Below are 230,686 nucleotides of genomic sequence, written 5' to 3' on the forward strand. Positions count from 1 at the left end.
TGAGCGAAGCGAGGGAAGCGGCTGAAGCCGAGCCCACGGAAAGCGAAGTGGCCAGCCCGGTCGGGCTTATACATCTCAATTCATCATAATTAAACTTTCTCTACAGTCTAAAAGCCGTCCTTTTGAGGACGGCTTTTTCACATGCTTTCTATTGCGCTTAATCTTCTTCGTTCACAATGATGGCGCGTCCTTTGAATTTCAGCAGCAGCGGCACAAGCAGCCAAGCAGCGGCAACGATCAAAAGAGCCAGGGAAATCGGTTTGGTGACGAAGATGGAGAAATCGCCGTTCGAGATGGTCAATGCACGGCGCATGTTGTTCTCGATCATCGGCCCAAGCACAAGCGCCAATACGAGCGGTGCCACCGGGAAATCGTTCCGGACAAGCAGGTAGCCGAGCACGCCGCAGCCAAGCAGAAGGAACAGGTCGAACGTTGTGTACTGCACTGCGTAAACACCGAAGAAAGAAATGGCGATGATGATCGGCAGCAAGTATTTCTTAGGCGTCTGGATGATTTTAGCGAACACTTTGACGAGCGGCATGTTCAGCACCAAAAGCATCAAGTTTCCGACGAACATACTTGCAATCAGCCCCCAGGCCACTTCGGGATGGTCGTCAAAAAGCAGCGGGCCTGGCTGGATGTTGTACATGATGAGCGCGCCCATCAAGATTGCAGTTGTCCCGGAACCCGGGATGCCGAGCGTCAGGAGGGGGATCAATGCCCCGCCGGAAGCAGCGTTATTCGCCGATTCCGGTCCCGCTACGCCGGCAATGGCGCCGGTTCCGAATTTTTCAGGGGTCTTGCTGAATTTCTTCTCGGCAATATAGGAGAAAAACGAAGCCAAAGTGGCGCCGGCACCCGGCAAGACACCGATGAAGAACCCTAGGAATGAACCGCGCAAAATCGGTGCGGTGCTGTCTTTCATATCCTGCCTGGTTGGCAGGATGCGGCCGATCTTGGCAATCGATCCTGTTTCATGGTCGCGTTCAAGCACCGTTTTGAAAACCTCGCCAAGGGCGAAAAGCCCGACGGCAATGGTCAAAAATTCAAGGCCGGAATAAAGGATAGGCAAGTCGTAAGTAAAGCGGGCAATGCCTGAAACGGCATCAATGCCGATTGTGCCGAGCATCAAACCGAAAACGGTCATCATCAATGCCTTGGTCATCGATTTTCCTGCAAGCCCGCTTACAGCGGCCAGTCCAAGGAGCATCAATGCGAAATATTCGGCAGGGCCGAACTCGAGTGCGATATTCGACAACGGCTTCGCCAGAAGGACGAGGCCGATCAGGGAAATGATCCCGGCTGCGAACGATCCGATTGCTGCAATCGAAAGCGCTGCGCCGGCACGGCCTTGCCGCGCCATCTGATAGCCGTCGAGCGTCGTTACGACTGAAGAGGATTCACCTGGAGTGTTCAGCAAAATCGAGGTGGTGGAACCGCCGTACATGGCCCCGTAATAGACGCCGGCCAGCAGGATGATCGAACTCGCGGCAGCCGCTTCTGGCGGCAACCCCGCTGTGAGCGTGGCCGTAACCGGGATCAGCAGGGCTACACCGCTCATCGGACCGATGCCCGGCAGTACGCCGACTGCCGTTCCGATCAAGACACCGACAAAAGCGAAAAGGATATTCTGCCATTGGAAGGCGACGCTGAAGCCATCCATCAAGAATTGTAAAGTACTCATGATATTCCGCCTTTCCTGTTAAAATACCGGGAATCCAGGCAATGAACCGCCGAGGAATTCCGCAAATAAGTAATAGACGCCGAATGAAAATGCGCCGGCAATCACAAGGGACTGAATCCACTTGCCGCGTTCCATCGTTTGAAAAGCAAGAAGCAGGAAAGCGAAAGTGGTGATGACATACCCCAGCGGTTCAAGAAGCGCTGCGTAAAGGACTGCGCCGATGAAGATCACCAGGAATTTGCCGTACTGCACTCCTTCGGAATTGCCGTCAACCGCCTGATAGCGGAAGGTTTCATACAATAGCCGCATGCTCAGCAAAATCAACAGGATGCCGAGGCCGATCGGAAAAATATCCGGGCCGACAGAAGATCCATAAGAACTTTCAGAGATTTTTCGGCTTTCGAGAACAAAAAGAAGCCCGATCAAGAGAAAGGCGATTCCCGCAAAGCGGTCAAATGTTTTGCTCATAAATTCCACTCCTTAAATGGAGAAAGCGGCCGAAGCCGCTTGCCCATTATTTTTGCATTTCAAGTGCAGTCAACAATTCAACGATGACTTGCTCCTGGTTTTTCAAATATTCTTCAAAATCAGCGGCATTTTTGTATTCGCTCTGCCAGCCGTTTTGCTCAAGTTCTTTTTTCCATTCATCGGTATTCGACATTTCTTCCAGCTTTTCAGTCCAGTATGTTTTCGCGCCTTCAGACATGTTCTTTGGTCCGAAGATTCCGCGCCAGATCGTGAATTCTGCATCAATTCCGGAATCCTTGAAAGTAGGGACTTCGCTCAATTCGCCTTCAAGGCGCTCAGGCGAGCTGACTGCAAGGACACGGACATCGCCGGATTTTACATACTCAGCAATAGTTGAAGCATCCGTGGCGATGACATCTGCATTGCTTCCAAGAAGTGCTGCGACTGCTTCGCCGCCGCCGTCATAAGAAACGTATTTTACGGATTTCGCATCGATGCCGTATTCAAAAGCAGGCAGGATGCCGACAAGATGGTCCATCGATCCAGGTGCAGAGCCGCCTGCCAACGTAATGGCTGTCGGATCAGCCTTGATTGCTTCCAATAGGTCTTCCAATGTCTGGAATTCCGAATCCGCTTTGACGACAATTGCACCGTAATCGCGCGTCAATTGGGCAAGCGGGGTAGTGTCTTTATAGCCGTAAGGGCTATTGCCTTCAGCTTTGTTGCTATTGATCAAGATCGGTGGTGATTTCACCATCATCATATAATCGTTATCCACTTCTTTGGTAGCGTACTCTGCCATGAAAACAGCACCGCCGCCGCCGGGTTTATTTTCCACAGTGATCGGTTCTTCAATCAGTTTTGTGCCGTTCATCGTTTTCGCGATTGAACGTGCGGTTAAATCCCATCCTCCGCCAGCGCCTGATGGAGCAACGATCGCGATGCCGCGTTCAGGATAATTAGAACCTGCTTCCTTGTCTGCTGCTGTTTCTCCGCCTGATGAACAAGCGGCCAAGCTGAACGCCATGACACCTGCCAATGACAACGAAATCATTTTTTTCAACATATGAACATCCCCCTTTGAAATAATTAAAGACAGCGCTTTCATGCGCTGTCTTTAATTTATCAGAACTTTTATTCAATTAAAGTTTTTGGAGATAAGGGGGATATTGTTCAATTTATTAATTTTGTTCATAAAGTTCACCGCTGGGGGAAGTAGCGCCTTTCCGGCCTGCCGATTGTGCCGTACAGCAATTCCGCAATTGCCAGATGCTCGGTGACCAGATGTTCCAGGTAGCGCCTCGCTGTCGATCGGCTCATTCCACAAGCGGCTCCCATTTCTTCCGCAGTCATTCCTTCAGGCGAGCCGGTGAGCCGGTCCCGGATGCGGGACATGGTGTTCGGATCGATGCCTTTTGGCGTCTCTGCGGCTTCGGGGGAATTTCGCCGGTCCATATTCCAAAGCCGTTGGATGGCCACTTCGTCCAGCGACCCGTCTTTTTCAAGCGCCCGCTTTTTTTCCTGGTACGCCAGCAGGCTTTCCTGGAAGCGGCCGAAAGTCAGCGGTTTGAGGATATAATCCGCGACACCGCTGCGGAACGCTTTTTTCACGATCTCGGTTTCCGACGCCGCGGTAATAAAAATGATGTCGGAGTCCGGGCTTTCCTTTTGAATGAATGGAAGAAGGTCGGTGCCTTTCATATCCGGCAGGTAGACGTCCAGCAGAATCAGCTGCGGTTTCAGTGCCTCGATCCAGTCTTTCCCTTCTGCGCCGTTATGGGCAGAGCCCACCACTTGGAAGCCATCGATTTTTTCAATGAACCGCTTGTGGATATCCGCTATGCGCTTATCGTCTTCAATGATAAGAATTTCAATCATTTATAATTCCTCCGTCTTTATGGAAATGATGAACAGCGCTCCGCCGAGGTCGCCCGTCTCCATCGCGATTTCGCCGTGAAGGTCGCGCACGCTTTCAAAGACCTTGACCATGCCGTAGCCGCGGTCGTCACCCGGCTTCGTGGAAATCCGTTCTTTAAAGAGAACCGGCAGGATCGCAGGGTCCAATCCGGAACCCGAATCTTCCACTTCAATCAGTATCTCATTGCCGTTATCGGCAATCAACAAGCGCACAATCCGTTCTTCTTCCGGCAAGTGTTCGACGGCTTCTAAGGCGTTGGCCACCAAATTTCCGAGGATCGATACAAACAGGCTTTTTTCGAATTGCTCCGGAAGTTCGTCCAAATAGCTGTCTTCGTCCAGGAGAAAACGCACTTTCAGTTCCCGCGTCCGGTTGTAGAGCCCGATGACCAGACCGCCAAGAAACGCATCTTTCAGCCGCGTCGTAACGAAATGCACGAGCGACTGCTGTTCCTCGGTTTCATGATGGATCAATTGCATCGCCTCTTCGAGGGAATTCAACTGGATCAATCCTGAAATGGTATACAGGGAATTCTGGTGTTCATGGGTCTGTGCACGCAAGGCTTCAGCATACTGCCTGACCTGAGAAAGTTCGCTCCTGAGCCCTTCGATATCCGATTGAAGGCGGAAACTTGATACAGCGCCGACAATCTCATCGCCCATCAAAATCGGGATGCGGTTGACGATCGTCTTCTTACCGAGGAAATTCATCGGCCGGTCCAGTTGAGGCTCGCCTGTCTCAAGGACTTGGGGCAGCAGCGTGTTCGGCAGCACATCATCAATGGCTTTTCCGATAAGCCGGCTGCCTTTCGGCAAGGCCAGCATGTCATAGGCCGCAGCATTCGCCATCGTGACCTCTCCGGTCTTGTTGACCATAATGATGCCTTCCCGGACGGATTCGATCAAGGCGTTCCGCTCGTTATAAAGATTGGCGATCTCTGTCGGCTCAAGCCCGAATAATGTCTTCTTGATGTTATGCGCCAACACCATCGAACCGAATAAACCGATCACAATGGCGATGAAAACGATAGCGCTGATGGAATCCAAGTATTCATGGAAGACGGATGCCATATCTGCTTTCAGAAATCCGACGGAAATCACCCCAACGATTGCGCCGGCTTCATCGCGTATGGGGGCCTTGCCGCGCAGGGCAGGGCCGAGGGAGCCGGTGGCTTCTGAAATATAGGACAACCCTTGGACAAGCGCTCGTTCATTATCGTCGCCGACCATCTTTTTGCCGAGCCGGTCGGCCATCGGATGCGAATAGCGGATCCCGTCTTTATTGCCGATGACGACGTATTCAGCGCCGGTCTGCTTGCGGATCTCTTCAGCAATCGGCTGAAGGGCTGCCGCAGGATTCGGAGTTGAGAAGCCTGCCTGGATATCGGGCCGTTCAGAGGAGGTCACCGCAATGTTCAACGCCCGTTTTCCGACCTGTTCCTCGATGGCATCCGAAATTGTCATGTAAAAGAGAAGGCCGGCGACCACCATGGCGGTGGAGATGAAAAACGCGCCGAATAAGAAGATTCTTTGTTGCAAAGACATATCTGCGTCACTCATTTCAATGTTGATAGAACATCCTTTATTTACCAAGTGGATATAGAAAAAAACGCAAAAGGGTTACTTTTGCGCCGTTTCCTCTTTTTCTGCACAGTCGAAGCAGAATAGTTCACCGTCGATATAAGTGCCGTCCAAAAACCCGTCGCGGCAATAAACGTCTTTGTCGCAATTGCTGCAAGGTCCGATGAGCTCACGCATCCTGAAGCCCGGCGGCGTATATGTACATCGCTTCTTTCAGGTATTGGGAAAGCCCCTTTCCATGCTGATCGATATTGTTTGCAAAACGCTGGTCTGATGCGTAAAGGTCAGCGAGTCCGCGGAACATTCTCGGCGTGCAGTCATAGAAGCGGTTGAGCAGCGTATAATAGGCCTGCATTTCAACCTGCACGTCAGCGTTATCGGCTGGCAGGTGCATGAGGGAAGCGACCGCCGAATAAATGCGGTTGCCTTCACGGTTGATCTCTTCCAGATCTTCTTCTTCTTTTTCCGGCTTTTCTTCCGCAGCTGGCGCTTCTTCGTAAACGGCCGCTTCCGCAGGATCTTCAGCTGTAAACGAAGGGCCGCCAGCGGTCTCTGATGCAGAGGCTGTTGCCTGGACAAGCGCTTCAACCAGCTCCGGTTCTTTTGTTTCTGCTGCTTCTTGTGTAATCGGTTCTTCTTGGGTCAGTTCCGGAATTTCCACCTTGTACAGATTGATGTTGTCGGCGGAATTTTTGATGGAGAACGCAGCAAAACGTTCTTCATTTGTAAGCGAAAGTGCGCCGGCGTTTTCAAGCAGCGTCTGCTCGGCGTTTTCGATCAATTGTTCCAAGCGCGCTTTCTTCTGGCGAAGAAGTTCAATGTGTTGTGTCAGTGCAAAATTCGAATCAAAGCCGTGCGCAACGACTTCCTGGATTTTTTTCAGCGGAAATCCGAGTTCTTTCAAGAATAGGATCTGCTGGAGCAACTTCAAATCTTCGCCGTTGTAATAACGGTAACGGTTGGCTCCGATATTTGAGGGTTTCAGCAACCCGATGCTGTCGTAATGGTGGAGTGTGCGGACACTGACTCCTGCAATCTTTGCTACTTCCTGTACTTTGTACACGATTATCATCACCTCTACCTTTAGATTAGACTATTACGAACCGTGAGTGTCAATAGAATAAAAAGAAAATCTCTGAAATGGCACATTGTTCACAAAGAGACAGGGGAACGCATTTTCTAAAACGGGTCTATTCACTCACAATTATTATAGAAAGAAAATTCTTAATTTTACATTTGAGGGGGTGGCAGTTTACAAAGAGCTGTGAAATAATGGGATTGATAGCGCTTTCAAAAAATACATAGGAGGGATTCAAATTGAAATTGACCAATTATGTGAACGGGGAGTGGCAGGACGCTGCAGGAGTTGAATTTGCTCCCGTACTGAATCCGGCTAATGGGGAAGAATTGGCACAAGTGCAGCTGTCGACAGCAGAAGATGTCGGAGCCGCCGTAAAGGCCGCAAAAGCAGCACAAAAAAAATGGGCGAAAGTCCCTGCTCCCAAACGGGCGGATTATTTATACGAAATCGGGCGTCTGATGAAAGAACGGAAAGAGCATCTGGCCCAGGTGTTGACCAAGGAAATGGGCAAAGTGATTGAAGAAGGACGGGGGGAAGTCCAGGAAGGGATCGATATGGCTTATTACATGGCAGGCGAAGGCCGCCGGCTGTTCGGAGAGACGACCCCCTCGGAGCTTGCCGATAAATTCGCCATGAGCGTCCGTTCGCCGATTGGAGTCGTTGGGCTTATCACGCCCTGGAATTTCCCGGTGGCCATCGCTACGTGGAAATCCTTCCCGGCGATTGTGGCGGGAAATGCATTCCTGTGGAAACCGGCGACCGAGACGCCGATGATGGCATATGAAATGGCTAAAATCTTTGATGAGGTCGGGCTGCCTGAAGGCGTCGCCAATATTGTCTTCGGCAGCGGATCGGAAGTCGGGACTGCAATGATTGAACACCCTGATATCCGGGTCATTTCATTTACGGGCTCAACGGAGACGGGGCGCAAAGTGGCGGAAGCCTGTGGGCGCAACCTGAAAAAAGTATCCCTTGAAATGGGCGGGAAAAACGCCGTGATCGTTATGGAAGATGCGGATTTGGACCTTGCCGTCGAAGGGATTCTCTGGAGCGCGTACGGGACGGCCGGGCAGCGCTGCACTGCCTGCAGCCGCGTCATTGTCCATAAGGACGTCAAAGAGGATCTGCAAAAGCGCCTCCTTGAAAAAATCGGAACACTGACCATCGGGGATGGGCTCGACGAGTCGGTCAAGGTGGGCCCGGTCATCAATAAGAAAGCGTTGGAGAAGATCCACTCGTATATTGAAATCGGCCAGCAGGAGGGGGCAACACTCCTCACTGGGGGCACCATCCTGTCAGAAGCCCCTTACGATAAAGGGAACTATTACGCACCGACAGTGTTCTCAGAAGTGGCGCCGGATATGAGGATTGCGCAAGAGGAAATTTTCGGTCCGGTCGTTTCCATGATTGAAGTCGGAAGCTTTGAAGAGGCGATTGAAGTCAATAACAGCGTTATCTATGGTTTATCGAGCTCCATCTATACCCAGGATGTCAACCGGGTGTTCAAGGCGCAGCGCGACCTGGATACGGGCATCGTCTATATCAATGCCGGCACTACAGGGGCGGAAATCCATCTGCCGTTCGGCGGGACCAAAGGGACCGGAAACGGCCACCGGGATTCAGGCGTTGCGGCGCTCGATGTCTTTACGGAATGGAAAAGCATCTACGTCGACTACAGCGGCAAGCTGCAGCGTGCGCAAATCGATAACGACAATTGAAGGGAAAGGGGCGAGGAGGATGAGAGTAGCGGTATTGGGAGCAGGATTGATGGGAAAGCAGGCAGCCGGTGATTTGGTGGAAAATCCGAAGGTGGAAGCAGTCTTCTTGGCGGATCTCCATGTCGCGCAGGCCGAATTGTTTAAAGAACAATTGGGGAGCGGCAAGCTGCATGTGCTGCAGCTTGATGCCAACGATGACGAAGCGCTCGCAGCGGTCATTTCAAAAGCCGATGTGGTGGTCAATGCGCTGTTCTACACCTTCAATGAAAAAGTGGCGCGGACTGCGCTTCAATGCGGCGTTCATGCTGTCGATCTGGGTGGCCATATCGGCGGGGCAACGGATGCGGTCTTATCGCTCCACGAGCAGGCGGAAGAAAAAGGGGTGACGCTCATTCCGGATTTGGGGGTCGCACCCGGAATGATGAATATTCTGGCGGGGTATGGCGCAGGAAAGCTGGACCGCGTCCAGGACATCCGCATATTCGTCGGCGGCATTCCCGTAGAACCGGAGCCTCCGCTCGAATACAATCATGTGTTTTCCTTAGAAGGCGTGTTCGACCATTACAGCGACCCATCGCATGTCATACGGAAAGGCCGGGAAGTCGAGGTCGAGTCATTGTCTGAAATCGAGCACGTGGAATTTGAAGGCTTCGGCGAACTGGAGGCTTTCCATACGTCCGGCGGCACATCGACGCTGATCGATACGTTCAGCGATGTGGAAACGCTCGAGTACAAGACTGTCCGCTATAAAGGGCATGCAGAAAAATTCAGGCTGCTTGTCGATCTCGGATTCACCGACCGTGAAAAAACCGTAACGGTCAATGGCATGGAAATCAGGCTTCGGGATGTCCTGCGTCAAGTGCTGGCGCCGATAACCGCGCTTGGCGAAAAACAGGATGCCGTCCTGCTGCGGGTCCGCGTCTCCGGAATGAAAAATGGAGAAGCGCTGACTTACGAGTACAATATGATTACGCTGCGAGAAGATGCGGGCGTAACGGCGATGGCGAGGGCGACCGCGTATACGATTTCGGTCGTCGCCCAACTGATCGGCAACGGGACCATCAGTAAACGGGGCTCCTATCCGCCGGAACTCATTGTTCCGGGGGATGTCTATATCCAGGAAATGGCGAAGCGCGGAGTGATGATCGAAGAAACCGTGCACCGTTCTGTTTATCAAAACTGAAGCTTCGAAAACGAGGGGGAATACGAATGGATTTCGGATTTTCACAAGAACAGGAATTGCTCAGAAAAACCGTGCGCCAATTTGTCGATGATGAAATTGTGCCGCATATTGCCGACTGGGACGCCGGGGGGGCATTTGATCCGGCAATCTGGCAGCGGCTGAAAGACCTCGGGCTGATGGGGGTCTGCATTCCGGAGAAATACGGAGGCAGCGGCATGGACTATAATTCCCTAGCGATTGTCTGCGAAGAACTGGAACGCGGCGATACGGCTTTCCGCACAGCGGTTTCCGTCCACACCGGCCTGAATTCGATGACGCTTCTGCAATGGGGGACAGAAGACCAGAAACAGAAATATTTGATTCCCCAGGCAAAAGGCGAGAAGATCGGCGCTTTCGGGTTGACGGAGCCTGGGGCCGGGTCCGACGTAGCGGCACTGTCGACAACCGCTGTACGGGATGGCGATGAATACATCCTGAACGGGCAGAAGACCTGGATTTCGCTGTGTGACGTGGCGGACCACTTCATCGTCTTCGCCTATACCGATAAAGCGCAAAAGCATAACGGCATCAGCGCATTTATCGTCGAACGGACGCGGGAAGGGTTTTCCTCAAAAGCGATCAAGGGCAAATACGGCATCCGTTCCGGAAACACGGGCGAACTGTTTTTCGACGATTTGCGGATTCCGGCGGAAAATCTATTGGGCGAAGAAGGGGAAGGCTTTAAGATTGCCATGGCTTCGCTCGATAACGGGCGCTTCACCGTAGCGGCCGGGGCAGTCGGCCTGCTCATGGCTTGCCTGGAAGAAAGCGTGAAGTATTGCCACGCACGATCGACGTTCGGCAAGCCGATCGGCGACCATCAGCTGGTCCAGCAAATGATCGCCAATATGGAAGCCGGCTATCAGATGAGCCGCCTGCTAGTCTATCGCGCAGGAGAAATGAAAAACAAAGGGATACGCAACACCCGTGAAACCTCACTGGCGAAATGGCAGGCGTGCGACTTTGCCAACAAAGCGGCAGACGATGCGGTGCAGATCCACGGAGCTTACGGCTATTCGGATGAATATCCGGTCGCCCGTTTTCTGCGGAATTCCAAAGCGCCAGTCATCTATGAAGGCACGCGTGAAATCCATACCATCATGCAGGCGGAATACGTCCTTGGAAAACGCAGCGATAAAAAGCTGAACCGCATGCTTCCGGACTGGCCGGCTGAAGAATAAAAGCAACTCAAGAGAAGGCACAAAAAAGATGAGCGCAACCCGCTCATCCTTTTTTTTCATTCCGGGAGAGTGTCGGCCGCAGGACGCGGCACCAGCATCATCAGCTGTTTCGGTTGGATGCGGATATCCAGGGGGGTCGTCAGATAGACTTCGCCATCGGTATCCACCTGCATCTCATTTTCCGTCCGGATTTTGATATTTTTCCCTTGGTAATGAGTGATGTATTCCAGGTCATCCGGCGTTATATTCGGCCGGCTGAGCGAGAACCATTCACGGATAGCGGCGAGTGTCGCTGCCTGGATGATGAACACATCCAGCAGGCCGTCAGACGGGCTGATTTCCTCCATCGGCAGCATATGCGTGCCAATCGATTTGCCGTTCATGATCAGCACAGCTTCGCCTTTTTCGGCATAGTGGATGCCGTCCACTTCCAAGTCCACGGAAAATGGAGCAGATTGCCGCATCGACTGCAAAGCGCTCATAAAATAGCTCAGTTTGCCGTAGCGTTCTTTCAGGTCGGGGTCGATGTTGAGCGAAGCGTCGGTAATCAGGCCGATGCCAGCAAAGTTCAAAAACGAACCGTCATTGATAAGAGCAGTGTCGATTGCCTGGATCTCGCCTTCAACAAGCGCTTCGGCCGCTTCTTCAAGGAGCAGCGGGATGTTCAATGTGCGGGCGAAATCGTTGCAGGTGCCGCTTGGCAAGATGCCGAGGACCGGCGGGTTGTCCAGGCTGCTCAATGCCTGGACGGCTGTATGGACGGTGCCGTCTCCGCCTGCTACAAAAAGGGCGTCGCAAGAAGAGCGGCAGGCTTCTTCAAACTCTTCCTGGGAGTCCGTTTGGATCAGCTCCAAATGCTTGGAGGCGCGTGCGAGCGCCGGAACTGCCAAAGGGATGATGGTGCCGCTCGTGGACGCTCCCGCAGTGCCGTTATACAATAGAATGGAACGATCAAATCTCGGCATGCTTATTCCTCCTAAAAGTCCTGTCGGTATTCATTTCCACTAAAAAGAAGTTGGTAAACACCGAAGCAAGGGGCCAAAAAACCGAAAGGAACGATCATTGATGACCTTGAAATTATATTACGAAGATCCTGAAATGAAAGAAGCGGAAATTGAAGTGATCCAAACCGGAAAGGACAGCCGGGGCGACTATGCTGTGCTGGACAAGACGCCCTTTTACCCGGAAGGAGGCGGACAGCCGGCAGACACCGGTACGATCGGCACAGTACGCGTGTTCGACGTGCAGACTGTTGAAGATGAAATCCGGCATTATACCTGTGAAAGGGTCGAGGCGGGCGGCTACCGGGCGGCGCTTGACTGGCAGCGCCGTTGGGACCACATGCAGCAGCATGCGGGCCAGCATGTGCTGAGCGCTGTTTTCGATGACGGATACGGATTGAAGACCAGCAGTTTCCATTTGGGGGCGGAACGGGTGTCCATCGATTTGGATGCGCCGGAAATTTCTCAGGAAATCCTGCAAGCGGCAGAAGGTGCGGCTAATGGAGTGGTCCGCCGGCATCTGCCGATCACAGTGCAATGGGTCAGCGACGCTCAGGCGAAAGCGATGCCTTTGCGCAAGCCGCCTGCTGTAAGCGGAGAGATCCGCTTGGTGAAGATCGGGGAGGTCGATTTGAATGCCTGCGGCGGGACGCATCCTGGAAATACCGCAGACATCGGAGAGATCAAAATTATCAGCACGGAAAGATCGAAAGGCGGGACCCGGGTTTATTTTCTCTGCGGCGGCCGGACGGCCAGCTATTTCCGTGAGCTTATCCGCGTGTCGGACAAGCTGGTCGGCCTGTTGAATGCCCCTTTGCAGGAATTGCCGGCAGCGGCAGAAGCGGTGCTGGGCGAAAAAGCGGCGCTTGAAAAAGAGCTGAAGGAAATGCAGTCGAAATTGCTCCAGGCAGAAGCGGCGGCGTTCCGGCCGGACGGGGATGGAGTGATTGAAAAAGAATTCACCTCACGTTCTGTCAAAGAAGTCCAGCAATTGGCTAGGTTTGTGGCCGCTGATTTTCCGAAAGCCTATTTGCTGTTTCTGGTACAGGACGCTTCGGGCATGAGGTTCGTCTGTGCAAAAGGCGCGGAAGCGGAAGGGGACGTCCGGGAAGTGCTGAAGGAATTGCTGGCACTGACGGGAGGAAAAGGCGGAGGCAACGCCGGCTTTGTCCAAGGCGGCGGGGAAAACGCTCGATCGCCCGAGGAATTAGGCAAGGCTTTTCGAAGTGTTGTTAAAAATATGCAGGGAATTCTGTAACTTTTTTCAATAAGGACTGTCTAATGGGAAAAGTGAGCCTTGAAAGGCGGGAGCAGGAATGAAACGAAAAAGCAAATGGCTGGCGGGGGCTGTAATCATTGCAGCAATCGCCATTGCAGCAGCGTTCATGTTTGAAAAAGTGGCTGTAAGCGCCCCGGCAGTCGCTTTGTCGGAACAGGGGTGGCGGGTGAACTTCTCTTCTGTGCTTCAGCCCGGAGCAGTGGCCGAAGGCGATATCTATTTGACGGATGCGGCCGGTGAAGCGGTCGAGACGGAAATGGTGCTGCTGAAAAACCGGCAGACGCTGGAAATTCCGCAGCTGCCGCCTGGAGAGTATAAACTCCACATCAAAAATTCGGCAGTGGCCGGCAGTTTCTTCAAGACACTGGAAAAAGATGAGGTTGCCTTTACAGTGCAGGAGAAAATCCAGAGCGTATCAGGCGAAGAAGAACTGAAAGCGTATTTTGAACAGCTGCTCGCTCTGCAAAAGAGCAATGAAGGAAAAGACGGAATGGCCGAGAGGGCTGGCGGGACCGAAGAATCATCAGACAGCTCGGGCGGCAGTGCCGAAGGCGGCGATTATTCCACAACCAACAAGCAGGTGGAAGGTGTAGACGAAGCGGACATGGTGAAAACGGACGGCTCCTACATTTACTCCATCAGCGAGAACCGCGTCATCATCTCGGATGTACGCGATCCGGCAGATTTGAAGGTTGCGGATGAACTGGTATTTAAAAAAGAATGGTATCCGCAGCAGCTGTTCCTTTCTGGGGATGTACTGGCGGTGCTTGGCAACCGGTATGTCATGCAGCCTGCAGATGGAATTGAGGAAGGGATCTATCCGCGCGACGGAATGACGACGGTCTCTCTGTACGATGTGAAAGATCCGGCATCGCCCACCTTGATCCGGGATTTCGGCACAGAAGGCTATTTGAATGGTGCGCGCTTGGCGGACAATGTGCTGTATTATGTCACGAATGTCTATCCCAATTTCTGGCGGATGGAAGAGCAGGACGATGCGGAGCTCCGCCCCCTCACCTATGATTCCAAGGATAGCGGAGACATGAAAGCAATGGAATACAGCAGCCTGGCAATTCTGCCCGGAACGATGTCCGGCAGCTACAGCATCATCTCTTCCATCGACCTGTCCGATCCGGCGGAGAACGAAGTCAGTACAAAAGGCTTCCTCGGCGGCAGTGAACAATTGTATATGACGAAAGACCATTTGTACTTGACGGCCGCAGCCTATCTGCCGGCAGAAGAAGATACGCAAGGGGAGGACGTGCGGATCTGGCTGCCGCAATTGGCCAATACCGCAGTTTTCAAGTTCAGCCTCAAAGGCTCGGATGTGCAATTCCTGGCCTCGGGCGAAGTGGCCGGGACCTTGCTGAACCAATTTTCAATGGATGAACACAACGGCTATTTCCGCATCGTGACGACGGAAGGATTTTCATGGAATGAAGACGCTCCTTCCAAAAATCATCTGTTCGTGCTCGACGCCGGCATGAAGCAGGTGGGATCTGTTGAAGATTTGGCAAAGGGTGAGCGCATCTACTCTGCACGCTTTATCGGAGACAAAGCCTATATGGTGACATTCAAGGAAACCGATCCGCTGTTTGTCATCGATGTAGCCACACCGTCAGCCCCAAAAGTCCTGGGCGAATTAAAGATTCCCGGCTTTTCAAACTACCTGCACCCATTGGATGAAAATCATCTGATCGGGTTCGGATCTGATACGAAACTGGAGCCTGTGAAGAACGGAGAGCCGCGTGTCGTGACAGGCGGCATGAAAATTTCGCTGTTCGATATCAGTGATTTCGCAAATCCGAAAGAAAAGGATACGGAAATCATCGGGGGGATGGGCACCTATTCGCCGCTCCAATACGACCATAAAGCCCTGTTCGTCCACGAAGGGAAGGATCTTTATGGATTCCCGGTGACGATGTACAAGGAAACAGGCGCCAATGCAATTGAATTTGAAGGAGAAGGTGCAATGGTCTTTTCTATTACAAGCGGGGGCATTGAAGAAAAAGCGAATTTGGTGGAACCGTCGAATATGCAATATGAGGATTGGGAAAAAAGCGTTCAGCGACTGCTCTACAGCGGCAATACATTGTTTACAGTCGCAAACGGTGAATTGAAGAGTTTCGACCTTGAAACGTACGAAATGAAGGATCAAGTCGGTTTTTAATCAGGCGCCATTCCGCAAATTTGCGGAATGGCGTTTTTTTTTGCCTGATAAGGGGAAGAAGTAGAGTATTCTGAAAAGACGGAGGAGATTCGATGAAAGCTGTAACTTTTCAAGGCGCAAAAGATATGCAAGTGAAGAAAGTGAAGGACCCCGAACTCCAGAAAAAAGACGATATTATTGTAAAAATTACATCGACGGCAATCTGCGGCTCGGATTTGCACATTTATCAAGGTGCACTGCCGACCCACAAAGATTATGTAGTCGGACATGAACCGATGGGGATTGTAGAAGAAGTCGGACCGGAAGTAACGAAGGTGAAAAAAGGAGACCGCATTGTCCTGCCATTCAATGTAAGTTGCGGACATTGCCATTACTGTGCTCACGATATGGAAAGCCAATGCGATAACTCGAATGGGAATCCGCATTTCGATACCGGCGGCTATTTCGGCTTTACGGAGCGCTACGGCAACTACTCAGGCGGTCAGGCGGAATACATGCGGGTTCCTTACGGGAATTTCATGCCGTTTGTCATTCCGGAATCCTCGGAGTTAGAAGATGAATCGGTGCTGTTCCTGTCGGACGTTTTGCCGACGGCTTGGTGGAGCGTGGAAAATGCGGGTGTAAAACCTGGGGACACAGTGGTGGTCCTGGGATGTGGGCCTGTTGGCCTGATGGCTCAGAAGTTCGCCTGGATGCAGGGGGCTGAACGCGTCATCGCTGTTGACGAAATCCCTTACCGCATGGAATTGGCGAAGCGAATGAACAATGTGGAAGTATTGGACTTCTCGAAACATGACAATACCGGTGCCTTTATCCATGAAATCACAGCCGGCGGCGCCCGCGTGGTCATTGACTGTGTCGGAATGGACGGCAAGAAATCGCCGGCAGAAGCGGTCCAACAGAAATTGAAGCTGCAAGGCGGAACGCTCAGCGCCATCGATATTGCCAAAGACGCCGTCAGCAAATTCGGGACGATCCAATTGACCGGGGTTTACGGCTTGACCTACAATATGTTCCCGCTCGGCAATATCTTCGAACGGAACGTCACCATGAAAATGGGGCAGGCGCCTGTCATTCACTTGATGCCGATGCTGTATGAAAAAATCGAGAACGGCGAATTTGACCCGCGTGAGATCATTTCACACATCGTACCGCTTGAAGACGCTGCAGATGCTTACCAGATTTTCAATGACCATGTGGATGATTGCACAAAAGTCATCTTGAAACCGTAAATGATTGGCTGAAACGAACGCTCCGCATCAGCGGGGCGTTTTATTTTTTGTCCAAGTGCGCTATCATGAAAAGAAAACAGAAGGGGGAAACTCGGTGGCTCAAAATGGAGAAACACGGCGCGAGCTTGCCCTCGATTGCTTTTTGCTTGCAGGAAAATTGATGATGGAAAATGGAGCGGAGACTTACCGCGTAGAAGATACCATGATCCGCATGGCCAGATCGCAGCAGATGAATGACTCCCATTGCTTTGTCACGCCGACCGGTCTCATGTTTTCGCCGAGCGATGAACTGGCAACACGTTTTGTCCGCATCAACGACCGGCGCACCGATCTTGAGCGGGTCGCACTGGTGAATTCCGTATCGCGCAGATTGGTTTCAGGGGAATTGACTTTGCAGGAAGCGTATGATGAATTAAAAACGATCAACCAGACCAATTACAGGTTCAATATATGGATTCAGATTTTGGCGGCAGCCACTGCGAGCGGCTGTTTCCTGATTTTGCTCGGGGGAACGTGGCGCGACTTGCCGTTCGCCTTTTTGTTCGGCGGCACCGGGTTCATAATTGTCGAAACCATTCTGGAACAAACCCGCGTGAAGTTTTTTGCGGAATTTGTCGCGGCGCTGGCAATCGGCATACTGGCGCTCTTATCGGTCAATTCAGGCCTCGGAACCGATTTGGACACTATTATCATCGGTTCGATCATGCCGCTTGTTCCCGGATTGCTCATTACGAACGCTGTCCGCGATTTGATGGCGGGGCATTTTGTGTCGGGCTTGTCGAAAGGGGCAGAAGCCTTCTTGACGGCATTCGCCATAGGGGCGGGCATCGCATTGGTTTTATCATTTTAAAGGAGGGGTTGGATGAACTGGCCACTTGAAGCATTTCTCAGTTTTCTGGCCGCTGCTTCGTTCGGCGTCATTTTCAATACACCGAGAAGGACGCTTCTCAGCTGCGGGCTTGTAGGGATGACCGGCTGGCTCATTTACCGGGCATTCGAACTGCTCCTTGAAGATCCTGTCCAGGCGACTTTTGCCGGCGCGTTCGGTGTTGCGCTAGTGGCGCATCTTTTAGCGAAAAGGTTCAAGATGCCAATGATCATTTTCAGTGTTGCCGGCATCATTCCATTGGTGCCGGGGAGCAAGGCTTACAACGCCATGCGCAATATCGTCGAAAACAATTATTTGGAAGCCATCACGTTCGCTTCAGAAGCGCTCATGATTTCAGGTGCTGTCGCCATGGGGCTTGTATTTGCAGAAGTGCTGATGCAGATCGTCTTCAAACAGATGGCCAAACGGGTACAAAAGAAAATCGGCATGACCTAGAAGTGATTTCTAGGCATGCCGATTTTTTCATTTATGTTTAGCTCTAAAGGGGCCGAGAGCCTGAACGGCCGTTTCCGCTTTTCTTTATTTCATCCATTTTTCCAAGTCGGCGGCTTCCATCGGGTAGCCGGAAATATAGCCTTGGATCATGTCGCATTCCATGGCGCGCAGCAGTTCAAGCTGTTCGTTGGTCTCAACGCCCTCAGCTGTGACTCTCAAGTCGAGGCTCTTGCCGAACTGAATCATGCCTTTAATCAATTTCTGCATTTTTTCCTGCTTGGTGATCGATTTGATGATCGAGCGGTCGATTTTCAAGTTCTTGATCGGCAGCATCAGCATATAGCGGAATGCCGCATAGCCTGTGCCGAAATCGTCCAAGGTGAAGTTGATGCCGGCCTGGTTCAGCTGTTGCATTTGCTTGACGATCGAGCGTTCCGATTCCGCTTCAAGCGCAAAACGTTCGGTGATTTCGATTGTCAGGTTTTTCGGATCGCAGCCGTTGGTCTGAATCTGCTCCAGGAACGCCTTCGCCATGTCTTTGTCCCGGAACTCGCGGATCGATGTATTGATGCTGACATTGATATCGAGTCCGCGCGAATGCCAGTCTTTCAGCTGTGCACAGACGGTTTCCAAAACGTATAAACCGATTTCATGAATCATGCCGTTTTCTTCGGCAATCGGAATCAGCTCATCGGGCGTGACAATTCCGATTTCGGAATCCTCCCAGCGCACCAATGCTTCGACGCCGTCCATCTTGCCGGTCTTCAAGTCAATCTGCGGCTGGTAAAGGAGGCGCAGGTTGTGGCGGTCCAGTGCATGGATCAGCCGTTTCTCGATCATGGATTTGCGGTTCAGGCGCTCATGGTCATCTGCCGTAAGGACAGAGATGGCGCTGCCGCCGCGCTCTTTCACTTTTTTGATCGTCGCGTGCGATGCTTTGATCAGATGCACGAACGATTGTTGGTCTTCCGGATAGCGCGTGATAGCGCCGCTAATGGTCATCGGGATGGCCGTGCCTTGAATATAGATCGGGTGCTGCTGCAAATAATGCATGAACCCTTCGATGAACCAGTTGCTGAGCGGCGTCACCAAAGCGAATTCATGCAATCCGGCACGGGTGATGATCGTATCCGAGAAATACATGCGGAGCCGTTTTGTGAATTCGATGAGCAATTCATTTTCCGTATCGGTGTCAGAGACATCGCGCAATGTGTAGAAACGGTCGATATCCAAAAACACGAACGAAAAATTCTTTTTTTCCTCAATGAATTCATTGACAATCTGTTCCAGACGGTGCCGGTTCTCAAGACCCGTGACCGGATCGACGAACGCGATTTCTTCCAGATGGTGCTGGGCTTTCTTGGCAGCTGTAATATCCTTTTCAAGGAATATGTAATAATTTTCGTCGCCTTTGATTTCCATAGGGATTGCAGTCAAGTCGACCCAGTATTCTTCACCGTCTTTTTTCACTTTTTTGGTCTGCCCGTTCCAGACTTTGCCGCTTTTTAAAGTGCTGATCAGTGTCTCGACAAACCGGGCGTCTTCAGGGTCTTCGCTGAACATTTGCCAAATCGGCTTGCCTAAGATCCGCTTCGGTGTCCATTTGCTCAATTTCAAAAACAATGGATTAGCATACGTAATGAGAAATTCCTCATCAAAATACAGCAGCATGAACGAATCGTCCAAGCCGCTCCGCAGGCTGTTCAGTTCCCGGCTCGCTGAGCCTTCTTCATCCGCATCATCCACTTCGAAAATTGACATGACATATTGGCCGCCGTCAGCCGCAAACGCCTTGGTGACAATTGTCGTATATGTCCGTGTTCCGTTTCCTAAACCGACTTCCACATCCTCAAAGCGGATGGGGTCTTTGCTATGTAAGACGGTTTCCCACGGGTGCTTGTAGAAAGCCGCTTTTTCAGGATTCATATAAGGATACAACTGGCCCTTGATCGTATCTGTCTGAAGTTGAAAAACACGTTCTGCATGGCGGTTGCACCACACAACAAGTCCGTCTTTGTCCATGATGATGATGGGAAAAGGGATATGGTTAAAAACGAGATTATCTGATAGTAGTTCTTGCAATTCACTCATTCCATGACGCTCCTTCTCCGTAGGCTACCTTCATTATAAAGAAGAAAAGGACTATCGTCATCCTTTTCAAAATATTCCAGCCGATTATTTTATGAAACAATCACTATGCTTATTTTAACAAGCATGAGAGAATGGTGGAAGAAAAAATGAAAAAAATGATAAATGAGGTAAGAATGATGAAAAAAATAATGATGCTTCTTGTGCTTTTTCTTGTGCTGACGCCGTTCGCGGCGCACGCCCATACAGCTTTGACCGATTCCAATCCGGCTTCCGGCGAAACCTTGGCCGAGCAGCCCGGGCAAATCGAATTGGTGTTCAATACGGATATTGAAGAAGGCAGCTCCATGGCCCTCCAAGGTCCTAACGGAGCGGTGGAAGTCGCTGATTTGTCGCTGAATGGAAACATGATGTTCGGCTCAGTGGCAACCAATTTAGAAAACGGTTCCTACACGATTTCCTGGAAAATTATTGGAGCAGATGGCCATCCGATTGAAGGGGAAGTGCCGTTCAGCGTCGAAATCGCCACGGAAGCTGTAGAAGAGCCTGCAGAAGAACCTGCTGCCGCAGAGCCCTCGGCAGAACCGGCGGCAACCGAAAAGCAAGCCGGAATTGAAGGGGCGGCTGCTGAAAGCGGAGAAGAAAACGGCTTTTTGACGATCGGCATTGTGTTGCTGCTGGTGATTTTAGCAGGTGCGTCCATTCTTCTACTGGTTAAGAGAAAGCGATGATCTGGTTTACGGTCATTTCCGATATTCTGCTTTATCTAGCGTTCGCTTTTGCGGCAGGCGCCATCGCATTGAAATTCGTCCCGGAAAGCCATAAGCCCGTTCTTGCGGAATCCCGCCTTCTGTTAGTGGCCAGCGTAGCGGGCATCGCTGTGTTCTCGGCGGCGCCCGTTATTGAACTGGCCCTTTTCCTGGAGAACGGCGAAGGGTTCTTCAAATCATTTGCCGGCACGCTGCTCGATTACCGCGTCGGCAATGGCTGGGTCATTACCGTCTTGTTTTCTGTATTGCTTGGCGTTACTTTATATTATAATGGTTCAAAACAGATGGCCGCGGGATATGCCGGCTTGCTGATCCTGGCAGTCGGATTTTACAGCCACGTGTCGACGGTCAACCTTTGGGGTGGTTTTGTAAGCCACTCCATCCATTTCCTGGCGCTGTCCTTGTGGGGCGGTATCCTGCTGCATGTGGCTTGGTTCGCCAAAGCAACGCCGAACTGGGGCCGGTTCCTTGATTGGTTCACGCCATTTGCCTTTGGCTGTGTCGGCATTCTGCTCGCAAGCGGGGTGGTGATCATGCTGTTTTTTGTGGATCTGGCGGATTACACAAGTTCCTGGGCACTGCCTTACGGGCAGTGGCTGCTGTTGAAACACCTAAGCATCCTGCCGCTTCTTGCGGCGGCGATGGCGAACGGGCTGCTCAACAAACGGCGCCTCTACGAACGGGCTTGGCTGCGGTCGGAAAGCTTGCTGCTCCTTCTCACGCTTGCTCTGACAGCGTTCATGAGCAAGGAAGCCCCACCGCATAATATCAATGAAACCTTCCGGTCCGAAGGGGCCGCGCCGCTGCTCGAGGGGCTGAAAGGTCCGCAATATTATCCAATTGAAGCCGCATTCGCTGTCTCCGTCAACGGCCTCTTGCTGCTAATGGTCAGCATGGTCTGCCTCGGGCTGATAATCCTAGGGTTCAAGCGGAACCTGTCCGGCTGGTTTTCCGTCCTGTTGGGCATTGGGTTCATTTTTTCCGCGTATGCCGGCCTGATGATGAACACCGTTTTTTAGAATAAAACCAAAAGCCAATCTTCCGGGATTGGTTTTTCATTTGAAAGGGGAAGGTCTGGATGAACCGTTTAAAAGGAATTGCCATGATACTGATCGGGGCGATGCTCTGGGGTGCAACCGGACCGATGATGGAGCGGCTGATGGAGGATTACGGACTCACCGCTTCTTTCATCTCGACGCTGCGGCTGATTTTGGCAGGTACGCTGCTGCTCGGTTTCCTGAAGCTGAAAGGTGTGAAAGTCACATCGATTTTCAAAGGGAAAACGTGGATCCCGCAGCTCCTGCTGTTCTCGGTATTCGGCATGTTGGGCGTCCAGCTCACCTTTGTATCGGCGATTGAAGCAAGTGATGCGGTAGTGGCCACATTGCTGCAATTTTTGGGGCCGGTCTATATTATCTTATTCGTATCTTTGAGGCAGAAGAAAATGCCGCCGGCGTATCAGGTGATTGGAATGGCCGGGACATTGGTCGGACTCTTCCTGCTTTTGACGAACGGAAAGCCTGACGAATTGACGATCAGCGGGGAAGCGCTGTTCTGGGGGATCCTGGTCGGGTTGACCTTTTCTTTTTATACGCTGTTTCCTGCGCGGCTCATGCAGGAATGGGGCGTGCTGCTTGTGGTCGGGTGGTCGATGCTTATCGGCGGACTTTCCTTGGGGATTGCCAAGCCGGTCTTTCTGTCTAAAGAATGGGGAAAGCTGGCTGACCCGAGTGCACTCGGTTTGTTTTTAGCGATTGTCATCGGAGGCACTGTGGCATTCATCCTCTTCCTGAGCAGCATGCGCTTTATCACGCCGGTCGAGACCAGCGTCTTATCGGCGGTTGAACCGTTGACGGCGATGGTCATCTCCGCGCTCTGGTTCCAGCAGCTGCTTGCACCGGTCCAGCTAACCGGCACATTCATCATGCTGATCTTTGTGACATGGCTGTCGCTGGCCGGTAATCTGAAACCGAAAAAACAGCAATCTTTGCAGAAAAATGGCGGCGCTTCATAAAAGCGCCGCTTTTTCCATGCCTGTATTTATTCGGCGGTTGGCGGTTTTCATATTTCTGAGGATAATTGCTGTCTGTCGTCAGAGAATTGTGGCATAATAGTCAACATAAAAGTTCGTGTACCGAAATGTTTAGGAGGCTTTGCGATTGAAAACAGTATTTTCCTATTCCAAATCATATAAATTATTTATCGCCATTGCCTTGTTCCTCATGCTGCTTGAATTGACGGTGGAGCTTCTGCAGCCCCTTGTCATCGCAAAAATCATCGACGATGGCATTATCGCGGGTGACCGGGGGCAAATCGTCGAATACGGCTTTCTGCTGATGGGGCTGTCCGCCATCGCCTTTCTATCAGGCGTGATCAACTCTTATTTCGCTTCGCACGTTTCCCAAAGCTTTTCATTCGACCTTCGAAAAGCCGTTTACGGCCGCATCCAGTCTTTTTCATTGGCGACATTCAATAAATTCCCGGCTTCCGGTTTGATCACCCGGCTGACAAGCGATGTCACCATGGTGCAGACGGTGCTGTTCATGGGTCTTCGCATCATGCTGCGTGCACCGCTCCTGGTTATCGGAAGCATCGCCATGGCGTTTGTCGTAAATGCCGAGCTTGCGGTCTACCTGGTGATCGTCTTTCCGGTCTTGTTGATTTTCCTTTATGTCATGGTGAAACAAGGAGTGAAGTATTTCAGCTTCGTGCAGCAGCGGCTTGACCGCCTGAACCGAATGGTGCAGGAAAATCTCCAAGCTGTACGCCTGATCAAGGCCTATTTGAGAGGGAAATACGAAGCGACCCGGTTCTCGGAAGTGGCCGGCTCGCTGAAAACCGATACGGTCAAAGCTTTCCGCATCATGGAAATCATTTTGCCGGTCCTGCTGTTCGGGATGAACTTGTCGCTATTGGCAGTCCTGTGGTTCGGAGCGGGGCAAATCCGCCAAGGCGGCGCTGAAATCGGCGAATTGGTGGCGATTGTCAATTATGCCATGCGCATGACCGGTGCTTTCTCCATGTTTTCATTCATCATCATGGCGTTTGCGCGGGCAAAAGCTTCATCTGAACGAATTGAAGAAGTGCTGCTTGCAAAAGATGTCCGGGAAAAAGGGGAGAGCGGCGAGACGAGCGTGCTTACGCGCGGAGAAGTGGTTTTCAACAACGTTTCCTTTATCTATCCGGGCACAGACCGTGAAGTGCTCCACAACATTTCGTTCCGGCTCGAGCCGAATGAAAAATTGGCGATCATGGGCGCGACCGGTTCCGGCAAGTCATCGCTTCTGCAGCTCATTCCCCGGTTCTACGATGCTACTGAAGGGAAAGTCCAGATCCACGGCCGGGATGTGAAGGACTGGTCGCTGCGTTCGCTCCGGAAGACGATCGGAATCGTACCGCAGCAATCAATGCTCTTTACCGGCACCATTTCGAACAACCTGTCCTGGGGCAAGGAAGGGGCGGAACAGCCTGAACTGGCCGGCGCCGCTGCCAAAGCGCAGATCCATGAAACCGTCGCACGGTTCCCGAAAGGCTATGAAACCCGCGTTGGGCAAAAAGGGGTCAATTTATCCGGCGGCCAGAAACAGCGCCTGTCGATTGCCCGTGCCCTTGTCAGAAAACCCTCGGTGCTCATTCTCGATGACAGCACGAGTGCCCTAGACGTCAAGACGGAGGCGGCGCTTTGGGAAGAATTAGAAAGGGAACACGCGACGATGCTGATGGTGACGCAGAAAATCCGGACAGCGATGAAAGCGGACCGCATCCTCCTATTGGAAGACGGCCGCATCTCCGCTTACGGCACGCATCAGGAATTGCTGCAAAAGTCAGAGCTTTACCGGCAGATTGCCGAATCCCAGCAGGAACAGGAGGTGGACGAATATGTTTGAAGCCATCCGCAGGCCGTTCGGCTATGAACCGGTCATCACCAAAGAGCAGTTGAAAAGGGAGCCGGATAAAAAGACGGAGCGCGCCAACAATTGGCAGTCCACGCTTCTGCGCATCTGGAAACTGGTCGATGAACACCGCTTCCTGCTGGTGACCGTGCTGTCGCTCGTTTTCATCAGTTCAGCGCTTGCGCTGCTCGGTCCGTATTTAATCGGCTACATCATTGACGAATTCATCGTGCCGCAGAGTTTCAGCGGAATGGGAGCCATCGTGCTCTGGCTGATTTTGGTCTATGTCGGGCATTCCGTATCGCTTTATCTACAGAACTACTGGATGGTCGGCATCGCCCAGCAAGTGGTCTACCGCATGCGGACCGGCTTGTTCGAGCATCTTCAGCGCCTGCCGGTGGCGTTCTTCGACAAACGTCAGCACGGCGAATTGATGAGCCGCATGACCAACGATATCGAAAACGTCTCCACCACATTGAACAGCTCATTTATCCAAGTGTTCTCCAGCATTCTGACACTGACGGGCACCGTCGTTGTCATGCTGTGGCTGAGCCCGCTGCTCACCGTCTTGACGCTGGTCATCATTCCGCTCATGTACGTTTCCATGCAATGGATCACGAAGCGGACAGGCCGGCTTTACAAGGAACAGCAGGCAGCGATCGGTGACTTGAACGGCTTTATCGAAGAAACGATTTCCGGCCAGAAAATCGTCAAGGCCTTTTCCCAGGAACCGCGCGTCATGGACGAGTTCCTTGTGAAAAGCGAGCGCCTCCGCCGGACAGGCTTTTGGGCCTGGACCTATTCCGGCTTTATCCCGAAAGTGATGAACTTCCTGAACAATGCGAGCTTCGCAATTGTCGCAGGCGTCGGCGGGATCCTTGCACTGAACGGCTCGATCTCCATCGGGGTCATCGTCATTTTCACCGAGTACGCCCGCCAGTTTACGCGTCCGCTGAATGACCTTGCCAACCAGTTCAACACGGTCCTTTCTGCGATCGCCGGTGCCGAGCGGGTTTTCGCCATCATGGGGGAGCCGGAAGAAAAAGATGATACAGCTGCAAATGCAGACAAGGAGCTGCAAGGGTTGGTTGAATTCGATAACGTTTCGTTTAAATACGAAGGCGCTGAAGAAGACTGGACCATCCGCAATGTCAGCTTCACCGTAGGTATAGGCCAGACGGCGGCACTCGTCGGCGCAACCGGCGCAGGCAAGACGACCATCATGCAATTGCTGGCCCGTTTCTATGATGCTGCCGAAGGGCAGATCCGGCTCGATGGCACGCCAATCGAAGCGATGCCGCGCGAAACCTTGCGCAGCCAGATTGCTTTCGTACTGCAGGATCCTTTCCTGTTCGAAGCGACGGTCCGGGAAAACATCCGCTACGGCCAGCTAGATGCCACCGATGAGGAAGTGGTGGAAGCCGCCCGGAAAGCGAATGCCCATGACTTTATCGTGAAACTGCCGAACGGCTACGACACCGTGTTGAAAGGCGACGGCTCCATGATTAGCCAAGGACAGAAGCAATTGCTGTCGATCGCCCGGGCGCTGATCGCTGATCCCGCCATCCTGCTTCTCGACGAAGCGACCAGCAGCATCGACACGGTGACCGAGCTGAAAATCCAGGAAGCGCTGGAGAGGCTGATGAAAGGCCGGACCAGTTTCGTCATTGCCCACCGCTTGAACACCGTAAGGCAGGCGGATCTCGTGCTCGTCATGGAAATGGGCGAGCTCGTCGAATTCGGCAAGCAGGAAGCCTTGATCAAAAGCGGCGGCAAGTACGCAAAAATGCTGTCAGAAGCGAAATTGTGAAAATAAAAGGGACTGTCTGAAAAGCCCAAAACGAAAGGCCAGAAGAGAAAAAGCAATGCTTTTTCTCTTCTGGCCTTTTTCTTATTCTATAACGGCTGATGGGAATGGAGGCGGCGAGTGCAAATATTGTGCTCCTGTCCCTGCATCGCTGCGCTAGCTTCGGGACATGAAAAACCGTTGCAGTGCTACGCACTTCGTCGCAAAGCCAATGACCGAACTACCTTCGTTCATTGGCTTTCCAGCGGGGCAGCGTAGCGACGAAGTGCCGAAATCCACTCGGACGTCAGTCAATGCTTGACCGAAGCTTGCGAGGCCAAGTATTTGCGACGAGCTTGCGCAGGAGCACAGGTTCTTAGTTAGTTCGGCGCAAGCCCGCGGAAAGCGTCCGCCGCAATGGACAGCAGCCGTTTTGGGCAGTCCCTTTTTTGGGGTTAATTCGTCTGCATCGGCCGTCTCGGCTTGAAGCGGCCGATCAGGATTTCGCCGAGCGGAATTGTTTTCGGGATCAATATCGACAACAGGATTGGTGCAAAAAGTCCGATGAACAGGTACGTGAACAAATTGTACGTCAGGAAATCCCGGACCAGGAAGCCGAAGAAGATGTGCAGGTACATGATGGAAATCGAATGCTTTTCGATTTTTTCGAACCACGGCAGCCGCTGGACGGCCGTCAGTTTCTGGAACAGCCCGACAACAACGATAGTCATGGCCAGCGGAATCACCAGATCCAGGACGAAATGTTCGTAGCGCAGGAATTTCAAGCTTAAGTGATAGTCGATCAGCCCGGCTCTATCGGCTTTCATTGCTGCTAAGACAGCTGCGGCCGAAATAAAAATGGCCGCTTTCGGGATGTTCATCCAGAACGCTTTCAAATAATAGCCGATGGCGAAATAGACAACTGCAATCAGCACCACATCGAGGTTCCAGATCATCGGAATCTGAGCGGAAGCGGCATCCGGTTCAGCTGCCAGGCTCATGGCAAACGATCCTTCGATCTGGGCCAGCGTGTAGCATCCGGCCAATACGGCGAATTGAATCCACTTTTTCAGACGGGTGATCCATAGAAACAGCAGGAACGTCGCAAACATGACCGTGACGAACCAGAAGACGCCGTGTTCACCGCGCAGGAACCGTCCGCCGACTGTCAGCTCGATGAGGTCCTGCCGCAGGAAAGCGGCGGTGAAAGTGCCGTCGCCGATCATCATGCCGTATTTGAAAAACGTCAGCAGCAGCAGGAAAAACAAGTACGGCACCATCAGCTGCATAAAGCGCTTATGGATGGCGGGTTTCAGTTTGGCATTGTCCAAAATCGGCTTGAAGAACAGGCCGCTCAATAAAAAGAATGCCGGCATATGGAACCAATAGATATATTTGATAAGGGGGAAATCAAATGCCATCGGACCGGCATAATGCCCGATGACCACGAGGATCATTAAAAATCCTTTTGTTGCATCCACCCATGTTAAGCGTTCTTTAGCCACAGCGTTGACCTCCGGAAAAATAGTATCGACTTAGTATAGCCCAGAAGGAGCCGCTGTAAACCGTTGATACACAACCGTAAAAGTTCGTTTATTTCTGTAATCTTGTGATACGATAAATTCAATAAAGGAAAGGATGGTGGAAAATGGACATATCGTTGTCTTTAGAGTCATTTCCGCTTGCTGCTTCAACGGTCACTGACATGGAGGCATTGCTGGGTTTATTTCAAACAGATTACAGCAATGTACTGCATGAACCGCTGTGGACCCGGCCGGATTCTCGGGGATTCGCCGTCATGGCATATACGGAGGAAGACCAATTGATCGGTTTCGCCGTTTCTGCTGATATGGTCGGCCTGCATCAATACGAATGGTCGGTGCTTGTGCATCCCGATTTCCGCCGCTTGTCGATCGGCAGCGCGCTTGCAGATGGCATCCGGCATGGCCATAGCCAGCGCCAGGCAGAAGGGGACTTGGCCGCATTCATTGAAAATCCTGAAGCGGAAACCTTCCTGGGAAAACTCGGCTATGAACCGACATTTTCAGAAATCCTCCTCGGTGTCGAACCGCTGGAGCATTTTGAACTTCCGAATGGCGTCGAGATCAATCCTTACAGCGGCGAGCGCGAAGCGTTGGAAAAGCTGCTGGCTGCGGCGTTTGATGAAGAAATCTTGCCTGTACTTGCCTTTAACCTCGAGGAGGAATGCAGGGACGTCTGGGTAATGAAATCAAACGGTGCGCTGGCCGCTACTATGACCCTTCTTGAAGAAGGCGATAATCTATGGGTGAACGCTTTTGCGGTAAGCCCTCACCTGCAAGGCCAAGGGTATGGCCAGGCATTCCTGCGCTGGAGCCGGCATCAGGCACTCCTCCGGAATAAAAAACAAGTGCTGCTGGATGTGGAAACAGATAACGGCGCATTGCGTGTCTATGAAAAAGCAGGTTTCCAGCCCTTCAGCAAGGTTGAGTATTGGAAACAGCGGTCTGGAAATGAAGAAGGATAAATTGTACAAGGGCTGAACCGGGCTTCTTGGCCATGAAAAAACCGCCCGTAGGCGGCTTGTCATTGGCCAGAAGTCTTGTATTCCTTTTCCGTACCGTCGGGATAACGGACCTCCGCTTCGATGTACTCATATCCTTCTTCAAGGCCGAAAGCTTCAACAATCTGGGTGATGGCTTCCTCGTCAGTCGTGTCGGCAGTCAATTCCAGTTTCTGCAGGGATTGCTCCATTTGCTGCATGGCTTCATCGCCGGACAGGTCGTCTTCCGTGAAGCGGTTTTTGTATTCGGCAAAAATGTTGTCGCGGTCTTCCTCATATTCAATGGAAATAGCATCGTCGAGTTCAGGGTAGCCGGCTTCGACGCTGAGTTCCGTGAAGCCGAATGTCTCGCCGCCGATGCTGTCTTCATCAGTGCCGCCGCCGGGTGAGGCTTCCCCGGTTTTCGGTGCAGGTTCGGTCTGTGATTCATTGCCGACAGGTTCGTTCACTTCGTCGCTTTCGCCGCAGGCGCCAAGCACCAGTACAGAAGAAAAAATCAAGGCAGGCAACAGCCGGGAGTTCTTATGTGCCATACGAGTCATCCTTTCAGCAAAGCTTAGTTTATTATTGTTTTCCCGAATTTCCGACTTTTAATCGGACGAGTCATCACCACTACATTTGAAAGTCAGCCAGACAGATGAGTTCAGTCAAAGCCGAGCAGGAATGGAGCGATACAAATGAATAAATACACAAACGGCCAGAACGTTGCAGCCGCAGGCGAAAAAAACATCCGCACCGATTTTAAGGAAAACATGACTTACGGGGATTATTTGCATCTGGATCAATTATTGACCGCACAGGACGGTATGAGCGGCCACCACGATGAAACTTTGTTTATCATCATCCACCAGGTATCGGAGCTTTGGATGAAGCTGATCCTTCATGAACTGGACTCGGCGATCCGCCATATCAATGCGGATGACCTCCAGCCGGCATTCAAGCAATTGGCGCGGGTCTCGAAAATCCAGTCGCAGATCATCCAGGGATGGGACGTTTTGGCGACAATGACGCCTGCGGAATACATGGAATTCCGGGAGGATCTCGGAAATGCGAGCGGCTTCCAATCTTACCAATACCGCATGATTGAGTTCGCTTTAGGGTATAAAACAAAACATGTACTGAAAATCTACGAGAAAGATCCGGTCTTGCACGAAGAGCTTCTAAAAGCATTCCAAAAACCGGGCCTGTACGATGCCGCGATCCAAAAGCTTGCCAGAAGCGGGTTTGCCATCAATCCGGAAGTGCTTGAACGCGATGTCACCACGGTTTATGAACCGGACGAGTCGGTGAGGGAAGCGTGGATCGCTGTTTACAGGGATGTGGAAACCCACTGGGAGCTTTACCAATTGGCAGAGAAGCTCGTGGATGTCGAGGACTGGCTCCAGCAATGGCGGTTCCGCCACATGAAAACAGTAGAGCGCATCATCGGCTTTAAACAAGGGACTGGCGGCTCATCAGGCGTCAACTATTTGAAAAAAGTGCTCGACCAGTACTTTTTCCCGGAATTATGGTCGATACGGACAGAGATTTAGGAGGCCAACGGATGAAAATTTATGCACACAGGGGATGCTCCGGCACCCATCCTGAAAACACACTTGCCGCTTTTCGTGCGGCAGCGGAATTGCCGGTTTACGGGGTGGAGCTGGACGTCCATTTGACCAAAGACGGAAGAGTGGTGGTCATCCACGACGAAAAAATCAATCGCACGACCAACGGCAAAGGCTATGTCAAAGACATGACACTTGAAGAGCTGCAAAGTTTTGATGCGGGAAGCTGGTTCTCGGAAGAGTGGGCGGGGGAAACCATTCCGACACTCGGCGAAGTGCTCGATATTTTCCAGGAGACGACGCACCGCTTGAATATCGAAATCAAATCCGATGTCTTCCCGTACGACACCCTCGTCGATAAAGTGGCCAATTCGGCAGCAAAACGGGGGATGAGCGACCGGATCCTGATTTCTTCTTTCAATCATGAAGACGTGTTGAAAGCAGTCAGGGAAACGGAAATCGAATCCGCGATTTTGACTTCACAGATTTACGTGGACGTCTATGATTACGCGCGCGTCATTGGTACGAACCGTATCCACGTGTCGCTTCCAGCCGCGTTCCGGCGCATGACTACGGATGCACTGCGAAAAGGAGCAATCGTCTATGTCTATACGGTCAATAACGAGGAATATGCCGAGCAGTTGCAAGGAATCGGCGTACACGGGATATTCACCGATTTCCCGGAGCGCATGATCAATAAATTCCAATAAAAAGAGGCGCCCGCGGGCGCCTCTTTTTTATTACCATTTTGCATAATGCTCTTCAACCGTTCCGAGAAGCTGCATGATTTTCTGCTTGCGCCCGTCCGGATGCCGGACATGGCCGTTGAAATAGCCGACCAGTTGATGGATCTCCGATTTCACGAGCTTCATGTCCGTCTTGGACTCCCGTTCGAAGAAGGGAGTAAACGTCAATTTCACATCATCGGAAAATTTGGTCTGGATAAACCAAGGATCATTGTAATCTTCGGAATTGTAGTGGAACTGCACGTCTTCGTGGATCTTGGTCATTTTGCCGTTGACGAAAAAGGCATTTTCCGTCATTCCGGTGCCGTCTGTCCATTTGCCGCCGAAATTCAAGCCGATGGTCTGTCCGTCCGAACGTTGTGAAGCCATCGCCCAATTCCAGGAAGTTTCCCGTGGCCAGATTCCTCTTCCATAATCAAGCACCGCAAAGCTTTCGAAGGGATCAAACGTGTAATTTTGGCTGCCGAGACTGATTTTTCCGGTTACGGGAAGCAGGTGGTGCTTTCCGGTAAACTGGAATGTCTGGCGGTTCCAGGGAATGACCACGTTGAGCGATTCATTTTCCTCCGGATGTTCAATTTGCAGGGAGGCCTGAAGCGGTTCGCCGTCGAAATCGGCGACTTCCACAAGCATTTCGGTTTGGTTATGCTTGTAGTCAATCGTGATGGACATGTCTTCGTGGCGGAAATGGCAGCGGTCGAGCACTTCGTTGGACAGTTTGACCTGCCGCGTAAACGGGACAAGGACTGTTTTTTCATAGAAACGCTGGGTTTCGTAATTGAGAAAATAGACAAAGCAGACGGTGGCATAGTCCAAGTGGCTGATCGTAGCGGAAAACATCACTTCTTCGCCGAAAATGCACCAGTAATTCCACTTTTTCTTGCGCATGAAATTCCCGCGCAGATTGCTGACGACCAATGGCTGGCGGGCAAAACCGATCGCGTTTGGATTTAATTGCCCTTTTGCGTCACAAAGCATCACATGTTCTGTAATTTCGCGTTCCAAATGTTGCATTAAATCCACCTCGCCCTTACCGCTCATTTCTGATTTCTATTTCCATTGTAGCAAAGATTCCCAGAAATAGCCGTTCAGAAGAGGGGAGACAGGACGATTGTATCGCGATTTTTCTGCTTTTCCGGCAATTACTGCTGAGGCGGTTTTCTCCACAACAAAGCGATGGTGCCTTCTCCGGCATGGACTGCCAGGGAAGAGCTGAGGTCGCCGATCAGCACGTTGGCGTCCGGTGCGATTTTCAGGATTTCCTGCTTCAGGCTCTCCGCTTCTTCGGGGACATTGCCGTGCATGATCTGAAAGTAATTGATGTCATATTTCTGATGGTCTTCCTTGAGGTGGTCGATCAAATACTGGACCGCTTTTTTATGCGAACGGACTTTGTCGATCGGCACCAGTTCGCCTTCAGCGCTCAATTGGACAATCGGCTTCACTTTCAAAAGGCTGCCGAGGTAGTATTGTGCACCGCTCATCCGGCCGCCTTTATACAATTGCGACAAATTGCCGATCAGGATATAGTTGCGGAAATCATGGACTTCCTTTTGCAGGCGCTCGGCGATCGCTTCGGCCTCCATTCCTTGCTTCTCCAGTTCCAGCCCCCGGTCGATCAGCCCCGATAATCCGTAGGATAGGGCCAAGGAATCGATGGCATAGACCTTGAAGCCGGTCATTTCAGCTGCCGCGGTGGATGAGGCGATCGTGCCGCTGAGTTTGGCGGACGCGTGGACAGCGATGGCACATTCATATTCTTCTTTCAGCTTTTCGTAAAGCTCCGCGAATTTTCCAGCAGAAGGCTGGGATGTTTTCGGAAATTCCGAAGCAGATTTGATGCGGGCGTATAATTGCTCGTTCGTCAAATTCACGCCGTCATCGATAAATTCCTCCTGGCCGAAATGGATATTCAGCGGCACCATGTAAACGTCGGGATGGGCTTTGAACTCTTCAGTGACAAATCCGGTGGAATCCAGTACCCAGGCAATCGGTTTTTTCATTTAAACAACATCCTGTCTTTAGAGTATTTTGAATAAACTATAACATTAATAGCTTTTCTTGACACTAAATTCGTTAAAACGCTTACATAAGAGTGGATGTTTATCCGGAAAGCTGCAAATCCAATAATATTCAAGTACGCCCGAACCGGTTGTGGAACGATTCCTTGATATCCGGTACATGCTTCCATAAGATGAGCGCCATTGCGGCGAGGAGCGGCCAGGCTGCCGGGAATTCCCCAAACCATATCATGAATGCGGAAAAAGCGGTAAAACCCGCCAACATCGCAAGCGTCGCGCTTCTGATCAGCAGGAGTGCAGCTGCGAATCCAATCGCCATCACAAGAAAAAGCTGTGGGGCAACGATTAGGGAAGCGCCGATGAATGCTGCAATCCCTTTGCCGCCGCGCCCTCTGAGCCAGAAAGGAAATAAATGCCCGGCCACCACGGCAAACCCGCCGAAGGCAACTGCCCATGGGCCGAATTCCAGATAACGGCCGAGCGAGACAGCCAGTGCCGCTTTCGAGGCATCTCCGATAAACGTTATGAAGAAGGCGGTTTTACCGAGGACGGCGCCTGCATTGCGCGCGCCCAAATTGCCGCTTCGCTCCCGGCGCAGGTCCGTGCCCCGCCATTTGCCGACCCACCAGGCGGTTAATATAGTTCCGATCAAATAACAAGCAATCCAATAAATGACCATGGCGGCCTCCAATAGTTTCTAGAATAGGATAAGCGGTTAAGAAAAGCCTCTCCGCAGCAAGGAGAGGCTTCTTCATATTCCTTATAATTGAGCTGCTTCGTACAGGTAATCGCTGATGACGCGCAAACCTTTGTCGAAGTTCTCCAGATGGAAATGTTCGTTTGGTGCATGGAAGTTTTCGGATGCGAGTCCGAAGCCCATCAATACGACCGGCAGGCCGAGCACTTGATCGAATACCGCGACAATCGGAACCGATCCGCCCATGCGGGTGAAGGCGGTCTTGACGTTATAGACTTTTTCATACGAGCGTCCGGCAGCTTGGATCGCCGGATGGTCGTAAGGTGTCAGGAATGGCTGGCCTTTATCAAAATCGCTGATCGTTACTGTTACGCCGGCCGGTTTGTTGGCTTCCACATGGGCACGCAGCTTCGCAACAATATCATCCGGATCCTGGTTTGGCACAAGGCGGCAAGTGATTTTCGCGCTGGCTTGGGCAGGAAGGACGGTCTTGATGCCTTCGCCGGAAAAGCCGCCGGTGATGCCGTTGATTTCGAGCGTCGGACGGATCCATGTGCGCTCGACAAACGAATAGCCCTTCTCACCGAAGTCTTCCGCAATGCCGAGTTCCTGCTTTTCTTTTTCCAGATCGAATTCGAGCGCCGCAAACTCGGCGCGTTCTGTGTCTGAAACTTCGAGCACATCCTCGTAGAAGCCTTCCACTTGGATGACGCCTTCTTTATCACGGAACGATTGGAGGATCTCCACAATTGCATGGAGCGGGTTCTGGACAGCGCCGCCGTAAAGGCCCGAATGCAGGTCGCCTTTCGGCCCTTTGACATCGATCTGGATGCCGGCAAGGCCGCGCAATCCGTAGCATACTGCCGGGCGTCCCGGCCCTTGCATGCCTGTGTCGGAAATGACGATCAAATCCGCTTTCAGCTGTTCCTGGTTCTGTTCAACGTATTTCGGCAAGGTCGGGCTGCCGATTTCTTCTTCGCCTTCAACGATGAATTTGATGTTGACTGGAAGTTCGCCTTCGAGTTTCAGCAGCGCTTCAACCGCCTTGACATGCATGAATGTCTGGCCTTTATCATCGCTTGCACCGCGTGCGTATAACTTGTTGTCGCGGACGTGCGGGTCGAACGGCGGCGTTTCCCACAGGTCCAACGGGTCCACCGGCTGTACATCGTAATGGCCATAGACAAGCACGGTCGGTTTGCCTTCGGCATGGAGCCAGTCCGCGTAGACAACCGGATGCCCGTCTGTCTCAAATACTTCTGCATTCTCGAGGCCGGCTCTTTCCATGGAGCTCTTCAGCCATTCCGCCGCTTTGCGGACATCCGCTTTATGTTCAGTCAGCGAGCTGATAGAAGGGATGCGCAAAAATGCCTTCAATTCTTCGAGATGGTCGGTGCGGTGGTCTTTGAAATACTGATCGATTTTTTCGGCGTTCATAAGATCCCTCATTCCAATTTTTTTTATAATGGAAAAATTATAACATACAAGCTGTGGTTTTCGACATAACGAAAAACCCTATGATATAATTATCGGTACGGAAATAGCTCGTAAAAATGTGTTCTTAACACTGGAGGAAATAGATTTGTTTATAGCATTAGGATTCTTTTTGATTATGTCGTTCTTCTTTTCGGGAAGCGAAACGGCATTGACAGCAGTTAATAGGATGAAGGTCCATCTTCGCGCGGAGCAGGGCGATGTGAAAGCACAGCGGCTGCAAAAGTTGATCGCGAAGCCGGACCGTATGATTACCACTCTTTTAATCGGAAACAATATTGCAAACATCATGCTGCCGACGCTTGTTACGACAATCGCGTTGACGCGCGGATGGGAAGTCGGCGTCGCTACGGCGATCCTGACATTGGTCCTGATCATTTTCGGAGAAGTTTTGCCGAAAACGATTGCGGCAACCTTCTCGGATCGCGTGGCCTATTTGGTGTTCCCGGTCATATCAGTACTGGTCGTCCTATTCAAGCCGCTTACTTGGCTATTGGCGCAGTTCACGAATATCTTTATCCGCATCATATCCAAAGGGACGGTAAAAGAAGCGACGATGACAAAAGAAGAACTCCGCACAATGGTCGATATCGCTTCCACTGAAGGGACCTTCGAGGAAGAGGAATCGGAACGGATCAAAGGGGTCCTGGATTTCCCACACAAGGATGTCTCGGACGTCATGTCCACCCACCGTACAGATATTGTCGGGATTGCCATCGATTCCACCTATGAAGAAGTGCGCGATTTGATCCTGGATTCCTCGTACACGCGCTATCCGGTGTATGAAGAAAGCATGGATAACATCGTCGGCCTGTTCTATTCGAAAAAACTCATCGAATGGTCGATGAACCCGAACCTGACACTCGCGGAACTGATGGATGACAACCCGGTGTTCGTCGTCCAATCGGTCAGCGTCGAGAAAGTGTTCAAAATGATGATGGCCAAGAAAAAGCACATGGCGGTCATCTTGGATGAATACGGCGGGACGCTCGGGATCGTAACGCATGAAGACATCATTGAGGAAATGATTGGCCAGGATATCGAAGACGAGACCGACGTAGAGGATGACGAACTGGTTTTTGAAATGACCGATAACGTATTGATGTGCCACGGCCGTCTTGAAATTGAAGACGTCAACGAAATGTTCGAAGTCGAGGTGCCTGATGACCACGATACGATCGCCGGATTCGTCATGCAGCAATTGGGCCATGTGCCGGAAGAAGGCGAAGAGTTCACGTATGAGAACCTTCATGTCAAAATCAACGAAATGGACCGCAACCGGATCATCCGGTTGACGATCACCAAAAATGCGGATGAAGAAATGATAGCGAATTCCATATGATGAAAGCTAGAAGCCTGCGGCGGATCCCCCGATCCGCTGCAGGCTTCTTTTTTTTGCCCGGAAACTGGCGATTCAATGGAAGTTATAGACGAAAATAGCCCGATTTTTAAGATGCATGTCTACTTGTTGTTTAGCGCAGTTTTTAAAAGGTATAGGATAACAAAGGCCTGTATACCGTGCGTAAAAGCTATTATTCCAATACAACGAGGGGAGAAGAAGATGAAAAAGAGTTTGAAGATCGCAAGTGCATTTATTGGGATCGTGGTCGGAGCGGGTTTCGCATCCGGCCAGGAAATTCTGCAGTATTATACAAGCTTCGGCTACTGGGGGCTCGCAGGCGTGGCGCTTGCCGCGGTTCTGTTCGGCTACTTGGGGAAAGTGCTGACCGGGCTCGGCAGCCGGCTGCAGACGGTATCCCACGAAGAAGTCGTGTACAAAATCGGTGGGAAAGTCGTCGGGAGAATCATCGACTACACGCTGATCCTTACCTTGTTCGGCATCCTGGTCGTCATGATTGCAGGGGCAGGTTCGATTTTTTCACAGCAATTCGGGCTGGTTCCTGCATTCGGCCGGACCGTGATGACGGTTCTTGTAATCCTTACCATCATGCTTAATGTGAAAAAGGTCATCACCATTATCGGCAGCATCACGCCATTCCTGATTGTAATGGTGATCGGGATTTCGGCATATAGCCTGTTGACAATGGACACCAGCTTTGCGGAACTGGATCCGATTGCAAAAGACCAATTATCGGCCGCTCCGAATTGGTTCATCTCCGCTGTTAATTACGTGTCCTTGGCGATTGCATTGACAACGTCTATGGCACTGGTCATGGGGGGAGCGGAAAAAGATGATAAAGTCGCAGCACGCGGCGGCATGATCGGCGGAATCGTTTTCGGCCTCTTGATTTTGCTGAGCTATTTGGCGATTTTCTCAAAAGTGGACATTGTCGGAGGCACCGATTTGCCGATGCTGCGCTTGGCGGACAATATTTCGCCGTTCCTCGGCATTGTCATGGCGATTGTGATTTTCAGCATGATCTACAACACGGCCGTCAGTCTGCTGCTGTCGTTTTCTGCGCGGTTCACTGAAATGGGCACGAAGCGCTTCCGGGTCTTCGTGATTGTTTCAGGGATCATCGCATTCGCCTTAAGCTTTCTGGGTTTTACGCAATTGGTCAACTGGTTCTACCCGTTCGTCGGCTATCTGGGGCTGGTCCTGGTAGGAGCATTGATATTGGCCGATATCCGGAAAGTCGGGAAGGAACGGGAGCAATAATCTAATAAAAAGAAACAGCGCTGCGAACCACTCCGTTAGAGGGGGCTTGCGGCGCTGTTTTTTTATGTGCAGATTTGCTGTTGTTCTTTATTACAAAAGTGTAAGTGAAATGAAAGTGAATGCGATAGAGGGAAAGGTTGGGGTTTGGCACAATTAGGATAACAAGAAGAGCAAATGACCTGAACAACAATCGGACGGAGGAAACGATCATGGAAAATCTATATGTAGAATATAACCGGTATATTTACCATTTATGCCTGAAGCTGACGCGCAACAAAGCCGAAGCAGAAGATCTGATGCAGGAAGTATGGCTGAAGGTGGTCCGCTATGAATCTTCGATTGCTGAAGTGGACCATGTAAAAGCTTGGCTGACAACCATCTGCATGAATACGTTCCGTGATCGTTACCGCAAAAACGTCCGCCGCAGCAAACATATGGTGCAGCAGCCGGAAGGATTGGATGTTTCGTTGCTGGACTTGATCCCTTCGGATTCAGCGGGTGCAGCGGAAATTCTGGAACAGCAGGATGTTTCGGTCATGATCCGCAGCAAGATTTCCGAATTGGATTCGATCTACCGCACAACGATCATGTACTTCTACGTGCACCAATTGTCGCTGATCGAGATTGCGGAGACGATGAAAGTGTCAATCGGCACAGTGAAGTCCCGCTTGTTCCGCGGCAAGCAGCGCTTGAAAGACATGCTGATGGAAGATGCCCGTACACGCGAATACGTCTTGACTGCATAATATGAAATTTTCAACCAGCCATGATGATGGCTGGTTTTTTATTCCATAAAAATAATAAATTTCTTTTCTCTTCTTCTTGCTATAATGAGGGCGAGGGGGAACGCAAGATGATTAGAAAGAGATACAAGCAATGGAGCAAGCGCCGCAGGATCGTTTATACAACCGCAGGCATCCTGGCGATCCTATATTTGATCGTGATTTTGTGGCATACGTTCAAACCGTTGCCCGAAGGCATTTCCTATAAGGGGGATATGCACCAGTTGGAAGATGTAGAATTATTGTATGATCTGTCCTATGCACAGGATACCGAAGGCACGAATAAAGAATACCATTTGGAGATATTTGATGAAATTTACCAAACAATAGATGAAGCGGAAGAGTTTATTGTGTTGGATTTATTCCTTTTTGACAATTACAACGACCAGAAAATCGAGTTTCCGGCAGTTTCGGAACTGCTGACGGAGCATTTATTGAAAAAGAAGGCGGAAAATCCGGATATGCCGATCTACTTCATCACGGATCCGCTCAACACAGGCTACGGTTCCTATGAAAACCGGTTTATCGATACGATGGACAAAGCAGGAATTGAAATCATCATTACCGATTTGAATCAGCTCCGCGATTCGATGCCGCTGTATTCCGGATTTTACCGGGTCCTGTTCCAATGGTTCGACAATAGCGGCGAAGGCTGGATTCCGAATGGGATGTCGAGCGATGCCCCGGACCTGTCTTTGGCCTCTTATCTGGAGATGTTGAATATCAAGGCGAACCATCGGAAAGCAGTGATCACTGAAAAAGAGGCTATTATCAGCTCGGCCAATCCGCATAATGCGAGCGGATTGCATGGCAATATGGCATTCAAAGTGAGTGGGCCGATCATCAATGATATGCTCGAAGCGGAAGAGGCGGTTTCAAAGTTTTCCGGCGGACCGGATTTTCCGCGGATCAAAGCTGAACCGCAGCAGGGCGATTACGAGGCGCAATATTTGACCGAAAAGCGGATTTTCGATGCCTTGATTCCCGACATTGACCGGACGCAAAAAGGCGACAGCATTTCGCTTGCCATGTTCTATATCGCCGAAAGCGAAATACTGGAGGCATTATCGCAAGCGGCGAACCGCGGCGTCGACGTCCGCATGGTCCTTGATCCGAATGAGAATGCGTTCGGGACGGAAAAGACCGGCCTGCCGAACCGGCCGGTCGCCCAGGAACTGATGGAAGAGTCCAGTGACAACCTGGACATCCGCTGGTACAATTCCGTAGTCGGCCAGTTCCATACGAAATCGATTCTCATCAAAACAGCTGACAAAGCCTTTATCTATGGCGGTTCCGCGAATTACACGGAACGGACGCTGGACAATTACAACCTGGAAAGCGATATCCGGATCACCGCACCGCCGGAAAGTGAACTAGTCGGCGAATTCGAAGCGTACTTCGATCCGATGTGGAACAACGAAGGCGCGATGTATACGCTCGATGTCGAGAAGTACCAAGATGAATTCACCTTCTGGCAGCGCGGAATCTACGGCTTCCAGAAACTGTTCAAACTGACGACGTATTAAAAAACAGCCGCTCCGGACTTTCGGGGAGGCTGTCAGACTATAAATAAAAGAAAAATTGAATGGATAGAGATGTACTAGCCCGACCGGGCTGGCCACTTCGCTTTCCGTGGGCTCGGCTTCAGTCTCCTCGTCACTGAAAAACCATGCTCCTGCATTGCACCTGCATCGCTACGCTAGCTTCGGTGCATGAGAGACCGCCGCTGCGCTAGTTCGTCGGAAAGACTTGGCTGGCCAAGTCTTTCCTGCGGGGCCTTCAGCTCGAGCTGGCCCCACAGGAGTCTCCGTGGCTAGCCCGGTCGGGGCATCCCTTGTATCTAATCGATGAGGTAGGAGAAATAGATCCTACTTTAACCGGCTAAGTACAAGCCGCTGGCTTCGAGATCCGGAACGGAAGGCGGCGACTCCTGCGGGATAGCGAAGTGCCGAAATCCACTCGGACGTTAGTCCGAGTTAGTTCGGCGCAAGCCCGCGGAACGCGTCCGCCTGAAGTGGAGGATTCGGGATAGCTTCTCTTAAATATATGTTCATTCTTTATGAGAAATAAATATTCCTTTGTCTACAGGCAAACAGCCTCTCCATTTCCGGAGAGGCTGTTTTGATGTTTTATTAGAGGGATTGTTTCCCTGCATTGATCCATTCTTCGACGTTCCAGACTTTTGTTGCCAGGCCTTCATAGAAATCAGGCTCGTGGCTGACCAGAACGATCGTACCTTTATAGGCTTGCATCGCGCGCTTCAATTCCGCTTTGGCGTCGATGTCCAAGTGGTTCGTCGGTTCATCGAAAATGAGCCAGTTGCTTTCTTCGAGCATGAGCTTGCACAGGCGGACTTTCGCCTGCTCTCCGCCGCTGAGCTGTGTCATCGAGCGCGAGATGTGCTCGCTCTTAAGTCCAGTACGGGCAAGGGCGCTCCGTACTTGGCCCTGTTCCATGCTCGGATAAGCGGCCCAAATTTCGTCGAGCGGCGTATGGGTCGGCGCTTTGACTTCCTGCTCGAAGTAACTCGGCGTCAAGTATTCGCCGCGGATGACGTCTCCGTCAAGCGGGCTGATTTTGCCGAGCATCGTTTTCAGCAGCGTCGATTTCCCGACGCCGTTCATGCCGACAAGCGCGATTTTCTCGCCGCGTTCGATCATGAACGTCAATGGCGGCAAGAGCGGCTTGTCGTAGCCAATCGAAAGGGCTTCGGCTTCCACGACATAGCGGCTCGGGCTGCGGGATTCCTTGAAAGCGAATGTCGGTTTTGCAGCCATTTCCGGTTTTTCGATGCGGTCCATGCGGTCCAGCTGTTTTTGACGGGATTTCGCACGGCCGGTTGTAGACGCACGAGCTTTATTTTTCGCGATGAACGTCTCGGTTTTCTTGATCATTTCCGCCTGTTTTTCATAAGCATCCAAATGCTGCTTTTTCGCGAGCTCTGCAAGCTCGATGAATTTCTCGTAAGTGGCGGTGTAGCGGGACAGGCGTGAGAATTCCAAGTGGAAAATGACGCCGGTCACGCTGCTCATGAATTCCGTATCATGCGAAATCAAAAGAAACGCATGCGGGTAGTTCTTCAAATAGTTAACGAGCCACTGGATATGCTCTTCGTCCAGATAGTTCGTCGGCTCGTCGAGCAGAAGGACTTTTGGCTTTTCCAAAAGCAATTTCGCCAAAAGCAGCTTCGTACGCTGTCCGCCGGAGAGGGCTTCGACCGGGCGTTCAAGGCCGATTGCATCCAGCCCGAGGCCGCGCGCGATCTCTTCGATCTTCACGTCAAGCGTGTAGAAGTCACCGGCATCAAGTGCGTCCTGGACTTCCGCCATCTCTTCCAATAATTCTTCCAAGTTGGCATCAGGGTCGCTCATCTGCATTGCGATGTTGTTCAATTCTTCTTCTTTTTTATAAAGCGGAAGAAACGCGTCCTGCAGGGTTTCGCGGATTGTGCGCCCCGGCGTCAGCTGCGTGTGCTGGTCAAGATAGCCGTAATGCGTTTTCGGCTGCCATTCTACACGGCCGGTATCGTACATGATTTTCCCCGTCAAAATATTCATCAAAGTCGATTTCCCGACGCCGTTCGCGCCGACAAGGCCAACATGTTCACCTTCAACCAACCGGAACGACACATCGTTGAAAAGTGTGCGGTCGCCGAACGTATGGCTCAAGTTTTCTACTGTTAATAAACTCATTTATAGTATTCCTCCATTTTTTAAAGAAAAGTGTAGGTGCCTATTCAGCTCCGACAAGCGCTGGAAGACTGGGCAGTGATGGCGCACTTGGCCATCGCAGACCAGGCAGACCGCGACTCGAGGAGCTAGGCGCCGAACCTAGACAATAAGATAAGCTAGTGTTGAAGTATAGCGGTTTCTTCTATATAAGGACATGCAGCAAAAAGCGGCGCTAAAAGATGTCAAAAAAAAATCGCGGGTCAAAGTTCCGCGAGTTGTTTATGCAATTCCGCAAGACGCTGTTCCATTTTCTCGAGGCGTTCTTCCGCCTGTTCCACCATCCGGGCGTGGCCGGTTGTTTCAAGCTTCTCGATATCCCCTTGGTGCCGGATATAGTCGGCTTTCAAATCTGCAATTTCAAACTCCAATTGTGCTCTGTTCACAAAATTCACCCTCGGTTTTTCCTTATTGTATCACATTTACACAAAATTTAAATGCATATGCATTGCTTGTGCTTTCATTTTTGGGGGTATAGTCGATATAATAGGCAAAGTCCATAGAGGAAGGAGCTGTGTGCCATCAATACTTTATTATTCGATTTAATGCTCATCATCTTCTTGGGAGTGATTTCCCAATGGATCGCATGGCGCGTACAGCTGCCGGCAATCGTCCTCATGTCGATCGCAGGGCTTCTGGTTGGCCCGCTGCTCGGCATCATCAGCCCGGCGACAAGCTTTGGCGACTTATTCAATCCTTTTATTTCATTGGCGGTGGCCATTATTTTATTTGAAGGCAGCTTGAATTTGAACTTCAAAGAAATAAGAGGATTCAGTAAGCCGGTTTGGCGGATTGTGACCTTCGGCGCGTTCATCGCCTGGATCGCAGGATCGCTGGCTGCCCATTATATGGCAGGCTTGTCGTGGGCGGTGTCGTTTGTCATCGGCGGCCTGTTCATCGTGACCGGACCGACGGTCATCTTGCCGATGCTGCGCCAGGCGAAACTCAATGCGCGCCCGGCAGCCATCCTGAAATGGGAAGGCATCATCGTTGATCCGTTCGGGGCGCTGCTTGCGCTATTTGCGTTCCAATTTGTCATGTTCGCGATGGGCAATGAAACCGCCGGAGCGTTCGGCCTGTTCTTCTTGGCCGCTTTGTTCGCGGTGATCCTTGGGGCCGGTGCCGGATTCGGCATGGGTCGCATGTTCGAGAAAGGGCAGATTCCGGAATTCCTGAAATCCCCGATGGTTTTCGGCGTCGTGCTGCTGGCATTCGTCTTATCGGACCTCATTATGCATGAGACCGGCCTGCTCGCTGTAACCGCGATGGGTATGACAATGGCCAATATGAACATTGCGTCGATCAACGACATGCGGCATTTCAAAGAAAACATATCGGTGCTGCTCATTTCGAGCATCTTTGTCATGCTGACAGCATCGCTCAGCCTGGAAGTACTGCTTGAAATCTTCAATTGGCGCATCATTGCATTCGTGTTGACGACGCTGTTCATCGTCCGGCCGCTGTCAATCTGGCTGTCGACGATCGGCACCGATCTGACCAAGCAGGAGAAAACATTGCTCGGCTGGATCGCTCCTCGGGGCATCGTGGCGTTGACGGTTTCCGGCTATTTTGCGAGCACGCTGCTCGAGGCCGGATTCGAGGATGCCGAGCTATTGACCGCGCTGACGTTCGCGCTTGTCTTCTCGACCGTTGTAGCGCATGGCTTCACGATCGGCTGGCTGGGACGCAAGCTCGGGCTAGCGTCGTCGGAAAAGCCGGGCGTGCTGATTGTCGGCGCCGGCCGCTTCACGACGATGCTGGCGCAGACGCTGAAAGACCTCGATCAGAAGGTCCTGCTCATGGACCCTTCTTGGGGGCGCCTGCAAAAGGCGCGGCAGAACGGCGTGCCGACGTTTGTCGCGGAAATCCTTTCCGAGCACACGGAATATGAAATGGATTTGACGCCGTACGAAGTGATGATCGTTGCGACGGAAACCGATTCCTATAACGCACTCGCGGTCAATAATTTCGTGCCGGAAATGGGGCGGCTGAACTTGTACCAGACGGCCATCCATACGGGCGACCCGAGCGATTTCCACGCTTCCTTGAGCGGACGTACCCTGTTCGGCGACGACTGGAACATCCACGAGCTCGAATGGAAATCGGAGCAGGGGTACGCCATGCGGAAAACGCAGATCACCGAACAGTTTACGTACGAGCAATTTCGGGCACAGTCAATAGAAGGCACAATTCCGCTGTTCGTCATCCGGGCGCAAGGGAAGCTCGAGTTCTTCACTTCCAGCAACGGAGTCGAGCCGAAAACAGGCGATACTGTCGTCAGCTTCTCGCCGCCTGAACACCAGAAAATGCGTGTACAAGGAAAACTGGAAACCAGCAAGACGAAAGCCGGGTCTCAGCCTAAAGAATGAAATCTGACGTCTGCAAGCTTTTTCAATGCGTAAGATGAAACCCGGTTTGATATCATGAAGTGAGGCCGTTTTGCCGCAAGGCTTTTGGTCTACGGCAGACGGACAGCCACTTAACCATATAAAGGCGGCACAGCCGCCCGGCATATACGTATTTGAGGAGGACATGGCTATGAAGATTTTATTGGTGGACGGCACGATTATTGGCAGAAAAACAGGTGCCATATTGGAACAGGTGAAAGAGTATATCGAGGATGCCAATCCGGAACTGGAATTGAAAATCCTCAATCTGGCGGATTTCGAGCACCAATTCGTCGACGGGCGCCCGCTTGGCGAGTACAACGAAGACATGCAGGAAATGGTCCGGCGCTTTGAGAATGCCGATGGCTACATCATCGCGACGCCGATTTTCCAGGGCTCGATTCCGGGGGTGCTGAAAAATGCATTCGACATGCTGCACCCGCGCACGATGCGCTACAAGCCGGTGTCGATCGTCGCGAACGGCGGCACGTATCAGCATCACCTGGTCATCGAGAATCAGCTGAAGCCGATCCTCGATTATTTCCGCTGCCTCGTGACGCCGAACTATGTGTATACGCACACGAGCCATTTTGATGAAACCAATTCCATTACGAACGAAGATGTTCATGACCGCCTCCGCGAACTCGCACGCGTCTTTGTGCAGTATGCGGAAATGAGCAAGCATCTATCGAAAGAAACGATCGATACGCCGTAAATGGTGAAAACCTCCCTGATTGGGAGGTTTTTTTGTGTTGTTTTAAATGAATACGCTCAGCAAAGGTTAAAATACGCACGACGAAGGTTAAAATACGCTCAACGATGGAAGGAATACGCACGACGAAGGTTAAAATACGATTCTAAAGCTTAGCGGAACGGTTTTCGCAAATCCAAATCCGGAATAAGATAGCGTGTACTTTTTTGATTTCCCACTGTCTGAAAGCCGCAGCTCTTCAAGACAACGGTAGCGTTTGTTCTTGACTGCAATCCGGTAAAACTGCGAAACTCCCGATTTGAAATGCTTGGTCCGACGAGCAGGCGATAATCCTGAAGCGCAAATTTATGGGCATCCGCCTGCTTTGTTTTGCAGGAAGGGCATCGCCAGAAGCCAAGGGCATAATTCAATTTGGTATAAGGGCATTGCCGGCAGAAAACTCCGCTTAAAAGGGGGTAAGGGATTGGTGCTGGTTGATTGATTTGCAATGGGGGTTGCAAGGAAAAGAAGTACTCGAAGTAATGCTCGATGTTGATTTTAGGGGAATGCCTGTAATCCGACTGCAATTCATCCAGAATAAAAGGAAGACCTGAGAGGTGAAGAACGCTCCGTTTGATATTTTTCACTTCCAATACAGCTGTCGGATTTGTAAAGACGGCTATGCCAATTACCGGCAAGTCGCTGCTGACAAACCGGCGGATCGCTTTTTCGTGCCGATACAACTGATCGTCCGGATTTGCCATGCCGGTTGTGACGCCATTCCATGTACGGGTAAACTGTCTCGTTTTTCCATCCATTTGTATAAAACCGCCGATGTTTTTCACTTCGACTAGCAGGATGAATGAAGGGAAGATACAAAGTGCATCAATTTGATGGTTAGCAAACTTGAAATCAGGGATAAAGCGCAATTGTGTATCTGCTGCAAATTCATACCAAACCCTGTCGAACGAGCATTCTCCTGCAAAACCGGCAACACGCCTGCGGACCTTTTCTTTTAAACCGAAATAATTGGAATGCTGGGGAGCCGTACGGGCAAGCAATGCTTCCAAGTACAGGAGCCGATGAGGGCGCCTCCGTTCGATTATATGCAAAAACATCCATCCTTTCTTAATAAGTTGAAAAAACTATAGCCTTTATTGCGAATTAAATCAATGGGATTCCAGCTTTTGTAAGTGAAAAAATTTACGCACAGCAAAGGTTAAAATACGCACGACGAAGGTTAAAATACGCTCAACGATGGAAGAAATACGCTCAGCAAAGGTTAAAATACGATTCTGCCCGCCGCAACCCCCGCGAAAAGCCAGCCAAACCGGAAGATGTTATAATGGACGCTATAGAAATGAGGGTGAAGAAATTGAAATCAGTAGTACTAGCAGAAAAGCCATCCGTGGCGCGCGATATTGCACGCGTCTTGGGATGCACGCAAAAAGGCAATGGATTTTTGGAAGGCAAGCAATACATCGTGACGTGGGCGCTCGGCCATTTGGTGACGCAGGCGCAGCCGGAAGAATACGATAACGACTTCAAGGAATGGAAAATGGAGAACCTGCCGATCATTCCAGAACCGTTCAAACTCGTGCCGATCAAACAATCGATGAAACAATACAATGCGGTGAAAGCGCAGTTGAACCGCAGCGATGTCAACGAAGTCATCATCGCGACCGATGCCGGGCGCGAAGGGGAGCTGGTCGCGCGCTGGATCCTCGAGAAGACGAAAACGAACAAGCCGATCAAGCGCTTGTGGATTTCGTCGGTCACTGACAAGGCGATCACTGACGGCTTCAACAACCTGAAGGACGGCAAAGCCTACGAGAATTTATTCCAGGCGGCGGTCGCACGGGCGGAAGCGGACTGGGTCGTCGGCATCAATGCGACGCGCGCTTTGACGGTGAAATACAATGCCCAGTTGTCGACCGGGCGCGTGCAGACGCCGACGCTCGCGATGATTGCGGAGCGCGAACAGCAGATCCGCAATTTCCAGCCGAGGCCGTATTACGGCATGCAGGCGATTACGGAAGGATCCGCTTTCACTTGGACCGACGGCAACTCGACGCAGTCGTTCGACAAAGAAAAGGTGGACGGGCTCTTCAATAAACTCCAAAACACGCATGAAGGCATCGTGACCGACGTGAAAGTCACGCCGAAGAAGCAGCCGGCACCGCCTTTATTCGATTTGACGGAACTTCAGAAAGAAGCCTACAAGCGCTACAGCTGGTCGGCGAAAGAGACGCTCAACACACTGCAGAACCTCTACGAGCGCTATAAGATTGTCACGTATCCGCGGACCGATTCGAAGCATTTGACGTCCGACATGAAAGATACGCTGAAAGACCGCATCAAAGCGGTGCAAGTCGGGCCTTACCGCGCGCTTGCGGCGACGATCCTGAAGACGCCGGTGGCTCCGCAAAAAGGCGTAATCGATGACAATAAAGTTAGCGACCACCATGCCATCATCCCGACGGAAGAAACGCCGCAGCTCCATAACATGACCGATAAGGAACATAAGCTGTACGACATGATTGCCAAGCGCTTTCTTGCAGTGTTCTATCCGGCATACGAATATGACCAGACCACCGTCCAAATCGAAGCGGGCGGCGAAACGTTCCAGACCAAGGGCAATACGGTCCGCAATGAAGGCTGGAAACGCGTCTACAACGATGACGATGAGGACGGCGATACGACATTGCCGCCATTCGAAAAAGGGCAGAAGCTCCACATCAAAGGCATCGCGCTGACAGACGGCAAAACCAAGCCGCCAGCATTCTTCAATGAAGGAACGCTGCTCGGCGCGATGGAAAACCCAGCGCAGTTCATGGCCGGCGAATCGAAGGACTTGATCCAGACGCTCGGAGAAACCGGCGGGCTCGGCACCGTTGCGACGCGTGCTGACGTCATCGACAAGCTGTTCAATACATTCCTCATCGAGAAAAAAGGCAAGGATCTGACGATTACGTCGAAAGGCCGCCAATTGCTCGAGCTTGTGCCGGAAGACTTGAAGTCGCCGAAACTGACCGCAGACTGGGAGCAGCAGCTGACGAAGATCGCGCAAGGCCAGATGAAAAAAGAAGGGTTCATGAAAGAAATGATTGCGTTCGCCGAGAAATCGGTATCGGACATCAAGAAAAGCGACAAGAAGTTCAAGCACGACAACATCACCGGCAAGACCTGCCCGGATTGCGGCAAGCCGCTATTGGAAGTGAACGGCAAGCGCGGCAAAATGAACGTCTGCCAGGACCGCGAATGCGGCTACAAGAAGCAAGTGGCGATGCAGACGAATGCCCGTTGCCCGAACTGCCACAAGAAACTGGAGATGCAGGGCGAAGGGGACGGCAAGATTTTCGTCTACAAATGCGGACACCGCGAAAAGCTGTCGGCATTCGAAAAGCGCCGCAGCAACAACCAGTCCAAAGCGAACAAGAAAGACGTCAATAAATTCCTGAAGCAGCAGGACGAAGCGCCGGTGAACACGGCGATGGCCGATGCCCTGAAGAAATTATTGGGGCAGAACGATTAATTTTCGCAAGGCGTCATGATATGCTTGATGGAAACATAAGGGATGAGGTGCAGCCAGTGGCGAAGAAAATAGCGAAGACCAATGCAGCGCGTATCCTGGACAAAGAAAAGATTGACTATGAAGTGATGCAGTACGACCCGGAAGACGGCAAAATCGACGGCGTGTCGGTGGCGGCGAAAATCGGCTATCCGACGGAAACCGTCTATAAGACCTTGGTCGCTGCCGGCAGCTCGAAGCAGAATTATGTGTTCGTCATTCCAGTAGCGGACGAGTTGGATTTAAAAGCCGCCGCCAAAGCGGCAGGCGAAAAGAAAGTCGAAATGGTCGCCGTGAAGGACATTCTGGGCTTGACGGGCTATGTCCGCGGCGGCTGCTCGCCGCTCGGCATGAAAAAAGCATTCCCAACGATCATCGACGCACAGGCGGAGGCGCTCAGTGAAATGATCGTCTCGGCCGGAAAGATCGGCATGCAATTGAAACTGGCGCCCTGCCAGCTGCTCCAAGCGACAAGCGGCCGGTACGCAGATATCACCGCAAAATGATGGAAACCATCCGTTCTTAGGAATGGGTGGTTTTTGCGAATACATATACAGAAAGAAGGATGGCAATGGGACGTGCACTTTTTTACCGGTGGCTGTTTTTCATTAGCGGCCTGATCGTCTTGGCGCTCGGCTTTACGATGACGATCAAAGCCAACAAGCTCGGCATCGGGCCTTGGGACGTCTTGAACGTCGGCCTCTTCAAGAATTTCGGCTTCACGATCGGCACCTGGGCGATCGTCGTCGGTCTTGTGGTTATCGTTTCGACGATGTTGTTCACACGGAAGCTGCCGCAGATCGGGACGTTCTTGAATATGCTGCTGATCGGGATTTTCATCGACATATTCAACTGGCTGATTCCGGACATCCAGACCTTGTTCGGGCAGACCCTGATTTTCCTCGGCGGCATCCTGATCTCCGGCTACGGCGTCGGCCTTTACGTTTCGCCGCGGATCGGAGCGGGGCCACGCGACAGCCTCATGCTGATACTTGTAGAAAAAACCAGCCTCAGCATCACTGTCGTCCGGGCGGGCATCGAGATGACCGTCGCGTTCATCGGCTGGCTGCTCGGCGGGCCTGTGGGAATCGGGACCGTTGCCATTGCGTTGTTCACAGGCCGGATCGTCCAAATCTCGCTGCCGCAATTTGAACGGCTGCTGAAAAGGATTATCGAAAGAAAGGACGGAATTCCGCCTGTATTGAAGGTCTAGCCGCAGAATTGGAGAGTTGAAAGCCCCTAGAAAATATGGTATAAATAAAACCTAGTAAGTCAATTGGTTTTATAAATATTATCCCCGCAGAGGAGCTTTTACATGGGACGCGAGTTTGTAGAAATTTTTGATGAATGGGTACACACATATGACGATTCAGTATATGGAAAAGACCAGGAATATGAAGACGTTTTTGCAGAGTACAATGGAATCTTGCAGGCGGTGGCGGATTTGGCGAAGGGTCCGGTTGTGGAGTTCGGTGTCGGCACGGGAAATCTGACCGAAAAATTGCTTGGCCGCGGCTTGGAAGTGGCGGGCATCGAACCGAACCGCGCAATGCGTGAAGCGACAGCCGCCAAATTGCCAGGCACCCCGCTCATCGATGGCGATTTCCTGGAATTTGATGCAAAACTGGAAGCGAAATCGTTTGTCAGCACTTATGCTTTCCATCATTTGACCGATCAGGAAAAAGCGCGTGCATTCATGCTGTACGCCGAAATGCTTCCGGCCGGCGGCAAAGTCGTCTTTGCGGATACCCTCTTCGAAACCGAAGAAGCAAAACAGCAGAAGATTGAATTTGAAAGTGCGCGCGGTTATGCTAATTTGGTAGAGGATTTAAATCGTGAATATTACACCACCCTGCCCGTGATGCAACAATTGATCGAAGCAGCCGGGTTTGCGGTGGAGTTCACACAGCTTAATGAGTACGTCTGGCTGATAAATGCCACTAAGAGAAGTGGAAACGGCCGTGAGTCTAGACAATAAAACCACTAAGGAGACGATCCCATGAAAAAAATGAACGTAGAAAGTTTTAACTTGGACCATACAAAAGTAGTAGCGCCTTACGTGCGCCTTGCAGGAGAGAAAACAGGCGTGAACGGAGACACGATCCGCAAATACGATATCCGCTTCAAACAGCCGAACAAAGAGCATATGGAAATGCCGGGCCTTCATTCATTGGAGCATATGATGGCTGAACACAGCCGCAACCATTCCGACCAGATCATCGACATTGGGCCGATGGGCTGCCAGACCGGTTTTTATATGTCGTTGATTAACCACGATGATTTCGAAGATGTACTGCACATTCTTGAAGAAACGCTGAAGGATGTCATCGAAGCGGACGAAGTGCCTGCGTGCAACGAAGTGCAATGCGGCTGGGCAGCAAGCCACAGCTTAGAAGGCGCGAAAGAGCTGGCGCGTGAAATGCTGGCGAAAAAAGACCAATGGCGCCAAGTGTTCGCTGAAGAAACGGTCTAAGGGGAAATCATATGAACTACGCGACAAGCATCCAGCAATTGATCGGCAACACGCCATTGATGGAATTGACGAATGTGGAGATTCCGAACAATTGCAGAATTTTTGCCAAACTTGAATTCTTCAACCCGGGCGGCAGTGTCAAAGACCGCCTGGGTGTTTCTTTGATTGAGGACGCCGAAAACCGGGGCGTTTTGAAACCGGGCGGCACGATCGTCGAACCGACTGCCGGCAACACGGGCATCGGGCTCGCAATCGCGGCAATCGGCAAGGGTTACCAGGTCAAATTCGTGGTGCCTGAGAAATTCAGCCAGGAAAAGCAATCGCTGATGCGGGCGCTGGGCGCGGAAGTCATCAACACGCCGACCGAAAAGGGCATAAAAGGGGCAATCGTCAAAGCGGAAGAACTGGTCCGTGAACTGGATGCCTTTTCGCCTTCGCAATTTTCCAATCCGGCGAATCCCGAAACCTACGTGCGGACGCTTGGCCCAGAAGTATGGCAAGCGCTGGAAGGCCATATCGACGTGTTTGTTGCAGGCGCAGGATCTGGCGGCACATTCATGGGAACGGCCCGCTACTTGAAATCGCAGAATGAAGCGATCAAGACGGTCATTGTGGAACCCGAAGGCTCGATCCTCAATGGAGGCGAATCCGGTCCGCATTTGACCGAAGGCATCGGTATGGAATTTTTGCCGGATTATATGGACAAAAACTTGTTTGAAGCCATCCACACAATCACCGATAAAGATGCATTTGAAGCGGTAGGAGAGTTGGCGAAGCAGGAAGGGCTGCTCGTCGGCAGTTCATCAGGTGCCGCGTTTATTGCTGCCTTGAAAGAAGCCGAACAGGCAGCGCCAGGAAGCCATATTGTCACCGTTTTTGCAGATTCGAGCGAACGTTATATGAGCCAGAATATTTACGGCAGAACTTTTGAGGAGGACCATTCATGAAACCGAAAACGAGATTGATCCACGGCGGGATTTTTGGAGACGAAGCGACAGGTGCGGTCTCTACGCCGATTTACCAAGTCAGCACATACAAACAGGAAGCGGTCGGCAAATTCAAAGGCTATGAATATTCGCGGACCGGCAATCCGACGCGCCATGCGCTTGAAGAGTTGATCGCCGATATCGAATACGGCCACGCAGGATTCGCTTTCGGATCCGGTATGGCTGCAATTTCTTCCGTCATGATGATGTTTTCAGCAGGCGACCACATCATTTTGACAGACGACGTCTACGGCGGAACTTACCGTGTTGTCAATAAAGTCCTGAACCGCTTCGGTTTGGAATTCACCTTCGTCGATACCGGCGATCTTTCCGCAGTGGAAGCGGCAGTACAGGAAAACACCAAAGCGATCTTCATCGAAACGCCGACCAATCCTTTATTGAAGGTCACCGACCTAGAAGCGGTTTCGGCTTTCGCAAAATCGAAAGGGCTTTTGACGATTGTCGACAACACTTTTATGACGCCATACCTGCAGAGCCCGATCAAGCTCGGCGCAGACATCGTACTTCACAGTGCGACCAAATACATCGGCGGCCACAGCGACGTCGTAGCGGGTCTTGTCGTCGTCAACACGCCGGAACTGGCAACGGATATGCATTTTGTCCAAAACTCCGTAGGGGCGATTCTTGGGCCGCAGGATTCCTGGTTATTGATCCGCGGACTGAAGACCTTGGGCATCCGCATGGAAGAAGCGATAGCGAACGCACAGAAAATCGCCGAATTCCTCGACGGGCACGAGGCGGTCAATGCGGTCATCTATCCTGGCTTGCCGAATCACACAGGCCACGAATTAATGAAGAAACAGGCGACCGGTTTCGGAGCGATGATTTCATTTGACGTCGGCAGCAAAGAAAAAGCGGGTGAACTGCTTGCGAAACTGAAATACTTCACGCTGGCAGAAAGCTTGGGAGCGGTAGAAAGCTTGATTTCTGTTCCGGCACAGATGACGCACGCTTCAATTCCTCTCGAACGCAGAACGGAACTTGGGATATTAGAAGGTCTTGTGCGGATTTCCGTTGGGATAGAAGATGCAGAAGATTTAATCGAAGATTTAGCCCAGGCACTGGGATGAAAAAACCGCCGAAAGGCGGTTTTTTTGCAGGTTAAATACAATATAGATATAAAAATGATAAAAAGTTATGTGTTATGGGAAAAAATGTAGGTTCATTGGCTTCTAATTTCGATATCCGAAATACATCTTATGGCGTATTCTTCTGAATTGTCTAACATGTTAAAATTTTAACCAGTGGTAAAATTCTGACAATTCATAGGGGGACAAAACATGAAGATGAGTAAATGGGCGTCGGTCATTTCAGCTAGTGCATTGACACTATCGTTATTAGTACCGGCAGCAACAGCAGCACCAGTGGAAGCGGTACCATCAACAGTAGATTGGAACAGCGCGAAATATGGCGAGCGGATCGATATCGACCAGCAGCTGAACCAATTGACATTGGATCCGGAATTTAAGAAAGACGCAGATAAAAAGATTAAAGCGCAAGCAGGCGCTCTTAGTGATGAAACAACAGACGGCGAGGAAGAAGCAGCAGCTGACAGCCCGTTTACGTATGACGGCGGGACAAAAAAATTCCTTAACCGCAACTTGAAATTCAAAGACTTCACGCTCCGCAGCGTTGGGGACAATGTAGAAATCTGGGTAGCGAACGACTTGGCTTACGGACCAAACAATCCGAAACCTGCTGACGTGGTCACACAGGCGCAAGTTGATAAATTGAAAGCAGAGTTCGACAGCAACATCTATCCGGTAGCGACAGATTTCTTCGGCACTCCGGATTCATTGGACGGCTCGAATTCGCCGCTTCCGGGCATGGTAGGGCTTCCTGAAGGCTATTATGAAGGATCTGACAAAGTCATCATGCTTGTCGACAACGTACAGGACGAAGGCTGGAACAACCCTTCTTACCCGTTCTTCGTAGCCGGCTTCTTCTGGCAGACGCTTGAAAACTACACAGACCGCAACATCATCACAATCGATACAAATTCTTGGGAATCTCGTTTGGAAAACACGTTCTTCGGAACGACGATCCACGAATTGCAGCATTTGATCCAGGCCGACAATGACGGCGCAGAAGAAACTTGGTTGAACGAAGGGATGTCTACATTCTCTGAATTCCTTGGCGGATACGGCCACGGCGAAGGTTCGATCAACTTCTACTTGGATCACCCTGAAAACTCTCTAGTCAACTGGGATGAGCACGGAACAGCGAAAACTGGTCCGGAAACAATCGCAGACTACGGACAGACTTACTTGTTCACGCTTTATATGTACGACAAATTCGGTAAAGAGTTCATCCGTGAACTTGCAACTGACGGGACAACTCAAGGCATGACAAGCGTCAACGAAACATTGAAGCGCTACGGTTCTGACAAAACGTTCACACAAGTCTACCAGGACTTCATGGCCGCTTTGGCGTTGGACAACTCTGACGTAAGCAACGATTATAACTTCGACAGCATCAATCTGCGTGAATTGCCAGTCGGTGACGGCGTGCGGGGCAAAACTGTCGACTTCGAAAAAGCGAAAACATTTGAAAAAGAAGGCGTTCCGGCTTGGGGCGGCGACTTTAAAGAATTCAACTTTGGCACAGATGTCCGCGGCATGGAATTCGATGGCGTTGATTTCCTTCCATTGCAATGGCAGACAACTGCTAACCCATTAGACGCATCTGAGCAAGTATTGCACGCGAACAACGGCGACGAAGCAGACCAGGCATTGATCTTCGGCGCAACAGTTCCAGCGGACAACGCAACGTTGACGTTTGATCATTATTACGACATTGAAGAGCAATGGGATTACGGCGTTGTACAAGTGTCTACTGACAACGGCGAAACTTGGACTTCATTGGCGAATGAAAACACTCGCAGCGATGTAGTCGAAGAAGGCTATCCGAAAATCAAAGAAAACGTTCCTGGATTCACTGGACATAAATTAGACTGGTCAACTGAAACATTCGACCTTTCTGCTTATGCTGGACAAGACGTTCTGGTTTCATTCCGCAACTTGACGGACTGGGGCTATAACGATACAGGATGGTTCATCAAGAACGTTCAATTGGGCGATTTCTCGGCTGATGGTACTTCAACAGACCAATTCCAGTCGCTTGGCCAATTGAAAGGTGAATATGTAGACTTCACGACTACATTCATCCAAACGAAGAAAAATGGACAGCAGCGCGTAGTCAATGTTGATCCATTCAATGTAACAGACAAAGAAGCGTTGGATCTTCAAAATGTTCTTCGCGAAGGCAATGTGAAAATGATCACTTCTTATGCGGCTGCTGAAGGCCAAAAAGAAGCGAAAGAATTCACATATGAAGTGAAGTACAAAACTGCTAACCCGAACAAAGGCAAAGGCAAAAACAGCAAAGCTAAGAAATAAGAAGGAAGCGGACCCCGGTCCGCTTTTTCTTTTGGCCAAAATTGCGTTATGATAGGGAAGTGAAACAATACAGGATGGAAGGAAGATTGCATTGTCTAAAAAATTGGATGCATTTTTAAATGAAAACCTGGGCGAGTTGAAAGAACAGGGGCTGTATAACGAAATTGATCCGGTTGAAGGGCCGAATGGACCGATTATCAAAGTCCGCGGCAAAGACTTGATCAACCTGTCTTCGAACAATTACCTGGGCCTTGCGACAAACGAAGACTTGAAGAAATTGGCGAAAGACGCTATCGATAAATACGGCGTAGGCGCCGGAGCGGTCCGGACCATCAACGGGACGCTTGATATCCATATTAAACTGGAAGAGAAGCTGGCTGAGTTCAAAGGGACCGAAGCGGCGATTTCATTCCAATCCGGCTTTAACTGCAATATGGCAGCGATTTCCGGCGTCATGGACAAAAACGACGCCATCCTGTCCGACCAGCTGAACCACGCATCAATCATCGACGGCTGCCGCTTGTCGCGTGCGAAAATCATCGCGTACAAGCACTCGGACATGGAAGATCTTCGCCAAAAAGCGAAAGAAGCGACCGAATCGGGCCTCTATAATAAAGTCATGGTCATCACAGACGGCGTCTTCTCTATGGACGGCGACATCGCCAAGCTTCCAGAAATCGTGGAAATCGCTAAAGAGTTCGACTTGATCACATATGTCGACGACGCTCACGGTTCAGGCGTTACGGGCAAAGGTAAAGGCACTGTGAAGCATTTCGGCCTTGAAAAAGAAGTTGACTTGCAGATGGGAACCCTATCAAAAGCAGTCGGCGTTGTCGGCGGTTATGTAGCCGGCAAGCAAAACCTGATCGACTGGCTGAAAGTCCGCGCCCGTCCGTTCTTGTTCTCGACAGCTGTGCCGCCGGGCGACGTGGCAGCAATCATCGGCGCGCTGCAAATGATCATGGATTCCACGGAATTGCATGACAAACTCTGGGAAAATGGCGAGTACCTGAAAAAAGGCCTGAAAGAGCTCGGCTTTGACATCGGGGAATCCGAAACACCGATCACACCGTGCATCATCGGAGAAGAGAAATTGACGCAGCAGTTCTCGAAGCGTTTGTTCGAAGAAGGCGTTTATGCAAAATCAATCGTCTTCCCGACGGTGCCTAAAGGCACAGGGCGCGTCCGCAATATGCCGACAGCCGCCCATACGAAAGAAATGCTTGACGAAGCGATCGAAGTTTACGCTAGAGTCGGCAAAGAACTTGGCGTCATCAACTAAAAGAGAAAGCAACAAGCCCAGCTGGCATCAGCTGGGCTTGTTTTTATGTCGAATGCAATGAAATTCAGAAATACGCACAGCAAAAGTTAAAATATGCACAACGAAGGTTAAAATACGCTCAGCAAAGGTTAAAATACGCTCAGCTACACAGAAAATACGATTCTGCCCTGTTGCGCTTAATGTTCCTGCGCCTCAAAATACACCGCCGCAAACACCTTTGCCGCATGGAGCATCGCCTGTTCATCGAAATCGAAGTTTTCATGATGGTGCGGATAGGCGAGCGCCTCATTCGCCATCTTGGCGCCGACGAAGAAGAACGCGCCCGGCACTTTCTGCGTGTAATAGGCGAAATCTTCGACGGGCATGATCGGGTCAATTTCAACCACCGACTCGTCCCCGAGTTCTTTGCGGGCGGCGGTGCGCACCATATCCACAGCGACAGCATGGTTCCAGAGGGAGTCATAGCCGGCTTCGATCACCACTTCTGCCGTGGCGCCCAGGCCGCGCGCCACGTTCTCGGCGATCGATTTCAGGCGTTCGCTCGCAAGCTTGCGCAAGTCCGGATCGAATACGCGGATTGTGCCCTCAAGCACCGCTTCGCTCGGAATGACGTTGTCCGCATCGCCTGCGTGGAATTTCCCGACGGTGACGACAAGTTCCTTCAGCGGGTCGGCATTGCGGCTCGCAATCGACTGCAAGGCGATCATGATGTGGCTTGCCGCCAGGATCGGATCGACGCCGAGATGCGGTTCGGCGCCGTGGCTGCCGGATCCACGGACCACTAATTTGAAAGTGTCTTCCGAAGCCTGGAGAAATCCGTCGCGCACGTATATCTTGCCATGCTTCATACTGCTTTGGACATGTGCTCCGAATACGAGGTCGACGCCGTCGAGGCAGCCGTCTTCAATCATGGCGCGGGAGCCGCCCGGCGGCGCTTCTTCGCCGAATTGGAAGATCAGCACGACCGTGCCCGGCAGATCGTCTTTCCCGGATGCCATCGCTTTGGCAAAGCCGAGGAGGGCGGAGGTGTGTCCGTCGTGGCCGCATGCATGCATGACGCCCGGTACGGTCGAGCGGTACGGCACGTCTTTTTGGTCATGGATCGGCAGTGCATCGAAATCGGCGCGGAACGCAATCGTCTTGCCAGGCTTGCCGCCTCGGATCGTACCGACAACACCCCGTCCGCCGACACCTCGGCGTACCTCGATCCCGAGTGATTCCAATTGCCGTGCAATAAATTCAGGCGTCTCCACTTCCTGATGAGACAGCTCCGGGTGCATATGCAAATGGCGGCGCACACTCACCATCTCTCCGTAAAGCGAGTCGATCTGTTCCATAACGGATTTTTCCATATGATACATTCTCCTTTTTTCATGAGGGCAGCGCCCTGCGATTCATTGCTTCAAGTATACCGCCGCCGCGAAAGGGAAGGCAAACCGCGATAAATAAAAAACGCCGCCCGGTTAAGGCGGCGCAACGATCAAATCGTTTCAGTATTGGAAATCAAATTCAGGAACTGCCGGGTCCGCGGCTCTTTCGGATGGCTGAAGATGGCTTCAGGCGTTCCGCGTTCAACGATCTTGCCGCCGTCCATAAACAGCACTTCATCGGCGACGCCTTTGGCAAAGCGCATTTCGTGCGTCACCACGACCATCGTCATGCCTTCCGCTGCCAAGTCTTTCATGACCTGCAGCACTTCGCCGACAAGTTCCGGGTCAAGCGCCGACGTCGGTTCGTCGAACAGCATGACTTTCGGCTCGAGTGCTAACGCACGGGCAATGCCGACGCGCTGCTGTTGGCCTCCGGACAATTGAAACGGGTATTCATTGGCCTTGTCCGCCAAACCGACCTTCTCAAGCAGCCCTTCCGCTTTTTTGCGGGCAGTGGCTTTGTCGATGCCTTGGACGGTGACAGGGCCCTCCATGACGTTCTCAAGAGCGGTCATATGAGGGAATAAGTTGTAATGCTGGAACACCATGGCGGATTGCTTGCGGAACGCCGCCACGCGTTTTTTCGGCACGGGTTTTGCGAAATCGACCTTCTGCTCATCAATGGAAATTACGCCTTGGGACGGGACTTCCAAGATGTTCAAACACCGGAGGAAAGTGGTCTTCCCCGAACCGGAAGGGCCGATGACAACAACTGCCTGCCCTTTTTGGACTTCAAGGTCGATGCCTTTCAGCACTTCAAGATCCCCGAACTTCTTATGCAAATTTGTGATTGAAATCATAATGCGCTCCTTACTGCAGTCTTTGCTTTATTACCGGGAAACATAGCGGTCGAAACGGTGTTCGAGCCTGCCTTGCCCGATGGATAGGAGGAAGCAGACCACCCAATAGATCAATGCTGCCTGTCCGTATAGCAATAAAAACTCGTAATTGGTTGCAGCGATCTGCTGGGCGATGCGGAACATTTCCGTCACCAGAATCAGCGACGCCAAAGACGTGTCCTTGATCAGGCTGATGAACGTATTCGACAGCGGCGGGATGGAGACGCGCGCCGCCTGCGGCAGGATGACCCGGCGGAGCGACTGCCAATAGCTCATGCCGATTGTATTCGCTGCTTCCCATTGGCCTTTCGGAATCGACAGGATCGATGCCCGGATCACTTCAGAGGCATAGGCGCCGACGTTCAACGAAAAGCCGATGACTGCAGCCGGAAATGGATCGATCGTGATATTGAGCGACGGCAGTCCGTAAAACAGGATGAACAACTGGACCAATAGGGGAGTGCCCCGGATGATGGAAACATAGACCCGGGCGATCCCTTGTAAAACCTTGAACGTGGAGATGCGGGCCAGCGCCGTCAAAATCGCCAGGATGAGCCCGAGAATAAAGGAAATGATCGACAACGGTACCGTGAACTGGATCAGCCCTTCCAATAAAGGAAGCCATGAAGTCTGTGCGATATCGCCGAGGCGCTCCATTCTGACAGGATCCGAGAAAATACTATTCAAGTACATTTTCGCCGAACCACTTGTTGGAGATTTCTTCGTACGTGCCGTCTTCGATCATTTCAGCGAGCGCTTTGTTCACTTCTTCAACTATTGCACCGCTGCCTTGTCTGAACAGCAGGCCGCTTTGTGCGGCGTCTTCGGATTCATCGACAATCTCGATGTTGGCATCCGGACGCTGTTTTAGGAAATCGAGGACCGTCAAGTTGTCGTTCACAGTTGCATCCACGCGGCCGGAGTTCAATAATTCAATCGCCTGGTTGAAGCCTTCGACGCCTTCAAGTTCCGCGCCGAACGATTTCGCTGTCTCTGCGTAGTTGCTCGTCAGCGACTGGGCGGACAATTTGCCTTCCAAATCGTCGAATGTCTTGATATCCGACCCTTTTGGAACGACTAAAACAGCTGTAGAAGTAATGTACGGATCTGAGAACTCATAGCTTTCTTTTCGCTCGTCGTTGATGCCGACCTGGTTTGCGACCATGTCAAAGCGTTCTGCGTCAAGGCCAGCGAACATCGCGTCCCATTGCGTTTCTAAAAACTCGGCTTCAACGCCAAGGCGTTTAGCCACTTCCTGAGCAATTTCCACATCAAAGCCGGTCAATTTGCCGGTTTCATCATGAAACGTGAATGGCGGGTATGTGCCTTCCGTGCCGACCACCAATTTGCCTTCTTCTTGCACTTTCGCAAGCAGATCCTGCTCTTCGCCGCCTGAAGTGGCTGCGTCATCGGTTGTCGGATCTTCTTCCGGCGAACCTCCGCATGCTGCCAATAAAACCATTGCAGCGATCAATAATAAAAATGCCCAACTGAACTTCTTCATGATATATCCCCTCTACTTCCTATGTTTTTTAAAGATCTTCCCTAGACGATTCCACGTCTATCCAAGTTTTCCTTCCCAGCAGCTCCAATATAAAAAAGAAAATACAACTATACAATACTAAGTGGAATACTAGGATTTAGAATCAAAAAAAAGAAAATCTTTAATGATTTGATGTCTCGGAGAGCCAATGCCCCCAAGTGCTGTCTCATTATAGCATCGTTGGAGCCAAAGTTACAATTACTAGAATCGGAGAATTTTATCATCCTGTAAAACAAAAGGCGTTGTATTTTTAAAGAGAACAATTTATAATGGCAACATACAGAAGCTAATGAGAACAACGATTTAATAAGAAAATTTGTTTTTTTGCAGAGGACATTTGTTTTATTCGGAAGGAGTGCTATTGATGGAGCGAATTATGATTACAGGTGCGCTGGGGCAGATCGGTTCAGAATTGACGGAAAAACTGCGCGGCATCTACGGTGTGGACAATGTATTGGCGACAGATATCCGGCAAGGGGAAAACCAGAACGGGCCATTCAGCATCCTGGACGTGACAGACGCACAGAAGATGCATGATTTGGCAAAGGATTTCGGTGCGGACACAATGATGCACATGGCGGCGCTTTTGTCAGCGACGGCAGAAGAAAAACCGCTGCTTGCCTGGAACTTGAACATGGGCGGACTGGTCAATGCGCTTGAAACTTCACGCGAGTTGGGGATGCAATTCTTCACGCCAAGCTCAATCGGAGCATTCGGGCCATCGACGCCGAAAGTGAACACGCCGCAGGACACGCTGCAGCGGCCGACGACGATGTACGGGGTCAATAAAGTATCGGGCGAATTGCTCTGCGACTATTATTTCCAGAAGTTCGGGCTTGATACACGCGGCGTCCGCTTCCCGGGGCTGATTTCCTATGTAGCCCAGCCAGGCGGCGGCACGACTGATTATGCCGTGGACATCTACTATAAAGCGATCGAAGAGCAGCGTTACACTTCCTATATCGCTAAAGGCACGAACATGGACATGATGTATATGCCGGATGCGCTGCAGGCAATCGTCGACCTGATGGAAGCAGACCCTGCGAAACTGATCCACCGCAATGCGTTCAATGTCACGGCGATGAGCTTCGATCCGGAAGGCATCGCAGCGTCCATCCGCAAGCACATCCCGGAATTCCAATTGTCTTATGACGTCGATCCTGCACGCCAGGCGATTGCCGACAGCTGGCCGGACAGCATCGACGCTTCAGCAGCGAAAGCGGAATGGGGCTTCAAAGCCCAATACGACCTGGATGCGATGACCGCAGACATGCTCGAAAAACTAAAAAAAAAATTGGTCTACGCGTAAGTAAAGGAATCATATGAAAAAGCAGGAAGCGAATTTTTTCGCTTCCTGCTTTTTTATCTTTTGAGAAATCTTCTAGAGATAAGTTAACGAAAGAATAAACTGGTTACACCGCTTCGGCGCTTTGGGAAGGGCATTGCTCCTGCGCAAGCTCGTCGCAAAAGAGGTGCCCGAAAACTTTCGTGCACCTCTTTGGCTTTCACCAGGAGCCGAGAAGGGCACTCGTCTCCTGGTTTCGCCCAGCCCGTGGACGCGCCAGCACTAGAGAGGCTTTCTATAAGAGAAATATTCAAGTTAGGAATCTAGTTAATTAATATCAGCTTATCAATTAAAAGACAGTCAATTTATATCTCTCAGCGAACAAAAAAGCAGGAAGCGAATTTTTTCGCTTCCTGCTTTTGTTTTTAGAATAGAAGATGTGCAATACCGGCAACAATCGGCAAAGCGATGATTGTACGCAGCAAGAAAATCACGATCAGGTCCCAGATGTTCACCGGGATTTTCGAGCCGAGGAGCAATCCGCCGACTTCTGACATATAGATCAATTGCGTGACGGACATCGTCGCCACGACAAAGCGCGTCAGTTCCGATTCGAGGCCTGCGCCGAGAATGGCAGGCAGGAACATATCAGCGAATCCGACCACCATCAGCTGCCCGGCTTCCGCAGCCTGCGGAATGCCCAAGAGGTTCAGGTAAGGCACAAACGGCGCTCCGAGAATGGAGAATACCGGCGTGTACTCGGCCAAGATCAAAGCGATGGTCCCGAATGCCATAACGACCGGTGCCACACCGATCCACATGTCCAGGACGTTCTTGAAGCCGTCTTTGAAGAATTCCTTGACGGATTTGTTTTCCGACGCTTTTGTCAAAGCATTTTCAATGCCGTGTGAAGCGACGCTGTATCCTTCAGGCACTTCTTCAGAATAGGATTCCTGAGGATCGCCGTTCATGAACGTTGTCTTTTTCTGAGCCAACGGGTAAATACGCGGCATGATCAGCGCCAGGATGATCCCTGTCAGGATGACCGTTCCGTAATAGGGAAGGAAATACTGGCCAAGGCCGACTTCCTGGATGACTACGATTGCGAACGTAATTGACACGACCGAGAACGTAGTTCCGATGATGGCAGCTTCACGCTGCGTATATTTATTCTGGATATATTGGTTGTTTGTCAGCAGGACGCCGATTGTTCCATCACCGACCCATGAAGCCAGCGCATCGATCGACGAACGGCCAGGCAGGCGGAACAGCGGGCGCATGACTTTTACCATCATCGTACCGAAAAACTCGAGCAAGCCGAAGTTCATCAATAGGGGCAGGAACAAGCCCGCGAACAGGAAGATGGTGAACAGGAACGACAACAGCCCTGTGCTCGACAGCAGCAAGCCGCCGGTATTTTCGCTCCAGACCGCTTCAGGCCCGATTTGGAACAGCACCATCACCGCAAATACGGCACCGAGGATGCGGACGATTGTCCAGAACAGGTTGACGTTGAACAAGCGGTCAAAAAATGAGACTTTCTGGCCTTCTTTCACTTTGCGGGTGATCATCACCAGCGATCCGATGGCAGCAACGATCAGGATGACCATCATAATCCATGGGGCAACCGGTTCAAGAAGCCCCGCGAGCCAGTTGGCCATCAGGGCGATGGTTACATACCAGCCATCTTCCGTTGGAAACGGAATGATGAATAGCAGGACACCCAGCAAGGATGGAATCAGAAACAAAAGCCAGGTGGAAGTTGAAAACTTTTTCACGAAATAAACCCCTTTTCCTTGTGCATTAAAACACTTGATTTCTAGTAATTATACAGCACTTACCCCTCTGTAAGTGCTTTCATACCAATGTTTATCTTATCTGATTACTCCCAAAAAAAATACCCCTATCTTAAAAATAAGATAGGAGTTTCGGAGTCAGAAAGATTCTTCGAAATCTTCGTTCCAGCGGTAATTATAGAAGCGTTCTTTCGTCAGCCAGTTTTCCGTTTCCACATCGCCTTGCGAAAGTTTCAGCTCCATTTCTTCGAGCATCCAAGCCGTTTGGGAAATATGGGCTTTCATGGCATTCATTTTCTGGCTGCGGACAGCCGTGACATCGTAGATGATGTCAGGCTTGCCGAGCACATCCAAGGTTTCATTAGCGAATGCTACGCAATGCAATTTCGGCCGGTCCTTCATGCGGCGCACGGCGCGCACAACAGCGCGGGCAGTGGCTTCATGGTCGGGATGCACGGAGAATTTCGGATAGAACGTAATGATCAGCGACGGATTCAGCTCATTGATCAATTCTTCCATCATGCGGACCATTTTTTCGTCATCTTCAAACTCGACCGTCTTGTCGCGCAGCCCCATCATGCGCAGATCGGTCAAGCCCATCGCTTCGGCGGAAGCCAAAAGCTCTTTTTTGCGGATCATCGGCAGCGACTCGCGCGTCGCGAACGGCGGGTTGCCCAGATTGCGGCCCATCTCGCCTAATGTCAGGCAGGCATATGTAACCGGTGTTCCGCGCTGGATATGGGTGGTGATTGTCCCCGACACACCAAAAGCTTCATCGTCCGGGTGAGGGAAGACGACCAATACGTGGCGTTCTTCTGGAATTGTCATCTGTTTCCCCTCCTTAGTAACTGAACGGTGTTTCGCTGATCTGCAGCGCCACCGCCAGTTTTCCTGATCCGTCATGCCCGGCAAGGAGCAAGCGGCCTTGATCGTCCAGTTCGTAATGTGTGATGCCTTGGGCGTAGACCCAGCCATGCGGCAATTTCAATCCGACGCGGTGCGGGCTGTCGCCGACCACTTTGCCAAGCTCGTAATTGATGACGACGTTGCGGATGAACGCGCCGGCATTGAAGAACCCTTCGTTGAAATGGGAAGCATAAGAGCCGTTCGTCGTTTCCAGGTGCAGATAGACGTCTTTTTTGGCGAATGCATCCAATTCCACTTGCAGTTTTTTTACTTCCACTAATTCCATCTTTCTCACTCCTCGACATTCCGTATTTCTTTAGTATAGGGAAATTCGCCGCAGAATGCGATTAGGTTGCTCTACGGAACCCGAAAGGATGTTATTATATGGAAGTGAGAATGTTCGAAATAATAGAAGAAGGATGGGTCCTATGAAATTCATCACCAAATTTATCTTTTCCATAGTTGGCATCCTGCTGGTCAGCGGTTTTCCTGTATTGATCCGCGGATTGCTGGAAGGGGAACTCCGCATGAAGGAATACGCCGCCACACTCGAAGGGATGCTCCGGGAAATCTGGCCGCTGAAGGAATTCTCGGTGCTGAATTTCCGCACCCAGCGGGAAACGCTGCTGTTCCCAACGATTGCGGACTACATAACCTACTCGCTCCAGCTTTTGCTGCTGGCATTTGCCGTGGCCGTCATTGCGGCGCTCGGCGCAACGGTCTTGACGCTGCTGCTGTCGGAGAAAAACCGCGAACGCGTGAAAATGGCCTTGTATTTCCTGGAGTCGATTCCGGATCTGCTGATCATCATGCTGGCCCAATGGGGCGTCATCTTGATCTACCAGCAGACGGATATCCTCATCTCGAAAATCGCCGTGGTCGGCGGGGAGCGGATTTACTGGCTGCCCGTGCTGTGCCTCGCCATACTGCCGACGATCCAGCTCTACCGCCTGTGCATCCTGACGTTTCAGGAAGAAGAGCGGCAGATGTACGTGGAACTCGCCCAGTCGCTCGGGTTTTCAAAACTCTTCATCATTTTTATCCACATGTTCCGGAATGCGATCATCAGCGTCTTTTTCCAATCGAAAAAGACCATCTGGTTCATGCTGTCGAATTTATTCGTCCTGGAATTGATGTTCAATATTCCTGGAATCATGCTGTTCATGAAAGACAATATCACGCCTGAAGTGTTCCTGGTCACGATACTCGGCTTTTTCCTGCCGATCTTCGTGATGAACAGCCTCGGCGAATGGTATTTCCTCCGCCGCCTCAAAGGAAAGGGGGTGGCGTAGATGTGGAGACAGCCCTTATTTGTCATCGGCTTCGCCGTCATGTCGTTCTTCCTGTTCGGCAGCTTCATCTATGAATGGCTTTACGGCAATGTGCCGCGCCAGCTCCTCTTCGTCATGGAAAACGGCCGTGCGGTGGAAGGGCCGCCGATTTCACCGAATTGGCAATATCCGCTCGGCACGGACCAGTTCGGCTACGACTTGTTCGGCAAATTGATGATCGGCGGCAAATACACCATTTTGGCCGCGTTGGCGATTGCCGCTCTGCGGATGCTCATCGCTGTTCCGCTCGGTTTCATCCTCGGGACCTATCTGGAGCGGCACCGTGCGTGGCTTGGCGGCTTGGCCGATTCGATGCATTACATTCCGCTCACGCTGTTTGCCGCGTTCCTGTTAGGGCCGGTGCTTTGGATGCCGCCTGACGGCTTCGAGACCGCCATGTGGGAACGCATCGCCATCCAGGTCGTCCTGATGGCGCTATTGACTGTGCCAGTGGTTGCGATGCTCGTCAGCAGCGAAGCATCTCTTCTGTACCGCCAGGAATACATTCTGGCCTCGAAGGTGCTAGGGGCAAGCCGCTTCCGCATCATACGGAAGCATCTTTATCCGCAGATGCGGGAGAAGTTTGCGGTGCTCTATGGCCAGCAAGTGATGGAAACGTTCATCATCCTCGCGCATCTGAGTTTGCTGAACCTGTTTTTCGGCGGTACGAAAGTGAGTTATGATCCGATGTTCGGCGATCCGCCGATGTCGATCTCCTTTGAATGGTCCGGCCTGTTCGGCTCGACGTTCCGCTATCTGCAGGGTGCGCCGTGGCTGCCGCTGTATCCGGTCCTGTTCATCGCGCTCGCCATCCTGTCCGTCTCGCTGATGCTCGAAGGCTACCTGCGCTCAAAAGATCCGAAAGTGAAAAGAGTGCGGAAAGCGGCGGCCAAGGACGTAAAAACCGTCGAATGGAACCGCGAACAGCTGCGCGAAAAAATGGTCTTGATGAAAGAGGCGGCAGCGCCGAAAAATACACGTGAATCATAAGGGAAAGGGAAGATGAACATGGTAGAAATCAGGAAACTGGCAGATTGCACCGTCGAGGAAGCTGTGGAGGCCTGGAATAAAGGATTCGAAGGCTATTACTTCGATATGGCCACCACACCGGAAGCGTTCAGGAAAAGAGGCGAGCAGGAAGGCTTGTCCGCGGACTTGTCGGTCATTGCGTTCGAAGATGGAGAACCTGTTGGCATCGTGCGCAACGGCATCCGGGAAATCGCCGGTAAGAAAGTCGCCTGGAACGGCGGGACCGGCGTCGCGCCTGCGCTTCGCGGCAAAGGCGCCGGCAGGAAGCTGATGGCAGCGTCGCTCGATCTTCTGAGAGAAGCGGGCGCGGATATCGCAACCCTCGAAGCGGTCAGCGAAAATGTGCCAGCGATTGAACTCTACAAGAAAATGGGCTACGAGATTGTCGACAGCGTACATTTCCTGCAGCTGAAAGGGAAAGCGGGAGGGGCGGATATTTCTGCCGATGGCGCTATCGTACTCGAAAAAGCGGCGCCGGAAGAAGCGGGCCGCCTGCCGTTCTACCGCGGCGATTTTACCTGGCAGACCCAGTGGCAAAGCGTGAGGGACGGCGAGGCGCTGATCGCGTACTCACCGGACGGAGAAGCCTTGGGTTATGCATATTACCGGAAGAATCTTGACGGTGACGGGAAGCATGCCGCTACCGTGCTTTACCAATGCGCCGCCGGCAGGGAAGATGAAAAAACGGCCCAAGCCCTGCTTGCAGGTGTATTCGGCGATTTTTCAGACGACATCAACCGGCTCGCAGTCAATGTGCCGGAGGGGTCCAATAAAACCACTTACGAAGCGCTTTTGGGACTTGGATTTGAAACCACGACAAAGCAAGTGTTCATGAAAAAGGAGCTTTGAATCGCGCAGGCTCATTCTCTTCTTGAAGCCGGCGGCGGAAAATGAAATATGCACAGCGAAGGTTAAAATACGCACAGCAAAGGTTAAAATACGCACAGCAACGGAAGATTTACGCACAGCAAAGGTTAAAATACGATTCTGCCGGAGAAAAGCGGCCGCTGGAATCAGCAAAAAAGCTTTTATTCCATCCGATAAATGAAAAAGGAGCCTGCGGCTGCAGGCTCCTTTTGGCGTTCTTATAGTTTTGTCATTTCGACTGCTGGCGCTTCGAATTTATTCGCAGCGCCGTGCATGACCGGGCCGACATACTGGTTCAGCTGCCAGCCGTTCGCGATGGCCGCCGAAACGAATTTTTTCGCGTTCAATACGGCATCTTCTACGGATTCGCCGTTTGCGAGGTTGGCCGTGATTGCTGCGGCAAATGTACAGCCCGCGCCGTGGTTATAGGTCGTATCCGTTTTTTCAGCCGTCAAGAGGTAATGCGTTTTGCCGTCGAACAGAAGATCGGCCGCTTTCTCGTGCTGCAATTGCTTGCCGCCTTTGATGACGACATATTCAGCGCCGTGTGCGTGGATCTTTTCAGCCGCTTCCTTCAGGTCTTCCACCGTCCGCAAGGTGCCGATGCCTGACAATTGGCCGGCTTCGACCAAGTTCGGCGTCACGACTTTCGCGTTCGGCAAGAGGTGCTTGATCATGGCATCGACGTTTTCTGGGAAGAGGACTTCATCTTCGCCTTTGCACGCCATGACCGGATCGATGACGACGTCGCGGATGCCGGACTCAGCGATCGCTTTGCCGGCCATCTCAATGATATCGACCGTTGGAAGCATCCCGGTTTTCAATGCATCGATTCCTGTGGAGAATGCTGTGTCAAGCTGTGCTTGCAGCGTATCGGTCGGAATCGGGTGGATGCCGTGGCTCCATCCGTTTGCCGGGTCCATCGTGACAATGACCGTCAAAGCGTTCATGCCGTATGTGCCATGTTCCTGGAACGTTTTCAAATCTGCTTGTATGCCTGCTCCGCCGGAAGTATCCGAACCGGCGATTGTAAGAGTTTTTTTCAAAGCCATCAGTTTATATCCCCTTTATATGAAGTTTGTTCATTCCCTTTATTTTATCAAAATTCAGCCCATTTACAACGGTTTGGGCTTGTGGGGAAGCAGGAGAAGTACGGCGGTCGCTGCGCAGAGCAGGAAAAACAGGCCGGCAAACAAACCGATGACCCAGCTGCCGCTTTTGAAAAGGCCAATCGCAATGATAAATGCTAAAATGGAAACAGAAATCACGGCGGCTGTAAGGCAGCCCATGCCAAGCCGCTTGGCCGGCTCCGGCGCACTTTCGCCTTTCGTATTCGCAATGGTTTTTATTTTTTCGCGCCAATCGGCCATAATCAGATCGCCCCTTTGCACCATCGTATCACGGGGCAATAAATATGAAAATCGCAGAAAGTAGGGAAAAGGATGGCAAAAGATCCGAAACTGACGGAAATCGAACGCTTATTGAAAGAAGTAAAAGGGAAAGAAGATACAAAGGAATCGGGGTTCTGGAAATCGTTCAAGGTGCTTGCCGGTGTTTTCCGCAACTCGTTCCTGGCGCTGGCGGTGGTTTTATTGCTGCTGGTTGTGGCTTTGCCGCTCGGCACGTTCTGGATGATCAAAGGCAGTACAGCGACAGAAAGCAAGGGCGTATTCCTCGAACAGATCCGGGATTTAAACGAATTGACGACGGCCGAAGCGTTTTCGAAAGTGATCATCGAACGCGAGGACAATAAAGTCTTCGGGCAGGACATCGGCTTGGATTTGCCGGGTACGAAACGGCAATTGCTTGTGGTCATTCCCGGCTCTGTAAAGGCGGGCATTGATTTTTCGGAAGTCACAGCTGAGGACATCCAAGTGGATGAAGAAGCGAAGACTGCGACACTGACCTTGCCGAAAGCCGATTTCCTCGGCGGGCCGGAAATTTTCATGGACCGGGTGGAAATCTATTCCTATGAAGGCTTGTTCCGCGAAGGCGCCGATATATCCGAAGGGTTCGACCTGGCGGAAGAAGCGCAGAAAATGATGCTTGAGGAAACAGAAGGCCAGGGCTTGTTAGAGCAGGCGGAAGAAAACGGTGCGAAATCGGTGAAGGAAATGTTCAAACTGGTGGATTATGATGTGACGGTGGAATTCAAAGATTAAGGAGCGATGCACATGCCGAAGGAAATTTTCCAAAATGACTGGCAGCAAGTGGTGGGCGAGGAATTCGAAAAACCGTATTACAAGCAGCTGCGCGCATTTTTGAAAGAGCAGTATGCGAACGAGACGGTCTATCCGGCGAAAGAGAATGTTTGGACGGCTTTCGAACATACAGCGTACAGCGATGTGAAAGTGGTCATCCTCGGCCAGGACCCGTACCACGGGCCGAACCAGGCGCACGGCCTCAGCTTCTCGGTGCTTCCGGGCGTTCCGCTGCCGCCGAGTTTGCGCAATATGATGAAAGAGCTGAAAGAGGACCTCGGCTGCGCTATCCCCAAAGACGGCACGCTGACGAAATGGGCGGACCAAGGGGTCATGATGCTCAACACGGTGTTGACGGTGCGCAAAGGAGAAGCCAATTCCCACCGCAATCAAGGCTGGGAAACCTTTACCGATGCCGTCATCCAGAAATTGTCGGAACGCACCGAGCCGGTCATTTTTGTCCTATGGGGCAAACCTGCGCTGACGAAAAAGCGCTTGATCGACCTGGAACGCCATTCGGTCATCGAAGCGCCGCATCCGAGCCCGCTCAGTGCCAAACGTGGATTTTTCGGAAGCCGGCCTTATTCAAAAGTGAACAGCTTGTTACAGGAGCGCGGGGAAGAGCCGATAGATTTCTGCTTAGCCTGACGCAAGGTCCGCGAGCATGTTAAAATAGGCAGGAATAGCAACGGAAAGGGGGAGCAGGCATGGCAATTGACGCCGCCCGCATTCTAAGGGAAATCGAGAAGCACACGGCCGCCGCCCGCACAGCGGATCCAGCCAAAGCGCGCGAAGCCGTCGCGGCCATCCGTGCACTTTGCAACCTCGTGCTTGATGACGAGGGACCGCAATACGAAAAGCCGCAGGCAATCCCGCTTGCAGCCCCGCAGGTGCAATCCGTCTCTTCCGGAACGAAACTGAAAGAAGACGATGCAAACGGGGATTCGCTTTTTGAATTTTAATTGGAAAGAGGAGTAGAAATGAAATTTTTCTTGATTGCCGGAGCGGTCAACGCTCTGTTATCAGTGGCGTTCGGCGCGTTCGGCGCCCATATGCTGGAAGGCCGTGTCGCGGATAAATACCTCGATACATGGCAGACAGCTGTCCAATACCAGATGTTCCATGCCATCGGCTTGATGGTCGTCGCCCTTCTCATGAGCTCATCGCTCATCGGGCCGCTCGGTTCATTGAGCTGGGCAGGCTATCTGATGCTTGCCGGCATCATCATTTTCTCGGGCAGCTTGTACGTCCTGAGTTTGACAGGCATCAGCATCCTCGGCGCCATTACGCCGATCGGCGGCGTGGCATTCATCGCCGGCTGGGTCATGCTGATCATCGCAGCAACGAAAGCATTATAATGTATCGAAGCCTCCGCATTTGCGGAAGCTTTTTTTATATCTGGCGAAAGGAAAGTATTTGCCGCCGGAAGGAAAGTATTTTGGAACGGAAGGAAAGTATTCCGATTGGAAAGGAAAGTAAATCCAAATGTTGGAAAGGGAATGTGCCACGCTGCTACTTTAAACCGGCCGTCAAACGAAAAAAAACCGCCCGAGGGCGGTTTTTGCATCTTACACTTCCAGGAATTTCGCTGTGCGTTCTGCGTCTAAGCGTGTGCCGACATAGAACGAACCGAATTCTGCGTAGCGCGCGCTGACTTCGTCAAAGCGCATTTCGTAGATTAATTTCTTGAACTGGAGAACGTCGTCTGCGAACAGCGTAACGCCCCATTCGTAGTCGTCAAATCCGACAGAACCGGAAATGATCTGTTTCACTTTGCCGGCATAGCTGCGGCCGATTTTGCCGTGGGACAACATCAATTCCTTGCGCGTGTCCATCGGCAGCATGTACCAGTTGTCTTCGCCTTCGCGGCGCTTGTCCATCGGGTAGAAGCAGATGTACTGCGAACGCTGAAGTTCCGGATACAGACGCGCACGGACATGCGGGTTCTGGTATGGATCTTCATCCGATTTCCCAGCCAGGTAGTTGGAAAGTTCGACTACCGATACATACGAATACGTCGGAACCGTATAAGCGATCAATGTCAGCTTGTTGTATTCCGTTTCAAGCTCGCGCAGTTCGTCCATCGTTTCGCGCAGAAGCATCAGCATCAAGTCGGCTTTTTGGCCAACGATTGAGTACAATGCGTGTGCGCCTGTTTTGTTTTCATCGGCTTGGTTGATTTTGTCCATAAATGCCTGGAATTCGTCGATCGCGAATTGGCGCTCTTCTTCCGTCAGCATTTTCCACGATACCCAGTCCATCGACCGGAAATCATGCAGGACGTACCAGCCGTCTAATGTAATTGCTGCTTCATTCATTTATCAAACACTCCTTTAGTCTGAATCTCACAAAATCAGTTTATCACAACGGCCTGGCAACTTCCTCCAAAACAGCGGACTGTCACCAATTTGACATGCCGAAAGCGGGTTTTCACAGACCCTCATCTCGGGTACACTTAGAACAAGCAATTGAAAGAGGAGAAACGATCATGTCTTTATTTGAAAAAGAAACCGAGTGGCGGTTTTGGGACCAATCCCTGAGCGCCAAAAACCGTTCCGCACTTGAATCATTTGCGGCGGATGACCTGCTTTGTGAACTGGTCGGCTCCGGCAAAAGCCCATCCGCCGTCCGCACATGGGTGCATGACGACACCGTCGTGCTCGGCATCCAGGACCACCGGCTGCCGCACATCGAGGAAGGGATGGCGTATTTGCGCGAGCATGGCTATGAGCCGATCGTCCGGAACTCGGGCGGGCTTGCCGTCGTGCTGGATGCCGGCGTCCTGAACATTTCGCTTGTCTTATCGGAGAAAGAAAACGCCATCGACATTCCGGCTGGCTACGATTTGATGGTCGAACTTGTGCAGGAGCTGTTTCCGGAAGCGTCGATCGAAGCTTATGAAATCGTGGGGTCGTATTGCCCCGGGTCATACGACCTCAGCATCGATGGCCGCAAATTCGCCGGCATTTCCCAGCGCCGCATCCGCCGCGGCATCGCGGTGCAGGTCTATCTGTGCATCGAAGGGTCGGGAGCCGAACGGGCAGAACTGATCCGCGGGTTCTACGAAGCGGGGCTGAAGGGCGAAGAAACCAAGTTCGCCTACCCGGAAATAAAACCCCAAGTGATGGCGTCGCTCAGCGAGCTGCTCGGCAAACCTTTGACCGTGCAAGAAGTGGTGCTCGACCTTTACGGGCTGCTCGGAATGCCGGCGCCCCGGCCGCTTGCGCCCGACGAGATGGAACTGTACCGGTTTTATTTGGACCGGGTCGTTGAGCGCAACCGGAAAATGCTTCCACCGTCCCCTTGAAGGAGGGGCTCGGGCTGGGGTAAAATGTTTAGTACGCAGAAAAATTGGAGGTGCGGCCGTGTATGCTACACAGAAGCTAGCTGAAGAAAAAGTATTCAAAGATCCGGTTCACCGATACATATATGTACGCGACCAAGTCATCTGGGATTTGATCAATTCCCGTGAATTCCAGCGCCTTCGCCGCATCAAGCAGCTCGGCACCTCTTATTTGGTATTCCACGGAGCCGAACACAGCCGCTTCAGCCATTCGCTCGGCGTCTATGAAATCGTCCGCCGGATTTCCGACGACATTTTCCATGGCCGCCCGGAATGGGATGAAAGCGAACGGCTCGTCGTGTTATGCGCTGCGCTTCTCCATGACCTTGGCCACGGACCGTTCTCGCATTCGTTTGAAAAGGTCTTCCACGTCGACCACGAAAACTTCACGCGCGAAATTTTGCTTGGCGATACCGAAGTCAATCGGATCCTCACAAAAGTGAGCGGGGATTTCCCGAAGAAAGTCGCGGAAGTCATCGCTAAAACCTATACGAACAAGCAGGTCGTGTCGCTGATCTCCAGCCAGATCGACGCCGACCGCATGGACTACCTGCAGCGGGACGCTTACTATACCGGTGTTTCCTACGGCCATTTCGACATGGAACGCATACTCCGGGTCATGCGGCCAATCGACGACCAGGTCGTCATCAAAGCGAGCGGCATGCACGCCGTCGAGGATTACATCATGAGCCGCTACCAGATGTACTGGCAAGTGTATTTCCACCCGGTGGCGCGCAGCGCGGAAGTCATTCTGCGGAAGATCCTGCAGCGCGCGAAGGAACTCCATGACAGCGGCTATGAATTCAAGCAGCCGCCGACGCATTTCATGGCCTTCTTCGACCGCTCGTTCACGCTGAAAGATTATTTGGCGCTTGATGAAGGCGTCCTTATGACGTACTTCCAGCTTTGGATGGACGAACGCGATCCGATCCTCGCCGATATGAGCGACCGGTTCGTCAACCGCCGCCTGTTCCAGTACGTCGATTTCGATCCCGGCAAGGATTACCGGAAACTCGGCGAACTTGCACGGCTGTTCCAGAAAGCGGGCATCGACCCGGACTACTACCTCGTGGACGATTCGACATCGGATCTGCCGTACGACTTCTACCGCCCCGGCGAAGAAGGGGAGCGGCTGCCGATCCATCTTTTGATGCCTAACGGCGACATCAAGGAATTGTCGCGCCTGTCGCAGATTGTCGAAGCGATTTCCGGAAAGCGCAGAACGGATTATAAATTATATTTCCCAGCGGAATTATTGATAGATGGCAAGAAAAAAGCCATCAAGCAGCAGATATTGGAAATGCTTAGAGAAGGAGGGGTCTAGTTGCTCCAGGAACACGCAAAAATCGTGGATTTCATCGCGACAGCGGAAGGCATCACCGGCCGCAAGAAAATGCAGAAAATGATTTACATATTGAAGAAACTGGGCGTGCCGTTCCAGGAAAAATACGAGTTCCATATTTACGGGCCGTATTCTGAGGAACTGACAGCACGGGTGGAAGAGCTATGCGATATGGGGTTTTTATCCGAGGAACTTGAAGACAAAGGCTCGTACGTCCAATACAAATACAGCGTCACCAAAGAAGGGGCCGACTTCCGCGGAACGCTGAAGGAATCGATCCTCGAGTCGCCGGAAGTTGCCGGCAAGCTGAACGGCAAAAGCAGCCGCTTTCTTGAACTGACGGCAACACTGCTGTATTTCGACCATATGGAGCGCGACGAGCAGATCGAAAAGCTCCACGTCGTCAAAGCAAAGCTGAACTTCACGCAAGACGAAATCGAAGAAGCCTACGGGTTTATTGAAGAATTAAGGCAATAAAAAAACTCCCGCAATGGGAGTTTTTTACGATACTTTGATGTCTAGCTGCAACGGCCAGCTTCTCTGGTCATAAGCCACTTTGACGGCGCGGCTTAAAACACGCCGCTTCGTCAAATCGTCTTATGCCGGTCGAACCTTAACGGCCGTTTCCACTTTTCTTCAAATATCGCTGAACAATTTGCCTTTGACGCCGTAATCGGTTTTCTTCATGTCTTCGATGAAGACCGTGACGTTCTCGATCGGTGCGCCAGTTGTTTCAGCAACCGCTTCGCTGACTTTTTCAACCAGCGCGCGTTTTTGGTCTTCCGTGCGGCCTTCAAGCATTTTGACAGTTACGTATGGCATAATGGATACAGCTCCTTTTTTGAATTAGGCTTTGTGTTTGTTAGTAGGGTATTCCGCAAAACAGCTCCGCTTTGCTGCGGGCTTAGCGCCCGAGTGGATCTCGGCACTTCGCTGTCCCGCGGCAGTCTCCGCTGTTTAGCTACATACCTGTGAACTTAACAAGCCTTAATAAAGATATCTCAATCATATCAGAACGGAGGGAATGTACACATGGCAAACGAAGAAAAACCGAAACAAAAAGTAGGATTCACCATTATAAAGAACGATCCGACAGACGGGCATAAAGGCTACGGCATCGGCTCGTTGTCGCTTGAGAACGTCTCGCCGTTGTTTATCGACATCCAGGAAGAGGAAGCGTTCATCGACATCGGCGCGATGCATGCTCGCAGCCAGGTGGAAAAAGGCATCAAATTCACAACGAACCGGGAAGACTCGGCAGGTGGCAAGCCGTATTGGCTCATCTGGATCACCATCGACTTCAATCCGCAGGGGCCTTATTACGCTGGCGTCACGGCTTGCGAGATGGTCGTCAACCGCGAAAAACGCCGCGGCTATAAGATTTTGGCCGAACACGTCAACTTGATGGACAAATCGATGAAGCGCAAAATCATCGTCGACCACATGGACGAACCGTCCAAACGGGTGCTTGCCGAATACTTGAGAAGCCATAACCCGGAAATGTGGGGACGCAGTGAACCCCAGCTCCGTCAAGATTTGAATGCATAATCCTTTTCGGAATTTGAACAAAATGTGACATTTGAAATTGCCTTACACAGGCGGTTGAAGTTGGCAATGAAAGGCAGTACACTATAAATACAGCTTTTGAATAGAAAGCTAGGACACCTGAGAAGCGGACAAGTGCCGTGAGCCATTGCGAGAAAACCCAAGCCCAATGCCTCATGTCTCTTTCTCCGCGCCATCAGGATAAAAAGGTTTTCTGCGTCTGGAAAAATTCCCGCCGCAGAAAACCTTTTTATTTTGCGTGTAGAGCGGTGCGCAGCGGGTAAAGGACAGTGTGTAAAAAAATATTGCACTTTTGTTGAAAAGAATTATACTTTTTTAAGTAGTTTTAATTTGAGCGAAAAGGAGTTTGATTATAGATGGCAGGATTTTGGTACACAGAAAAACAAACCGAGAACTTCGGGATTACGATGAAAATCAATAAAACGCTTCACACCGAGCAAACGGATTTCCAATACTTGGAGATGGCAGAGACGGCTGAATGGGGCAATATGCTTTTCCTTGACGGCATGGTCATGACGTCTGAGAAAGACGAATTCGTTTACCATGAAATGGTGGCGCACGTTCCATTGTTCACTCATCCAAATCCAGAAAACGTTCTGGTTGTTGGCGGCGGAGACGGCGGAGTAATCCGTGAAGTGCTCAAGCACCCTTCTGTCCAAAAAGCGACGCTTGTCGACATTGACGGCAAAGTGATCGAGTACTCGAAAAAATTCTTGCCTTCAATCGCTTCAGGGCTTGAAGATGCGCGTGTTGACGTGATCGTCGGCGACGGATTCATGCACATCGCAGAATCCGAAAACAAATACGACGTCATCATGGTGGATTCAACTGAACCGGTCGGCCCGGCAGTGAACTTGTTCACGAAAGGCTTCTACGCTGGCATTTCGCGTGCCTTGAAAGAAGACGGCATTTTTGTCGCACAATCCGACAACCCGTGGTTCAAAGCCGATTTGATCGAACAGGTGCAAAAAGACGTGAAGGAAATCTTCCCGATCACGAAGTTGTACTTGGCGAACATCCCGACTTATCCGTCTGGCCTTTGGGCATTCACCATCGGTTCGAAAAAATACAATCCGCTGGAAGTGCCGGCTGAGCGTTTCCATGAGATCGATACAAAATACTACACGAAAGAATTGCACAACGCGGCATTCGTATTGCCGAAATTCGTGAAAGATTTGGCAGGCGAATAAGATGCGCTTTGACGAGACTTATTCAGGAAAAGTATTCATCAAAAGCCATCCGAATTACGAAGAATCCAAAGCGGTCCTTTACGGCATGCCGATGGACTGGACTGTCAGCTACCGTCCAGGGTCCCGTTTCGGTCCCAATAAAATCCGTGAAGTGTCAATCGGACTGGAAGAATACAGCCCGTACCTTGACCGTGAATTGGAAGATGTAAAATTCTTCGATGCAGGCGACATCCCGTTGCCATTCGGCAATCCGGAAAAATCCCTGCTTGAAATCGAGACGTATGTCCACACATTACTTGCGGACAATAAAATCCCGATGGGCATGGGCGGAGAGCACTTGGTGTCTCTTCCGGTCATGAAAGCCGTTGCGAGCAAATACGACGATTTGGCGATCATCCATTTTGATGCGCATACCGATCTACGCGAAAACTACGAAGGCGAAGAATATTCGCATTCCACGCCGATCCGCAAGATCGCCGACCTTATCGGACCGAAGAATGTCTACTCGTTCGGCATTCGTTCCGGCATGAAGGAAGAATTCGTATGGGCGAAAGAGAACGGCATGCACATCTCGAAATTCGAAGTGCTCGAGCCGTTGAAAGAAGTCCTGCCGACGCTCGAAGGCCGCAACGTCTATGTTACGATCGATATGGACGTCCTGGACCCGGCGCATGCGCCAGGCACCGGGACGGTCGATGCGGGCGGCATCACGTCACGCGAATTATTGGCATCGATCCACGCCATCGCAGCGTCAGGTGTCAACGTTGTCGGATTCGACTTGGTCGAACTGGCGCCGGTCTATGACCATTCCGACCAGACGGCCAACACCGCAAGCAAACTGATCCGTGAAATGATTCTCGGTTGGGTGAAATAAAAGCGGACAGTCAATCGGTTTCATCGTAGCAATAAAATAATTTAGATCTCTATCCATAGAAAGCACTCTGATTCGCTAGGTTTTAATAGCGGTCAGCGGTGCTTTTTTTTGTTTTCTCGGAAGCTCCCTTGGAAAAACAGGCGGTATTTTTATCATTTTGATAATTAACAGAGTGTCATTACATGTGTAAAGACATTATTATATTGAAGGGAAGTGAATCACAAAAGAAGGGGTGGCAAGAAAATGAAAGTGATCAAGTTTTTCAAAAGAATGAGCTTGTTCGAAAAATTGTTCGTAGTGCTGGGCAGTTTGGCGATGATCGGATTATCGGTGTATTGGGGGGATGCCCCGATTGCGCTGATTGCCGGACTGCTCGGATTTCTCTGCGTATTCCTTTGCGCGAAAGGGAGCATCTGGAATTATCCGCTGGGCGTAGCCAACGTGATCTTATATGCATATATTTCCTACGGCGCGGGCTTCTACGGGGAAGTGATGCTGAACGGCCTTTATTACTTGCCGATGAATATCCTGGGCTGGTACATCTGGTTCGGGAAATCGAAGCAAGCCGATCCGGCCATCAAGGAGAAAACGGAGATGGACGTGGAAGTGAAGGCCGTGACCGTGAAGCAGAAAGCGCTGCTCGTGGCGGGGTCTGCCGCAGCAATTGTACTTTATGCATGGGCATTGATGTTGATGGGCGGCAACTTGCCGATCATTGACGCCACCACGACGGTGCTCAGCATCGTAGCGATGATCCTCATGGTGAAGCGCATCGCGTTCCAATGGAACCTGTGGATTTTCATCAATGCCATGTCGATGGTGCTGTGGGGATACAATTTCTTCTTCCAGAATGGCGAAACGATTGCGATGCTGGTGATGTGGAGCTTGTATTTGATCAATTCCATTTACGGCTACACCAATTGGCGAAAGGCGGAGCGGGCCGTCTTGGGAATCAAAGATGGACAGCAGGAGCGGAAGGTAGAAAATCCTGCGCTTTTGGTTGGCGTTAGCGGTAAATAGGAATACTTCGAAAGTTGGTCGGGCCGCCGCATAAACCGATGGGTGCTGCTCGGAATTGAATAGAAAGTTCTCCGACAAAGCCGCTTTGTGATGCCTGCACGAACTCCTGTTTTGTCGAATGCATTAAATCACCAATCACTTTAAGCGCTTTGATTCCATAAAATATGTTTACTCTTCCGCTTTTAGAGAAATGAAAAGAATAAGAGGCGGATGGGAGCGGTGTAGAATGCATGATTTCAATGAAGTTTTTATACAGATTCTGATATTGCTGGCCATCGCAATTTCCGTTGTTGGGATTGCAAAGAAAATCAATCAGCCGGACACGATTGCCCTTGTCCTGGTAGGGCTCTTTTTAGGGATTGTAAACTTGCCGATACCGCTGATTGACCATGCAGAAGAATTCATTACCCAATCGAATGTATTCCAAGTGATCATCATTTCGCTGTTTCTGCCGATCCTCTTGGGAGACGCCACTTTGAAGCTGCCGTTCCATCATTTGTACAAACAGAAAAACACCGTGATCGGGATGGCGCTTGGAGGAACTTTCCTGTCATTTATCATCATCGGCTTCGCAGCTCATTACCTGATCGGCTTGCCGATTGCGGTGGCATTCACTTTTGCGGCTTTGATGAGTGCTACAGACCCGATCAGCGTACTTTCTATTTTCAAATCAGCAGGAGTTTCCGAAAAATTGTCCACCATCATGGAAGGGGAATCATTGTTCAATGATGGGATTGCAATTGTGCTTTTCCAGATTGCGTCGGTGTATTTATTGACTTATATCGAAATGGGCTGGGCAGGCATCGGAAGCGGCGTCTGGCTGTTCCTGCGGTTTGCAGTAGGCGGAATCCTGGTTGGGGTCATCCTTGGCTTTCTCTTCTCGCAAGTCATCCGCTTTTATGACGATTATCCTTTTGAGATTGCCGTTTCGGCCTTGTTGTTTTTCGGCAGTTATTTTATAGCAGAGCACCTTCACGTATCAGGTGTCATTGCCGTTGTAGCGGGCGGCTTTGTCTTTGGGGATTACGGTGGAAAAATCGGAATGTCCGAGACGACGGAGCGGAATATCAACTCGTTCTGGGACGTCATTGCATTGATTGCAAACTCGCTCATCTTCCTGATTGTCGGCCTTGAAATCCGGAATATCGATTTGAACGGCCAATGGGAAATCATCCTTTATGCAATCCTCATTGTCATCGGCGCACGGATTGTTGCTCTGTTCTTAAGCACCCTGCCGGCTAAAAGCCTGAACCGGAAAGAACGAATCCTGCTCAATTGGGGCGGATTGAAAGGAAGCCTTTCCATCGCTTTGGCGCTCAGCCTTCCCATGAGCTTTGAAGGCAGAGAGACAGTGCTGCTCCTGACGTTTTCCGTTGTGCTCTTTTCCTTGATCGTCCAAGGCTTGACAATCAAACCGCTCATCCGGAAGCTCGGACTGAGCGAGAAGGCCTGATTGAATCGGACTCGCCGTCCGGATAGATTCTTTCCGCCAGAAAAGATAAAATGGAAAGGAATATAAATCCGAAAGAGGTGCTGGCGATGGAATTGTATAAATGGACGGGCCATAGGGACCAAGGGGTTGCAATGCTTGCTGGAACTCCGAACGCACGGCTGATCTACCTGGTGGACGGCGAGGAATCGACGGTGCTATTCGAAGCGGAAGGAGGCGCGGCTCCCGAAGGCTTTGAAGCGTTCGAAGTGCTGAATGCGGTCGGCGACATCAACGACGGCTACTTTGCGGTATTCAACAACATTCCGGTGACGGAAGAAGGCCGGGAGATTTTTGAAGTACGCTTCCGGAACCGTGCCGGCAAGGTGGAAGGGGAGCCCGGGTTCGCAGCGATCCGTGTTTTGCGCCCGCTGAGTTCGGATACATACATCATCCTGACGATGTGGAAAGACGAAGCGTCGTTCAAGGCGTGGCAAGAATCGGAATCCTACGGGCAAGCGCACGCAAAGCGCGGAACAGCGGAAGGCATCGACAAAAAACCGAATATCTTCGCGCGGCCATCGTTCGTGAAAACGTACATCCGGTAATCCGGCGCAGCCCATTTCATAAATAGCGATCAGCCACTCCCTGGAGTGGTTTTTTGCATTTCTGCCCGTTTTGTCGGGATTCCGGCAAACCCTCAATTGAAAATGTCCGCCGAATCGGGCTATAATGGAAAGGCTATTACTTAAAAGGGGGCAGGCGGCATGAGGAAAATGGTGAAAATCAAATTGACGACCATAATCCGCCAGCCGGACGTGGAAGAACAGAAGATGGAAATGTGGTCCGAGGGGACGATGACGGTGAAGAATGACCGGCGCTACTTGCAGTATGAGGAGCGGCAGGACGAACTGGACATCCGGACCACAGTGAAGCTCGGGCAAGAGGACGCAATGGTTATGAGAAGCGGAGGCCTGCAGATGCGGCTGCCGTTTTTATTACATAAAGAGCAAACCGGCAATTTGACGAATGAACACGGTTCGTTCATGCTGACGACCAAAGCGCATGAGCTGTCGGTCAGCGACACACATTTCAAAGTCCGCTACGATCTTGCGATGGGCGAAAGCTTTGTCGGGGAATACGTGATGGAAATCCAATTTACGGAGGGTACACAATGAATGCAGTAGAAAAAGTACAGTACGCCATTAAAGGAGCAATCAGCGAAGCGGTCCAAAAAGCGGGATTATCGGCAGAGCCGGTGGATGTCTTTTTGGAGTCGCCGAAAGACAAAGCGAACGGGGATTACGCGACGAACATCGCGATGCAATTGACGCGCGTTGCCAAGAAAGCGCCGCGTGCGATTGCCGAGGCCATCCTTGAAAACATTGACAAGGAAGCGGCGAATATCGAGAAAATCGAAATTGCCGGACCGGGTTTCATCAACATCACCATCAAGAAGGAGTATTTGCTGGACGTCGTGAAGACGGTCCTGGAACAAGGGACGGATTACGGCCGCACCAATTCAGGCGGCGGCGAACGCGTCCAAGTCGAGTTTGTCTCGGCGAACCCGACTGGCGACCTGCACCTGGGGCATGCCCGCGGCTCGTCTGTCGGCGATTCGCTTTGCAACGTATTGGACCTTGCGGGATATGATGTATCGCGCGAATACTATATCAATGACGCCGGCAACCAGATCAATAATTTGGCATGGTCGATCGAAGCGCGTTATTTCGAAGCGCTCGGCCAGGAGCTGAACATGCCGGAAGACGGCTACCGCGGACAGGATATCAAGGATATCGCAGAAGACCTGGTGAAAGAGCACGGAGATAAATTCGTCTCCATGACCAAAGAAGAGCGCTTCGAAGCGTTCCGCAAGCATGGCTTGAAAGTGGAGCTTGCGAAGCTTCAGAAAGATCTGGCTGATTTCCGCGTCGAATTCGACGTTTGGTTCTCGGAAACATCGCTGTATGAAAAAGGCGAAATCGATGTGGCGCTGAACAAGCTCCGTGCGAATGGCCATATTTACGAAGAAGACGGCGCAACATGGTTCCGTTCGACGACATTCGGCGACGACAAAGACCGCGTCCTGATTAAGAACGACGGATCGTTCACCTATTTGCTTCCGGATATTGCTTACCACGAAGATAAACTAGCACGCGGCTTCGATAAGCTCATCAACATCTGGGGAGCGGATCACCACGGCTACATCCCGCGCATGAAAGCGGCGATCGAAGCGTTGGGCTATGACCGCGACACGCTTGAAGTGAGCATCATCCAGATGGTGCAGCTGTATAAAGACGGCGAGAAGATGAAGATGAGCAAACGTACCGGCAAAGCGGTGACAATGCGCGAATTAGTAGAACTGGTCGGCTTGGACGCGGTTCGTTATTTCTTCGCGATGCGTTCAGGCGATTCGCATATGGATTTCGATCTGGATCTGGCGGTTTCGCAGTCCAATGAAAACCCGGTGTATTACTCGCAATATGCGCACGCCCGCATCTGCTCGATCCTGCGCCAAGGGGAAGAAATGGGCTTCACGCCTTCGACGGAGAACCTGAGCCTGCTCAGTTCCGAAAAGGAAGTGGATGTCATGAAGAAACTCGGGGACTTCCCGCAAGTGGTGGCGGACGCTGCAAGAATGCGTGCACCACACCGAGTAACAACGTATATCCATGAACTGGCGGCCAATTTCCACAGCTTCTATAACGCCAATAAAGTCCTGGATGCTTCGAATGAAGAAATGACGCGTGCGCGCCTGGCGATCATTACGGCTGTGAAAACGACGCTGGGAAATGCCTTGAAACTGGTCGGCGTCGCAGCTCCGGAAAAAATGTAAGAGACACGGAAATTTTTTCGTGTATAATGGATTTTGTAACGGAATTGAATATTCATAATCATAAAGGTGCTTATGTCTAAGAACATGAGTTAAAAGGGAAGCCGGTTCGATTCCGGCGCGGTCCCGCCACTGTAAGTGAGAGCAATCTGCAGAATGCCACTGAAGCAAGTCTTCGGGAAGGTGCAGAACGCGATGACCACGAGCCAGGAGACCTGCCTTTATGACGCCCATTAAGCCCGCGAGGACCGGCTGGATGCACATGTTTTTTATGTCGTCCTTTCAGACCCTCCGCATCGCTGCGGGGGGTCTTTTTATGGGAATGGCCCGGAAGCGCAGCGATACGGGAATACATAATGAGCGAGATCACAGCTTCAGCGCTGAGCCAGCGGTCCCCCTCCGCTGGCTCAGCGCTGAATGGAAAAAGAAAATTGGAGGAATACACCATGAAGAAGTTTTGGAAGTTTGGGATGAGTGCAGGGCTTGCAGCCGTAATGCTGGCAGGATGCGGCGGAGAAAACGCGGCAGTTGAGGAACAGGAAATCGAAACACCGGCTGAGCCGCCAAAGGAAGTTGCGGAAGCCCAGTTTCCGGTGACATTGACGGATGCGGTCGGTGAAGAAGTCGTGATTGAAGAAGAACCGGATGCCATCGTTTCGATGATTCCTTCGAACACGGAAATCTCTTATGAATTAGGCCTCGGCGAAAAAATAGTTGGAGTTTCCGATTTTGATAATTATCCGGAAGAAGCAGCCAAAGTTGAAAAGATCGGCGGCCAGGAATTTAATGTGGAAAAAATCATCAGCTTGAATCCGGATGTTGTGCTGGCACATGAATCAGGAGTAGCGGTGGGAGAGGCAGGGCTTCAGCAAATCCGTGATGCCGGCATCCCGGTATATGTTGTGCAAGAAGCGAAAAATTTCGATGAAGTATATGATACGATTACGGTAATCGGACAGGCGACAGGTGCGATGGAAGAAGCGGATGCGCTTGTTTCTGAAATGGAAGTGCAAGTGGAGGAAATAAAAGAACAGGCAAGTACGGTTGAAGAACCGAAAAAAGTATTTATCGAAGTTTCGGGAGAACCGGAAATCTATACAGCTGGAAGCGGGACTTTCATGGATCATATGCTTGAAATCATCAACGCGGAAAATGTTGCTAAAGACCTTGAAGGCTGGGCAAGCATGGATCCGGAAGCGATCGTTGAAGCCAATCCAGATGTGATTTTGACGACATATGGCTATTATGTACCTGAAGCTGTAGACCAAGTCTTGGCGCGTCCAGGTTTTGAAGGTGTGGCTGCGGTGAAGGAGAAGGCAGTGGTTGATGTCAATTCGGATTTGGTCAACCGTTCGGGCCCAAGATTGACTGAGGGCTTGCTGGAAATGGCTGAAGCAGTATACCCTGAGGTATTCAGTGAGTAAAACCATTGCCGCCTACCTTGTCTCCCTTTTTCTATTGGCAGGGGCAGTGGTGCTGGGAGTGACGGTGGGGACGGTAGCGATATCGCCGGCCGTGCTATGGAATCCTGCATCGGACGAAGCAGCAGCCAATATCTTATGGAATATCCGCATGCCGCGCGTGGTGCTGGCAGGCCTCGTCGGCGCCGCACTTGCGATCGCGGGTGCCGCATTCCAAGGGCTTCTTAAAAACCCATTGGCTGATCCCTACACGTTAGGAGTGTCTTCCGGTGCCTCAGTCGGCGCCGTGATGACACTCTTTTTCGGCATTTCTATCCCTTTTCTCGGCATTTATACGCTGCCGGTCATGAGCATGGTTGGGGCACTTCTAACGATGCTGGCCGTGATGGCATTTGCTAAACTTGTGGATAAAGCAATGAAAATGGAAACGGTCATCCTGACAGGAATCATTTTCAGTTCGTTTCTCGGTTCATTGATTTCGTTGATGATCGCCTTAACCGGGGAAGAGCTGCGCCAGATCATCGGCTGGCTGCTCGGAAGCGTATCGATGCGCGGCTGGCCGTATGTCCAGATGGCCTTGCCGTTCATCCTCATCGGTTCGTTCGTCTTATGGCTCAACCGCAGGGAGCTGAATGCCATGCTGTTCGGAGAAGAGCGGGCGCAGCACCTCGGTGTGGATGTGAAAAAACGCAAAATGATGATTTTGGTCAGCGGATCTGTTCTAACGGGAGCGGCGGTCGCAGTATCCGGCACCATCGGTTTTGTCGGACTGGTCGTGCCGCATATGGTTCGCCTCATCTGGGGCTCGGACCATCGCCATGTCCTGCCGCTGTCTTTCATCAACGGAGCCGCTTTGCTCATCGTCTGCGATCTGTTTTCGCGGACAATCATTTCCCCGACGGAATTGCCTATTGGCGTAATTACTGCATTTATCGGAGCGCCGGTTTTCGCCTTCATCTTTTTCCGGCAGCGCAAAGGAGTGGCTTGATATGCTGAAAATAACAGAGCTTACCGGCGGATACGGAGACAAGAATATTGTAGAAGGCGTATCTTTTGAAGTGCCGAAAGGTTCGCTGCTCGGCATTCTGGGACCGAACGGCAGCGGGAAATCGACTATGTTGAAACTGGTCAGCGGCGTCTTGCCGGCCAAAAGCGGCCTCGTGAAAATTGCCGGACAGGAGATTGGCAGTTTCGGAGCAAAAGAACTGGCGAAAAAAATGGCCGTTTTGCCTCAGCTGCACGCCCATGCATTTGCCCATACTGTCCGTGAAACCGTTTCGCTTGGGCGCTATCCGCATCAAAGCGGCTGGTTCTCTTCCTGGTCTGCCGAAGACGAAGCGGCAGTTGTGGAAGCATTAGACCTGATGGATATCCGGCATTATGAAAACACACCGATTGACCAATTGTCCGGAGGGGAGCAGCAGCGGGTATTCGTCGCACAAGCCCTCGCCCAGAACGCACAAGTCCTGCTTTTGGACGAACCGACAAACCATCTCGATATCAATCACCAACGGGAATTGCTCGATACGATCAAAAGACAGGCAATCGAAAAAGAATTGACGGTCGTTTCCATTTTTCACGATATCAACTTGGCTTCGATGTACTGCGACCAATTGCTGCTGCTCGACAAGGGCCGTGTCGTGCGCATCGGTGAGCCGCATGAAGTGGTGCGGGAATCGGATATCGAAACGGTTTACCATGCGCGCGTCAGCAACCATCCCCATCCTGAGCTTCCAAAACCGCAGATTACGCTGCTTCCCGGTGTGAAAGGCCTGCCGGAAGAATCGATGATCCGGGCAGAAGCTTTCTCTGCATCCGCTGAAATGGTGTTGTATGAAAGCCCTGTGCCGTTGAAAACCATATCTTCTGCAGTCATCAATGCGGGGGCCGGATGGTTCCGGACCTTCATCAACCGCCATGTGGACATGGATTACAATATCGATGATAGCCTGGCTGACATGACCCGTTTTATCGAAAGCCGCGGCTTCAAGCCGACCGATACGGTGGGCATGATGACGGCAGTGAAAACGGAACATGCCGTCGTCAAAGAATTTCCGGCTTCCTTCGGTTCTGTCGTCATTGCGGTGACAGCTGGAGTCGGCAATGCCGTCGATGTTTCCAAAGCGGCTGAACGGCTGCTTGGCGTCGGTACGATCAATACGTGGATCTTCGTCAACGGCACTTTATCCGATGAAGCGTTTATCCAGGCCATGATCACAGCCACCGAAGCGAAGACCAAAGCGCTTCATCAGGAAGGGGTCAAGGATCCGTTGACCAACACCATCGCGACCGGCACCTCGACAGACAGCTGTCTCGTAGCAGCCACGCAGCGAGGTGATGCGCTTCCTTATGCGGGTCCGATTACGGAACTGGGCAGTTTGATCGGCACCGGCGTGTTCCAATGTACGGTGGAAGCGATCGCCCTTTACCGGGAGGCAAAAAAACAATGATCGGCTATATCGCCGCGATTGCATTGGGCTTATTCCTGGACCGGCTCGTAGGGGACCCGCCGTCGTGGCCGCATCCGGTCCGCTGGATCGGAACGGTGATTGCCGGCCTGTCAAAGCGCTGGAACAAGCCGCCGCACGCTTTCCGCAACGGGTTCTTCATGGTGGCGCTTATTGCCGGTCTGGCATTCAGCGCCGCTTTTGTGCTCGTCAAAGGGGCATACACGGTCCACTGGATTCTGGGCTTTTCGGTGGAAACGGTTTTGATCGCTTCCGGACTTGCCCAGAAAAGCCTGAAAGATGCAGCGGAAGAGGTTTACCGGCCGCTCGTCAATAAAGACTGGCAGCAGGCAAGGGGAAAACTCGGTTGGATTGTAGGCCGTGACACCGTGGATTTGGATGAAAGCGAAATCACGCGCGGCGTGGTCGAAACGGTTTCGGAAAATACCAGCGACGGTGTGACGGCACCGCTGTTCTGGGCTTTTCTTCTTGGCGCCCCGGGGTTATGGCTTTACAAAGCGGTCAATACATGCGACTCGATGGTGGGATATAAGAGTCAAGAGTTTGAAAAATTCGGTTTCGCATCCGCCCGTTTGGATGACCTATTAAACTTTGTCCCAAGCCGGATCACCGGTGCATTGATCCTGATTACAACCAAGAACAAAAGAAGGCTGCCGCTTCGTCAGCGTTTTGCGGAATGGAGAGTCGACGCCAAAAAGCATCCTAGCCCGAACAGCGGCTGGCTGGAAGCCGCCACAGCCATCCAATTGGGGATTGAACTGGGCGGCCTGAATACATATAAAGGCGTCCCTTCATACCGGGCACGCATGGGGCAGCCGGTCTACCGCCTGGAAGCTGCACATATCCGGGAAGCAGTGGAGCATATGCAAACAGCAGCAATTTGGTTTTTTATTCTTTTTGCAATAGGAGGGCTGCTCATTGAATTTACCTGACCACGGAGCAAATCCGCATCGATTGTTTGAACGGGCGGGGCTGGCGGCGCCGCAAACGATTCTGGATTTTAGTGAAAACGTCCATCCTTTCGGCCCGCCAGCTTTTATCGAACAGGTGTGGCCGGAAATGCTGGAGTCCATCCGGCGCTACCCGGACCCCGACGCAGAGCCGTTTCGCGGAGCGGCAGCTGCGTATCATGGAGTAGAGCCCGCACGCGTGGCTGCCGGCAACGGCGCTGCAGAAATTTTCACCTGGCTTGCCAAGCGCTACCGCGGCAAGCGGGTGGTCCTGATTGAACCGGCTTTTTCCGAGTACCGGAAAACCTTGGAAGCGGAGGATGCCGAGATCGCTGCGGTGCAATTGACGCCGCAAGACGGCTGGCGTTTGCCGATGTCCGATATCGTGAATGAGCTCGAAGGCAGCGCAGCGCTCTATATCTGCAATCCGCATAATCCTACAGGGCATATGCTCAAACAGAACGAACTGATTTTTCTGGCGGAGGCGTGCAAAGCAGCGGAATGCGAACTTGTCTTGGACGAAGCATTCATCGATTTTGCAGGGGAAGAGCATTCCATGATCGAACGGCAAAAAGCGTTTCCGAATTTGATCATCGTCCGTTCGATGACCAAGATGTATGCGATTCCCGGACTTCGGCTCGGCTATGCAATTGCGGATACTGAAATTATTGAGGAGCTGAAAAGAGGCGCCGCCCATTGGAACGTCAATGCCATATCGGCGGTTTTGGGGGCGCGCTGCTTCGATGAAGCGGCATACCGGGGGCGTATAGTGGAAGCTGCCACTTTGGAACGGCAGCAAATGAAGCGGTTTTTAGAAGAAAACGGCTGCAAGACGACCGATTCAAACGTGAATTTCCTGTGCTTCCGCCTGCCTCAAGACAAGCGGCCGGATCTGTTTTTCAAAGACCTGCTAAAAAGTGGCATCGTTCTCAGGCACACCGAATCGTTCCGCGGCATGGACGGGCAATGGTTCCGCATCGGCATGAAAACACCGGGACAGATGGCGCGGCTCCGGGAGGCGATTGCGGCATGGCTCGAAACACAATGATTTTTGTCAGCGGCGGCGTCCGCAGCGGCAAAAGCGCCTGGGCAGAGAAAAAGGTTTTGGATGCAAAAGCGGCGAGGAGCATCTATCTTGCAAGCGGGCGTGCCTATGACGCGGAAATGAAAGCGCGGATTGAGCGGCACCGCGTGGACCGCCTCGGCCAGGGCTGGACGACCATCGAACAGCCTTTGCACCTGGAAGACGCTTTGGCGAAACTTCAACCGGGGGATGCAGTGTTATGGGATTGCGTCACCACCTGGCTGGCCAATGAATTATACGAGGGCTGGGAAAACGGCATGCCTTGTGCAGAACAACCCGGCTGCATGGAGAAGAAATGGGCCAGACTGCAAGAGACGGTAAAAGGAATTCAGGAAATAGCCGCCGTTTTGGTGATTGTTTCGAATGAAGTGCTGGATGATTTTATTCGTGACCGAACGTATCAGTTCTGGCTCGGCAAGATTCATCTTTGGCTCGTTGCCCAAGCCCAGGAAGCATACGAAGTGGAAAATGGGTTCGCTTACAAAAGGAAGTGACAATATGCAGGGGATAATGATCCAAGGAACTTCATCCGATGTCGGCAAAAGCATGATCTGCACCGCGTTCTGCCGGATCCTGGCTGACGAAGGCAAGCGCGTGGCGCCTTTTAAATCGCAGAACATGTCCAATAACTCTTACGTAACCGTACTCGGCGAAGAAATCGGCCGGGCCCAAGGGGTGCAGGCGGAAGCGGCAGGAGTAGTAGCGACTGTGGACATGAACCCGATTTTGCTGAAGCCCGAAAGCGATATGAAATCCCAAGTGGTATTGTTCGGCAAAAAAACGCTGGTGATGGATGGCATGGATTACCGGCAGCGATTTTACGAACAAGGCCAAGCGGCAATTGACCAAGCACTGGCCAACCTGGCAGCATCGTTCACCCATATCGTGATTGAAGGAGCGGGAAGCCCGGCGGAAGTCAATTTGAACGACCGGGATCTGGTCAACATGGCCGTAGCTGAAAAAGCGGACGTGCCGGTGATCCTCGTTGCGGACATCGAGCGGGGAGGCGTTTTCGCTTCCATAATCGGAACTCTTGCGCTGATGCCGAATCCGGAGCGCGTCAAAGGCTTGCTGATCAATAAATTCCGGGGCGACATCCGCCTGTTCCAGGACGGCGTGGAATTCCTGGAATCCTATACCGGCTTGCCGGTGCTTGGGGTCATCCCGTATCTCAGCGGCCATCAAATTGAACAGGAAGATTCGCTCGGCGTAAGCGCCTTGGAGAAACAAGCGTTGCCGGGCGCCATCGATATAGCTGTATTAAAGCATCCCTACCTGTCGAATTTCACCGATCTGGAGCCGCTTTTCAATGAAAGGGATACCGCTGTACGCTGGGTGGAGGGGGTGGAAGAAATCGGCCATCCCGATATTTTGGTCATTCCGGGAACCAAAAGCACCATTGCTGATTTACGCCACTGGAAAAAGCAGGGGTTCCATGAGAAATTGGAGTCGTTAAAAGAGGAGTGCCTGATTGTCGGTTTATGCGGCGGCTATCAGATGATGGGAGAGGTTCTGCGGGATCCGCTTGGATTCGACGGAACACCGGTAAATCTGGAAACAGGCTTCGGCTTGATCAAAGGAATGGAAACGGTTTTCAATGAAGAAAAGCTGGTAGTCAGGCGCAGCGGCCATGTGCGGTTTTCGGAGCAGGATATTCCAGTAGAGGGCTATGAAATTCATGCAGGTCGAGTAGCCGGAGGGGATGCGCCGTTGATCCATTTTGAGGGCGGAGTTGAGGGCTTTTTGTCCGGGAACTTGGTAGGCACGCACCTCCACGGATTTTTCAGCAATGCGGAATGCCGAAGGGCGTTTCTCGCGCCGATCCGTAAAGCCAAAAGCTTGCCGGAGCCGATTGATGTGGAAGAGGCCGACCGCTACGGCCGATGGGCGGAACATGTAAAAGCGCATATGGACTGGGCCGCCGTAGAAAAGATCATGGAGGCGGGCAAATGATGAAAACCATCACAACCGGATTCGCACTGGCGTTCCAGTTTTTTTCGATTGTGCCTGTGAGAAAAGCGCTGCCGATGGAAAAGCGGGACATTACAGCGATGTATATCGCTTTGCCGATAGTCGGAGCACTGCTCGGCGTAGTTGCCCTGGGGATCGCGTTCTTATTAAAGGAATACACCGATGCAAGCTCTCTCTTAAGCGGATTTTTATTGGTGCTCGTTTTTCTAGGTGCCACAGGAGGATTGCATTTGGACGGCCTCGCCGATACAGCGGACGCTTTCTTTTCTTATCGGGATCGTGAAAAGCGCCTCCAAATCATGGGAGACCCGAGAATCGGGGCTTTCGGAACTATGGCTCTGATTTTGGCAATCGCTGGAAAAATCATTTTGATCGCCGAAAGCTTTTCGGCTATGCCGCTGTTATGGCTAATTGCGGTTCCGGTGCTTTCAAGGACCGGATTGCTGCTGCTGTTCAGTTGGACAAAAAGCGCGAAGACAGACGGCCTTGCCGCTTTTTTTCAGGGGAAAGCGGAGATGCGGTGGATCCGAGCCGCCGCTTTCCTGTATTTGCTGGTTGCAGGGATGTTGCTTCTGTATATAGGCGGGTGGCTGCTGGCGTCCGTTGTGCTGGCCGTTTTTGGCCTCATGCTGTTGTTGTACCGCCGTTTTTGCCTTCGACATTTCGGCGGCGCCACGGGCGATTTGTTCGGAGCTTATGTGGAAGGGGCTGAGCTATTGCTATGGATGGTCATTTTGTTCTTCATCTGATTCGCCATGCGCCGACTGCAGGCAATATGGAAAAGCAGTATATCGGCTGGACCGATGAACCGGTGCTGCCGTTTGAAGCAGCGGCGGATTTCAGGAAGCGGCAAGTATGGGGCAGTGATCTGGCGCGCTGCCGGCAAACCGCTGAGGTTTTATTTCCGAGGGCCGTTTACCATGCAAATCCCGGTTGGCGCGAATGCCATTTCGGTACGTGGGAACAAAAAACTTACGAACAGCTCCAGCATGATCCGCGCTACCGCTCGTGGATCGATGATCCGACGGAAATAGCGCCGCCGGAAGGCGAAAGCCTTGGGGAGCTGGCCGTGCGCATCGACGGTGCGGTGCGGTCGCTTCCGGAAGGCAATGAATTCACGGTCATCACGCACGGAGGCCCGATTCGGTGGCTGGCAGCGCAGGCGACTGGTGGTGCGTTCCGGCAGCAGGCCGCACTTCATGGCCATTGCCACAGCATCGTGTGGCAGAACAGAAAAGCTTACGAGGAGGGGCAGCGATGCATATCGTTTTCGGTGGCGCCTTTAATGGCAAACGCCAGTATGTAAAAGAGCTTGCCGGAGACCGGGAAGCGGTCTGGTACGAAGGGGAGCTGCCGAAGGAGGCTGCGCCGCTCGTTGTGGCGGCAGGGTTGGAAAATTTGATAAAAGCGCAGCTTCAAAACGGCACGGATGAGAAAATAATTGTACAAATGGTGGAACAGGCCATCGCGCGCCATGCACCAAAGCGGCAAATCTGGATCTTGACCGACATCAACCGCGGCATCGTGCCGGCTGACCCGCTTGAACGGGAAATGCGCGATGTGGTCGGCCGCTTGTATCAGCGAATGTTTACAGCAGCGGAATCGGTGACACGGATTTGGTACGGCATACCAGAAACTTTAAAAGGAGCGGATTTGCATGAGAATCTATACAAGAACGGGCGATAAAGGACAAACAGGTTTAATCGGAGCACGTGCAGATAAAGACGATCCGCGCGTAGAGGCATATGGAACGATTGACGAAGCGAATTCATTTATCGGAAAAGCCATGACCGAACTGGATCCGGAAATTTATGCGGATCTTTTGGCCGATCTTGAAGCGATCCAAAATGAATTGTTCGACTGCGGCGGGGATCTGGCAGATGTCCGGAAAGAACCTCAGTATAAAATGACCGAACAACCGGTAGAGATTCTTGAATCTCGCATCGATGATCTGATGGACGAACCTTCACTGCTTGAGCGGTTTATACTCCCGGGCGGATCGCCGGCTGCTGCAACGCTGCACATTGCACGGACGATTACGCGCCGGGCAGAACGCCAGACGGTGACATTGATGAAAGCCGGGGAAGATTTCCCGCCGGTTGTTCAGCGTTATTTGAACCGCCTGTCGGATTATTTATTCGCTGCGTCGCGCGTCGTCAATTCACGGGCAGGCGTTCCGGACAACGAATACGTTCGCAGCGCAAAAGTTTTTAAAAACGGCGGACGCGGAAAGAAAAGTGAATAACATGCCGGCGAAAAAAATTGCCTTGTTCGCGTTGTTCATCAGTTTGTCGGCAGTCGGCGGGATGATCAAAATACCGCTCGGCATTGCGTCTATTGCGATGGACTCGATGCCGGCCCTTGCTGCCGTGCTGTTTTTTTCAGCACCGGGCGCAGGCGCCATCGCGGCACTTGGCCACCTGATGTCTGCCATGCTTGGCGGCTTCCCGCTTGGGCCGTTCCATGTTCTGATTGCGGTAGAAATGTTTGCGGCTCTTTTTTTGTTCGCGAAGCTGCACCAATCGGGATGGCGGAGATTCAAATGGATCGCTTTCATTGCGGTGAACGGGATCATTGCAGCGGTGCCGTTCTATTTCCTGCTGTCTCCGGCATTTTTCTTTGCCACCGTTCCAGGCCTTTTGATCGCTTCTGCATTGAATGCGGCTGTTGCTGGCGCCATCATGCCGGTGCTTTCCGGCATTAAAGAGAAGGCGCTCTTATGAGGCATGAATTGCAGCTGGGCGACTGGATCGTGACATCGGACAATAGTGCGGCCATCGGCGAAAAACCGGCGGATGCGGTTTTTGCAGCAGATTCCACGACAGCGAAATTCGCAGCGCGCGTAGCGCTGCTTGAACAGTGGGCTGCCGAAAGCGAGCCGGAGGCGCTCCTCGTCCATAATTTCAGCGGCGAAGCCCAGTGGACACTCTATCTGGAGGGGATCACGGATTTGTTCACAGAGCTTGGGCGGCCGCTTCCGCAGCTTGCGGGAAGTTCCGAAACCAATATGGCCACCTTGCAGTCGGGTATTGCGGTGACGATGCTCGGCAAGCGAAAGAGAAAAGTCGTGCAGCCGGACGGGCTTTACTGGTACATCTACGGCATGCCGCTTGTGGGAAAAGCGGTGCTCGAACAAAGCGAAAGCATGGCGGACCTCAAAAAGATTGCTGATGCCTTGTCGTCAGGGCTGATCCAGAGAGTCTGGCCGGTCGGCTCAAAGGGAATCGCCGAGGAAGCGGAATTGTTGTTTGGCCAGCAAGTTCACCTTTTGGCGGATATCGATATGGACGCTTCTGCCGGACCGGCCAGCTGTGTGTTGATTGGTGCTGCTTCTGCAGACACCAAAGTGCTTAAAATGCATTTCGGAAACTGCGTGTTCCCGATTTCACTCCAAGAATGAAAGCATTGCTTTGCGGCGATGCTTTTTTTATTGTTGAAACCATTCAGAAATAAAGGGGTTCATAAAAAATGGGGGATGTGTATAATTAAAAATGAAAACCCTTTCAGTTTTGGGTTGACTGAATGCTCATTCATATTCTAATATAAAAGAAAGAATCGACAATGCTGCAAGGGTCACGTACTATTTACTTAAGGTTTTTAAGGGAGTTGCACATAACAAAGGGGGATTTTCAATGGAGCCATTGCTCATAGCAAACTGGGTGCTGTTTTTGGCCATCACGATATATGCTGTGTACTTATTCGTGTATTTGCTGAAGACGCGCTATGATTTCATCAAGCTCGGAAAGAAAGCGGAGTTTGAAGAAAACTTCAACGAACGCTTGCGCAAAGTCATGGTCAATGTCTTTGGCCAGAAGAAGTTGATGAAGGACAAAAAGAGCGGGACGATCCATGTCATGTTCTTCTACGGATTTTTGTTAGTACAGGCAAGCGCCATTGATTTTATCATCAAAGGGCTTGTACCGGGCGCGCATCTGCCGCTTGGGCCGCTTTATCCGGCATTCACGTTCTTCCAGGAGATCGTAACGCTGACGATTCTCGTCGCTGTTGTCTGGGCCTTCTATAGAAGATATATTGAAAAGCTGGTCCGCTTGAAGCGCGGCTGGAAATCAGGCCTTGTGCTGATCTTCATCGGCGGCTTGATGGTTTCGGTCCTTGTCGGGAACGGTGCTTCAATGGTTTGGCTGGAGCACGAACGAGCTTGGACGGAACCTGTCGCATCGGTATTCGCGACCTTGTTCGCAGGGCTTCCGGCTACTGCTGCCGCTGCCATTTTCTACGTCATGTGGTGGGCGCATCTCTTGTTCCTATTGACATTCCTGGTTTACGTACCACAATCCAAGCATGCCCACTTGATCTTCGGGCCTGTAAACACGTGGTTTCACCGCGTCGACCATGTCGGCCGTTTGAAGCCGATCAATTTCGAAGAACTTGAAGACGCGGATGACGAAGATGAAGTGCCTTCGTTCGGCGTCGGGAAAATCACAGATTTCACGCAGACGCAGATGATCGATTTCTACGCTTGCGTAGAATGCGGACGCTGCACGAATATGTGTCCGGCGACCAATACCGGGAAGATGCTTTCCCCGATGGACTTGATCACGAAGCTTCGCGATAACTTGACGAATACAGGCGCGGTCATGACCCGCCAGAAACCGTGGGTGCCGGCACTGGCATTCAACAACACCAAAGGCAATCAGCTGGCAATGGCTGCAGGAGCGGAAGGCGTTTCAATCGATGACCTTTACAGCCCAAGCCTGATCGGAGACGTCATCACAGAAGAAGAAATCTGGGCGTGCACAACTTGCCGCAACTGTGAAGACCAATGTCCGGTAATGAACGAGCACGTGGATAAAATCATCGACCTTCGCCGGTACTTGGTAATGACGGAAGGGAAAATGGACAAAGATGCTCAGCGCGCGATGACCAACATCGAAAAGCAGGGCAATCCATGGGGCCTTAACCGCAAAGAAAAAGAAAACTGGAGAGACGCTGCGCCTGACGTCAGCATCCCGACAGTGAAAGAAATGAACAAAGCCGGCGAAGAATTCGAATTCCTCTTCTGGGTTGGATCGATGGGTTCATTCGACAGCCGTTCACAGAAAATCGCCATTTCATTCGCCCGTTTGATGAACGAAGCGGGAGTGAAATTCGCGATTCTTGGAAACAAGGAAAAGAACTCAGGAGACACGCCGCGCCGCCTCGGAAATGAATTCCTGTTCCAGGAACTGGCGACAGCGAACATCCAGGAGTTTGAAAAAGCGGACATCAAGAAGATCGTGACGATCGATCCGCACGCTTATAACATCTTCAAAAACGAGTATCCGGATTTCGGCTTTAAAGCGGAAGTCTACCACCATACGGAAATGCTGTTCGAGCTGGTGCAGGACGGCCGCTTGAAACCGCAATTCCCGGTAAATGAAAAAATCACGTTCCATGATTCCTGCTACCTTGGCCGCTACAATGATGTCTACGACGCACCTCGGGAAATCCTGAAGGCGATCGAAGGCGTCGAATTGGTCGAAATGGTCCGCAACCGCCAAGACGCCATGTGCTGCGGCGCTGGAGGCGGATTGATGTGGATGGAAGAAGATACCGGCCACCGCGTCAACGTCGCCCGTACCGAACAGGCGCTTGTCGTCAACCCGACCATCATCTCTTCCGGCTGCCCTTACTGCTTGACGATGCTGTCTGACGGCACGAAAGCAAAAGAAGTCGAAGAAACCGTCGGCACATACGATGTGGCAGAATTGCTGGAGATGGCAGTGATCGGCAAGCAAACACCGATGCCGGAACCAGTCGTCCAATAAGAATTGCCAAAAGAGCGAAAATTGTTTAAGATAATAGCATAAGCAACAAAAAAGAAAGGGAGTTTAACCACTCCCTTTTGTTTTGGATTAAAGCCGAGCGAGCGTTCAGTCAATCATATTGGCCGAACGCCATTCGGCCAATATGATTTGCGCCGAAGCTAGCAAAGCGATGCAGGCGCAAAGTTATTAACGGCATTAATTCTAAAAACGGTAATCTTCTCGAAGCTAGCGAAGCGATGCAGAGGCAATAGTTAATAAAGGCGCCGAAGCAACGGAGCGAAGCGAAGTGATGCAGGAGCAAAGTTAATATCTGCACTAACTCTAAAAACGGTAACTTTCTCGAAGCTAGCGAAGCAGAAACAAGTTATCAACGATTTAAAAGTTTTATCTGCGATTTGGAGCAACTTATCAGCGATTCTGAAGATTTGTCCGCGATTTCAATAATTTATCTGCGAATCTGAACACTTTATCTGCGATTCGGAGAATTTATCTGCAGCCATCCAATCTTCTCAAACTAGGATCAATGAAACACCGCATAATTTTTTTACTCAGCTTTGAAAACGTTTACAAACAAGGAGGAAAAAGATCATGGCAAAAACAGTTATTCTTGACGGGGCACGTACAGCATTTGGGAAATTCGGAGGGAATTTGAGTACGCTGACTGCGAGCGAACTTGGCGCGGAAGCCATCAAAGCAGCGATGAGCCGCGCGGGCATCCAGCCGGAAGACGTACAGGAAGTCATTATGGGGAACGTTCTCCAGGCAGGGCAAGGGCAGATCCCTTCACGCCAAGCGGCGAAAAAAGCGGGGATTCCATACAACGTCAAATCCGAAACGATCAATAAAGTCTGTGCATCGGGCATGCGTGCTATCACGCTCGCTGACCAGATCATCCGCTTAGGAGATGAAGAAGTCATCGTGGCAGGCGGCATGGAGTCGATGTCGAACGCACCGTATTATCTGCCGAAAGCACGCTGGGGCCTTCGCATGGGCGATGCCCAAGTAATTGACGGCATGGTGCACGACGGTTTGTCTTGCTCTTTCCATCCGGATAAAGTCCACATGGGCAACTACGGCAACTCGACGGCTGAAGCGTTCTCGCTGACGCGTGAAGCACAGGACGAATGGTCGGCCCGTTCACACGAGCGCGCGATAAATGCGAAAGATTTGTTTGCAGAAGAAATCGTCGCGATCGAGATTCCGCAGCGCAAAGGCGATCCGATTACAGTGGACACTGATGAGGCGCCGCGCGCGAATTCAACCATCGAAGCATTGGCGAAACTGAAGCCGGCATTCGGCAAAGATGGCACGATTACAGCCGGAAATGCACCAGGCATCAACGACGGAGCAGCAGCTCTTGTCCTGATGAGCCAAGAACGCGCCCAAAAAGAAGGCAAGAACGTCCTGGCTACGATTCTTGCGCATACGGAAGTCGCAATCGAGCCAAACCGTTTCCCGGAAACACCCGGAATTGTCATCAATGAATTATTGAAGAAAACCGGCAAATCATTGGACGATATCGACTTGGTGGAAATTAACGAGGCATTTGCTGCAGTAGCGCTAGCAAGCTCGCAAATTGCGAATCTGGACGCTGAAAAAGTGAACGTCAACGGCGGTTCGGTGGCGCTTGGGCATCCAATCGGTGCAAGCGGAGCGCGCATCATCCTGACTCTGGCATATGAATTGAAACGCCGCGGAGGCGGCATCGGCATTGCGGCCATCTGCTCAGGAGGCGGACAAGGCGATGCAATCATGATCGAAGTTCCAAAACAGGAGGCAAACTGACAATGGCGATTCAAAACGTAATGGTGATCGGTGCCGGGCAAATGGGATCCGGCATCGCCCAAGTGTGTGCACAAGCAGGATTCAATGTGAAATTGAACGATATGAAGCAGGAAGCGTTCGACCGCGGACTGGGCAACATCACGAAAAACTTGTCCCGCAATGTGGAAAAAGGGCGTCTGACGGAAGAAGAGAAAACGGCGATCCTCGGCCGCATTACGCCATCGCTCGATTTGGAAGATGCGCATGATGCCGACATCATCATCGAAGCGGCTGTCGAAAACATGGAAATCAAACACAGCATCTTCAAAACTTTAGACGAAGTGGCACCGAAACATGCAATTCTTGCTTCGAACACATCTTCACTTCCGATTACGGAAATCGCAGCGGCGACCAACCGTCCGGAACAGGTCATCGGCATGCACTTCATGAATCCGGTGCCGGTAATGAAGCTGGTGGAAATCATCCGCGGACTTGCAACAACGGATGAAGTTTATAAAACCGTTGAAGAAATGACGTTGAAACTTTCGAAAACACCGGTGGAATGCAATGACTTCCCTGGATTTGTTTCTAACCGCATCCTGATGCCGATGATCAACGAAGCGATTTTCACGCTGCAAGAAGGTGTCGCGACAAAAGAAGCGATTGACGATATTATGCGCCTCGGCATGAACCATCCGATGGGGCCTCTGCAATTAGCTGATTTTATTGGCCTGGATACTTGCCTCTACATCATGGAAGTGCTGCACGACGGTTTTGGCGACAGCAAATACCGCCCAAGCCCGCTCTTGCGCCAATACGTAAAAGCTGGATGGCTCGGCAAGAAAACCGGCCGTGGATTCTACGAGTACAGCTAATTTTAGGAGGAACCCCGCAATGGATCTGAGATTCACAGAAGAACAATTGATGATGAGAAACATGGTGCGCGATTTCGCGAAAGAAGAAATCTCGCCTTATATCGAACAGATGGAAGAAGGGCATTTCCCGAGGGAAATCCTGAAGAAAATGGCAGAACTTGGCTTGATGGGCATCACAGCTCCTGAGAAATGGGGCGGCTCTGAAATGGACTTCACTTCTTATATTATCGCCATCCACGAATTGTCCAAAGTCAGCGCTGTGATTGGCGTTATTCTTTCGGTCCATACGTCGGTCGGCACAAACCCGATTTTGAATTTCGGTTCAGAAGAACAGATCCAGAAATACGTGCCGAAGCTTGCATCCGGCGAATACCTGGGTGCATTCGCTTTAACGGAACCGTCAGCCGGATCGGATGCGGCAAGCCTGAAGACCAAAGCCGTTCTTCAAGGCGACCATTACGTATTGAATGGCTCGAAAGTGTTCATCACCAACGGAGGCGAAGCCGATACATACATCGTTTTCGCTTCGACAAAGCCGGAAGCAGGCTCACGCGGCATCTCCGCTTTTATTGTTGAAAAGGATTTTCCAGGCTTGATCGTCGGCAAAGACGAAAAGAAAATGGGCCTTCATGGTTCACGCACAGTCCAATTGACGTTCGACAACATGAAAGTGCCGGCTGAAAACCTGCTCGGCCAGGAGAATAAAGGCTTCAGCATCGCCATGGCCAACTTGAACGTCGGACGCATCGGCATCGCTGCCCAGGCGCTCGGCATCGCCGAAGCGGCCTATGATTATGCGGTGGCCTACGCGAAAGAGCGCGTCCAGTTCGGCAAACCGATTGCCCAGCAGCAAGGCATCGGATTCAAGCTGGCGGACATGGCAACGCAAGTCGAAGCAGCGAAACTGCTTGTCTACAATGCAGCTGACCTTTACGCGCGCGGCAAGGATTGCAATAAAGAAGCGTCAATTGCGAAATTGTTCGCTTCAAAAGCGGCGATGGACGTGGCAATCGAAGCGGTCCAAGTATTCGGCGGCTACGGTTACACGGAAGACTATCCGGTAGAAAGATTATTCCGCGACGCGAAAATCACGGAAATCTACGAAGGCACAAGCGAAATCCAACGAATGGTCATCAGCAAGCAATTGACAAAATAAACAACTCTATTAAAGAGTAGAATTAATTATTACTTATTTTGATATGGAGCAAAGCGGCGGAGACTGCCGCGGGATAGCGAAGTGCAGAGATCCACTCGGGCGTCTAGCCCGAGTTAGCTCGGCACAAGCCCGCAGCAAAGCGCAGCCGTTTTGCGGGATATCATTAAACATCTAACCTAACTGGAGGAATTAGAAAATGAACTTTCAATTAAGCGAAGAACATGAAATGATCCGCAAAATGGTACGCGATTTTGCCAATAAAGAAGTGGCGCCGACTGCAGAAGAGCGCGACGAGGAAGAACGCTTCGACCGCGAAATCTTCGACAAGATGGCTGAACTTGGCCTGACAGGCATTCCGTGGCCGGAAGAATACGGCGGAATCGGCTCTGATTATTTGGCCTACTGCATCGCGGTGGAAGAATTGTCACGCGTTTGTGCATCAACAGGCGTAACGCTTTCAGCTCACACATCTCTTGCAGGATGGCCGGTATACACATTCGGAACGGAAGAGCAGAAACAGAAATACCTTCGCCCGATGGCGGAAGGCACGAAAATCGGTGCATACGGACTGACTGAACCGCAATCCGGTTCGGACGCTGGAGGCATGAAAACGAACGCGAAAGAAGACGGCGACCATTACATCTTGAATGGCTCGAAAATCTTCATTACAAACGGCGGCATTGCAGACATCTATATCGTTTTTGCAGTAACCGATCCGGAATCGAAACATAAAGGCACCACTGCATTCATCGTCGAGAAAGACTTCGAAGGCTTCTCGGTCGGCAAAAAAGAGAAGAAGCTCGGGATCCGTTCAAGCCCGACAACTGAAATCATCTTCGACAACTGCCGCGTGCCGAAAGAGAACGTCTTGGGCGAACTTGGCCAAGGCTTCAAGATCGCAATGCAGACGCTTGACGGCGGACGCAACGGAATCGCAGCACAGGCTGTCGGAATCGCACAAGGCGCATTGGATGCATCTGTCACTTACGCGAAAGAGCGCGAGCAGTTCGGCAAGCCGATTGCTGCAAACCAGGGGATTTCATTCAAATTGGCGGACATGGCGACTTCGATTGAAGCTTCACGCCTTCTGACATACCAGGCAGCTTGGTTGGAATCAAACAAACTTTCTTACAGCAAAGAATCAGCGATGGCGAAATTGATGGCCGGCGATACAGCGATGAAAGTCACTGTCGAAGCGGTTCAGGTATTCGGCGGCTACGGCTATACAAAAGACTACCCGGTGGAACGCTATATGCGCGATGCGAAAATCACTCAAATCTATGAAGGCACACAGGAAATCCAGCGTCTGGTCATTTCCCGTATGGTCACGAAATAACAACCGGAGGTTCGGCCCATGAATAAAAAGCGCGAAGTCCAGTCCTCTGTGAAAGACGAAAGCCTGATTGCAAAGCGCCGGGCGCAGATGATCCGGGGCGCTGTCACGCTTTTTAAAGAGAAGGGCTTTCATCGGACGACGACAAGGGAAATAGCAAAAGCATCCGGCTTCAGTATCGGCACGCTTTATGAATACATCCGGACGAAAGAAGATGTGCTGTACTTGGTCTGTGACTCGATCTACGACGAAGTGCATGCGCGTCTCGAGACGCTCGATATCGAAAAAGGATCATTGAACGTGCTCGTCACAGCAATCGAGCATTATTACGGCTTGATCGATGACATGCAGGACGAATTCGTCGTCATGTACCAGGAATCGAAGTCGCTGCCGAAAGATGCGCTGCAATATGTGCTTAACAAGGAAATGGAAATGGTGTCGCTGTTCGAGCGCCTTTTGAAGGATTGCGCGGAAAACGGCGAGCTGAATTTGGAGCCGAAGGAAATTACGCTGGCCGCCCATCATTTATTTGTCCAAGGGCAGATGTGGGCGTTCCGGCGCTGGGCGCTCCGCGATTACACCATTGAAGAATTCATCAAAACGCAAACGCAATTTCTGCTGCAGGGGATGGCAGGGGAAAAAATCACGATACAGGGGGTCCAATAGATTATGGCAACAGTTCAAGAAGAAAAGGCCTACAAGCCGAAAAACCATGTCCGTTTTGTCACTGCGTCCAGTTTGTTTGACGGCCATGACGCGTCCATCAATATCATGCGCCGCATTTTGCAGGCGGCAGGAGCGGAAGTCATCCATCTAGGCCACAACCGGTCTGTAGAAGAAGTGGTGAACGCGGCAATCCAGGAAGATGTCCAGGGAATCTGCATTTCATCTTACCAGGGCGGCCACATGGAATACTTCAAGTATATGTACGACCTCCTCCAGGAAAGAGGCGCAGGCCACATCCGCATTTACGGTGGAGGCGGAGGCGTCATCATGCCGAGGGAAATCAAAGAATTGCATGACTACGGCATCGCCGGCATTTTCTCGCCTGAAGACGGCCGCAAAAAAGGCCTCCAGGGCATGATCCAGGAAATCGTGGAAGAATGCGATTTCTCGACGGTGAAAGAAGACTTGCCGCTTGAAAACATTACAGCTGACAACCCGGTCGCACTTGCGAACTTGATCACTGCAGCGGAAGAAGCCCATACGCGGGACACCGATACGGATGAGCTGCTTGCCGCGGCCCGTGCACAGACGAAAAACACGCCGGTCCTCGGAATCACCGGAACAGGCGGAGCGGGCAAGAGCTCGCTGACGGATGAATTGATCCGCCGCTTCCTGTCTGAACTGCCGGACAAGAAAATCGCGATCCTTTCGATCGACCCGACCAAACAGAAGACAGGCGGCGCGCTTCTTGGCGACCGCATCCGCATGAACGCCATCTTCAACAAGCGCGTATTCATGAGAAGCTTGGCAACCCGCGGTTCGCGCACGGAACTGTCCGGTGCGCTCGGCGATGTGCTCGATGTTGTGAAAGCGGCAGATTTTGATCTGATTGTCGTCGAAACAAGCGGGATCGGCCAAGGGGATGCGGAAATTGCGAACTTCTCCGACGTCTCGATGTACGTCATGACAAGCGAATTCGGTGCGCCATCGCAGCTTGAGAAAATCGACATGATCGATTATGCAGACCTGATCGTCATCAATAAATTCGAACGCAAAGGTTCGGAAGACGCACTGCGCCAAGTACAGAAGCAATTCCAGCGCAGCCATCTGCTATGGGATAAGGACCTGGACTCAATGCCGGTATTCGGCACCATTGCGAGCCAGTTCAATGACAAAGGCACCAACTCGCTGTTCGCTGCGCTTGTCCATACGGTCAATGAAAAATGCGGCACGGAATGGACAACGGATTACGAACAATTCGTCAAAACCCAGAAAGAGAACTTGATCATCCCGAACGACCGCCGCTATTATTTGCGCGAAATCACCGATGCAGTGCGCGGTTATCACACGAAAGCGAAAGAGCAGGCTGCTTTTGCACGCCGGTTGTTCCAGCTTGAAGGCGCAATCGAAGCGGTCAAAGAAAAAGCCCCGGACGATGCGTTGGTCGCTTCACTTCAATCGCTCGCTTATGGCGTACGCGAAGAATTGACCGCTGAATCCAAACGCATTCTGGAAAACTGGAAAACACTGAAAGAAGCTTATACGGGCGATGAATTTGTCACTACGGTCCGTGACAAGGAAATCCGCACTATTCTGCGTACAGAAAGTCTTTCCGGATTGAAGATTCCGCGTGTCGTACTGCCGAAATTCGAAGATTACGGCGAAATCTTGAAATGGGTTCTTTTAGAGAACGTTCCGGGTTCATTCCCATACACTGCTGGAGTATTCCCGTTCAAACGCGAAGGGGAAGATCCGAAGCGCCAGTTTGCAGGCGAAGGAACGCCGGAACGTACAAACCGGAGATTTCATTATTTGTCAAAAGACGATGATGCAAAACGTTTATCGACCGCGTTTGATTCCGTAACGCTTTACGGCGAAGATCCGGATCACCGTCCGGACATTTACGGGAAAGTCGGCGAGTCGGGCGTATCGATCTGTACGCTGGATGACATGAAGAAACTATATGCAGGATTTGACCTGTGCGCGCCGTCGACATCGGTTTCGATGACGATCAACGGGCCGGCACCGATCATCCTGGCGATGTTCATGAACACGGCAATCGACCAGCAAGTGAAAATCAATGAAGAGAAATTCGGCCGTCCGTTGACGCTTGAGGAATTTACGGAAGTGCGCGAATCCACGCTGCAAGTTGTACGCGGTACCGTACAAGCTGACATTCTGAAGGAAGACCAAGGGCAGAACACGTGCATCTTCTCGACGGAATTCGCACTTCGCATGATGGGCGATATTCAGCAGTACTTTATCGACCACAAAGTCCGCAACTACTATTCTGTATCGATTTCGGGCTACCATATTGCCGAAGCGGGTGCGAACCCGATTTCGCAATTGGCGTTCACTTTGTCGAACGGTTTCACGTACGTGGAGTACTACTTGAGCCGCGGCATGAACATCGATGACTTCGCACCGAACCTTTCGTTCTTCTTCTCGAACGGCCTGGATCCGGAATATACGGTCATCGGCCGTGTGGCACGCCGCATTTGGGCAATTGTCATGCGCGATAAATACGGCGCGAACGAGCGCAGCCAGAAACTGAAGTACCATGTCCAGACTTCCGGACGCAGCTTGCACGCCCAGGAAATCGACTTTAACGACATCCGCACAACGCTGCAGGCGTTGATGGCGCTTCAGGACAACTGCAACTCGCTTCACACGAACGCCTACGACGAAGCCATCACGACGCCGACGGAGGAATCCGTAAGACGTGCGATGGCCATCCAGATGATCATCACAAAAGAGCACGGCTTGTCGAAAAACGAGAACCCGCTGCAAGGCGCGTTCATCATCGAAGAAATGACGCAGCTCGTCGAAGAAGCAGTGCTTGCGGAATTCGACCGCATCAACGACCGAGGCGGCGTGCTTGGCGCGATGGAAACGCAATACCAGCGCGGCAAGATCCAGGAAGAGTCGATGTTCTACGAAATGAAGAAACATACGGGCGAACTGCCGATCATCGGCGTCAACACGTATTTGAACCCGAACCCGCAATCGGACGACGACATCAATGCGATGGAAATCGCACGTGCGACGAAGGAAGAAAAAGAAACACAAATCGCCAACTTGCGCGCTTTCCAGGAACGCAACGCATCAGACGAAGCTTTGGCCCGCCTGAAACACGTAGCGAAAACCGGCGGCAACATCTTCGAAGAATTGATGGAAACCGTGAAAGTCGCAAGTCTAGGCCAAATCACAACCGCCTTGTACGAAGTCGGCGGACAGTATCGCCGGAATATGTAAGGTTGAAAGTAGGCTTGTATTAACCGCTTCGGCGCTCTGGGCAGAGCAAAGACGATTGCTCCTGCGCAAGCTCGTCGCAAAGGCGCTGCTGAAAGTGCCTGGCACCACCTTGGCTCCCGCAATGAGCCGAGAAGAACACTCGTCTCATAGCTTCGCCCAGCCCGTAGGCGCGCCGGCGCTGGTATAGTTCTTTGAAAGCTGATTACTTCACTTAGTTAGCAGTAATATCGAAAATGAAAGATTACTTGTTCAAGTATATAAGTAATCCGAAACACTGTAAGAGTTGAAAGTAGAAGAGAAAATCGCTTGCGTAAGTGCCGCAAGCGATTTTTTTCGTTTTTGCAAGGGGAGCCGCTGATTGAAGAAGGTGGAGGAGGTTTTAGAAGGCAAATCGTTCTTTACGCTCGTTCGGCAGATCACGCGCCAAGCAAGTCGCTTTGCAGCACCAAAATCTGTATAATAGAAAAGAATGCACAGAAGAATTCACAAAGGACGATCGCCCATGCCGAAATACGTGCACTACATCATCATTACCCTTTGCATCGTGTTGACTTTCTTTCTTTACAATAAAGCGCTAGGATCGATTCCGTTCTTGATCTTGTCGTTTTACTTGTTTTTTTTCGCTTGGACGCAAGTTCGGAGCAGAAAAAAGAAAACACGGTAGCGGAGCGCAACAACTTTGTATATAATGAATGGAGTTAATGATAGAGAAGGGACGTGCACAGTTTGAAATTACGTGAATTATCAAGAGATGAACTGATCGAAGAGTCGTTTGTCGACTTGACATATGCAATGCTGGAAGAGACGCACGAAACAAGAACGTATAGCGAGTTGGTTGCGGAAATCGAAAACTTGCTGGGCTTGTCCAAAGAAGACATGAAAGCACGCCTTGTTCAGTTCTACACAGACCTGAACATCGACGGCCGCTTCCTGATTCTTGGCGAAAACCGCTGGGGCCTCCGCGAATGGTATCCGGTGGAACAGATTGAAGAAGAATCTGCTCCGACGGTCAAAGTGCGCAAGAAAAAAGCGAAGACTCAAGAAGAAGACGATTTCGACGATTTGGACCTCGAACATGAGGACGAATTGGAATTCGACGATTTCGACGAAGATGATGAAGATGACGATGACGATGATGACGTAGTCGGCATCCGTGTCGATGAAGAGGACGACATCCTGAAAACGCCGGAAGTGGAAGTCCTGGACTTCGACGTGGACGACGACGATGAGGAAGATGTCGACGTGCTGGTGGAAGATATGGACGGCAACATCATCGATGACGAAGAAGACGAAGATGACGACTTGGAAGATGACCTCAAGTAGTCTGAACATTTTTTTACCTTGACTTAAGAGGCAAGACTGGATAAGATTTTACTGGGCTCCTTAAAAAGGAGAAATGATCTGTACAGTTTACGCGCTCCCTCTGCACCATGCAGGCGGGGCGCTTTTTATTTTTACCATTGAAGGAGGAAATGAGCATGACAAAGTATATTTTTGTGACCGGTGGTGTGGTATCATCACTTGGCAAAGGGATCACCGCCGCATCACTCGGGCGATTATTGAAAAACAGAGGATTGAAAGTGACAATCCAGAAATTCGATCCATACATCAACATTGACCCGGGCACGATGAGCCCTTACCAGCACGGGGAAGTCTACGTGACGGACGACGGCGCAGAGACGGATCTGGACCTTGGCCATTATGAGCGTTTCATCGACATCAATTTAAATAAATACTCGAATGTGACGACGGGGAAAGTCTATTCGACAGTAATCCAAAAAGAGCGCCGCGGCGACTACTTGGGCGGAACGGTCCAAGTCATCCCGCACATCACCAATGAAATCAAAGACCGCCTCCTTCGCGCAGCGAAAACAGCTCAGGCTGACGTGGTCATCACGGAAATCGGCGGAACGGTCGGCGATATCGAATCGCTGCCATTCCTTGAAGCGATCCGCCAGATGAAGTCGGACCTTGGCCGCGACGATGTCATGTACATCCACTGTACGCTCATCCCGTACCTTGGCGCTGCAAAAGAAATGAAAACAAAACCGACCCAGCACAGCGTGAAAGAATTGCGCAGCCTCGGCATCCAGCCGAACTTGATCGTTGTCCGTACGGAATATCCGGTGCCGCAGGAAATGAAAGACAAAATCGCGTTGTTCTGCGATATCAAAGCGGAAGAAGTGATCGAGTCGCGCGACGTTGACGTGATCTACGAAATGCCGCTTCGCCTGCAGGAGCAGAACATGGACCAGATCGTTCTTGACCATTTCGGCATCGAAGCGCCGCAAGCGGACATGACGGAATGGAACCAACTTGTCGACAAAGTGAAATCGTTGTCGAAAACGGTCCGCATCGGCCTTGTCGGGAAATACGTTGAACTTCAGGACGCCTACATTTCGGTCGTAGAAGCGTTGAAGCACGCAGGCTTCGCGTTCGACGCAGAAATCGAAGTGGAATGGATCAACGCAGAATACATCAATGCAGAGAACGTTGCCGAGCAATTGAAAAACGTCGACGGCATCCTGATCCCTGGCGGATTCGGTGACCGCGGCGTGGAAGGCAAGATTGCCGCGACGCAATTCGCGCGCGAAAACAATGTGCCGTTCTTCGGCATCTGCCTAGGGATGCAGCTCGCTTCTGTCGAGTTCGCCCGCAGCATCATGGACATGAAAGGCGCACATTCTTCGGAATTGGAGCCGAAGACGCCTTATCCGGTCATCGACTTGCTGCCGGAACAAAAAGACATCGAAGACCTTGGCGGCACCCTTCGCCTGGGCCTATACCCGGCGAAATTGGAGCGGGGTTCGAAAGCGCACGAAGCATACGGCGAAGAATTGGTGTACGAACGCCACCGCCACCGCTACGAGTTCAACAACGAGTACCGCGAGCAATTCGAAGCAGCCGGATTCAAGTTCTCAGGAACGAGCCCGGATGGCCGTCTTGTGGAAATCATCGAGCTTGAAAACCACCCATGGTTTGTCGCTTGCCAATTCCACCCGGAATTCATCTCGCGCCCGACGCGTCCGCAGCCTTTATTCAGAGAATTCGTCCGCGCATCACTCGGCGAATAACATACACAAAGAAAAAAAGCCTTTCCGTTTTCAGGAAAGGCTTTTTGTTCAATCTCACTCTGCGAGCATTTCATCGATCGCCAGTTTGATTGCGTGGTAGACATACAGCGCACCGATGGCATAGGGATACACGGCCCGGCTGCCGTCGTCCAAAGGGATCAGCCCTTTTTTGATGCCGAGCGAGACGGAGGCATCGGCTTCGACGCCTTCGCGCGCCTCGCCGAAGAGCACGGCGAACGGAAGGTGGGCGTCATTGAGCCGGCCGATCAATTCATCGGCTTCATCGTGCTTGGCAAGGATCCATACCCGGTCTTCCGGCATGACGATGCTTTCAGGCGTCCATTCGGCCGCACTTTGCAGCGGCTCAGAACCTCCAAGCGCAACGGGAAGGACCGCTTTCATCTCGCCGAAGGCAGCGAGGAAGATCGTGCCTTCGCCGATGGCCGCCTGGGCGAGCAGCCGGGCGGTTTCTTCAATGGACTCCTCCTGCTGCGAGATCCGCTGGAATAGGCCAGCCAGTTGGGTTATTAGCATTTTCATTTTTTCTCACCTCATATTAATGAGTATACCAGATGGGCAATGGTAGAATAACTTGCCAGCATTTAGTAAAATGGAAAGAAAACACAGGAAGGAATGAAGCCTTTTGCACACGATACTGATCGTTGATGACCAGACAGGCATACGCTTATTATTGAACGAAGTATTCAAGAAGGAAGGCTTCCATACCTTACTGGCTGCGAACGGGAAACAGGCGCTGCAGCAAGCGGAGGAGACGCCGCCTGACATAGTGCTGCTCGACATGAAGATTCCCGGAATGGACGGCATCGAGATTCTCAAGGGGCTGAAAAAGCTGCAGCAGGACATCCGGGTCATCATGATGACCGCTTACGGCGAACTTGATGTCATCGAGGAATCGATCGACAACGGGGCGTGCTGTTATTTCACCAAACCGTTCGATGTTTTTGAAATCCGCAATGCTGTAAAGGAAATGTTAAGAGACTGATATATGCCCGAAGTGGCGGAATCATGCGGTTTTTGGTATAGTATAAAGGATATTTGGATAGAGCCACTGCTGAGGAGGAAATAGGAATGCCGTTAGTTTCAATGAAAGAAATGATGATCAAAGGAAAACAAGAAGGCTATGCAATCGGCCAATTCAATTTAAATAATCTTGAGTTCACTCAAGCGATTCTGCAGGCGGCACAGGAGGAGAACTCCCCTGTCATTCTTGGCGTATCAGAAGGCGCAGCCCGCTACATGGGCGGCTTCACCACAGTTGTACATATGGTGAAGGGCTTGATGCACGATTATAAAACGACTGTTCCTGTGGCCATTCACCTGGACCACGGTTCGAGCTTTGAGAAATGCAAAGAAGCGATCGATGCCGGATTCACATCCGTCATGATCGATGCATCGCATCACCCGTTTGAAGAGAACATCGAAATCACAAAACAAGTGGTGGAATATGCACATAAAAATAATGTATCCGTAGAAGCGGAACTGGGCACAGTCGGCGGACAGGAAGACGACGTTATTGCAGACGGCGTCATTTACGCCGATCCGCAGGAATGCAAGCAGCTTGTCGACGAATCGGGCATCGACTGCCTAGCGCCGGCTCTTGGATCGGTCCACGGCCCGTACAAAGGCGAGCCGAACCTTGGCTTTAAAGAAATGGAAGAAATTTCGCAGCTTTGCGACGTGCCGCTTGTCCTGCACGGCGGAACCGGGATTCCTATAAAGGATATCCAGCGTTCTGTTGCACTGGGGACGGCAAAGATCAACGTGAACACGGAAAACCAGATCGCTTCGGCGAAAGCGGTCCGTGAAGCATTGGCAAAAGATGCAGAAATGTATGACCCGCGCAAATACTTGACGCCGGCACGCGAAGCGATCAAAGCAACTGTCATCGGCAAGATGCGTGAATTCGGAAGTTCAGGAAAAGCTTAATAAAACAAAGAATGGATGAAAGAGAGAAGCGTCCGATGGGTGTCTTCTCTTTTTTCCATCAAACTAGGAGGAAAACACAATGAAATTTTTTATTGATACAGCTAACTTCGAAGAAATCAAAGAAGCACATTCATGGGGCATCCTTTCCGGCGTGACGACAAACCCGTCATTGGTAGCGAAAGAGAAGAATGTTTCATTCCACGACCGCTTGAAGGAAATCGCGGCACTTGTCGACGGATCGATCAGCGGGGAAGTCATTGCGCTTGATGCAGAAGGCATGATCAAAGAAGGCCGCGAATTGGCTGCACTTGCACCGAACATCACGGTGAAATTGCCGATGACGCCAGACGGCTTGAAAGCATGTTCAGTCCTTGCGTCAGAAGGCACAAAAGTCAACGTGACGTTGATCTTCAGCGCGAACCAGGCACTTCTTGCAGCACGTGCAGGCGCTTCATACGTTTCGCCGTTCCTTGGACGTTTGGATGATATCGGCCATAACGGCATGGACCTGATTGCAACGATTGCAGAAATCTTTGCGATCCATGATATCCAGACGGAAATCATCGCCGCTTCGATCCGCCACCCGCAACACGTGACAGACGCAGCGTTGAACGGCGCGCACATCGGCACAATGCCGATCAAAGTGATGCAGCAAATGTTCAAGCACCCACTGACAGATAAAGGAATCGAAGCATTCCTGGCAGATTGGGAAAAACGCTCTGTTGAAGAAGAGGCGAAATAAGTTTCGCCTGGCTCTGGTGGACGCCAATTGACCAATTGGACTTTAACGGCATAGGAAACCCCTTGCCCGATAAAGTGATAAAAAGGAGAAATTAGATGGACGTTTATAAAATAAAAGGCGGCAAGCGCCTTTCAGGCACAATCAAAGTGAACGGGGCAAAAAACAGTGCGGTGGCATTGATTCCCGCATCGATCCTGGCAAACTCGCCAGTGCAGATCGAAGGCTTGCCTGAAATCTCTGATGTTTGGACATTGAAGAATATCCTGGAAGAAATCGGCGGGGAAGTCTCATTTGAAGGCGGAACAATGAACATCGATCCGACCCATATGATCGACATGCCTTTGCCGAACGGCAATGTGAAAAAATTGCGCGCTTCCTATTATATGATGGGTGCGATGCTCGGACGCTTCAAGCATGCGGCAATCGGGCTTCCCGGCGGCTGTTTCCTTGGACCTCGTCCAATCGACCAGCACATCAAAGGCTTTGAAGCCCTGGGCGCCAAAGTGACGAATGAACACGGCGCCATCTACCTGCGCGCAGATGAACTGCGCGGCGCGAAAATCTATCTCGACGTAGTCAGCGTCGGCGCGACAATCAATATCATGCTCGCGGCGGTCCTGGCGAAAGGGCAGACCACCATTGAAAACGCGGCGAAAGAACCGGAAATCATCGACGTGGCTACGCTTCTTACGAATATGGGCGCTAAAATCAAGGGTGCGGGGACGAATGTCATCCGCATTGACGGTGTGGAAGAGCTTCACGGCACAAACCATACGATCATCCCGGACCGCATCGAAGCCGGAACATTCATGGTCATGGCAGCAGCCATCGGCGACGGCATCACGATTGACAACGTCATTCCGTTCCACATGGAAGCCCTGACGGAGAAGCTTCGCGAAATGGGCGTCGATGTGCAGGAAGGCGAGGAATCAATCTACATTCCGAAGCCGGACCAATTGCATGCGATTGACGTGAAAACCCTGGTCTACCCAGGTTTCGCCACCGATCTGCAGCAGCCGTTCTCGGTCTTGATGACGCAGGCGACCGGATCTTCCATGATCACGGATACGATCTATTCAGCCCGCTTCAAGCATATCGACGAATTGCGCCGCATGAATGCCAGCGGACGGGTGGAAGGCCGCGCTGCGATCATCACCGGCCCGACGCCGCTGACGGCAGCGACAGTTGTCGCGTCCGACCTCCGGGCAGGCGCCGCATTGGTGATTGCCGGCCTGTTGGCTGAAGGGGAAACGGAAATTCGTGAAATCTACCATATTGAACGCGGCTACTCGGACATCGTCCAGAAGCTGCGCGGCCTTGGCGCCGACATCCGCCGCGAGACGGTGGATCCGGTTGCCAGCTCCCAGTCCGAGCAAGGCGCGAATACAAACTGACTTCTTTTTGGCTTTTTGAATTATGCTACACTATTTAGAGATGGACCTATAGCTGAACGGGAGGAACTGATATTATGGAACGAAGTTTATCAATGGAACTGGTTCGGATTACGGAGGCGGCTGCGATCGCCTCTTCTAAATGGATGGGCCGCGGACTGAAGAACGAAGCGGACGATGCTGCGACGACAGCCATGCGCACTGTTTTTGATACCATTCCGATGCGTGGAGTGGTCGTCATCGGCGAAGGCGAAATGGACGAAGCACCGATGCTCTATATCGGCGAAGAGCTCGGAACCGGGCAGGGGCCGGAAGTGGATGTTGCAGTCGACCCGCTTGAAGGGACGAACATCGTCGCAGCCGGCGGCTGGAACGCGCTTGCGGTCCTGGCAATTGCAGACCGCGGCAATCTGTTGAATGCTCCGGACATGTACATGGATAAAATTGCAGTCGGCCCTGAATCAGTTGGCAAAATCGACATCAATGCACCGGTTATTGAAAACCTGCGTGCCGTCGCCAAAGCGAAAAACAAAGATATTGAAGATGTGGTAGCGACAATCCTTGACCGGCCGCGCCATAAAGACATCATCGATCAGATCCGCGCGGCAGGAGCCCGCATCAAGCTGATCAATGATGGCGATGTGGCCGGTGCGATCAATACGGCATTCGATAAAACCGGTGTGGACATCCTTTTCGGCATCGGCGGGGCGCCAGAAGGCGTCATCGCAGCAGTAGGATTGAAATGCCTCGGCGGTGAAATCCAAGGCAAACTGCTTCCGCAGAACGAAGAGGAAGCGCAGCGCTGCAGAGATATGGGCATCGATGTCAACAAAGTCCTGAAGATGGAAGACCTGGTCAAAGGGGACGACGCGATTTTTGCCGCAACCGGCGTAACGGACGGCGAATTGCTGCGCGGCGTACAGCTGAAAGGCTCATTCGCTGAAAGCCATACATTGGTCATGCGCGCAAAATCCGGTACTGTCCGCTTTGTTGAAGGGCGCCACAGCTTGAAGAAGAAACCGAATCTTGTCATGAACGATTGATCAACTTCTAAAATGAGTCCGGCGAATGCCGGGCTCCTTCTTTAAAGATCTTTCCTAACCTATCCAACGAATGATCCTCAAAACAATTAACCCTAAAAAATGAGTAAGAGTGGTGTCCCATAATGACAACAATAACAATTTCCGCATTGGAAAACATGACGCTGAGAGAGCTGTACACTTTGGCGAAAGAATATAAATTGACGAACTACAGCAAATTGAGCAAGAAAGAATTGATTTTCGCCATCTTGAAAACGCGCGCAGAGCAAGAAGGCTTCTTCTTTATGGAAGGCGTCCTGGAAATCATCCAATCGGAAGGCTTCGGCTTCCTTCGCCCGATCAATTATTCGCCAAGCTCACAGGACATCTACATTTCCGCTTCCCAGATCCGCCGCTTCGATTTGCGGAATGGCGATAAAGTATCCGGGAAAGTGCGGCCTCCGAAGGAGAATGAACGGTATTTCGGATTGCTGCAAGTGGAAGCCGTCAATGGCGAAGACCCGGAAGTGGCCAAGGAACGGGTCCATTTTCCGGGACTTACGCCGCTTTACCCGGACCGCCACATCAAACTGGAAACGACGCCGGACCGGCTGTCGACCCGGATCATGGATTTGGTTGCACCTGTCGGGTTCGGCCAGCGCGGCCTGATTGTCGCGCCGCCGAAAGCCGGCAAGACGATGCTGTTGAAGCAGATCGCCAATTCGATCACGACAAACCATCCGGAAGCGGAATTGATTGTGTTGCTGATCGATGAGCGTCCGGAAGAAGTGACGGATATCGAGCGTTCGGTGGATGCGGACGTCGTATCCTCCACGTTTGACGAAGTGCCGGAAAACCACGTGAAAGTGGCGGAACTCGTCCTCGAACGGGCGATGCGCCTGGTGGAGCATAAACGGGACGTCATCATCTTGATGGATTCGATCACACGACTGGCGCGGGCATATAATTTGGTCATTCCGCCAAGCGGCCGTACACTGTCAGGAGGGATCGATCCGGCAGCATTCCACCGGCCGAAACGCTTTTTCGGGGCAGCCCGCAACATTGAAGAAGGCGGCAGCCTGACAATCCTGGCCACTGCATTGGTTGAAACCGGATCGCGCATGGATGAAGTCATCTACGAGGAATTCAAAGGCACCGGCAATATGGAGCTGCATCTTGACCGCAGCCTCGCAGAACGGCGCATTTTCCCGGCGATTGACATCCGCCGCTCCGGCACGCGCAAAGAAGAACTTTTGCTGCAGCCGGATCAGCTGGACAAATTATGGGCCATCCGCAAAACGTTTTCCGATTCACCGGATTTCGGGGAACGCTTTCTGAAAAAACTCAGCGGCACCAAGACAAACGAAGAGTTTTTCGAGCAGCTGGCCAATGAATTGAAAGCTCATCGCAGCAATAAAAAGATGATCTAAATAGTTGCAAACAGCAGCCGGATTTGATATGATTATGAAAGTGAATCAATACATGACTATTGCATATATGGCCTAAAGAGCCATGTAAGGCAATAGCAAAATAGATCATAAACTCTGTTCCAGATGGTTCAGGGCGGGAGGAGAAAAACACATGAAAACAGGTATTCATCCAGATTACAAACAAGCAACGGTAACTTGCTCTTGCGGCAACAGCTTCACTACAGGCTCTGTAAAAGAGAACATCAACGTCGAGCTTTGCTCAGAGTGCCACCCATTCTACACTGGACGCCAGAAATTTGCTGCTGCAGACGGCCGCGTAGACCGTTTCAACAAAAAATACGGCATCAAAGAAGAAGTATCCAAGTAAGATCAAAATATACCTGCCAAGCGCGAAAACGCGAGGCAGGTATTTTTTTGGTTTATTGCTCGGATAATCCTTTTACATAATGTAAAAATAGCAGTAATCGCCGCCGAATTTAGGTATGATTAAAATAATGAAAAGCGTTTGAAAGGGGTCTCACTATATGTACGTCATGAAACAGTCAGGCTGGGTAGAGCTGATTTGCGGGAGCATGTTTTCAGGGAAATCGGAGGAACTGATCCGCCGGGTGCGCCGTGCGCAATTTGCAAAACAGAAGATTGCAGTATTCAAACCGAAATTGGACAACCGCTATAGCGAAGAAGAAGTCGTTTCCCATAACGGCACCAAAGTCATTGCATTGCCGATCGGGCATTCCGAGGAATTATGGAATTACATTTCAGATGAATACGACGTCATCGCAATTGACGAAGCGCAGTTTTTTGACGATGAGATTATTACGAACGTACAGAAGTTGGCAGACCATGGTTTCCGGGTCATCGTGGCGGGGCTTGACCAGGATTTCCGTGGACGCCCGTTTGGCCCGATGCCGGACCTCTTGGCTGTCGCCGAGCAAGTTACGAAATTGCAGGCTGTCTGCACCGTATGCGGTTCACCTGCAAGCCGGACGCAGCGCCTGATCGACGGCAAACCGGCTGGCTCCGACGATCCGACGATCCTGGTAGGGGCATCAGAAGCCTACGAGCCGCGCTGCCGCCATCATCACGAAGTGCCGGCAGGCGTGACAGTTTCAAATTAAGTTTATAATATAGAAGAGATTTTTCACATGCCGCTTCGGCGCTTAGGGCATGGCTTACACAATAAGCCGGGAAAACCGCCAGTCTTATTGCTTCGCCCAGCCCTTGGGCGCGCCGTCGCTGGTGTGCTCTCTTATTTATAATGAGTTTTAAGGTGGTATTGCATCTTTCAAAGATATGGAGCAAAACAGCGCAGACGCCTGCGGGAAAGCGAGGCGCTCGAGACCCCGCGGCAAGCTGAGCTGTTTTGCGGAATATCGCCATATATAGATTATTTATTCATTTTACTAAAGAAGGAAAAAACGCAAGCGTCCGCTTGGAGCAGTTTCTTCTATATAATATAAAAAGTAAATAGAAACAGAGGTGATACGGAAATGTTTGATCGATTACAAGCAGTAGAAGATCGATATGACCGTTTGAATGAGCTGCTGAGCGATCCGGCGATCGTCAGCGATACAAACAAACTGCGGGAATATTCAAAAGAGCAGTCCGATATGCAGGAAACGGTGGAAGCATACCGTGAATACAAGGACCTGAAAGAGCAATTGAGCGAAGCGAAGGCGATGTTCGATGACAAATTGGATCCGGATATGCGCGAGATGGTCAAAGAGGAAGTAAGCGACCTTGAAGCACAATTGGAAACGATTGAAGCACGGCTCCATATTTTATTGATCCCGAAAGACCCGAATGATGACAAGAACGTCATCATGGAGATCCGTGGCGCTGCAGGCGGGGACGAAGCTGCGCTGTTTGCCGGCGACCTTTACCGCATGTACAGCCGCTACGCGGAATCGAATGGCTGGAAAGTGACCGTTATGGATTCGAATCCGACTGGGCTTGGCGGCTTTAAAGAGATCGTCTTCATGATTGCCGGGAAAGGCGCGTATTCGAAGCTGAAATACGAAAACGGCGCACACCGCGTCCAGCGGGTTCCCGAAACCGAATCCGGCGGCCGGATCCATACATCCACCGCGACAGTTGCGTGTTTGCCGGAAGTGGAAGAAGTGGAAGTGGAAATCCACGACAACGATATCCGCGTCGATACGTATGCGTCCTCAGGCGCTGGCGGACAGTCCGTCAACACGACGATGTCCGCAGTCCGCCTGACGCACATTCCGACAAACACGGTCGTAACGTGCCAGGATGAAAAATCACAGATCAAGAACAAAGCGAGCGCCATGAAAGTCTTGCGCGCCCGCGTCTATGATAAATTCCAGCAGGAAGCACAAGCCGAATATGACGCAGTGCGCAAATCTGCTGTCGGGACGGGCGACCGTTCAGAACGGATCCGCACTTATAATTTCCCGCAGAACCGCGTGACCGACCACCGCATCGGATTGACGATCCAGAAGCTGGACCAGATCATGCAAGGCAAAATGGATGAAATTGTCGAAGCGCTGGTTGTCGAAGAGCAATCGGCCAAGATGGAAGCGTTGAACAATGACTGAAGTGAAACGAGTATTTGAGGCCCTTAACCGGGCTTCTTCTTTTTTAAAAGACCATGGCCGCGAGGAAAATGCGGCGAGGATCCTATTGCAGCATCAATTGGGCCTGTCGCAGGCGGCACTCCTGGCATCGCTTCGGGATGATATGGCACCGGAGGCATTCGAGGCATTCTGGCGGAACATCGAAGGGCATGCAGCGGGCGTTCCGGTCCAGCATCTGACCGGCGTAGAGGAATTCTACGGCCGCACCTTCGCGGTGAATCGCGACGTCCTCATTCCCCGGCCGGAAACGGAAGAGCTGGTAGAAGAAACGCTGCAATTGGCAGCGCAGCACTTCCCGGATCAAAAACCGTCAATCGCCGATATCGGGACGGGAAGCGGCATCATCGCGATTACGATGAAATGCGAAATGCTCGGTGCTGCTGTGACAGCTACCGATATATCAGCTAGGGCGCTTGAAACCGCCAAGGCCAATGCGGCGCGCCTCGGAGCAGACATCGCGTTTGAACTCGGGGATTTGGCGGAGCCGCTCCAGGGCCGGAAATGGGATATCGTCCTGTCGAATCCGCCATATATCGCCCATCGCGAAGCGGACAGCCTGTCCGACACGGTTCGGGATTTTGAACCGCATAATGCGCTTTTTGCGGAAAACGACGGGCTTGCACTTTACGAAAAGATGGCACAGCAATTGCCTAGACTCTTGAATAAACCCGGCATCATCGGGTTTGAGATCGGGCATGAGCAGGGAAAAGCAGTGGAAGCTCTCTTGAAAGAGGTTTTTCCCCAAGCGCACGTTTACGTTAAAAAAGATATCAACAGAAACGACCGCATGGTTTTTTGCATAAATGCATAAGTTGCTAACATATTGCGCACAATCACCGGATAGTTATCCACCGAATGTGGGTAACTATTCGGAAAACCTGGTAAAATAGGAGTTGTTCACATGGAAACGCAAACCATTCTTGTGGATAGGAATGTGAATAAAGAAGAAACATATACACAGGCTGTGGAAATCCTGAAAAACGGCGGCGTTGTCGCTTTTCCGACTGAAACCGTCTATGGCCTCGGCGCTGACGCGACCAACGGGGAAGCGGTCAGCAGAATCTTTGAAGCGAAAGGACGCCCTGCCGACAATCCGTTGATTGTCCATGTCGATTCGAAAGAAAGTGCGCTCCATTACGTGCAGAACGTATCGGATAAAGCGCTGCATATCATGGATACTTTCTGGCCTGGAGCTTTGACGCTGATCCTTCAGGCGTCGCCGGGCACATTTGCGGGAAATGTCACTGCAGATCTGGACACCGTCGGAATCCGTGTACCTGACCACCCGGTTGCCTTGAACCTGCTGAAACGCGTAGGGATTCCGATTGCTGCTCCAAGCGCCAACATCAGCGGGAAGCCGAGCCCGACACTGGCGGAACATGTCTACCATGACATGGATGGCATCATTCCGCTCATTCTGGACGGCGGCGCAACGGAAATCGGCCTTGAGTCGACTGTGCTGGATATGACTTCCGAGCCGCCGGTGATCCTGCGTCCGGGCAAAATCTCCAAACATCAGCTCGAAGCGGAAATCGGCACCGTCCACCTATCGACTGAAATCAAGAACAACGCACCAAAAGCGCCGGGCATGAAGTATATCCATTATGCACCGGAAGCGCCTGTCTATTTAATAGAAGATAAACCGGCCTTGATACAAAAAGCCATTGAACATGTTCAAAGGAGCGGCAAAAAGGTAGCTGTACTTAGCGCGGAAAGCTACCCGCAGGCTGATTTTCATTTTGAGCTGTCAGGGGAAGCCTTGTATGACAGCTTGCGGAAATGTGATTTAATGAAAGCGGATCTTGTATTGGCGGTAGTTCCATTGAATCCGGAAAAAGGCGATGCCTTGATGAACCGCCTGGAAAAAGCGGCTGACCACAAATGGTTCAGCTGACCCTAAAGGAAAGGTGAGGAAACTATGAGGATTTTCTTTGTCTGCACAGGAAACACATGCCGCAGCCCGATGGCTGAAGCGCTGTTTTCTGCCAAAGGGCTGCCGGGGGTTGAAGTGCGTTCTGCCGGCATTTTTGCCGGAGAGGCACCGCTTTCCCGTAACGCCCAGACTGTATTAGAAAATGATGGAATCGACTTTTCGCATTCAGCGAAGCAATTGACCCGCCAGGACCTGGAATGGTCGACGCTCGTACTGACTATGACAGCCTCCCATAAAGAGTATCTCATCCAGAACTATCCCGAAGCGTCCGATAAAATCTACACACTGATCGAGTTCACCCATGGCATCCCGGCCGATGTCAGTGATCCTTACGGCGGCCCGTTATCCACATACCAACAGACCTACAGCGAATTGAAAACGCTGATTGATAAACTTGTGGATAAAATAGCGGAATGAATCCGGCAAACAATTTCGTTATACGGTGAAGTAGGGGTTTGTAATAACCGATATTCCGCAAAACAGCTGCGCTTGCCTGCGGGCGAGCGCCAAGCCTCCTCAGCCGCGTTGCGGCTTGCGGGGTCTCGGCTGTCTCGCTTTCCCGCGGGCGTCTCCGCTGTTTTGCTTCATATCTCTGAAAGTACTGCTAACTGGGTGAAGTGTTCAGGATTCAATGAATTAGACCAGCGCCGGCGCGCCTACGGGCTAGGCGAAGCAATGAGACGGATGTCCTTCCCGGCTCATGGCGAGAGCCATGCCCAAAGCGCCGAAGCGGCATATATCTATTTTCTTCATTACTTCACAGTATCCCGATACTGCAGTTCCCCTTTTACAAATCGGGGCAGCTGCAGTTTTTCATTTTTGGGGACTCTTTCCCCCCTCCTCTATCCCAGCTCTCCGGTTTAGGGGGAGTGATTGCCATGCATGTATTTTTGCGCTAATGATGATAGAATAGTATGAAAGTGGGCTGTGAAAACCTGCAGTCCGCCAACCAGCAAAAAGAAAAGAGGGTTTACATGAAAATAGCAATCTCATCCGACCACGGCGGAAATGTTCTCCGCAAAGATGTAATGAACCTGCTTGATGAAATCGGCGTCGACTACAAGGATTTCGGCCCTCAAACGGACGATTCCGTCGATTACCCGGATTATGCAAAACCGGTCGCTCAAGCGGTAGCTGCAGGCGAATATGACCGCGGCATCCTGATTTGCGGAACGGGCATCGGCATGTCGATCGCAGCCAATAAAATCAAAGGCGTACGCGCTGCATTGGTGCATGACGTCTTCAGTGCAAAAGCCACGCGCGGGCACAATGATTCCAATGTCCTGGTGATGGGCGAACGGGTCATCGGATCCGGATTGGCGCGCGAAATCGTGAAAACTTGGCTTTCCGAAGAATTCGAAGGCGGACGCCATGAAAACCGCATCCAGAAAATTACGAACCTCGAAAACTGATTGAAGGGGTGGAAGATATGCAAGCTTTATGGGAATTGCAACTGGAAGAAGTGTTGAGTGAATTAGAACAGCAGATCCAATTCAAAAAAGGCCAGGTGTTTGTGGTCGGCTGCTCCACTTCCGAAGTGGCAGGCGAACGCATCGGCACGGGCGGGGGACTGGACATTGCAGGGGATTTGTATCCTGCGCTTGAGAAGTTTGCTGCGCGCCACCGTATTTTTCTCGCATTCCAAGGCTGTGAGCATATCAACCGCGCTTTGACAGTCGAGCGCCAGGCAGCTGAGAAATATGGCTGGGAGCCGGTCACCGTCATTCCCGTGCCGAAAGCCGGAGGGTCGATGAGTGCCTACGCATTCACCGCGATGACCGATCCGGTCGTGGTAGAGGAGATCCAGGCGCACGCCGGAATCGACATCGGGCAGACAATGATCGGCATGCATTTAAAAAGAGTAGCCGTTCCACTGCGTACTTCTGTTAAACTAGTAGGAGAAGCGATTGTGTCAGCAGCTACGACCCGGCCGAAATTGATCGGAGGCGTGCGCGCAAGGTATGATCGTGAGCTTGTTCAACTACAGGAGGGATTCACAGATGGAATTGATTAAGACGCAGGACCCGGCAGTTTATGAAGCAATGCAAGCGGAAAAAGAACGTCAGGAATCGAATATCGAACTTATCGCATCTGAAAACTTTGTATCACAAGCAGTGATGGATGCCCAAGGCTCTGTTCTCACGAACAAATACGCTGAAGGCTACCCAGGCAAGCGCTATTACGGCGGCTGCGAATTTGTAGATATTGTAGAAAACATCGCTCGTGATCGCCTGAAAGAAATTTTCGGCGCAGAACACGCAAACGTCCAGCCGCATTCCGGATCACAGGCCAATATGGCGGTCTACACAGCTGTCCTGGAAAAAGGCGACACGATCCTGGGCATGAACTTGAACCACGGCGGACACTTGACGCACGGCAGCAAGGTCAATTTCAGCGGAATGCAGTATAATTTTGTGGAATACGGCGTGGATCCGGAAACACAATTGATCGATTATGATGTCGTGCGCCGCGTAGCGCTTGAACATAAACCGAAAATGATCGTAGCAGGCGCGAGTGCTTATTCGCGCGTACTGGATTTCGCGAAATTCCGTGAAATTGCGGACGAAATCGGTGCTTACTTGATGGTGGATATGGCGCATATCGCCGGACTCGTTGCAACTGGAGCCCATCCGAACCCGGTGCCGCATGCCCATTTCGTGACATCGACAACCCATAAAACACTTCGCGGCCCGCGCGGCGGCTTGATCCTTTGCAAAGAGGAGTTCGCGAAAAAGATCGACAAAACCATTTTCCCTGGAATCCAAGGCGGCCCGTTGATGCACGTCATCGCTGCCAAAGCAGTTGCTTTCGGCGAAGCGCAGCAGCCGGAATTCAAGGAGTATATCGACCAAGTAGTGAAAAACGCCAAAGCATTGGCGGAAGGCCTGATGGCTGAAGGCGTTGATATCGTTTCTGGCGGAACCGACAACCATTTGCTGCTGCTCGACCTGCGCTCGTTGAACCTGACAGGCAAAGTTGCAGAGCATGTGCTTGATGAAGTCGGCATTACGACCAACAAAAACACCATCCCGTTCGATCCGGAAAGCCCGTTTGTGACATCCGGAATCCGTCTTGGGACACCGGCTGTAACGTCGCGCGGTTTTAAAGAAACGGAAATGCAGGAAGTGGCTTCCATCATTGCGTCGCTTCTGAAAGCTCCGGAAGACGAAAACGTGAAAAAAGAAGCTGCAGAACGCACAGCGAAGCTGACAGCAAGTTTTCCGCTCTACAAATAAGGGAATACAGCTGCCATAAGTGTTTTACAGGCAGCTGTTTTTTTGACCATACATACTGAAACAAGCATGGGGGACCCGCTAATGTCGATTAAAGAGATGAATGAGGAAAGACGTATAGTTATTGACTGGCTTCGGCGGATTGGAGTCGAGTTCCAGACGGGATTTATCATCACCAATCCCGAAGCGGAAGATAATCCGATTGTCTATGCCAATCAGACATTTTTAGAGATGTGCGGGTACTCGGAAAACGAAGTGATCGGGAAGAACGGCCGTTTTTTGCATGGCAAGAAGACGGACCCGCGGACAAGCAAGGAAATCCGGACATGCATCGACAACGGACAGGCCTGTACGCGTGAAATCATCAATTACCGTAAAGACGGCGTGCCGTTCTGGAACGAAATCACCATCCAGCCGATTGATATTGAAGAAACGGAAGGCCGTTTCACATTGATGCTGCTGCGGGACGTTACGGACCGCAAACGGGCGGAGGCGCTCATCAAGCTCCAGCAAGAGACATATTATGAAATTGAAAAAGGCTATATGCTCAGCTACCTGATCCAAAAAGCGTGTTCGACCGTCGAATCATTCTTCCATGACGACGCTAAATGCACAGTCCTGCTCGTCGGGGACGACGGACGGTTCCGGGCAGCGGCCGGCACCTCGATGCCGAACCGTTTCCATGAAGCAATCAGCGAAATTTATGCAGAAGAAAATACCGGTACATGCGGAGCCGCGTTCCACCGCAAGGAAACAGTAGTCGTAGAAGACATGAAGACCGACCCGCTCTGGAAAGACCACCAGAACCTGGTCGATATGTTCGGGCTCGTCTCGAGCTGGTCGGTTCCGATTCTCGATGCGGACGGGGACGCAATCGGCACCTTCGGCATCTATTTCCCGTTCCGGGCTTCACTGGCTCAGGATGACCGCGAGTTTATTGAAGGGATCGCCCCGATCGTTTCGCTCATCATCAAGTACTTCCGCCAGCAGGAGGATATTCTGGAATTGGCGTATGTCGACAAGGAGACCAGCCTTCCGAACCGGAATTATTTCATGAATGAAATCGGCGATATGGTCAATGAACAGAAAGAAGGCTTCATCGCCTTTATTTCAACGGATGAATATGTCAAAATGGTCGATCAATACGGGCACCGTGCAGGAGATGCGGTGGTGAAGGAAGTCGGCAAACGGTTCCTTTTAGCCAAGTTGCCTACCGACAACCTTATTGCCCGTTTTTCAGACTCGACTATTGCTATATTTTGCCAGACTCCACTCACCAAAGTCCCTGACTGTCTGGAAGTGCTTTGTCATTGTACTGTGGAGCCAGCCAGCATACAGGATATGGAGTTGTTCCTGACGCTGAAAATGGGCGTGGCGATTATCACGCCGAAACAGAACGACCCGGATGAGCTGATCCGCCACGCGGACAGTGCGTTATCGAAAGCCAAACTGAAAGCTGGCGAATCGATCTGCTACTACGAAAATGAGCACGACGAGTTCATGATGCGCGACTTGCGCATTGCCAATGAATTGACGGCTGCGATACGCCGGGAGGAAATCAATGTCCACCTGCAGCCGAAAGTCGATTTGAACAGCGGGGCTATCGTCAGCTTTGAAGCCTTGGCCCGCTGGTTTTCCACGGAGCTTGGGAATATTTCGCCGGATGTTTTCATTCCGGCAGCCGAGAAGAACGGCAAGATCCGCATGCTGGAGCAGCACGTCCTGAAGCGCGTGCTCAGCTGGCTGAAAAAACGCCGCGAACACGGGTTGGAACTGCGCCAGGTCGCAGTCAATATCTCAACCGACCATTTCTTCCACCATTCGTTCATCCCTTACCTGGTGGACACGGCGGCTGAGTATGGCATCGAGCCGGAATGGCTGCGCCTTGAAATCACCGAGCGCATCGGCTTTGTCGACATTGAAACGGCCTATAAAGTCTTCAAGCAATTGCAGAATTACGGCTTCACCAGTTCAATAGATGACTTCGGCACGGGGTACTCGTCACTGAGCTACCTCCAGAAACTCCCGGTGCACGAGATCAAGATCGACCGCTCGTTCATCTCCCGGATGCACGAGCCGGCAACGCTGGCGATAGTGCGGACGATTGTCCAGCTTGCGGGCAATCTCGACATGACAGCAGTCGCGGAAGGCATCGAAACCGAGGAGCAGCGGCGCATGCTGATCGACACCGGCTGCCGCTACGGCCAGGGCTATTACTTCTACCGGCCGATGTCGCTCGAGGAAGCGAATCTTCTATAAGCAATGCGAAGCAATCGGGCAGGGGAAGTACCAAGATAGAGAGTTGGAAAGCGAAGGGGTACCGGAATCGAACCGGTGCCCCTTTTTTATTTCCTTTTGAAAATAACTGAAAAGTCTCAATGCATGCTGGCTCTCCTTTGCTCCGGGAAATTCTGTTATACTGTTTAAGATCATGTTTGAAAAGGAGAGATGTGCAAGTGGGCAAGGTATATGTATTTGATCACCCGTTAATCCAGCATAAATTGACGTACATCCGCGACAAATCAACCGGAACAAAAGAGTTCCGTGAACTCGTGGACGAGATCGCCACTTTGATGGCGTTCGAAATCACGCGCGATTTGCCGCTTGAAGAAATTGAAGTGGAAACTCCGGTGCAAATGGCGAAGTCGAATGTGCTGGCAGGGAAGAAGTTGGGCGTTGTTCCGATTCTTCGCGCAGGCATCGGCATGGTCGATGGCATCTTGAAATTGATACCGGCAGCGAAAGTGGGGCACATCGGCCTTTACCGCGATCCGGAAACATTGCAGCCAGTGGAATATTATTTGAAATTGCCGTCCGACGTACAGGAGCGGGAATTCATCGTCGTCGATCCAATGCTTGCGACAGGCGGTTCGGCAGTCGAAGCCGTCAACTCGCTGAAAAAACGCGGAGCGACTAAAATCCGCTTCATGTGCATCATCGCAGCTCCGGAAGGCGTTGAAGCCTTGCAGGCGGCGCATCCGGACGTCGACATTTACATTGCGGCTCTTGATGAGAAACTGAACGACCATGGCTACATCGTTCCGGGACTTGGGGATGCAGGAGACCGGTTGTTCGGAACGAAGTAAGGGACCCAGCGGAAAGGGAAGGGTTCTCCAAGCCTTTGGGGAATCCTCCGGGCCGCTCCTTAACAAATCAAAGCGAGGGATATGCTCAATGAAAAAGTTGAAGGTAATGACGATTTTCGGAACGCGGCCGGAAGCGATCAAGATGGCTCCGCTCGTACTGGAACTGCAAAAGCATCCGGAAACGATCGAACCGCTTGTCGCGGTCACGGCACAGCATCGTGAAATGCTGGATCAGGTGCTGGAGACTTTCCAGATCACACCGGATTTCGATTTGAACATTATGAAAGAGCGCCAGACGCTGAGCGACGTTACTGTCCGCGGGCTGGAAGGCCTGGATGGAATCATGAAAGAAGCGAAGCCGGATATCGTGCTGGTCCATGGCGACACGACGACCACATTCGTTGCAAGCCTGGCGGCATTCTATAACCAGATTGCAGTGGGACACGTAGAAGCAGGGCTCCGTACATTCAATAAATACTCGCCGTATCCGGAAGAGATGAACCGCCAGCTGACAGGCGTCATTTCGGATATCCATTTTGCGCCGACTGAAAAGTCCGCACAGAACTTGCGCGCGGAAAACAAGAAAGAGGAAACGATTTACGTAACCGGCAACACGGCCATCGACGCATTGAAGACGACCGTGCGCGATGACTACACGCATCCGATGCTCGAGAAGATCGGCAGCGACCGGATGATCCTCCTGACTGCCCACCGCCGTGAGAACCTTGGCGAACCGATGCGCAATATGTTCCGTGCCATCAAACGCCTGACGGAAGAGCATGACGATATCCAAGTTGTGTACCCGGTCCACTTGAATCCGGCAGTGCGCGAAGTGGCGAACGAAATCTTCGGCGACAACCGCCAGGTCCATTTGATCGAACCGCTTGAAGTGCTGGACTTCCATAACTTCGCAGCGCGCTCGTTCTTCATCTTGACGGATTCAGGCGGCGTACAGGAAGAAGCGCCGTCGCTCGGCAAACCGGTCCTTGTGCTGCGCGACACGACCGAACGCCCGGAAGGCATCGATGCCGGAACGCTGAAGCTTGCCGGCACGAACGAGGAAGACATCTACCGCCTCGCGAAGGAATTGCTGACGGACAAGGCGGCTTACGAAAGCATGTCGCATGCTTCGAACCCTTACGGGGACGGCAAAGCATCAATGCGGATCGTCAAAGCGCTGCACGAATATTTCGGGAATAAATAAGCGGAAAACCGGCTGTTTTGACATTTAAATTTAAATTTGTCAACAATATGTCGGGCCGAAATCGCTTGTGATGTTTTTCACTACTAGCAATTGACATGATTTTACCCCTATTGTATGCTTACAAAGGGTATGCATGAGAAGGTTTTCATACATAAAAGATGTTGTTCTGAAAGCCTGATGCGACTGCTCTTTTTAGGGGTAAAATGTCAAATCAAACGAAACTCGAGGGGTTTATCATGCGCCCATCAAAAAGTCCCTTACAAGCGATGGCTCTTTACAGTGCCATCCTCTCACAACTTGTCGGGTCCGTGCTCATCGGTCTGTTCACAGGTATGTGGCTCGATGAACAATTCGGAACCGCCCCGCTTTTCTTGATCATCCTCCTGTTCCTGGGATTAGCTCTCGGAATATGGGCGATGCTTCAGACCGTCCGAAAATTCGAATCAGGAGACCAGTAAAAAAATGGATGGACTTAGGGAAATTTATGAACGCTTAAAAAAGATGATCTTTTTCATCCTGGCGGCATTTGTCATCGGTTGGGGATTCACCCCGTACCAGGCAGTTTTCGCAGGCCTCATAATTGGAACTTTGTTCGGAATCTATAATATGTGGATTTTGGTTCGCCGGATGGAGAAATTCGACCGGGCGGTGGCAGAAGGCTCGAAAGTTCGTTCGCTTGGAACGGCATTACGGTTTGCATCAGGTGTTGCCGCTGTTGCGATAGCAATTCTTTTCGCAGAGCATATTCACTTGGTCAGTACGGTAATTGGGTTAATGGTCCCTTATGTTCTGTTGTTGGCAGAACGGATTGTTTATCACGTGAAACACCATTAAGAAAGTGGAAAGAGAGGTGAAACTATCGTGGATCATGGCGCTCCAATGTATGAAGTGTTCGGGATCTGGTTTAACTTGTCGAACGTAATGATGCTAATTGTAGCCGCTCTTATCGTTTTCCTAATTGCTTTTATCGCTACACGGAATCTGAAGCTCAAGCCGACAGGCATGCAGAACTTCATGGAATGGATCATGGATTTCGTCAAGGGCATCATTAAAAGCAATATGGACTGGAGAACAGGCGGCCGATTCCACGTACTAGGAATTACGCTTATTATGTTCATCTTCGTATCGAATATGCTCGGGCTTCCGTTCTCGATCATCATCAATGGTGATCTTTGGTGGAAATCCCCAACAGCAGATCCGATTGTGACAATGACACTGGCGGCAATGATCATCGTCTTAAGCCATTACTACGGCATCAAGATGAAAGGCGTGAAAGGCTATGGGGCGGATTATTTCAAACCGATGTCATTCCTATTCCCGCTGAAGATCATTGAAGAATTCGCAAATACGCTGACACTCGGTCTGCGTCTTTACGGGAACATTTACGCCGGTGAGATCTTATTGGCTTTATTGGCCGGACTCGGTGGAGCAAGTGTAGTCGGTTTTGCCGCAGCATTCCTTCCGATGATGGTATGGCAAGGATTCTCGATCTTTATCGGGGCAATCCAAGCATTCATTTTCGTTATGTTGACGATGGTTTATATATCGCATAAAGTTAGCGACGACCATTGAGTATAAAACGCTCGAATTGAGCACACAAAAAAACAACTATCCTGAGGAGGACACATCACAATGACAGGTTCATTAGGTTTATTAGCAGCAGCAATCGCAGTAGGTTTAGCAGCACTAGGCGCAGGTATCGGTAACGGTCTTATCGTTTCAAAAACAGTAGAAGGTATCGCTCGCCAGCCAGAAGCACGCGGCGTTCTTCAAACAACAATGTTCATCGGGGTAGCTTTGGTTGAAGCACTACCGATCATCGCCGTAGTTATCGCGTTCATCGTAATGAACCAGTAGTAGCCGGCTTTATACAAAGAGCAGAATGGCGGGAGTGCTTCGGCATGTTTTTCGCCATTTATGTTTGTATAACCCATTTGATTTCCGAAAAAAACATTCTTACAAATCATAGATCTTACTATAGAACAATTTGAATTTTAGGCTCTTGAAGGGAGTGAAACAATCGTGTTTTTTGATCACCTTGTACTCGGTGCAGCTGGAGAATTTTTAAACGGTGGAGATATCCTTGCAACGCTTACCGTCTTTCTAGTATTGCTATTCTTGCTAAGAAAGTTCGCTTGGGGCCCTTTGATGGGCATCATGCAGCAGCGTGAAGATTTGATCGCAAGCGAAATCGAAACGGCTGAAAACAGCCGCCAAGAATCCGCGAAATTGCTTGAAGAACAGCGCAGCATGCTTAAAGAAGCGCGCGTTCAAGCGCAGGAAATCGTAGAGAATGCCAAAAAGCAAGGCGAAGTTTCGCGTCAGGACATTATCGCGACTGCGCGTGCTGAAGCTGGCCGCATGAAAGACTCTGCAGTGCAGGAAATTGCCAACGAAAGAGACCAGGCGCTAGCAGCAGTCCGCGAAGAAGTTGTCGCGTTGTCTATGCTTGCAGCATCTAAAGTTCTCAACAAAGAAATTTCTGAAGAAGACAACCGCCAATTGATTAACGAAACGATTGCGAAGGCAGGCGAGGTGCAATGAGTCAAGCTGCAGAACGCTATGCTTTAGCATTGTTCGAAATTGCGGGGAAACACGATGCTTCGGTTGAAGTGGAGCAGGACCTGCGCGAAGTGCAGAAAGCATTCGAACAGAACCCTGAATTGCTTGAACTTTTAAGTTCCCCGAAACTGGAAGCGAACGAAAAGAAAAACATCATTTCCAACCTTTTCGGCCAAGGAAATGTTTATGTATTGAATACATTGCAGATCTTGTCTGAGCGGAAACGCCTGGACGAGGTTTCTGGAATCGTCGATGAGTATGTCCGTCTGGACAATGCTGCCAAAGGAATCGAAGATGCAATCGTCTATTCTGTAAGTCCTTTGACTGAAGAAGAACGCGCGAACATCTCATCGGTCTTTGCGAAAAAAATCGGCAAACAAGCTTTGCGAATTGAAAACGTCATTGATCCGTCCCTTATCGGCGGATTGCGTCTTCAAATCGGAAACCGCATCTTCGATAGCTCGATCAGCTCGAAACTTGAGCGCCTCCAGCGTCAATTGATCGGTTAATCTAAGAAATTATGAGAGGGTGACATACATGAGCATCAAAGCTGAAGAAATCAGTGTACTGATTAAGCAGCAGATTGAAAACTATCAATCTGAAATGAAAGTTGACGATATTGGTACAGTCATCACAGTCGGTGACGGTATCGCTCGTGTTCATGGCCTCGACAACGTCATGGCTGGAGAACTTATCGAGTTCTCAACTGGTGTACTTGGTATGGCGCAGAACTTGGAAGCCAACAACGTTGGTATCATCATCCTTGGGCCATTCGCAGACATCAAAGAAGGCGATGAAGTACGTCGTACTGGCCGCATCATGGAAGTTCCAGTTGGACCGGAACTTATCGGACGCGTAGTAAATCCACTAGGGATGCCTGTTGACGGCTTAGGCCCGATCAACACGACAAAATCCCGTCCAATCGAAAGCCCTGCACAAGGCGTTATGGCCCGTAAATCGGTTCATGAACCGCTTCAAACAGGCATCAAGGCGATTGATGCACTAGTGCCGATCGGCCGCGGACAGCGCGAATTGATCATCGGTGACCGCCAGACTGGTAAAACATCTGTAGCGATCGATACGATCTTGAACCAAGCTGACCAGGACATGATCTGTATCTATGTGGCAATCGGCCAAAAAGAATCGACAGTCCGTAACGTAGTTGAAACGCTCCGCAAAAACGGCGCACTTGATTACACAATCGTTGTAACGGCATCGGCTTCACAGCCGGCTCCACTATTGTTCCTTGCTCCTTATGCAGGAATTTCAATGGCGGAAGAGTTCATGTTCAACGGCAAACACGTCTTGATCGTTTATGATGATCTGACAAAACAAGCATCTGCTTACCGCGAACTTTCACTCTTGCTTCGCCGTCCTCCAGGCCGTGAAGCTTATCCAGGGGATGTCTTCTACTTGCACTCGCGCCTTCTTGAGCGTGCAGCAAAATTGAACGAATCTTTGGGTGCCGGTTCGATTACCGCTCTTCCATTCGTTGAAACGCAAGCGGGCGATATTTCCGCTTACATTCCGACAAACGTAATCTCGATCACTGACGGACAGATCTTCCTTCAGTCGGATCTATTCTTCTCAGGTGTACGCCCAGCGATCAACGCCGGTCTTTCTGTATCACGTGTAGGTGGTTCAGCACAGATCAAAGCGATGAAAAAAGTTGCGGGTACCTTGCGTCTTGACCTTGCAGCTTACCGTGAACTTGAGTCATTCTCTCAGTTCGGTTCAGACCTAGATGCAGCAACTGCAGCCAAACTTGAGCGCGGGAAGCGTACGGTTGAAGTAATGAAGCAGGATCTGAACAATCCGATCAAAGTTGAAAAACAAGTAGTCATCTTCTATGCATTGACTCGCGGCTTCCTGGACGATATCCCTGTCCAAGACATCCAGCGCTTCGAAGCGGAATTGACTAGCTGGCTGGATTCCAACCACACTGAAGTTTTGGACACGATCCGCACGACTCAAGGTTTGCCTTCTGATGAAGCATTTGGCGCAGCAATCAACGATTTCAAACGCACATTCGCACGTTCAGAACAGTAATAGAGTCCGGATTAGAAGAAAAAATAATAAGGTGGTGAAATACCAGTGGCATCTTTACGCGATATAAAGAACCGAATTACGTCAACCAAGAAAACAAGCCAGATCACCAAGGCCATGCAAATGGTTTCTGCTTCGAAATTGAACCGTGCGGAGCTGAATGCGAAAGCGTTCGTTCCTTACATGGACAAAATCCAGGACGTCGTGGCATCGATTGCAGCCGGATCGAACGAGACGCACGCAATGATGACAACGCGCCCTGTGCAGAAAACAGCTTACCTAGTCATCACATCGGATCGCGGCTTAGTCGGCGGATACAACAGCAACATTCTTCGGACTGTTATGGCCCGGATCCGTTCGCGCCATACATCCAATGACGAGTTTGTTATCCTCAGCGTTGGCCGTAAAGGCCGGGATTTCTTCGCTAAGCAAGGCATGACGATCCTCGAGAGCGCAATCGCGCTTCCGGATCACCCAACCTTCGCTGACATCAAAGAAATTACGCGCAAAGCTGTTGGTATGTTCTCAGACGGTACGTATGACGAAGTTTATATGTACTACAATCACTTTGTCTCTGCCATCCAGCAAGAAGTCACTGAAAAGAAAGTCCTGCCTCTTACGGATATCCAAGCGACTGGAGCGACTGCATCTTACGAGTTCGATCCGTCTGCTGAAGCTATTTTAGAAGTGCTTCTTCCGCAATACGCAGAAAGCTTGATTTTCGGGGCTGTTCTTGACGGCAAGGCAAGTGAGCACGCTGCGTCCATGACCGCAATGAAGAGCGCGACCGATAACGCGACTGATTTGATCAATGGTTTGACACTTTCATATAACCGTGCGCGCCAAGCGGCAATCACTCAGGAAATCACTGAGATCGTCGGCGGAGCCGCGGCTCTCGAATAGAATTAAGAGATATCTGTTTGTCGATATGGAGCAAAGCAGCGGAGACGCCTGCGGGAAAGCGAGACAGCCGAGACCCTGGAGTCGCGAAGCGACGAAGCGGCTCGGCGCTCGCCCGCGGCAAGCGAAGCTGCTTTGCGGAATATCGACGACTGAACATAATTCATTCATTTAAAATAAAAGAAAAATAAAGCGCTTGGGCCGAATCGTAAAGAAGAGCTCAAGCGCCATGTTTTGAAAAAAGTAAGACAGGAGGGAACAGCATGAACACAGGACACGTTCTTCAAGTTATGGGTCCGGTTGTAGACGTGAAGTTTGCCGATGGCCATCTTCCAGCAATCTACAACGCCCTGACTGTATTAATCAACCGTCCAAATCAGCCTCAAGTAAAATTGACGCTTGAAGTAGCTCTACACCTTGGTGATGATACTGTTCGCACAATTGCGATGGAATCCACTGACGGCTTGCAGCGCGGTTCAGTAGTAACCGATTTGGGCAGCGCTATCACTGTTCCAGTTGGAGATGTAACACTAGGCCGCGTATTCAACGTACTTGGCGAAGTAATCGACTTAGGGGAAGAAATTCCTGCAACAGAAATGCGGAACCCGATCCACCGTTCTGCACCTACATTCGAACATCTTTCAACTGAAGTTGAAATCCTTGAAACTGGTATTAAAGTTGTTGACTTGCTTGCCCCTTACATCAAAGGCGGTAAAATCGGCCTCTTCGGTGGTGCCGGTGTAGGTAAAACAGTTCTAATCCAGGAATTGATCAATAACATCGCTCAAGAGCACGGCGGTCTTTCTGTATTCGCTGGTGTTGGTGAACGTACACGCGAAGGAAATGACTTGTTCCACGAGATGAGCGATTCTGGCGTTATCAAGAAAACATCAATGGTCTTCGGCCAGATGAACGAGCCGCCTGGCGCACGTATGCGTGTTGCTTTGACCGGTTTGACAATGGCAGAATATTTCCGTGACGAACAAGGCGCGGACGTACTTCTCTTCATTGATAACATTTTCCGTTTCACACAAGCAGGATCTGAAGTATCAGCCCTTCTAGGCCGTATGCCTTCAGCGGTTGGTTACCAGCCGACACTTGCTACGGAGATGGGCCAATTGCAAGAACGGATCACGACAACTAGCAAAGGTTCTGTAACTTCGATCCAAGCGATCTATGTTCCTGCCGATGACTATACGGATCCGGCTCCAGCTACAACTTTCGCTCACTTGGATGCAACAACGAACCTTGAGCGTAAACTTTCTGAAATGGGTATCTACCCAGCGGTGGATCCATTGGCATCAACTTCACGCGCATTGTCGCCTGAAATCGTTGGTGCTGAACACTATGCAGTTTCCCGTGAAGTCCAGGAAACGCTTCAGCGTTACCGTGAACTTCAAGATATCATTGCAATCCTTGGTATGGATGAGTTGAGCGACGACGACAAGCTTACGGTTAACCGTGCTCGCCGCGTGCAAAACTTCCTATCACAGAACTTCCACGTAGCTGAACAGTTCACAGGCCAAAAAGGCTCGTATGTTCCAGTACAGGAAACGATCAAAGGATTCAGAGAAATTCTTGACGGCAAATACGATCACTTGCCAGAGGACGCTTTCCGTTTGGTTGGCCGCATCGAAGAAGTTATCGAAAAAGCCAAAGGCATGGGCGTAGAAGTCTAAAACCAGGGACCAGGAGGGAAAAAAATGCAGACCATTAAAGTCAATATTGTCACTCCCGACGGCCCAGTATACGATTCAGAAGTTTCTATGGTAATAGCAGTTACGGCAACAGGCGAAATGGGTATTTTGCCTGGCCATATCCCGACAGTTGCACCTCTTGGAATCGGCGCAGTCCGGTTGAAGAAAGACAACTCGACGGAATTGGCAGCGGTGAGCGGCGGATTCTTGGAAGTTCGTCCTGATAAAGTAACGATTCTTGCCCAATCTGCAGAGCTTGCGACAGACATCGATCTGGCGCGTGCACAAGAATCTGCGAAGCGGGCAGAAGCGCTGCTTCAGGCACACAAAGATGAAGTCGACTTTAAACGCGCAGAATTAGCGTTAAAACGTGCGATGAATCGTATCAACGTTTATGAGGGTAACATTTAAAGAAAAGCTAAAGCGCCTTTAAATCCGGCCGCTGAAGCTGTACAATAAAATGAAAAGCGGGCAGAAGGGCATTTGACTTTTGCCCGCTTTTTATTATCCAGCAGGGAGGGAATCATATGGAGACGATGATCGGCACCCAAGCCGCCATTTCCATCCTAAGCCACATCTTTTTCACAGGGCTCGCTTTTTACGCGCTTCGGGCAATTATGTTCGAAAAGTGGATCCACAAGCATCATGTTTTGCAGGCACAGATTCTATACATTTTTCTCAGCATTGCCCTCGGAACCGCTGTATCGACGTTCTTTTTGAATATCTCTACTTGGTCTCGGCAATTGCCATATCTGTTCTAAGTTTGCTTTTGCGCCATTCGGACAGAAGTTCCGGTGGCGCAAAAGCAAACTTTTTTTATGGCCGGTAGCGTATTTCTAGCAGGAAAGGCAAGATTTTCGCTGCTGATTTCCAGTTTTGTAGGCAAAACGTGGATTTTCGGTTAGGAAAAAGAACACGGATTCGTATTCGCGGTATCGCATAAACTAAGGCCAAAGACATTTGCCATTTCCTATTTCCCGGGAAATAATGTCCGGATTCAGGTTTAAATCGGCAGATTCAGGGAAAATTAAGTCTGTAATCATAATGTAATATGAATTTGTCAAATACGGACTTAAAATGTGAAGAACTTACGAAAGTTATAAGCAAAGAATATTCTTTTTATCGAAAATGATTGCAAAGTTACTTGTAGTGTTAGTAAAAAACAGGTATTATAGTAAAGGTTTTGTTTCTAATTTATGACATTGGACTTTTAAGGTACTTGCGTACATATAGATTATTATTTTATACATGGAGGGCATATCAGTGGATCAGATTATTGTAAAAGGCGGCCAAAAATTAAAAGGGAAAGTGCGGGTGGAAGGGGCTAAGAACGCGGTGTTGCCGGTTCTTGCCGGATCGCTTCTCGCTTCGAACGGGAAAAGCATCATCAAAGAAGTGCCGAACTTGGCAGATGTGTACACCATTCAAGAAGTGCTTAGAAGCTTGAATGCTTCAGTCGAATACTTCCCGGAAAAAAATGAAATGGTGATTGATTCATCCATGGAATTATCAAGTGAAGCGCAGTTTGAATATGTTCGCAAAATGCGTGCTTCGATTTTGGTAATGGGGCCGTTGCTTGCACGTAATGGATTCGCTCGAGTTGCACTTCCAGGCGGCTGCGCCATCGGGTCCCGCCCGATCGAATTGCATCTTAAAGGGTTCGAAGCGATGGGTGCCCAAATTACTTTCGGAAATGGCTTTGTCGAAGCGAATGTCAATGGACGTTTGCGCGGCGCGAAAATCTATCTCGATTTCCCGAGTGTCGGGGCGACTGAGAATATCATGACAGCAGCAGCGCTTGCCGAAGGTTTAACGACTATCGAAAATGCTGCGAAAGAACCTGAAATCGTTGATTTGGCTAATTACATCAACGAAATGGGCGGGAAAGTCGTTGGCGCTGGAACGGATACGATCCGTATTGAAGGTGTATCCGAATTGAACGGTGCGGTGCATTACATCATTCCCGACCGTGTGGAAGCAGGTACATTCATGGTAGCTGCAGCCATCACTGAAGGCGATGTCATCATCGAAAATGCTGTTCCGGAACATATGACAGCTTTAATTTCTAAATTGGGTGAGATGGGTGTAGATGTGAAGGAAGAGGAGGAAGGGCTTAGAATCCGTTCTAACCGTCCGCTTCGTTCAATCGATATCAAGACAATGCCGCACCCAGGCTTCCCGACAGACATGCAATCGCAAATGACGGCATTGATGCTGACAGCTCAAGGCAACGGCATCTTGACGGAAACCGTATTTGAAAACCGCTTTATGCACGTTGAGGAATTCCGCCGCATGAACGCTTCAGTGAAGATTGAAGGCCGTTCCGTAATTATGGAAGGCCCGTCGAAGCTTCAAGGAGCTGAAGTGGCTGCTACAGATTTGAGAGCTGCTGCTGCATTGATCCTTGCCGGATTGGCTGCAGAAGGCATCACGCGCGTCAATGAACTTTATCATTTGGACAGAGGTTATGTGAATTTCCATCAGAAGCTTGCGGCATTGGGTGCAGACATCGAACGCGTCTCTACTACCAATACGGAAGTGAAAGAAGAGCAATTGGTATAATTCGATCTTATCCTTACCGCCCTTCGGCATCTGCTGAAGGGCTTTAATTATGCCTATAGAATTGTGGGAATAAAAGGAAAGAAAACGTGCCGATAAATTTTTACACTTTATACTTTTTCAGTGAAAAATGTTAATTGAAGGTCAAAACAGGGCTATATTCCTGATAATTCTTTTTCTTTTCTATCTCTTCTATGATAAAATATTCAGTTAGGAGAGCTTTTTCTGCTCTACGAACGGACACGCTATTTTGGAAGGGGAAACGGAATAAATGTTTTCAAAAGATATAGGAATTGACCTCGGGACAGCCAATGTCCTGATTCATGTTAAAGGCAAAGGGATTGTCTTGAACGAGCCCTCTGTAGTCGCGATGGACCGCAAGACGAACGAAGTGCTCGCTGTAGGGGAAGCGGCACGCAGAATGATCGGCCGTACACCGGAGCATATTATCGCCGTCCGCCCGTTGAAAGACGGTGTCATTGCAGACTTCGATGTGACCGAAATGATGCTAAAGTACTTCTTGAACCGTTTGAAAGTAAAAGGCTTTATGACTAAACCGCGCATCCTAATTTGCTGTCCGACAAACGTCACCAGCGTCGAACAGAAAGCGATACGGGAAGCTGCAGAAAAATCCGGCGGCAAGAAAGTATTCCTTGAAGAAGAACCAAAAGTGGCGGCGATCGGAGCCGGCATGGACATCTATCAGCCAAGCGGGAACATGGTCGTCGATATCGGCGGCGGGACCACTGATGTGGCAGTTCTCTCGATGGGCGACATTGTCACGAGCGAATCGATCAAAGTCGCTGGAGACGTTTTTGACAACGATATCCTTCAATACATCAAGCGCCAATACAAATTGCTGATCGGCGAACGGACTTCTGAAAACATCAAGCTGCAGATCGGATCTGTCGGAAAATCGAGCCGCAACGAAGAAATGGAAGTGCGCGGACGCGATATGGTGACAGGTCTGCCGCGCGTCATCACGGTTCATTCTTCAGAAATCGAGCAAGCCTTGAAAGAGTCGATCGGCATGATCGTCCTCGCTGCAAAAAATGTGCTGGAGAAAACACCTCCGGAACTGTCTGCTGACATTATTGACCGCGGCGTTATTTTAACCGGCGGCGGTGCCTTGATCCATGGCATGGACCAGTTGCTGGCAGACGAATTGAAAGTACCGGTGACGGTTTCAGACACGCCGATGAATTGCGTGGCACTCGGTACCGGCATCATCCTCGACAACATGAATAGAATGTCGCGGCGCAGATAAAACGGCTCGTATGCCGGGTTCTGCTTAGTTTATGACGAATGGCATATGGCATTGATGAGATTTTTTAGTATAATGACAACTAATGCAGATGCATATGGACAACAGGCAACTCCGCATTTCGAGGCAACCCGGAATGCGCGGTTGGATGCATCGATGGAAAGGTTGACTAATTGAATGGCTGAAACAAACAATAAAGCGATTCTTCGAAAAGACGCTAGAAAAACGACATCCACTGACGCCGCCCCAAAAACGAAGGCTGCACCGAAAACGACTGGCTGGGTGCAGATCCGCCTGTTTCCGATATGGCTCCGCATCATCATTGTATTGGCGTTGATCGTCATTGCAGCAGCGCTTGGAGCGATGATCGGCTATGGTGTAGTCGGTGATGGAAAAGCAGCCGACGCGCTGAAATGGGAGACATGGCAGCATATTATAGATATCATGAGCGGGAAGAAATAATTTCCGCTCCTCTTTAATTTGCGGAGGAATTGCACGCATTCGAATAAAAAATGAAATTATCTTAACCAAAAATCATTTGACCAAAGGGGTTGTAACGATGCTGACAGTTGAGCAGATTCAGGCAATCTTGCCGCACCGCTATCCATTTTTGATGGTGGACCGTATCCTGGAAATCGAACCGGGGAAAAAAGCCGTCGGGCTGAAAAACGTAACAGCGAACGAAGAATTCTTTAACGGCCATTTCCCGGGATATCCTGTAATGCCGGGTGTGCTGATTGTAGAAGCCTTGGCGCAGGTCGGGGCGGCTGCAGTGCTGCAGATGGATGCCAATAAAGGCCGTCTAGCCTTCTTCACAGGAATCGACAATTGCCGTTTCAAACGCCAGGTGGTGCCAGGCGACCAGCTGAAGCTGGAAGTGGAATTGACGAAACTTCGCGGATCGATGGGCAAAGGGCATGGCATTGCGACCGTTGACGGCGAATTGGTCTGTGAATGTGATATTCTATTTGCACTAGGGCCTATTGTCTCAAAGTGACGGCAGGCGTTTGTATTTAAATGCACGTTCCTGTACAATAATCTTGAAACAGCTAGATTGGCAGCTGCACGGTTGCCGCTTCTTGTGGAATGTAGGAGGGTTATCATGTACAAAGTATTGCCGCCAGGTGTAAAAAGCAGCATAACGCGCTCTATCTCCAAAGTGTATGAAAGCTATATGGCCGACATCGAGTGGGACGAGGACCGTTATGATTTAAGTGACTTTATAAAAGAATGGAAAGACTATATCGAAACGAATGCTGCATGGTATGAAAAAGTGCCGGTGGAAGTGAAGGAAAGCCCGCTATTCCATGAGGAAGTCGCATCGAAGATGAATCAGACCATCGAAAAAATCCTCAGCGAACCGCCGACGGAAGACCAGATCAGCCGGATCGAAGCCAAGCAGGAGGCAATGAAGACAAACTTCGATTACGCTTGCCGCGCCGAAGCCGCATTCGTCGAAACCAAGCTGGCACGTTTGAACTGAATATTTAATACATAGAACCAGCCGGGAGCATGTGCTCCCGGCTGGTTTTTTGGCTTCCGGATGTGTCCGTCCGGCTTAATTGGCGATAAATGCTCATTGAACCCCGCTGAGTGATCATAGAATGCCGGAAAGCGCTCATAGGCCTCCGAAAGCTGCTCATAGAACCAGAAAACCGCTCATAGAAAATAAAATAGGGATCGGAAAACGAACAAAGGCATCCGCCGGAGCGGATACCTAAGGTTAATTGTTGAAAAAGATATAAAACGCTTGTCTTTTAACCGATATTCCGCAAAACAGCTTCGCTTGCCGCGGGCGAGCGCCAAGCCTCCTCAGGCGCTAATGCGCCTTGCGGGGTCTCGGCTGTCTCGCTTTCCCGCAGGCAAGTATCGGCCAAACAGCATTTGGCCGGTACTTTGCGACGAAGCACGCAGTGCTGCAGGAGCAGTACGGTTTTCTCCGCTGTTTTGCTCCATATCTCAGATAGAACTGCGAAAACGGATAATGTTATCAGCTTTTGAGAGCGAAACCAGCGCCGGCGCGTCCAAGGGCTGGGCGAAGCTATGAGACGGGTGTCCTTCCCGGCTCATGGCGAAAGCCATGCCCGAAGCGGCCGAAGCGAGGTAGGAAGTTAATTTCGTCTATTAACTTATCTAAAGAAAGTTTCTCGACAGACTGACAAGGGCATCCTCCGAAGCGGATGCCCTTATGTTTTATTGCGATGGTTTCACTTCGTCCTTGCGCAGGACCGGGCGCTTGCGCATATCGTTTTCAAAGCGGTCCAGCAAATCGTCGCCTGCCAACCCGTCCTCCAATAGTTCCGCAAGGAGGGATTCGGCGTATTTGCGGCGGGCACGCTTCAATGTGCCTTTCAGCAGGACGGAAATATGATCGCCGATCACTTTGACTCCGTAGACCGCCACTTCGAATGTGGCCGGCTCGTTTTCCGGGTAGGAGATGACGACTTTGACGTCGTAAATCTTGCCCGTTTCCTTCATATTGTTGAAAACTTCCTGATACTTCATATCCATCAGCATTTCAAGCACCCAGGAACGGTGGCTGTTTTCCTGGTTGATGATGATGCCGTCTTCCAGCGGGTATGCCGTCAACTGGTCATCTTCAACAACGCTTAACGACAGCATTTTAAATGTCTTCACGCAACTCACTCCAAACATCGCTTTTTTCCAGTATATCATAGTCATTATTTTTGGGGCCGCCTCGAAAAAACAATGTAAAAAATAGCGAAAATCCATTTTTTATTTTCCCTTAAAAACTAAAAAAATGCCCTTATGGTCACAATGAAATACTGCAATTTTTTTCTTGCGGACGCGAAAAATAAAAAATTAGCGGCGAAAACGGCGTAAATTCCATTTTTGGGACTTTGCGCTGCCGCCGCTTTTCTTAGTATGCTCTGTGTAATCGGGAGGAGGTGAATACATGAACCAAGTCGGCATTGTAGGGAGGTTGACCAAAGATCCAGTGATGCGCGTTTTGGCAGAAGGCCGCGTACATACGTCGTTCGTTGTGGCGGTTTCACGGAACTACAAAAACCAGAAAGGGGATGTGGAAACGGATTTTGTCCTTTGTTCGACATGGGGCAGGCCCGCCCACAACATCCACAAATACTGCAGCAAAGGGTCGCTCGTCGCGGTAACGGGCAGGCTGCAGTCCCGGCATTACGACAGGGAGGACGGTTCGCGCGTCTATGTCACGGAAGTGCTGGGCGACCAGATCCGCTTCCTCGACAAACGGAAGGACAAGGAAGAACCATCCAGCCGGCAGCCGGAGTCTGAAGCAGATTTCGACTTCCAGCCGCCTTCTACGGAAGGAGTACGTGTATAACTGAAAAGGGAGGCACTTAGACATGCCGAAAGACGTGCAATTGCAATTAGAAGTGCATATGGAGCAATTGATCCGCTTGACTGCGTTGCTCCATCAGCGTTTGGCAGAAGCGGAGCGGGAACTAAGTGAACTGAAAGCGATCTTCCGTTCCGCTCAAGAAGGGTGACTGGTTTTCCGTCTAAAAGAAAATTCGGCCAGGTGGGGGCCTGGCCGAATCATTTAAAGATTATAGGTGAACAATTCCTTCAGTTCGCTGTCCGACAACTCGGTCATCCACTGGCTTGATTGGATGAACTGTTCAGACATCGATTGTTTCTGCGTCAAAAGCGAATCGATTTTTTCCTCGATCGTTCCGATCGTCACAAATTTATGGACATGGACAAACTGCGTCTGCCCGATGCGGTATGCCCGGTCAGTCGCCTGGTTCTCAACAGCCGGGTTCCACCATCTGTCAGCATGGAGGACGTGCGTGGCTGCGGTCAAGTTCAAGCCTGTGCCGCCCGCTTTCAATGACAAGATGAAAATCGGGAATTTGCCTTCCTGGAATGCAGCGACAAGTGAATCGCGCTGGTTTTTCGGCATGCTGCCGGTCAAGAATGGCACTTCATGGCCATACAGCTCGTTGATCGCCTGCTGCAGCAGATGGCCCATTCCGATATATTGCGTAAAAATCAAACATTGCTCCCCGCGTTCTGCAATTTCCCCTGCCAGAGTCACAATACGCTCCAGCTTCTGGGAACGGGGCAGGATTTCATCTGCCGTCGTATAGGGTTCTTTCAAGTACAGCGAAGGATGATTACATAACTGCTTCAGCTTGCTCAGCATTTTCAGCACAAGGCCCTTTTTCTCGAAGCCTGTGAGCGTCTCCATTTTCTGCACCGTATCCTGCACCAGCCCTTCGTACAATGCGGCCTGTTCCGGCGTCAGCGGGCAATATTCCAATTGCTCCTGCTTTTCCGGCAAGTTCAGCTGCAGATCCGGGTCTTTCTTCGTCCGGCGCAGAAGGAACGGCTGGATGCGCTGGCGCAATTTCTCCTTATGTTCCTCGGAATCGTCGCGTTCGATTGGAATCATGAAGTTTTCCTGGAACTGTTTGATGCGATACAAATAGCCTTTATTGATAAAGTCGAAGATCGACCATAATTCCGACAAGCGGTTTTCAATCGGCGTCCCCGTCAAGGCGATGTGGTGCTCGCCGCGGAATTTCCGGATAGTGCGCGATTGCTTTGTGTACATGTTCTTGATGTTTTGCGCTTCATCGAGCGTGATGCTGGTCCATTGGAGGCTTTGGATCTCTTCGGCATCCGATGAAGCAATGCCGTAGGTCGACAGCACGACGTCGGGTTTTTCGGCGTCGAGGAATTTCTGGAAATTCTCTCCCTTGGGGCGAGAAGGCCCGTAATGGGTGACCACTTTCAAGTCGGGGCCGAAGCGCTCAAGCTCTTTCTGCCAGTTGCCGAGCACTGAAGTCGGGCAGATGATCAATGAAGGCTGCACCGGCTTCTTGCCGTGGACGTGAAGCAGGTAAGCGATGAGCTGTACCGTTTTCCCGAGGCCCATGTCATCTGCAAGGCAAAGGCCGAAGCCTTCTTCGCGCATAAAGACCAGATAATCGAAACCGGTCTTCTGGTAAGGGCGCAGTTCGGTGTGCAGGTTCTCCGGAATGGGCGTCGGCGGCAAGTCGCGCTTGTCGAGCAATTTATCAAGCAGCGACCGCAGCGACTTGTTCAAGTGGAATTCGACAAGCGGATCGTCTTCTTCGATGCCTTCATCGAGCATGATTTCCGGCACATTCTGAAATAGCATATCCTTGATCGTCCAATCGGCATCTTCCGCTTCTTCGATCATTTTCCGCAGCTGCATGAGCAAATTGGAGTCGACGCGCACCCATTCATTGCCGATGCGGATAAATTCCTTGTTCTCTGCGACGAGCTGCTGGAAATCGTGCATGCTCAGTTCATGGCCGTTCAATGAGAACTGCCAGTCAAAGCGGATGATCTGGTCAAGGCCGACCACGGACGCCTTCTTGATCGGCGAATGGACATTGGCCTTGACGCGGACCTTCGATTCCTGGACCGCTTTGAGCCATGACGGAATCGATACCTCAATGCCGAAGGCCTGAAGGATTTCCGCATCGTTCCGGAGAAACTCCAGCACTTGTGCATCAGTCCATTCCGCGTGGTAAAAGCGGTCATCGTCGTAGTATTCGACGGACGGGCAGAGGCTCAGCATGAGCGACTGCTTGTCCTTGATATCTTGTGCGCTCGAACGCCATTTTTCAGGCAGCGCCTTGTCGATCGGTTCATCCATACGGCGCTTTGTCGGCGACCAGTATGATGACCCCCGCTTGGAGCGGAGCACGGTCCTGAACGACCAGAACGCATCGTTGTCGGGTTCGCTCAATTGCGCGGCCAGGACGTAATCGTCAGCAGCCGGCAAGCCGTCCCAGCCGGCCTGCTGCACGAAATGCTGGATGAACGGCAGTTGGGCAGGGGCTAGGCCTTTGGATTTCAATTGGTGGCGGATCGTATCGGCGAGGAACGACTGGATCTCAGCGTCGCCATAGGCGGCATCGACCAGAATGTCTTCGCCGTCGACCGAGACGTGGTCCCACAGCGCGGGATCGTTCAGCGAGTCGGCAACTTTGCCGGCAAGAGCCAGCCATGCCTCGTCCGCTGCTGACTGGCCGTTGAACGACACATAATGGTGTGGCTTCTGTTGGAACAACCGCACGAAATCGGCAGGGGTCAGCAAAAGGTCGAGCCCGTCGATGCGGGCGGTCAGCCCGTAGAAACTGGCCTTGTCGAGAAAATACAAATAGCTTTTCCACATTTCAGGCGGGATGCGGTTCCCCGCCTCATTGACCGCCTGGATGCGGAAATCATCGCCGCGGCTGATTTTCAGGTAATAAGTTCGGCTTCCTTCTGTCTGGAACTGAGTCATGCAAGCTGTCCTTTCTCGATCTCTTCCTGGAGCGCCCGCAAGCGCTTGTTCTGGGTGCGGATTTCATTGATATAAGCCTGCCAGAAGTCCAGTTGACCGCTTTTTTTGCAGGCGGCTTTCATCTTCTTCCAGATGCGGACCGCCTGCTTATAGCCCGGACGGTTCCGTTCTTCGAGGTAATCCATCGCGAAGCGGTGGTAAAGCGGCAGGACGTAATCAGGAGCTGCGTCCTGCACTTCTTTCAAGCCGCATTCCTCGACGAAATACAGCGGCGAATTGTGGAGATGGTGAAGCTCCGCCCATTGTTTATATAATTTCTTTTCGATCAGATAAGTGGAATAGGCCGGCAGCCCGTAATGGCCGAACTGCTTGAACAGGTCCTCCCAGTCGCTTTCGCTGAGCTGGATCTGCGAGAACAGGCGGCTCAGGATGCGGACATACTGGTGCCGGTACTGCGTGTATAAGCCTTCGAACAGGAATGTCTTGACGTGCGGTTTGACGGCTTTCAAAATCACTTCCATCGCTTGGCTGTGCCCTTCAGCCTCGGCAAGCACCGCGAGCTGGATCCAGTCGGATGTTTCGCCGGGCGAAATCTTTTCGACTGCGACATCCTCGCCGTTTAAAATGGCAAAAAATGCGGCAATCCGGGCGTCAGGCAAGCTGAACTGGCTTAGCTCTTCCCGGCGCAGCTTGCTGCCTGTGAACAACGAGGTCCAGAACAGGCGGTAGACCGTGAAGCGCTGGGAGAACGAGCCGTCTTTGACCTGGACGAACGAGCGTACGAGTTTGCGGAGATGGTCAAGAAATGCGTCGGCTTCAAAAGTCCGGTGCTGGACACGCAATGCTTCCAGCAGATCGCGCAGTTCATGGAGTTCGTCTTCGAACCAGGTTTTGAAGAACGAATGATGCACTTCATCTGCACCGGCTATATACGTGCTCCAAACTTCCATAAGCGAGATGAAGCGGGCATAGGTGCGGTAGAATACTTTCCATTCGCGTTCAAGCGGCACGAATGAAAGGGCATTTTTCAGGCGCCCTTCATACATCTGCTCGTAATAGAAGAAATTGCGTGTGGTGTAGTCCGGAACCGGTTCACGCCAAACGCTCCGGATGATCTGTGTCCACTGGTCAGGCGAACGCTTTTCGGCCAGCATCTTCACTTGGTCGCCGGGGCGTGCCCGCCAAGCCGCCACCCATTCCGACAAGGACGCGACTTTTTGGTAAAGGGAGAAGATGACGGCGAGCCGGTGGCGGCACATCTCTTCCTGCGGGCATGCGCAGATGACGGTCATCTTATCGAAATTCAAGACCACTTTGACGGCATGGGCATCTTTGACGACTGCCTCAAGGAGAAGCCGCTCTTCGTTGAACGACAAAATCTGGACGCCGTCGTGGCGCACTAAAAAGACTGCTTTTCGAACCATTTCCTCATCCAGCTCGCGCGTTGGAGTGAGTGCGTTGTCGATAGCAGCCATATAATTGTGGATCGTATCATCAAATCGGTTTGCCAGGGATTGAACCGTAGCCATTGCACATCGCTCCAAATAAAAACTTTCCTTCTATTATACGGCTTTAAAGGAGCGGCGTAAACGATGAAGAGAAGTTAATCGGTTTTAAACAGAATGATTTCCGTGTTTTGACGGGTGAATCGGGGCAAGAAAAGGGAATATACGGGAAGTATAATAAAAAAATGTCGCTTACTGGAAATATAATGGAACAACAAAATGGAAAAGGTCCTATAATTTATTTCGAAAGGAGAGATCGGCAATGCATAGCCGTTGGGTATTGGAAATACCGGAATTCGCTTTTCTGCTTCAACAGGAAACCATCCTGGAATGGCAATTATATGGCCCGGACAAAAAAGGCGGGTACCGGAAAGTGCGGTGGGAAGTGAGGGCTTCCGCAGCCGCTTCCCGGATCACAGCTGCCGGAAGCCGGCGCGGCGCGTTTTCCGCAGAAGTCGATTTCGAAGCACGGGAAATCGTCTTCTGCCAAGGCGAAATGAGCGACGGAGAGTTTACGGAATTCCTCCGGTATCTGATGGAGCGGACTTCTCTGCAGGTGCAGCCGGGGCTCATGCATTTTATCAGCAAGCGCAAAAAAGAGCCTGAAAATGCCTTCGAAAAGGACGATAAAACACCGACTTTTTGATATCCAAAATAAGAATTTTATGATATGATAATTGTAGTAAGAATTTTCAAACTCTTTTTGAAAAGGGGGGAGTGAAATGCTGCAGGTTAAATTGATGAAGCCTTTTTATACGAAAAAAGAAGGCCATTTGGTCAAGTTTGTGTTCGCCTACCAATACTTCTCCATTCTGAAAGACGATGAATTGTTCCACTTTATACCGGTAGAAGGCAAAGAAATTATCGTCAACTTAAATACCCTCCAAGTGGAGAATCTTTCTGAAGTCTTCGTGTTCCAAAAAGGAAACAGGTTTATACGCTTGCCACTGTATCAGCTCTTGCTGGTTTCGGATATCCATACCCATCTACAAGCGATTCTGCAAGAGGAGAGAGCGGGGTTGCTGGACGTGAATGATCAAGCGCGGGAAGAAGCAGAAGAAGCGATTCAATTTCTGGAAAAGGAAAATTACGAGCGCATGATCGATTATGCGCTGGAAACCAATAACAAGGAAATGTTTTTGAAACTGCTTGAACAGCAGTTGATGGAACGGCAATTGTACGAAAAACAGGAAAATGGAGGTTTTTAAAAGTGAAAGCAGCCAATGGATAAACGTCTGTCCGCCAAGCCAACCGGGACAGGCGTTTTAATATGCCTGAAAACAGCAAAAAGCCCTTTTCTGTCTTCCTAGAAAAGGGCTTTTAATATTCTTCGATATACATAATGCACCTCTCACATCATAGTGAAATAATTGATCAGCAGCATGACCGCTGTCGAACCGCCGATTCCAAGCGCAAGATCTTCCCATCCAAGTTCAAGCAATTTGTCAAAATTCATTCTCATCCGCTCCTTTTCCCCTGTTGTAAAATTTCTCTGAAGATCTTGGGTTCGCTAGTAAATTGATTTTTCAGTTTATTTATTAGCTTGTTTTCATTATAAAGGGCTGGGATTTTATTGCCATGGACCAAAATGACTAAAAATTCTAATTTTTCACAAGGCCGTTTGTCTATTTATTGGAAATGAAGGAATTCTTTCGTGAAATAATGCATTGATATCCGTTTGTTCTATTGCTAAAGTAAATTTTAGAAGGTTCCGATAATTAGAAAGGGATGTGCACATGAAATTTTACTTGTCGATGGATATGGAAGGCGTGACGGCGCTTCCGGATTATACATATGTCGATTCATCCGAACACAATTACGAGCGGGGCAGGCAGCTGATGACGCAGGATGCAAATGCTGTCATCGAAGGGGCATTTGACAGCGGCGCTTTGGAATTCACGGTCAACGACAGCCATTCGAAAATGAACAACCTGATTGCCGAAGACCTCCACGAAGAAGCCATGCTGATCACCGGCGGCGTCAAAGCGCTGTCGATGGTCGAAGGGCTCGATGCCACTTACGATGGTGCCTTCTTTGCCGGCTACCATGCGCGCGCCGGCCAGAAAGGCGTCATGTCGCATGCGATGATTTTCGGGGTCCGTTCGATGTGGATCAACGAGGTGGAAGTGGGGGAGTTCGGCTTGAATGCCTACGTTGCCGGGCATTTCGGCGTGCCGGTGCTGATGGTCGCCGGAGACGATTGTGCGTGCCGGGAAGCGGAAGCGCTCATTCCGAACATCGTCACTGCAGCGGTGAAAGAGTCCATCACCCGTTCGGCCGTAAAGGCGCTGCACCCGAAAAAAGCGCAGGCGCTGCTGCGGACCAAGACGGCGGAAGCGATCCGGAACCGGAAGCGCGTCCTGCCGCTCACCCCGCCGGAGTCGCCGGAACTGAAAATCGAGTTCACGAATTACGGCGAAGCGGAGCTCGCGGCACTTATGCCAGGGACGGAACTCATTCCCGGCACGACGGTTGTCCACTTTCAGGCCAAAGACATCCTGGAGGCGTACCGGGCGATGCTTGTCATGATCGAACTCGCTTTGCAAGCGAAATTCCGCTAAAACCGGTATGATTGAAAGATCAACGATTAGGAGTGGATTTATTTGCGGACTATGCCAAGACGATTGGAAAAAGGCGACACGGTGGGCATCATCGCCCCGTCAAGCCCGCCCAATCTGGAGAACTTACAAAAAGCCCTGCCGTTCATCGAAGGGCTGGGATTGAACATCAAGATGGGCAAGTCGGTCGAAGCGAAGCGCGGCTATCTGGCGGGAAGCGATGATGAACGGCTTGCGGATCTGCACAGCATGTTCGAGGACCCGGAAGTCAAAGGCATCATCTGTGCCGGCGGCGGATACGGCGCAGCGCGCTATGCCGACCGCATCGATTTCGGGATGATCAAGGAAAATCCGAAGGTGTTTTGGGGCTATTCAGATATCACGTTCCTCCATACGGCCATCGGGCAGTATGCGGACCTCGTGACATTCCACGGGCCGATGCTTGCGTCGGATGTCGGCAAGGACGAGTTTCATGAACGCAGCGGCCGCATGTTCGGCCAGCTTTTCGGTCCGTACGAACTGCATTATACCGAAGAGATTGCACCGCTCACCGCGCTTGTCGGTGGAGCGGGGGAAGGCGAATTGGTCGGCGGCAATCTGTCGCTCATCCGGAGCGGCATTGGCACGAAATTCGAACTGGATACGAAGGGCAAGATCCTGTTGATCGAAGACATTGACGAAGAGCCGTACCAGGTGGACGAGATGCTGAACCAGCTGCGCATGGCGCGGAAATTCGAGGAAGTGGCAGGCGTCGTCATCGGCGACTTCAAAAATGCCGAACCGAAAAAGCGGGAAAAATCATTGACGCTCGACGAAGTGTTCGATGATTATTTCAAGGATTTGAAAGTGCCGGTCGTCAAAGGCTTCAAAATCGGCCATTGCGAACCGCATTTCTCTTTGCCGCTCGGCGCGAAAGCCCGGCTTGACGGCGATGCCTTGACGCTGACAATCCTGCCAGGTGTGGAATAAGAAAAGTGCAGGCCAAGAAAAGATCAACCGATTTGAGCATTCAATAAAAACTGTATATTTTTCAGCCCAGAAACCAGTAGAGCGGAGGAACAAGATGATCAATTCAGAATCGACCAGGTGGGTAGCGAATGTACCGGTGGCGACGGTCTGGACCGAACCCGGAAAAGTACGGGACGTGGACGCATTCGGCACGGGTGAGAAAACCGACATTAATAAATGGATCAAGGCGATGTCCCCGGAAGAGAGCATGGACCTCGTCAGCAGCAACCGCGTGCAGACACAGCTCTTGTACGGCGAGCCGGTGCTTGTCGATGAAGTGGTCGACGGCTGGGCGAAGATCTGTGCCGTCTGGCAGCCGTCGAAAAAAGACGAGCGCGGCTATCCGGGCTGGGTGCCGCTTGCACAGCTGAAGGAAGTCGATGCATTGAGCGAAGCAGGATTCGCCCGCGTAGTTGCGGACAAAGCGCAGCTATGGACGGAAGACTTCAAGCCGCTTGCCGTTGCGCCGTTCAATGCCATGCTACCGGTGAAAGAAGCGGGCGAATTCGTCCGCGTGCAGACGCCGGACGGCGATGCCTTCATCATGGGAGAGCAAGTGGAGCTTGCGCCGAGTGTCGACGGAATCGCCAAAGGGAGCGGCATGGATGTGGCACAGCTGGCGGCCCAGTTTCTCGAACTGCCGTACTTCTGGGGCGGCATGTCGAGCTACGGCTTTGATTGTTCTGGATTCAGCTACAACCTGCTGAAAGCGAACGGCGTCATCATCCCGCGCGATGCAACGGACCAAGCGGAAGCGGGGCTCGAAATCGATAAGGACGATGAAAGAGCCTGGCAGATCGGCGACTTGCTGTTTTTCGCCTACGAAGAAGGAAAAGGCCGGCTGCACCACGTCGGCGTTTATTTCGGCAACGGCCTGATGATCCATTCGCCGACGCCCGGCAAAGCCGTGGAGATCATCGAACTTGCCGGCACCGTGCATGAGAAGGAATTATGCGCAGTGCGCCGCTTTACGGAAAATGGCGAGGCGGACTTTTAAAAGATTGAAGGAGTTCGCCCATTGATGACAAAAAGGTGAAATCCGGCTGTTTTTATGCTATAATAAATAGATATTGTTTCTATCTAAAGAGAGGCGTGGATGACGATGGCATTTCAACCGCATGAAAAAGAAGTATCTGAATTTGTAGCAGCCCGCAAGATTGGCGAATGGATTTCTTTCACACGCAACGGCGTAGAAGTCAATGGAACCATTTTTAAAATTATGGACAACTCGGTGATTGTTGAGATTTCACCGGAAGACGCAAAAGAAATTGGCGCGGCATCGAATATGACCGTGGTTTCCCATAAAAAGTATAAAATCGTCTGATTTTATTGCCCTGAAACTCCTGCAGAGATGCAGGAGTTTTTTTGTCCGGAGCGGGCTTTCGGGAATTTCTGTATGCCTTTAGACTCAAAGCTTGCACAATTGCCATTTATGGCCGGGTTTAGCGTTTCAAATTATCACAGTTTTTGGTAAAGTAAAGTATGCAGAACCATCACTTGCACTGAAAGGAATCACACCGCATGATATTTGATTTTAAATTTTGGCATTATTTTGCTCGGCAAAGCGACTTAATACATAATCTACATGCAACCACTATGCAGAAGTTTAACCGGCGGCTCGCCTGGATTTTCGCATTCGGCTTGCTGCTTTTTGCTGTCCGGGAAATCTGGGGGATGAACACCGCATCGCTGACGCCTTATTTGGCAAACGGCTTGTGGAGCGACTACACGCTGGCGCGCTGGACCTCGCTGCTTGGCACGCTCCTTTGGGCAGGCATCTATATGGCGTTCCATACATACGGCGTGGCCTACTTGTTCCTGCTGCTGACGAAAATGCGCTGGCGCCCTGCGCTCGTTATGCAGAGTTACGTGCTTGCACTCCTATTGATCGAAAAAGCGCTGCTGTTCTTGGTGTTCGCAGTGGCCGGCTATACGATGCCGGTTTCGCTGTTTTCATTCGGCCCGCTGGCAGCGACGTTTTTGGACATGCCGTTCCTGACGTTTTTCTTTAATCAGCTGACGGTGTTCACCGCGCTGATCATCGCATTCCAGTACCGCTTTGTCCGTTCGTTCACAGAAGTAGCGCCGAAGAAGCTCCTCTTTGTGCTCATTCTGGTCTATGTGCTGGTGGCTTTGGCCATCGCCGGCTTGAGCTATGTGCCGATCGGTGAAATGCTCGGCGACTTCACGAGAGGGGGCGCTTCGGTTGAATAAATTCTTTTTCATCGGCTTGTCCGTCGCCATTTCGGCGTTCATTGCGGCCAATGCCCTCTTGATGTTCGGAGAGAAAAGCATTTTGGTAAAAGACGTCTACATCAGCGAGTACCAGCGCGCATTCGGCAGTGAATACGAAGAGAACATGCCGAAAGAAGCGATCACGGCGCCGCTTGGCACGACGCAGATTTACGTCCAGGATTCGGAAGCGATCGAGCAGTGGCTCGTGAAAGAGGGAGATCCTGTCCAGGCAGGGTCGGAACTTGCGCTCTTGAATGAAGCGGAGACTGAGGAACAGCGCTCCATCTGGGAATCCGAGCGTTCTGCGCTGGAATCCGAGAAGTCGGAAGTGCAAAGTTCGCTCCGCGATTTGGAATCGGCCCGTTCTTCAAACGACGGTTCTGCAAGTGAAAGCAATGCGGACCGCTCGACCGGGACGAACGGCAACGGCGATACCATCGAATTCAATGTCGACCTCCAAGTCGGCGTTGAAGTGCCGCAGGACGGTTCGTATGCAGCGGGCATCGCCCAGGCTGAACAGCGCCTGGCAGCCATCGAATCGCAGCTGGCCGTTGTGAACGCCCAGCTGGACCAGCGCTTGTCGAATCCGGCATTAATCAGCCCGGTCGATGGCGTCGTCGCGAAAGTGAACGGCGATTCGCTGCCGCTCAGCATTGAAATCTACTCGAACGACAAATCGTTCATCACGTACGCCTTTGAAGACGAATGGCAGGACATCGCTGTCCAGGACCGCGTCATGGTGCAGGCGGAAGGCATGGCCCAAGCCGTAGCGGGAACCGTGCTTGCTGTATCGCAAGTGCCGGCGGAAGATTCAAGATGGCTTGACGCGTACCGCGCCCTCGAGCCGACCGAACAGCCGAACCCGCTCGCCTTTTACGAAGTGCGCATCATGCCGGACCAGCCGATCGAAGACAACCTGCCATTCGGCCACAAGGCGAATGCACAAATCACTGTCAACGCTGCCCAGGATGCAGTCGCGCTTCCGGAGCCGTGGCTCTTTGACCGCAATGAGCAGGCCGGCTTCGTCCATAAACTGTCGCCGGAAGGCTACGCCATCAAAGTTCCCGCCACCGTCAGTTTCGATACCGGCGGCAAAGCGGTGCTTACTGAAGGCGTCATCCCCGGCGAAGTGGCGGTCGAAGAAGACCGCCTCAGAAGAATCGAAGCCTCGCCGGCTGTCTTTGTGCCATTCCCGATTGTCCGGCCTGACTTCGAACTCGCCAAGAACACCAATTGGCGCGTTTATGTCGAATATTTGCTGGCACGGTGAAATAGACCCTCGAAAGCTCCTGCTTTCGGGGGTTTTTGTATGGAATGAAAGAGGGGGGGGCGGGTTGAGTGATCATAGGATTGGGTTGAGCGCTCATAGGATTGCGAAAAGTGATCATAGAATTCCCAGGGTGATCATAGAGGCGCCAAAACTGCTCATAGAACTGCGAAAACCGCTCATAGAACAATGTATAACTTTCCGGCGCCCTGCCAACGGAAAAAAGCATGCGTGACAGCTTGCCCGGCAATTGGTACGATAAGGTCATTGACAGGTTTTAGGGAACGGAGTGGAAGAAATGAAAGAAACGGACTGGCGCTTTAAAGTCGCCAACCGGGAAGCGCTGATCGGTGTCGGGCTCGCATTGTTCAATTTTGTCTGGTGGTTCGGCTTTGCCTACGGCATGGGCTCGCGGCCTGTCGAGGAGTATACCTATGTATTCGGCTTGCCGGACTGGTTTTTCTATAGCTGCGTACTCGGCTTTTTGCTGATTGTGGTGCTTGTCATCGTCATTGTGAAGTTTTTCTTTGTCGAAGTGCCGTTTGAAGAGGAGGATGAGGAACGATGAATTTCGCAGTGATCCTCCCCATGCTCGTGTTTTTATTGATCATCTTCGGCATCGGCTATTGGTCGAGCACGAAGCTTGCTGACAGCTCGAATTTCATCAGCGATTATTTCCTCGGCAGCCGGGAGCTCGGCGGCTTTGTCCTGGCGATGACGATGGTCGCAACATACGGCAGTGCATCGAGTTTCCTGGGCGGCCCCGGTACCGCCTACACGATGGGCTTCGGTTGGGTGCTGCTTGCAATGACGCAAGTCGTCACCGGTTATTTCGTGCTGATGATCCTCGGCAAAAAGTTCGCCATCATGGCGCGCCGCTATAATGCGGTGACGATGATCGATTTTCTGAAGGCCCGCTACGACAGCACCTGGGTCGTCCTTTTGTCGGCTCTCAGCATCATCATTTTCCTGTTTTCCGCAATGGCGGCGCAGTGGATCGGCGGGGCGCGCCTCGTTGAATCGCTGACCGGTTTGTCGTATAACTCGGCGCTCTTCATCTTCGCGGTTTCGGTGCTGGTTTATGTCACGATCGGCGGATTCCGTGCGGTCGCGGTCACCGACGCCGTCCAAGGCGCGGTGATGCTCGTCGGAACGCTGGTGCTGCTCATCGCGGTCATCATCGCAGGCGGCGGCGTACCGAACATCATGAACGATTTGGTGAATGAAAACCCGAACCTCGTGACGCCGTTCGGGGCGGACGGCAATTTGAGCGCCGCCTACGTGTCGTCCTTCTGGATACTCGTCGGCGTCGGCGTCGTCGGGCTGCCGCAAATATCAGTCCGGGCAATGTCTTATAAAAATGCCCGGTCGATGCACCGGGCATTGATCATCGGGACGGTTGTCACCGGCGTCATCATGCTCAATATGCATTTGATCGGCGTGTTCGCGCGCCCGATCCTGCCGGGCATCGATGTCGGTGACAAAGTCATTCCGCTGATTGCGCTCGAGACGCTGCCGGCGTGGGCAGCGGGCATTGTCCTCGCCGCTCCGATGGCGGCGATTATGTCGACGGTCGATTCACTGCTCATTTTGGTCAGCTCGTCGATCGTCAAAGACGTCTACTTGAACTACATCAAGCCGGAAGCGGACATCAAAACCATCAAGCGGCTGTCGTTCGGCGTCACCGGCGCGCTCGGCATCGTCGTCTACCTGCTTGCGCTTAATCCGCCGGACTTGCTGATCTTCCTTAATTTATTTGCGTTCGGCGGTCTGGAAGCGGCGTTCATCTGGCCGGTCGTGCTCGGCCTTTACTGGAAATGGGGCAATAAATTCGGCGCCATCGCATCGATGGTGACCGGTATCGCCAGCTACGTCGCGCTGCATTTCTACAATGCCGCAAACGGCAACTTGTTCGGCGTCCATACCGTCACCGTGCCGGTCGTGCTGTCCTTGTTCGCCTTTGTCGTGTTCAGTTTGCTGATCGGCAAGAAGGCGTACGATTATGATGTGCGCCCGGTTGGAGTGAAAAAGCAGGAAGCGTAGTGAGGATTCTCTATCGGCGGTTTGGACGAGTTCTATCGATGTTTCCAAGCTTTCTATCTACGTTAGCCAGCTTTCTATCGGCGTTTCGGGCATCTCTATCGATGTTCTCGCAAAAGCGCTTGCTAAAAATGAAAAGGCCTTCGCTTCGGCGAAGGCCTTTTATCCTGCCAAAAAGGAGCACTTCTTTGGTTGAAGACAAAATATACAAGTGTATCCGTTTTCATTACCATTTCACCCCTTCCAAAACTCCCAAAAGGCGCCAGCGCCATTTACTTTCTTTCCGCTAAGGCGTAGAATGGGTGGATAATTCGGAAGGCGAAAGAAGGCGTGGCGCACGTGAACCAGTGGAAGATCTATGCAATATTAACGTTTGTTATGCTCATGTGGGGCTTTAATCTGCCCTCAGTAAAATATTTGGTCAGCCATGTTGAGCCGGTCACGCTGACGGCATTCCGCATCCTGGTTGCCGGGATTTCCGTATTCGTCATCCTCGCGGCGGTGAAGTTGCTGCGCTGGCCGCGGAAAACGGAATGGGGTTTCATTTTTCTCGGATCGTCGTTGAACGTGGTGGCACACCATTACTTCCTGTCGAGCGGGCTTTCCATCACATCCGGCTCGAACGCTGGCTTGATCCTCGGGACCGGGCCGATGCTTACGGCAGTGCTGGTGTCGCTCATCATGCGGAGTTATCCATCGAGATTGCAGTGGCTCGGTGTAGTCATCGGACTCGCCGGCGTCGCCGCGACGGTTTTGGTCGGAAGCGAGACGACCGGCATGAACCTCGGAGACATTTTCGTTTTCATTTCCATCCTTGCTCAGGTGTTCAGCTATATCGTCATCTCACGGGCGGCGGGTTCGATGGATCCGCGGCTGTTGACCGCGTATATGTTTGTCGTCGGCTCGATTCTGCTCTTCATCATCTCACTGGTGCAGGAGCCGGGCGAAATCAGTGCGTTCGCCGATGTGCCGCCAATGTTCTGGCTGGCATTCTTCTTCTCGGCTGTTCTCGGCACAGCCGTCGGGCACATGCTCTATAATTACTCGATCGGACAAGCGGGACCGACAAAAGCTGCAATCTTCATGAACCTGAACACTCTGTTCTCGCTCGTCGGCGCCAGCGTCATCCTCGGCGAAGCCATCACAAGCCGCCATATCTACGGCCTCGTGCTGATCGTCATCGGCGTGCTGTTCGGCTCGGGAGCGGCAGAAGACTTAATACGCAAACGGAAAAAGCGGCTCAGCACATGAGCCGCTTTTTTTCGTTCCGGCAGCCCGTCATGGTTTATTTTCAGCAAATATGCAATATAATAGAGGAAAGCCTAACAAGAAACGGAGATTTTTGCATATGCCATTAACTTTGAACCCGCGCACCCAGGCGCTTCCGGTCTCCGGAATCCGCCAGTTTTTCAATCAGCTTGTCGATTATCCGGACGCCGTCAACCTGACAATCGGCCAGCCCGATTTTCCGACGCCGGAAGCGGTGAAGCAGGCGGGGAAAGACGCCATCACCAACGACATGACGGGTTATTCCCATAACGCGGGCTTGATCGAGCTTCGCATCGAAGCGGCGGATTTCTTCAAGGACCGCTATGGCCTCGACTACAACGCGCAAACGGAGATTATCGTCACGAATGGTGCGACCGAAGCGCTTGATGCGGTGTTCCGCACGATTCTCGAGCCGGGCGACGAAGTCATCGTCCCGTCGCCGTGCTACACGGGCTACGGCCCGATCATCGAGATGAACGGCGGCAAGCCGGTGCTGCTCGACACGTCCCACACCGGGCTCGTGCCGACAGCCGAAAACCTGAAAGCGCTCGTGACGAATAAAACCAAAGCGATCCTGTTCAATTTCCCGTCCAACCCGACCGGCGTGACGCTGACTCGGGAGCAAATGGCTCCGCTCGTCGAAGAGCTCAGCAAACACGACTTTTTCGTGGTGACGGATGAAATCTACAGTGAAAATACATTCGAAGGCGAACACACCTCGTTCGCCGCGTTCGATGAAATCAAAGACCGGACATTTTTGGTCCAAGGCTTGTCGAAATCGCATTCGATGACCGGCTGGCGCATGGGCTTCCTGCTCGGGCCGGAAAGGTTCATGCAGCATGTTCTAAAAGTGCATATGTACAACGCAGTCTGCGCATCGCTGCCGAGCCAGTATGCAGCCATCGAAGCGCTGAAGAACAACCGCCACGCGCCGGAAGAAATGAACCGCGCCTATAAAGAGCGCCGCGATTTCGTCTACGGCAAGCTGCTCGACATGGGGCTTGACGTCGTCAAACCGCGCGGCGCGTTCTATATCTTCCCGTCGGTCGAGAAATACGGCATGACCTCATTCGAGTTTGCGACGCGTTTATTGAAAGAAGGCGGCGTCGCCGCAGTGCCGGGCTCCGCCTTTACGCCATACGGCGAAGGCTTCCTGCGCATTTCGTATGCCTACTCGATGCCGACGCTTGAAAAAGCGATGGACCTCATGGCAAAATGGCTAAAGACATTGAAATAAGAAAAGCGCAGGCGGCCTTGTAGATTCGACGGGCATAAGACAGACCGGCGAAGCGGCGCTCGTTGCCGCACAGCTTCGAAAAGTAGAAGTGCCTGTTCAGCTCTGACAGGCATAAGACAGGCCAGCGAAGTGGCGCTCTTTGCCACACAGCTGGATTGGCTTATGACCCGAAGAGCTAGGCATTGAACTAGACACGGAATGGCTTATGACCCCGAGAATCTAGCCGCCGGAGACTGGACAATAAGAAAAGCGCAGTCGGCTGTGTAGCCCCGACAAGCGCTGGAGGGCCTGAAGGGAACGGCGCTCTTTGCCGTTCTCAGCAGGACCGAAGCGACCTCGAGGGGCTGGCTGCCGTAGTTGGACAATAAGAAAAGCGCACAGTTACCTTTGCGCTATTAAAATAAAATAACAACAAGCTGCACGTGAACGGTTTGGAGAGTCATAGTCAGTGGATTCCCCGCTTGAATGGAGCGGGGAAAAAAGGAGGGCATCATAGATGACGGCATTGTGGGGGACACCCGAGAAATTACAGGATTTATTATGCGAATTGGTCGGCTGGAAAAGCTTGACGCTGACAGAAGGCGAAGTGGAATTCGCGTACCTATTAAAAGAGAAACTGGAAGAGCTGCCGTATTTCCAGGAAAATCCGGATCATGTGCACCTCAGCGAAGTCAACTGGGGGCGCGAGAACGTGACGGCGCTTTACAAGCATCCGGATGCGGTGGATACCGTCGTCCTGATGAGCCATTACGATACGGTGCACACATCTGAATACGGCGACCTCGAACCGCTCGCCTGCAGTCCGTATGAACTGGCCGAAGCGTTCAAAGCTGTGAAGGACGAGCTGGACCACTATGCACAGGCAGACCTGGAATCGGGTGAATACCTGTTCGGACGCGGCACCATGGACATGAAAGCGGGCCTCGCGCTCCACATGGCGCTCATCGAAAAAGCCGCAACCGAAGGATGGCAGATCAATCTTTTATTGATGTCCGTGCCGGACGAAGAAGTCAACTCGGCAGGCATGCGCTACGGCGTTGCGAAACTGCTCGACCTCGAGCGGGAATTCGGTCTTGAATACATCCTGTTCCTGAACGGCGAACCGGTCTTTGCCCAGAAGCCGGGCGATACGGAGCATTACCTGTACACCGGCTCGATCGGCAAGATCATGCCGTCGGCGATGTTCTACGGCAAAGAGACGCACGTCGGCGAACCGCTGTCGGGCATCACATCGAGCTACATCTCGACCTACCTGACGCACCGCATGGAATGGAATGAAAACTTCAAGGAAACCGAATACGGCGAAACGACGCCGCTGCCGGTGACGCTCATGATGCGCGACATGAAGACCCATTATTCCGCGCAGACGCCATACCGCACCAGCGCGATGTACAACGTTTTCCTGATGAAAAAAGACGCCGAAGAAGTCTTTGCCCAATTCGAAAAAGTCGCCATCGAAGCGATGGAGCATTGCACCCGCGACTATCTCACGATGTGCGAACGCGAAGGGATCGAACCGGTCGGCGACATCAAAGTCCTGCGCTTCCAACAATTGATGGATTATGCCATCAATAAATTCGGCCTCGACTATATCAACAACGCCCTTTACGACACCATGATGCACCCGGAATGGGACGTCCGTGAAAAATCGATGCACATCGTCGACATCCTGCTCATCAACTGCCAGGAACTCACGCCGGCATGCGTCCTCCTGTATGCGCCGCCGTTCTACCCGCCGGTCAACTCAAGCGAAGACGAACTCGTCAAACGCTGCGTCGAACAAGTCACGGCGAACGCCAAAGAGCGCTTCGGCCTCGACATCAAGCAGATCCACTACTTCAACGGCATTTCGGATCTCAGCTACGTCAACTACGGCGACCAGCAGGACAGCTTCATCACGTATGAAAAAAACACACCGGTCTACGGCGACTCCTACAGCATCCCGTTCCATGCCATGAAAGAACTGGACGCGCCCGTACTCAACGTCGGCCCGTTCGGCAAAGACGCCCATAAGCGCACGGAACGCCTGCACATCAAAAACACATTCGAAGAAATGCCGCTGCTGCTCGAAGAGATGATCCTGTCGATTCCTGTGAAAAGCCGGCAGTGATATGAACGCTATCCGCCTTTTGGCGGGTGGCGTTTTTTTGTGGGCTGCCAAACTCTTGCAGAAAGCAGAAGAGTTACTGTAGAAACTTTAACAAGTCATGTAAGAGCAAAAGGAGTTCATGTATAAACAGAAAGAATACAGGTGAAAATCAAAAAAGTTCATGAAGAAAAAAGAAATCTCCTAAAGTTAATGATAGCGTTTTGCTTCAGCGAAACGCGCTTCATTCGTTAAAGGAGACCTTCGCTGCGGCGAAGGTCTTTGCAAATCATGCTTTTCAAATACGATAAAACCTATCAAATATCATTTTTGAACCGCATATAATGATCAAAAATGATATTTGGATATTTATGGAATTTTATCGAAACGCCTGCTACAATGATGTTGAGGTGATGCGAATGATCATTAAATACCGAAATAGGCCGGCAAAAATTGCCGGTTATGAAGCGCTGCTGAAGCGGCTGCCTTCAAATCATGTGAAAAGGGGGATGATTACAGAAAAACTGGGTGCAATAAAAGCTGGAGCAGGTGGTGAAGAACGAGTAGACAAGCTACTTTCTTTTTTTGAGCCCGATTATCCATATCTGGTAATTCAAGACCTCTCACTGCCTGACCAAAGTCAAATCGATTCACTTATTATTACCCAGGAAAAGATCATTATTTTAGAAATCAAAAACTTAGGAGGAGAACTGCGATTAAGATCAAATCCAAGTGTATTGACTCAAAAAATGCCGAATGGTAAACAGCGTTTCTTTAAGAGTCCGGTTGTGCAGGCAGAAACGGCTAAGATTAAACTTGAAAAACTGCTCAAGAGAGCAGAATACAATCTGCCAGTCGACTCTGTTGTCGTCATGGCTTACTCCTCTCAATTCATCCAGGACGTACCGGCTGATGTTAAAGTTTGGACTGCCGATGAGCTCCTTCTCCAGCTGTATCGCATGGATATTCAAAATAAAAATATCAATATGAGCCAATTGCAGGCAATAGGGGATTACCTTCTTGCTGCAGATCGCCGATACCAGCCTTTTCCATTAGCCCCCAAACTTGATATAGCTCTCACAGAAATTGATAACGGCGTCTTTTGCCCACGCTGTCGATTGCGGAAAATGGAACGCAACATTCGCCGATGGGAATGCAAGCCATGCCATCTTTTTAGCAAGAACGCACACTTGGAAGCAATTGATGAATGGTTTATGCTCTGCAAACTGACCATCAATACAAAGGAATGCAAGGACTTTCTTGGTCTGACGGATTTAGACGCAGCAAAGCGCGTGCTTAAAAGAAAAGGGTTGATTGAAACAGGAGGGCGAAGACATCGCCTTTATCTTCAACAGCATGGAGCCGATTTGCTGTTAAAATAAGTTAATTCCTTTAAGACAAGATTTATAGACAAGCGATTAGTTCATGTAAGAAGTTAAATAGTTAATGTAGAAATAGAAATAGTTCATGTTAGAATGCTGAAAATACATGTAGAAAGAAAAATAAGTCCTTTAAGAAAAAATTTAGTGCATATAAAAAAGCCACAGTAGGATAGAATAAATGAAAATGCATTTCGCTTCTGCGAAATGCGCACTTGCCCGAAAAGGAGACCTTCGCTGTTGCGAAGGTCTTTTCCATTACATCTCTTTTGATCTTCGTATCTTAGAGCTGTTCCCTGACATAGGTCATGTATAAACTTGAAAAGTCCACGTAGAAAGCTGAAAAGTTCATGTAAGAACGGAAATACTTCATGTATAAATCAAAAGAGTTCATGTAAAGGGCGCATCTTTTCTAAACAGCCCCAGAATTCGAGGATATCTCAATGCTCATTACTAATACACCAACCCCAAACTCCTCCAAAATCCCCTAACCCCGCACACGAAAATCATGTACAATTTACTTTGTACATAAATGGAGGGGATTGCTGATGAAGATTGTAAAAGCTGAGATCCATGCAGTAGAGTTTCCGCTGAAAGAGCCGTTCATCATTTCGTATGCGACGTATCCGCATATGGCGGCGGTGATTGTGAAACTGGTGACCGACACAGGGCTTACCGGCTACGGGGAAGCGGTGCCGGATGAGCACGTGACAGGCGAGCAGGTCGACGGGACCTATGAAATCCTGAAAAACGTCCTGGCGCCGCAAGTCATCGGCCAGAGCCCGTTCGATATCGAGAACATCCACCACCGGATGAACGGGGCGATTGCGCGCAACCCGGCGGCGAAAGCGGCGATTGACATCGCGTGCTACGACCTGATGGGGAAAGCGGTCAACCAGCCGGTCTATAACCTGATCGGCGGACGGGCGCATGACAATTTGCAATACCCGAAAGTGCTGAGCATCGAAGCGCCGGAAATCATGGCGGAAAAAGCGAAAAAAGCGATGGAAGGAGGCTTCAGCAGCCTCAAGCTGAAAGTGGGCGGCACGGATTCCGCAACCGATATCAAGCGCATTTACGCCGTCCGCGAAGCGGTCGGCCCGGACATGCCGATCCGCATCGACGTCAACCAGGGCTGGAAAACGGTCGGGCATGCGGTGCAGGTGATCAACCAGCTCCAAGGCGCGAACCTCACCTGGGTCGAACAGCCGATCCGCATGGGCAACATCCGCGGACTTGCCGACGTGCGGCAGAAAACGTCGACGCCGATCATGGCCGACGAATCAGTCCAGTCGATGGAAGACGTCCTGGAAATCATCCGCTTGGAAGCGGCCGATTACATCAACATCAAACTGATGAAGTGCGGCGGCATCTTCCCGGCGATCGCCATGGCGAAAGCGGCTGAAGCGGCCGGCATCATCGCCCAGATCGGTTCGATGGTGGAATCGTCCGTCGGTTCGGCGGCCGGCTACCACGCCGTCATGTCCCGCCGCAACATCGAAACGGCGGAACTGACCGGACCGCTCCTGTTCGCAGAAGAAATCGGCGACTTGGATTTCCAATTGCCGTATGTCCACCTGGCGGACAAACCAGGTCTCGGCATCAACGTCGACGAAGTGCAGCTCCAGAAGCTGACGACAATGGCATGCGTCGTTGAAGGGGAACAGCATCATGGAAATTAAACCGCAGATTGAAGCTTATTTCAGCCATTTCCATGCACATCCGGAAGTGAGCTGGAAAGAAGTCGAGACGACGAAAAAGCTCGCAGAAATCATGGAAGGCCTCAATATCCCTTACCGCACGTTCGATGACGTAACGGGACTGCTTGCGGAAATTGGGGAAGGCGACCGCGTCGTGGCGGTCCGCGCAGACATCGATGCGCTTTGGCAGGAGGTCGGCGGCCAAGTGCAGGCCAACCATTCCTGCGGGCACGATGCCAATATCTCAATGGTGCTTGGTGCACTCCTATACTTGAAAAATGAAACCTTGACGAAACGTATACGTTTCATTTTCCAGCCGGCCGAGGAGCAGGGGAACGGGTCGCTTGCGATGATCGAACGCGGCGCACTCGAAGGCGTCTCGCATTTGTACGGCGTCCATCTCCGGCCAATCGAGGAATTGCCGTTCGGCAAAGTGGCGCCGGCCATCTATCACGGCTCGGGGATTTTCCTGAAAGGCAAGATCACCGGCGTGGACGCGCACGGGGCACGGCCGCACCAGGGAAAGAACGCCATCGATGTGATTGCGGCCATCCATCAATTCATCAAGTCGATCTATTTCTCGCCGTTTGAATCGTATTCCGCCAAATTGACGAACATCCAGGCCGGCGGCGATTCGCTGAACATCATCCCCGGAAGCGCATCGTTTGCGCTCGATGTGCGTTCGCAATCGAATGAAATTATGGGCAAATTAAGAAGCCGCATCGATGAAGGGCTCGCCTCCATCGCCGCGCTTTACGATATCTCTATCGACTGGGAATGGACGGATTACACGCCCGCTGCCGAAGTGTCGGATGAGGCGATGGAAATTGCGGATGCGGCAATCCGGTCGGCCATCGGAGATGAAAACACGGCGCCGCCGGTCGATACGACAGGCGCGGACGATTTCCATTTCTACACGATCAAAAAGCCGGAACTGAAAGCGGCGATGCTTGGAATCGGCGCGGACCTCGCGCCGGGCCTCCATCATCCCGATATGGCATTCAACCGCGACGCACTCGATATCGGTGCCCGCGTGCTGGCGGAGACGCTGAAAAAAAGCTGAAGTAAAGAAAAGCGAAAGCGCCCGTTAAGCCCCGACAAGCGCTGGAGGGTTTGGTAGCCATGGCACTTTTTGCCATGGCAGACAAAACCGAAGCGACTCGAGGGGCTGGGCGCTGGAGTCTGGACAAAAAGAAAAGCACAAGCGCCCCGTAACACCCGACAAGCGCTGGAGCGTTTGGCAAACAAAACCAAAGCGCCTCAAGAGGCTGTACAGGTATCAAAGAGCTGAAAAGGCAATTGTTTAACGAAAATAAAATCTCCCTCGCCGCTGCGTTTTTCAAAACCCGTAAAAGGGTAAGGAAAAGAGTGGTTTCAGGGAGATTATAAATTTAAGGAGATTTCATATGGATACTATTTTAGACGGGTTGACGTGGATCGTCGACGAAGGCAATAACTTGTTATGGACATACATACTGATCGCTTTGCTGCTCGGGCTTGGCATCTATTTCACGATCCGGACGAAATTCGTCCAAATCCGCCTGTTCGGCGAAATGTTCCGCGTCATTTCGGAAAAGAAGGACGGGGAAGCGGGCGTTTCCGCATTTCAGGCGTTCACGATCTCGACGGCATCACGCGTCGGAACAGGGAACATTACGGGCGTCGCGCTGGCAATCGCCATCGGCGGTCCGGGCGCTGTGTTCTGGATGTGGATGGTCGCATTGATCGGCATGTCGACCGCATTCATCGAAAGCACGCTCGCACAAGTCTATAAGGAGAAAGACGGCGACCAGTTCCGCGGCGGGCCGGCATACTATATGCAAAAAGCGCTCGGCAACCGGAAACTAGGCATCGTCTTTGCGATTTTATTGACATTGGTGTTCGGATTCATCTTCAACTCGGTGCAGTCGAATACGATCGCCCAATCATTCGGCGATGTGTTCAGCATTCCTGAATGGACGATCGGCCTTTCGCTTGTCGTGCTGACGGCGCTTGTCATCTTCGGCGGCGTCAAACGCATCGCGCACGTAACCCAAGTGCTGGTGCCGTTCATGGCGGTCCTCTATATCCTGGTCGCGCTTTGGGTCGTCATCATCAACATCTCGGAAATTCCGGCCGTGTTCTCGCTGATTGTTAAGAGCGCATTCGGATTGGAAGAGGCGGCAGGCGGCGCAATCGGCGCAGCCATCATGCAAGGCGTGCGCCGCGGCCTGTTCTCGAACGAAGCGGGGATGGGATCGGTGCCTAATGCCGCCGCATCGGCGAACGTTTCGCATCCGGCGAAGCAGGGACTTGTCCAAAGTCTTGGCGTATTTTTCGATACGATCATCATCTGTTCGGCGACCGCGTTCATCATCATCCTGGCTGGCGTCTATAAAACTGGCGAACAGGAAGGCATCCTGCTCACGCAGGCTTCGCTTGATGTCCACGTCGGAGCTTGGGCTCCGTACTTCCTGGCAGCGGCGATTCTGTTCTTCGCTTTCAGTTCGATCATCGGGAACTATTACTACGGCGAGACGAACATCGAATTCATCAATGCCCACAGCGGGTGGCTGACAGCTTACCGCATCGGCGTCCTTGGTATGGTGATGTTCGGCGCGCTGGCGAAAGTGGAGTTGGTCTGGAACATGGCCGATCTGTTCATGGGCCTCATGGCCGTCCTGAACCTGGTCGTCATCGCTATACTCGGCAAGACAGCTTTCAAAGTGCTGGCCGATTACACGGCTCAGCGGAAAGCCGGAAAAAATCCGGAATTCTTCGCGAAAAACATTCCTGGCCTGAAAAACACCACTTGCTGGGGAGAGCATAGCAGAGATTGAACCCAACCCATTTGCGGAAACGCGAATGGGTTTTTCTTTATGGAAAATCAGCATGCCTGTTTTTCCACTATCACGCTTTGATTTTACCTTTCGCCCTACAAAATCAAACTTCCTCTAGGCAGAAGAAACCGGTCCGGGCAACTGAAAATGAGTCCTTTCGCGAAAGTTTCTCCCTAATCCTGTAGCGAATCATGTAAATATTTAGTAAATTGTGTAGTCTCTCCATCAGATATTTGGTAAAATGGAAAAGCAGTAGAAAACCTATTCCTGAGGAGGAAAAAAACACATGGTCAATATCTTAAAGAACAAAAAGTTCGTTGCGTCTGCTGTTACAGTAGCCGCAGTAGTAACAGCAGTTTCACCTGCTTCAGCAGCAGAGATGAAATTCACCGATGTATCAGATCGCTACAAGGAAGCGGTACAGTTTTTATTTGATTTAGGAATTGTAGCAGGTGAAACGGAAACGTCTTATGGCACAGAGCATACTGTCAAACGCCAAGATGCGGCAGTGATGATCGCCAAAGCTTTAGGATATGACCCGGCGGACACGTACGAAGATTCAGGTTTCACGGATGTGCCGAAAAGCGCGAAATGGGCAGTTGACGCATTGAAGCAAGACGGCTTTATCGATGGGAAAACCGCAACTCGCTTCGGAGCGAACGATATCCTGACGCGCAATGAAACAGCGAAGATCCTTGCGGAAGCAGGAAACTTCGAAATCGACGATACAATCAAAGAAACGAAATTTACAGACGTTAACGAGCGTTTTGCTAAATATGTGGATGCACTTGTCGACAATGGCATCACTTTCGGGAAAACTTCGACAAAATTCGGCGCAAACGACGCGGTAACTCGCGGCGAAGCGGCTTTGTTCCTTCACCGTACAGCGCTTAAGATGATGGACGGCGTCTACTCGCTTTCAGTCATGCACTTGAACGACACGCATGCACGCCTTGACAGCGCTGCGAAACAAGTGACAGCAGTAAAAGAATACCGTGCTGAAAACCCGGATTCGCTCCTTCTGCATGCTGGCGATACTTTCTCAGGAACACTTTACTTCAATGAATTCCAAGGCGAAGCAGATCTTGCAGTTATGAACTTGATGGACTTCGACGCGATGACATTTGGAAACCATGAATTTGATCTTGGTGCTTCAACTGAAGGCCATAAAGCGCTGCAGGAATTTGTCGCAGCTGCTGAATTCCCGTTTGTTTCTGCAAACGTCGACTTCTCGACGGATCCGTTGTTCACTGGCTTGTTCCAGACAAAAATCGGCACGACGCCTGAAGACAGCAACATCTACACGGGCATCGTAAAAGAAGTGAACGGCGAGAAAGTCGGGATCTTTGGTTTGACGACGAAAGAAACAGAAGACATCTCAAGCCCGAGCCTGGTTTCATTCGATGAAGATTATTTGGAAGAAGCACAAACGATGGTCGATGAGTTCGAAGCAATGGGCGTCGACAAAGTCATCGCTTTGACGCATATCGGTTTTGACGATAACCCGGCAATCGACAACGATCAAGTGCTGGCTGAAGAAGTCGAAGGCATTGATATCATCGTCGGCGGACACAGCCATACTGAATTGGCTGAACCGGTCGTCTATGATGGCGACGACACACCGACAGTCATCGTCCAAGCTGGGCAGTACGGCGAAAACTTGGGCACTTTGGATGTTCTTTTCAACGGCGACGGCATCGTCTTTGCAGCGGCTGGTGAATTGATCGAAATCAAAGACCAGGTGGCAGACGCGAAAGCGGTTGAAGTTTTGGCTCCTTACAAAGCGAAAGTTGAAGAAATTTCTAAAACACCGATCGATGCAACTGCAGTGGAAGCATTGACAACTCCGCGTATGGGCGACGATGAAACAGCTCCAAGCGTGCGCAAAAATGAAACGGCTCTTGGCAACATCATCACAGACGGTATGCTTGCTAAAGCGAAAGAATATGATGAAAACGTCGTAATGGCGATCCAGAACGGCGGCGGCATCCGTGCCGGAATCGATGCTGGACCGATCACAGTCGGCGAGGTTATCACAGTTCTTCCATTCGGCAACACATTGGCGACTATGGATGTAACAGGTGCGGAATTGAAAGCGGCATTTGAATTGAGTGTTGGACAGCTTCCGCGCGAAAACGGCGGATTCCTTCACGTAGCCGGCGCGAAAGTGGAATATGATTCTTCTAAAGCGGCTGGATCACGCGTTGTTAACATCTCGCTTGAAAACGCGAACGGCACATTCACGCCGATCTCGAATACAGCAACGTACACAATCGCTACAAACGCGTTCACTGCTAAAGGCGGAGACGGCTACACAATGTTCGAAAAAGCTTACGCTGAAGGCCGTGTAACGGACCTAGGCCTATCGGATTGGGAAAACTTGCGCGACCAGTTGGAAAGCATCGGAGAAGTCAACAATGACACAGAAGGCCGTCTAGTTGACGTAAACGCTGCAAACTAAATAAAAAACAATCTGACCGGACGTGGTCGGACCATTGTAAAAAAAATATTAAAAGTTAAAGCCCTGTCTACTCCGTAGACAGGGCTTTAGCTATTTTTACCTAGTTTAAATTATAAAGATATGGGTAAAAATTTCGAATTAATACAAAAGATACATAGAAATATTGAAAATAATGGGTTAAGGTATGGGAAGAGAAAAAACCTTAGGAGGAAATCTGAATTGAAAAAATGGATAATGATGCTATGTTTTGCATTAGTTGCTTCGTTACTAGCCCCTCAGAGCCAAGTGGATGCAAGTGGAAATTTTGAAGACATCGGAACTAATCACCGCGCTTATGCGGAAATAAATTATTTGGTGGGCTTAGGTTATGTTAATGGCGTTTCGTCAACGCATTTCGTCCCGTCGCAACAAGTAACGCGTGCACAAGCAGCCGCGATGCTGGGACGTTCACTTAAATTGGACGGCACACAGCGTGCGACGAAATTCAATGACGTTTCATCCGGCAACTTCGCTTCCGGCTATATTACGGAAATGGTCGAAAGAGGCATCATCTCCGGTTACCCTGATAATACATTCCGTCCGTACAAAGTTCTTACACGCGGCGAAATGGCGATTCTTATCAACCGGGCGTTCAAGTTCGGCGGCACGAGCGTTTCATCAGCAGCTACCATCCTGATGAACAAAGGCATCGCACAAGGTTTCCCGGACGGGACATTCGGAGCGGGAGCAACAATCATCCGCGCTGACTTTGCAGTATTCCTGGCAAGAAGCCTGAACGCAGACTTCCGCGTTTCAACAGGCGATGTTGCATTCAACACAACAATGTACGTAAATACGCCATCTGACGTATTGAATATGCGTTCTGCGCCAAGCGGATCAGCAACAGTTTTGACGAAATTGTCTCATGCTTCAACAGTCGCAGTTGCAAGTTCTGCAAACGGCTGGTCTCATGTCCGTGCGAACGGCTATACCGGTTATGTGGCAACAAACTACCTGGCTTCAACCAAGCCAAGTTCAGTGATTCCAGTAAATAAAAGCAATCTGACAGTCGTCATCGATCCGGGCCACGGCGGCACTGACGGAGGCAGCGGCGCTTTCGGCTTCCTTGAAAAGAACGTCGTCTTGAATGTCGGGAAACACATGAAAGCTTATTATGATAAAATCCCGGTAAACGTAAAAATGACGCGTACAACAGATGTGAAGATCGAATTATATGACCGTGCGAAATATGCTTCACGCTATGGCGGCGATATCTTCGTCAGCCTGCACACCAATGCTTTTAACACAGCAGCCAACGGACAAGAAACATTCTATTACGCAAAAACAGCAGCTACCAACCCAAAAGTTGCGCAATCGCGCGCCCTGGCAATCTACCTGCAAGCGCGCATGCAGTCGGCATGGGATTTGGCTGACCGTGGCGTCAATCCGTTCGGCTACGGAAACTTTGCGGTATTGCGTGATAACACAGTACCGGCAGCATTGATTGAAATGGGCTTTATCGACAACGCTAATGACATCAAGTACATCAGAGATGAAGCGCAGCGCCAGAAAATGGCAAAATACCTTGTAATGGCGACGCTTGATTATTTCTACCATTACGAAGGACGCACAGATGTTCTTCCTTATTACACAACTTTAGGCGGCGCGCCTAGCAGAAAGTTACATTAATATTACAAACCTGTCGGTATTTTCGCCGACAGGTTATTTTTTTTACAAAAATGTAATAATCCCTGCTAAATATGGGTAATTATTAACTATTATTAACTGCTTGAAAGTAGTCTAATAGATAAAAGAGATTGGCAAGAGGGGGTCTTGTGATGAAAAGTTTCGCCAGCAGCTTGTTTGTAGCCGCTTTACTGATATTGCCTTCACCAATGCTAGCCGCAGGTGAAAATACATACCTGATCCATGCTTCAGAAGAACAGCTCAAAGGGATCCAAGAACAATTCGGTCCGGCCTTGACGGATTACGAGGAAGTTCCGCTGCTGGAAATGGAACTGAGCGATTCGGAAAAAGCGGAATTGGAGAAACAGTTCTCGTCCGCTGAAATCTACCCGAACCGGGAATACGAAGTCGCGGCCGATGTCGCCCCGACTTCCTTCACCATTACGAAAAGCACGCCTGCAGAATCCACGCCTTATACCGGAAAAGGGGTGCGCGTCGCTGTCCTTGATACCGGCGTAGACACGGAACACCCGGATTTGGTCGTGAAAGGCGGCATCTGTACCGCGGAGGAATGTGCCCCGGGCATTTCCTATGATGACAATTTCGGGCATGGCACCCATGTTGCCGGGATCATTTCCGGCAGAAAGAACAATTCCGGCATCATCGGGATGGCGCCGAACGTCGAACTTTACGCGATCAAAGCGATGGACCGTGAAGGGATCGGCACGACTGCTCAAGTGACGGAAGGCGTCAAATGGGCCATCCAGAACGATATCGACATCCTCAACTTGAGCATTTCCATCTCGGTTTATGACCGGCCGCTCGAGCTGATGCTGCAGGAGGCCTATAAGCAGGGGATGCTCATCGTATCAGCTGCCGGCAATGAAGGCGGCGCAGCCGGAGAAGACACGATCACGTATCCCGGCAAATTCCCGTCCGTCATCGCGGTTGGTGCTGTGAACAATAATTTGACGAGAGAAGCCAACTCATCGGTCGGTCCGGCCATGGAAATCGTTGCGCCGGGAACAGGGATTTACAGTTCCTATCCGAAAGAGCTCGACATCTGGGACGCCAAGAACGACGGATTTGTGTCGCTGACCGGCACGTCGATGGCGGCTCCGCATATCGCGGGTGTCCTTGCTTTATACAAAGAGCAGCACCCGGCGCTTACAAACGTTAAATTACGCGAAATCCTCCAATCGACTGTCAGAGACTTAGGGACAGCCGGACGCGACCAGACATTCGGCTACGGCCTTGTCCAGTACACCAAAGCGGTTACCGGCGTTCCATTCGTTGAGACGACCGTTTCCAAAGGCCGCATTCAGATGGTTATGAAAAACAAGGCCCTTGCTTCGGGCTGGTCGGTCTCTTCCGGCGACAAGCTCGTGCCGCAAGTGGAAGACGGCAAATGGGTGGCCTATCGGACCAAAGGCACCCACGCGTTTACCGCTACGTATACGAACGCAAAAGGCGTGAAAGTCACCGAACCGTTGACGGTCCGAGTCGCCCTCCCGGCTTTCCCGGATGTGACGCCGGCCAACTGGTTCGGACCGCACATCAGCTATCTGTTCAGCAATAATATGATGAGCGGGTATTCGGACGGCAGCTTTAAACCTTATAAAGAAATCACGCGTGGAGAAGCGATGATCCTGCTCGGCCGTGCCCAAGGATGGGACGGCACGAAACAGAGTACGCAATTCCCGGATGTCGGTCCGGCCAACAGCGCTTCCGGCTATATCCAAAGCGCTTATGAACTCGGGATCGTTTCCGGCTTCTCGAACGGCAGCTTCAAGCCCTATCAGTCGGTAACCCGCGCTGAAATGGCGATGCTGCTCCATAACACGTATGAATTTTCATACGATGCGTCAAAACCAATGCCTTTCTCGGATGTCACCAAAGCGATGGCAGCTTACGACTCGATCCACGCCATCACCCAGCAAGGCATCACGACCGGCATCAACAGCACGTCATTCGGGCCGAACCAATTCATGAACCGCTATTCCTTCGCCGTATTCCTGGCGCGGGCGGAAAGCCCGGTACTATTCAAATAAAATCTACTTAAAGCCTGCAGCTATTTTTCAGCTGCAGGCTTTTTTGTGCTTTTTCCAGAACGAATGGAAAGACAGGAGGAGGGACGAAGTTTCCTAACCGGGAAAAAATGATGATTTCGGAGCGGTTTGGAGATGCCGAGAGTAGGTACTAAATTTAAAGAAAAAGCGAAATTAAGGACAAGAAATATTGTTTTTATTGAATTAATGGAAAAAAATTCATTAAACTATTTATTTGAAAAAGTTTTTTTAATTTTTGTCCTTTATTCTTTTGGCAACTGATAAACAGAGCGTAAACAGTCTAAAAGTATTGGGAAAGCCTGTAATATAAAGGTTTTATGAGTCTTAAGATTTTAATGAGGAGATTAATGTTTCCCTTAATTTTGGATATTAAACCTATAAAAAGGAAAAGTTACACATTTGTAATGTTACTGTAACAAAAATTTGCCAATGGTCTGTTAGAATCAGTAACAGAGTTAAGAAATAAGATAAACGATTCGGTGTTTGATCAGCATCTAGAATCTCCAAACTACTTATGAGGTGACGAATTGAAAAACCGTATTATGTTGTTGATTATTGCTGTATTGCTCATATCAGCCAGCCCAATGATGACTCAAGAAGCCGAAGCCAGTGGAGCAACACCAGAACAAATTGCAGACTACGCGCAGAAATTCAAAGGAGTACCTTATAAATTTGGAGGCACGACACCGACAGGATTTGATTGCTCAGGCTATATCCTATATGTCTTCAACCACTTCGGCATTTCATTGCCAAGAACTTCAGCTGAACAGTTTGGAGTAGGAACACCCGTATCACGCTCAGATCTTCAAAAAGGTGACTTGGTATTTTATGCAAATACATACAAACCGGGCATCTCACACACAGGCATCTACCTAGGAAACGGCAACGTCATCTCTGCGGAAAGCAAAGGGATCGCCATTTCAAACATCAACACCAACCCGTACTGGGGTCCAAAATATGCAGGCGCTAGACGCCTTTCAAGTGTAAAAACAGCAACACCGGTTGTCGCACCGAAACCATTGGCGCCGGTAACTGACGGCAATTTCGTAGACGTGCCGACGTCGCACCCGGCTTACACAGCGATCAAAACGCTCAATGTCGAAGGTGTGATCAACGGATACGAACGACAGGACTTCCGTCCGACAACCAACGTAACACGCGGCCAAGCAGCTGCTATGGTCAACCGGGTGCTGAACCTGACGCCTAAAAATCCGGTAGCTTTCCGCGATGTGGCACCGGGCCACAACTTCGCGAAAGACATCGCCGCGATGAACGAAGCAGGCATCCTGACAGGATTCAACAACGGATCGTTCGGCATGTACGCATCTCTTACAAAAACGCAATTGGCGATCATCTTGGAGCGCGCCTTCAAATTGTCCCAATCGCAGGAAATCCAAGTGCAGACAGCTTCTGTGCGCTACCTGGACGTAACGACACAGACCTTCGCTTATAAATCGATCCTGGCTTTGAAAGCAATCGATGAAACAACGGTCTTCCAGACATCTAAATTCTACGGCGAATCCAAAGCCGACCGCGCCCAGTTCGCAGCTGCTTTGTACAGCGCGAAAGAAGCGCAATAATACAGAGGGCCCTTTTGCTGAATACCGGCAAAGGGGCCCTTTTATATAGAAGAAACTCGATTAAACAAAAGCACTAAAAGCGTTCAAAAATGAGGATGGAAAGAATAAAAGTTAAGCCGTTTGTCCCCTTATTAGTATAGATTTGCCAAAAAGCCTTTTTAATAGTACCAGAATGGATTAAACTGAAAGAGGCACAACTAAGGAGGAAAAGATGAAAACATTAGGGAAGATTGTAACAGCGGGCATCTTGGCCTTAGGGCTTTTGAGCACTCCAGGAATCAGCCACGCGAATGATATAGTACCAGGCAGCGCCCTGGAAATCGAAATGAAAGCCATGATCGAACGGGGCGTCCTGATGGGCTATCCGGACGGTTCCTACAAGCCATCCGCGAACGTAACGCGCGAACAGTTTGCCGCGTTCATCAGCCGCGCATTGACGCTTCCGGACGGCAAGCACTCTTTTAAAGACGTAGCTGCTGATTCGGCACTTGGCAAAGAAGTCGGCAAAGTCAGCGCAGCCGGCATCATGGAAGGGGTATCCAGCGAACGCTTTGCACCGGACGCTTTGATTACCCGCGATCAGGTCGCGATGACGATTGAGAATATGATCGAATACACCGGCATGGAACTCAAGCCGAAGCGCATGGAATTCACCGATGCTTCAGATATGAATTCTGTGACCTTGAACGCTGTGTTCAATATCGCAAACTACGAAGTGGTCTTCGGATATCCGAACAACAACGTCTCACCCGTGACCTATTCATTCAAACCGAAAAACAACGCTACGCGCGATCAGGCTGCGGCATTCATTTTCCGTTTCCTGACTGCTTATGAAGCAACACCGGTGGAAGAGCCGCCGGTCGAAGAACCGCCGACGCCGGAACCGGCCCCAGTCGACAATAAATTCTACCTGGGCTATGTGGAAAACGGCAAATTGGTGAAACAGGAATACGGCCATGACGCTTACCTGTCCGCCGCTGAATCGTTCAAGAACACAGCTTCTGCAGATGCGCTCTACAAAGGCGATGAAATCATCCGCGTCAAATCGGGTGTCGCTTACGCAGACCGCGTCATCAACAACCAGGGCGTCTACGCCAACATCTACCTGGATTCCGCATTCACCAAACCGGTCACGTACATCGAGTACGGCCGTGAAATCCGCTATATCGATGCCAACGACCAGTACGTCAAGGTGCAGGTAGGCGGAACAATCGGCTATGCGAAGCACAGCGAAGTGGACTTCGTCCCATCCGACATGATGGTCGACCGCGATTATTACATCGTCAACCAATGGGGGACATTGACGTTCCACCAGTACAATTACGCACGGAAGTCAGCGGCCAGCTACTCCATCGGACCGGCTCCGGCAGGCATGCAGGGCAACGTGAAATACTACAGCCACGACGGCGTGCATTTCTCAGCCGGTTCATCGAAAGTGAAGCATTACCCGTACTTCCAGTATCAATCGATCCGCACGAAAACGAACTACACCGCTGAAGAACTGGACCGCTACATCATGGAGCGCCTTGGTGAAATAAACAATACAGCTGCCGTTTACAAAGACGCTTTGACAAAATCGAAGTTGATCGGTACGGGGAAAGACTTTATCGAAATTCAGAACAAATACAATGTTAACGCTTTGTACATGCTGTCAGCAGCCATTCATGAAAGCCAATTCGGAATGAGCGGGAATGCACAGACAAAGAACAACCTTTTCGGTATCAAAGTCTACGACGCGGCTCCTGAAAACGGAACTGCTTACAAATTTGCAGTCGAAAGCATCAACGACTTCGCCCGCGATTACATGAACGGGCGCTACGTTAACCCGAACGGCGCTTATCCAAACGGCGCGGTGCCAGGGAATAAAACCGCAGGCGTCAACGTGAAATACGCTTCCGATCCGACATGGGGCTCGAAAGTGGCGGGGCATATGTTCCGCATCGATTTGGCGCTCGGCAAAAAAGACATCGGCAAACACAAGCTCGGCATCACGAAAGTGGCGGGAGTCAACGTCCGCACTGCACCGCTTGGCGATAAGCTCTACACATACAACCGCACATATCTTGGCGTGGACAACGCGTTCGGCAACCCGGTCGTCATCTTAGAAACGAAACGCGCTTCAGACGGCTATGACTGGTACAAGGTCATTTCCGACCTGAACCCGGAACACGACACGAACGGCGGCGTCGGCTGGATCCGCTCCGACCTCGTCAATTTGATCAACTAAAAGCAAAAAGCCCTCAATTTGAGGGCTTTTTTTATGGTCTGGGAGAATGAAATATGAGAATACGCTCGACGAAGGTTAGAATACGATTCTTTCCATTAAAAAAGGTTTTTGAAATCTCTTCGACCAGCCTTCACTCAGTTTCTTGTCTTCTGAAGAAGAGAACAGGAATACGCACAGCAAAAGTTAAAATACGCTCAACAAAGGTTAAAATACGCTCGACGATCTCATAAATACGCACAACGAAGGTTAAAATACGATTCTCCCCAAAGAAAATAGGTTGCCGGGATCTCTCCCAGCAACCTTGACTCAAATTTCTTTCCTTCTGAAGAATAAAAAAAGAATACGCTCAGCAAAAGTTAAAATACGCTCAACAAAGGTTAAAATACGCTCAACGATGCAAGAAATACGCACAGCAAAGGTTAAAATACGATTCTCCCAAAGAAAAAAGGTTGCCGGGATTCTTCCCAGCAACCTTTACACCTATTTTATTTCGATCTTCTCGCCAATCCGAGGAAGCGCTTGAAGCCGGCCGGATAGACAACACGCAAGAGCACAGCATACGCAATCGCACCGAGCGGCACGAGGACAGCCAGTTCCAGGATGGCGTGCCAGTCGCCGGCGCCGAGCAGAAGCTTCGCGCCGTAGACGATGCCCCCCATGCCGGCAGCCGGGATCAATACGCGCCACGCCATGGCGGCGAAGCGCTTGAACTCGTCCATGCCGAGGTCTCTGTAGACGACGATCATGGAGACCGTGAAGTAATAGACTGACACGACAGAAGCAGCGAACGCCAAAGCCGTGTAGCCGTAATCGTCGACGAGCAGCCAGTTAAGCAGGAAGTTGACAGCGATTGTTGTCACGGAAATTCGGAACACGACCGCTGTCTTCCCACGGGCGTACATCGACTTCGATAAGATCAGCTGCATGCCCTGAAAGATGATGATCGGCAAGTAGAACAGCAAGGCGGCATAAGTATACGCTGTGTCCGCCTCTGTGAACCTGCCGCGCTCATAGATAAATTCGACAGCCGCGTCGCCGACGACAAGCAGGCCGACGGTGATCGGCACGAGCGTCACGAATGACAACTCCATGCCGCGGAACACGGTGTCTTTGAACTTCGCGAGGTTTTCGGTCTGTTCCGACATCAGCGTAAAAATGATCGCAGCGAGCGTCGCTGCATAGATGGCGTTCGGGATGCTGACGATCAGCTGCGAGTTGTTCAAGTACGTAACAGCTCCGCTCAGGTCTGTGCCGGAAGCGAAGGCTTTATTGACAAACAGGTTGACCTGGCCCACGACCGAATTCAGCAGGGAAGGGACGATCAGGATCAGGAACGCCTTGCGGAAATCCGATTCCATCCGCAGCGTCGGCGTCCAGGAGTAGTTGGAGCGGATCAGGTAGAACACCTGGATCGCGGCACCGACGACCGTTCCAAAGACAAAGCCGTACGCGACGGAATAAATGCCCCACATATCGCTGAACAGGAGCGCAAACACAGCGGCCATCAAGGTCGCGAGCAGTTTTGACACAAGCGTCGGTACGAAGATGCGGCGCGACTGCAGGTAGGATTCCAGCAGGCCGGCAAGGGCGATGAACACCATGAAGATGAAGAACACTTCGGTGATTTCCACCGCAATGGCTTCAGCGCCCGGCGACATCTTCGGATAGACGAGCGGCACAAGCCAGCGTGCTGAGAACCAGCCGGCCACCGAGACGCCGGTGAACACAAGGACAGTCCAGTTGAGCAGCCCATTGGCGTTGGTGTCCGACGTGTCCGTGCCGTTTTCCCGGCGTTTGATATATAAAGGAAGGAACACGTTATTAAAACCGGTGGCGATCATCGCCACGACCAGCGTGATGAACGAAAACGCCAGGAAATAGCCGTCCGTTGCATCCGATGCCCCGAACTCCTTGGCGACCACCGATTCGCGGAGGAAGCCCGACAGCTTGAGCAGAAGCGCAAGCCCGGTCGTCCAGATCGCCGCTTTTTTAAGACTCGACATCAGTTTCCCTCTTTTCTGGATGGCAGGAGATGTCCATGTACGCAAACAACTCCAGCCCAATTCAAAAGGCGAAAGGAACGAATTCCTTTCGCCCGCAGATTATTTTTTCAATGCATTCATATAAATAGCTTCGTATTTTTTGGCAGCTGCAAAATGCGAGTATTCCGCGATGATTTTCTCGCGCGCCGCTTTTGCCAGCTCTTTGCCGTATTCCGGCTCTTCGATCAGGCGGATCATGGCGTCGGTCAACGCTTGCACGTTGCGTTCCTCGACAAGCAGGCCGTCTTTCTCGTGGTCGACAATCTCTTTCAAGCCGCCGACCGCGCAGGCGATCAGCGGAATGCCGGAGCCCATCGCTTCAAGCGCCGAGATTGATGTCGCTTCCTCGACGCCGGCCGAATAGATCGACGGCACAAGCGCGATGTCGCTCAAGGCGTAATATTGGATCATGTCCTTATGGTCGACAGCACCGAGCATCGTCACGCGTTCTGCGATGCCGAGCTCTTTCGCTTTCGCTTTCATGTCATCCATCATTTCCCCGGTGCCTGCGAACACGAGGCGCGCATTCGGGAATTTCTCCAATACCGGAGGGAAGGAGAGGATCGGGTAGATGACGCCATTTTTCTTCGTCAGCCGGCGGGGGATGAAGAAGATCAGGTCGTCCTGGTTCATATTGTACTTGTTGCGGAATTCCTCGCGGCGCTCAAGTTCCGGCTTGAAGTCTTCAACGTCGATGAAGTTCTTGATCATCGTCGCGTCAACGCTGGTTTCGCGCTTGATGTATTCCTTGATGCGGGTATCGACCGTGATGACCGCGCGGCTCTTCTTGAACATGCTGAACTCGACGTCCAACAGGTTCTGCTTATGCTTGCTGTCTTCTGCGACCGAACCTTTGGAAATGCCTTCGTACGTCAAGTAGCCGTGGGCCGTCGTGACTGTCGGCAGCCCGGCGTTGATGGATGCGCGCGTCGCGAACACATCCTGCGCGTTGACGATATCGAATGATTTATACTTGTCGGCTTTCAGCATCCGTTCAAGGAAGCCTTGGCGGCGGTTCAATGTCCAGACATAGCCCGCTCCAAGCGAAGCTTTGTTCAGGACGAATGACGGCGCGCGGGCGATCCAGTCGCGGCGCCATTTCTCGACGTCAGAGAACGACAGCGTCTCGACAGTGTGGCCGAGGTTCTCAAGGCCGGTCTTCAGCGTTGTCATGTGCGTAGACAATCCGCCAAGATGCGGATAATCGTAGGATGTTGCCAATAGAATTTTCATCGTTTATTTCCTTTCTCTATTCCCTTATTTCACGAAGTTCTCTTCGAGCAATTCGACATTGCGCATCGCTTCGGCGCGCAGCTTCGCTACATTGGGTTCCATGATGGCCTGAGCGGCCGCTTTGTTGTCCAATAGATATAACGCATTCTCGAGCAATTTGGTTTCATCGATCTCGCCGAGGCGGAATGAATAATCCCACATGCCGGAGCGTTTCAGGAAGCTTTCGACTTTCTTGTCGTAGCTGAAGCCGAGATGCGGCACATTCGACAGCGCCGAGAAAATCAGGGCGTGCAGGCGCAATCCGACGGTCAGGTCCGCATGGCGGATGAAGTTCAGGAATTCATTCGGCGTAAAGTCCGAACCGAGCAGCCTCGCTTTGTCGGCATGCTGCATCTTCGACAGGACGTCGTTAGATGCCGGCACGTCGTATTTGCCTTCCATCGGCACGAACACCGGCGTCACGCCGCGAAGTTCGATTAATTGATCGAGCAGGCGGGCGGTCTTTTCGATATAGTCCGGGTTGTCGAACCACGGGCGCACCGTCACGGCAACAATCTTCTCATCGCCTTTCAATGGAAGGGAGTTGTACGCGCGGTCTTCTTCGTCCGGCTTGAACGCGAACACGATGTCCGCTGTCACAACCGTCTCCGGGCGCGTCACGCCGAGCTTTTTCAAATAGTCTTTCGAGTACTGGTCGCGCACGGTGATAAAGTCGGCGCGGTTTGCGAACACTTTCATGAGGATCTTGCCCCATGTCGATGTCACAGGCCCAATGCCCTGGGAGAAGAACATCACTTTCGTCCCCGCGATTTTCGCGAGTATGACGATCAATAAATAATAAGGGAGCGGTCCGAACAAGAATTTTGTCGGATATGTATCTTGCAGCAAGCCGCCGCCGCCGGAGATCAACAAGTCCGCCCCTTTCAAAGCGCGGTATTTCTCCTTGTTTTCACGGCGCCACGCGCGGTAAATCGATTTCACATTATATTCTTTCGCCGTTTTTTCCGGTGACAAAGAAAAAACCGTAATATCGGGGTTATCCAATTCAGCACGCAAATTATCAATAATGGCTTTCAGGATGGCTTCGTCACCCGTATTACCCAATCCATAAAAGCCAGATAGTACAATCTTCACACTTTTTCCTCCTCAAACTAAGGCGCTGACGCCTTGTCCTCGCTAAATTCTAACACTTGTCATTCGCCCTGTGCAACTCCCCGTGAAATCTGCTATACTAATAAAATTGAAAGCCAACGAACCGGGGGTTTAACGATGAAAGAAAGTTATTTAGGGGTCGATGTTTCACCCCTGTCTTATACAGGTATAATAGAAGATTTACGTAAACGAATCGCTGGGGGACAGCAGTCGACGATCATCGCCGTCAATCCGGAAAAAGTCATGGCTGCCCAACGCGATCCGCAGGTTAAGGAATTGATCAATGCGTCGACTTACCAGATTGCTGACGGGGTCGGAATTCTGCTCGCTGCAAAACTGAAAGGCGGCAACATTACATCACGCGTGACAGGCGTCGACATGATGGCCACCTTGCTGAAGTTTGCAGAAGAAGACGGACATCCGGTCTATTTTTATGGCGCAAAAGAGGAAGTCGTCACCAAAGCGATCGCCAATATAAAAGAAACGCATCCAGCGATTCAAGTGGCTGGCTACACGAACGGCTATGAAATGGATGAAGCGGCGCTCGTGTCGCGCATCCACCAGAGCGGCGCGAAGATTCTCTTCGTCGCCCTCGGAAGCCCGAAACAGGAATTATGGATCCGCCGGAACTTACAGAAGCTTCCAAACGTCCAAGTATTCCAGGGAGTGGGCGGCAGTTTCGACGTCTTCTCCGGAACCGTCAAACGCGCACCGGCCCCATTCAGGAAACTCGGGCTCGAATGGCTATACCGGCTTGGCTCAAGCCCGTCGCGCATCAAGCGCCAGATGAACTTGCCGGTCTTTTTAATGAAAGTAATGCGATCACGCTAAAGGAGTTATGGAAAAATGAAGAAATCAATCTGTGTTGTCGGTCTTGGCTATATCGGCTTGCCGACAGCGGTCATGTTCGCAAATCATGGACATAAAGTCCACGGTGTAGATATTAACGAAAAAGCGGTCAAAATGATCCAGAACAAACAGCTCCACATCGAAGAATTCGGCCTTGAAGAGCGCTTGAACGGCGCCATCGACGGCGGCATGCTGACAGCCGGCACGACTCCGGTCGAATCGGACGTCTTCATCATTGCCGTACCGTCGCCGATCAAAGCGGACAAAACCGCGGAACTCGAATACGTGCGCAAAGCGACAGCTTCGGTTGTCCCGTACTTGAAAAAAGGCAATCTTGTCATCTTGGAATCGACTGTACCGCCGCGTACCGTTGAAGACATCATGCTGCCGGAACTGGTCCAGTCAGGCCTCCAAATCGGGACAGACATTCTCGTGTCCCATTCACCGGAACGCGTCATCCCGGGCAAAGTGTTCGCGGAACTCGTTTCGAACGACCGCATCATCGGCGGCATCAACGAAGAGTCTGCTCGGCAGACGTCTGACCTCTATAAATCATTTGTCAAAGGCACCATGCACGAAACCGATGCAACGACGGCAGAACTCGTCAAAGTCATGGAAAATACATACCGAGACGTCAACATCGCATTCGCCAACGAACTTGCGATGATCGCCCAAGGCATCAACGTCAATATCTGGGAAGCAATCAAGCTCGCCAACTACCACCCGCGCGTCAATATCCATTTCCCGGGCCCAGGCGTCGGCGGCCACTGCATCGCAGTCGATCCGTGGTTCCTAGTTGAACTGGATCCCGAAAAAGCGAAAATCATCCACCTGGCGCGCCAGACGAACGACGGCATGCCTTCATATACAGCGCAGCTGACAGCGGACATCCTTGCTGCCAAAGGCATCAAAGATCCGAAAATCGGTGTCCTCGGCCTTGCCTTCAAAGGCAATATCGACGACATGCGCGAAAGCCCATCGGTCGAAGTGATCGAGCAATTCCGCGTACGCGGCATGAAACTCGTAGCGCACGATCCGCATATCAAGGAAAACAACATTCCGGAACAGACCCAGAAGTTCGATGAAGCAGTCGCAGATGCATCTGCATTGGTCATCCTCACCGACCACCAGGCTTTCAAAGACATCGACCCGACCACACTGAAGACCATGGCGAATAAAATCGTCATCGACACCAAAAACTGCATCGACCGCGCAACATGGGAAGCAGCCGGTTTCGACGTCTACTTGTTGGGCGATTCTAAAAACTGATTGTATAATGTGAGCTAATATTTTTTATGATATTCCGCAAAACAGCTGCGCTTGCCTGCGGGCGAGCGCCAAGCCTCCTCAGACGCTTACGCGTCTTGCGGGGTCTCGGCTGTCTCGCTATCCCGCGGGCGTCTCCGCTGTTTGCTCCATATCTATGTAGTAATTAGTCAAAAAGCTGTCTGGTACATTTTTTATTAAAAAAAACTTCTCCAGCGCCGGCGCGTCAGTGGGCTAGGCGAAGCTATGAGACGGGTGTGCTTCCCGGCTCATGGCGAAAGCCATGCCCCAAGCGGCCGGAGCGATGTACAAACCACATGCTTTTATTTCAACTTACCCTAGGAGGCCTCGGACATGAAGAAAGTCAGAAAAGCGATCATTCCCGCTGCTGGTTTAGGTACGCGTTTCTTGCCTGCAACCAAAGCGATGCCGAAAGAAATGCTGCCAATCGTCGACAAACCGACGATCCAATACATCGTCGAAGAAGCGATCGATTCAGGAATCGAAGATATCATCATCGTTACCGGAAAAGACAAGCGGGCGATCGAGGACCATTTCGATTCGGCGCATCTTCTGGAAACGCGCCTTGCTGAATCCGAAAAATTCGAGCTGTTGAATGCGGTCCAATTATCCAGCAAAGTCGATATCCACTATATCCGCCAGAAAGCGCCGCTTGGCCTTGGCCATGCAGTGTGGACAGCACGCAAATTCATCGGCGATGAGCCGTTTGCAGTCCTCCTTGGCGATGACATCATCCAGGCAGAGACGCCAGGCTTGAAACAATTGATGCAGAAGTACGAAGAAACCCAATCATCGATTATCGGTGTCATGGAAGTGCCGGAAGAAGAGACATACCGCTACGGCATCATCGACCCTTCCGAACAATTCGATCACTTGTACAAAGCAAAAGGCTTTGTTGAAAAACCGAGAGCAGGCACCTCGCCGTCGAACATGGCGATCATCGGCCGCTATATCTTCAATCCGGAGATTTTCGGATTCCTTGAACAGATGAAAGTCGGTGCAGGCGGAGAAATCCAGCTGACCGATGCCATCGAGCAATTGAACAAGATCCAGAATGTTTATGGCTATGCATTCGAGGGGAAACGCTATGATGTTGGCGAAAAACTCGGCTTTGTCGAAACGACGATCGAATTCGCGCTTCAGCGTCCGGACCTTCGCGCAGACTTGCTCGAATACATGAAAGCGAAAATCAAAGATTACGAATAACCATTTGGAAGGAAGGATCCGTATGAAAATTTTATTGGTGTCGAATATGTATCCTTCTAAGGAATTTCCGAGCTATGGCGTGTTTGTCCAGAACACGGAAACCATCCTTGCCAATGAAGGATTTCAGGTGGAGAAAGCGGTTATCCAAAAGAAGACGGCGAAATGGCAGAAAGCATTGGGCTACGCCGGGCATTACGCGAACGTTATCCGCAAAGGCATGAGCGGCGGATATGACGCGGTCTATGTCCATTACGCCGCGCACAATGCGCTGCCGCTCTTGATGCTCAAGAAAATGAGGCCGTCGGTGCGCATCGTGACGAACGTGCACGGCAGCGATGTCGTGCCGGAAGTCCCGTCGCAGGAGAAATTCCAGCCGAACGTGAAAAAGCTGCTCGAACAATCGTCGGTGATTATCACGCCTTCCCGCTACTATGAAGGGCTGGTCCGCGAGAAATACGGCGTTAAGACGCCCATCCGCATTTTCCCGTCCGGCGGAGTCAACGACGCCGTTTTCTATCCGGATAAGGAAAACAAGAAGGAGCTCATGGCGCGCTTCAACTTGGACCCGGCTTTCCGCTATTACGGCTATGTCGGGCGGATGGATGTCGGCAAGGGCTGGGATCACCTTTTGAACGGGTTTGCCCAATTCCTGAAAGAACATCCTGAATTGAAGCAGGAGGTGCGCCTCATCATGGTCGGATCCGGCAAGGACGACGCCAAGTTTTTCAAGATGAAAACAGAGCTTGGCCTGGACGAGTCGGTCATCCATTTCCCGTTGATGAAGCACGCCGATCTGGCCGCAATCTACAACATCATTGACCTGTTCATCTTCCCGACGACCCGCAAAGGGGAAAGTCTGGGGCTGGTAGGGCTGGAAGCCATGGCGTGCAAAACGCCGATCCTCGCAAGCCGCATCGGCGGCATTCTCGACTACACAGTCGAAGGCGAGAATGGCTGGCTGTTCGAGCCTGGCAACCCTGAAGATTTGGCAAGAGGCTTAGCCGCCTACGAGCAATTATCCGACCAACAGAAATCACTAGCCGGCCAAGCCGCTTATCAAACTGCTCAACAGTACGAACAAAAGAAGATCCAGTCGAAGCTATCGGCTATATTCCATGAACTTGAGCTAACAAAATGAAAGAGGACCCCCAACTATGAATTATAAAAAAATACTCATGTTATTTGTGGCTTTTATCGCCTTGCAGCCAATCATCGATGTATTGACGACCGCTTCCATTTTTATGGTGAACACCAGCCTGACCGTAGGCGTCCTAATCCGGGCCGCTTATATGGTGGCCATGCTGGCCCTGCTCCTATGGGTATCGAAGAAGAGCCGCATCAGCCGCCTGTTCACGGTGTACCTGATCGGATTGGCCGTAGTCATAGGCATCAACATCGCCGTCAATTTGAACGTAAAAGATCCATATTATTTATTCCAAGAGTTGAAATTTTTCAATAAAGTAATTTATTTCCATATTGTTCTTTTAGGGTTGACGATTGTCTACCGTGAATTGAAGGACCGCGATTTCGACATTTCCGGGAAAACGACCAAGTATTTCTGGATTTCAGGATTGATCATCGGCATCGTCTTTGTGGTCGCTCAGATCACCGGGACAAGCTTGTCGAATTACTCGCATACGAAGGTCGGCTTTACTGGCTGGTTCTATGCGGGCAATGAAATCGGCGCAATCATGGCCATCGTGCTGCCGATTATGGCGCTTTACGGCACGCAGAAGACCGATTCCTTGAAAAAGTCATGGGCCTGGATTCCGTTTGTAATTCTGTCGCTCGGAATGCTCGCACTTGGCACGAAAGTCGGCTACGGCGGCATCCTGATTGTCTTGCTGTCGGTCCTGTTCGGCAGCTTGATCATGCGCTTCATTATGAAGCAGAAAACAGCGAACATCACAGCAAACCTCATCGTTTCGGCGATCCTGACAGTTCTGCTAGTGGTCATCACGCCGGTTACGCCGGTATTCGGCAATATGTTTGCACACATCACATCGCTCGGCATCGACTTCAAGGATCCGGTGGAACGTCCGGGCGAAGAGTTGCCTCTAGAAGGCGAACCGGGATATGTCGAGCCGGTAGAGGAACCCGATATTACGAATGAACAAGTCCAGAACCTAATCTTCAGTTCGCGCGAGAAGTACAAAGAAGTGATGAACGACGACTTCTTCAGCTCACCGATCGGACAGCAATTGTTCGGCATGGGCTTCGCCGGGAATTACGAAGTGCCTGAACCAGGCAAAACACCGAAGATGATCGAGATGGATTTCCATGACTGGTTCTATTCGTTCGGCTGGATCGGGTTCCTGTACCTGATGGCACCGTTCGTTTATTTCGCAGGCAAGTACCTGATCCATTTCGTACGCCACATCAAGACGCATTTCACGTACTTCTACGTGCTCTACGGCGTCGCATTCCTGCTCGGCACAGGCATCGCCTATACAGCGGGCCACGTGCTGACAGCGCCTGCTGTGTCGATTTACCTGGCAGCGATCCTTGCAATGCTGATGGTGAAAGAGAATTTGATCAAGTCCAATTAAAGAAATCACCCGCATCTTCATGGATGCGGGTGATTTTTTGGATTTGGGGGAGGGGAGAATGTTCATTGGACAGCTTGAAGTGATCGTATAAACCGATTGAGCGCTCGTAGAAGTCCGCTGAACGCTCATAGAGAATTCAAAGTAAGTCAACGTAAATTATAGGAAGACCTTCTAGAGACAAGGTAATGATAGAAACAAGTTTTTAAACCGCTTCGGCCGCTTTGGGCATGGCTTTCGCGATGAGCCGAGAAAGGCACTCGTCTCAACGCTTCGCCCAGCCCGTAGACGCGCCGGCGCTGGATAAGCACTCTACAAGAGGGATATAAATGATATGAACCAACTTTATTTAGTAAAAGAATTGATACCTAAAGCCTGCTGGAATAAGGAATAAATACATAACATTTTCAAAAACGAGCTAGCCTAGCCCACTATACGAAAAAGCTGTTTTATAAAATCATCAAATGTATCTGCCATCTTAATATATTTCCAAGACATTTCTTCGGTGGAGTAGTCTTCCTGAATACATTGGATAGAAGGGTTTTCTTTTGTAAAACGATAATCCATTACAAGCCAGTGATGGTAATCCGACCATAATACAATTAGATTCCTCGGCAACTTTGCTTCTTCCAACAAATCACCGTACGATATAATGCTCGTATCATCGTCCTCGAAATGAATAGGATCAATATCTAACTGATACTTCCCGGATCTGTCTGGCAATATAAAATATGGATAAGTAAGTTCTCCGCCATTATGGTCTTTCATTAATTGCTTGAATGTTTCTGGAAAACTTATACCTAACTGAGCTTCTGCTTTTCGAATGATCTCCTCATTGATTGGGTATTGAATCCGCCAACTTTTTTCTTTATCCCAAAAATTTTTGCCGTTATAATACTCTTTCATTTATGGGGCCTCCCCTGATTAGAACTGATTTATAGTATAACAGCAGCCTTTATCTACTCAAAAGTACCTTTACATAAAAAAAGGTTAACAAAGCTAACAAATAAAAAACCATCCGCATCAGATTTCTGATGGGGATGATTTTTTTTGCCGTGAATTCGAAAAGGCGAGTCCGAAGACGTGGAACGCTCCGCCGATAAACAGGAAGACAAACGGCATGAGCGGCTGGTTGTACCGCGGATAAGCGAAATAGACATTGTTCATAACGGTGAAGTAAGCAAAGAACAGGAACAGGTACAATAATTCGCGCCACCGGTTGAGCTTGAACGCCAACAGGAGGAAGAAGGAAGCGACGCCCGTCCAAATCAGCACCTGATAGGCTGCCCGGACTTTTTCGGCGGTGATGCTGAATACTTCGATCCAATAGAAGGGAGCCTTCCATTGGATTTCGAATTTCTTGATCGTGTACGTTTCCTTCAGCCATTCCGGGTTGTGCTCGCGCATGCGTTCGATGCGCTCTTTCGCCACTTCCATCTGGTAGATGTTCTGCTGGTAGCGGCTCGCATCCGGATACTTCTCAACGAGTTCAGCGATCACCTCGCGGGAAGTGGGCCCGTATTTATAGCCGTGCGCTTGGTAGGTGCCGAGGAGCATCGGATTGCCTGCGCCGCCTGACAGCGGAATAAACGCGTCGTACGCAATATAATTGCGTGCCCACCAAGGCCCGAGGACGACGAGCAGCAGAGCTGCCGCAATGGCGAACTGCTTGAAGGCAATCTTCACCGGATACGCCTTGAAGACAAGGTAGACGAGCAACAGGACAGGGAACAGCGCGACAGTCGGACGGAACATGATCATGAACAGATACGTTCCGATGACCCAAAAGAAATCCTTCATGGAATACGTCTCGCCCAAACGGAGCGAGAAGTAGACGAACAGGACAAACGCTGCGGTCGTCGGAGCTTCTGTCGCCACCAGATTGTCGGATACGGCAATTGGGACGTACAGGGCCAGAATCATGGCGGCGACCGATCCGGCAACAGGGCTGAATAGGCGCTCACCGATTTTGTAGACGCCGGCGATGCTGACGCAGCCGAGCAAGATCATCAGCACTTTGGCTGCTGCAATGCCTGCAGTGCCGGTTCCGAAAAAGAAAAAGACGCCAGCGACCAGGAACGGCAGGCCGGGCATAATATGTACGGTCGGTTCAGTGTGATCGACATAGACCAGCTTTCCTTCCGCCAACAGATGCTTGGCGCTATCAATATAGAAAACGTCATCGCTATTCAAATTCAGGCCCGGTCCATAATGGATGAGAATAGCTAAACGCAGGGCAAGGCCCACCAAAACAGGCACCCAAAGCCATGGGCTCAAATTTTTAATTTTTGTAAACATTTTTACCTCCTAGAAAAATTAACACTCCTTCTATTATAAAGGAAACCGGATGAAAACACAGCTTTCGCCTCGAATGCTGAATTGAATGACAACAGACGGTTTGTCCCGGTTGTTAATAAATAAGACCTACGGCAGAAAATACTGAACTATTACAAGTGGAAAACACTTCGAATAACTAATTATTTTTCAAGATCGTATTCAAATAAACAATAAAGAAGCGATAGAAACTAAAGAAACCTTGATATAGCAACATTTATTATGTTTGTATAAGTTATATTTATAGGGAAAAACCACTTAATATGCGATTTAATTTTCAGATTTCGGTATTATTTGTCATACTTACGTATCATTTTCATAATAAAATGTAATTTATAGGATATATTTTGTAGATATCACTTGAAATATTCGCCATCTTTGTTACACTAGTTAAGAGTTTAAATCCCTGGTGCAGTAATTCATATTGCCCATTAAGTCAGAATTGCATTTCGTATCAATAGTATTTGCTATTATACTTAATTTGGCATTAATGGATTGTGTTCAGTGGTTTAAATTGAGTTTACCAAACTCGCCAAATCAACAAATCAACATCCAAATTAGGGAGGAATTACACACATGGCTTACCAACCAAAGTCTTACAAGAAATTCGTTGCTACTGCAGCGACAGCAACTCTAGTAGCTACAGCGGTAGTACCAGCTGCATTTGCAGATGACGTAAAAACAGCAGCATTCACGGACGTTGCTCCACAATACAAAGCAGCGGTTGATTTCGTTGTTGAACAAGCTATCGCTAAAGGGATCTCTGAAACACAATTCGGTATCTCTAAAGAAATCATCCGTGGCGACGCTGCGATCATGATCGCTAACGCTGCTGGCCTTAACAACCCGGATGCTCCTTCATCAGGATTCACTGATGTACCAACTCGTGGCGCTCTAGCTATCAACTCTTTGAAAGCTGCTGGCGTAACTAACGGTAAAACAGCTACATCTTTCGACTTTAACGGAGACATCACTCGCGGTGAAGCTGCAGTCTTCTTGGCTAACGCTTTCAAACTTAAAGGTGACACTTCTAACGTTAAGTTCACTGACGTAAACTCTCGTTACATGGCTGCTGTAGCGGCTTTGGTTGATAACGGCGTAACTAACGGTAAATCAGCTACTCAATTCGGTACTGATGACAACATTACTCGCGGCGACTTCGCTCGTTGGATCCACGCTCTTGAGGAGTACATCGTAAAAGATTCTGCTGAAGTTGCTTCAGTAACTCCTTTGAACGCTAACCAAATCGAAGTTAAATTCAAAACAACTCTAACTACTGATACAGCTGCTGCTAACCTTGCAACTGACGTATCTAACTATGAGTTGGAAGGAATGGGCGCGCCTGACTCTGCAGTACTTGGAGCAGATAAAAAGACTGTAGTCTTGACTTACAACGGCGGCATCGAAGGAACTGACGAATTGTTCGTAGTTTACCCAGTTGCTACAACTGCTAAAGATGCTAACGGCAACTACATCGAAACTGCTAAATTCAGCACAGTTTACACTTACACTGATTCAGTGAAACCAGTTGTAACTGGAACTTCATACGCTAACGGCGTTATCACAGTAAACTTCTCTGAAGCTTTGTCTGCTGAGCCAACAGTTGTTCGTGTGAACAACCAGCCAGTAGCTGCTGCTGATTACACAATCGGTGCAGACGGCAAATCAGTAACAATCACTAAATCATTGAACGCTAACGAAACAGCTTCTCTATACATCGCTGGTGCTCTTGACAGTGCTGACACTCCAAACGAAATGGCTATCTACAACGGATCTGTTACAGCTCCATCAGCTGATTTGGAAAAACCACGCGTAACTTCGGTTCAAGTAACTGGCCAAAACACAGCTAAAGTTACATTGAGCGAAGATATCCAAGAAGATTCTTTCTATGTTGTATTGCAGCAAGGAGCTACTCAAGATGATGTCTTGGTAACTCGCGACACTACAGACACAACTGGAAAAACTTACACGTTCTCAGTTGACGATTTGGCTAACTGGACTAGCACAAGCACAACTCAAACTTACACATTGTTCTTAGAAGAAGATGAAATTTCTGATTCTGCTAACAACGATAACGATTTCTACAGCACTTCAGTTACATTCACGAAAGACACTACAGCTCCAGTCCTTGCTTCTTCTAAAGTTGCAACTGACAGAGATACTGTAGAACTTGCTTTCAACGAAAACATTTCAGTAGCTTCTGGAACTCTTCCAGGAGATATCAAAGTGCGCAACTCACAAGGCGTTGACTTCATCGTTAACGGCGATACTTACGATCTAGATTTCGTAGCTGGCGCTGGAGACATCGAGCCTGGTACTTACACAATCACAGTACCTGCTGGTTACTTCACTGATGCACAAGGAAATGCTTCTAAAGCATTCTCGACTACAGTAGTAGTACCTGTTGCTGGTGGAACTGTAGATAACGAACTTGAACCAGCTTCAGTAACTGAAACTGGCGACAACGAGTTCACTCTATACTTCGACGAAGAACTTTCACAGAACGCTTTGAACTTGTCTAACTACCGTTTAGACGGTCAATCATTGCCTGCTGGAACTGATATCTTCTTCACAAGCAACGCTAAAACTACTGTAGTTATCCAATTGCCAGAAGGATCTGTTAACATCGGCGATCAAGAAGATGGAGCTCCAGCTCTATTGACTGTCCTGAATGTTGCTGACAAAGCTGGTAACGTAGCACCAACTACTAACTACACAGTAGCAATCAAAGACAACACTTCAGCTAAGATCTCTTCAGTTCAAGTAGCTGGCGACGAAGTGGTTGTTACTTTCAACGAAGCCCTTGACGTACCATTTGTAGACGCTAACGATGTATTCAACATCACTGTTGGCGGAACTACTGCAGATGCATTTGTTCTTGAAGAAGTAACTGGAAGCGCGAACCAAGTTAAATTCTCACTTGCTGCAGCTCCAGCTGGTTCAGTATCTGTATCTGTTAAAGCTGGTCAAGACGACTTGACTGACGCTAACGGCTACGTAGTAAAATAATTTCATATCTCTGATATGGACAATATTTTATAGGGCTCCGAAAGGAACCTGAATCAAACCCTGAATGGGAGACACTTTATAAGTGCTCTCGTTCAGGGTTTTTTATTGCTTAAAAAGCAAGGCATTCATTATTAAAACAAACAGAATAGCTTGGGTATAATATAAATTTCAAAAGAGAGAATCTATCATATTAAATATAAAATTGACAAAATATTATTTTTCTGAAAAAATGTTTTTATAAGAGCCCATAATATTATTAAATCAAAAGCTCTTATAGAAGGAGTTTCGTATGAATCTAAAAACATTCGCTTCATTGGAAAAGGTTATGCTAGTATTGTTTGCTGCTATGATCGCTTTCTCAGCTAACCCTAAGGCTTCTCAAGCAGCAACCACATTCCCAGATGTTCCGTCATCCCATTGGGCACACGAGGCCATAACGGATTTAACCGAAAAGAACATCATCAGCGGCAAATTGGACGGCAGGTTTGATCCGTCCGGATCGGTGACGCGCGCACAAAGCGCAATCCTGATTGTGCGGGCGCTGGGCATTTCTACGGCGAACCGGCCGAATCCGGGATTCAAGGATGTCTCTTCAACCACGACAGGCTATAAGGAAATTGCCGCATTGACAGACCTCGGCGTGTTCGCGAAAGCGACAAGATTTAATCCGTACCAGCCGGCGACGCGTGCACAAATCGCGAAGATTCTAGTCATCGCATTTGAGCTGAAAGGGACGAGCTCCAAAATCCAGGCGTTCAAAGATGTAGCGGCGACCAATTCCTTCTATTCCTACATAGATACGCTGGTCACGAATGGCATCACTTCCGGTACGACGCCTTCGACATTCAGCCCGTGTCAGAATGTGACGAGAGCCCAGATGGCCGCTTTTATTCACCGGATTTTGGTGCCGGAAAAGCCGGCCGGTGAGGCGGCATTCATGTCAGAAGTTCTCGTTCTGGTCAATAAAGAACGCGCGAAAGCGGGCGTTCCTGCATTGAAATCACATGCAGGCGTGCAGAGTCTGGCTATCACCAAATCGAAGGATATGGCAACCAATAATTATTTTGACCATCGCTCGCCGACTCTTGGAATGTACAGCGACCAATTGAAACGCGCCGGCATTTCGTACAGCAGCGCCGGTGAGAATATTGCGGCCGGCCAGCGCACACCGGAAGCCGTCATGCAGAGCTGGATGAACAGTCCGGGCCACCGGAGCAATATCCTGAGCAGCGGCTACACGCATATCGGAATCGGTACGTACAAAGGCGGCAGCTACGGCTATTACCACACCCAGATTTTCATCAAGCAATAAGAGGCCCAAAAAACGCCAAATAAAAGAAGATTCCGCAGTGAAGGATACTCGCTGCGGAATCTTCTTTTTTATTGCCCAAATAATTTTTCTTTCGCATACTGCTTGCCGAACAATAAATCATACTGGATCAGTTCGTAGGCGCGTTTGACATCTTCCACGCTGTCCGGTGTCACTTTGTACAGTTCGCCTTCTGCATCGATTTTTACTTTGGAAGTATAGCCGGGCATTTCCTTCTGAAAGTTTTCAAGAAGGGAATAGTAGAGCGGCTTTTCGATGCCCGCCAAATCGAAAATGGCCGGGGCAAGAAACGACGGGCTGATGGTTCCCAACTCCGGTATGTCGGCGCCGTAATTGCTCCAAATCGCTAACGGCGTCGTGTGCATGTTTTTGAAGTCTTCGAGCTCCCAATTTTCTTCGCCGGGACCCTTCGGCACAAACCCGGCTTGTTTGAACAATTTATAATCATGGCCGAGAGCCGGGAGATGGTCGCCGAAAAAGACGATCAGCGTCGGTTCTTCCGACGCCTCAAAATGACCGGTCAGCGCTTTGAAGGCCGCATCCGCATCGGCGATCCCTTGTGTGAAGGAACGCAGCAGCAAATTGAAGACCGGATCGACTTCGGGCGGCGTCGTCGTTTCGACGGTGAACTCCGGATATTTATTGCTGTTGTAGCTCGTGTGGTTCTGCATCGTGATGGCATAGGCGAAAAGCGGTTCTTCGGTCTCTTCGACCTGCTCGATGAGGGTACGGGTCACTTGTTCGTCCGAGACAAACGGACCTTTGTACAAGGGATCGTCAAAGCCATCGATGTCGATGAACTCCTCAAAGCCGATGTGCCGGTAAACTTCTTCGCGGTTCCAGAACCATTTCGGGTAAGGATGGACCGCAGTAGTCTGATAGCCGAGCCCGTCGAGATAGCGGGGCAGCGCCGGCAGTTCGTGCTTGATGTATTGCTGATACGGCACGGAACCGGGTGGCAGGAACATATTGGTGAAGCCGGTCAGCGCTTCGAATTCCACATTGCTGGTGCCGCCGCCGAATGTCGAGGTCAGGATGTTGCCATTCTGATGCTTCCGGACAGTCGGCATCGGGTCTTCGGCAAATTCGAGCGACGGGATAGCCGTCGGATCCCAGAAGCTCTCGCTCATAATAACGATTACGTTCGGTTTTTCTGTAGGGGATGAGCCGGCGGGAATAGGCCGGGATTCCAAGTTTTCGATGATTTCATTGATGTTTTTTTCGTTATAGCCGCTTGGCGGAAGGACAATCGCGCTTTGCATATTGAGCAGGAACGTGACGAAAAAACCGTTCGTTTTGTAATTGCGGTTCTGGTCGAATGTAATATTCGTGACGCCGGCGTCCTTCAGCGATGTTTCCACATTCGGGATCGAGCGGTAGAAGATGAACAAACTCAGGAAACCGGCAGCCACAACGATCAGGACGAGTCGCTTCCAAATGTTCAAGCGGATCAGGCGCTTCGGCTTTTTGATGCGGATGAAGGCGGCGAGGGCCGCGACGAGTGCGATGGCGCCGAAGAAGTAAAGAAGGACTTTTCCGAAGTCCACTTCTTTGATCAAGTTCGGCAAGAGATTCACGACGTTATCGTAAAGCATCAAGTCCCACGGGTAAAGGTATTCTCCTAGAAAGCTGAACTTGAAATAGCTCATGGCAGCGAGAAACCAGGCGACCCCGTTAGTGAGGATGAAACTAATCAGGAAACGGTTGAAGAGGCCAAGGAACAACAGGAATATACTGAACGTTATCATGACATTAAAGAAGAAAGCATTTGGCTTTTCTTCTTTCCAGGCAGCCGTCTGCTCCGGATCGTTATTCAAAAAGGTTTCAATCCCGCCAATCAGGAAGTAGAAGTAAACGAGTGCAGCGAGTATCGCAAGAACGCCTCGGAAGCGGAACATGGTTTTCAAATAAATTCACCTCAGAAAAAAAGTATTATTGGTTTAATCCTTAAATTATACCATTTATTTGCATTGATTTTAATGTGGTTCAAATTAACAACTGAAGAAATGTATGTAAAATAATAGTTCTTCTTACTGCAACTTTAAGCATAATAAAAGTATTATATTGTAAATATTCAGAATATATTGTATACTTCGCGTATAAATCCGAATGGAGAGGGGGAGGGATAGATGCGAATAAGGAGCAGGAAGAGAAGTGCTTTTTTGATTTTGATCACGGTGGTTTGCTCGGTCCTGCTTGTGGGGTTGGTGTGGAGCAGTTTGCCGGGGAAGGCCTCTCTTGCAGATGCGGCTAAAAAAATAATCTATGTGGACAGCACTGCCGCCGGGAAGCACGACGGAACAAGTTGGAAGGACGCGTTCCCAAACTTGCAGCGCGCATTGGACAAAGCCGAGGAAGGCGATGAAATCCGCGTGGCAGAAGGAATTTATTATCCGACAAAAGACATCAATGGAGATTCAACGCCGAAAAACTCTCGAACCAAAAGTTTTCAACTGAAAAACGGAGTGGCGATTTTAGGGGGATTTTCCGCAACTGATGCAGGCAATCGAGATGCAAAACGATACCAAACCATCCTCAGCGGCGATTTGAATCGCAATGGTGCAGTGGATGACTTTGATGCACTCCATGTGTTCTATCATCCGCAAGGCACTTTTTTGGATCCGGCCGCTGTATTGGACGGCGTAACCATTTCGGGAGGGAATGCGAATGACAACAATATCGAAGATGGCAGCAACGGCGGAGGGATTTTCAATAACGGCAGCCACCCGAAACTGATCGATGTAACCATTGAAAATAATAAGGCACTAACTGCCGGAGGCGGCATTTTCAATCAGAAAAGCCATGCCATCATCGAAGGCGGATCGATCCGAAACAACAGTGCCGGAGCAGGAGCCGGAATGTACAATCAGGAAGGCAGCCCTCAGCTTTCGGACCTGATCATCGAAAAAAACAAGGCTTCGGAGAATGGCGGCGGCCTTGCAAGCCATGCCGGCGAACCCGCATTGGAAAATGTCGTTGTCCGGGAAAACGAAGCCCATTCCATGGGCGGCGGGATATTTTCACAGGACAATGGAATGTCTTTGAAAGGCGTTCACGTAATGGGCAACAAAGCGGGTTTGGGGGCCGGCATTGCGGTGCAAGGTTCTAATTTCAATGCGAGCGGCGGAAAAATCACGTTGAACACGGCTGCAAGCGGGAAAGGCGGCGGGGTTTATTCGGCCATTGGCCATGCGGCGTTAGATGGCATTGAAATCTCCGGTAATACGGCGGCTTCCGGTGGGGGGATCTATATTGAACGCGGATCGCCAATGTATACCAATTTGAAAATCCATCAGAATACCGCTAAATTCGGAGGGGGCGTTTCAGTTGGCGGCGGGCATCCGGAATTTATCGGCGGGTCCATCGATCAGAACTCAGCAAGCGAAAATGGCGGCGGGCTTTTTGCAGGGGCAAGTGGAACGAGGCTGGTAAGTGTAAGTTTCGAAGGGAATGAGGCGAAAAATGGCGGTGGATTGTATAGCACAGAAAGCAAAATAGCATTGCTGAATGGGAAGCTCTCCGGCAACCAGGCAGCTGCAAAAGGCGGCGGGATTTACAACTACAATAGCGAGATGCGGTTGGGCAATAGTTTGATCAGCGGAAATGAGGCGGCTTCAGGCGGGGGCTTGTACAGCAATTATGTAACGGACTGGGAAATGACCAATGTTACGATTGCTGGGAACAAAGCGGCTGCCGGAGGCGCCCTCTATAGCAGCGGCAGTGCGCCTGTCGTACAAAACAGCATCATTTGGGACAATTCCACATCGGTTTATAATAGCAATTCGATTCCCGATTTTGCTTACAGCCTGATTCAGGGTTCAGGAGGCAGTGCGGCTTGGGAGGAGGCATTCGGAGAAGATTCGGGCAACAACCTGGATGAGGATCCCGGCTTTCTAACACCGATTGCTCCCGATAAAGCACCGGCTACCGAAGGGGACTATGGACTCGGTGATGATTCCATAGCAATTGATGGAGGGAATAGCAAATGGGCGTCCGATGGTGTACCTGCGGGTTCAAAGGGCGGATCCCGGATAGTGGGCGCAGCAGTCGACCTGGGGGCATATGAGAGCGCCGTGGCAGATGCTCGTTCTCCTTTGCGGACAGCTGCATTGTCTGTGGATTGGGTGGATCTTGAAGGGCATTGGGCGGAAGAATATATAATAGAAGGAATGAAGCAAGGAATCGTCAGCGGCTACGCGGATCAAACTTTCAAGCCGGACAGCCAGATCAACCGTGCGGAATTTACAATTCTCCTTGCCAACGCTTTAGGGTTAAAAGGTGATGGAGAAGAGTTGAAGTTCATTGACAACAAACGCATTGGTGAATCTGCGAGAACAGCTGTCAAGGAGGCAGTGGGAGCGGGAGTGATCCAAGGCTTCAATGACAGCAGTTTCCGTCCGAACCGAAACATAACGCGTATGGAGATGGCAGCGATGATTGCCCGTGCGATGGAGCTTGAAGGGGATACAACAGCGCCGACCGGCTTTGCGGACGACTCCAGCATCCCGGATTGGGCAAGAGGGCCGATTGGGGCGATGCAAGGGGCTGGCATCGTTTCCGGCCGCGGCAACAACCTGTTTGAGCCGACCGGAAACGCTACGAGAGCGGAGACGGTTGTGATGCTGTTAAGAATGGTCGCGTATAAAGAGGAGTAGAGTTGTTGTGTTTGTTTGCGTGCCTGGCACGCGAACAACTTAGACACAATTTGACAGCCCAGTAGAGATTTCTCTGCTGGGCTTTTTGTTTGAGGGTAGCGAATGTGTGATCTGAGTGCCGGGTTCGTGATAAAAATATTATGAGGACGGAATGCGGAAGTGGGGAGTGGAAACTTGCATGAAAAATGAGTTTTGCCCCTATAGGAGCGGTTAAATCCGAGTTATCAAATTATGTGAACAATTGACAAGATTTTTCTAGATTACTACCCTTGAGACAATGCTTCTATAGGAATGGAGGAATGTGGAGTGGGTAGAAATCGGCGTGCTTGGAATCCAGAGGTGTTTGAACATGTGGTGATGCGCGGAAATAATCGGCAGAGCATTTTTAGGGATACAAGAGATTTTCAGACTTTTTTCCACGTGATGAATTACACCTATCAAAAATATCCGTTCACGATCATTTCATACTGCTTGATGACAAACCACTACCATTTGCTGATCCGATCTCCGGAAGTGCCGCTCGGGAAAGTCATGGCGATGATCAACCGGCGCTATAGTGATTACCATAAAAAGAAATATGGCTATTTCGGAACGATGTACGAAGGCCGCTACTTTTCAGACAAAGTTGTCACAGCAACAAGCCTTCTTACTGCCAGCAGGTATATCCATCGCAATCCTATCAATACCAAAATTCCGATGGTGGAAGAAATGGAGCAGTATCCATATAGTTCTTTCCATTTATATGTTGCGGGACGCCCTGCATTCTACGATTTTTTCGATCTCGATTTTCTCCTCAAACAACTTCCACCGCCTTATCCACAGACCTTTGATGGCTACCTCACATATTGCCGGAAGCCGGAGCCGCACGCTGAAGATGAAGCGTGAATGGTTTTTAAGTTGTTTGCGTGCCTGGCACGCAAACAACTTAAAAACAAATCATAAGGAGTTTTGTAACTTTTCCAGTTTCATCCAGTCTAATATTGAAAAGGGGTGAACGATTTGCGGAAACTATTGATGGTCTTGTCCATATTGCTATTGGCCGGGTGTGGAACGAGCGTGCAGGAAGGCGAGTCCGGTTCTTTGAAAGTTGCGGATGATGTGGAATACGGAAAAACGGATTACCAAAAAATCGTCGCGCCGAGCAATGAGCTGGGATGGAAACTGCTGCCGCTCGCAGAGCCGAACGAGCAGGGCAACCGCTTCCTTTCCTCAGCGAGTTTGTTCATGGCGGTGTCGATGGTGTATAACGGCGCGGAAGGCGTGACAAAAGAAGAGATCGCGGAAACGCTCGGGGTGCCTGGGATAGAAGCCGATGACTTGAACCGTGCAAATGCCTCGCTGATGAACCAGCTCTACAGTGATTCGGAAGAAATCCAACTGAACATAGCGAATTCAATTTGGCTGAATGAAGAATATCAGTTCCAGGAAGCGTTTGCGAAGAATAACCGGGATTATTTCAATGCAGAAATCGAAGAGATCGACATAATGGACAATGGCTCGGTGAAACGGATCAACGAATGGGTGAGCGAATCGACGAACGGCAAAATTGAAGAAATTACAGAAGATCCGCTCGATCCGAATTTGGTCATCATGCTTCTAAACGCGGTTTACTTCAAAGGAGACTGGCAGTATCCGTTTGAAGAAGACGATACGCAGGATGGCGATTTCCATCTGGTGGACGGAGCGGTGAAAACAATGCCACTCATGGAGCTCAATGAAACACTCCTGTATATGGAGACAGGTGATTTCCAAGCGGTATCGCTGCCTTACGGAGAAGGGGAAATGCACATGAAAGTGTTTTTGCCGAAGGAAGGCTCGACGCTTGCGGAGTTTGAAGAAAGCCTGGCGGGCGGGAAATGGGATGAATGGAACGCAGCATTTGGAGAGCGACGCGGAAAAGTCCGTCTTCCGAAGTTTGGGCTAGAGTATGAAGCCGCTTTGACGGAGCCGCTAAAGACATTGGGCATGACATCAGCGTTTGAAGGGGAAGCGGAATTCACCAAGATGGTAGAAGGCGGCGACAACCTGTTCATTAGTTCGGTAAAACAAAAAACCTTTCTCAATGTCGATGAAGAAGGTTCGGAGGCTGCGGCGGTGACAGGTATTAATGTTGCGACATCAGGATCTCCTGAAGAACCGTTTCAAATGCAAGTCGACCGGCCGTTTTTCCTGGCGATCGAAGATACGGAGACAGGATTGGTCTTGTTCGCGGGAGCGATTGCAGAACCGATGAGCGGCAAATAAATCGAAGAGCCCCGTTGAATTGAGCGCGTGCCAGGCACGCAAACAATTCAATGGGGCTTTTTGTGTTTTATTAAGTTTGCGTAAGAGTTTTTGAATAGCGTTGACGAAGTGAGAGGGGTTAGTTAAAGTTAAAATAGTTAAAATTGTAAATTAATATATTTATATGTTATTAATTTACAAATATATTCACTATCAAGAAGTAGTTTTGCCGCACGTCCATTTCCAGGAAAGAGGAGGAAGACGAAAAGATGGCCAAAAGCAAATGGAGCAAGGGAATAAAAGCGGTACTCGCAGCCGGGTTAGCTGCGGGTCTATGGCTGCCAGGTTCAACGGCACCGGTGCAGGCGGCAACAACGGCAAGCGATCTATTGATTTCGGAATACATCGAAGGCAGCAGCATGAACAAGGCGGTGGAACTTTATAACGGCACAGGGGCTTCGGTCAACTTGAGTTCGTATTCGCTGTCGCTTTATTCAAATGGCAGCACCTACCCGCAAAGTGAAGTGAACTTGTCCGGCACGCTCGCGAACGGGGAGACGTTTGTCGTCTATCACGGCAGCGCGGCGACCACGATCAAATCGCAAGGCGATCTGCGGAGCGACAGCGTCATCAACTTCAACGGGGATGATGCGCTGGTCCTGGAGAAATCGGGTACGGCAATCGATTCCGTCGGCCGGACCGGGGCGCGTGTCAATAATATCGCAGACGTCACGCTGGTGCGGAATGCAGACGTAACGTCAGGCGACCGCGTCATCAATGACGGGTTCACTCCTTCTGCGCAGTGGACGGCTTATCCAACCGACACATTCAGCAAGCTCGGCGCGCACACGATGAACGGCTCGGGCACGGCGCCGAACGCTGCTCCGACATCAACAAAGACATTTGCGAACGAACAAGTGCAGGCAGGAACTACGCTGCAATATGATTTGCGGGATTATTTCGCAGACCCTGAAGGCCAGAGTCTTTCATTCTCGGCGACCAAAGGGACGGTATCCGGTTCGACGCTGACGCTCAGCTTGCCGGAGGGCTCGCACATCGTCGGCGTGACAGCGAGCGACGGCTCTCAAAGGATCACTCAATCATTCTCGGTGACAGTGAGCGCAGCTGCTCCGGTCGACGGCTATTATGCCACGGCGGCGGGATTGCAGGGGACGGCTTTGAAAGCGGAGCTGCATGAAATCATCGACGACCACCAGCAGCTCAGCTATTCAGCGGTATGGGATGCGCTAAAAGTGACGGATGAAGATCCGAACAATCCGAACAACGTCATCTTGCTGTACACGGGCGAATCGCGTTCGAAGCTGTTGAACGGCGGGGACGTCGGCGACTGGAACCGTGAGCACACATGGGCGAAGTCGCATGGCGATTTCGGAACGGCGATGGGAGCGGGAACCGATATCCACCATCTGCGCCCGACCGATGTGCAAGTGAACGGCCTGCGCGGCAACCTCGACTTTGATTACGGCGGAAGTGCCGTGAGCGGATGCGACGGCTGCTTGCGCACATCCACTTCATGGGAGCCGCCGAACCGAGTGAAAGGCGACGTAGCGCGCATGCTGTTTTACATGGCGGTCCGCTATGAGCCCGGCGACCCGGTCGACCTCGAGCTGAACAATATGTTGAACAACGGGACGGCGCCGTATCACGGAAAGCTGTCGGTGCTGCTCGAATGGCATGCGCAGGATCCGGTAAGTGCTTGGGAGCGCCAGCGCAATGAAAAAATCGAAGACTTCCAGGGCAACCGCAATCCATTCATCGACCATCCGGAATGGGCCGAGTCGATTTGGTAATAGGAGAGAGTGGTGCATAGGCGCCGCTCTTTTTCTATTGGCGGTGTAAAAACTAAATACATTTTCGTTCAATTTTCAATATATTTACACTTAAATAGGCTTAATGGGCAAGGAGTTTGAATTATTACAAAAACTTAATGAAGCGCTTACAATCGAAATGTATAATTAATCCTGTACCTCAAAAAAATCCAAGGAGTGGAGCAATTTGACCAAAAGTTCGTTCAGTAAGATTTTTCTAAGTCTTTTACTGGCCTTGTCCGCTGTCCTGCCGTTCATGGCAACAGCCGATGCCGCAGAACCGATCACGGTAGCGGAAGCGATAGCAAATAATACAGGAACAGCGACAGTGAAAGGGTATATCGTGGGGACGGCCAATAGTGGCACGAGCTACGACCAGGAAGCTCCTTTTACAGCAGCTACTAACGTAGGGCTTGCGGATTCTCCGGATGAAACAGATCCTGCAAAAATCTTGCCGGTTCAATTGCCATCGGGCTCTGTCCGTGCTGGCGTGAACCTTGTCGACAATCCAACGAACTTTAAAGCTCAAGTAACAATCACAGGTACACTCGGCGCCTACTTTACAGTTCCGGGCCTCCGCAGTGCATCTGCTTACACAATCCTTTCAGGAGGCGAAGCGCCGCCTGAACCGACTGCAGTCGATACACTTGCCCAAGCGCGCACAATGCCTGGCGAGTTGATTTCAGTCGAAGCTACAGTTACGACCGGAACTGGATTCTGGGGCGGCAACGCGTTCTACGTACAGGATGAAACTGCGGGCATTTACGTTTATACTTCAAGTGCCAAAGTAGTTCCTGGCGACAAGGTCCGCCTTGTCGGGTCAGTATCCGAGTATTCGGGCGAGCTTCAATTCCAGCCGAATACAATCGAAGTCCTTTCTTCGAACAACGAATTGCCGGCACTTCAAACAATCACTCCAGCCGGCGTCAATGAAGACACTCAAGGCGAACGGATCGAACTTAAAAACGTCACGATCACTGGCCTTACTGCCGTGAACTCATACGGCACGTTCGAATTCACGGCCACTGCTGAAAACGGCGAAACGGTCGTCATCCGAAACGATAACCGCAACGGATTGACGTACGAGCGCTTCATGCAGCAATACAAAGAAGGCGATTTGGTTCACGTAACGGGAATCGCTTCGAAATTCAACGACACATACCAAGTGAAAACGCTTGGCATCGAAAGTTTTGATTTGGTCAACAAACCGGCCGTCTATGCAAATGTCTTCCCTGGTGTCGTTTCCCAAGGAACGGAAATCACATTGCAATCTGGCTGGGAAAACGCAACGATCTATTACACGCTTGACGGCTCGGCACCAACTGCCCAAAGCACAGAGTACACAGGACCAATCACGCTGACAGAAGATGTGGCGATCAAAGCCATCGCTATCGGCGCTGAAACATCGGACGTCTTCACGTTCGAATACACAGTCCTGAAAACAGCGGACCTGAAAATACGTGACATCCAAGGCAAAAAGCATTTCACGAACTACGAAAACGTAACGGTGAATGAAATCACAGGCGTCATCACACATTTCTATAACGGCGCAAACTTTGTGATCCAAGATCCGAACGGCGACGGCGACTGGAAAACTTCTGAAGCCATCATCGTCAACCGTGCAAGCGCAAGCAGTTCATTCCAGGTTGGCGACGTAGTAACGGTTGCTGGTACTGTGGAAGAATGGTTCTATAAAGGCTATTCGGACATGAGAGAAAACGACCTTCCGCTTACACGCATCCGCTCGACGGAAGTTGTGAAGGACGGAACGGCTGAACTTCCAGCACCATTAGTCATCGGCAAAGATGTCTTCCCGCCGACTCAGAACATCGACAACGACGGATTGACCCAATTCAACCCTGAAGAAGACGGCATTGATTTCTGGGAATCATTAGAACTTATGCGCGTCGGCGTGTCTGACGCACAAATCGTCGGGCCGCAGGATTACGGCGAAGTGTTCGTCGTATCGAAAAACGCAACAAACAACGAATTCCACAAACAGGGCGGCATCCTTCTTTCAGAAGATGACTACAACCCTGAACGCATCACTGTAACAACTGGCGATAACGTCATTGCCAAAGCGGGCGATTCATTCGCAAGCATGCCGGTCGGCGTCCTTGGCTACGGCTTCGGCAATTACCAGATCTGGACAAATGAAAACGAACTTCCAGCAATCGTAGACGGCGGAACGCAGCCGGAACAGACGTGGATCGAAAATGCAGAAGACAAATTGACGGTTGCAGCTTATAACGTCGAGAACTTCTCTGCAGACCCGAGCCACACAAGCAATGAAAAGGCGGCGCGTATCGGCGAATCGTTCGTCAACGACTTGAACTCACCGGACATCATCACGATGGTCGAAGTGCAGGACAGCGACGGCCCGATTGCATCTGGAAATTCTGATGCAACGGCAAGCTATGAGCGTTTGATCGAAGCGATCAAAGCTGCTGGCGGACCAACGTACGCATGGACCGACATCGCACCGGAATACAATAAAGACGGCGGGCAGCCAGGCGGGAACATCCGCGTCGGCTACTTGTACAACCCTGAACGCGTAACACTTTCTGAAGGCGTAAAAGGCACAGCGACACAGGATACGGAATGGGTCGGCGGCGAATTGTCACTCAACCCGGGACGCATCTTGCCGTTCGATATGCCGAACACACGCAAGCCGGTAGCGGCGCAATTTGAATTTCAAGGCGAGCAAGTGGTTGTCATCGGCGCCCACTTGAACTCAAAAGGCGGAGACCAGGGCTTGTTCGGCCAGAACCAGCCGCCATTCCTTGGATCGGTTGAAGAGCGCATTGAACTTGCAACAGCGATCAACGAATTTATTCAAGAAGGGCTTGCACAAGACCCGAACCTGAATGTCATCGTCGCTGGCGACATGAACGATTTCGAATTCACACCGGCTCTTGAGGCCCTAAAAGGCGACATCCTGACGAATAAAGTCGAAGATGTGCCGCTAGAAGACCGTTTCTCTTATTATTACCAAGGCAACTCGCAAGTTCTTGACCACCTGCTAGTAACGAACAACTTGGCAGGCAAGACGGAACTGGATATGGTCCACATCAATGCATTGTTCATGGAAGAACATGGCCGTGCATCTGACCACGACCCGCTCCTTGCACAAATCACATTCGCGGATCCGGTCGTTCCTGGCGAACAGGAAGCCGATCCGGACATGACAGGCGAAACAGCGGTCATCACAGCTGGCGAATTTGATGAAGACGGTACACTTGATATCGCATTCTCAGAAGGCACAGTGGACGCATTGATCGCGAGCGGCAAAGATCTTCTGATCGACTTGCCGACAGCCGATTTGACACTTTCAACGGAAAACCTGCAGCAGCTTGCTGACGCAGCCGGCGAAGGCTTCACATTGGCATTGGCAGTGGACGACGCGGCAGCAGTCGACAGCCGTCCGGCCCTGACAAACCAGCTCGACATCGCCATCACAGACGCTGAAGGCAATGAAATTCCAGTGAAGTTCACGACAAGCGTAGAATTGGCATTTGACACAACCGACGTCAAAATCCAGTTCGGTGCACGCGAAGACGCGAACGGTAAATGGAAAATCATCCAAGGCGAACTGAACGGCTCTACGTTCACACTCAGCATCAACGAGTTCGGCAACTACACAGTTGTGACGAACAAAGGGCAAGCGAAGAAGTAGGAGAAGATGAGGGGCACCCGCTTAGGCGGGTGCTTTTTTATTCGGGTAATTGTTTGCGTGCCTGGCACGCAAACAATTCAACAAAAAAAGCTTGGATAGGGGCAGCTATCCAAGCTTTCTCACTTATTTAAAGTCAAAAGGAATATCATAGGCATATTCAAAATCCTCAACGATGATCACGCCGGCTTTTCCGCTTAAATCAGCATTCGGGTGTTCAAATGTCAATACTCTGCGATTATCAGAAAACGTGAATGAGGTAGGAGTCATTTCCACTTCAGTTCCATCCTCAAATTTAATGGAATAGTAGAAGAAATCCCCTGCGTCGGCTGCTGTGTACTCTTCCGGAACCGGCAGGGAAAATGTGATGCTGCTGGTAGTCGGATTGATCGCTTCAGAGTTGGACAGATCGGGTGAATACGTGTTGTCGATAACAAAATTAATCGTATTGTATAATAAATTCGCAAATTCTCCTCGAGTGATGTTTAAGTATGTTCCATATGAAGTGGGGGTCTTGCCGGAAGTGATTTTTGTTCCATAGATCGATTCGATGTACGGTTGGAAAACACCGCCGACATCAGTGAAAGGTGTTTTTTCCTGGTAGTCTTCCAAGCCGAAAGAAGACACTAAAAATTTCGCCATAGCGCCTCGGCTTAATGGCTCACTTGGCTTGAATTCGGTTTTGGTCACTCCTGAAGCTATACCGACCTCGGCAAGTGCATTTACAGATCCGCGCACACGCGTGTTCAAATCTTTAAATCCAGCATCCGGAGCCGCAGTAGTATCAAGTTCTAGTGTATTGGCCAAAATCACCGCAGCGTCACCGCGCGTCAAGACTTGTTGAGTGCCGAATTTTGTCGCAGAAACACCTTGGATGATCTCATATTCGTATAAGAAGCTGACAGCTCTTTCATAACGGACGCCGACATCTGTAAAAGTATATTCCGAAGATGCGCTGACTGGAGCGGCGACAGCCACAGCAGCAATTGCCACGGCAGAAGCTGCCAGAAAAAGTTTATGATTGTTCAATGAATGTTATCCCCTATCTAAAAGTACTCAGATGATTGTATCATCCTGTTTTTTACAAGTAAATAACTTTTTTACTAAATTTATTAGATTGAAGTGTTTGCGTGCCCGGCACGCAAACACTGCACGCAAACACTTCTCAAATAATATGAAAAGCCCTCTGCCACCACAGAGGGCTCCTTTAAACCCAAAAGCGCATTTCGCCCCGGCGAAATGCCACCGTCCGTCCTTGGTTCATATGGTCACCTCATATTAAAAGACGTTTTCGCTCCTTGCTGATATAATAAGAAGAAATCTTAGAAGCTGGACCGCCGTCTAATGGATACTCTGACAGAAACGGGATGAATCTATGAACAATCGATTGGCCAATAGAAAACAGGAAACTGCGAAAAAGCGGTTGCTGATTGCGGTGCTGACGCTCGCGGTTTTGATGCTTGCGGGCATCGGGAGCTACTTCCTGCTGCAGCCGGAAACGGAAACGGCAATTTCTGCTGAAGTGAAGAAGGATTCGTTTGCAGGAAAGACGTATGCTGGATTCAAGGTAGCGGAGAAGGAATTGCCGGTAGAGGAAACGCCGAAGCCTGAAGAAGGCAAGGTAGAGGACGTGAGGACAGAGGCGCCGCCTGAACCGGAGTCTGCACCGGAAGTCATCATTGAAAGCTCCAGCACACCGGTCGCGGCACCTGAAAAAGACTTGTCGACGATGATCGCGAATGCGAAGACGCAAGTCTACACGATCTACACGGATCTCGAGCAGGGATCGGGCTTTTTATACAATGAACTCGGCGATGTGGTGACGAATGCACACGTCGTCAAAGATGCTTCGTATATCACGCTGAAAAACAGCGACGGCCAGGAATTCAACGGCCAGGTGATCGGCATTTCGGATACGGAAGACTTGGCTCTAGTGCGCGTTGCCGAACTGGCCGGCAAGAAGCCGATGGCGATGGAGACGAAGGAATTGGAAACCGGACGCAAAGTAGTGGCGATCGGCAGTCCGCTGGACCAGAGCAACACCGCGACAGAAGGGGAAATAACCGCTGTCGATAAAAGCTTCTCGGCCGATTATGAATACACCGGTCTATACGAAATGACCGCGGCCATCCAGAAAGGTTCAAGCGGCGGACCGCTGATCGATGCGGAAAGCGAGCGCATCATCGGCATCAACTCGATCATCTTGGAAGACAAGCCGGGCATCGGCTATGCGATTCCAATCCATAGCGTGACCGAGCAACTCAATGCCTGGGCGGCAGACCCGATTGTCTACGAAGAGGAAGAAATCGTGCTGCAGGACGTCAAAGATGCCTATTTCGATGAGCAATTGCTGACCAGCTTCATCGAATCCTATTATGAATTGATTCCATACGCATTAAACGAACCGGCGGAAAACTACTACCAGCAATACCTCCTGCCAGGCAGCGAAGCCGAGGTGGCAGGGAAGGCGATGGTGGGTTCATACCGCACGGAGGAGCGTACTTTTAACGCATTGAAGCCGGTAATTGACGCAGTCGAAATCGGTGACAAGGAAGCGAAAGTGACCGCTACCGCTGAACTTGTCTACAAAGACAAAGCGAGCGGCAAGACCCTGTCGGAAATGAATACGACCGAATACACCATCGTCATTGATGAATTCGGCGATTACCAAATCAAAGCTATCAAAGTGAGTGAATAACGAAAGGGCCAATCCAGCAACTGCTGGATTGGCCCTTTTTTAGATTGGAGCGGTATTGTACTTAAATAGGTTTGCATGCCAGGTGCCGGACCGTTTTCACACGACCATATGGGTCTTTCTATTGTCCTGGGTTGTGAGTTATCACTTGGAGCAGTCGAGTTCCCACTTAGGGCAGGTGAATTGCCACTTAACTCACTTGAATTCCCACTAAATCCTATTGAGTTCCTACTAGGCCAAAAAAACGCAACAATCGCCCGCGGAAGCAACACTAGCCAAACAAAAAAGCCTAACCGGCGTCGCCGGCTAGGCCTTTACAATGTTTTATGGAGATTAGCGTCTGTAGCTGTGGATTTTGTCTCCCCAGTATGGAGCGTTAACGCTTAAGACTTCAGCTTTCTTGCCGCCGGAGTGTACCCATTGGCCGTTGCCGATGTAGATGCCGACGTGCGAGATGCCAGCGCGGTACGTGTTAGCGAAGAAGATCAAGTCTCCTGGCTGTGGTGAAGATACAGCTGTTGTTTCAGCGAATTGTGAAAGTGTTGTACGTGAAAGGCTTTTGCCTGCTTTTTTGAATACATATTGTGTGAAACCGCTGCAGTCGAAACCGCTAGTTGTTGTTCCACCGAATTTGTAAGGGATGCCTTTAAGCGATAGTGCAGTTGAAACGATCGCTGATGTTGAAGTAGAGCTTGAAGCTTTGACAACTTTAGCGCCTGAAGAAGCAGATGTTACGAGTGTGCTAAGAACCCAGCCAGCTTTGCCGTTGACTTTCACTTTGAACCAAGTTTGGCTTCCGACTTTTTTCTGGTGAGTGGCAACAGCTTTAGCGCCTTTTTTAGCGACTGTTACGACTTTGTATTTTGTGCCAGCGTCCAAACGGACGTTTGTGTTGTATTTCATTTTGAATGTTCCGGATTTCGCAGTTGCTTTGCTTGACGCAACTTCTACGACCTCTACGGAAGTTTCTGTAGCTGAAGTTTCATAAGATGTTGTATTTGAAGTGGATGCAAATGCTGTTTCTGCATCAGTAGCCGAGTTAGTAAATACCAATGTACTAGCTGCAAGAAGTGTGAAGACTAATTTTTTCATTGTTTTCTCCTATCGGTTCGGTTTAGTTTTTTGTGCTATATGTTATCCAGAAATAAGAATCAATTTGTTTTTCAACCTGTTACCTACTATAGAGTCTTAAACATTGAAAAACAACGTCAATACCATTGCAGTTATATTACAATTATATAACAATATATTTCTGTGGAATAAAACCAGTAATAGCAAGGGTTTTGGTGTACGTTAATGTTCTGACTGGAGGTTTAAAAACAAAGAAAAATGGGTTTAGAGGCTTAATTCTGTAATATAACAATTAAATAGATATGTTTATTTTCATTTTTTATCCATTTCAAAGGGTTTATTAGCAGTAGTAAACTAGGCAATGATCCAAACACAAATAAACGATAAAATTATAGTAAGAATATTGTTTATTGAATTATCAGATAATACTTATGATATTTATGCTATCGTCTGTATTTCAATAAAAGCTGTAAGAAAATAAAAAATATTATTTTCAAAAAACCTTCACTTCTATACAATTAGGCAGGGGCATCCAAAAGCTGCTCCAGTGGACGTATTACGTCAAAAATTATATACTTTATTTGTAATTATAATAAAAACAAATGTAATAAATTTACTATAAATTCAATTTGGAAGGAAGAATCCGATGAAAAAATATGCAATCCTCGCATTGTCGCTGGCGCTCTTGGCGCCGCAGCCTCTCGGAAACACTGCATTTGCCGCACTGAACCCGGAACAGAATGTCCTGATTGTCTTTGAAGACGGCGTCAGCCAAGAGGAAATGGCGGAAGCTGTAGAAGACGCAGGCGGGCAAATGGAAGAGGAGTATGAAGAAGTGGCCGTCGCTTCTGCGAAAGTATCTGCTGATGCCGCCAAAGAACTGCTCGCCGACCCGGACATCGCGCATATCGAGGAAGACGTCATCGTCAAATTGAGCGCACAGATGGAAGACTGGGGCATTGGGTCCAGCAAAATCCCGGCTGCCTGGAGCTCGGGATTCACCGGCCGGGGCGTCAAAATCTCCGTCATTGACTCAGGGATCTCTCCGCATGAAGACTTGCGGATTGCGGGCGGCTATTCAGCCGTTGACTATACCGCGAGCTTTAGCGATGACCAGGGCCACGGCACGCATGTCGCCGGCATCATCGGCGCCCGCCACAACGGCTTCGGCGTCCGGGGAGTCGCGTACGATGCGGACCTATACGCCGTCAAAGCGTTCAATGAGAACGGCGAAGCCCGTTTGTCTGATATGATCGAAGGCATCGACTGGTCGGTCGCAAACGGCATGGACATTATCAATTTGAGCGCCGGCACCCAGACGGATTCGTTCGCGCTCCGTTCATCGGTCGACAAAGCGTATGCCGCAGGCCTCTTGGTCATCGCAGCTGCCGGCAATGATGGCAATGACCTCGGAACAGGGGACACCGCTGATTTCCCTGCACGCTATCCGTCTGTCATCAGCGTCGCTGCGGTGGACCGCAATTCCGCCCGCGCACTTTTTTCATCGACAGGGAGCACCGTTGAAGTCGCAGCACCTGGTGTGAACATCGCCAGCACCTATCCCAACAATCAATACGTCTACATGAGCGGCACGTCGATGGCGGCGCCGTACGTCGCAGGAAACCTGGCGCTGATGAAGCAGGCTTATCCGCATCTGACGAACGAACAGCTGCGCCAAGTGCTCGTATCGCAAGTGCGCGACGCAGGGCCGGCCGGACGCGATCCGTATTTCGGCTTCGGCATCCTGCAGGCAACGTCCTATACGACGCCGATCGTCATCAAGGAAGATATGACCGTCTCGGGACTCACCGCGAGCAAAACCCTGCTTTCCGGCGAACCGGGGGATGCGTTCCAAGTGACTGTTGCAGCGCAACTAAAGAACGGTACGAAAAAAGACGCCACCGCTGAAGCGGTCTGGTCCTCGGCCAATCCGGCAGTAGCGGCTGTCGACAAAGGGCGCATCACGTTGAAAAGCGCCGGCACGACAACTGTGACAGCGACATATGAAGGCTTCTCGGTGCAGATCAGCATCAGCAGCCAATATCCGCCTGAGCCGGTTCCGGCACCGGTGCCTGTCCCGTCTCCGGATCCGTCTCAATTCCAGGACGTCACATCGTTTTACGCACCGGCAGTCAAGTATTTATTGAGCCGCAATATTACACAAGGCATGACCCAGACGGAGTTTGGCATCGCTAAACCGATCATCCGCGCGGATGCGGCGATCTGGCTAGCGAAAGAGCTCGGCCTTAACACCGCGGCCGCACCGGCATCCGGCTTCAGCGACGTGCCGGCCCGTGCAGTGGGCGCCGTCAATGCGCTGAAAGCAGCCGGCATCATCGGCGGCAAGAGCGCCGACCGCTTTGGATCATATGATTCCTTGACGCGCGGCGAAATCGCGATTATCCTGCAGCGCGCCTACGATCTCCAAGCGGGGACCACATCGTCGGCATTCACGGACGTTTCTGACCGCTACGCAGCGGCAGTCAACGCACTCGTCGCCCACAACATCACAGACGGCATCTCGGCGACACGCTTCGGCGTCTCCCAGAACGTCACGCGCGGCCAGCTCTCGGTATTCATCTACCGCCTCGCTGCGCAATAAAACCTCAAGGCCATCCGGATTTCCGGACGGCCTTTTTGGCATATGCAGGAGAATCGAATGGAAACTTTTCCAATACTCATTCGTCCCAATCGTGGGCTCCACCGTTAGCTGAACGGCAAAGTTTGACCTGACAAAGGAACAAGAGAGCGGTATACTAAAGGTTGAGTGTTTTACCTATATGTCATAAAAATCCATTTTAAATAAATTCAAGGAAGGAGAGAGCCGGCGTGAAAAAAGAGATATCATCCATCTACTACGTCCGCATCATGGCGATGCTCATGGTGGTGCTTGTCCATACAACCGCGCAGATCTTCCATCTGTTCGAACCGCATACGGTCCAGCACCAGGCCTACCATTTCCTCAACCGCATCATCCGCGTGGAATCGTCGCTGTTCATCATGCTTGTCGGCATCGTGTTCTTCTATAATTACCGGACGCGCGAACTGACGAAAGATGTCTTCAAATCCTATTGGAAAAAACGGGTGTCCTATATCCTGATTCCGTATATCGTCTGGTCGATTTTCTATGAATTCTTCAACGTCCATCTCGGCGCACGGACATTCGATTTCGCCGAAGCCTGGGACCGCCTGCTGAACGGCAAAAGCCATTACCAGCTCTGGTTCATCTACCTGATTGTCCAGTTCTACCTGGTGTTCCCGCTGATCCTGGTCATCGTCCGGCGCTCAGCGTTCCTCCAGAAGCATTTCTGGCTGATCGGCTTCCTGGTTGAATTCGTCTTCTACGTCGTCAACCTGAAATTCCGACTTGTTGACACGCCGCATTTCTTCCTGAACTATTTCGCGGCATTCTCGCTCGGCGCATGGATCGGCTTTCATTATGAAACGGTCTCTGCTAAAATTCGGGGCTGGAAAATCGTCCTGGCCGGATCCGGTTCGCTCCTTTGCGGCATCATCTACGTGTCGATCCATTACCGCAACCTGTTCGGCGACCCGGTATCGATTCCGACTCCATATTACCGCTTGGTCGGCATTATCTTCCTGACGCTCGGCGCGCTGTTCTTTTTCTACATCTCGGAAAAGTTCGTCACGCTGTTCGGCCGGAACGTCACCGGCAAACTGAAATACGTCGCAATGTACTCGTTCGGCTATTACCTGGTCCATCCGATGATCCTGTATTATGTGATGCTGTGGTTCCCGACAAAAGAGACCGGCCTTTCCTGGCACGCCATGATCTGGCTGCAATACATCCTGGCCGTCATCGCCTGCTACTTCTTCATCTGGGCATTCCATCGCTTCGTGCCGCTCGCCGGTTTCATCTTCGGCAAGTTGCCGAAAGACGCGCCGCTGTTCTGGAACGCCGGCGAATCGAGAAGGAAAACGCGCAGTTCGGAAAAAGTGGAAGCTTAGCATTGTTAAATCAGGCAGCTGGATTTTGGGCTGAGTGATCATAGCGGACCGCTGAACGATCATAACAGAGTGCTGAACGATCATAACCGGCCGCTGAACGATCATAACCGGTCGCTGAACGCTCATAAGAAAACAAAAACCGCTCATAGCAATCAAACCGGCGGGATCTTCACGAAAGAGGAAACTCCCGCAACTACAGAAAAAGGCAACCGCCGCAGCGGTTGCCTTTTTTCATGTTCTTTTTCATTCCACCCTCGAAACAAGACGCGGCAGCAAGCGGTCCAGCAGGCGGTTCCTGCCGGTGATCCACTGGCTCCACCGGTGGAGATAGAGGAGCGCGCCGACGCCGATGCAGATGCCGACGGTGAACAGCAGAAGAGATGCCGTATACAGGATGAAGCTGTCATTGAAGACGTTGATGATGCGGCTCAAGCCCAGGATGAACGTCATGTGCGACAGGTAAATAAAAAACGAGAAGCTGCCGACGATCTCGAGCAAAGGATGCGGCCGCTCGGAGCGCTGGAACACGACGACGAGCAGGAAGAACACTGCGATCGTATAAAAGAACATGTCGTAGCGGTCGCTCGAGACGTCCGTATAGCCGACCACCTGGACATTGTAGAAGATCCAGCCGAAGCCGGCCGCTGCGAACGCCGCAAGTCCGAACTTCCATTTACGGACGAACGCCGCCAATTGGTCATAATAGACGCCGATATAGAACCCGGCGGTGAAATAGCTGATCCACGCAAAGATGTGCGTCCGGTACCACAGCGGATATTCGGTGAAGATGAACTGCCGGTACGCTTCGGCGTTCTCGATGGCGTACAGGTGTGCGAATGTAATGAAGAACGACACCGCGATCGCAACCCACGGGTTTATTTTCCGCAGCGGTCGGTTCAGGACGTAATACAGCACGTAGAACTGGAAGATGACCAGGATGAAAAAGCCGTGCCAGTCGCCGAGGCCGACGACGTTCCAAGCGATTTCGAGGAACGGCGTTTCGCTCCGCAGCGAATGCGTATAGGACGAGAATAAGCCGATCAAGGCGTACGGGACGAATATGTATTTGATGCGCGACCACAGGAAGCCTTTCGGCAGCTTGTCCGGATAGCTCCGGGCGAGCAGCGTGATCGAGATCAGGATAAAGATCGGGGTCGCGAACAGGAACCCGTAGCGGATGACCAGAAACGGCGTCGTTTCAACAAAAGCCGCACCTGAGAACTTCTGGTAATTCGTGATGACGTGGTTATAGACGACACTGAGGCAGGCGATGGCCCGGATCATGTCGATTTCGGTTAATTTTCGCATAAGGCACTCACTCTAAAAACTCCATTTCTCTTTTGCATAACTCCATCTATTATATAGAAGAAAAAACGGAATGTCTGCGGCTGCAGGAAAATTTTCCTGTTTTGCGTACGCGGGACTAGGGAATGTGTTAGAAAAAGGGTACGCGGAAAGAGGGAGCCGAGATGAAGGAGCGCTATGAATACATGGACTGGTTGCGGGTACTGGCGATCATCACGGTCGTCGGCATCCATGTGCTGTCGAAAATCATCAACGCCGAACCGCCGGAAGCCTGGGAATGGAAGCTCGCGAACGCCATCGATTCGGCGCTGCGCTGGTGCGTCCCGGTGTTCTTCATGTTGAGCGGCGCGCTGCTCCTTACGCGCAAACCCGACGAACCGGTCTGGAGCTTCCTGAAGAAACGGCTCGCCAAAGCGTTCATCCCGCTCCTTTTCTGGAGCGGCGTCTATCTCCTGTACCGCATCCTGGAACAAGGCCGCAGCTACACGGTCGGCGAAGCACTGACGCTGTTCCTCACCGACGACATCTATTTCCACTTGTGGTTTCTCTACACCATTATCGGCCTCTACCTCATGGCACCGTTCCTGCGCATCCTGGTCGACCGGATGAGCAAGAGAACGTTCGAATATTTTCTGTTGTTCTGGGTGATTTTCACCGTATTTATGCCGTTCGTCAATAAATTCCTCGGCTTCGACATTGCGTTTAGCGCCGGTATGTTCGAGCCATATATCGGCTATTTCATGCTCGGAGCGTACCTATTTCTGTACCCGATTCCGAAAAAGTTCCTGCCGCTCCTTGGGGCTGCGGCGGTCTTCGGCTATTTCAGTACCTATCTGGGCACCGAATCCCTTACCGAGTACAAAGGCGAACTCGATGAATTCTTTTACGAACATTACCGGCCGAACTCACTCGCCATCACGCTGTTCATTTTCACGGCGTTCCAGCACCTGAACCCGATCATGAAAGCGCATCGGTTCATCACATCGATGAGCACCGCGACGCTTGGCATCTATGTGATCCATCCACTCGTCCAGTTCTACCTTGACAAATATGCGGGCATTAACCCGTCAATGATCGCCCCCGGTGTCGGGATCCTGATTTCATGGGCCGTAATTTTCTTCGTGTCCTACGGCATCATTCGGGTCCTGCAGAAGCTGCCGGGAACTAGGCACATCGTCCCTTAAGAGGATAAATTTAACATTCTGAAAATGATGCATTGCCTATCAATCTGACCGATCTTCAAGGTATAATATGGTAATGTAAAAATATGTATGAAAACGACGGAGGACAGGCTTATGAAAATTGCTGTTTTGCTGCCTTGTTACAATGAAGAGTTAACAATCGGCAAAGTCGTTCAGGATTTCCGCAAGGAACTGCCTGATGCGGCTATTTATGTATACGACAACAACTCAAACGACAAAACGACCGAAGTGGCGCTCGCAAACGGGGCGATCGTCCGGCAGGAACCGCGCCAGGGCAAAGGCAACGTCGTGCGTTCGATGTTCCGCGACATCGATGCGGATGTCTACGTGATGGCGGACGGGGATGACACCTATCCGGCGGAATTCGTCCACGACATCATCCGCCCGGTCGTCAACGGCGAAGCGAACCTTGTCATCGGCGACCGGCTCTCGAACGGTACATACTTCAACGAAAACAAGCGCCAGTTCCACGGCTTCGGCAACACGCTCGTCAAGAACCTCATCAACCGCCTGTACAAGAGCAACATCAACGACATCATGACCGGCTACCGCGCATTCGACCGCTTGTTCGTCAAATCGTTGCCGGTGACAAGCCCGGGCTTCGAGATCGAGACCGAGATGAGCATCCATGCGCTCGACAATAAATTCCTCATCAAGGAAGTCGCGATCGATTACCGCGACCGCCCTGAAGGCAGTGAATCCAAGCTCAACACGATCCAGGACGGCATGAAAGTGCTGCGCATGATCTTCACGCTGTTCAAGGATTACAAGCCGTTCTTGTTCTTCACATCGTGGGCAGCGATCTTCCTGATCCTTGGCCTGATCGCCGGCGTGCCGGTCATCATCGAGTACGTCCAGACCGCGTTTGTCACGCGGGTGCCGTCTGCCATCCTCGCCGTCGGCTTCGTCATGCTGTCGATGCTGGCGTTTGCGTGCGGCTTGATCCTCGATACGGTCGCCGGAACGCACCGCAAGCAGTTTGAACTGGAACTGAACCGCATCAGCCACGACATCAACCGGGAGCGAAACGTATGAAGAGGGGACCTCTAGCGATCGCCGTCGGAATCATTGCGGCCCTTTTCCTCAGCGTGGCCTCCATCTTTTATTTTGAGCCGATCTTGAATGCACATCCGCTGCTCATCGGGGCGGCGGCTGTCGTCTTTTTCGCGCTGCTTTGGTACATACGCCCGTTCGGCAAGGCGATTTCTGCTTGGACGAAACCGAAAAAAATCAGCCTCGCCATCTTCCTGCCGCTATTCTCGGTGCTCGCCGCATTCAGCATGCGCGGAGAGCAAGCTTATCTGCTCGATAACAACCCGCTCGTCATCGGTGCTGTCTATCTAGGCATGTTCCTCGCAGTGGCGGTCGCCGCCCTTGCTGCGATCCGCTTTTCCCTGAGCTTTGAAGCGCCGACGGGCGAACGGAACGTGCCGTTCTATCACGTCTTCCTGTACATGCTGCCGATGCTTGGCGCGTCGCTCTTCATGTTCATCGCCTTTTTCCCGGCGGCCATGACACCCGACTCGCTCGCACAGTGGGAGCAGGCGAAGACGCAGGAATTCACCGACTGGCATCCGGTCATGTTCACGTGGACGATCATGCTGCTGACGAAGATCTGGGACAGCCCGGGCATCATCGCGTTGTTCCAGATTGCCCTTTTGTCGCTGACGATGGGGTATCTGGGCTATCTGATGAGGCGCTTCAATGTCCATCCCGTCATCATCTGGGCAGTGCTGATCGTCGCTGCCGTCATGCCGACAAGCGCGATTTTCTCGATCATTATCTGGAAAGACGTCACGTACAGCGTGGCGCTCGTGTTCTTCTCGCTCCTGCTCGTGCTGCTCGTCAAGACGGGCGGAGAAGAGGCGAAGAAGCCGTCGTTCCTGATTTTATTCCTCATCGGGTCGTTCGTGCTGGTGTTTTTCCGGCATAACGGCTTCCCGGTGTTCGTCATCACCATGCTTTTCACCACCGTTATCTACCGCCACGCGTGGAAGCGCCTGGTGCCGGCCGCGCTGTTCATCATCGTACTTCACCAAGTTATCACCGGACCGGTCTATGACAGCCTAGAAGTGGTCGGCTCCGATCCGCAGGAAGCGCTCAGCATCCCGACCCAGCAGATCGCGAACATCGTTGTCAATGACGGCGACATGACCGACGCGCAGCGCGAGTACATCAACCGCCTGATGCCGCTCGAGCTGTGGGAAGAGAAGTACAACCCGTACGCCGTCGACCCGATCAAATTCTCATGGGGGGATTACGACCGCTGGGTCATCTACAACGACTGGCCGGGCTATTTCAAGATGTGGGGCGCGCTCGTCGTGCAGAATCCGGGCCTCGCCATCGAAGCGTTCCTGAAAGAAGCTTCGCTCGTCTGGCAGATCAACCAGCCGGAAGACGGCTATATGAACCGCTATGTGACGAACCTCTACCATGGCAATGAATTCGGGCTGGTCAATACAGTGATCCATCCGTTCCCGACACGGGCAGCGTCCAGTTACCTGAAAGTCGACTCCGGCGTGGAGGAAGTCATCTGGCGCCCGGCGCTTTATACATTCCTGACCGTGCTGCTGTTCTACATCGCGTATGTGCGCAACAATTGGCGCGTCTGGCTCATGCTGCTGCCGGTGGCACTCAATACGGCCGCCGTCGCAGCTGCGATTCCGGCGCAGGATTTCCGCTATCTCTACGGCAATCCGCTGTTCTTCTTTGCAGCGATCTTCATCGCGCTGCTCGCATTTGCACCTAAAGGCGGTGGGCGGCTTGAACGACACTGAAGCGACCCGGCCGCTCGGCATCGTCCTGATGATCGCCGCAGCATTCTCGACCGCGACCGGGCAATTGTTCTGGAAGCTCGCGGAAGGGGTGTTCGATTACCGGCTGTGGATCGGGTTTGCGCTCTACGGCGCCGGCGCGGTGCTCATGACCGCGGCGTTCCGCTATGGCCGCATGTCCGTGCTGCATCCGCTCCTCAGCATCGGCTATGTTATCGCCATCTTTTACGGTGCGATGTTCCTTGGGGAAGCCGTGACGGGGAATATGCTTATGGGCACTGGATTAATCCTGGCCGGCGTCATCGCGATTGGGGGTGACCGCCATTAATGCTCTTTTGGTTGGGCTGCTGCTCGCAATGACCTGGCTCGGCGCGCTCGGCGGCTATTTCCTGAAAGCCGCTTCGTCGCACAACATCAACGCCGAACGGAAGGAATTCCTGCTTCGGCTGATCGCGGGTGTCGGCTTCTACGGCTTCGGGGCGATCCTGAACATCGTCGCGCTGCAGTTTTTGCCGTACACGACCGTATTCCCGCTGACCGCCGTCACCTATATCTGGACGATGGTGTTGTCGTACCTGCTCCTGAAAGAGACGATCAGTGTGCGCAAGATCATCGGTGTCGCGCTGATCGTGGCAGGGGCGATTGTGTTGGTGAGTTGAAAATAGATGGATGCACTTCCTGCTGAGGGAGTGCATTTTTTTATTGGGGGCGTTGTTTTGAATTGTTTGCGTGCCTGGCACGCAAACAATTCAAAAACTAATCGACCGGAAATATTCCTTCAAAAAACCCGGTTTATTTCCCAGGAAATGATTTTAGAATTGTCAGATTATATTTCCCGGGAAATAATCAGAGTTAAATAACTAAAATAATATTTATTTTTGATTTTACATAATATACCTCTTTTAATGACAAAATCATGCTAAAATCTAGTTATCTAAATAGTCTGATTACATATGAGGAGGTCATTCCATGAAGAATCGCAGCTTTTCGAAATCCATTCTCGTTTTCCTTACCCTTGTCCTGATTCTTGCTTTATTTCCCGCTTTCCACACCGAAGCTGCACCAACCAAAAGCCAGCTGGACATGCAGGCGGCGATTGCCGAGCAGCTGAAGATGCGCGAAGGGGCGCCGCGGCTTCACCCGGATCTGCAAAAGATTTCGGGAAATAAAACCGTCGGCGTCATTGTCCATTTCACCGAAAAGCCGGTCGGCCTCGAGCGCGGCATCCGCTCGCTCCAAGGCAAGGCAGTGACCGCCGCACAGACAGAACGCATCCAAGCACAAGTCGACAAGCAGCAAGCCGCAGCGAAAACCGCCATGAACCAGCAAGGGATCGCCTTCACGGAAGGGCAGTCCTATTCGACGGTGCTGAACGGCATCGCGGCGACTGTGAAAGCGTCGGACCTTTCGAAACTGCTGAAGATCAAAGGCGTCTCGTTCGTTGAGCCGGACCGCCAATTCCGCACGCTCGCCGCGCCGTCGAATTCGAATACCGTGACACCGTCATTCGTCAAAAGCCAGGCGTTTCTCGGCGTCGAGAAGCTGTGGAAGGAAGGCTTCCAAGGCCAGGGCGTGAAAGTGGCCGTGCTCGATACCGGCATCGACCCGAACCACCCGGAATTCAAAGGAATCTACAAAGGCGGCAAGAACTTCGTGCCGTTCTCGCCGCATTACACCGTGAAGCGCGCACCGGACGATGCTTCGGAGACGCGCCCGTCCGAGCGCTCGCCGTCGCTGCCGAAAGTGGATGCGTTCGGCTTCCCATTTGAAACCTTCCACGGCACACACGTCGCCGGCACGCTTGCGGCCATCGGGGCGAACCGCTTCGGCTTCAAAGGCGTCGCCCCGAAAGTCGACCTGTACGCGTACCGCGTGTTCGGCGCTTATTCGACCGCGTCGATGTCATGGATCCTCGCCGCCATGGAAGAAGCGGTCAAGCAGGACATGGACGTCATCAACCTGTCGTTCGGCGCCATTACGACATCTGAAGCGGACGCAGCGGCGTTCGCCGTCAACAATGCCATGCTTTCGGGCACGGTGACTGTCAGCGCGATGGGCAACGCCGGCCAGTACCGCGGCTCGATCGGTTCGCCGGCGACGTCGCGCCTCGGCATCTCCGTCGGCAACAGCACGATCCCTGAAGAGCGCCACACTGCCACCGTCAACTTGAAAGCGGGCAACATCACCGTCGCGAAAACCGTGAACATGATCGCCGCCGTCACTGGCACGTCGCCCGGAAAGCAATTTCCGAACGCACTTGAACTAGTAGCCATTCCGGGTGCGGGAAATAAAACCGATTACAAAAATCTCGCCGTGAAAGGGAAAGCGGTGCTCGTCTCCGTCGGTTCGATCGAAATTATCGACAAGATCAAAATCGCCAAAGAGATGGGCGCAGCCGCCATCCTGGTCCACAACATCCGCAACGGCTTTAATGCCCCAGGCCCTTCCGGAACCTATCTGAACGACGGCTTTGAATTTATTCCCGCGTTCGACCTGTCGCAGACCGACGGCGAAGCGCTGCGCCGCCAGCTGCTTAACGGCAAAGGCAGCGCGAAGTTCAGCAACATCAAGCTGACGCTGACCAAAGGCGACGAAATCGACGCAACGAGCTCAAGCGGCCCGTCAACGCCGAACTTCGATTTGAAGCCGGACCTCGTCGCACCGGGCACAAGCATCATGTCGGCGATTCCGATGTACAAAGCGGACAACCCGAAAGCGGATTATTCCAAGGCGTACGTCCGGTTCACCGGCACGTCGATGGCGAGCCCGCATGTGGCCGGCGTTGCCGCGTTGATCCTGCAGGCGCATCCAGACTGGACGCCATTCGATGTGAAAGTGGCGCTCATGAACACCGCCAAATTGCTCGATACCAATAAATACGACGTCTTCGCCCAAGGGGCAGGGCGCGTACAGGCTTATGAAGCGGTCCATCCGCCGTTCCTCGCCTACAGCATCGACAAAGCGGTGCTCAATGCGACCGGCGCGCTTGCCGACAACAAGAAAGGCTCGGTGACCTTCGGCATGCAGCCGCTGTCACAAGGCAATATTTCCGTGACGAAGAAAGTCATCGTCAAGGACATCCTCGGCAAAGGCGGTGCATACAAAGTGAGCGTCGAGACGAAAAAATCGTTCGGCAACGCGAAAGTGACCGTCGACAAATCGGCGTTCACGCTGAAAGGCGAACAGGTGCTCAACGTCAAACTAACGGCATCGAAAAATGCGGAGGCCGCGGAGGACAGCGAAATCCTCGGTTATATCCACATCTCGAACGGGGCGAAGCGGGCCACCTTGCCATTCGCCGCGAGCTTCAGCCCGACGAAGACCGTCGAAGTGCAGAACCTTCAAGTCACTGAGACCGACCTTTCGTTCAACGGGGATGGCAAGAATGATAGTGCGAACATCACATACCGCCTGACCGGCGGCGTCGGCAAGAACGCGATTGAACTCTGGGATCTCATGAACCCCGGCGGCGGAGCGTTCGGGGACGGTTATATCGGATTCCTCCACGCGAGCGAAAGCATGAAAGGGGGCGTCCACAAGATGCCGCTGCTCGGCCTGTACCGTCCGTGGAGCGGAGAACCCGCGAAGAAAATTCCGGACGGCATGTACCAGCTCCACTTTATGGCCGAGCCGGCTGACGGCGCTTCGACCTACGTGTTCTCGCTCGGCAGCATCATCTTCGTGAAGAGCACGCCGCCAAAAATTTCCGGTTCGGTCACCGCCGGGCGGGCGATCGGCAAAGTCGCCGATCCGTACCTCGCCTATAACGCCGAACTCCTCAAGCTCGGCGAACCGTTCGACATCAACTCGAAGCTGCACGCAAGCTACATCCTCAACGGCCGCGGCAAATCCGTCCCGGTCGAACTCGACCAGACCGGCGCCTTCGCCTTCAACGTCCCGGGATTCCGGGAAGGAGTCGATACTTTGACATTCATTGTGGTCGACGAGGCAGCAAACCAGGGCAAGGCAGTATTGAAATAAACTAGAGGCAAGGGGTGGGTCCCTTGCCTTTTTGTATGGAGAAAATCAGAGGCAGAAAATACCTTTGCACGCCGTTTGTTGACCTCTTCGCTAAGCGAGCCACGCCCAAAGCGCTGAGCGGTTTAAGAAAAGCACACCGTTTATTCACCAAAACTAAAACCACCCCACCAAGCGAGGCGCGTCCAAAGGCGAGGCGAAGCAGGAAAATTGGCGGTCTATGCCAAGCTTTCTGCGGGAGCCATGCCCAAAGCGCCGAGCGATTTAAGAACAGCACACCGTTTATTCACCAAAACTGAAAACATTTCACCAAGCGAGGCGCGCCAACGGGCTAGACGAAGCAGAAAGATTAGCGGTCTATGCCAAGCTTCCTGCGAAAGCCATGCCCAAAGCGCCGAGCGTCTTATTAATGCTCAACCCAAGCAGAAATAAATCCTTTATTAACCCCATGAAAATTTTGTGTAAACGTATTCATTTATTTTAGAAACCGAAGTATAATGGAATCGTTCGACTATTCGAAACAAAAGGAGATGGAAGAATGTCCATTAAAAGAAAAGTGGCCATGGCTACAAGTGCAGCTGTACTTGTACTGAGTGGGCTCAGCACCGCATCGCCAGCATGGGCGGCACCAAGCAAAGACGTCACACGCGGGGAATTTATCAAGCACTTGGTAACCTCCATGAACGTCGAGTTGGGTGATGGTTCCACAATCGCTTTCAAAGACGTCGATCCTTCATTGGCGCCATACGTGGAAGCGGCATACAATCTGAAACTGACAAGCGGGAAATCAGCTACGCTTTTCGGGACGAATGAAAAACTGTCCCGTGAACAAGGCTTTGCCATCGCAGCCCGCGCAGTGGATTCCGAAAAAGAATACCCGGCTTCGAACCTGAAGAAATTCAAGGACAGCCGCTACCTGAGCAAGAGCCTGACGGACAATCTTTCCGAAGCAGTAGGCATCGGCCTATTGATCGGCTTTAAAGACGGCACGATCAAGCCAGGCAAAGGCATCTCCGGCGGGGAAATGCGCGCCATCGTGCAGCGTTTGGTTCGCGAATATAAGAAAGTCAACGGCAAGCACGTCTCGCTGCGCATCCTCGGCACGTCCGACCTGCACACGAACTTCGTGAACTATGACTACTACCAGGACAAAACTTCAAACAACCTCGGCCTCGCCAAAACCGGCGTGCTGATTGAAAAAGCCCGTGAAGAAAATAAAAACAGCCTGCTCTTCGACAACGGCGATTTGATTCAAGGAACGCCATTCGGCGGCTATAAAGTCACGGTCGACCGCCTGGAAGACGGCGAGCTTCACCCGGCATATGCAGCACTTGATTCGCTTGATTTCCAAGCATCGACGCTCGGGAACCACGAGTTCAACTTCGGCCTTGAGTACCTGGACGAAGCGCTAGACGATGCCCCGTTCCCGGTCCTGAACGCGAACGTCTATGACGCAGCGACGAAGAAGAATAAATACACGCCTTACACGATCATCGACAAAGAAGTCGTTGACGGCAAAGGCAAGAAACACACGATCCAAGTCGGCGTCATCGGCGTCGTTGCGCCGCAGATCCTGAAATGGGACCGCGCGCATCTTGAAGGCAAAGTCATTGCGGAAGATGCCGTGAAATCCGTGGAGAAATTCCTTCCGGAAGTCGAGAAAAAAGGCGCTGACGTCGTCGTAGTTCTTTCCCACTCCGGAATGGGCGATGAGAAATACGAAGTCGGCGAAGAAAACATCACGTACCAATTGAGCCAAGTGAAAGGCATCGACGCCATCATCACAGGCCACAACCACGATACATTCCCAGGTTCTTATGAAGAGTTGGCGAACGTTGACCAGGAACAAGGTACGATCAACGGCACACCAGTCGTCATGCCGGGCAAATTCGGCAGCCACTTGGGCGTCATTGATTTGAAATTGGCACCTAAAGGCAAAGAATGGAACATCGTATCCGAGAAAGCGGAACTCCGCGCCATCGATACGAAATCCGACGAAGTGGCTGAAGAAGTCATCGAAGCTGTGAAAGAAACACACGAAGCGACAATCGACTATGTCCGCAGCCCGGTCGGCGAGACAACAGCACCGATCACGAGCTACTTCTCGCTTGTAACGGACGATCCATCGATCCAGATCGTCAACAACGCACAGAAATGGTACGTAGAACAAAAAGTGGCCGGCACAGCGAACGCTGACCTGCCGATCCTGTCAGCTGCTGCTCCGTTCAAAGCAGGCGGACGCAACGGCGCTGAATACTACACAGACATCAAAACGGGCGAAATTGCCATCAAAAACGTTGCGGACCTTTACGTCTACGACAACACCGTCTTCGCCTTGAAACTGACGGGCGCAGACATCAAAGAATGGCTCGAAATGTCCGCAGGGCAATTCAAGCAAATGAACCCAACTGCTACAACTGAGCAAGACTTGATCAACGCGGACTTCCGCACATACAACTTTGACGTCATCGACGGCGTTACGTACGATATCGATGTTACGCAGCCGGCGAAATACGACGGCGACGGCAACGTCATCAACGCCAACGCAAACCGCATTAAGAACCTGAGCTTCGACGGCAAAGCCATCGACCCAGCTAAGGAATTCCTGGTCGCAACAAACAACTACCGCGCTAGCGGCAACTTCCCTGGCGTCCGTTCAGCGAAAGAGTCCATCGACTACGCATACGAAAACCGCCAAGTCATCATGGACTACATGCTGGAAGTCGGCACCATCGACCCATCAGCTGACGGCAACTGGGACTTCACGCCAATCGCCGGCACACAGAACATCACATTCGAAACATCCGCCAACGCCAAGGACCTGATCCCTGCAGATAGCGGCATCACTTTCAAAGCCTTGACTGAGAATGGCTTTGCGAAATATGGTGTGGAAATCGAATAAAGGTTATGAGAGGCATCTACTTTTAGAGTAGGTGTCTTTTTTTGTGTTGGAGAGGGGAGATTTGTGAAAACAACTTGAAGAGAGTTTGGATGGATGGCATTTCGCCCCGGCGAAATACGAAAGGGAAAAGGGCGTTTGGGAAGAGAAAGAGGTTGGTTGGAACTCAAGCCGAGTTGGTTGGAATTGGGGATGACTTGGTTGGAACTCAGCGGCAGTTAGTTGGAATTCGCTCCTAGTTGGTTGGAATTCATGATACGCAGCGAGGAAGAAGACCTAAATGGATGGCATTTCGCCAGATGGCGAAATGCGAAAGGGAGGAAGAACATTTTAGAAAGGGAAGGAGGTTGGTTGGAACTCGAGCCGGGTTGGTTGGAATTGGGGTCGATTAGGTTGGAACTCAGCAGCAGTTGGTTGGAATTCGCTCTTAGTTGGTTGGAATTCAACATAAGCAGAGAGGAAGAAGACCTAAATGGATGGCATTTCGCCGACTGGCGAAATGCGAAAGGGAAGAAGCAATCGCCTTTGGGGCGATTGCTTTAAAAGAAAGATCCATGGAGAAAGAGAAGGAGGCTGGTTGGAACTCGAGCCAGGTTGGTTGGAATTGAAGCCGACTTGGTTGGAACTCAGCACCCATTCGTTGGAATTCACTCTCCGTTCGTTGAAATTCAAATTAAAGTGCTAGATTCCATCCACAAAAAGAAGCCGACCGCATCAGCGGACGGCTTCTCTCTTCCTATATATCGTTTGATGTGATGCACCTTGCGAAAGAAAATCCATCTTCTTCAGCAAATAATTCGCCGCATACTTATCCTTCAACCCCAAAAACTCCCGGCATTGCGCGTTCGTAATCTCCGGCGACACAAAGTCGAACCAGTCATCGAGCGCGCGCCGGTAGCCGTCTTCGACCGGCTGTTTGCAGGAGCGGCAGAGGAGGAGGCGTTCGCTCATTTTCTGGCAAACACTGCCGCATTTCCCACACAATACGCCTTTTTTAAGCTGGCTGGGGTCGTACTTATACGCTTCCTGAAAGTCCATCTTCGGGAAGGGCTGATGCTGATCAATGAGAAGCTGAGCGGTTCTTTCTGGGGAAGAGATCCGTCCGGTCCGGGGGAGGGTGGAGATGAACCGGTTGAGTGAGTAGCCGTAGACGACAGGGAATTCGCTCGGCATTCGGTCGACAAGGGTGGATGGGTAAGGCAGGACAATGGCACCGTAGACAGGGCAGGCGAGTCCGGCCTTCGAAAGGATCATGCGCAGTTCTTCACGTGCATTCCAGACTTGCGTGACGGGTGAGTTGTAGCCGTATTTATTGCCTTCGCGGGTGGTTTGTTCCAGGTGGTAGCTGTCTTCGTTGAATGACAGCGTGCCGGAGAAATTCTTCACTTCCAGAATCAGCACGAAATGATCCGTCACGACAATCGTGTCGATTTGGCAGAAGCGGTTCGCCAGCTGCAGGTCACCGATCAACGAGACGGGCGAAGAAGGCCGGCTCCTCAACAAAATGCTATCAACGTGCTCCTCGCCGCCGAAACCGGCACGGATCTTGTAATGGTCGTCGCGGATCGCCTCCATATGGGGAAGCCGGTGCATGAGGCGCGGCAGCTGGTGGAGAAGGGCCGGCGCACTCCGCGTTTTCATAAACATTCTCTCACTCCTTTCCATAAGAATTATATCAATTTCGACCTACGCATGGTAAAATATTTTATATATTCAGAATACTTTCTAGTCGGAAAGCGCCACCAAAAATCCTCTTGGAGGGGAGGCCGAACCATGTTCTGTTCCAATTGCGGAGCGAAAAACCGCGACAGCGCCAATTTCTGCAGGCGCTGCGGCGACCCCATGGACCGCTCCACCCGCAAATCCCGCCGGAAGAAAAAGCATCCGTTCCTATATGCACTCCTTGCACTCCTCCTGATCGGCACCGGCTTCGGCGCGGCCCAGCTCGCCGGCGACCGGACTGAAGAACCGGAGCCGGTCGCCCAAGTGGCCAATAACCCCATACCCGGCGACAAGACGGCCGTCATCAAAGAAGCGCAGGCGAAAGTGTTCACCGTTAAGACCGAAGACGCCTACGGATCAGGCTTCCTTTTCACCAATGGCGGCGATGTCGTCACTAGCGCGCACCTCGTCATGGGCGTGCAGGACGTCATGGTCCGTGACAGCAACGGCCTCGAGCAGCCGGGTAAGGTCATCGGCATCTCCAAGACGCATGACATTGCCCTGGTGAGAGTCGATGCACTCGCCGGCACCGAACCGCTCGGCATCGAGCTCACGCCGGCGCAGGTGGGGAGTGAAGTCATCGCGCTCGGCAGCCCGTCCGGTTTCGAGAACACTGCGGCCATCGGCTACCTGACCGGCATCGAACGCGACTTCGATCAGGAATACCTGTACGAGGACCTCTACCAGATCGACGTGCAGATGGCGCTCGGCTCGAGCGGCGGCCCGTTGATCGATGCGGCGAGCGGGAAAGTGATCGGCATCAACTCGCTCCTGCTGATCGAGAGCAACGGCATCGGCTTCGCCATTCCGATGTACACGATGCAAGACCTGCTCCTCCAATGGGCCACGACGCCAATGACCGACGCCGAAATCCAGGAAGTGTTCAACTCGGCCGAAGCGTTCGGCACAAACGGCACCGTCATCCAGCCGTCCGCCTAGACGAATAAACCCATCAAAAAACCCGCTGCAAATCGCAGCGGGTTCTGTGTTTTATTGGACGTCCATCAAGATATAAAGATCTGAACCGTCGTCCATTACCGACTTCACGTGGCCAAAGCCAGGCACCATGTAGTATTTATAGCCGCTCACAGGGAAATCCTTATGTTTCGGCACGTGTACTTCCACAGCATTCGTGAATGTCTTAAATGGTGTCTCCACTGTCACGTTCACGCCAGAAACGACGGAAGGTGGTGAGAACGGAGAGTCAATGTTGAATTTTGTGCCGACTTTGACCGGGTAAACAAGATCAAGGTAAGCTTCGGAAGCAGGATAAGCGGTGTAGAACTCCGTCCGGCTTTCAAACTCCATCGAATAATCCTCTTCGCCGTCTTCGTGGTTGTACGACCAGACAAAGCCAAGAGGCTCGCCATGCATTTCGGCATCATTCGTGTAAATATCGACGCCGTAAACTTCTTTGCCGTCGCCATAGCTGTATGCTTTCGTCTTATCTCTCAAGTAGCTGCCCGCCATATGCGTATCGTTCTGGAATTTCGGCTCCAGCCCGCGTGCAAGGAATGCCGAGAACTGGCCGCGCGTCGTAGCTGCAAGCGGCTTGAACGTGCCGTTCGCATAGCCCGTCGCGATGCTTGCGCCCGATACCTGGTAGATTGCATCGTGTGCTCTCATGTTTGTGGAAACGTCAGAGTACTCGCTTGCGCCGAAGAACGGCGCAACAAATACCCGTGAAAGAATGATCGCCATGTCGCCGCGCGTGATCGGCGCATATGGATCGAAGGTGCCGTCGCCATAGCCGCTGATAAAGCCGGCTTCTTTAGCCGCCGCGATATAACCGCTCGCCTTCATGCCTTTCGTAACATCCGAGAAGCCGCTCGCGCGCTGTGCGCCGTCAAAACCTTTCAATTTGCCGATCATGATCGCCGCTTCTGCACGCGTCACGATTTTATCCGGCTGGACCGAGCCGTCGGGATATCCCGAAACAACCCCTTTATCCATCAAGTATGTAACTTCCTCGTAAAAGCCGTGCGTTTTCGGCAAGTCCGCCGCAGCGCTCGCAGGCGATGCCAACAGGCTCATCGCGAGGACAGCCCCCGATAAAGCAGGTAATAATTTCATATCCATCTCCCTTTCAATTATGTAAATAAATTCCTTAACAAATTAATGGTAACACGGCTCTAGAGGCATATGCAAGCTTTTTGTAATCTTTTTGTAACATTAATGTAATAAAAGAAACGAAAGCCCCTGCAACCGAAGCTGCAGGGGCTTTATCATTATTTCACATTGATCAATTCGACTCCGACTTCGCCATCATCATGAACAAGCTTCACTTGGCCCATACCTGGAACCAAATAGAACTTATGGCCGCTATTCGGAATTTCAGAATACCCTTCCACAGTGACTTCCACCGCGTTCGTAAACGTTTTATAAGCCGTTTCAACCGTCACGTTCACGCCGGTGACCGACAACTTGTCGCCATAATCTTCTCCGGCATCAATGACCGTTCCGACCTTGTATGGGTAGACCAGGTCCAGCATTGTAAAGTTGAGCGGGGACCCGATTTCGTAACCGGAACGGGACTCTGTTTCATTGTAGAAGCCGTATTCCTCAGTGCTGTCGAGCCAAGCAAAGCCAAGATCTACATACGGAACAATATATCTTTCGTAGGAATGGTAGGAAACCGTTCCGTCCTCGTATTTGTACACATACGTTTTCGTCTTGTCGCGCATAAAGCCGTTTGCCAAGTGCGTGTCGTTCTTGAACTTCGGTTCC

197 protein-coding genes and 1 riboswitch (1 of these 198 cut by a window edge) are annotated in these 230,686 nt (G+C 51.1%); of the genes, 153 read left to right on the top strand and 44 right to left on the bottom strand.

Going from position 1 to position 230,686, the window contains the following annotated elements; translation table 11 throughout:
- Positions 1-157: 157 nt before the first annotated feature.
- The 6 genes from ACTL32_RS00005 to ACTL32_RS00030 all read right to left on the bottom strand — a co-directional run bounded on the left by ACTL32_RS00005 (position 158) and on the right by ACTL32_RS00030 (position 6,713).
- Positions 158-1,684, bottom strand: coding sequence for a tripartite tricarboxylate transporter permease (locus tag ACTL32_RS00005; RefSeq protein WP_441339545.1), 1,527 nt, complete (start codon positions 1,682-1,684; stop codon positions 158-160).
- Positions 1,685-1,702: 18 nt separating this feature from the next.
- Positions 1,703-2,152 carry a tripartite tricarboxylate transporter TctB family protein gene (locus tag ACTL32_RS00010; RefSeq protein WP_204893508.1) on the bottom strand — a complete coding sequence of 150 codons (450 nt, stop codon included), beginning with the start codon at positions 2,150-2,152 and terminating at the stop codon, positions 1,703-1,705.
- A 46-nt stretch (positions 2,153-2,198) separates the two neighbouring features.
- Positions 2,199-3,218 (bottom strand): Bug family tripartite tricarboxylate transporter substrate binding protein, encoded by a 1,020-nt coding sequence (locus ACTL32_RS00015; RefSeq protein ID WP_441339546.1) that lies wholly within the window; start codon positions 3,216-3,218, stop codon positions 2,199-2,201.
- Positions 3,219-3,352: 134 nt separating this feature from the next.
- Positions 3,353-4,030: a response regulator gene (locus ACTL32_RS00020; protein ID WP_441339547.1), complete on the bottom strand. Its 678-nt coding sequence runs from the start codon at positions 4,028-4,030 to the stop codon at positions 3,353-3,355.
- Positions 4,031-5,614, bottom strand: coding sequence for an ATP-binding protein (locus ACTL32_RS00025; RefSeq protein WP_441339548.1), 1,584 nt, complete (start codon positions 5,612-5,614; stop codon positions 4,031-4,033).
- Positions 5,615-5,819: 205 nt separating this feature from the next.
- Positions 5,820-6,713: a MerR family transcriptional regulator gene (locus ACTL32_RS00030; protein ID WP_441339549.1), complete on the bottom strand. Its 894-nt coding sequence runs from the start codon at positions 6,711-6,713 to the stop codon at positions 5,820-5,822.
- A 254-nt stretch (positions 6,714-6,967) separates the two neighbouring features.
- Between ACTL32_RS00030 and ACTL32_RS00035 the strand changes: the two genes are divergently transcribed.
- The 3 genes from ACTL32_RS00035 to ACTL32_RS00045 are packed head-to-tail and all read left to right on the top strand — an operon-like array spanning position 6,968 to position 10,852.
- Positions 6,968-8,449 (top strand): aldehyde dehydrogenase family protein, encoded by a 1,482-nt coding sequence (locus ACTL32_RS00035; RefSeq protein WP_441339550.1) that lies wholly within the window; start codon positions 6,968-6,970, stop codon positions 8,447-8,449.
- A 19-nt stretch (positions 8,450-8,468) separates the two neighbouring features.
- The gene (locus tag ACTL32_RS00040; RefSeq protein ID WP_441339551.1) at positions 8,469-9,632 is read left to right on the top strand and encodes a saccharopine dehydrogenase family protein; all 1,164 of its coding nucleotides are present in this window, start codon (positions 8,469-8,471) and stop codon (positions 9,630-9,632) included.
- Between the two features lie 26 nt (positions 9,633-9,658).
- Positions 9,659-10,852 (top strand): acyl-CoA dehydrogenase family protein, encoded by a 1,194-nt coding sequence (locus ACTL32_RS00045; RefSeq protein WP_441339552.1) that lies wholly within the window; start codon positions 9,659-9,661, stop codon positions 10,850-10,852.
- A gap of 56 nt (positions 10,853-10,908) precedes the next feature.
- Here the strand turns inward: ACTL32_RS00045 and ACTL32_RS00050 are convergent, their stop codons facing one another.
- Positions 10,909-11,817, bottom strand: a complete 909-nt coding sequence (locus ACTL32_RS00050) for a diacylglycerol/lipid kinase family protein (RefSeq protein ID WP_441339553.1) — start codon at positions 11,815-11,817, stop codon at positions 10,909-10,911.
- Positions 11,818-11,917: 100 nt separating this feature from the next.
- Between ACTL32_RS00050 and ACTL32_RS00055 the strand changes: the two genes are divergently transcribed.
- The 5 genes from ACTL32_RS00055 (at position 11,918) to ACTL32_RS00075 (ending at position 17,858) form a co-directional block, all read left to right on the top strand.
- On the top strand, positions 11,918-13,111 hold the full coding sequence (locus tag ACTL32_RS00055) for an alanyl-tRNA editing protein (protein WP_441339554.1): 1,194 nt from the start codon (positions 11,918-11,920) through the stop codon (positions 13,109-13,111).
- 58 nt (positions 13,112-13,169) lie between these two features.
- On the top strand, positions 13,170-15,302 hold the full coding sequence (locus tag ACTL32_RS00060) for a beta-propeller domain-containing protein (RefSeq protein WP_441339555.1): 2,133 nt from the start codon (positions 13,170-13,172) through the stop codon (positions 15,300-15,302).
- A gap of 92 nt (positions 15,303-15,394) precedes the next feature.
- Positions 15,395-16,534 (top strand): zinc-dependent alcohol dehydrogenase, encoded by a 1,140-nt coding sequence (locus ACTL32_RS00065; protein WP_441339556.1) that lies wholly within the window; start codon positions 15,395-15,397, stop codon positions 16,532-16,534.
- Positions 16,535-16,628: 94 nt separating this feature from the next.
- The gene (locus ACTL32_RS00070; protein ID WP_441339557.1) at positions 16,629-17,384 is read left to right on the top strand and encodes a threonine/serine exporter family protein; all 756 of its coding nucleotides are present in this window, start codon (positions 16,629-16,631) and stop codon (positions 17,382-17,384) included.
- Positions 17,385-17,396: 12 nt separating this feature from the next.
- Positions 17,397-17,858 (top strand): threonine/serine exporter family protein, encoded by a 462-nt coding sequence (locus tag ACTL32_RS00075; protein WP_204893495.1) that lies wholly within the window; start codon positions 17,397-17,399, stop codon positions 17,856-17,858.
- Positions 17,859-17,942: 84 nt separating this feature from the next.
- On the opposite strand, the gene ACTL32_RS00080 is transcribed toward ACTL32_RS00075, so the two are convergent.
- Positions 17,943-19,949 (bottom strand): EAL domain-containing protein, encoded by a 2,007-nt coding sequence (locus tag ACTL32_RS00080; protein ID WP_441339558.1) that lies wholly within the window; start codon positions 19,947-19,949, stop codon positions 17,943-17,945.
- 173 nt (positions 19,950-20,122) lie between these two features.
- Here ACTL32_RS00080 and ACTL32_RS00085 point away from each other — a divergent pair, with 173 nt between their 5' ends.
- From ACTL32_RS00085 to ACTL32_RS00105, 5 genes are all read left to right on the top strand, one after another.
- On the top strand, positions 20,123-20,677 hold the full coding sequence (locus ACTL32_RS00085) for a copper resistance CopC family protein (protein ID WP_441339559.1): 555 nt from the start codon (positions 20,123-20,125) through the stop codon (positions 20,675-20,677).
- Positions 20,674-21,735 carry a copper resistance D family protein gene (locus tag ACTL32_RS00090; protein WP_441339560.1) on the top strand — a complete coding sequence of 354 codons (1,062 nt, stop codon included), beginning with the start codon at positions 20,674-20,676 and terminating at the stop codon, positions 21,733-21,735. Before ACTL32_RS00085 ends, ACTL32_RS00090 begins: the two co-directional genes overlap by 4 nt.
- 59 nt (positions 21,736-21,794) lie before the next feature.
- Positions 21,795-22,730, top strand: coding sequence for a DMT family transporter (locus ACTL32_RS00095; protein ID WP_441339561.1), 936 nt, complete (start codon positions 21,795-21,797; stop codon positions 22,728-22,730).
- 145 nt (positions 22,731-22,875) lie between these two features.
- Entirely contained in the window at positions 22,876-24,603 is a 1,728-nt protein-coding gene (locus ACTL32_RS00100) for an ABC transporter ATP-binding protein (protein WP_441339562.1), read from the top strand.
- Positions 24,596-26,419 (top strand): ABC transporter ATP-binding protein, encoded by a 1,824-nt coding sequence (locus ACTL32_RS00105; RefSeq protein WP_441339563.1) that lies wholly within the window; start codon positions 24,596-24,598, stop codon positions 26,417-26,419. Before ACTL32_RS00100 ends, ACTL32_RS00105 begins: the two co-directional genes overlap by 8 nt.
- A 431-nt stretch (positions 26,420-26,850) precedes the next feature.
- Here the strand turns inward: ACTL32_RS00105 and ACTL32_RS00110 are convergent, their stop codons facing one another.
- The gene (locus tag ACTL32_RS00110) at positions 26,851-27,900 is read right to left on the bottom strand and encodes an acyltransferase family protein (protein ID WP_441339564.1); all 1,050 of its coding nucleotides are present in this window, start codon (positions 27,898-27,900) and stop codon (positions 26,851-26,853) included.
- A 143-nt stretch (positions 27,901-28,043) separates the two neighbouring features.
- Here ACTL32_RS00110 and ACTL32_RS00115 point away from each other — a divergent pair, with 143 nt between their 5' ends.
- Complete coding sequence (locus ACTL32_RS00115; protein ID WP_441339565.1) at positions 28,044-28,901, top strand: GNAT family N-acetyltransferase; 858 nt, start codon at positions 28,044-28,046, stop codon at positions 28,899-28,901.
- Between the two features lie 59 nt (positions 28,902-28,960).
- Here the strand turns inward: ACTL32_RS00115 and ACTL32_RS00120 are convergent, their stop codons facing one another.
- Entirely contained in the window at positions 28,961-29,470 is a 510-nt protein-coding gene (locus ACTL32_RS00120) for a YusW family protein (RefSeq protein ID WP_441339566.1), read from the bottom strand.
- Positions 29,471-29,614: 144 nt separating this feature from the next.
- Here ACTL32_RS00120 and kynA point away from each other — a divergent pair, with 144 nt between their 5' ends.
- Positions 29,615-30,469, top strand: coding sequence for a tryptophan 2,3-dioxygenase (kynA, locus tag ACTL32_RS00125; RefSeq protein WP_441339567.1), 855 nt, complete (start codon positions 29,615-29,617; stop codon positions 30,467-30,469).
- Positions 30,470-30,480: 11 nt separating this feature from the next.
- Entirely contained in the window at positions 30,481-31,194 is a 714-nt protein-coding gene (locus ACTL32_RS00130) for a glycerophosphodiester phosphodiesterase (protein WP_441339568.1), read from the top strand.
- Positions 31,195-31,224: 30 nt separating this feature from the next.
- Here ACTL32_RS00130 and ACTL32_RS00135 read toward each other — a convergent pair whose 3' ends face one another.
- The 4 genes from ACTL32_RS00135 to ACTL32_RS00150 all read right to left on the bottom strand — a co-directional run bounded on the left by ACTL32_RS00135 (position 31,225) and on the right by ACTL32_RS00150 (position 35,385).
- A complete protein-coding gene (locus ACTL32_RS00135; protein ID WP_441339569.1) occupies positions 31,225-32,244 on the bottom strand; it encodes a DUF2804 domain-containing protein in 1,020 nt (339 codons plus the stop codon).
- Positions 32,245-32,372: 128 nt separating this feature from the next.
- Positions 32,373-33,233 (bottom strand): DegV family protein, encoded by an 861-nt coding sequence (locus ACTL32_RS00140; protein WP_441339570.1) that lies wholly within the window; start codon positions 33,231-33,233, stop codon positions 32,373-32,375.
- Between the two features lie 130 nt (positions 33,234-33,363).
- Complete coding sequence (locus ACTL32_RS00145; RefSeq protein WP_441339571.1) at positions 33,364-33,930, bottom strand: glycerol-3-phosphate acyltransferase; 567 nt, start codon at positions 33,928-33,930, stop codon at positions 33,364-33,366.
- Positions 33,931-34,011: 81 nt separating this feature from the next.
- Entirely contained in the window at positions 34,012-35,385 is a 1,374-nt protein-coding gene (locus tag ACTL32_RS00150) for a dipeptidase (RefSeq protein ID WP_441339572.1), read from the bottom strand.
- 145 nt (positions 35,386-35,530) lie between these two features.
- On the opposite strand from ACTL32_RS00150, the gene ACTL32_RS00155 reads away from it, so the two are divergent.
- The 4 genes from ACTL32_RS00155 (at position 35,531) to ACTL32_RS00170 (ending at position 40,370) form a co-directional block, all read left to right on the top strand.
- Complete coding sequence (locus ACTL32_RS00155; protein WP_441339573.1) at positions 35,531-36,784, top strand: CNNM domain-containing protein; 1,254 nt, start codon at positions 35,531-35,533, stop codon at positions 36,782-36,784.
- A gap of 219 nt (positions 36,785-37,003) precedes the next feature.
- The gene (locus tag ACTL32_RS00160; RefSeq protein WP_441339574.1) at positions 37,004-38,062 is read left to right on the top strand and encodes a YkvI family membrane protein; all 1,059 of its coding nucleotides are present in this window, start codon (positions 37,004-37,006) and stop codon (positions 38,060-38,062) included.
- Between the two features lie 209 nt (positions 38,063-38,271).
- Positions 38,272-38,808 (top strand): RNA polymerase sigma factor, encoded by a 537-nt coding sequence (locus tag ACTL32_RS00165; RefSeq protein WP_204891150.1) that lies wholly within the window; start codon positions 38,272-38,274, stop codon positions 38,806-38,808.
- A 107-nt stretch (positions 38,809-38,915) separates the two neighbouring features.
- Positions 38,916-40,370 carry a phospholipase D family protein gene (locus ACTL32_RS00170; protein WP_441339575.1) on the top strand — a complete coding sequence of 485 codons (1,455 nt, stop codon included), beginning with the start codon at positions 38,916-38,918 and terminating at the stop codon, positions 40,368-40,370.
- A gap of 606 nt (positions 40,371-40,976) precedes the next feature.
- Here ACTL32_RS00170 and ACTL32_RS00175 read toward each other — a convergent pair.
- Positions 40,977-42,536 (bottom strand): ABC-F family ATP-binding cassette domain-containing protein, encoded by a 1,560-nt coding sequence (locus ACTL32_RS00175; RefSeq protein WP_204891148.1) that lies wholly within the window; start codon positions 42,534-42,536, stop codon positions 40,977-40,979.
- Positions 42,537-42,775: 239 nt separating this feature from the next.
- A complete protein-coding gene (locus tag ACTL32_RS00180) occupies positions 42,776-42,958 on the bottom strand; it encodes an SE1832 family protein (RefSeq protein ID WP_204891147.1) in 183 nt (60 codons plus the stop codon).
- 159 nt (positions 42,959-43,117) lie between these two features.
- Between ACTL32_RS00180 and ACTL32_RS00185 the strand changes: the two genes are divergently transcribed.
- Positions 43,118-44,941: a cation:proton antiporter gene (locus tag ACTL32_RS00185; RefSeq protein WP_441339576.1), complete on the top strand. Its 1,824-nt coding sequence runs from the start codon at positions 43,118-43,120 to the stop codon at positions 44,939-44,941.
- A 169-nt stretch (positions 44,942-45,110) separates the two neighbouring features.
- Entirely contained in the window at positions 45,111-45,674 is a 564-nt protein-coding gene (locus tag ACTL32_RS00190; RefSeq protein WP_441339577.1) for an NADPH-dependent FMN reductase, read from the top strand.
- A gap of 149 nt (positions 45,675-45,823) precedes the next feature.
- Here ACTL32_RS00190 and ACTL32_RS00195 read toward each other — a convergent pair whose 3' ends face one another.
- Positions 45,824-46,762 carry a nuclease-related domain-containing protein gene (locus ACTL32_RS00195; RefSeq protein ID WP_441339578.1) on the bottom strand — a complete coding sequence of 313 codons (939 nt, stop codon included), beginning with the start codon at positions 46,760-46,762 and terminating at the stop codon, positions 45,824-45,826.
- Positions 46,763-46,995: 233 nt separating this feature from the next.
- On the opposite strand from ACTL32_RS00195, the gene ACTL32_RS00200 reads away from it, so the two are divergent.
- The 9 genes from ACTL32_RS00200 (at position 46,996) to ACTL32_RS00240 (ending at position 57,381) form a co-directional block, all read left to right on the top strand.
- Positions 46,996-49,185, top strand: a complete 2,190-nt coding sequence (locus ACTL32_RS00200) for a DNA topoisomerase III (protein WP_441339579.1) — start codon at positions 46,996-46,998, stop codon at positions 49,183-49,185.
- Between the two features lie 56 nt (positions 49,186-49,241).
- Positions 49,242-49,727 (top strand): Cys-tRNA(Pro) deacylase, encoded by a 486-nt coding sequence (gene ybaK, locus ACTL32_RS00205; RefSeq protein ID WP_441339580.1) that lies wholly within the window; start codon positions 49,242-49,244, stop codon positions 49,725-49,727.
- A 65-nt stretch (positions 49,728-49,792) separates the two neighbouring features.
- Positions 49,793-50,434 carry a YczE/YyaS/YitT family protein gene (locus tag ACTL32_RS00210; protein ID WP_441339581.1) on the top strand — a complete coding sequence of 214 codons (642 nt, stop codon included), beginning with the start codon at positions 49,793-49,795 and terminating at the stop codon, positions 50,432-50,434.
- A gap of 102 nt (positions 50,435-50,536) precedes the next feature.
- Positions 50,537-51,199: a class I SAM-dependent DNA methyltransferase gene (locus tag ACTL32_RS00215; protein ID WP_441339582.1), complete on the top strand. Its 663-nt coding sequence runs from the start codon at positions 50,537-50,539 to the stop codon at positions 51,197-51,199.
- A 21-nt stretch (positions 51,200-51,220) separates the two neighbouring features.
- Positions 51,221-51,694, top strand: coding sequence for an S-ribosylhomocysteine lyase (locus ACTL32_RS00220; RefSeq protein WP_441339583.1), 474 nt, complete (start codon positions 51,221-51,223; stop codon positions 51,692-51,694).
- 11 nt (positions 51,695-51,705) lie between these two features.
- Positions 51,706-52,641: a PLP-dependent cysteine synthase family protein gene (locus ACTL32_RS00225; protein WP_441339584.1), complete on the top strand. Its 936-nt coding sequence runs from the start codon at positions 51,706-51,708 to the stop codon at positions 52,639-52,641.
- Positions 52,638-53,771, top strand: a complete 1,134-nt coding sequence (locus tag ACTL32_RS00230; RefSeq protein WP_441339585.1) for a bifunctional cystathionine gamma-lyase/homocysteine desulfhydrase — start codon at positions 52,638-52,640, stop codon at positions 53,769-53,771. The genes ACTL32_RS00225 and ACTL32_RS00230 overlap by 4 nt, the downstream gene beginning before the upstream one ends.
- A gap of 210 nt (positions 53,772-53,981) precedes the next feature.
- Complete coding sequence (locus tag ACTL32_RS00235; protein WP_441339586.1) at positions 53,982-56,099, top strand: peptidase M6; 2,118 nt, start codon at positions 53,982-53,984, stop codon at positions 56,097-56,099.
- Between the two features lie 91 nt (positions 56,100-56,190).
- Positions 56,191-57,381, top strand: a complete 1,191-nt coding sequence (locus tag ACTL32_RS00240) for a glycine C-acetyltransferase (protein ID WP_441339587.1) — start codon at positions 56,191-56,193, stop codon at positions 57,379-57,381.
- A 176-nt stretch (positions 57,382-57,557) separates the two neighbouring features.
- On the opposite strand, the gene ACTL32_RS00245 is transcribed toward ACTL32_RS00240, so the two are convergent.
- From ACTL32_RS00245 to ACTL32_RS00260, 4 genes are all read right to left on the bottom strand, one after another.
- On the bottom strand, positions 57,558-58,733 hold the full coding sequence (locus ACTL32_RS00245; protein ID WP_441339588.1) for a M20 metallopeptidase family protein: 1,176 nt from the start codon (positions 58,731-58,733) through the stop codon (positions 57,558-57,560).
- 128 nt (positions 58,734-58,861) lie between these two features.
- Entirely contained in the window at positions 58,862-59,611 is a 750-nt protein-coding gene (locus tag ACTL32_RS00250) for an amino acid ABC transporter ATP-binding protein (protein ID WP_441339589.1), read from the bottom strand.
- Positions 59,612-59,641: 30 nt separating this feature from the next.
- The gene (locus ACTL32_RS00255) at positions 59,642-60,343 is read right to left on the bottom strand and encodes an amino acid ABC transporter permease (protein ID WP_441339590.1); all 702 of its coding nucleotides are present in this window, start codon (positions 60,341-60,343) and stop codon (positions 59,642-59,644) included.
- Positions 60,330-61,154 carry a transporter substrate-binding domain-containing protein gene (locus tag ACTL32_RS00260; protein ID WP_441339591.1) on the bottom strand — a complete coding sequence of 275 codons (825 nt, stop codon included), beginning with the start codon at positions 61,152-61,154 and terminating at the stop codon, positions 60,330-60,332. The genes ACTL32_RS00255 and ACTL32_RS00260 overlap by 14 nt, the downstream gene beginning before the upstream one ends.
- Before the next feature lie 403 nt (positions 61,155-61,557).
- Between ACTL32_RS00260 and ACTL32_RS00265 the strand changes: the two genes are divergently transcribed.
- On the top strand, positions 61,558-62,502 hold the full coding sequence (locus ACTL32_RS00265) for an L-threonine 3-dehydrogenase (protein ID WP_441339592.1): 945 nt from the start codon (positions 61,558-61,560) through the stop codon (positions 62,500-62,502).
- 401 nt (positions 62,503-62,903) lie between these two features.
- Here the strand turns inward: ACTL32_RS00265 and ACTL32_RS00270 are convergent, their stop codons facing one another.
- From ACTL32_RS00270 to ACTL32_RS00280, 3 genes are all read right to left on the bottom strand, one after another.
- Positions 62,904-64,256, bottom strand: coding sequence for a YjiH family protein (locus tag ACTL32_RS00270; protein ID WP_441339593.1), 1,353 nt, complete (start codon positions 64,254-64,256; stop codon positions 62,904-62,906).
- 156 nt (positions 64,257-64,412) lie between these two features.
- Positions 64,413-65,102: a bacillithiol biosynthesis deacetylase BshB2 gene (bshB2, locus tag ACTL32_RS00275; RefSeq protein WP_441339594.1), complete on the bottom strand. Its 690-nt coding sequence runs from the start codon at positions 65,100-65,102 to the stop codon at positions 64,413-64,415.
- 13 nt (positions 65,103-65,115) lie between these two features.
- Complete coding sequence (locus ACTL32_RS00280) at positions 65,116-65,466, bottom strand: YojF family protein (RefSeq protein WP_204891129.1); 351 nt, start codon at positions 65,464-65,466, stop codon at positions 65,116-65,118.
- A gap of 142 nt (positions 65,467-65,608) precedes the next feature.
- On the opposite strand from ACTL32_RS00280, the gene ACTL32_RS00285 reads away from it, so the two are divergent.
- The 3 genes from ACTL32_RS00285 to ACTL32_RS00295 are packed head-to-tail and all read left to right on the top strand — an operon-like array spanning position 65,609 to position 68,389.
- Complete coding sequence (locus ACTL32_RS00285) at positions 65,609-66,472, top strand: ABC transporter permease subunit (protein WP_441339595.1); 864 nt, start codon at positions 65,609-65,611, stop codon at positions 66,470-66,472.
- Entirely contained in the window at positions 66,473-67,501 is a 1,029-nt protein-coding gene (locus ACTL32_RS00290; protein ID WP_441339596.1) for an ABC transporter permease, read from the top strand.
- A 12-nt stretch (positions 67,502-67,513) separates the two neighbouring features.
- The gene (locus tag ACTL32_RS00295) at positions 67,514-68,389 is read left to right on the top strand and encodes a GNAT family N-acetyltransferase (RefSeq protein WP_441339597.1); all 876 of its coding nucleotides are present in this window, start codon (positions 67,514-67,516) and stop codon (positions 68,387-68,389) included.
- A 236-nt stretch (positions 68,390-68,625) separates the two neighbouring features.
- On the opposite strand, the gene pdxK is transcribed toward ACTL32_RS00295, so the two are convergent.
- Both pdxK and ACTL32_RS00305 read right to left on the bottom strand, forming a co-directional pair.
- Positions 68,626-69,459, bottom strand: coding sequence for a pyridoxine/pyridoxal/pyridoxamine kinase (pdxK, locus tag ACTL32_RS00300; RefSeq protein ID WP_441339598.1), 834 nt, complete (start codon positions 69,457-69,459; stop codon positions 68,626-68,628).
- Between the two features lie 63 nt (positions 69,460-69,522).
- Entirely contained in the window at positions 69,523-69,777 is a 255-nt protein-coding gene (locus ACTL32_RS00305; protein WP_441339599.1) for a hypothetical protein, read from the bottom strand.
- A 72-nt stretch (positions 69,778-69,849) separates the two neighbouring features.
- Between ACTL32_RS00305 and ACTL32_RS00310 the strand changes: the two genes are divergently transcribed.
- Genes ACTL32_RS00310 through ACTL32_RS00325 form a run of 4 tightly spaced genes read left to right on the top strand, consistent with a single transcriptional unit; the run spans position 69,850 to position 71,966 of the window.
- A complete protein-coding gene (locus tag ACTL32_RS00310; RefSeq protein WP_204891123.1) occupies positions 69,850-70,569 on the top strand; it encodes a DUF4230 domain-containing protein in 720 nt (239 codons plus the stop codon).
- A gap of 12 nt (positions 70,570-70,581) precedes the next feature.
- Positions 70,582-71,256 carry a uracil-DNA glycosylase gene (locus ACTL32_RS00315; protein WP_441339600.1) on the top strand — a complete coding sequence of 225 codons (675 nt, stop codon included), beginning with the start codon at positions 70,582-70,584 and terminating at the stop codon, positions 71,254-71,256.
- A gap of 59 nt (positions 71,257-71,315) precedes the next feature.
- On the top strand, positions 71,316-71,570 hold the full coding sequence (locus ACTL32_RS00320; RefSeq protein WP_441339601.1) for a YwdI family protein: 255 nt from the start codon (positions 71,316-71,318) through the stop codon (positions 71,568-71,570).
- Between the two features lie 18 nt (positions 71,571-71,588).
- On the top strand, positions 71,589-71,966 hold the full coding sequence (locus tag ACTL32_RS00325) for a DUF423 domain-containing protein (RefSeq protein ID WP_441339602.1): 378 nt from the start codon (positions 71,589-71,591) through the stop codon (positions 71,964-71,966).
- 210 nt (positions 71,967-72,176) lie between these two features.
- Here the strand turns inward: ACTL32_RS00325 and hemQ are convergent, their stop codons facing one another.
- Positions 72,177-72,926 carry a hydrogen peroxide-dependent heme synthase gene (hemQ, locus tag ACTL32_RS00330; protein ID WP_441339603.1) on the bottom strand — a complete coding sequence of 250 codons (750 nt, stop codon included), beginning with the start codon at positions 72,924-72,926 and terminating at the stop codon, positions 72,177-72,179.
- Positions 72,927-73,096: 170 nt separating this feature from the next.
- Here hemQ and ACTL32_RS00335 point away from each other — a divergent pair, with 170 nt between their 5' ends.
- The 3 genes from ACTL32_RS00335 to ACTL32_RS00345 are packed head-to-tail and all read left to right on the top strand — an operon-like array spanning position 73,097 to position 75,770.
- Complete coding sequence (locus tag ACTL32_RS00335) at positions 73,097-73,915, top strand: lipoate--protein ligase family protein (protein ID WP_441339604.1); 819 nt, start codon at positions 73,097-73,099, stop codon at positions 73,913-73,915.
- Positions 73,916-73,973: 58 nt separating this feature from the next.
- Complete coding sequence (locus tag ACTL32_RS00340) at positions 73,974-75,275, top strand: HD domain-containing protein (protein ID WP_441339605.1); 1,302 nt, start codon at positions 73,974-73,976, stop codon at positions 75,273-75,275.
- Entirely contained in the window at positions 75,276-75,770 is a 495-nt protein-coding gene (locus tag ACTL32_RS00345) for a YwgA family protein (RefSeq protein WP_441339606.1), read from the top strand.
- A gap of 159 nt (positions 75,771-75,929) precedes the next feature.
- Here ACTL32_RS00345 and ACTL32_RS00350 read toward each other — a convergent pair whose 3' ends face one another.
- Positions 75,930-76,115, bottom strand: coding sequence for a 2-hydroxymuconate tautomerase (locus ACTL32_RS00350; RefSeq protein WP_204891114.1), 186 nt, complete (start codon positions 76,113-76,115; stop codon positions 75,930-75,932).
- A gap of 210 nt (positions 76,116-76,325) precedes the next feature.
- On the opposite strand from ACTL32_RS00350, the gene ACTL32_RS00355 reads away from it, so the two are divergent.
- The 30 genes from ACTL32_RS00355 (at position 76,326) to ACTL32_RS00500 (ending at position 109,990) form a co-directional block, all read left to right on the top strand.
- Positions 76,326-76,841, top strand: coding sequence for a YwhD family protein (locus tag ACTL32_RS00355; protein WP_441339607.1), 516 nt, complete (start codon positions 76,326-76,328; stop codon positions 76,839-76,841).
- A gap of 374 nt (positions 76,842-77,215) precedes the next feature.
- Positions 77,216-78,049 carry a spermidine synthase gene (gene speE, locus ACTL32_RS00360; RefSeq protein ID WP_441339608.1) on the top strand — a complete coding sequence of 278 codons (834 nt, stop codon included), beginning with the start codon at positions 77,216-77,218 and terminating at the stop codon, positions 78,047-78,049.
- 1 nt (position 78,050) lies between these two features.
- Positions 78,051-78,923, top strand: coding sequence for an agmatinase (speB, locus tag ACTL32_RS00365; RefSeq protein WP_441339609.1), 873 nt, complete (start codon positions 78,051-78,053; stop codon positions 78,921-78,923).
- 243 nt (positions 78,924-79,166) lie between these two features.
- Positions 79,167-79,943: a nicotinamide riboside transporter PnuC gene (gene pnuC / locus ACTL32_RS00370; RefSeq protein ID WP_441339610.1), complete on the top strand. Its 777-nt coding sequence runs from the start codon at positions 79,167-79,169 to the stop codon at positions 79,941-79,943.
- 226 nt (positions 79,944-80,169) lie between these two features.
- On the top strand, positions 80,170-81,396 hold the full coding sequence (locus ACTL32_RS00375) for a cation:proton antiporter (RefSeq protein WP_441339611.1): 1,227 nt from the start codon (positions 80,170-80,172) through the stop codon (positions 81,394-81,396).
- An 86-nt stretch (positions 81,397-81,482) separates the two neighbouring features.
- Entirely contained in the window at positions 81,483-81,980 is a 498-nt protein-coding gene (locus ACTL32_RS00380; RefSeq protein WP_441339612.1) for an antibiotic biosynthesis monooxygenase family protein, read from the top strand.
- 159 nt (positions 81,981-82,139) lie between these two features.
- Entirely contained in the window at positions 82,140-82,550 is a 411-nt protein-coding gene (locus ACTL32_RS00385) for a DUF1934 domain-containing protein (RefSeq protein ID WP_204891107.1), read from the top strand.
- Complete coding sequence (argS, locus tag ACTL32_RS00390) at positions 82,547-84,208, top strand: arginine--tRNA ligase (RefSeq protein WP_441339613.1); 1,662 nt, start codon at positions 82,547-82,549, stop codon at positions 84,206-84,208. The genes ACTL32_RS00385 and argS overlap by 4 nt, the downstream gene beginning before the upstream one ends.
- A gap of 47 nt (positions 84,209-84,255) precedes the next feature.
- Positions 84,256-84,442, top strand: a riboswitch (cobalamin riboswitch).
- 209 nt (positions 84,443-84,651) lie between these two features.
- Positions 84,652-85,629, top strand: coding sequence for an ABC transporter substrate-binding protein (locus tag ACTL32_RS00395; RefSeq protein ID WP_441339614.1), 978 nt, complete (start codon positions 84,652-84,654; stop codon positions 85,627-85,629).
- Complete coding sequence (locus tag ACTL32_RS00400; protein ID WP_441339615.1) at positions 85,622-86,614, top strand: FecCD family ABC transporter permease; 993 nt, start codon at positions 85,622-85,624, stop codon at positions 86,612-86,614. Before ACTL32_RS00395 ends, ACTL32_RS00400 begins: the two co-directional genes overlap by 8 nt.
- Position 86,615: 1 nt before the next feature.
- On the top strand, positions 86,616-88,076 hold the full coding sequence (locus ACTL32_RS00405) for an adenosylcobinamide amidohydrolase (protein ID WP_441339616.1): 1,461 nt from the start codon (positions 86,616-86,618) through the stop codon (positions 88,074-88,076).
- Positions 88,073-89,026: an adenosylcobinamide-phosphate synthase CbiB gene (gene cbiB / locus ACTL32_RS00410; RefSeq protein ID WP_441339617.1), complete on the top strand. Its 954-nt coding sequence runs from the start codon at positions 88,073-88,075 to the stop codon at positions 89,024-89,026. Before ACTL32_RS00405 ends, cbiB begins: the two co-directional genes overlap by 4 nt.
- Positions 89,013-90,092: a threonine-phosphate decarboxylase CobD gene (gene cobD / locus ACTL32_RS00415; RefSeq protein ID WP_441339618.1), complete on the top strand. Its 1,080-nt coding sequence runs from the start codon at positions 89,013-89,015 to the stop codon at positions 90,090-90,092. Before cbiB ends, cobD begins: the two co-directional genes overlap by 14 nt.
- Positions 90,074-90,622: a bifunctional adenosylcobinamide kinase/adenosylcobinamide-phosphate guanylyltransferase gene (locus ACTL32_RS00420; protein ID WP_441339619.1), complete on the top strand. Its 549-nt coding sequence runs from the start codon at positions 90,074-90,076 to the stop codon at positions 90,620-90,622. Before cobD ends, ACTL32_RS00420 begins: the two co-directional genes overlap by 19 nt.
- A 4-nt stretch (positions 90,623-90,626) precedes the next feature.
- Positions 90,627-92,081 carry a cobyric acid synthase gene (locus ACTL32_RS00425; protein ID WP_441339620.1) on the top strand — a complete coding sequence of 485 codons (1,455 nt, stop codon included), beginning with the start codon at positions 90,627-90,629 and terminating at the stop codon, positions 92,079-92,081.
- Positions 92,078-92,848 carry an adenosylcobinamide-GDP ribazoletransferase gene (gene cobS / locus ACTL32_RS00430; protein ID WP_441339621.1) on the top strand — a complete coding sequence of 257 codons (771 nt, stop codon included), beginning with the start codon at positions 92,078-92,080 and terminating at the stop codon, positions 92,846-92,848. Before ACTL32_RS00425 ends, cobS begins: the two co-directional genes overlap by 4 nt.
- Positions 92,821-93,405: a histidine phosphatase family protein gene (locus tag ACTL32_RS00435; protein WP_441339623.1), complete on the top strand. Its 585-nt coding sequence runs from the start codon at positions 92,821-92,823 to the stop codon at positions 93,403-93,405. Before cobS ends, ACTL32_RS00435 begins: the two co-directional genes overlap by 28 nt.
- Positions 93,357-93,785 (top strand): bifunctional adenosylcobinamide kinase/adenosylcobinamide-phosphate guanylyltransferase, encoded by a 429-nt coding sequence (locus tag ACTL32_RS00440; RefSeq protein ID WP_441339624.1) that lies wholly within the window; start codon positions 93,357-93,359, stop codon positions 93,783-93,785. The genes ACTL32_RS00435 and ACTL32_RS00440 overlap by 49 nt, the downstream gene beginning before the upstream one ends.
- A complete protein-coding gene (locus tag ACTL32_RS00445) occupies positions 93,757-94,344 on the top strand; it encodes a cob(I)yrinic acid a,c-diamide adenosyltransferase (RefSeq protein WP_441339625.1) in 588 nt (195 codons plus the stop codon). Before ACTL32_RS00440 ends, ACTL32_RS00445 begins: the two co-directional genes overlap by 29 nt.
- Before the next feature lies 1 nt (position 94,345).
- Positions 94,346-94,822 carry an ECF transporter S component gene (locus tag ACTL32_RS00450; RefSeq protein ID WP_441339626.1) on the top strand — a complete coding sequence of 159 codons (477 nt, stop codon included), beginning with the start codon at positions 94,346-94,348 and terminating at the stop codon, positions 94,820-94,822.
- Positions 94,819-95,499 carry an alpha-ribazole-5-phosphate synthase gene (locus ACTL32_RS00455; protein WP_441339627.1) on the top strand — a complete coding sequence of 227 codons (681 nt, stop codon included), beginning with the start codon at positions 94,819-94,821 and terminating at the stop codon, positions 95,497-95,499. Before ACTL32_RS00450 ends, ACTL32_RS00455 begins: the two co-directional genes overlap by 4 nt.
- A gap of 232 nt (positions 95,500-95,731) precedes the next feature.
- Positions 95,732-97,867 (top strand): (Fe-S)-binding protein, encoded by a 2,136-nt coding sequence (locus tag ACTL32_RS00460; RefSeq protein ID WP_441339628.1) that lies wholly within the window; start codon positions 95,732-95,734, stop codon positions 97,865-97,867.
- 588 nt (positions 97,868-98,455) lie between these two features.
- The gene (locus ACTL32_RS00465) at positions 98,456-99,652 is read left to right on the top strand and encodes an acetyl-CoA C-acetyltransferase (protein WP_441339629.1); all 1,197 of its coding nucleotides are present in this window, start codon (positions 98,456-98,458) and stop codon (positions 99,650-99,652) included.
- Positions 99,653-99,654: 2 nt separating this feature from the next.
- The gene (locus ACTL32_RS00470) at positions 99,655-100,506 is read left to right on the top strand and encodes a 3-hydroxybutyryl-CoA dehydrogenase (RefSeq protein WP_441339630.1); all 852 of its coding nucleotides are present in this window, start codon (positions 99,655-99,657) and stop codon (positions 100,504-100,506) included.
- A 19-nt stretch (positions 100,507-100,525) separates the two neighbouring features.
- Complete coding sequence (locus ACTL32_RS00475; protein WP_441339631.1) at positions 100,526-101,662, top strand: acyl-CoA dehydrogenase; 1,137 nt, start codon at positions 100,526-100,528, stop codon at positions 101,660-101,662.
- Between the two features lie 196 nt (positions 101,663-101,858).
- Positions 101,859-102,998 carry an acyl-CoA dehydrogenase gene (locus ACTL32_RS00480; protein ID WP_441339632.1) on the top strand — a complete coding sequence of 380 codons (1,140 nt, stop codon included), beginning with the start codon at positions 101,859-101,861 and terminating at the stop codon, positions 102,996-102,998.
- A gap of 18 nt (positions 102,999-103,016) precedes the next feature.
- On the top strand, positions 103,017-103,661 hold the full coding sequence (locus tag ACTL32_RS00485; protein WP_441339633.1) for a TetR/AcrR family transcriptional regulator: 645 nt from the start codon (positions 103,017-103,019) through the stop codon (positions 103,659-103,661).
- A gap of 3 nt (positions 103,662-103,664) precedes the next feature.
- Positions 103,665-106,916, top strand: a complete 3,252-nt coding sequence (icmF, locus tag ACTL32_RS00490; protein WP_441339634.1) for a fused isobutyryl-CoA mutase/GTPase IcmF — start codon at positions 103,665-103,667, stop codon at positions 106,914-106,916.
- Positions 106,917-107,642: 726 nt separating this feature from the next.
- Complete coding sequence (gene rpoE / locus ACTL32_RS00495) at positions 107,643-108,239, top strand: DNA-directed RNA polymerase subunit delta (RefSeq protein WP_441339635.1); 597 nt, start codon at positions 107,643-107,645, stop codon at positions 108,237-108,239.
- A gap of 155 nt (positions 108,240-108,394) precedes the next feature.
- Complete coding sequence (locus ACTL32_RS00500; RefSeq protein WP_441339636.1) at positions 108,395-109,990, top strand: CTP synthase; 1,596 nt, start codon at positions 108,395-108,397, stop codon at positions 109,988-109,990.
- A gap of 54 nt (positions 109,991-110,044) precedes the next feature.
- Here the strand turns inward: ACTL32_RS00500 and ACTL32_RS00505 are convergent, their stop codons facing one another.
- Positions 110,045-110,530 carry a DUF2529 family protein gene (locus ACTL32_RS00505; RefSeq protein ID WP_441339637.1) on the bottom strand — a complete coding sequence of 162 codons (486 nt, stop codon included), beginning with the start codon at positions 110,528-110,530 and terminating at the stop codon, positions 110,045-110,047.
- A gap of 103 nt (positions 110,531-110,633) precedes the next feature.
- Between ACTL32_RS00505 and ACTL32_RS00510 the strand changes: the two genes are divergently transcribed.
- The 34 genes from ACTL32_RS00510 (at position 110,634) to ACTL32_RS00675 (ending at position 141,089) form a co-directional block, all read left to right on the top strand.
- The gene (locus ACTL32_RS00510; protein WP_441339638.1) at positions 110,634-110,993 is read left to right on the top strand and encodes a response regulator; all 360 of its coding nucleotides are present in this window, start codon (positions 110,634-110,636) and stop codon (positions 110,991-110,993) included.
- Positions 110,994-111,079: 86 nt separating this feature from the next.
- Positions 111,080-111,937 carry a class II fructose-bisphosphate aldolase gene (locus ACTL32_RS00515; protein WP_441339639.1) on the top strand — a complete coding sequence of 286 codons (858 nt, stop codon included), beginning with the start codon at positions 111,080-111,082 and terminating at the stop codon, positions 111,935-111,937.
- A gap of 79 nt (positions 111,938-112,016) precedes the next feature.
- On the top strand, positions 112,017-112,679 hold the full coding sequence (gene fsa / locus ACTL32_RS00520) for a fructose-6-phosphate aldolase (protein WP_441339640.1): 663 nt from the start codon (positions 112,017-112,019) through the stop codon (positions 112,677-112,679).
- A 95-nt stretch (positions 112,680-112,774) separates the two neighbouring features.
- Complete coding sequence (locus ACTL32_RS00525) at positions 112,775-114,073, top strand: UDP-N-acetylglucosamine 1-carboxyvinyltransferase (RefSeq protein WP_441339642.1); 1,299 nt, start codon at positions 112,775-112,777, stop codon at positions 114,071-114,073.
- Positions 114,074-114,147: 74 nt separating this feature from the next.
- Positions 114,148-115,113 carry a class II fructose-bisphosphatase gene (gene glpX, locus ACTL32_RS00530; protein WP_441339643.1) on the top strand — a complete coding sequence of 322 codons (966 nt, stop codon included), beginning with the start codon at positions 114,148-114,150 and terminating at the stop codon, positions 115,111-115,113.
- Positions 115,114-115,235: 122 nt separating this feature from the next.
- Complete coding sequence (rho, locus tag ACTL32_RS00535; RefSeq protein WP_204891077.1) at positions 115,236-116,519, top strand: transcription termination factor Rho; 1,284 nt, start codon at positions 115,236-115,238, stop codon at positions 116,517-116,519.
- Between the two features lie 151 nt (positions 116,520-116,670).
- Entirely contained in the window at positions 116,671-116,886 is a 216-nt protein-coding gene (gene rpmE / locus ACTL32_RS00540; RefSeq protein WP_441339644.1) for a 50S ribosomal protein L31, read from the top strand.
- Positions 116,887-117,043: 157 nt separating this feature from the next.
- Positions 117,044-117,637, top strand: coding sequence for a thymidine kinase (locus ACTL32_RS00545; protein WP_441339645.1), 594 nt, complete (start codon positions 117,044-117,046; stop codon positions 117,635-117,637).
- A gap of 372 nt (positions 117,638-118,009) precedes the next feature.
- A complete protein-coding gene (gene prfA / locus ACTL32_RS00550; protein ID WP_441339646.1) occupies positions 118,010-119,083 on the top strand; it encodes a peptide chain release factor 1 in 1,074 nt (357 codons plus the stop codon).
- Positions 119,076-119,933 carry a peptide chain release factor N(5)-glutamine methyltransferase gene (gene prmC / locus ACTL32_RS00555; protein ID WP_441339647.1) on the top strand — a complete coding sequence of 286 codons (858 nt, stop codon included), beginning with the start codon at positions 119,076-119,078 and terminating at the stop codon, positions 119,931-119,933. The genes prfA and prmC overlap by 8 nt, the downstream gene beginning before the upstream one ends.
- A gap of 90 nt (positions 119,934-120,023) precedes the next feature.
- A complete protein-coding gene (locus ACTL32_RS00560; RefSeq protein ID WP_441339648.1) occupies positions 120,024-121,016 on the top strand; it encodes an L-threonylcarbamoyladenylate synthase in 993 nt (330 codons plus the stop codon).
- A gap of 24 nt (positions 121,017-121,040) precedes the next feature.
- Positions 121,041-121,472: a low molecular weight protein arginine phosphatase gene (locus ACTL32_RS00565; protein ID WP_441339649.1), complete on the top strand. Its 432-nt coding sequence runs from the start codon at positions 121,041-121,043 to the stop codon at positions 121,470-121,472.
- A 557-nt stretch (positions 121,473-122,029) separates the two neighbouring features.
- Positions 122,030-122,467, top strand: a complete 438-nt coding sequence (gene rpiB, locus ACTL32_RS00570; RefSeq protein ID WP_441339650.1) for a ribose 5-phosphate isomerase B — start codon at positions 122,030-122,032, stop codon at positions 122,465-122,467.
- A 17-nt stretch (positions 122,468-122,484) separates the two neighbouring features.
- The gene (locus ACTL32_RS00575; protein WP_441339651.1) at positions 122,485-123,069 is read left to right on the top strand and encodes a TIGR01440 family protein; all 585 of its coding nucleotides are present in this window, start codon (positions 122,485-122,487) and stop codon (positions 123,067-123,069) included.
- A complete protein-coding gene (glyA, locus tag ACTL32_RS00580) occupies positions 123,056-124,291 on the top strand; it encodes a serine hydroxymethyltransferase (RefSeq protein WP_441339652.1) in 1,236 nt (411 codons plus the stop codon). Before ACTL32_RS00575 ends, glyA begins: the two co-directional genes overlap by 14 nt.
- Before the next feature lie 81 nt (positions 124,292-124,372).
- Positions 124,373-126,547 (top strand): EAL domain-containing protein, encoded by a 2,175-nt coding sequence (locus ACTL32_RS00585; protein WP_441339653.1) that lies wholly within the window; start codon positions 124,373-124,375, stop codon positions 126,545-126,547.
- A gap of 197 nt (positions 126,548-126,744) precedes the next feature.
- On the top strand, positions 126,745-127,374 hold the full coding sequence (gene upp, locus ACTL32_RS00590; RefSeq protein WP_204891066.1) for a uracil phosphoribosyltransferase: 630 nt from the start codon (positions 126,745-126,747) through the stop codon (positions 127,372-127,374).
- Positions 127,375-127,462: 88 nt separating this feature from the next.
- The gene (wecB, locus tag ACTL32_RS00595; RefSeq protein WP_441339654.1) at positions 127,463-128,578 is read left to right on the top strand and encodes a non-hydrolyzing UDP-N-acetylglucosamine 2-epimerase; all 1,116 of its coding nucleotides are present in this window, start codon (positions 127,463-127,465) and stop codon (positions 128,576-128,578) included.
- A gap of 236 nt (positions 128,579-128,814) precedes the next feature.
- Positions 128,815-129,036 (top strand): AtpZ/AtpI family protein, encoded by a 222-nt coding sequence (locus ACTL32_RS00600; protein WP_204891064.1) that lies wholly within the window; start codon positions 128,815-128,817, stop codon positions 129,034-129,036.
- Positions 129,037-129,040: 4 nt separating this feature from the next.
- Complete coding sequence (locus ACTL32_RS00605) at positions 129,041-129,412, top strand: ATP synthase subunit I (RefSeq protein ID WP_204891063.1); 372 nt, start codon at positions 129,041-129,043, stop codon at positions 129,410-129,412.
- Positions 129,413-129,439: 27 nt separating this feature from the next.
- On the top strand, positions 129,440-130,150 hold the full coding sequence (gene atpB, locus ACTL32_RS00610; protein ID WP_441339656.1) for a F0F1 ATP synthase subunit A: 711 nt from the start codon (positions 129,440-129,442) through the stop codon (positions 130,148-130,150).
- A gap of 60 nt (positions 130,151-130,210) precedes the next feature.
- The gene (gene atpE / locus ACTL32_RS00615) at positions 130,211-130,435 is read left to right on the top strand and encodes a F0F1 ATP synthase subunit C (RefSeq protein ID WP_006829234.1); all 225 of its coding nucleotides are present in this window, start codon (positions 130,211-130,213) and stop codon (positions 130,433-130,435) included.
- 165 nt (positions 130,436-130,600) lie between these two features.
- The gene (gene atpF, locus ACTL32_RS00620) at positions 130,601-131,122 is read left to right on the top strand and encodes a F0F1 ATP synthase subunit B (RefSeq protein ID WP_441339657.1); all 522 of its coding nucleotides are present in this window, start codon (positions 130,601-130,603) and stop codon (positions 131,120-131,122) included.
- A complete protein-coding gene (locus ACTL32_RS00625) occupies positions 131,119-131,649 on the top strand; it encodes a F0F1 ATP synthase subunit delta (RefSeq protein ID WP_441339658.1) in 531 nt (176 codons plus the stop codon). Before atpF ends, ACTL32_RS00625 begins: the two co-directional genes overlap by 4 nt.
- A gap of 28 nt (positions 131,650-131,677) precedes the next feature.
- The gene (gene atpA / locus ACTL32_RS00630) at positions 131,678-133,189 is read left to right on the top strand and encodes a F0F1 ATP synthase subunit alpha (RefSeq protein WP_441339659.1); all 1,512 of its coding nucleotides are present in this window, start codon (positions 131,678-131,680) and stop codon (positions 133,187-133,189) included.
- Positions 133,190-133,234: 45 nt separating this feature from the next.
- Complete coding sequence (atpG, locus tag ACTL32_RS00635) at positions 133,235-134,089, top strand: ATP synthase F1 subunit gamma (RefSeq protein ID WP_441339660.1); 855 nt, start codon at positions 133,235-133,237, stop codon at positions 134,087-134,089.
- 260 nt (positions 134,090-134,349) lie between these two features.
- A complete protein-coding gene (gene atpD / locus ACTL32_RS00640) occupies positions 134,350-135,765 on the top strand; it encodes a F0F1 ATP synthase subunit beta (RefSeq protein ID WP_204891057.1) in 1,416 nt (471 codons plus the stop codon).
- A 24-nt stretch (positions 135,766-135,789) separates the two neighbouring features.
- Positions 135,790-136,194 (top strand): F0F1 ATP synthase subunit epsilon, encoded by a 405-nt coding sequence (locus tag ACTL32_RS00645; protein ID WP_204891056.1) that lies wholly within the window; start codon positions 135,790-135,792, stop codon positions 136,192-136,194.
- Positions 136,195-136,310: 116 nt separating this feature from the next.
- Positions 136,311-136,544: a DUF1146 family protein gene (locus tag ACTL32_RS00650; protein ID WP_441339661.1), complete on the top strand. Its 234-nt coding sequence runs from the start codon at positions 136,311-136,313 to the stop codon at positions 136,542-136,544.
- 502 nt (positions 136,545-137,046) lie between these two features.
- Positions 137,047-138,345, top strand: a complete 1,299-nt coding sequence (gene murA, locus ACTL32_RS00655) for a UDP-N-acetylglucosamine 1-carboxyvinyltransferase (protein WP_441339662.1) — start codon at positions 137,047-137,049, stop codon at positions 138,343-138,345.
- A gap of 268 nt (positions 138,346-138,613) precedes the next feature.
- Entirely contained in the window at positions 138,614-139,609 is a 996-nt protein-coding gene (locus ACTL32_RS00660; protein ID WP_441339663.1) for a rod shape-determining protein, read from the top strand.
- A 174-nt stretch (positions 139,610-139,783) separates the two neighbouring features.
- Positions 139,784-140,068, top strand: a complete 285-nt coding sequence (locus tag ACTL32_RS00665) for a DNA-directed RNA polymerase subunit beta (protein ID WP_441339664.1) — start codon at positions 139,784-139,786, stop codon at positions 140,066-140,068.
- A gap of 97 nt (positions 140,069-140,165) precedes the next feature.
- Positions 140,166-140,603, top strand: a complete 438-nt coding sequence (fabZ, locus tag ACTL32_RS00670; protein ID WP_204891051.1) for a 3-hydroxyacyl-ACP dehydratase FabZ — start codon at positions 140,166-140,168, stop codon at positions 140,601-140,603.
- A gap of 105 nt (positions 140,604-140,708) precedes the next feature.
- The gene (locus tag ACTL32_RS00675; RefSeq protein WP_441339665.1) at positions 140,709-141,089 is read left to right on the top strand and encodes a hypothetical protein; all 381 of its coding nucleotides are present in this window, start codon (positions 140,709-140,711) and stop codon (positions 141,087-141,089) included.
- A 710-nt stretch (positions 141,090-141,799) separates the two neighbouring features.
- Here the strand turns inward: ACTL32_RS00675 and ACTL32_RS00680 are convergent.
- Positions 141,800-142,243, bottom strand: coding sequence for a YwpF family protein (locus tag ACTL32_RS00680; RefSeq protein ID WP_441339666.1), 444 nt, complete (start codon positions 142,241-142,243; stop codon positions 141,800-141,802).
- Positions 142,244-142,523: 280 nt separating this feature from the next.
- On the opposite strand from ACTL32_RS00680, the gene ACTL32_RS00685 reads away from it, so the two are divergent.
- Both ACTL32_RS00685 and ACTL32_RS00690 read left to right on the top strand, forming a co-directional pair.
- Positions 142,524-142,928 (top strand): single-stranded DNA-binding protein, encoded by a 405-nt coding sequence (locus ACTL32_RS00685; RefSeq protein WP_441339667.1) that lies wholly within the window; start codon positions 142,524-142,526, stop codon positions 142,926-142,928.
- 22 nt (positions 142,929-142,950) lie between these two features.
- A complete protein-coding gene (locus ACTL32_RS00690) occupies positions 142,951-143,094 on the top strand; it encodes a hypothetical protein (protein WP_204891047.1) in 144 nt (47 codons plus the stop codon).
- A 53-nt stretch (positions 143,095-143,147) separates the two neighbouring features.
- Here the strand turns inward: ACTL32_RS00690 and ACTL32_RS00695 are convergent, their stop codons facing one another.
- Together ACTL32_RS00695 and ACTL32_RS00700 are read right to left on the bottom strand one after the other, a co-directional pair.
- Positions 143,148-145,871: a DEAD/DEAH box helicase gene (locus ACTL32_RS00695; RefSeq protein WP_441339668.1), complete on the bottom strand. Its 2,724-nt coding sequence runs from the start codon at positions 145,869-145,871 to the stop codon at positions 143,148-143,150.
- A complete protein-coding gene (locus tag ACTL32_RS00700; protein WP_441339669.1) occupies positions 145,868-147,400 on the bottom strand; it encodes a hypothetical protein in 1,533 nt (510 codons plus the stop codon). The genes ACTL32_RS00695 and ACTL32_RS00700 overlap by 4 nt, the downstream gene beginning before the upstream one ends.
- Before the next feature lie 238 nt (positions 147,401-147,638).
- On the opposite strand from ACTL32_RS00700, the gene ACTL32_RS00705 reads away from it, so the two are divergent.
- The 22 genes from ACTL32_RS00705 (at position 147,639) to ACTL32_RS00810 (ending at position 176,976) form a co-directional block, all read left to right on the top strand.
- On the top strand, positions 147,639-148,022 hold the full coding sequence (locus ACTL32_RS00705; RefSeq protein ID WP_441339670.1) for a hypothetical protein: 384 nt from the start codon (positions 147,639-147,641) through the stop codon (positions 148,020-148,022).
- Positions 148,023-148,098: 76 nt separating this feature from the next.
- Positions 148,099-148,584, top strand: coding sequence for a transcriptional regulator (locus ACTL32_RS00710; protein ID WP_441339671.1), 486 nt, complete (start codon positions 148,099-148,101; stop codon positions 148,582-148,584).
- A 528-nt stretch (positions 148,585-149,112) separates the two neighbouring features.
- Positions 149,113-149,937 carry a M55 family metallopeptidase gene (locus ACTL32_RS00715; RefSeq protein WP_441339672.1) on the top strand — a complete coding sequence of 275 codons (825 nt, stop codon included), beginning with the start codon at positions 149,113-149,115 and terminating at the stop codon, positions 149,935-149,937.
- Positions 149,938-149,979: 42 nt separating this feature from the next.
- Entirely contained in the window at positions 149,980-150,903 is a 924-nt protein-coding gene (locus ACTL32_RS00720; protein WP_441339673.1) for a S66 peptidase family protein, read from the top strand.
- A 94-nt stretch (positions 150,904-150,997) separates the two neighbouring features.
- The gene (locus tag ACTL32_RS00725; RefSeq protein WP_441339674.1) at positions 150,998-151,939 is read left to right on the top strand and encodes a C40 family peptidase; all 942 of its coding nucleotides are present in this window, start codon (positions 150,998-151,000) and stop codon (positions 151,937-151,939) included.
- A 105-nt stretch (positions 151,940-152,044) separates the two neighbouring features.
- Positions 152,045-152,266, top strand: a complete 222-nt coding sequence (locus tag ACTL32_RS00730) for a DUF2187 family protein (RefSeq protein ID WP_204891039.1) — start codon at positions 152,045-152,047, stop codon at positions 152,264-152,266.
- 272 nt (positions 152,267-152,538) lie between these two features.
- Positions 152,539-153,156 carry a hypothetical protein gene (locus ACTL32_RS00735; RefSeq protein WP_441339675.1) on the top strand — a complete coding sequence of 206 codons (618 nt, stop codon included), beginning with the start codon at positions 152,539-152,541 and terminating at the stop codon, positions 153,154-153,156.
- The gene (locus ACTL32_RS00740; protein ID WP_441339676.1) at positions 153,149-154,447 is read left to right on the top strand and encodes an efflux RND transporter periplasmic adaptor subunit; all 1,299 of its coding nucleotides are present in this window, start codon (positions 153,149-153,151) and stop codon (positions 154,445-154,447) included. The genes ACTL32_RS00735 and ACTL32_RS00740 overlap by 8 nt, the downstream gene beginning before the upstream one ends.
- Before the next feature lie 295 nt (positions 154,448-154,742).
- Positions 154,743-155,012 carry a YhdT family protein gene (locus tag ACTL32_RS00745; RefSeq protein ID WP_441339677.1) on the top strand — a complete coding sequence of 90 codons (270 nt, stop codon included), beginning with the start codon at positions 154,743-154,745 and terminating at the stop codon, positions 155,010-155,012.
- Positions 155,009-156,487 carry a sodium/pantothenate symporter gene (gene panF, locus ACTL32_RS00750; protein ID WP_441339678.1) on the top strand — a complete coding sequence of 493 codons (1,479 nt, stop codon included), beginning with the start codon at positions 155,009-155,011 and terminating at the stop codon, positions 156,485-156,487. The genes ACTL32_RS00745 and panF overlap by 4 nt, the downstream gene beginning before the upstream one ends.
- A gap of 336 nt (positions 156,488-156,823) precedes the next feature.
- Complete coding sequence (locus ACTL32_RS00755) at positions 156,824-157,735, top strand: DMT family transporter (RefSeq protein ID WP_441339679.1); 912 nt, start codon at positions 156,824-156,826, stop codon at positions 157,733-157,735.
- A gap of 97 nt (positions 157,736-157,832) precedes the next feature.
- Entirely contained in the window at positions 157,833-158,990 is a 1,158-nt protein-coding gene (locus ACTL32_RS00760) for an aminotransferase class I/II-fold pyridoxal phosphate-dependent enzyme (protein WP_441339680.1), read from the top strand.
- 496 nt (positions 158,991-159,486) lie between these two features.
- The gene (locus ACTL32_RS00765) at positions 159,487-161,100 is read left to right on the top strand and encodes a M20/M25/M40 family metallo-hydrolase (protein WP_441339681.1); all 1,614 of its coding nucleotides are present in this window, start codon (positions 159,487-159,489) and stop codon (positions 161,098-161,100) included.
- A gap of 320 nt (positions 161,101-161,420) precedes the next feature.
- Positions 161,421-162,458: a nuclease-related domain-containing protein gene (locus ACTL32_RS00770; RefSeq protein WP_441339682.1), complete on the top strand. Its 1,038-nt coding sequence runs from the start codon at positions 161,421-161,423 to the stop codon at positions 162,456-162,458.
- Between the two features lie 545 nt (positions 162,459-163,003).
- Positions 163,004-164,137 (top strand): mandelate racemase/muconate lactonizing enzyme family protein, encoded by a 1,134-nt coding sequence (locus tag ACTL32_RS00775; protein WP_441339683.1) that lies wholly within the window; start codon positions 163,004-163,006, stop codon positions 164,135-164,137.
- Entirely contained in the window at positions 164,127-165,218 is a 1,092-nt protein-coding gene (locus ACTL32_RS00780) for an amidohydrolase (protein WP_441339684.1), read from the top strand. Before ACTL32_RS00775 ends, ACTL32_RS00780 begins: the two co-directional genes overlap by 11 nt.
- A 343-nt stretch (positions 165,219-165,561) precedes the next feature.
- Complete coding sequence (locus ACTL32_RS00785) at positions 165,562-166,974, top strand: alanine/glycine:cation symporter family protein (protein WP_441339685.1); 1,413 nt, start codon at positions 165,562-165,564, stop codon at positions 166,972-166,974.
- Positions 166,975-167,260: 286 nt separating this feature from the next.
- A complete protein-coding gene (locus ACTL32_RS00790) occupies positions 167,261-169,435 on the top strand; it encodes a 5'-nucleotidase C-terminal domain-containing protein (protein WP_441339686.1) in 2,175 nt (724 codons plus the stop codon).
- Positions 169,436-169,654: 219 nt separating this feature from the next.
- Positions 169,655-171,103: an N-acetylmuramoyl-L-alanine amidase gene (locus tag ACTL32_RS00795; RefSeq protein WP_441339687.1), complete on the top strand. Its 1,449-nt coding sequence runs from the start codon at positions 169,655-169,657 to the stop codon at positions 171,101-171,103.
- 149 nt (positions 171,104-171,252) lie between these two features.
- Positions 171,253-173,151: a S8 family peptidase gene (locus ACTL32_RS00800; RefSeq protein WP_441339688.1), complete on the top strand. Its 1,899-nt coding sequence runs from the start codon at positions 171,253-171,255 to the stop codon at positions 173,149-173,151.
- Between the two features lie 545 nt (positions 173,152-173,696).
- Positions 173,697-174,749: a C40 family peptidase gene (locus ACTL32_RS00805; protein WP_441339689.1), complete on the top strand. Its 1,053-nt coding sequence runs from the start codon at positions 173,697-173,699 to the stop codon at positions 174,747-174,749.
- A 211-nt stretch (positions 174,750-174,960) separates the two neighbouring features.
- Positions 174,961-176,976 (top strand): S-layer homology domain-containing protein, encoded by a 2,016-nt coding sequence (locus tag ACTL32_RS00810; protein WP_441339690.1) that lies wholly within the window; start codon positions 174,961-174,963, stop codon positions 176,974-176,976.
- A 485-nt stretch (positions 176,977-177,461) separates the two neighbouring features.
- On the opposite strand, the gene murJ is transcribed toward ACTL32_RS00810, so the two are convergent.
- The 3 genes from murJ to csaB all read right to left on the bottom strand — a co-directional run bounded on the left by murJ (position 177,462) and on the right by csaB (position 181,385).
- Positions 177,462-178,979: a murein biosynthesis integral membrane protein MurJ gene (gene murJ / locus ACTL32_RS00815; protein WP_441339691.1), complete on the bottom strand. Its 1,518-nt coding sequence runs from the start codon at positions 178,977-178,979 to the stop codon at positions 177,462-177,464.
- Positions 178,980-179,078: 99 nt separating this feature from the next.
- Positions 179,079-180,251: a glycosyltransferase family 4 protein gene (locus ACTL32_RS00820; protein ID WP_441339692.1), complete on the bottom strand. Its 1,173-nt coding sequence runs from the start codon at positions 180,249-180,251 to the stop codon at positions 179,079-179,081.
- Between the two features lie 24 nt (positions 180,252-180,275).
- Positions 180,276-181,385, bottom strand: coding sequence for a polysaccharide pyruvyl transferase CsaB (gene csaB / locus ACTL32_RS00825; protein WP_441339693.1), 1,110 nt, complete (start codon positions 181,383-181,385; stop codon positions 180,276-180,278).
- 135 nt (positions 181,386-181,520) lie between these two features.
- Between csaB and ACTL32_RS00830 the strand changes: the two genes are divergently transcribed.
- The 5 genes from ACTL32_RS00830 (at position 181,521) to ACTL32_RS00850 (ending at position 187,294) form a co-directional block, all read left to right on the top strand.
- Positions 181,521-182,234, top strand: coding sequence for a WecB/TagA/CpsF family glycosyltransferase (locus tag ACTL32_RS00830; protein ID WP_441339694.1), 714 nt, complete (start codon positions 181,521-181,523; stop codon positions 182,232-182,234).
- Positions 182,235-182,249: 15 nt separating this feature from the next.
- The gene (locus tag ACTL32_RS00835) at positions 182,250-183,521 is read left to right on the top strand and encodes a nucleotide sugar dehydrogenase (protein ID WP_441339695.1); all 1,272 of its coding nucleotides are present in this window, start codon (positions 182,250-182,252) and stop codon (positions 183,519-183,521) included.
- Between the two features lie 351 nt (positions 183,522-183,872).
- Complete coding sequence (gene galU / locus ACTL32_RS00840; protein WP_441339696.1) at positions 183,873-184,745, top strand: UTP--glucose-1-phosphate uridylyltransferase GalU; 873 nt, start codon at positions 183,873-183,875, stop codon at positions 184,743-184,745.
- Positions 184,746-184,767: 22 nt separating this feature from the next.
- The gene (locus tag ACTL32_RS00845) at positions 184,768-185,883 is read left to right on the top strand and encodes a glycosyltransferase family 4 protein (protein WP_441339697.1); all 1,116 of its coding nucleotides are present in this window, start codon (positions 184,768-184,770) and stop codon (positions 185,881-185,883) included.
- A gap of 16 nt (positions 185,884-185,899) precedes the next feature.
- On the top strand, positions 185,900-187,294 hold the full coding sequence (locus ACTL32_RS00850; RefSeq protein WP_441339698.1) for an O-antigen ligase family protein: 1,395 nt from the start codon (positions 185,900-185,902) through the stop codon (positions 187,292-187,294).
- 420 nt (positions 187,295-187,714) lie between these two features.
- Here ACTL32_RS00850 and ACTL32_RS00855 read toward each other — a convergent pair whose 3' ends face one another.
- Both ACTL32_RS00855 and ACTL32_RS00860 read right to left on the bottom strand, forming a co-directional pair.
- Positions 187,715-188,197: an SMI1/KNR4 family protein gene (locus ACTL32_RS00855; protein WP_441339699.1), complete on the bottom strand. Its 483-nt coding sequence runs from the start codon at positions 188,195-188,197 to the stop codon at positions 187,715-187,717.
- Between the two features lie 117 nt (positions 188,198-188,314).
- Entirely contained in the window at positions 188,315-189,589 is a 1,275-nt protein-coding gene (locus ACTL32_RS00860) for an ArnT family glycosyltransferase (RefSeq protein WP_441339700.1), read from the bottom strand.
- A gap of 612 nt (positions 189,590-190,201) precedes the next feature.
- Between ACTL32_RS00860 and ACTL32_RS00865 the strand changes: the two genes are divergently transcribed.
- Together ACTL32_RS00865 and ACTL32_RS00870 are read left to right on the top strand one after the other, a co-directional pair.
- Entirely contained in the window at positions 190,202-192,634 is a 2,433-nt protein-coding gene (locus tag ACTL32_RS00865) for an S-layer homology domain-containing protein (RefSeq protein ID WP_441339701.1), read from the top strand.
- Between the two features lie 289 nt (positions 192,635-192,923).
- Positions 192,924-193,946, top strand: a complete 1,023-nt coding sequence (locus ACTL32_RS00870) for an S-layer homology domain-containing protein (RefSeq protein ID WP_441339702.1) — start codon at positions 192,924-192,926, stop codon at positions 193,944-193,946.
- Positions 193,947-194,014: 68 nt separating this feature from the next.
- Here the strand turns inward: ACTL32_RS00870 and ACTL32_RS00875 are convergent, their stop codons facing one another.
- Positions 194,015-195,862, bottom strand: coding sequence for an LTA synthase family protein (locus ACTL32_RS00875; RefSeq protein ID WP_441339944.1), 1,848 nt, complete (start codon positions 195,860-195,862; stop codon positions 194,015-194,017).
- A gap of 264 nt (positions 195,863-196,126) precedes the next feature.
- On the opposite strand from ACTL32_RS00875, the gene ACTL32_RS00880 reads away from it, so the two are divergent.
- From ACTL32_RS00880 to ACTL32_RS00900, 5 genes are all read left to right on the top strand, one after another.
- Positions 196,127-198,619: an S-layer homology domain-containing protein gene (locus ACTL32_RS00880; RefSeq protein WP_441339703.1), complete on the top strand. Its 2,493-nt coding sequence runs from the start codon at positions 196,127-196,129 to the stop codon at positions 198,617-198,619.
- A gap of 306 nt (positions 198,620-198,925) precedes the next feature.
- A complete protein-coding gene (locus ACTL32_RS00885; RefSeq protein WP_441339704.1) occupies positions 198,926-199,504 on the top strand; it encodes a transposase in 579 nt (192 codons plus the stop codon).
- Between the two features lie 114 nt (positions 199,505-199,618).
- Positions 199,619-200,863, top strand: a complete 1,245-nt coding sequence (locus ACTL32_RS00890) for a serpin family protein (RefSeq protein WP_441339705.1) — start codon at positions 199,619-199,621, stop codon at positions 200,861-200,863.
- Between the two features lie 248 nt (positions 200,864-201,111).
- Positions 201,112-202,653: an endonuclease gene (locus ACTL32_RS00895; RefSeq protein WP_441339706.1), complete on the top strand. Its 1,542-nt coding sequence runs from the start codon at positions 201,112-201,114 to the stop codon at positions 202,651-202,653.
- 205 nt (positions 202,654-202,858) lie between these two features.
- Positions 202,859-206,347, top strand: coding sequence for a DUF6359 domain-containing protein (locus ACTL32_RS00900; RefSeq protein WP_441339707.1), 3,489 nt, complete (start codon positions 202,859-202,861; stop codon positions 206,345-206,347).
- Between the two features lie 123 nt (positions 206,348-206,470).
- On the opposite strand, the gene ACTL32_RS00905 is transcribed toward ACTL32_RS00900, so the two are convergent.
- A complete protein-coding gene (locus ACTL32_RS00905) occupies positions 206,471-207,373 on the bottom strand; it encodes an S-layer homology domain-containing protein (RefSeq protein WP_441339708.1) in 903 nt (300 codons plus the stop codon).
- 346 nt (positions 207,374-207,719) lie between these two features.
- Between ACTL32_RS00905 and ACTL32_RS00910 the strand changes: the two genes are divergently transcribed.
- A complete protein-coding gene (locus tag ACTL32_RS00910) occupies positions 207,720-209,042 on the top strand; it encodes a S1C family serine protease (RefSeq protein ID WP_441339709.1) in 1,323 nt (440 codons plus the stop codon).
- A 330-nt stretch (positions 209,043-209,372) separates the two neighbouring features.
- Here ACTL32_RS00910 and ACTL32_RS00915 read toward each other — a convergent pair whose 3' ends face one another.
- Positions 209,373-210,131, bottom strand: coding sequence for a C40 family peptidase (locus ACTL32_RS00915; protein WP_441339710.1), 759 nt, complete (start codon positions 210,129-210,131; stop codon positions 209,373-209,375).
- Positions 210,132-210,756: 625 nt separating this feature from the next.
- Here ACTL32_RS00915 and ACTL32_RS00920 point away from each other — a divergent pair.
- On the top strand, positions 210,757-212,712 hold the full coding sequence (locus tag ACTL32_RS00920; RefSeq protein WP_441339711.1) for a S8 family serine peptidase: 1,956 nt from the start codon (positions 210,757-210,759) through the stop codon (positions 212,710-212,712).
- 227 nt (positions 212,713-212,939) lie between these two features.
- Positions 212,940-214,079, top strand: coding sequence for an acyltransferase (locus tag ACTL32_RS00925; RefSeq protein WP_441339712.1), 1,140 nt, complete (start codon positions 212,940-212,942; stop codon positions 214,077-214,079).
- A 243-nt stretch (positions 214,080-214,322) separates the two neighbouring features.
- Here ACTL32_RS00925 and ACTL32_RS00930 read toward each other — a convergent pair whose 3' ends face one another.
- Positions 214,323-215,387, bottom strand: coding sequence for an acyltransferase family protein (locus ACTL32_RS00930; RefSeq protein ID WP_441339713.1), 1,065 nt, complete (start codon positions 215,385-215,387; stop codon positions 214,323-214,325).
- 161 nt (positions 215,388-215,548) lie between these two features.
- On the opposite strand from ACTL32_RS00930, the gene ACTL32_RS00935 reads away from it, so the two are divergent.
- The 7 genes from ACTL32_RS00935 (at position 215,549) to ACTL32_RS00965 (ending at position 226,240) form a co-directional block, all read left to right on the top strand.
- Positions 215,549-216,568: an acyltransferase gene (locus tag ACTL32_RS00935; protein WP_441339714.1), complete on the top strand. Its 1,020-nt coding sequence runs from the start codon at positions 215,549-215,551 to the stop codon at positions 216,566-216,568.
- 111 nt (positions 216,569-216,679) lie between these two features.
- Entirely contained in the window at positions 216,680-217,621 is a 942-nt protein-coding gene (locus ACTL32_RS00940) for a glycosyltransferase family 2 protein (RefSeq protein ID WP_441339715.1), read from the top strand.
- Positions 217,618-219,363 carry a DUF6020 family protein gene (locus ACTL32_RS00945; RefSeq protein ID WP_441339716.1) on the top strand — a complete coding sequence of 582 codons (1,746 nt, stop codon included), beginning with the start codon at positions 217,618-217,620 and terminating at the stop codon, positions 219,361-219,363. The genes ACTL32_RS00940 and ACTL32_RS00945 overlap by 4 nt, the downstream gene beginning before the upstream one ends.
- A complete protein-coding gene (locus ACTL32_RS00950; RefSeq protein ID WP_441339717.1) occupies positions 219,341-219,688 on the top strand; it encodes an EamA/RhaT family transporter in 348 nt (115 codons plus the stop codon). Before ACTL32_RS00945 ends, ACTL32_RS00950 begins: the two co-directional genes overlap by 23 nt.
- Positions 219,675-220,019: an EamA family transporter gene (locus ACTL32_RS00955; protein ID WP_441339945.1), complete on the top strand. Its 345-nt coding sequence runs from the start codon at positions 219,675-219,677 to the stop codon at positions 220,017-220,019. The genes ACTL32_RS00950 and ACTL32_RS00955 overlap by 14 nt, the downstream gene beginning before the upstream one ends.
- Positions 220,020-220,329: 310 nt before the next feature.
- Positions 220,330-223,341 carry a S8 family serine peptidase gene (locus ACTL32_RS00960; protein ID WP_441339718.1) on the top strand — a complete coding sequence of 1,004 codons (3,012 nt, stop codon included), beginning with the start codon at positions 220,330-220,332 and terminating at the stop codon, positions 223,339-223,341.
- A 535-nt stretch (positions 223,342-223,876) separates the two neighbouring features.
- A complete protein-coding gene (locus ACTL32_RS00965) occupies positions 223,877-226,240 on the top strand; it encodes a bifunctional 2',3'-cyclic-nucleotide 2'-phosphodiesterase/3'-nucleotidase (RefSeq protein WP_441339719.1) in 2,364 nt (787 codons plus the stop codon).
- 711 nt (positions 226,241-226,951) lie between these two features.
- Here ACTL32_RS00965 and ACTL32_RS00970 read toward each other — a convergent pair.
- The gene (locus tag ACTL32_RS00970) at positions 226,952-227,884 is read right to left on the bottom strand and encodes a nuclease-related domain-containing protein (RefSeq protein ID WP_441339720.1); all 933 of its coding nucleotides are present in this window, start codon (positions 227,882-227,884) and stop codon (positions 226,952-226,954) included.
- Between the two features lie 126 nt (positions 227,885-228,010).
- Between ACTL32_RS00970 and ACTL32_RS00975 the strand changes: the two genes are divergently transcribed.
- Entirely contained in the window at positions 228,011-228,898 is an 888-nt protein-coding gene (locus tag ACTL32_RS00975) for a trypsin-like peptidase domain-containing protein (protein WP_441339721.1), read from the top strand.
- A gap of 51 nt (positions 228,899-228,949) precedes the next feature.
- Here ACTL32_RS00975 and ACTL32_RS00980 read toward each other — a convergent pair whose 3' ends face one another.
- Positions 228,950-230,032 carry an S-layer homology domain-containing protein gene (locus ACTL32_RS00980; protein WP_441339722.1) on the bottom strand — a complete coding sequence of 361 codons (1,083 nt, stop codon included), beginning with the start codon at positions 230,030-230,032 and terminating at the stop codon, positions 228,950-228,952.
- A 155-nt stretch (positions 230,033-230,187) separates the two neighbouring features.
- Positions 230,188-230,686, bottom strand: the 3' end of a protein-coding gene (locus tag ACTL32_RS00985) for an S-layer homology domain-containing protein (protein ID WP_441339723.1). It continues 575 nt past the right edge of the window; the window shows 499 of its 1,074 coding nt (coding positions 576-1,074); the start codon falls outside the window, past its right edge; its stop codon occupies positions 230,188-230,190.

The sequence above is a fragment of the Planococcus sp. FY231025 genome (genome assembly GCF_052078085.1).
GTDB lineage: Bacteria > Bacillota > Bacilli > Bacillales_A > Planococcaceae > Planococcus.

What these genes read in the sequence shown, in the direction of transcription:
- ACTL32_RS00005 (WP_441339545.1), bottom strand. Translation starts at nt 1,684, where the DNA reads ATGAGTACTTTACAATTCTTGATGGATGGCTTCAGCGTCGCCTTCCAA.
- ACTL32_RS00010 (WP_204893508.1), bottom strand. Translation starts at nt 2,152, where the DNA reads ATGAGCAAAACATTTGACCGCTTTGCGGGAATCGCCTTTCTCTTGATC.
- ACTL32_RS00015 (WP_441339546.1), bottom strand. Translation starts at nt 3,218, where the DNA reads ATGTTGAAAAAAATGATTTCGTTGTCATTGGCAGGTGTCATGGCGTTC.
- ACTL32_RS00020 (WP_441339547.1), bottom strand. Translation starts at nt 4,030, where the DNA reads ATGATTGAAATTCTTATCATTGAAGACGATAAGCGCATAGCGGATATC.
- ACTL32_RS00025 (WP_441339548.1), bottom strand. Translation starts at nt 5,614, where the DNA reads ATGTCTTTGCAACAAAGAATCTTCTTATTCGGCGCGTTTTTCATCTCC.
- ACTL32_RS00040 (WP_441339551.1), top strand. Translation starts at nt 8,469, where the DNA reads ATGAGAGTAGCGGTATTGGGAGCAGGATTGATGGGAAAGCAGGCAGCC.
- ACTL32_RS00045 (WP_441339552.1), top strand. Translation starts at nt 9,659, where the DNA reads ATGGATTTCGGATTTTCACAAGAACAGGAATTGCTCAGAAAAACCGTG.
- ACTL32_RS00050 (WP_441339553.1), bottom strand. Translation starts at nt 11,817, where the DNA reads ATGCCGAGATTTGATCGTTCCATTCTATTGTATAACGGCACTGCGGGA.
- ACTL32_RS00055 (WP_441339554.1), top strand. Translation starts at nt 11,918, where the DNA reads ATGACCTTGAAATTATATTACGAAGATCCTGAAATGAAAGAAGCGGAA.
- ACTL32_RS00060 (WP_441339555.1), top strand. Translation starts at nt 13,170, where the DNA reads ATGAAACGAAAAAGCAAATGGCTGGCGGGGGCTGTAATCATTGCAGCA.
- ACTL32_RS00065 (WP_441339556.1), top strand. Translation starts at nt 15,395, where the DNA reads ATGAAAGCTGTAACTTTTCAAGGCGCAAAAGATATGCAAGTGAAGAAA.
- ACTL32_RS00075 (WP_204893495.1), top strand. Translation starts at nt 17,397, where the DNA reads ATGAACTGGCCACTTGAAGCATTTCTCAGTTTTCTGGCCGCTGCTTCG.
- ACTL32_RS00080 (WP_441339558.1), bottom strand. Translation starts at nt 19,949, where the DNA reads ATGAGTGAATTGCAAGAACTACTATCAGATAATCTCGTTTTTAACCAT.
- ACTL32_RS00085 (WP_441339559.1), top strand. Translation starts at nt 20,123, where the DNA reads ATGATGAAAAAAATAATGATGCTTCTTGTGCTTTTTCTTGTGCTGACG.
- ACTL32_RS00090 (WP_441339560.1), top strand. Translation starts at nt 20,674, where the DNA reads ATGATCTGGTTTACGGTCATTTCCGATATTCTGCTTTATCTAGCGTTC.
- ACTL32_RS00095 (WP_441339561.1), top strand. Translation starts at nt 21,795, where the DNA reads ATGAACCGTTTAAAAGGAATTGCCATGATACTGATCGGGGCGATGCTC.
- ACTL32_RS00105 (WP_441339563.1), top strand. Translation starts at nt 24,596, where the DNA reads ATGTTTGAAGCCATCCGCAGGCCGTTCGGCTATGAACCGGTCATCACC.
- ACTL32_RS00115 (WP_441339565.1), top strand. Translation starts at nt 28,044, where the DNA reads ATGGACATATCGTTGTCTTTAGAGTCATTTCCGCTTGCTGCTTCAACG.
- ACTL32_RS00120 (WP_441339566.1), bottom strand. Translation starts at nt 29,470, where the DNA reads ATGGCACATAAGAACTCCCGGCTGTTGCCTGCCTTGATTTTTTCTTCT.
- kynA (WP_441339567.1), top strand. Translation starts at nt 29,615, where the DNA reads ATGAATAAATACACAAACGGCCAGAACGTTGCAGCCGCAGGCGAAAAA.
- ACTL32_RS00130 (WP_441339568.1), top strand. Translation starts at nt 30,481, where the DNA reads ATGAAAATTTATGCACACAGGGGATGCTCCGGCACCCATCCTGAAAAC.
- ACTL32_RS00135 (WP_441339569.1), bottom strand. Translation starts at nt 32,244, where the DNA reads ATGCAACATTTGGAACGCGAAATTACAGAACATGTGATGCTTTGTGAC.
- ACTL32_RS00140 (WP_441339570.1), bottom strand. Translation starts at nt 33,233, where the DNA reads ATGAAAAAACCGATTGCCTGGGTACTGGATTCCACCGGATTTGTCACT.
- ACTL32_RS00145 (WP_441339571.1), bottom strand. Translation starts at nt 33,930, where the DNA reads ATGGTCATTTATTGGATTGCTTGTTATTTGATCGGAACTATATTAACC.
- ACTL32_RS00150 (WP_441339572.1), bottom strand. Translation starts at nt 35,385, where the DNA reads ATGAACGCCGAAAAAATCGATCAGTATTTCAAAGACCACCGCACCGAC.
- ACTL32_RS00160 (WP_441339574.1), top strand. Translation starts at nt 37,004, where the DNA reads ATGAAAAAGAGTTTGAAGATCGCAAGTGCATTTATTGGGATCGTGGTC.
- ACTL32_RS00165 (WP_204891150.1), top strand. Translation starts at nt 38,272, where the DNA reads ATGGAAAATCTATATGTAGAATATAACCGGTATATTTACCATTTATGC.
- ACTL32_RS00170 (WP_441339575.1), top strand. Translation starts at nt 38,916, where the DNA reads ATGATTAGAAAGAGATACAAGCAATGGAGCAAGCGCCGCAGGATCGTT.
- ACTL32_RS00175 (WP_204891148.1), bottom strand. Translation starts at nt 42,536, where the DNA reads ATGAGTTTATTAACAGTAGAAAACTTGAGCCATACGTTCGGCGACCGC.
- ACTL32_RS00185 (WP_441339576.1), top strand. Translation starts at nt 43,118, where the DNA reads ATGCTCATCATCTTCTTGGGAGTGATTTCCCAATGGATCGCATGGCGC.
- ACTL32_RS00190 (WP_441339577.1), top strand. Translation starts at nt 45,111, where the DNA reads ATGAAGATTTTATTGGTGGACGGCACGATTATTGGCAGAAAAACAGGT.
- ACTL32_RS00200 (WP_441339579.1), top strand. Translation starts at nt 46,996, where the DNA reads ATGGACGCTATAGAAATGAGGGTGAAGAAATTGAAATCAGTAGTACTA.
- ACTL32_RS00210 (WP_441339581.1), top strand. Translation starts at nt 49,793, where the DNA reads ATGGGACGTGCACTTTTTTACCGGTGGCTGTTTTTCATTAGCGGCCTG.
- ACTL32_RS00215 (WP_441339582.1), top strand. Translation starts at nt 50,537, where the DNA reads ATGGGACGCGAGTTTGTAGAAATTTTTGATGAATGGGTACACACATAT.
- ACTL32_RS00220 (WP_441339583.1), top strand. Translation starts at nt 51,221, where the DNA reads ATGAAAAAAATGAACGTAGAAAGTTTTAACTTGGACCATACAAAAGTA.
- ACTL32_RS00225 (WP_441339584.1), top strand. Translation starts at nt 51,706, where the DNA reads ATGAACTACGCGACAAGCATCCAGCAATTGATCGGCAACACGCCATTG.
- ACTL32_RS00230 (WP_441339585.1), top strand. Translation starts at nt 52,638, where the DNA reads ATGAAACCGAAAACGAGATTGATCCACGGCGGGATTTTTGGAGACGAA.
- ACTL32_RS00235 (WP_441339586.1), top strand. Translation starts at nt 53,982, where the DNA reads ATGAAGATGAGTAAATGGGCGTCGGTCATTTCAGCTAGTGCATTGACA.
- ACTL32_RS00245 (WP_441339588.1), bottom strand. Translation starts at nt 58,733, where the DNA reads ATGGAAAAATCCGTTATGGAACAGATCGACTCGCTTTACGGAGAGATG.
- ACTL32_RS00250 (WP_441339589.1), bottom strand. Translation starts at nt 59,611, where the DNA reads ATGATTTCAATCACAAATTTGCATAAGAAGTTCGGGGATCTTGAAGTG.
- ACTL32_RS00255 (WP_441339590.1), bottom strand. Translation starts at nt 60,343, where the DNA reads ATGTACTTGAATAGTATTTTCTCGGATCCTGTCAGAATGGAGCGCCTC.
- ACTL32_RS00260 (WP_441339591.1), bottom strand. Translation starts at nt 61,154, where the DNA reads ATGAAGAAGTTCAGTTGGGCATTTTTATTATTGATCGCTGCAATGGTT.
- ACTL32_RS00265 (WP_441339592.1), top strand. Translation starts at nt 61,558, where the DNA reads ATGGAGCGAATTATGATTACAGGTGCGCTGGGGCAGATCGGTTCAGAA.
- bshB2 (WP_441339594.1), bottom strand. Translation starts at nt 65,102, where the DNA reads ATGACAATTCCAGAAGAACGCCACGTATTGGTCGTCTTCCCTCACCCG.
- ACTL32_RS00280 (WP_204891129.1), bottom strand. Translation starts at nt 65,466, where the DNA reads ATGGAATTAGTGGAAGTAAAAAAACTGCAAGTGGAATTGGATGCATTC.
- ACTL32_RS00285 (WP_441339595.1), top strand. Translation starts at nt 65,609, where the DNA reads ATGAAATTCATCACCAAATTTATCTTTTCCATAGTTGGCATCCTGCTG.
- ACTL32_RS00290 (WP_441339596.1), top strand. Translation starts at nt 66,473, where the DNA reads ATGTGGAGACAGCCCTTATTTGTCATCGGCTTCGCCGTCATGTCGTTC.
- ACTL32_RS00295 (WP_441339597.1), top strand. Translation starts at nt 67,514, where the DNA reads ATGAACATGGTAGAAATCAGGAAACTGGCAGATTGCACCGTCGAGGAA.
- pdxK (WP_441339598.1), bottom strand. Translation starts at nt 69,459, where the DNA reads ATGGCTTTGAAAAAAACTCTTACAATCGCCGGTTCGGATACTTCCGGC.
- ACTL32_RS00305 (WP_441339599.1), bottom strand. Translation starts at nt 69,777, where the DNA reads ATGGCCGATTGGCGCGAAAAAATAAAAACCATTGCGAATACGAAAGGC.
- ACTL32_RS00310 (WP_204891123.1), top strand. Translation starts at nt 69,850, where the DNA reads ATGGCAAAAGATCCGAAACTGACGGAAATCGAACGCTTATTGAAAGAA.
- ACTL32_RS00315 (WP_441339600.1), top strand. Translation starts at nt 70,582, where the DNA reads ATGCCGAAGGAAATTTTCCAAAATGACTGGCAGCAAGTGGTGGGCGAG.
- ACTL32_RS00320 (WP_441339601.1), top strand. Translation starts at nt 71,316, where the DNA reads ATGGCAATTGACGCCGCCCGCATTCTAAGGGAAATCGAGAAGCACACG.
- ACTL32_RS00325 (WP_441339602.1), top strand. Translation starts at nt 71,589, where the DNA reads ATGAAATTTTTCTTGATTGCCGGAGCGGTCAACGCTCTGTTATCAGTG.
- hemQ (WP_441339603.1), bottom strand. Translation starts at nt 72,926, where the DNA reads ATGAATGAAGCAGCAATTACATTAGACGGCTGGTACGTCCTGCATGAT.
- ACTL32_RS00335 (WP_441339604.1), top strand. Translation starts at nt 73,097, where the DNA reads ATGTCTTTATTTGAAAAAGAAACCGAGTGGCGGTTTTGGGACCAATCC.
- ACTL32_RS00350 (WP_204891114.1), bottom strand. Translation starts at nt 76,115, where the DNA reads ATGCCATACGTAACTGTCAAAATGCTTGAAGGCCGCACGGAAGACCAA.
- ACTL32_RS00355 (WP_441339607.1), top strand. Translation starts at nt 76,326, where the DNA reads ATGGCAAACGAAGAAAAACCGAAACAAAAAGTAGGATTCACCATTATA.
- speE (WP_441339608.1), top strand. Translation starts at nt 77,216, where the DNA reads ATGGCAGGATTTTGGTACACAGAAAAACAAACCGAGAACTTCGGGATT.
- speB (WP_441339609.1), top strand. Translation starts at nt 78,051, where the DNA reads ATGCGCTTTGACGAGACTTATTCAGGAAAAGTATTCATCAAAAGCCAT.
- pnuC (WP_441339610.1), top strand. Translation starts at nt 79,167, where the DNA reads ATGAAAGTGATCAAGTTTTTCAAAAGAATGAGCTTGTTCGAAAAATTG.
- ACTL32_RS00375 (WP_441339611.1), top strand. Translation starts at nt 80,170, where the DNA reads ATGCATGATTTCAATGAAGTTTTTATACAGATTCTGATATTGCTGGCC.
- ACTL32_RS00380 (WP_441339612.1), top strand. Translation starts at nt 81,483, where the DNA reads ATGGAATTGTATAAATGGACGGGCCATAGGGACCAAGGGGTTGCAATG.
- ACTL32_RS00385 (WP_204891107.1), top strand. Translation starts at nt 82,140, where the DNA reads ATGAGGAAAATGGTGAAAATCAAATTGACGACCATAATCCGCCAGCCG.
- argS (WP_441339613.1), top strand. Translation starts at nt 82,547, where the DNA reads ATGAATGCAGTAGAAAAAGTACAGTACGCCATTAAAGGAGCAATCAGC.
- ACTL32_RS00395 (WP_441339614.1), top strand. Translation starts at nt 84,652, where the DNA reads ATGAAGAAGTTTTGGAAGTTTGGGATGAGTGCAGGGCTTGCAGCCGTA.
- ACTL32_RS00405 (WP_441339616.1), top strand. Translation starts at nt 86,616, where the DNA reads ATGCTGAAAATAACAGAGCTTACCGGCGGATACGGAGACAAGAATATT.
- cbiB (WP_441339617.1), top strand. Translation starts at nt 88,073, where the DNA reads ATGATCGGCTATATCGCCGCGATTGCATTGGGCTTATTCCTGGACCGG.
- ACTL32_RS00420 (WP_441339619.1), top strand. Translation starts at nt 90,074, where the DNA reads ATGGCTCGAAACACAATGATTTTTGTCAGCGGCGGCGTCCGCAGCGGC.
- ACTL32_RS00425 (WP_441339620.1), top strand. Translation starts at nt 90,627, where the DNA reads ATGCAGGGGATAATGATCCAAGGAACTTCATCCGATGTCGGCAAAAGC.
- cobS (WP_441339621.1), top strand. Translation starts at nt 92,078, where the DNA reads ATGATGAAAACCATCACAACCGGATTCGCACTGGCGTTCCAGTTTTTT.
- ACTL32_RS00435 (WP_441339623.1), top strand. Translation starts at nt 92,821, where the DNA reads ATGGATGGTCATTTTGTTCTTCATCTGATTCGCCATGCGCCGACTGCA.
- ACTL32_RS00440 (WP_441339624.1), top strand. Translation starts at nt 93,357, where the DNA reads ATGCATATCGTTTTCGGTGGCGCCTTTAATGGCAAACGCCAGTATGTA.
- ACTL32_RS00445 (WP_441339625.1), top strand. Translation starts at nt 93,757, where the DNA reads ATGAGAATCTATACAAGAACGGGCGATAAAGGACAAACAGGTTTAATC.
- ACTL32_RS00450 (WP_441339626.1), top strand. Translation starts at nt 94,346, where the DNA reads ATGCCGGCGAAAAAAATTGCCTTGTTCGCGTTGTTCATCAGTTTGTCG.
- ACTL32_RS00455 (WP_441339627.1), top strand. Translation starts at nt 94,819, where the DNA reads ATGAGGCATGAATTGCAGCTGGGCGACTGGATCGTGACATCGGACAAT.
- ACTL32_RS00460 (WP_441339628.1), top strand. Translation starts at nt 95,732, where the DNA reads ATGGAGCCATTGCTCATAGCAAACTGGGTGCTGTTTTTGGCCATCACG.
- ACTL32_RS00465 (WP_441339629.1), top strand. Translation starts at nt 98,456, where the DNA reads ATGGCAAAAACAGTTATTCTTGACGGGGCACGTACAGCATTTGGGAAA.
- ACTL32_RS00470 (WP_441339630.1), top strand. Translation starts at nt 99,655, where the DNA reads ATGGCGATTCAAAACGTAATGGTGATCGGTGCCGGGCAAATGGGATCC.
- ACTL32_RS00475 (WP_441339631.1), top strand. Translation starts at nt 100,526, where the DNA reads ATGGATCTGAGATTCACAGAAGAACAATTGATGATGAGAAACATGGTG.
- ACTL32_RS00480 (WP_441339632.1), top strand. Translation starts at nt 101,859, where the DNA reads ATGAACTTTCAATTAAGCGAAGAACATGAAATGATCCGCAAAATGGTA.
- ACTL32_RS00485 (WP_441339633.1), top strand. Translation starts at nt 103,017, where the DNA reads ATGAATAAAAAGCGCGAAGTCCAGTCCTCTGTGAAAGACGAAAGCCTG.
- icmF (WP_441339634.1), top strand. Translation starts at nt 103,665, where the DNA reads ATGGCAACAGTTCAAGAAGAAAAGGCCTACAAGCCGAAAAACCATGTC.
- ACTL32_RS00500 (WP_441339636.1), top strand. Translation starts at nt 108,395, where the DNA reads ATGACAAAGTATATTTTTGTGACCGGTGGTGTGGTATCATCACTTGGC.
- ACTL32_RS00505 (WP_441339637.1), bottom strand. Translation starts at nt 110,530, where the DNA reads ATGAAAATGCTAATAACCCAACTGGCTGGCCTATTCCAGCGGATCTCG.
- ACTL32_RS00515 (WP_441339639.1), top strand. Translation starts at nt 111,080, where the DNA reads ATGCCGTTAGTTTCAATGAAAGAAATGATGATCAAAGGAAAACAAGAA.
- fsa (WP_441339640.1), top strand. Translation starts at nt 112,017, where the DNA reads ATGAAATTTTTTATTGATACAGCTAACTTCGAAGAAATCAAAGAAGCA.
- ACTL32_RS00525 (WP_441339642.1), top strand. Translation starts at nt 112,775, where the DNA reads ATGGACGTTTATAAAATAAAAGGCGGCAAGCGCCTTTCAGGCACAATC.
- glpX (WP_441339643.1), top strand. Translation starts at nt 114,148, where the DNA reads ATGGAACGAAGTTTATCAATGGAACTGGTTCGGATTACGGAGGCGGCT.
- rho (WP_204891077.1), top strand. Translation starts at nt 115,236, where the DNA reads ATGACAACAATAACAATTTCCGCATTGGAAAACATGACGCTGAGAGAG.
- rpmE (WP_441339644.1), top strand. Translation starts at nt 116,671, where the DNA reads ATGAAAACAGGTATTCATCCAGATTACAAACAAGCAACGGTAACTTGC.
- ACTL32_RS00545 (WP_441339645.1), top strand. Translation starts at nt 117,044, where the DNA reads ATGTACGTCATGAAACAGTCAGGCTGGGTAGAGCTGATTTGCGGGAGC.
- prfA (WP_441339646.1), top strand. Translation starts at nt 118,010, where the DNA reads ATGTTTGATCGATTACAAGCAGTAGAAGATCGATATGACCGTTTGAAT.
- prmC (WP_441339647.1), top strand. Translation starts at nt 119,076, where the DNA reads ATGACTGAAGTGAAACGAGTATTTGAGGCCCTTAACCGGGCTTCTTCT.
- ACTL32_RS00560 (WP_441339648.1), top strand. Translation starts at nt 120,024, where the DNA reads ATGGAAACGCAAACCATTCTTGTGGATAGGAATGTGAATAAAGAAGAA.
- ACTL32_RS00565 (WP_441339649.1), top strand. Translation starts at nt 121,041, where the DNA reads ATGAGGATTTTCTTTGTCTGCACAGGAAACACATGCCGCAGCCCGATG.
- rpiB (WP_441339650.1), top strand. Translation starts at nt 122,030, where the DNA reads ATGAAAATAGCAATCTCATCCGACCACGGCGGAAATGTTCTCCGCAAA.
- ACTL32_RS00575 (WP_441339651.1), top strand. Translation starts at nt 122,485, where the DNA reads ATGCAAGCTTTATGGGAATTGCAACTGGAAGAAGTGTTGAGTGAATTA.
- glyA (WP_441339652.1), top strand. Translation starts at nt 123,056, where the DNA reads ATGGAATTGATTAAGACGCAGGACCCGGCAGTTTATGAAGCAATGCAA.
- ACTL32_RS00585 (WP_441339653.1), top strand. Translation starts at nt 124,373, where the DNA reads ATGTCGATTAAAGAGATGAATGAGGAAAGACGTATAGTTATTGACTGG.
- wecB (WP_441339654.1), top strand. Translation starts at nt 127,463, where the DNA reads ATGAAAAAGTTGAAGGTAATGACGATTTTCGGAACGCGGCCGGAAGCG.
- ACTL32_RS00600 (WP_204891064.1), top strand. Translation starts at nt 128,815, where the DNA reads ATGCGCCCATCAAAAAGTCCCTTACAAGCGATGGCTCTTTACAGTGCC.
- ACTL32_RS00605 (WP_204891063.1), top strand. Translation starts at nt 129,041, where the DNA reads ATGGATGGACTTAGGGAAATTTATGAACGCTTAAAAAAGATGATCTTT.
- atpE (WP_006829234.1), top strand. Translation starts at nt 130,211, where the DNA reads ATGACAGGTTCATTAGGTTTATTAGCAGCAGCAATCGCAGTAGGTTTA.
- ACTL32_RS00625 (WP_441339658.1), top strand. Translation starts at nt 131,119, where the DNA reads ATGAGTCAAGCTGCAGAACGCTATGCTTTAGCATTGTTCGAAATTGCG.
- atpA (WP_441339659.1), top strand. Translation starts at nt 131,678, where the DNA reads ATGAGCATCAAAGCTGAAGAAATCAGTGTACTGATTAAGCAGCAGATT.
- atpD (WP_204891057.1), top strand. Translation starts at nt 134,350, where the DNA reads ATGAACACAGGACACGTTCTTCAAGTTATGGGTCCGGTTGTAGACGTG.
- ACTL32_RS00645 (WP_204891056.1), top strand. Translation starts at nt 135,790, where the DNA reads ATGCAGACCATTAAAGTCAATATTGTCACTCCCGACGGCCCAGTATAC.
- ACTL32_RS00650 (WP_441339661.1), top strand. Translation starts at nt 136,311, where the DNA reads ATGGAGACGATGATCGGCACCCAAGCCGCCATTTCCATCCTAAGCCAC.
- ACTL32_RS00660 (WP_441339663.1), top strand. Translation starts at nt 138,614, where the DNA reads ATGTTTTCAAAAGATATAGGAATTGACCTCGGGACAGCCAATGTCCTG.
- ACTL32_RS00665 (WP_441339664.1), top strand. Translation starts at nt 139,784, where the DNA reads ATGGCTGAAACAAACAATAAAGCGATTCTTCGAAAAGACGCTAGAAAA.
- fabZ (WP_204891051.1), top strand. Translation starts at nt 140,166, where the DNA reads ATGCTGACAGTTGAGCAGATTCAGGCAATCTTGCCGCACCGCTATCCA.
- ACTL32_RS00675 (WP_441339665.1), top strand. Translation starts at nt 140,709, where the DNA reads ATGTACAAAGTATTGCCGCCAGGTGTAAAAAGCAGCATAACGCGCTCT.
- ACTL32_RS00685 (WP_441339667.1), top strand. Translation starts at nt 142,524, where the DNA reads ATGAACCAAGTCGGCATTGTAGGGAGGTTGACCAAAGATCCAGTGATG.
- ACTL32_RS00690 (WP_204891047.1), top strand. Translation starts at nt 142,951, where the DNA reads ATGCCGAAAGACGTGCAATTGCAATTAGAAGTGCATATGGAGCAATTG.
- ACTL32_RS00695 (WP_441339668.1), bottom strand. Translation starts at nt 145,871, where the DNA reads ATGACTCAGTTCCAGACAGAAGGAAGCCGAACTTATTACCTGAAAATC.
- ACTL32_RS00700 (WP_441339669.1), bottom strand. Translation starts at nt 147,400, where the DNA reads ATGGCTACGGTTCAATCCCTGGCAAACCGATTTGATGATACGATCCAC.
- ACTL32_RS00705 (WP_441339670.1), top strand. Translation starts at nt 147,639, where the DNA reads ATGCATAGCCGTTGGGTATTGGAAATACCGGAATTCGCTTTTCTGCTT.
- ACTL32_RS00710 (WP_441339671.1), top strand. Translation starts at nt 148,099, where the DNA reads ATGCTGCAGGTTAAATTGATGAAGCCTTTTTATACGAAAAAAGAAGGC.
- ACTL32_RS00715 (WP_441339672.1), top strand. Translation starts at nt 149,113, where the DNA reads ATGAAATTTTACTTGTCGATGGATATGGAAGGCGTGACGGCGCTTCCG.
- ACTL32_RS00725 (WP_441339674.1), top strand. Translation starts at nt 150,998, where the DNA reads ATGATCAATTCAGAATCGACCAGGTGGGTAGCGAATGTACCGGTGGCG.
- ACTL32_RS00730 (WP_204891039.1), top strand. Translation starts at nt 152,045, where the DNA reads ATGGCATTTCAACCGCATGAAAAAGAAGTATCTGAATTTGTAGCAGCC.
- ACTL32_RS00735 (WP_441339675.1), top strand. Translation starts at nt 152,539, where the DNA reads ATGCAGAAGTTTAACCGGCGGCTCGCCTGGATTTTCGCATTCGGCTTG.
- ACTL32_RS00745 (WP_441339677.1), top strand. Translation starts at nt 154,743, where the DNA reads ATGAAAGAAACGGACTGGCGCTTTAAAGTCGCCAACCGGGAAGCGCTG.
- panF (WP_441339678.1), top strand. Translation starts at nt 155,009, where the DNA reads ATGAATTTCGCAGTGATCCTCCCCATGCTCGTGTTTTTATTGATCATC.
- ACTL32_RS00760 (WP_441339680.1), top strand. Translation starts at nt 157,833, where the DNA reads ATGCCATTAACTTTGAACCCGCGCACCCAGGCGCTTCCGGTCTCCGGA.
- ACTL32_RS00765 (WP_441339681.1), top strand. Translation starts at nt 159,487, where the DNA reads ATGACGGCATTGTGGGGGACACCCGAGAAATTACAGGATTTATTATGC.
- ACTL32_RS00770 (WP_441339682.1), top strand. Translation starts at nt 161,421, where the DNA reads ATGATCAAAAATGATATTTGGATATTTATGGAATTTTATCGAAACGCC.
- ACTL32_RS00775 (WP_441339683.1), top strand. Translation starts at nt 163,004, where the DNA reads ATGAAGATTGTAAAAGCTGAGATCCATGCAGTAGAGTTTCCGCTGAAA.
- ACTL32_RS00780 (WP_441339684.1), top strand. Translation starts at nt 164,127, where the DNA reads ATGGAAATTAAACCGCAGATTGAAGCTTATTTCAGCCATTTCCATGCA.
- ACTL32_RS00785 (WP_441339685.1), top strand. Translation starts at nt 165,562, where the DNA reads ATGGATACTATTTTAGACGGGTTGACGTGGATCGTCGACGAAGGCAAT.
- ACTL32_RS00790 (WP_441339686.1), top strand. Translation starts at nt 167,261, where the DNA reads ATGGTCAATATCTTAAAGAACAAAAAGTTCGTTGCGTCTGCTGTTACA.
- ACTL32_RS00800 (WP_441339688.1), top strand. Translation starts at nt 171,253, where the DNA reads ATGAAAAGTTTCGCCAGCAGCTTGTTTGTAGCCGCTTTACTGATATTG.
- ACTL32_RS00810 (WP_441339690.1), top strand. Translation starts at nt 174,961, where the DNA reads ATGAAAACATTAGGGAAGATTGTAACAGCGGGCATCTTGGCCTTAGGG.
- murJ (WP_441339691.1), bottom strand. Translation starts at nt 178,979, where the DNA reads ATGTCGAGTCTTAAAAAAGCGGCGATCTGGACGACCGGGCTTGCGCTT.
- ACTL32_RS00820 (WP_441339692.1), bottom strand. Translation starts at nt 180,251, where the DNA reads ATGAAAATTCTATTGGCAACATCCTACGATTATCCGCATCTTGGCGGA.
- ACTL32_RS00830 (WP_441339694.1), top strand. Translation starts at nt 181,521, where the DNA reads ATGAAAGAAAGTTATTTAGGGGTCGATGTTTCACCCCTGTCTTATACA.
- ACTL32_RS00835 (WP_441339695.1), top strand. Translation starts at nt 182,250, where the DNA reads ATGAAGAAATCAATCTGTGTTGTCGGTCTTGGCTATATCGGCTTGCCG.
- galU (WP_441339696.1), top strand. Translation starts at nt 183,873, where the DNA reads ATGAAGAAAGTCAGAAAAGCGATCATTCCCGCTGCTGGTTTAGGTACG.
- ACTL32_RS00845 (WP_441339697.1), top strand. Translation starts at nt 184,768, where the DNA reads ATGAAAATTTTATTGGTGTCGAATATGTATCCTTCTAAGGAATTTCCG.
- ACTL32_RS00850 (WP_441339698.1), top strand. Translation starts at nt 185,900, where the DNA reads ATGAATTATAAAAAAATACTCATGTTATTTGTGGCTTTTATCGCCTTG.
- ACTL32_RS00855 (WP_441339699.1), bottom strand. Translation starts at nt 188,197, where the DNA reads ATGAAAGAGTATTATAACGGCAAAAATTTTTGGGATAAAGAAAAAAGT.
- ACTL32_RS00860 (WP_441339700.1), bottom strand. Translation starts at nt 189,589, where the DNA reads ATGTTTACAAAAATTAAAAATTTGAGCCCATGGCTTTGGGTGCCTGTT.
- ACTL32_RS00865 (WP_441339701.1), top strand. Translation starts at nt 190,202, where the DNA reads ATGGCTTACCAACCAAAGTCTTACAAGAAATTCGTTGCTACTGCAGCG.
- ACTL32_RS00870 (WP_441339702.1), top strand. Translation starts at nt 192,924, where the DNA reads ATGAATCTAAAAACATTCGCTTCATTGGAAAAGGTTATGCTAGTATTG.
- ACTL32_RS00875 (WP_441339944.1), bottom strand. Translation starts at nt 195,862, where the DNA reads ATGTTCCGCTTCCGAGGCGTTCTTGCGATACTCGCTGCACTCGTTTAC.
- ACTL32_RS00895 (WP_441339706.1), top strand. Translation starts at nt 201,112, where the DNA reads ATGGCCAAAAGCAAATGGAGCAAGGGAATAAAAGCGGTACTCGCAGCC.
- ACTL32_RS00910 (WP_441339709.1), top strand. Translation starts at nt 207,720, where the DNA reads ATGAACAATCGATTGGCCAATAGAAAACAGGAAACTGCGAAAAAGCGG.
- ACTL32_RS00915 (WP_441339710.1), bottom strand. Translation starts at nt 210,131, where the DNA reads ATGAAAAAATTAGTCTTCACACTTCTTGCAGCTAGTACATTGGTATTT.
- ACTL32_RS00920 (WP_441339711.1), top strand. Translation starts at nt 210,757, where the DNA reads ATGAAAAAATATGCAATCCTCGCATTGTCGCTGGCGCTCTTGGCGCCG.
- ACTL32_RS00930 (WP_441339713.1), bottom strand. Translation starts at nt 215,387, where the DNA reads ATGCGAAAATTAACCGAAATCGACATGATCCGGGCCATCGCCTGCCTC.
- ACTL32_RS00935 (WP_441339714.1), top strand. Translation starts at nt 215,549, where the DNA reads ATGAAGGAGCGCTATGAATACATGGACTGGTTGCGGGTACTGGCGATC.
- ACTL32_RS00940 (WP_441339715.1), top strand. Translation starts at nt 216,680, where the DNA reads ATGAAAATTGCTGTTTTGCTGCCTTGTTACAATGAAGAGTTAACAATC.
- ACTL32_RS00945 (WP_441339716.1), top strand. Translation starts at nt 217,618, where the DNA reads ATGAAGAGGGGACCTCTAGCGATCGCCGTCGGAATCATTGCGGCCCTT.
- ACTL32_RS00960 (WP_441339718.1), top strand. Translation starts at nt 220,330, where the DNA reads ATGAAGAATCGCAGCTTTTCGAAATCCATTCTCGTTTTCCTTACCCTT.
- ACTL32_RS00965 (WP_441339719.1), top strand. Translation starts at nt 223,877, where the DNA reads ATGTCCATTAAAAGAAAAGTGGCCATGGCTACAAGTGCAGCTGTACTT.
- ACTL32_RS00970 (WP_441339720.1), bottom strand. Translation starts at nt 227,884, where the DNA reads ATGTTTATGAAAACGCGGAGTGCGCCGGCCCTTCTCCACCAGCTGCCG.
- ACTL32_RS00975 (WP_441339721.1), top strand. Translation starts at nt 228,011, where the DNA reads ATGTTCTGTTCCAATTGCGGAGCGAAAAACCGCGACAGCGCCAATTTC.
- ACTL32_RS00980 (WP_441339722.1), bottom strand. Translation starts at nt 230,032, where the DNA reads ATGAAATTATTACCTGCTTTATCGGGGGCTGTCCTCGCGATGAGCCTG.